The 230,686-nt window shown below is 36.2% G+C and carries 176 protein-coding genes, 3 tRNA genes and 2 pseudogenes (2 of these 181 only partly in view); 87 read left to right on the forward strand and 94 right to left on the reverse strand.

What is annotated here, in order from left to right; translation table 11 throughout:
• Together ACPF9A_RS15655 and guaB are read left to right on the forward strand one after the other, a co-directional pair.
• Window positions 1-2,079: the 3' portion of a TonB-dependent receptor domain-containing protein gene (locus ACPF9A_RS15655; protein WP_423998408.1), read on the forward strand. It extends 396 nt beyond the left edge of the window; 2,079 of the gene's 2,475 nt are visible here — the last part of the coding sequence; the start codon falls outside the window, past its left edge; it ends in the stop codon at window positions 2,077-2,079.
• Between the two features lie 162 nt (window positions 2,080-2,241).
• Window positions 2,242-3,714 (forward strand): IMP dehydrogenase, encoded by a 1,473-nt coding sequence (gene guaB, locus ACPF9A_RS15660; RefSeq protein ID WP_423998409.1) that lies wholly within the window; start codon window positions 2,242-2,244, stop codon window positions 3,712-3,714.
• A 62-nt stretch (window positions 3,715-3,776) separates the two neighbouring features.
• Here guaB and ACPF9A_RS15665 read toward each other — a convergent pair whose 3' ends face one another.
• The 3 genes from ACPF9A_RS15665 to lysA all read right to left on the reverse strand — a co-directional run bounded on the left by ACPF9A_RS15665 (window position 3,777) and on the right by lysA (window position 8,344).
• On the reverse strand, window positions 3,777-6,359 hold the full coding sequence (locus tag ACPF9A_RS15665) for a M1 family metallopeptidase (protein ID WP_423998410.1): 2,583 nt from the start codon (window positions 6,357-6,359) through the stop codon (window positions 3,777-3,779).
• Between the two features lie 149 nt (window positions 6,360-6,508).
• Entirely contained in the window at window positions 6,509-7,045 is a 537-nt protein-coding gene (locus tag ACPF9A_RS15670; protein ID WP_423998411.1) for a thioredoxin family protein, read from the reverse strand.
• 60 nt (window positions 7,046-7,105) lie between these two features.
• Complete coding sequence (gene lysA, locus ACPF9A_RS15675) at window positions 7,106-8,344, reverse strand: diaminopimelate decarboxylase (RefSeq protein WP_423998412.1); 1,239 nt, start codon at window positions 8,342-8,344, stop codon at window positions 7,106-7,108.
• Window positions 8,345-8,495: 151 nt separating this feature from the next.
• Here lysA and ACPF9A_RS15680 point away from each other — a divergent pair, with 151 nt between their 5' ends.
• The 4 genes from ACPF9A_RS15680 (at window position 8,496) to ACPF9A_RS15695 (ending at window position 11,743) form a co-directional block, all read left to right on the forward strand.
• Window positions 8,496-9,134, forward strand: a complete 639-nt coding sequence (locus ACPF9A_RS15680) for an LON peptidase substrate-binding domain-containing protein (protein ID WP_423998413.1) — start codon at window positions 8,496-8,498, stop codon at window positions 9,132-9,134.
• Window positions 9,135-9,285: 151 nt separating this feature from the next.
• Window positions 9,286-10,479, forward strand: a complete 1,194-nt coding sequence (gene sucC / locus ACPF9A_RS15685) for an ADP-forming succinate--CoA ligase subunit beta (protein ID WP_423998414.1) — start codon at window positions 9,286-9,288, stop codon at window positions 10,477-10,479.
• A 228-nt stretch (window positions 10,480-10,707) separates the two neighbouring features.
• Window positions 10,708-11,043, forward strand: coding sequence for a hypothetical protein (locus ACPF9A_RS15690; RefSeq protein WP_423998415.1), 336 nt, complete (start codon window positions 10,708-10,710; stop codon window positions 11,041-11,043).
• Between the two features lie 364 nt (window positions 11,044-11,407).
• Entirely contained in the window at window positions 11,408-11,743 is a 336-nt protein-coding gene (locus tag ACPF9A_RS15695; RefSeq protein WP_423998416.1) for a hypothetical protein, read from the forward strand.
• 48 nt (window positions 11,744-11,791) lie between these two features.
• Here the strand turns inward: ACPF9A_RS15695 and ACPF9A_RS15700 are convergent, their stop codons facing one another.
• Window positions 11,792-12,193 (reverse strand): DUF1456 family protein, encoded by a 402-nt coding sequence (locus tag ACPF9A_RS15700; RefSeq protein ID WP_423998417.1) that lies wholly within the window; start codon window positions 12,191-12,193, stop codon window positions 11,792-11,794.
• A 338-nt stretch (window positions 12,194-12,531) separates the two neighbouring features.
• Between ACPF9A_RS15700 and ACPF9A_RS15705 the strand changes: the two genes are divergently transcribed.
• On the forward strand, window positions 12,532-12,933 hold the full coding sequence (locus ACPF9A_RS15705) for a TerB family tellurite resistance protein (RefSeq protein ID WP_423998418.1): 402 nt from the start codon (window positions 12,532-12,534) through the stop codon (window positions 12,931-12,933).
• Here ACPF9A_RS15705 and ACPF9A_RS15710 read toward each other — a convergent pair.
• Window positions 12,930-14,198, reverse strand: a complete 1,269-nt coding sequence (locus ACPF9A_RS15710; RefSeq protein ID WP_423998419.1) for a DUF2254 domain-containing protein — start codon at window positions 14,196-14,198, stop codon at window positions 12,930-12,932. The two genes, ACPF9A_RS15705 and ACPF9A_RS15710, sit on opposite strands and share 4 nt — an antisense overlap.
• Before the next feature lie 205 nt (window positions 14,199-14,403).
• Between ACPF9A_RS15710 and ACPF9A_RS15715 the strand changes: the two genes are divergently transcribed.
• A complete protein-coding gene (locus ACPF9A_RS15715) occupies window positions 14,404-14,829 on the forward strand; it encodes an Hsp20/alpha crystallin family protein (protein WP_423998420.1) in 426 nt (141 codons plus the stop codon).
• Window positions 14,830-14,902: 73 nt separating this feature from the next.
• Here the strand turns inward: ACPF9A_RS15715 and ACPF9A_RS15720 are convergent, their stop codons facing one another.
• The 8 genes from ACPF9A_RS15720 to ACPF9A_RS15755 all read right to left on the reverse strand — a co-directional run bounded on the left by ACPF9A_RS15720 (window position 14,903) and on the right by ACPF9A_RS15755 (window position 38,588).
• Window positions 14,903-16,429 (reverse strand): M20/M25/M40 family metallo-hydrolase, encoded by a 1,527-nt coding sequence (locus ACPF9A_RS15720; RefSeq protein WP_423998421.1) that lies wholly within the window; start codon window positions 16,427-16,429, stop codon window positions 14,903-14,905.
• 135 nt (window positions 16,430-16,564) lie between these two features.
• Entirely contained in the window at window positions 16,565-18,553 is a 1,989-nt protein-coding gene (uvrB, locus tag ACPF9A_RS15725) for an excinuclease ABC subunit UvrB (RefSeq protein WP_423998422.1), read from the reverse strand.
• A gap of 59 nt (window positions 18,554-18,612) precedes the next feature.
• Window positions 18,613-20,079 (reverse strand): T9SS type B sorting domain-containing protein, encoded by a 1,467-nt coding sequence (locus ACPF9A_RS15730; RefSeq protein ID WP_423998423.1) that lies wholly within the window; start codon window positions 20,077-20,079, stop codon window positions 18,613-18,615.
• A 15-nt stretch (window positions 20,080-20,094) separates the two neighbouring features.
• Entirely contained in the window at window positions 20,095-21,864 is a 1,770-nt protein-coding gene (locus tag ACPF9A_RS15735; protein ID WP_423998424.1) for a T9SS type B sorting domain-containing protein, read from the reverse strand.
• A gap of 95 nt (window positions 21,865-21,959) precedes the next feature.
• Entirely contained in the window at window positions 21,960-22,793 is an 834-nt protein-coding gene (locus ACPF9A_RS15740; protein ID WP_423998425.1) for an ABC transporter permease, read from the reverse strand.
• An 11-nt stretch (window positions 22,794-22,804) separates the two neighbouring features.
• Complete coding sequence (locus ACPF9A_RS15745) at window positions 22,805-23,707, reverse strand: ABC transporter ATP-binding protein (RefSeq protein ID WP_423998426.1); 903 nt, start codon at window positions 23,705-23,707, stop codon at window positions 22,805-22,807.
• 65 nt (window positions 23,708-23,772) lie between these two features.
• On the reverse strand, window positions 23,773-25,824 hold the full coding sequence (locus ACPF9A_RS15750; RefSeq protein ID WP_423998427.1) for a DUF11 domain-containing protein: 2,052 nt from the start codon (window positions 25,822-25,824) through the stop codon (window positions 23,773-23,775).
• 155 nt (window positions 25,825-25,979) lie between these two features.
• Window positions 25,980-38,588: a T9SS type B sorting domain-containing protein gene (locus ACPF9A_RS15755; RefSeq protein WP_423998428.1), complete on the reverse strand. Its 12,609-nt coding sequence runs from the start codon at window positions 38,586-38,588 to the stop codon at window positions 25,980-25,982.
• A 161-nt stretch (window positions 38,589-38,749) separates the two neighbouring features.
• On the opposite strand from ACPF9A_RS15755, the gene ACPF9A_RS15760 reads away from it, so the two are divergent.
• Entirely contained in the window at window positions 38,750-39,838 is a 1,089-nt protein-coding gene (locus ACPF9A_RS15760; protein ID WP_423998429.1) for a hypothetical protein, read from the forward strand.
• Window positions 39,839-39,935: 97 nt separating this feature from the next.
• Here the strand turns inward: ACPF9A_RS15760 and ACPF9A_RS15765 are convergent, their stop codons facing one another.
• The 6 genes from ACPF9A_RS15765 to ACPF9A_RS15790 are packed head-to-tail and all read right to left on the reverse strand — an operon-like array spanning window position 39,936 to window position 45,459.
• Window positions 39,936-40,994 carry a nucleoid-associated protein gene (locus ACPF9A_RS15765; protein ID WP_423998430.1) on the reverse strand — a complete coding sequence of 353 codons (1,059 nt, stop codon included), beginning with the start codon at window positions 40,992-40,994 and terminating at the stop codon, window positions 39,936-39,938.
• 55 nt (window positions 40,995-41,049) lie between these two features.
• Window positions 41,050-41,547 (reverse strand): IS1096 element passenger TnpR family protein, encoded by a 498-nt coding sequence (locus ACPF9A_RS15770; RefSeq protein WP_423998431.1) that lies wholly within the window; start codon window positions 41,545-41,547, stop codon window positions 41,050-41,052.
• A gap of 26 nt (window positions 41,548-41,573) precedes the next feature.
• A complete protein-coding gene (locus ACPF9A_RS15775; protein ID WP_423998432.1) occupies window positions 41,574-42,608 on the reverse strand; it encodes a COX15/CtaA family protein in 1,035 nt (344 codons plus the stop codon).
• A gap of 14 nt (window positions 42,609-42,622) precedes the next feature.
• Window positions 42,623-44,047 carry a CCA tRNA nucleotidyltransferase gene (locus ACPF9A_RS15780; protein ID WP_423998433.1) on the reverse strand — a complete coding sequence of 475 codons (1,425 nt, stop codon included), beginning with the start codon at window positions 44,045-44,047 and terminating at the stop codon, window positions 42,623-42,625.
• 4 nt (window positions 44,048-44,051) lie between these two features.
• A complete protein-coding gene (locus tag ACPF9A_RS15785) occupies window positions 44,052-44,612 on the reverse strand; it encodes an L-threonylcarbamoyladenylate synthase (protein ID WP_423998434.1) in 561 nt (186 codons plus the stop codon).
• Window positions 44,613-44,628: 16 nt separating this feature from the next.
• Window positions 44,629-45,459 carry a glycosyltransferase family A protein gene (locus ACPF9A_RS15790; protein WP_423998435.1) on the reverse strand — a complete coding sequence of 277 codons (831 nt, stop codon included), beginning with the start codon at window positions 45,457-45,459 and terminating at the stop codon, window positions 44,629-44,631.
• A gap of 98 nt (window positions 45,460-45,557) precedes the next feature.
• Here ACPF9A_RS15790 and ACPF9A_RS15795 point away from each other — a divergent pair, with 98 nt between their 5' ends.
• Window positions 45,558-46,376, forward strand: coding sequence for a glycosyltransferase family 2 protein (locus ACPF9A_RS15795; RefSeq protein WP_423998436.1), 819 nt, complete (start codon window positions 45,558-45,560; stop codon window positions 46,374-46,376).
• Here the strand turns inward: ACPF9A_RS15795 and ACPF9A_RS15800 are convergent.
• Window positions 46,358-47,152: a glycosyltransferase family 2 protein gene (locus ACPF9A_RS15800; RefSeq protein WP_423998437.1), complete on the reverse strand. Its 795-nt coding sequence runs from the start codon at window positions 47,150-47,152 to the stop codon at window positions 46,358-46,360. The two genes, ACPF9A_RS15795 and ACPF9A_RS15800, sit on opposite strands and share 19 nt — an antisense overlap.
• Window positions 47,153-47,311: 159 nt before the next feature.
• Entirely contained in the window at window positions 47,312-48,424 is a 1,113-nt protein-coding gene (glf, locus tag ACPF9A_RS15805) for a UDP-galactopyranose mutase (RefSeq protein ID WP_423998438.1), read from the reverse strand.
• Window positions 48,425-48,566: 142 nt separating this feature from the next.
• On the opposite strand from glf, the gene ACPF9A_RS15810 reads away from it, so the two are divergent.
• Window positions 48,567-49,601 (forward strand): beta-1,6-galactofuranosyltransferase, encoded by a 1,035-nt coding sequence (locus ACPF9A_RS15810; RefSeq protein WP_423998439.1) that lies wholly within the window; start codon window positions 48,567-48,569, stop codon window positions 49,599-49,601.
• Between the two features lie 3 nt (window positions 49,602-49,604).
• Here the strand turns inward: ACPF9A_RS15810 and ACPF9A_RS15815 are convergent, their stop codons facing one another.
• The gene (locus ACPF9A_RS15815; RefSeq protein ID WP_423998440.1) at window positions 49,605-50,420 is read right to left on the reverse strand and encodes a 2,3,4,5-tetrahydropyridine-2,6-dicarboxylate N-succinyltransferase; all 816 of its coding nucleotides are present in this window, start codon (window positions 50,418-50,420) and stop codon (window positions 49,605-49,607) included.
• A gap of 99 nt (window positions 50,421-50,519) precedes the next feature.
• On the opposite strand from ACPF9A_RS15815, the gene ruvX reads away from it, so the two are divergent.
• The 5 genes from ruvX to ACPF9A_RS15840 all read left to right on the forward strand — a co-directional run bounded on the left by ruvX (window position 50,520) and on the right by ACPF9A_RS15840 (window position 53,737).
• On the forward strand, window positions 50,520-50,930 hold the full coding sequence (gene ruvX, locus ACPF9A_RS15820) for a Holliday junction resolvase RuvX (protein WP_423998441.1): 411 nt from the start codon (window positions 50,520-50,522) through the stop codon (window positions 50,928-50,930).
• Window positions 50,931-51,521 (forward strand): peptide deformylase, encoded by a 591-nt coding sequence (gene def, locus ACPF9A_RS15825; RefSeq protein ID WP_423998442.1) that lies wholly within the window; start codon window positions 50,931-50,933, stop codon window positions 51,519-51,521.
• Window positions 51,522-51,581: 60 nt separating this feature from the next.
• On the forward strand, window positions 51,582-52,010 hold the full coding sequence (locus ACPF9A_RS15830; protein WP_423998443.1) for a DUF5606 domain-containing protein: 429 nt from the start codon (window positions 51,582-51,584) through the stop codon (window positions 52,008-52,010).
• A gap of 218 nt (window positions 52,011-52,228) precedes the next feature.
• Window positions 52,229-53,317 (forward strand): ATP-binding protein, encoded by a 1,089-nt coding sequence (locus ACPF9A_RS15835; RefSeq protein WP_423998444.1) that lies wholly within the window; start codon window positions 52,229-52,231, stop codon window positions 53,315-53,317.
• A gap of 33 nt (window positions 53,318-53,350) precedes the next feature.
• Complete coding sequence (locus ACPF9A_RS15840; RefSeq protein ID WP_423998445.1) at window positions 53,351-53,737, forward strand: response regulator; 387 nt, start codon at window positions 53,351-53,353, stop codon at window positions 53,735-53,737.
• Window positions 53,738-53,792: 55 nt separating this feature from the next.
• On the opposite strand, the gene ACPF9A_RS15845 is transcribed toward ACPF9A_RS15840, so the two are convergent.
• Genes ACPF9A_RS15845 through ACPF9A_RS15860 form a run of 4 tightly spaced genes read right to left on the reverse strand, consistent with a single transcriptional unit; the run spans window position 53,793 to window position 57,759 of the window.
• Window positions 53,793-55,403, reverse strand: a complete 1,611-nt coding sequence (locus ACPF9A_RS15845) for a family 20 glycosylhydrolase (RefSeq protein WP_423998446.1) — start codon at window positions 55,401-55,403, stop codon at window positions 53,793-53,795.
• Window positions 55,404-55,415: 12 nt separating this feature from the next.
• Window positions 55,416-56,084, reverse strand: a complete 669-nt coding sequence (locus ACPF9A_RS15850) for a GDSL-type esterase/lipase family protein (RefSeq protein ID WP_423998447.1) — start codon at window positions 56,082-56,084, stop codon at window positions 55,416-55,418.
• Between the two features lie 26 nt (window positions 56,085-56,110).
• Complete coding sequence (locus tag ACPF9A_RS15855; RefSeq protein WP_423998448.1) at window positions 56,111-56,986, reverse strand: alpha/beta hydrolase; 876 nt, start codon at window positions 56,984-56,986, stop codon at window positions 56,111-56,113.
• A gap of 11 nt (window positions 56,987-56,997) precedes the next feature.
• On the reverse strand, window positions 56,998-57,759 hold the full coding sequence (locus ACPF9A_RS15860) for an MIP/aquaporin family protein (RefSeq protein ID WP_424004497.1): 762 nt from the start codon (window positions 57,757-57,759) through the stop codon (window positions 56,998-57,000).
• 93 nt (window positions 57,760-57,852) lie between these two features.
• Here ACPF9A_RS15860 and ACPF9A_RS15865 point away from each other — a divergent pair, with 93 nt between their 5' ends.
• Window positions 57,853-58,443 (forward strand): hypothetical protein, encoded by a 591-nt coding sequence (locus tag ACPF9A_RS15865; RefSeq protein WP_423998449.1) that lies wholly within the window; start codon window positions 57,853-57,855, stop codon window positions 58,441-58,443.
• A gap of 2 nt (window positions 58,444-58,445) precedes the next feature.
• On the opposite strand, the gene ACPF9A_RS15870 is transcribed toward ACPF9A_RS15865, so the two are convergent.
• Together ACPF9A_RS15870 and ACPF9A_RS15875 are read right to left on the reverse strand one after the other, a co-directional pair.
• A complete protein-coding gene (locus ACPF9A_RS15870) occupies window positions 58,446-59,348 on the reverse strand; it encodes an SMP-30/gluconolactonase/LRE family protein (RefSeq protein WP_423998450.1) in 903 nt (300 codons plus the stop codon).
• Between the two features lie 8 nt (window positions 59,349-59,356).
• Window positions 59,357-60,190, reverse strand: coding sequence for a sugar phosphate isomerase/epimerase family protein (locus tag ACPF9A_RS15875; RefSeq protein ID WP_423998451.1), 834 nt, complete (start codon window positions 60,188-60,190; stop codon window positions 59,357-59,359).
• Between the two features lie 165 nt (window positions 60,191-60,355).
• Between ACPF9A_RS15875 and mazG the strand changes: the two genes are divergently transcribed.
• Entirely contained in the window at window positions 60,356-61,132 is a 777-nt protein-coding gene (mazG, locus tag ACPF9A_RS15880) for a nucleoside triphosphate pyrophosphohydrolase (protein ID WP_423998452.1), read from the forward strand.
• Window positions 61,133-61,135: 3 nt separating this feature from the next.
• Here mazG and ACPF9A_RS15885 read toward each other — a convergent pair whose 3' ends face one another.
• Complete coding sequence (locus ACPF9A_RS15885; protein WP_423998453.1) at window positions 61,136-61,540, reverse strand: response regulator; 405 nt, start codon at window positions 61,538-61,540, stop codon at window positions 61,136-61,138.
• Window positions 61,541-61,921: 381 nt separating this feature from the next.
• On the opposite strand from ACPF9A_RS15885, the gene ACPF9A_RS15890 reads away from it, so the two are divergent.
• From ACPF9A_RS15890 to ACPF9A_RS15905, 4 genes are read left to right on the forward strand one after another with little or no spacing between them, the layout of a single operon-like run.
• A complete protein-coding gene (locus ACPF9A_RS15890; protein WP_423998454.1) occupies window positions 61,922-63,289 on the forward strand; it encodes an MATE family efflux transporter in 1,368 nt (455 codons plus the stop codon).
• Between the two features lie 54 nt (window positions 63,290-63,343).
• Window positions 63,344-63,571 (forward strand): hypothetical protein, encoded by a 228-nt coding sequence (locus ACPF9A_RS15895; protein WP_133686896.1) that lies wholly within the window; start codon window positions 63,344-63,346, stop codon window positions 63,569-63,571.
• Window positions 63,572-63,574: 3 nt separating this feature from the next.
• Window positions 63,575-64,144 (forward strand): phosphatase PAP2 family protein, encoded by a 570-nt coding sequence (locus ACPF9A_RS15900; protein WP_423998455.1) that lies wholly within the window; start codon window positions 63,575-63,577, stop codon window positions 64,142-64,144.
• Complete coding sequence (locus tag ACPF9A_RS15905) at window positions 64,141-65,799, forward strand: ArnT family glycosyltransferase (RefSeq protein WP_423998456.1); 1,659 nt, start codon at window positions 64,141-64,143, stop codon at window positions 65,797-65,799. Before ACPF9A_RS15900 ends, ACPF9A_RS15905 begins: the two co-directional genes overlap by 4 nt.
• An 11-nt stretch (window positions 65,800-65,810) precedes the next feature.
• Here ACPF9A_RS15905 and ACPF9A_RS15910 read toward each other — a convergent pair whose 3' ends face one another.
• The 5 genes from ACPF9A_RS15910 to ACPF9A_RS15930 all read right to left on the reverse strand — a co-directional run bounded on the left by ACPF9A_RS15910 (window position 65,811) and on the right by ACPF9A_RS15930 (window position 70,262).
• A complete protein-coding gene (locus ACPF9A_RS15910) occupies window positions 65,811-66,692 on the reverse strand; it encodes a lysylphosphatidylglycerol synthase transmembrane domain-containing protein (RefSeq protein ID WP_423998457.1) in 882 nt (293 codons plus the stop codon).
• Complete coding sequence (locus ACPF9A_RS15915; protein WP_423998458.1) at window positions 66,676-67,635, reverse strand: glycosyltransferase family 2 protein; 960 nt, start codon at window positions 67,633-67,635, stop codon at window positions 66,676-66,678. The genes ACPF9A_RS15910 and ACPF9A_RS15915 overlap by 17 nt, the downstream gene beginning before the upstream one ends.
• Before the next feature lie 83 nt (window positions 67,636-67,718).
• The gene (gene meaB, locus ACPF9A_RS15920) at window positions 67,719-68,708 is read right to left on the reverse strand and encodes a methylmalonyl Co-A mutase-associated GTPase MeaB (protein WP_423998459.1); all 990 of its coding nucleotides are present in this window, start codon (window positions 68,706-68,708) and stop codon (window positions 67,719-67,721) included.
• Window positions 68,709-68,746: 38 nt separating this feature from the next.
• Window positions 68,747-69,319 carry a DUF2911 domain-containing protein gene (locus ACPF9A_RS15925; RefSeq protein ID WP_423998460.1) on the reverse strand — a complete coding sequence of 191 codons (573 nt, stop codon included), beginning with the start codon at window positions 69,317-69,319 and terminating at the stop codon, window positions 68,747-68,749.
• Window positions 69,320-69,347: 28 nt separating this feature from the next.
• Entirely contained in the window at window positions 69,348-70,262 is a 915-nt protein-coding gene (locus ACPF9A_RS15930) for an aldose epimerase family protein (protein WP_423998461.1), read from the reverse strand.
• Window positions 70,263-70,366: 104 nt separating this feature from the next.
• On the opposite strand from ACPF9A_RS15930, the gene ACPF9A_RS15935 reads away from it, so the two are divergent.
• The 3 genes from ACPF9A_RS15935 to ACPF9A_RS15945 are packed head-to-tail and all read left to right on the forward strand — an operon-like array spanning window position 70,367 to window position 72,900.
• Window positions 70,367-70,912 (forward strand): RNA polymerase sigma factor, encoded by a 546-nt coding sequence (locus ACPF9A_RS15935; RefSeq protein ID WP_423998462.1) that lies wholly within the window; start codon window positions 70,367-70,369, stop codon window positions 70,910-70,912.
• Window positions 70,896-71,477, forward strand: a complete 582-nt coding sequence (locus ACPF9A_RS15940; protein ID WP_423998463.1) for a hypothetical protein — start codon at window positions 70,896-70,898, stop codon at window positions 71,475-71,477. The genes ACPF9A_RS15935 and ACPF9A_RS15940 overlap by 17 nt, the downstream gene beginning before the upstream one ends.
• Window positions 71,449-72,900 carry a hypothetical protein gene (locus ACPF9A_RS15945; protein ID WP_423998464.1) on the forward strand — a complete coding sequence of 484 codons (1,452 nt, stop codon included), beginning with the start codon at window positions 71,449-71,451 and terminating at the stop codon, window positions 72,898-72,900. Before ACPF9A_RS15940 ends, ACPF9A_RS15945 begins: the two co-directional genes overlap by 29 nt.
• Here the strand turns inward: ACPF9A_RS15945 and ACPF9A_RS15950 are convergent, their stop codons facing one another.
• Both ACPF9A_RS15950 and msrA read right to left on the reverse strand, forming a co-directional pair.
• Window positions 72,901-73,635: a sugar-binding protein gene (locus ACPF9A_RS15950; RefSeq protein ID WP_423998465.1), complete on the reverse strand. Its 735-nt coding sequence runs from the start codon at window positions 73,633-73,635 to the stop codon at window positions 72,901-72,903.
• A 214-nt stretch (window positions 73,636-73,849) separates the two neighbouring features.
• On the reverse strand, window positions 73,850-74,557 hold the full coding sequence (gene msrA, locus ACPF9A_RS15955) for a peptide-methionine (S)-S-oxide reductase MsrA (protein ID WP_423998466.1): 708 nt from the start codon (window positions 74,555-74,557) through the stop codon (window positions 73,850-73,852).
• Between the two features lie 101 nt (window positions 74,558-74,658).
• Between msrA and ACPF9A_RS15960 the strand changes: the two genes are divergently transcribed.
• Both ACPF9A_RS15960 and ACPF9A_RS15965 read left to right on the forward strand, forming a co-directional pair.
• Complete coding sequence (locus ACPF9A_RS15960) at window positions 74,659-75,339, forward strand: peptidoglycan DD-metalloendopeptidase family protein (RefSeq protein ID WP_423998467.1); 681 nt, start codon at window positions 74,659-74,661, stop codon at window positions 75,337-75,339.
• A gap of 584 nt (window positions 75,340-75,923) precedes the next feature.
• Window positions 75,924-76,070: a hypothetical protein gene (locus ACPF9A_RS15965; RefSeq protein WP_423998468.1), complete on the forward strand. Its 147-nt coding sequence runs from the start codon at window positions 75,924-75,926 to the stop codon at window positions 76,068-76,070.
• A 56-nt stretch (window positions 76,071-76,126) separates the two neighbouring features.
• Here the strand turns inward: ACPF9A_RS15965 and ACPF9A_RS15970 are convergent, their stop codons facing one another.
• Both ACPF9A_RS15970 and ACPF9A_RS15975 read right to left on the reverse strand, forming a co-directional pair.
• Window positions 76,127-76,984: an IS3 family transposase gene (locus ACPF9A_RS15970; RefSeq protein ID WP_424004390.1), complete on the reverse strand. Its 858-nt coding sequence runs from the start codon at window positions 76,982-76,984 to the stop codon at window positions 76,127-76,129.
• Entirely contained in the window at window positions 76,981-77,256 is a 276-nt protein-coding gene (locus ACPF9A_RS15975) for a transposase (RefSeq protein WP_423998469.1), read from the reverse strand. Before ACPF9A_RS15975 ends, ACPF9A_RS15970 begins: the two co-directional genes overlap by 4 nt.
• A 261-nt stretch (window positions 77,257-77,517) precedes the next feature.
• On the opposite strand from ACPF9A_RS15975, the gene ACPF9A_RS15980 reads away from it, so the two are divergent.
• Window positions 77,518-77,712 (forward strand): hypothetical protein, encoded by a 195-nt coding sequence (locus tag ACPF9A_RS15980; protein WP_423998470.1) that lies wholly within the window; start codon window positions 77,518-77,520, stop codon window positions 77,710-77,712.
• A 500-nt stretch (window positions 77,713-78,212) separates the two neighbouring features.
• On the opposite strand, the gene ACPF9A_RS15985 is transcribed toward ACPF9A_RS15980, so the two are convergent.
• Window positions 78,213-78,950 carry an arylesterase gene (locus ACPF9A_RS15985; protein WP_423998471.1) on the reverse strand — a complete coding sequence of 246 codons (738 nt, stop codon included), beginning with the start codon at window positions 78,948-78,950 and terminating at the stop codon, window positions 78,213-78,215.
• Window positions 78,951-79,012: 62 nt separating this feature from the next.
• On the opposite strand from ACPF9A_RS15985, the gene ACPF9A_RS15990 reads away from it, so the two are divergent.
• Genes ACPF9A_RS15990 through ACPF9A_RS16000 form a run of 3 tightly spaced genes read left to right on the forward strand, consistent with a single transcriptional unit; the run spans window position 79,013 to window position 83,969 of the window.
• Entirely contained in the window at window positions 79,013-79,702 is a 690-nt protein-coding gene (locus ACPF9A_RS15990) for an ABC transporter ATP-binding protein (protein WP_423998472.1), read from the forward strand.
• Window positions 79,703-79,749: 47 nt separating this feature from the next.
• A complete protein-coding gene (locus tag ACPF9A_RS15995) occupies window positions 79,750-82,251 on the forward strand; it encodes an ABC transporter permease (RefSeq protein ID WP_424004499.1) in 2,502 nt (833 codons plus the stop codon).
• A 59-nt stretch (window positions 82,252-82,310) separates the two neighbouring features.
• Window positions 82,311-83,969 (forward strand): amidohydrolase, encoded by a 1,659-nt coding sequence (locus ACPF9A_RS16000; RefSeq protein ID WP_423998473.1) that lies wholly within the window; start codon window positions 82,311-82,313, stop codon window positions 83,967-83,969.
• A gap of 172 nt (window positions 83,970-84,141) precedes the next feature.
• Here the strand turns inward: ACPF9A_RS16000 and ACPF9A_RS16005 are convergent, their stop codons facing one another.
• Window positions 84,142-84,705, reverse strand: coding sequence for a hypothetical protein (locus ACPF9A_RS16005; RefSeq protein WP_423998474.1), 564 nt, complete (start codon window positions 84,703-84,705; stop codon window positions 84,142-84,144).
• Between the two features lie 97 nt (window positions 84,706-84,802).
• On the opposite strand from ACPF9A_RS16005, the gene ACPF9A_RS16010 reads away from it, so the two are divergent.
• The 3 genes from ACPF9A_RS16010 (at window position 84,803) to ACPF9A_RS16020 (ending at window position 87,037) form a co-directional block, all read left to right on the forward strand.
• Window positions 84,803-85,021 carry a PLDc N-terminal domain-containing protein gene (locus ACPF9A_RS16010; protein ID WP_424004501.1) on the forward strand — a complete coding sequence of 73 codons (219 nt, stop codon included), beginning with the start codon at window positions 84,803-84,805 and terminating at the stop codon, window positions 85,019-85,021.
• Between the two features lie 128 nt (window positions 85,022-85,149).
• On the forward strand, window positions 85,150-86,505 hold the full coding sequence (locus ACPF9A_RS16015) for a DEAD/DEAH box helicase (protein WP_423998475.1): 1,356 nt from the start codon (window positions 85,150-85,152) through the stop codon (window positions 86,503-86,505).
• 274 nt (window positions 86,506-86,779) lie between these two features.
• Window positions 86,780-87,037: a hypothetical protein gene (locus ACPF9A_RS16020; RefSeq protein ID WP_423998476.1), complete on the forward strand. Its 258-nt coding sequence runs from the start codon at window positions 86,780-86,782 to the stop codon at window positions 87,035-87,037.
• A 167-nt stretch (window positions 87,038-87,204) separates the two neighbouring features.
• Here ACPF9A_RS16020 and ACPF9A_RS16025 read toward each other — a convergent pair whose 3' ends face one another.
• The 12 genes from ACPF9A_RS16025 to ACPF9A_RS16080 form a co-directional block, all read right to left on the reverse strand.
• A complete protein-coding gene (locus ACPF9A_RS16025) occupies window positions 87,205-88,764 on the reverse strand; it encodes an amidohydrolase family protein (protein ID WP_424004503.1) in 1,560 nt (519 codons plus the stop codon).
• A gap of 144 nt (window positions 88,765-88,908) precedes the next feature.
• A complete protein-coding gene (locus ACPF9A_RS16030) occupies window positions 88,909-90,129 on the reverse strand; it encodes a sensor histidine kinase (RefSeq protein WP_423998477.1) in 1,221 nt (406 codons plus the stop codon).
• 313 nt (window positions 90,130-90,442) lie between these two features.
• On the reverse strand, window positions 90,443-93,802 hold the full coding sequence (gene secA, locus ACPF9A_RS16035; RefSeq protein ID WP_423998478.1) for a preprotein translocase subunit SecA: 3,360 nt from the start codon (window positions 93,800-93,802) through the stop codon (window positions 90,443-90,445).
• Between the two features lie 216 nt (window positions 93,803-94,018).
• Window positions 94,019-94,243: a DUF2795 domain-containing protein gene (locus ACPF9A_RS16040; protein ID WP_027064442.1), complete on the reverse strand. Its 225-nt coding sequence runs from the start codon at window positions 94,241-94,243 to the stop codon at window positions 94,019-94,021.
• Between the two features lie 134 nt (window positions 94,244-94,377).
• Entirely contained in the window at window positions 94,378-94,953 is a 576-nt protein-coding gene (locus tag ACPF9A_RS16045; RefSeq protein WP_423998479.1) for a cob(I)yrinic acid a,c-diamide adenosyltransferase, read from the reverse strand.
• A 79-nt stretch (window positions 94,954-95,032) separates the two neighbouring features.
• Window positions 95,033-95,179 carry a hypothetical protein gene (locus tag ACPF9A_RS16050; RefSeq protein ID WP_299796073.1) on the reverse strand — a complete coding sequence of 49 codons (147 nt, stop codon included), beginning with the start codon at window positions 95,177-95,179 and terminating at the stop codon, window positions 95,033-95,035.
• A gap of 31 nt (window positions 95,180-95,210) precedes the next feature.
• Window positions 95,211-95,705 carry a hypothetical protein gene (locus ACPF9A_RS16055; protein WP_423998480.1) on the reverse strand — a complete coding sequence of 165 codons (495 nt, stop codon included), beginning with the start codon at window positions 95,703-95,705 and terminating at the stop codon, window positions 95,211-95,213.
• Window positions 95,706-95,866: 161 nt separating this feature from the next.
• Window positions 95,867-96,127, reverse strand: coding sequence for a hypothetical protein (locus tag ACPF9A_RS16060; RefSeq protein WP_423998481.1), 261 nt, complete (start codon window positions 96,125-96,127; stop codon window positions 95,867-95,869).
• A 406-nt stretch (window positions 96,128-96,533) separates the two neighbouring features.
• A complete protein-coding gene (locus ACPF9A_RS16065) occupies window positions 96,534-96,788 on the reverse strand; it encodes a hypothetical protein (RefSeq protein WP_423998482.1) in 255 nt (84 codons plus the stop codon).
• Between the two features lie 155 nt (window positions 96,789-96,943).
• Entirely contained in the window at window positions 96,944-98,815 is a 1,872-nt protein-coding gene (locus ACPF9A_RS16070; RefSeq protein ID WP_423998483.1) for an ABC-F family ATP-binding cassette domain-containing protein, read from the reverse strand.
• Between the two features lie 16 nt (window positions 98,816-98,831).
• Window positions 98,832-100,013, reverse strand: a complete 1,182-nt coding sequence (locus ACPF9A_RS16075; protein ID WP_423998484.1) for a DUF4105 domain-containing protein — start codon at window positions 100,011-100,013, stop codon at window positions 98,832-98,834.
• A 171-nt stretch (window positions 100,014-100,184) separates the two neighbouring features.
• Window positions 100,185-102,872 (reverse strand): pyruvate carboxylase, encoded by a 2,688-nt coding sequence (locus ACPF9A_RS16080; protein WP_423998485.1) that lies wholly within the window; start codon window positions 102,870-102,872, stop codon window positions 100,185-100,187.
• Between the two features lie 53 nt (window positions 102,873-102,925).
• On the opposite strand from ACPF9A_RS16080, the gene ACPF9A_RS16085 reads away from it, so the two are divergent.
• Window positions 102,926-103,981: an IS110 family transposase gene (locus ACPF9A_RS16085; protein ID WP_423998486.1), complete on the forward strand. Its 1,056-nt coding sequence runs from the start codon at window positions 102,926-102,928 to the stop codon at window positions 103,979-103,981.
• A 285-nt stretch (window positions 103,982-104,266) separates the two neighbouring features.
• Here ACPF9A_RS16085 and ACPF9A_RS16090 read toward each other — a convergent pair.
• Window positions 104,267-105,037: pseudogene (locus ACPF9A_RS16090) on the reverse strand (biotin carboxylase N-terminal domain-containing protein); the annotation flags it as partial.
• Window positions 105,038-105,431: 394 nt separating this feature from the next.
• Here ACPF9A_RS16090 and ACPF9A_RS16095 point away from each other — a divergent pair.
• From ACPF9A_RS16095 to ACPF9A_RS16135, 9 genes are all read left to right on the forward strand, one after another.
• Window positions 105,432-106,169: a CDP-alcohol phosphatidyltransferase family protein gene (locus ACPF9A_RS16095; protein ID WP_423998487.1), complete on the forward strand. Its 738-nt coding sequence runs from the start codon at window positions 105,432-105,434 to the stop codon at window positions 106,167-106,169.
• Window positions 106,170-106,195: 26 nt separating this feature from the next.
• On the forward strand, window positions 106,196-106,711 hold the full coding sequence (locus ACPF9A_RS16100; RefSeq protein WP_423998488.1) for a DinB family protein: 516 nt from the start codon (window positions 106,196-106,198) through the stop codon (window positions 106,709-106,711).
• A gap of 236 nt (window positions 106,712-106,947) precedes the next feature.
• Window positions 106,948-108,009, forward strand: a complete 1,062-nt coding sequence (locus ACPF9A_RS16105) for a flavin monoamine oxidase family protein (protein WP_423998489.1) — start codon at window positions 106,948-106,950, stop codon at window positions 108,007-108,009.
• Window positions 108,010-108,016: 7 nt separating this feature from the next.
• Window positions 108,017-108,964 (forward strand): tRNA dihydrouridine synthase, encoded by a 948-nt coding sequence (locus ACPF9A_RS16110; RefSeq protein WP_423998490.1) that lies wholly within the window; start codon window positions 108,017-108,019, stop codon window positions 108,962-108,964.
• 120 nt (window positions 108,965-109,084) lie between these two features.
• The gene (locus ACPF9A_RS16115) at window positions 109,085-109,519 is read left to right on the forward strand and encodes a hypothetical protein (protein WP_423998491.1); all 435 of its coding nucleotides are present in this window, start codon (window positions 109,085-109,087) and stop codon (window positions 109,517-109,519) included.
• A gap of 59 nt (window positions 109,520-109,578) precedes the next feature.
• Window positions 109,579-111,759, forward strand: coding sequence for a B12-binding domain-containing radical SAM protein (locus tag ACPF9A_RS16120; RefSeq protein ID WP_423998492.1), 2,181 nt, complete (start codon window positions 109,579-109,581; stop codon window positions 111,757-111,759).
• A gap of 16 nt (window positions 111,760-111,775) precedes the next feature.
• Complete coding sequence (locus ACPF9A_RS16125) at window positions 111,776-112,306, forward strand: GNAT family N-acetyltransferase (protein WP_423998493.1); 531 nt, start codon at window positions 111,776-111,778, stop codon at window positions 112,304-112,306.
• Window positions 112,296-112,775, forward strand: a complete 480-nt coding sequence (locus ACPF9A_RS16130; RefSeq protein WP_423998494.1) for a GyrI-like domain-containing protein — start codon at window positions 112,296-112,298, stop codon at window positions 112,773-112,775. Before ACPF9A_RS16125 ends, ACPF9A_RS16130 begins: the two co-directional genes overlap by 11 nt.
• A gap of 146 nt (window positions 112,776-112,921) precedes the next feature.
• Window positions 112,922-113,323, forward strand: coding sequence for a DUF4345 domain-containing protein (locus ACPF9A_RS16135; RefSeq protein ID WP_423998495.1), 402 nt, complete (start codon window positions 112,922-112,924; stop codon window positions 113,321-113,323).
• Window positions 113,324-113,335: 12 nt separating this feature from the next.
• Here the strand turns inward: ACPF9A_RS16135 and lptB are convergent, their stop codons facing one another.
• From lptB to ACPF9A_RS16155, 4 genes are read right to left on the reverse strand one after another with little or no spacing between them, the layout of a single operon-like run.
• Window positions 113,336-114,076, reverse strand: coding sequence for an LPS export ABC transporter ATP-binding protein (gene lptB, locus ACPF9A_RS16140; RefSeq protein WP_027064458.1), 741 nt, complete (start codon window positions 114,074-114,076; stop codon window positions 113,336-113,338).
• 51 nt (window positions 114,077-114,127) lie between these two features.
• Window positions 114,128-114,478, reverse strand: coding sequence for a carboxymuconolactone decarboxylase family protein (locus tag ACPF9A_RS16145; protein WP_133686936.1), 351 nt, complete (start codon window positions 114,476-114,478; stop codon window positions 114,128-114,130).
• Entirely contained in the window at window positions 114,462-115,343 is an 882-nt protein-coding gene (gene tatC, locus ACPF9A_RS16150; RefSeq protein WP_423998496.1) for a twin-arginine translocase subunit TatC, read from the reverse strand. Before tatC ends, ACPF9A_RS16145 begins: the two co-directional genes overlap by 17 nt.
• Window positions 115,343-116,320, reverse strand: a complete 978-nt coding sequence (locus ACPF9A_RS16155; protein ID WP_423998497.1) for a KpsF/GutQ family sugar-phosphate isomerase — start codon at window positions 116,318-116,320, stop codon at window positions 115,343-115,345. Before ACPF9A_RS16155 ends, tatC begins: the two co-directional genes overlap by 1 nt.
• Before the next feature lie 172 nt (window positions 116,321-116,492).
• Between ACPF9A_RS16155 and ACPF9A_RS16160 the strand changes: the two genes are divergently transcribed.
• The gene (locus ACPF9A_RS16160; protein ID WP_423998498.1) at window positions 116,493-118,703 is read left to right on the forward strand and encodes a RecQ family ATP-dependent DNA helicase; all 2,211 of its coding nucleotides are present in this window, start codon (window positions 116,493-116,495) and stop codon (window positions 118,701-118,703) included.
• Between the two features lie 304 nt (window positions 118,704-119,007).
• Entirely contained in the window at window positions 119,008-119,520 is a 513-nt protein-coding gene (locus tag ACPF9A_RS16165; RefSeq protein ID WP_423998499.1) for a fasciclin domain-containing protein, read from the forward strand.
• A 96-nt stretch (window positions 119,521-119,616) separates the two neighbouring features.
• Here the strand turns inward: ACPF9A_RS16165 and ACPF9A_RS16170 are convergent, their stop codons facing one another.
• The 4 genes from ACPF9A_RS16170 to ACPF9A_RS16185 form a co-directional block, all read right to left on the reverse strand.
• Window positions 119,617-120,927 carry a carboxypeptidase-like regulatory domain-containing protein gene (locus tag ACPF9A_RS16170; protein ID WP_423998500.1) on the reverse strand — a complete coding sequence of 437 codons (1,311 nt, stop codon included), beginning with the start codon at window positions 120,925-120,927 and terminating at the stop codon, window positions 119,617-119,619.
• Between the two features lie 105 nt (window positions 120,928-121,032).
• The gene (gene rluF, locus ACPF9A_RS16175; protein ID WP_423998501.1) at window positions 121,033-121,776 is read right to left on the reverse strand and encodes a 23S rRNA pseudouridine(2604) synthase RluF; all 744 of its coding nucleotides are present in this window, start codon (window positions 121,774-121,776) and stop codon (window positions 121,033-121,035) included.
• Window positions 121,777-121,794: 18 nt separating this feature from the next.
• A complete protein-coding gene (locus ACPF9A_RS16180; protein WP_423998502.1) occupies window positions 121,795-122,925 on the reverse strand; it encodes a serine hydrolase in 1,131 nt (376 codons plus the stop codon).
• Window positions 122,926-122,934: 9 nt separating this feature from the next.
• The gene (locus ACPF9A_RS16185) at window positions 122,935-123,174 is read right to left on the reverse strand and encodes a hypothetical protein (RefSeq protein WP_423998503.1); all 240 of its coding nucleotides are present in this window, start codon (window positions 123,172-123,174) and stop codon (window positions 122,935-122,937) included.
• Between the two features lie 306 nt (window positions 123,175-123,480).
• Here ACPF9A_RS16185 and ACPF9A_RS16190 point away from each other — a divergent pair, with 306 nt between their 5' ends.
• From ACPF9A_RS16190 to ACPF9A_RS16220, 7 genes are all read left to right on the forward strand, one after another.
• A complete protein-coding gene (locus ACPF9A_RS16190) occupies window positions 123,481-124,281 on the forward strand; it encodes a peptidyl-prolyl cis-trans isomerase (protein ID WP_423998504.1) in 801 nt (266 codons plus the stop codon).
• Window positions 124,250-125,713: a peptidylprolyl isomerase gene (locus ACPF9A_RS16195; protein WP_423998505.1), complete on the forward strand. Its 1,464-nt coding sequence runs from the start codon at window positions 124,250-124,252 to the stop codon at window positions 125,711-125,713. The genes ACPF9A_RS16190 and ACPF9A_RS16195 overlap by 32 nt, the downstream gene beginning before the upstream one ends.
• Before the next feature lie 4 nt (window positions 125,714-125,717).
• Window positions 125,718-126,671 (forward strand): AAA family ATPase, encoded by a 954-nt coding sequence (locus ACPF9A_RS16200; protein ID WP_423998506.1) that lies wholly within the window; start codon window positions 125,718-125,720, stop codon window positions 126,669-126,671.
• 363 nt (window positions 126,672-127,034) lie between these two features.
• Window positions 127,035-129,809: a bifunctional aconitate hydratase 2/2-methylisocitrate dehydratase gene (locus ACPF9A_RS16205; protein WP_423998507.1), complete on the forward strand. Its 2,775-nt coding sequence runs from the start codon at window positions 127,035-127,037 to the stop codon at window positions 129,807-129,809.
• A 168-nt stretch (window positions 129,810-129,977) separates the two neighbouring features.
• On the forward strand, window positions 129,978-132,251 hold the full coding sequence (locus tag ACPF9A_RS16210; protein ID WP_423998508.1) for an aconitate hydratase: 2,274 nt from the start codon (window positions 129,978-129,980) through the stop codon (window positions 132,249-132,251).
• A gap of 78 nt (window positions 132,252-132,329) precedes the next feature.
• Entirely contained in the window at window positions 132,330-132,884 is a 555-nt protein-coding gene (locus ACPF9A_RS16215) for a TlpA family protein disulfide reductase (RefSeq protein ID WP_423998509.1), read from the forward strand.
• A gap of 4 nt (window positions 132,885-132,888) precedes the next feature.
• Window positions 132,889-133,587, forward strand: a complete 699-nt coding sequence (locus ACPF9A_RS16220) for a DUF3291 domain-containing protein (protein ID WP_423998510.1) — start codon at window positions 132,889-132,891, stop codon at window positions 133,585-133,587.
• 2 nt (window positions 133,588-133,589) lie between these two features.
• Here ACPF9A_RS16220 and ACPF9A_RS16225 read toward each other — a convergent pair whose 3' ends face one another.
• The 8 genes from ACPF9A_RS16225 to ACPF9A_RS16260 form a co-directional block, all read right to left on the reverse strand.
• The gene (locus ACPF9A_RS16225; RefSeq protein WP_423998511.1) at window positions 133,590-134,225 is read right to left on the reverse strand and encodes a carotenoid biosynthesis protein; all 636 of its coding nucleotides are present in this window, start codon (window positions 134,223-134,225) and stop codon (window positions 133,590-133,592) included.
• A 1-nt stretch (window position 134,226) separates the two neighbouring features.
• Entirely contained in the window at window positions 134,227-135,696 is a 1,470-nt protein-coding gene (gene crtD / locus ACPF9A_RS16230; protein WP_423998512.1) for a 1-hydroxycarotenoid 3,4-desaturase CrtD, read from the reverse strand.
• A gap of 2 nt (window positions 135,697-135,698) precedes the next feature.
• Complete coding sequence (locus ACPF9A_RS16235) at window positions 135,699-136,145, reverse strand: beta-carotene hydroxylase (protein WP_423998513.1); 447 nt, start codon at window positions 136,143-136,145, stop codon at window positions 135,699-135,701.
• Window positions 136,145-136,984 (reverse strand): phytoene/squalene synthase family protein, encoded by an 840-nt coding sequence (locus ACPF9A_RS16240; RefSeq protein WP_423998514.1) that lies wholly within the window; start codon window positions 136,982-136,984, stop codon window positions 136,145-136,147. Before ACPF9A_RS16240 ends, ACPF9A_RS16235 begins: the two co-directional genes overlap by 1 nt.
• Window positions 136,985-136,991: 7 nt before the next feature.
• Complete coding sequence (locus tag ACPF9A_RS16245; RefSeq protein ID WP_423998515.1) at window positions 136,992-138,449, reverse strand: phytoene desaturase family protein; 1,458 nt, start codon at window positions 138,447-138,449, stop codon at window positions 136,992-136,994.
• Window positions 138,450-138,463: 14 nt separating this feature from the next.
• On the reverse strand, window positions 138,464-139,363 hold the full coding sequence (locus ACPF9A_RS16250; RefSeq protein WP_423998516.1) for a MerR family transcriptional regulator: 900 nt from the start codon (window positions 139,361-139,363) through the stop codon (window positions 138,464-138,466).
• Between the two features lie 111 nt (window positions 139,364-139,474).
• A tRNA-Leu gene (locus tag ACPF9A_RS16255) sits at window positions 139,475-139,558 on the reverse strand.
• An 83-nt stretch (window positions 139,559-139,641) separates the two neighbouring features.
• Complete coding sequence (locus ACPF9A_RS16260) at window positions 139,642-140,487, reverse strand: AraC family transcriptional regulator (protein WP_423998517.1); 846 nt, start codon at window positions 140,485-140,487, stop codon at window positions 139,642-139,644.
• A 134-nt stretch (window positions 140,488-140,621) separates the two neighbouring features.
• Between ACPF9A_RS16260 and ACPF9A_RS16265 the strand changes: the two genes are divergently transcribed.
• The 12 genes from ACPF9A_RS16265 to ACPF9A_RS16320 all read left to right on the forward strand — a co-directional run bounded on the left by ACPF9A_RS16265 (window position 140,622) and on the right by ACPF9A_RS16320 (window position 153,978).
• On the forward strand, window positions 140,622-141,539 hold the full coding sequence (locus ACPF9A_RS16265) for a dihydrodipicolinate synthase family protein (RefSeq protein ID WP_423998518.1): 918 nt from the start codon (window positions 140,622-140,624) through the stop codon (window positions 141,537-141,539).
• Between the two features lie 118 nt (window positions 141,540-141,657).
• The gene (locus tag ACPF9A_RS16270; protein ID WP_423998519.1) at window positions 141,658-143,235 is read left to right on the forward strand and encodes an aldehyde dehydrogenase (NADP(+)); all 1,578 of its coding nucleotides are present in this window, start codon (window positions 141,658-141,660) and stop codon (window positions 143,233-143,235) included.
• Window positions 143,236-143,239: 4 nt separating this feature from the next.
• A complete protein-coding gene (locus tag ACPF9A_RS16275; protein ID WP_423998520.1) occupies window positions 143,240-144,970 on the forward strand; it encodes a DUF885 domain-containing protein in 1,731 nt (576 codons plus the stop codon).
• A gap of 6 nt (window positions 144,971-144,976) precedes the next feature.
• On the forward strand, window positions 144,977-145,984 hold the full coding sequence (locus ACPF9A_RS16280; RefSeq protein WP_423998521.1) for a 4-hydroxyproline epimerase: 1,008 nt from the start codon (window positions 144,977-144,979) through the stop codon (window positions 145,982-145,984).
• A gap of 16 nt (window positions 145,985-146,000) precedes the next feature.
• Entirely contained in the window at window positions 146,001-147,248 is a 1,248-nt protein-coding gene (locus ACPF9A_RS16285) for an NAD(P)/FAD-dependent oxidoreductase (RefSeq protein WP_423998522.1), read from the forward strand.
• 123 nt (window positions 147,249-147,371) lie between these two features.
• Window positions 147,372-147,773 (forward strand): response regulator, encoded by a 402-nt coding sequence (locus ACPF9A_RS16290; protein WP_423998523.1) that lies wholly within the window; start codon window positions 147,372-147,374, stop codon window positions 147,771-147,773.
• Window positions 147,774-147,851: 78 nt separating this feature from the next.
• Window positions 147,852-148,394, forward strand: a complete 543-nt coding sequence (locus ACPF9A_RS16295; protein ID WP_423998524.1) for a heme NO-binding domain-containing protein — start codon at window positions 147,852-147,854, stop codon at window positions 148,392-148,394.
• A complete protein-coding gene (locus ACPF9A_RS16300; RefSeq protein ID WP_423998525.1) occupies window positions 148,387-150,750 on the forward strand; it encodes a PAS domain S-box protein in 2,364 nt (787 codons plus the stop codon). The genes ACPF9A_RS16295 and ACPF9A_RS16300 overlap by 8 nt, the downstream gene beginning before the upstream one ends.
• A gap of 11 nt (window positions 150,751-150,761) precedes the next feature.
• Window positions 150,762-151,892, forward strand: coding sequence for an FIST signal transduction protein (locus ACPF9A_RS16305; protein ID WP_423998526.1), 1,131 nt, complete (start codon window positions 150,762-150,764; stop codon window positions 151,890-151,892).
• Window positions 151,892-152,950 carry a sensor histidine kinase gene (locus ACPF9A_RS16310; RefSeq protein WP_423998527.1) on the forward strand — a complete coding sequence of 353 codons (1,059 nt, stop codon included), beginning with the start codon at window positions 151,892-151,894 and terminating at the stop codon, window positions 152,948-152,950. The genes ACPF9A_RS16305 and ACPF9A_RS16310 overlap by 1 nt, the downstream gene beginning before the upstream one ends.
• The gene (locus ACPF9A_RS16315) at window positions 152,947-153,267 is read left to right on the forward strand and encodes an Hpt domain-containing protein (protein WP_423998528.1); all 321 of its coding nucleotides are present in this window, start codon (window positions 152,947-152,949) and stop codon (window positions 153,265-153,267) included. The genes ACPF9A_RS16310 and ACPF9A_RS16315 overlap by 4 nt, the downstream gene beginning before the upstream one ends.
• Window positions 153,268-153,978: a LytR/AlgR family response regulator transcription factor gene (locus tag ACPF9A_RS16320; protein ID WP_423998529.1), complete on the forward strand. Its 711-nt coding sequence runs from the start codon at window positions 153,268-153,270 to the stop codon at window positions 153,976-153,978.
• 17 nt (window positions 153,979-153,995) lie between these two features.
• Here ACPF9A_RS16320 and ACPF9A_RS16325 read toward each other — a convergent pair whose 3' ends face one another.
• The 3 genes from ACPF9A_RS16325 to ACPF9A_RS16335 all read right to left on the reverse strand — a co-directional run bounded on the left by ACPF9A_RS16325 (window position 153,996) and on the right by ACPF9A_RS16335 (window position 158,502).
• Entirely contained in the window at window positions 153,996-154,409 is a 414-nt protein-coding gene (locus ACPF9A_RS16325; RefSeq protein WP_423998530.1) for a response regulator, read from the reverse strand.
• Complete coding sequence (locus ACPF9A_RS16330) at window positions 154,406-156,199, reverse strand: sensor histidine kinase (RefSeq protein WP_423998531.1); 1,794 nt, start codon at window positions 156,197-156,199, stop codon at window positions 154,406-154,408. Before ACPF9A_RS16330 ends, ACPF9A_RS16325 begins: the two co-directional genes overlap by 4 nt.
• 239 nt (window positions 156,200-156,438) lie before the next feature.
• Window positions 156,439-158,502, reverse strand: a complete 2,064-nt coding sequence (locus ACPF9A_RS16335; protein ID WP_423998532.1) for a tetratricopeptide repeat protein — start codon at window positions 158,500-158,502, stop codon at window positions 156,439-156,441.
• Window positions 158,503-158,726: 224 nt separating this feature from the next.
• Here ACPF9A_RS16335 and ACPF9A_RS16340 point away from each other — a divergent pair, with 224 nt between their 5' ends.
• The 5 genes from ACPF9A_RS16340 (at window position 158,727) to ACPF9A_RS16360 (ending at window position 165,462) form a co-directional block, all read left to right on the forward strand.
• Complete coding sequence (locus ACPF9A_RS16340) at window positions 158,727-159,974, forward strand: oligosaccharide flippase family protein (protein WP_423998533.1); 1,248 nt, start codon at window positions 158,727-158,729, stop codon at window positions 159,972-159,974.
• 250 nt (window positions 159,975-160,224) lie between these two features.
• Window positions 160,225-161,454 carry a glycosyltransferase gene (locus ACPF9A_RS16345; protein ID WP_423998534.1) on the forward strand — a complete coding sequence of 410 codons (1,230 nt, stop codon included), beginning with the start codon at window positions 160,225-160,227 and terminating at the stop codon, window positions 161,452-161,454.
• A 278-nt stretch (window positions 161,455-161,732) separates the two neighbouring features.
• A complete protein-coding gene (locus tag ACPF9A_RS16350) occupies window positions 161,733-162,872 on the forward strand; it encodes a response regulator (RefSeq protein ID WP_423998535.1) in 1,140 nt (379 codons plus the stop codon).
• Window positions 162,873-162,911: 39 nt separating this feature from the next.
• The gene (locus ACPF9A_RS16355) at window positions 162,912-164,183 is read left to right on the forward strand and encodes a sugar isomerase (RefSeq protein ID WP_423998536.1); all 1,272 of its coding nucleotides are present in this window, start codon (window positions 162,912-162,914) and stop codon (window positions 164,181-164,183) included.
• A gap of 49 nt (window positions 164,184-164,232) precedes the next feature.
• On the forward strand, window positions 164,233-165,462 hold the full coding sequence (locus tag ACPF9A_RS16360; RefSeq protein ID WP_423998537.1) for a glycosyltransferase: 1,230 nt from the start codon (window positions 164,233-164,235) through the stop codon (window positions 165,460-165,462).
• A gap of 105 nt (window positions 165,463-165,567) precedes the next feature.
• Here ACPF9A_RS16360 and ACPF9A_RS16365 read toward each other — a convergent pair whose 3' ends face one another.
• Genes ACPF9A_RS16365 through ACPF9A_RS16375 form a run of 3 tightly spaced genes read right to left on the reverse strand, consistent with a single transcriptional unit; the run spans window position 165,568 to window position 171,425 of the window.
• Window positions 165,568-167,106, reverse strand: a complete 1,539-nt coding sequence (locus tag ACPF9A_RS16365; protein WP_423998538.1) for a glycoside hydrolase family 2 TIM barrel-domain containing protein — start codon at window positions 167,104-167,106, stop codon at window positions 165,568-165,570.
• The gene (locus ACPF9A_RS16370; RefSeq protein WP_423998539.1) at window positions 167,087-168,334 is read right to left on the reverse strand and encodes a hypothetical protein; all 1,248 of its coding nucleotides are present in this window, start codon (window positions 168,332-168,334) and stop codon (window positions 167,087-167,089) included. Before ACPF9A_RS16370 ends, ACPF9A_RS16365 begins: the two co-directional genes overlap by 20 nt.
• 1 nt (window position 168,335) lies before the next feature.
• Window positions 168,336-171,425 carry a hypothetical protein gene (locus ACPF9A_RS16375; protein WP_423998540.1) on the reverse strand — a complete coding sequence of 1,030 codons (3,090 nt, stop codon included), beginning with the start codon at window positions 171,423-171,425 and terminating at the stop codon, window positions 168,336-168,338.
• 287 nt (window positions 171,426-171,712) lie between these two features.
• Between ACPF9A_RS16375 and ACPF9A_RS16380 the strand changes: the two genes are divergently transcribed.
• Entirely contained in the window at window positions 171,713-172,879 is a 1,167-nt protein-coding gene (locus ACPF9A_RS16380) for a response regulator (protein WP_423998541.1), read from the forward strand.
• A 137-nt stretch (window positions 172,880-173,016) separates the two neighbouring features.
• On the forward strand, window positions 173,017-175,242 hold the full coding sequence (locus tag ACPF9A_RS16385) for an FUSC family protein (RefSeq protein ID WP_423998542.1): 2,226 nt from the start codon (window positions 173,017-173,019) through the stop codon (window positions 175,240-175,242).
• Window positions 175,243-175,259: 17 nt separating this feature from the next.
• Here the strand turns inward: ACPF9A_RS16385 and ACPF9A_RS16390 are convergent, their stop codons facing one another.
• The 12 genes and pseudogenes from ACPF9A_RS16390 to ACPF9A_RS16445 all read right to left on the reverse strand — a co-directional run bounded on the left by ACPF9A_RS16390 (window position 175,260) and on the right by ACPF9A_RS16445 (window position 183,412).
• Window positions 175,260-176,111, reverse strand: coding sequence for a hypothetical protein (locus ACPF9A_RS16390; RefSeq protein WP_423998543.1), 852 nt, complete (start codon window positions 176,109-176,111; stop codon window positions 175,260-175,262).
• Window positions 176,112-176,196: 85 nt separating this feature from the next.
• Window positions 176,197-176,835, reverse strand: a complete 639-nt coding sequence (locus ACPF9A_RS16395) for a hypothetical protein (RefSeq protein ID WP_423998544.1) — start codon at window positions 176,833-176,835, stop codon at window positions 176,197-176,199.
• A gap of 6 nt (window positions 176,836-176,841) precedes the next feature.
• Entirely contained in the window at window positions 176,842-177,285 is a 444-nt protein-coding gene (locus tag ACPF9A_RS16400; RefSeq protein WP_423998545.1) for a DUF1569 domain-containing protein, read from the reverse strand.
• Between the two features lie 101 nt (window positions 177,286-177,386).
• A complete protein-coding gene (locus tag ACPF9A_RS16405; RefSeq protein ID WP_423998546.1) occupies window positions 177,387-177,965 on the reverse strand; it encodes a Crp/Fnr family transcriptional regulator in 579 nt (192 codons plus the stop codon).
• Between the two features lie 118 nt (window positions 177,966-178,083).
• A complete protein-coding gene (locus tag ACPF9A_RS16410; RefSeq protein ID WP_423998547.1) occupies window positions 178,084-179,007 on the reverse strand; it encodes an NAD-dependent epimerase/dehydratase family protein in 924 nt (307 codons plus the stop codon).
• Between the two features lie 8 nt (window positions 179,008-179,015).
• On the reverse strand, window positions 179,016-179,435 hold the full coding sequence (locus ACPF9A_RS16415) for a DUF2147 domain-containing protein (RefSeq protein WP_423998548.1): 420 nt from the start codon (window positions 179,433-179,435) through the stop codon (window positions 179,016-179,018).
• A 272-nt stretch (window positions 179,436-179,707) separates the two neighbouring features.
• Window positions 179,708-180,241 carry a PaaI family thioesterase gene (locus ACPF9A_RS16420; RefSeq protein WP_423998549.1) on the reverse strand — a complete coding sequence of 178 codons (534 nt, stop codon included), beginning with the start codon at window positions 180,239-180,241 and terminating at the stop codon, window positions 179,708-179,710.
• Window positions 180,242-180,284: 43 nt separating this feature from the next.
• Window positions 180,285-181,259, reverse strand: coding sequence for a bile acid:sodium symporter family protein (locus tag ACPF9A_RS16425; RefSeq protein WP_423998550.1), 975 nt, complete (start codon window positions 181,257-181,259; stop codon window positions 180,285-180,287).
• 567 nt (window positions 181,260-181,826) lie between these two features.
• A complete protein-coding gene (locus tag ACPF9A_RS16430) occupies window positions 181,827-182,117 on the reverse strand; it encodes a helix-turn-helix domain-containing protein (RefSeq protein ID WP_424004505.1) in 291 nt (96 codons plus the stop codon).
• 1 nt (window position 182,118) lies between these two features.
• A pseudogene (locus ACPF9A_RS16435) lies at window positions 182,119-182,388 on the reverse strand (type II toxin-antitoxin system RelE/ParE family toxin); the annotation flags it as partial.
• A 142-nt stretch (window positions 182,389-182,530) separates the two neighbouring features.
• The gene (locus ACPF9A_RS16440; RefSeq protein WP_423998551.1) at window positions 182,531-182,755 is read right to left on the reverse strand and encodes a hypothetical protein; all 225 of its coding nucleotides are present in this window, start codon (window positions 182,753-182,755) and stop codon (window positions 182,531-182,533) included.
• Window positions 182,756-182,767: 12 nt separating this feature from the next.
• The gene (locus ACPF9A_RS16445) at window positions 182,768-183,412 is read right to left on the reverse strand and encodes a hypothetical protein (RefSeq protein WP_423998552.1); all 645 of its coding nucleotides are present in this window, start codon (window positions 183,410-183,412) and stop codon (window positions 182,768-182,770) included.
• Between the two features lie 519 nt (window positions 183,413-183,931).
• On the opposite strand from ACPF9A_RS16445, the gene ACPF9A_RS16450 reads away from it, so the two are divergent.
• A protein-coding gene (locus ACPF9A_RS16450) for an IS3 family transposase (protein WP_423998553.1) occupies window positions 183,932-185,061 on the forward strand; the annotation gives its coding sequence in 2 pieces (ribosomal slippage) (window positions 183,932-184,193 and window positions 184,193-185,061; 1,131 coding nt in all).
• Between the two features lie 207 nt (window positions 185,062-185,268).
• Here the strand turns inward: ACPF9A_RS16450 and ACPF9A_RS16455 are convergent.
• Both ACPF9A_RS16455 and ACPF9A_RS16460 read right to left on the reverse strand, forming a co-directional pair.
• Window positions 185,269-185,883 (reverse strand): hypothetical protein, encoded by a 615-nt coding sequence (locus ACPF9A_RS16455; protein WP_423998554.1) that lies wholly within the window; start codon window positions 185,881-185,883, stop codon window positions 185,269-185,271.
• Window positions 185,884-186,018: 135 nt separating this feature from the next.
• Complete coding sequence (locus ACPF9A_RS16460) at window positions 186,019-187,260, reverse strand: mechanosensitive ion channel family protein (RefSeq protein ID WP_423998555.1); 1,242 nt, start codon at window positions 187,258-187,260, stop codon at window positions 186,019-186,021.
• A gap of 1,199 nt (window positions 187,261-188,459) precedes the next feature.
• Between ACPF9A_RS16460 and ACPF9A_RS16465 the strand changes: the two genes are divergently transcribed.
• The 12 genes from ACPF9A_RS16465 (at window position 188,460) to bglX (ending at window position 227,151) form a co-directional block, all read left to right on the forward strand.
• Window positions 188,460-188,843, forward strand: coding sequence for a hypothetical protein (locus tag ACPF9A_RS16465; RefSeq protein WP_423998556.1), 384 nt, complete (start codon window positions 188,460-188,462; stop codon window positions 188,841-188,843).
• Between the two features lie 154 nt (window positions 188,844-188,997).
• On the forward strand, window positions 188,998-189,744 hold the full coding sequence (locus ACPF9A_RS16470; protein ID WP_423998557.1) for a hypothetical protein: 747 nt from the start codon (window positions 188,998-189,000) through the stop codon (window positions 189,742-189,744).
• Between the two features lie 142 nt (window positions 189,745-189,886).
• Entirely contained in the window at window positions 189,887-196,057 is a 6,171-nt protein-coding gene (locus tag ACPF9A_RS16475; protein WP_423998558.1) for an Ig-like domain-containing protein, read from the forward strand.
• A gap of 24 nt (window positions 196,058-196,081) precedes the next feature.
• Window positions 196,082-197,014 (forward strand): PorP/SprF family type IX secretion system membrane protein, encoded by a 933-nt coding sequence (locus ACPF9A_RS16480; RefSeq protein WP_423998559.1) that lies wholly within the window; start codon window positions 196,082-196,084, stop codon window positions 197,012-197,014.
• Between the two features lie 11 nt (window positions 197,015-197,025).
• Complete coding sequence (locus ACPF9A_RS16485; protein WP_423998560.1) at window positions 197,026-198,963, forward strand: OmpA family protein; 1,938 nt, start codon at window positions 197,026-197,028, stop codon at window positions 198,961-198,963.
• Between the two features lie 998 nt (window positions 198,964-199,961).
• Window positions 199,962-206,948, forward strand: a complete 6,987-nt coding sequence (locus tag ACPF9A_RS16490) for an Ig-like domain-containing protein (RefSeq protein ID WP_423998561.1) — start codon at window positions 199,962-199,964, stop codon at window positions 206,946-206,948.
• A gap of 24 nt (window positions 206,949-206,972) precedes the next feature.
• Window positions 206,973-207,905 carry a PorP/SprF family type IX secretion system membrane protein gene (locus ACPF9A_RS16495; RefSeq protein WP_423998562.1) on the forward strand — a complete coding sequence of 311 codons (933 nt, stop codon included), beginning with the start codon at window positions 206,973-206,975 and terminating at the stop codon, window positions 207,903-207,905.
• Window positions 207,906-207,916: 11 nt separating this feature from the next.
• Window positions 207,917-209,854 carry an OmpA family protein gene (locus ACPF9A_RS16500; RefSeq protein ID WP_423998560.1) on the forward strand — a complete coding sequence of 646 codons (1,938 nt, stop codon included), beginning with the start codon at window positions 207,917-207,919 and terminating at the stop codon, window positions 209,852-209,854.
• A 758-nt stretch (window positions 209,855-210,612) separates the two neighbouring features.
• Window positions 210,613-221,757 (forward strand): gliding motility-associated C-terminal domain-containing protein, encoded by an 11,145-nt coding sequence (locus tag ACPF9A_RS16505; protein WP_423998563.1) that lies wholly within the window; start codon window positions 210,613-210,615, stop codon window positions 221,755-221,757.
• Between the two features lie 25 nt (window positions 221,758-221,782).
• Window positions 221,783-222,715 carry a PorP/SprF family type IX secretion system membrane protein gene (locus ACPF9A_RS16510; protein ID WP_423998559.1) on the forward strand — a complete coding sequence of 311 codons (933 nt, stop codon included), beginning with the start codon at window positions 221,783-221,785 and terminating at the stop codon, window positions 222,713-222,715.
• Window positions 222,716-222,726: 11 nt separating this feature from the next.
• Window positions 222,727-224,664: an OmpA family protein gene (locus ACPF9A_RS16515; RefSeq protein WP_423998564.1), complete on the forward strand. Its 1,938-nt coding sequence runs from the start codon at window positions 222,727-222,729 to the stop codon at window positions 224,662-224,664.
• Between the two features lie 213 nt (window positions 224,665-224,877).
• Complete coding sequence (gene bglX, locus ACPF9A_RS16520; RefSeq protein ID WP_423998565.1) at window positions 224,878-227,151, forward strand: beta-glucosidase BglX; 2,274 nt, start codon at window positions 224,878-224,880, stop codon at window positions 227,149-227,151.
• 456 nt (window positions 227,152-227,607) lie between these two features.
• Here the strand turns inward: bglX and ACPF9A_RS16525 are convergent.
• Window positions 227,608-227,680, reverse strand: a tRNA-Lys gene (locus ACPF9A_RS16525).
• Between the two features lie 95 nt (window positions 227,681-227,775).
• Window positions 227,776-227,848 (reverse strand) — tRNA-Lys (locus ACPF9A_RS16530).
• A 140-nt stretch (window positions 227,849-227,988) separates the two neighbouring features.
• Between ACPF9A_RS16530 and ACPF9A_RS16535 the strand changes: the two genes are divergently transcribed.
• Entirely contained in the window at window positions 227,989-228,504 is a 516-nt protein-coding gene (locus ACPF9A_RS16535) for a shikimate kinase (RefSeq protein WP_423998566.1), read from the forward strand.
• On the opposite strand, the gene ACPF9A_RS16540 is transcribed toward ACPF9A_RS16535, so the two are convergent.
• Both ACPF9A_RS16540 and ACPF9A_RS16545 read right to left on the reverse strand, forming a co-directional pair.
• Complete coding sequence (locus tag ACPF9A_RS16540) at window positions 228,496-228,993, reverse strand: phosphoribosyltransferase family protein (protein WP_423998567.1); 498 nt, start codon at window positions 228,991-228,993, stop codon at window positions 228,496-228,498. The genes ACPF9A_RS16535 and ACPF9A_RS16540 overlap by 9 nt on opposite strands.
• Before the next feature lie 48 nt (window positions 228,994-229,041).
• Window positions 229,042-229,470, reverse strand: a complete 429-nt coding sequence (locus tag ACPF9A_RS16545; RefSeq protein WP_423998568.1) for an RNA-binding S4 domain-containing protein — start codon at window positions 229,468-229,470, stop codon at window positions 229,042-229,044.
• A 78-nt stretch (window positions 229,471-229,548) separates the two neighbouring features.
• Here ACPF9A_RS16545 and ACPF9A_RS16550 point away from each other — a divergent pair, with 78 nt between their 5' ends.
• Window positions 229,549-230,514, forward strand: coding sequence for an FKBP-type peptidyl-prolyl cis-trans isomerase (locus ACPF9A_RS16550; RefSeq protein WP_423998569.1), 966 nt, complete (start codon window positions 229,549-229,551; stop codon window positions 230,512-230,514).
• 70 nt (window positions 230,515-230,584) lie between these two features.
• Here the strand turns inward: ACPF9A_RS16550 and ACPF9A_RS16555 are convergent, their stop codons facing one another.
• On the reverse strand, window positions 230,585-230,686 hold the 3' portion of the coding sequence (locus tag ACPF9A_RS16555) for a porin family protein (protein ID WP_423998570.1). Its footprint extends 489 nt past the window's final position; the window shows 102 of its 591 coding nt (coding positions 490-591); the start codon falls outside the window, past its right edge; its stop codon occupies window positions 230,585-230,587.

Consider the following 230,686-nt stretch of genomic DNA (forward strand, 5'->3'; position numbering starts at 1 on the left):
GCAGGTAAAAAAAGTGAAGTGGTATTATTAGAGGGTATAACAGGAAATTTGGCAGCCAATAACCCTAGGCAAATATATAGTCAAGTAGTGGGGCTAAATATTTATGATAATGGTGATGCTGGGTTGCAACTTAATATTGGTGGTAGAGGTTTGGATCCCAATAGAACGGCAAATTTCAATACAAGGCAGAATGGGTATGATATTAGTGCAGACGTTTTAGGGTATCCCGAAAGCTATTACACACCTCCAGCAGAGGCGCTAGAAGAAATTCAAGTAGTTAGAGGAGCTGCTTCTTTGCAATATGGTACTCAGTTTGGTGGTTTGGTAAATTTTAAATTTAAGCAACCAAATACAACAAAGAAAATAGAATGGGTTAGTAGACAAACGGTAGGGTCTTATAACCTTAAGACTAGTTTCAATAGCTTAAGTGGTACTGTTGGTAAAGTAAGTTACTATACCTATTTCAATTATAAAGAAGGGAGTGGTTTTAGACCAAATTCTGATTATAACAGCAGAAATTATTTTGCTCACGTGGGTTATGAGTTTTCAGATAAAACGAAGGTTACACTAGAGACTACATTTCTTAATTATTTGGCGCAACAGCCAGGTGGTCTTACAGATGCCCAATTTATTGAATATCCAACTTTTAGTAATAGGGATAGAAATTGGTTCGATGTTGATTGGAAATTATATTCACTTCGTTTAGATCACAAATTCTCTTCAAAAATGGATTTTAGCTTAAATGTGTTTGGCTTAGATGCATCAAGAAGTGCACTTGGGTTTAGAACCAACAGGGTTTCACAGCCAGATGATGTTGAAGAGCCAAGAGAATTACTAATAGATAATTTTCAAAACTGGGGTGCAGAGGCTAGATTGCTTACTAGGTATAAGCTTGGTGAAACAGAATCTGCCCTATTGGTTGGGTCTAAAATATATAGAACAGATAATAATCAAAGACAGGGGCCTGGAACAACAGCTGCAAATGCCGATTTTAATTTCGCTGATGATGAGTTTCCTAATTATGAAAGGCAGTCTCAATTTAACTTTCCAAATTCCAACCTTGCTTTTTTTGGAGAGAATATTTTCAATATAAATACTAAATTGACATTAACACCTGGTTTTAGATTAGAGCATATTAATACAGAAAGTATAGGCAGCTATAAGAACATCGTTTTAGATTTGGCGGTTAACTCATTGCTAAATGAAGATGTAGAAGATAATAGGGCTTTTGATAGAACATTTTTATTACTTGGTTTAGGTGCTACGTATAAACTAAACCCAAGTGTAGAATTTTACGGCAATTTTTCTCAAAACTATAGGTCGGTAACCTTTAGTGATATTAGGGTTGTAAATCCTTCTTTTCAAGTAGATGAGAACATTAGTGATGAAGATGGTTTTACTGCAGATTTAGGGTTGCGTGGAAGGCATAAAAATGTTTTTTCTTATGATGTAAGTGCTTTTGGTCTGTTGTATGACAATAGACTTGGAGAAATTCTTAAAAGTGAAACTCAGATAAATGCAGCTGGCGTAGAAGTTGAGACGGGAAGCATTATTCGTTTTCGTGGTAATATAGGTACTGCTTTTATGTATGGATTAGAAAGCTTTGGAAACTGGAGCATCAAGGAAACTTTTTTTACTGGAAATGATAAATTAAAATTGAACTACTTTTTAAACCTTGCCCTTACAGAATCTGAATATTTATCTTCAGAAGAGACAAATGTAGAAGGTAATAATGTTGAGTTTATACCGGCTGTAAATTTAAAAACAGGATTAAATTTTGGCTATGATAACTTACTTGGAAGCTTACAGTATACATATTTATCAAGACAGTTTACAGATGCTACCAATGCTCCGCAAGATGTTAATGATAACCAAAGAGGAATTGAGGGCGAAATACCAGCTTATGATATTCTTGATTTTTCATTAGCATATACATACAAGAACTGGAAGCTTGAAGCAGGTATAAACAACGTGTTTAACAACAGTTATTTTACACGCAGAGCTACCGGTTATCCTGGTCCGGGTATTATACCTTCAGAACCTAGAACGTTTTACACAACACTGCAATTTAAACTTTAGAATACTAATCTTAATTTTTTGTGGTTACTTATGGTGTTTCGGTTATCGGTATTTTTAAACTACTGATGTTTAATTAATGTGAAGCTTTTACTAAGGTTTCATGAAGAATTTAAAAACCAACTATATTCACTATATTTGCACGCAATTAAATCCTTAATTGCTATGCAAGCCCACCAAAACAAAATTCTAGGAGAAGGTCTAACGTACGACGACGTATTATTAGTACCTGCATATTCTGAAGTGCTTCCAAGAGAAGTCAGTATTCAGACAAAATTCACAAGAAATATTACTATAAATGTACCTATTATATCGGCAGCGATGGATACGGTTACGGAGTCTAGAATGGCAATTGCCATGGCTCAAGAAGGTGGTATTGGTGTGTTGCACAAAAATATGAGTATTGAGCAACAGGCAATGAAGGTGAGAAAGGTGAAAAGAGCTGAAAGTGGTATGATCTTAGATCCTGTTACTTTGCCGCTTGACTCTAAAGTACAAAATGCTAAAGCTAGTATGAAGGAGTACGGTATTGGAGGTATCCCGATCGTAGATGCCAATGGTAAACTTTTAGGTATTGTAACTAATAGAGATTTACGTTTCGAGAAAAATAATGAAAGACCAATTTCTGAGGTAATGACTTCAGAGAATTTGGTGACAGCTGCAGAAGGGACTTCACTTTCAGAGGCGGAAGATATATTGCAAGAGCACAAAATCGAAAAATTACCTGTCGTAGATAAGAACTATAAGTTGGTAGGTTTGATCACATTTCGTGATATTACAAAACTTACTCAAAAGCCTAGCGCCAATAAAGATCAGTTCGGTAGGCTTCGTGTTGCAGCAGCTTTAGGTGTTACAGCCGATGCTGTAGAAAGAGCAGAAGCATTGGTTAATGCAGGTGTAGATGCAGTGGTGATCGATACTGCTCATGGTCATACCAAAGGAGTGGTAGAGGTGTTAAAAGCAGTAAAGAAGAAATTTCCTAATCTAGATGTTATCGTCGGTAATATCGCTACAGGTGCGGCAGCAAAATATTTGGTAGATGCAGGTGCAGATGCCGTTAAAGTTGGTATTGGTCCGGGTTCAATTTGTACAACAAGAGTTGTTGCAGGTGTTGGTTTTCCTCAGTTCTCTGCGGTATTAGAAGTAGCAGCAGCTATAAAAGGTTCAGGTGTTCCAGTAATTGCAGATGGCGGAATTCGTTATACGGGTGATATCCCTAAAGCGATTGCAGCAGGTGCAGATACGGTAATGCTAGGGTCACTTTTAGCAGGAACAAAAGAATCTCCGGGAGAAACGATTATCTATGAAGGTAGAAAGTTTAAATCTTACCGAGGTATGGGTTCTGTTGAAGCGATGAAGCAAGGTAGTAAGGATCGTTATTTTCAAGATGTTGAAGATGATATTAAAAAATTAGTACCAGAAGGTATTGTAGGTCGTGTGCCTTATAAAGGGGAACTATATGAAAGTATTCACCAGTTTATTGGCGGGTTAAAAGCCGGAATGGGATATTGTGGAGCAAAAGATATTGCCACTTTACAAGAGACAGGCAGGTTCGTTAAAATTACCGCTAGTGGTATTAACGAAAGTCATCCACATGATGTTACTATCACTAAAGAGAGTCCTAATTATAGTAGATAGAAAATATAGTATTACATATAAAAAAAGAGGCCTTTTAGGCCTCTTTTTTTATGTCTTATAATTTAATCTAAAGAGGTGTCAATAGGTTTTTGTAAAAGTTGAACTCTTCTCAAATCATCTGAAGCTTGAAGTACTTTTGATTTTAAAGATGAATTTAATTCAGGATTCTCATCTAGAAAATGCTCTAAAATTTCATAAGCTTCTGGTGAAGTGTAATTACCTATAGTGCTACTTAACCATCTTTTTGGGAAAAAGATATCACCTGTTTTTTGTATTTCATCAACCAAGTCTAGACTCGCCCTTAGATATTGAATGGATTCTTTTTGATGTAAAGGGTGATTTAAATTATTCATTGCATTAGCCACCCATGGCTCTTTAGCTCGGTTTTCTTCTATTTCTAATGACTCGAAAAAATCTTTACTAGTTTGTTGATCTTTCGATAAAGACGGTAATAAGAACTTAAATCTGTTTAATTTGTCATTATTGCTAATTGCCTCTTCTGCTGTTTTTAAAATGTTTTCACTTTCTGGGTGTCCGTACAAGGCTAAATCTATCGCCAATTCAGTAAAGTTGTCATCGTTAAGTTTTAAATTATTGATCACAAATTCTTTCTTCCAAATTTTATATAAATGGTCTAATGAAATATCAGTGTATCCAATTGATGTGTAGGTGGAGTATAAGGTCTTTTTAATATTAGCAGGTAATTCTTCTTGTAATTTAGACCATACTTGCTCACTAATTTCTTTCTGATAAAATAGGCGCTTTTCTACAATTAAGTACTGCCAAAAAATTGAAGTGGTATACCTAGAGATGAGATTGATTAATAATTCATTCTTTTCATTAATTAGCCCTTTTGAGTATAGTTTTATTGCTACATCGGGAGTAATACTACCATTTAGCATATTCTCATACACATTAATATAGGCGTAACCACGAGCCACTTGGTCATTTATGGTCGGTATAATATCTAGATCTTTTTCTTGAATAGGAAACACTCCGTAACCTTCGGCGTTTGAATTATAAAGTATTGAACTTGGTCTAGGTAAACCAATAGCCTCTTCTATAACCAATTCGCTATCAATCATATTGACGGTTAACGTTTTTGTGTTTTCAGGATAAAGAAACAGCACTTCAAATTTCTGTGGCCACGAATGATTTGATTTGTCTTCTGCTTTTTGAGATAGTTTGAAGGATGTGATGTTGTCATCACCATCATATTCTATAACGTCACTAAAAATGGGTCTACTAGAGTTATTAACCCAGACATCGCTCCATGCGACCATATCTGTAGCTGATTTTTTGTCTAGAATGTCAATTAACTCACCCCAAACAGCATTCTTGAATGCAAAGGTTTTAATGTATTCTTGAATGCCTGTTTGAAATGCCTCTTTACCTAAAACGGTTTCTAGTTGACGCATCATTATTGGCGCCTTGTTGTAAATGATACTACCGTAAAGTGAACCTGCGTTGTTGAGGTTTTCTAAGTCTTGGCGAATAGGGTTTGTACCCAATGTTCTGTCTTCACCATAAGCATTGGGGTAGTGGGTGATCATGAAAGCCAATTGATGGTCTATATCTGGGAAAGCGGGATTCATAATTTTATCTGCCATGAAATTGGCAAACACCTCTTTCATCCAAACATCATTAAACCAATTCATAGTAACTAAATCGCCAAACCACATGTGCGATGTTTCGTGAGCAATTAGTTTTGCACGGCTCAATTTATTATTTGCGGTTGCGCTTTCATCTAAAAAGAGCGAACTCTCTCTGTATTGAATGGCACCAACATGTTCCATTCCGCCATATTGAAATCCGGGTATTGCGGCAAAATCCATTTTTTGAAAAGGGAAAGGATATGCGGTATACTTCTCTAAAAATGATAGGGATTGCTGATGTAGATCAAAGATGGAGTCTAAGCTGTACTTAATTTTTGTGCTATCGGTTTCTCGGTATAACATGGTCATATCCATATTTGCCGGTTTTTGAGTTACAGATTCAAATTTGCCTGCCACAAACGAAAATAGATAGGTGCTCATTTGATCAGAAGCACTAAAATTATGTTGTGTGTAGTCTCCTTTCTGAGTTTGCTTTGCTTCTTTTGCACCACATAAAACTTTCCAGTCTTTCGGTGCTGTAATATTCAGCGTATAAATACCTTTTATATTAGGTTGGTCAAAACAAGGGAAAAGTGTTCTTGCACGATCCGGTACTAATAAGGTATATAGGTAATCTTCATTTCTATTTAAAGAAAGTTCACCGGCATTAAAGGCAATGGTAATAGTATTATTCCCCTTTAATAAATACTCCTTTGGTAAAATGATATGTTCCTTTTCATGAAGAATAGCGACATCTGTTTCATTAATAGATACCGATTTTATATTTGAAGTCTCCTCTTTAAAATCTAGGTAAACAGGTTCTCGAAGTTGCTCAAGATCAAAATTTAAAACAAGTTGAGAAGGTATAGGGGCTTCCTGTTCTTTAGGGATGTCAAAACTTAGGTTGTAATGAACATTTGAGATTTGTGAAGCTCTTTGGGTTGCCATAGCTTCTGATACTCCAGGTTCAAGTGGCTTTGCCGAGTCCTTTTCGTTAGCGCACGAAATAAAAAATACAACTAAAAAACTAGCGTAAAATAGGTACTTCATAAGTTAGAGTTATACGTTGTTGTGAAAGTACTTTAATGGAAATTACTTTCCAATTTTTCAACAACTTATAACTTTAAATGAGAATAACTTTATAGATGAGTCATTAGAGATATGTAATGACTATAGTAGACAAGTGTATAGTCTAATAATTATTTACCAGCTTCGCCAGTATAGGCTTTCCAGTCTTTTTCTTTGTATATGTCACTACCAAAATAACGAGCTATTTCTAGGAATGGCTCTGGTTTTTGATAGCCAGGTATTGGAGAAAGCATGTTTAATTCTTCGTCTAAGAAAATAGTAGTTGGGTAACTTAATCGACCTTGCATTAAGGCTGCTGCAAATTCATGATAACCTTTTCTGCCAGAGGGAACAAACTTGTATGTCTTCCCTTTGTATTCGATAGGATCTTTACCTTCTCCATCAAATTTAACCATGTAGTAATTCTCTGCCATATAAGCAGCTACTTCAGCATTTTGAAAAGTGTCCTTATCCATTTTCTTGCACCATCCACACCAATCGGTGTACACATCGATAAAGACTTTCTTTGGGTTTTTATCGGTTGCTGTTAATTTAGCAGCCTCGTCCCAAGAAATCCAATTTACCTCTTGTGTATAACTTGCAGCCGATACAAAAAGTACGGCTAAAAATAAAAATGATTTGGAAAAAGATAAAGAATACGTCTTCATGAGTTTTATTTGAGTGTTTAGTCCAACTAGTATACCAAAACTAACGTATTTTTAAGTGCTTTATTTCACTTTAGCTGTTTCTTTAACAGCGAACAAATCTTTTACGTCAACTTGATTGCGAATTAAATCTTCAAAAGTTTCTCTTTCACATATAAGAACTGCCTTCCCTTTATGCCAAAGAACTTCTGCTGGTCTAAATCTCGAGTTGTAGTTACTTGCCATGGTAAAGCAATAGGCACCTGCATTTTTAAAGCAAAGAATATCGCCTTCAGTGATCTCGTTTATTCTTTTATTACTGGCAAAAGTATCGGTCTCACAGATATACCCTACAACAGAATAATAACGTTCTCTGCCTTTTGGATTAGAAATGTTATTAATGGTATGCGTAGCGCCGTAAAGCATGGGTCTTATTAAATGATTAAAACCAGAATCTACACTTGCAAATACTGTTGATGTCGTTTGTTTAACCACATTTACTTTTGCAAGAAAAACACCTGCTTCACTCACTAAAAATTTACCTGGCTCAAAAGCCAATGTCAAATCTTTGCCGTATTCTTTACAGAACTCATTAAAACGAGTACTTAATTTTTTACCTAGTTCTTCAACATTGGTTTCAATATCACCTTCTTTATAAGGTACTTTGAAGCCGCTACCGAAATCTATAAAATCAAGATTTTTGAAATTACGTGCAGTATCAAACAAAATTTCAGAGGCATATAAGAAAACGTCGATATCTAAAATGTCGCTACCTGTATGCATGTGAATACCGTTGATATTCATTTTAGTTAATTCTACAATACGAAGTAAATGCGGAATTTGATGAATACTGATTCCGAATTTAGAATCTATATGACCTACAGAAATATTAGAATTTCCGCCCGCCATTACATGCGGATTGATACGAATACAAACAGGTATTTTAGGATGCTTGCTACCAAACTGCTCTAATATAGAAAGGTTGTCGATATTAATACGAACACCCAATTTTGCTGCTTGTTCAATTTCTTCCAAAGAAACTCCGTTAGGGGTAAATATGATTGACTCTGGTTTGAAACCAGCTAATAATCCTAATTGTACTTCTTGTATAGATACGGTATCTAAACCACTACCTAAACTATTCATTAATCTTAAAATAGTAATATTAGAAAGTGCCTTGGCTGCATAGTTAAGTTGCAATTTCTTTACAGAACCAAATGCTTTGGTCAGTCTATTGAACTGTGAAACTATTTTTTCCGAATCATAAACATATACCGGATCACCATAGGTTTTTGCGATTTGCAATAAATCCTCATTTCTCATACTATACAATTTTGCTCAAAGTTACTTTTCTAATTCATCAAGAACAAAAATAATAACATAAAAATGATAAAAATAACAAATTGTGATATTTGTAACTTTTGAAGATTGTATTTATTTTGGTGCTAAATAAAGTCCTTTGTACATTTAGCACATGAAATTACCTTTGTTTCCATTACAGTCTATTTTCTTTCCAGGAGAGACCGTGCCGCTGCATGTTTTTGAAAATCGCTACAAACAATTAATACAAGATTGTAGAGATGAGGCGATTACTTTTGGTATACCAGTTTTTATAAATAATAAGATGGAATATGGGGTAGAAGTACAGCTGGTAGAAGTGGTGACAACGTACGAAACCGGAGAGATGGATGTGGTATGTGTTGCGAGGCAAGTATTTAAATTGCTGGCTTTCGACAATATCATGGATGATAAGTTATATTCTGGTGGAATTGTAAAGTTGTTGGAGTACGATTATGAAGCATCCGAAGAAAAAAAGCAAACTATTATCAATGGTATAGAGCAGTTATATGCTATTATGGATGTGCCATATACCAAACTCAACGTAAAAGAATTTAATAGTTTTACGCTGGCCCACAAAATAGGATTGTCTTTTGAGCAAGAGTATCAACTATTACAGATACCTTCAGAAAATGATCGACTTAATTTTATAAGTCTGCATTTAACTTCTACGATTACGGTACTTTCTGAAGTGAACAGAACCAAAAAAACAATCGAACTTAATGGTCATTTCAAAAATTTTGACCCATTAGATTTTAAAGATTTAGAGATTTAGGTCGTTTTTCAGGTACAAAATTCAATCGTATTGCAAGCGATTTGGGTTTTTATCAGGTTAATTATACTAGTTATTCTAATTAATCACCAGTATTTTTAGATTATTACTTCCTGTTTCCTATTTTTGCTTAACAATTAAATTCACCATATATATGAACCTTCACGAATATCAAGGAAAAGAGATATTAGCAAGTTTTGGGGTGCGCATCCAAAGAGGAATAGTTGCCCAAAATGCAAAAGAGGCTGTTGAGGCTGCAAAGCAATTAACTGCTGAAACCGGAACTGGATGGCATGTTATAAAAGCGCAAGTACACGCAGGTGGTCGTGGTAAAGGTGGTGGAGTTAAATTAGCCAAAAACCTAAAAGAGGTAGAAGAGATAGCAAACCAGATTATTGGTATGAACTTAATTACACCGCAAACTTCTGCGGAAGGTAAAAAAGTACACCAAGTATTGGTTGCCGAAGATGTTTACTACCCAGGCGAAAGCGAAACTAGTGAATTCTATATGTCTGTTGTATTGAACAGAGCTACTGGTAAGAATATGATCATGTATTCTACAGAAGGTGGTATGGACATTGAAGAGGTTGCTGAAAGCACTCCGCACTTAATTTTTACAGAAGAAATTGATCCAGCTACAGGTCTATTAGGTTTTCAAGCAAGAAAAATTGCTTTTAACTTAGGTCTTTCAGGTACTGCGTTCAAAGAAATGACAAAATTCGTTGCATCATTATATAAAGCATATGTAGAAAGTGATTCTAATATGTTCGAAATTAACCCAGTATTAAAAACTTCTGATGATTTGATCATGGCTGTTGATGCTAAGGTTTCTATCGATGATAATGCACTATACCGAAGAAAGAAGTATGCCGATATGCGTGATCTTAGAGAAGAGAATGCTATTGAAGTTGAAGCAAGAGAAGTTGGTCTTAACTATGTAGATCTTGACGGTAACGTTGGTTGTATGGTTAACGGTGCAGGTCTTGCAATGGCAACTATGGATTTAATTAAAATGGCGGGTGGTGAGCCAGCTAACTTCTTAGATGTTGGTGGTACAGCAGATGCTAAAAGAGTTGAAGAAGCTTTTAGAATTATCTTAAAAGACCCTAATGTTAAGGCTATTCTAATCAATATTTTTGGTGGTATCGTTCGTTGTGATCGTGTAGCGCAAGGTATTGTTGATGCTTATAAGAATATGGGCGACTCAATTAAAGTGCCGATTATCGTAAGATTACAAGGTACTAACGCTGAGTTAGCAAAAGAGATTATTGATAACTCTGGACTTGCAGTACAATCTGCTGTACAGTTTCAAGAGGCTGCAGATAAAGTAAAAGCTGTATTGGCTTAAACAAGTTTGCTTATCATAATTATATAAAGACCATTCATTTTGAATGGTCTTTTTTTTGTTTTAAGATTAATGTTATTATTGAAAATGTAGTTTATATAGCTAAAAGCTATATATTTTATCAATTTAATATTAAATAGATGTTAAAATTATCATATTAATATTTTAAATATGTTATTTTGTGGTATAAGCAATATATATGTATAATTTCAAACCTTTAAAATATATAGTATGAAAAAAGTCAAAATTATTTTAATCGCAATGTTAGCATTTGGGATTGGAACTGTTACGGCTCATGATACCGAGTCGAATGAGGATAAAGGAACAAAGTGGATTACTGCTCAAATTCATGAAATGTTAGCCGATGAAGCAATACCTGATCAAATACGAGGTGCCAAAGCTGAAATTAAAATTGCCGTTGCAGAAGATGGTATGTATAGGTTATTATCAATTGAATCTACCAATAGTCAATTAAAAGAATTTTTAAAGAACGGTATCGATTTTAAAAATCTTGAACCAGGCAATTCAGATGTAGTTTACGTTATTCCAATAGAGATAGCAGACTAGTAGAATTACTATTTACCAAAAAAAAGAACGCTTATTTAGCGTTCTTTTTTTTTGGCTACATGTTACCATTGTTTTCTAGATATGTATTTATAGTATCTGTAGGTTTAATTTATTGTAATAATAATAGGATTGAAAGACTACTTAAGGTTACTGAAATGAAATAATGTTTAAGCCTTTAAAAACCTTTTTTTTCTATGTTTTGTATTTTTAAATTTGGCAAGGATAATTGAGGAATTTATATTAAAGAGATGTTAAAATATGCTCAAATTGTAACATTGTCATTTTTCAGTCGTCTTTTAAGTAATTCATCATCAATCAATTTTAATCATGCTGCAGTACAAATTGTAGCAAAAAACAAAAAGTCATGAGAAAATTAAGTTTAGTAGTCGTAGCTGCAATGCTATTAGCAACAGGTAATGTATTGGCAAACGATGCAAAGGGCGAAAACCCAACCAGAAATCTTTCTAACCAGATATCAGAAATGCTATCTGATAATAGTTTTTCTATTGAACATAACGATTTAACCGCACAGGTACGTTTTACCTTAAATGCAGATGGTGAGATCGTTGTATTATCTGTGAATACTGAATATGATGAAATGGAAAGTTTCGTCAAAGCCAAACTAAACTATCAAAAAGTTAATTTGGCAAATGTAGAGGAGGGTAAAGTATACACAATTCCTGTACGTATCGAAGGGTAACCTTGTAAAAGGTTAGCGTTGAAAAAAATCTTAATACACCGAGGTGTATTAAGATTTTTTCTTGTTTTTATACTTCACAGAACTTATGGCAGTATCTACCTTTTTCATCTGCTTAGTTTTAAAATCTCTTTTACTGATATTCTTTTGAGCTGGTTTTTGAGTCGGTTTTTGTACTGGTTTAGCGGTATTGCCAGCCATACCTAAAAGTACTTCTCCAGGTGTTTTCGGATTTTCTTTCGTTCCACGAAGATGAAGAACCAGTCCGTTTAAAAAATTACGCAGTACCTGATCTCCACATTCCATATAATTAGGATGATCTTCGTTTCTAAAGAAAGCTCCTAATTCACTTTTTGAAATTTTGAAATCTACAAGCTCTAATATCTCTACGATTTCATCATCTCTAAATTTTAAAGCTACTCTTAGTTTTTTAAAAATATCATTATTAGTCATACCACAAATTTAAGGACTGCAAGTTATTATAAAAATATGACGTGTTGGTTGCTATGCCTTATTATTAGGTGGTTCTAAGATGCATATTGTATTTTATATACTTCATAGAATATAGTTTATCGATGAATTACATAAATATTTTTGACAAAAAGATGCTTCATGCTATTCCAATAAAAATTGAAGTGTAGATAAACATGTGGGTTGAAACTATATTACGAAATGAATTCTCATTATGAGTGTAAAATTAAGGGCAGCTAAATATGTTTAAATGAAATAAAACAGCTCACTTTTACGTTAAAAATATGTAGCATCTGAATATCAATTTGTTACGTAAGAGTATGCCTACTATTAAAGAGAAATTAAGTATTTTGTCAGAAATGATCTCGTTTGCGAAAGTAAATAACGAAGTGAAAGAATCTGAGTATGATTTTCTGTTTTCGGTTGCCCAGCAATTAGAAGTAAGTAAAAAAACTTTTGATAGTCTTTTTACTTCAAATGTAGAACATGTGATACCTAAATCAGAATCAGAACGGTTGTTGCAATTTCACAGGTTGATTTTGCTAATGAATGTTGATAATGAGCAAGATATTCATGAGGTCAAAAGAATATATGATATCGGTCTAAATATGGGTTTGCCACCTGGTGCAATTCAGCAGGTTCTTTCTATAATGCATACTTACCCTAATAAAGTTGTGCCACCAGAGGTGTTGATTTCAATATTTAAAGCGCATTACAACTAAGACCACGATATAAAGTCGGCATCAAGTTCACTAAGGTCTCTCTTGTTTTCGATGTTGCCATTCGCATCTGCTTTTAGCTCATTTACTTCAGCCTCTATAATTTCTAACTGGGTAGAATTTATTACATGTTCGCTAAGTGCCTTTAACATGTGCATTAGTTTTCTCATAACAGTTATATCATGTTTGCAATAAAGGCGATAGGTTGCCATTACGTTAAATAGCACTTCTGAGAATTTGGCGCATTTTATTTGAACCCAGTTCGTACCCTTTTCATCATTTATATATTCGTAGTCTGCTTTTCGCATTAAATCTATGAAAAGCGAAGTCAGGTAGTCAATAGTATTTAATGCGGTACCTGGGTCATTAATTCCGGGGGACATCGCCTTTACACCAATCTCTGAAATTTGCCTAAACCCATAAATATAATTTTCTCCGATCAGTTCTTCTTGACTGAACAATAAGGTGTCCATTACCTTTTTTTTAAATTTAGTGTCTATTGGTTTTTCGGTTAATAACCCTATGGTGCCATCTAATATGAACTGACCTTTGTGTAATTGGATCATAACTTTCATAGAATTTTCTTTACATAATTCTAATAAGTCCTCATTAAGTATTCCGTAGAAATAACCTGTTTTAACAATTTCATATTTTTCCCAATGCTCATAATTGGGGAACTCGAAAGAATTCTTTTCTTGATTTTCGACGATAGATAGTATTTCAGATTTTGTTCTAGCATGAATAGCGGTAAGAATATTGCCTACTTGTATAGCTTGTGAAATATGATGGATGAAGTATATAAAAGCCGCCAAACATATCACTACTAATATAATGCCCAATAATACAGAAAAGCCGGGAGTTTGATATGAGTTTTCTGTGGGCTCAATAGAGATAAGAATAAAAATATTGTAGAGGATGGTGGCAATGTAGAGCCCCAATACGATTTGATGTTTCTCGTCTGAAATAATACCTGGTAATACTCTTGGTGAGAAGTTGCTAGATGCTTGATTCAAAAGAACCATCACCATCGAGAAACTAAATACGGTTAATGAGATTAAACCACCTATAAGCGTACTTAAAATTGTTTTAGCTGTATCGGTATCATCTATTACTAAAGCGGGAGCAACATCAATCAGATACGCTGAAATGCTGTTTTGTTCTAGATAAATCATTAGAAAAGCCAACAGTAATCCTGCTAAAGAGATAATTGTGGGAAAAAAGGCAATTCTAGTTCTAATTTGGTCTATGAAGTTGGTAAGTCTATCCATTTAAATAATTCTGTCTATAAAATTAGTGAATGTGCGAACAGATAACTGTCTTACATGCTAAAATTACAGACTCTTAACATGTAAAAGCGCCAATATGTCGCTAAATCAAATATAAAATACGCCATATTGTCATGTTAATTCAGTTGGTATAGCATTTGTTCTATTCAAATCGACTATTAAATTAATTTATTTAAAAAATACGATTATGAGTTTAACAAAGAGAAACGATGTTTTGTTCCCAGCATTAATGAATGAGATTTTTAGACCAGATTGGTTTGGTGGAACTGAGAATTCACGCTCATCTGTGCCGGCAGCGAATATTAAGGATAATGAAAAAGATTTTGAGTTAGAGCTTTTTGTTCCTGGAAGGTTAAAAGATGATTTTAAAATAGAAATTGATAAAGATGTGCTGACAATTTCAGCAGACGTTAAAGAGGAGAATATTGCAGTAAAAGAAAATTTTACGCGTAAGGAGTTTAATATCTCATCTTTTAAAAGAGCATTTACTATGCCCGATACGGTTGCTACTGATAAAATTGAAGCTACTTATGAAGGTGGAATTTTAAAGTTTAATCTTCCTAAAAAAGAAGAGGCTTTACCAAAGCCAAAAAGAATGATTGAGTTAAAATAAGTTTTAGTTAGTACGTTTTTTAGGTTGGTTTAAGTTGTTTGGTTAAGTGCTTTGAGAGATCAAAGCACTTTTTTTATGGTAGTTTTTCAGTTAAAACAGCAATACATGAAATTATACCCTCTCTGTAATTACCCATTCTCAGGTTTTCGTTAGGGGCATGTATATTATTATCTGGGTTAGGTATTCGAATAGATACCGCCGGTATATTTAATGCTTCTATAAATGGAGCCATGGGTTGAGATCCGCCGGTAGTTCTCATATTTACAACAGTATTGCCAAACACTTTAGTTAAAGCCGAATTTAAAAATTCGCCAATTGAACTATCCATTTCGGTTCTAAATGGTTTTGAGCCAATTCTGTAATTAAACGACACAAGTTTAGGGTAAGTTGCTCTTTCTTCTTTGGTTGGAATGGAGTCGACCATATGAAACCCTTCTTTTTTAATATGTGCCCGTAATAATTCTATTTGCCTTTCCCCAGGTGTCTCAGGTACTAATCGCATATCTATTTCTATGATAACTTCTTCGGGTATCAGCGTACGGACTTCCTTGCCTGTCCATCCTGCTTTTAAACCTCTAATGTTGAAAGATGGAAATTGTAATGCCTCTTGATACGTGTCTGCAACTTCTTCAGGAATGGCTATACCTAGTCTTGAATTAAGACTGTCCATATTTTCTGGTATTTCACCAAGTAGTTCTTTATCGCGTTCTGATAAATAGACACCATCATAAAACCCAGAAATTTTAACTATGCCTTTTTCATCTTTAAAACTATTTATTAATTGTGCTGCTTTAAAAACGGGGTTCGGTGCATAGTTTCCATATTGACCGCTATGCAATGCATCGGTCGAACCAAAAACGGTAATTGTTGCTGTGGCAATTCCTCTAGCGCCATATGTCAACGTCGGTAAATTAGAAAGATGTCTAGTGCCGTCCATGATCAAGAGCATTTCTGATTCTAATAAGTTTTTATTTTTAATAACCGCTTTTGGTAAATCAGGTGAACCAAGTTCTTCTTGAAAATCCATGATTACTTTAATGTTGTATTCGGGATTGATTTGTTGTTCCTGTAAAATTTTCAATGCTGAAATTAATGACATTGCCGGACCTTTAGAATCGGATGCCGATCTGGCAAAAATTCTAAGATCATCGGGTATATTTTTTTGAGTAAAATCGAATTCTTCGGTAGTCCATTCTCCATTTTTTAAGGTCTTAAAAACGGGTTCAAAAGGATCGTTTTGAGACCACTCCGATCGGTCTATAGGTTGCCCGTCAATTTGCAAATAAAATAGGATGCTCTTTCTGTCTTTGTGAAATATTTTTTCGGCAAAGAGTAGGGGTGCACCATCGGTAATTATGGTCTGTGTTTTAAATTTTAAACTCCTAAAAACACTATCGCACCACGCTTTATTATTTTCAATTTGTTCTTGAAAATTACCGTCATTTGGTAATCTTAAAAAATGATGTAAATTCGTAGTAGCGGTCATGAAATTTTCATCGACCATCACTCTAATGTCATCGCTTTTTAATCGCTGTGAAAAGCTATTTAAACTACTGCTTATACATACTGCAATAAGCAATAAATTCGCTAAATTTTTCATTTTATATAGAAATTAAAAGATTTAGTCTTGTCTAAAAATTATACTTAACTATTTATTATCCAGTATTTAATGTCATTTATTGTGAAGTAGAAATGGAGATCTTATCTATTTCAATATAAATGTATAAAAATAGCCTTACTCTTGTTCTTGTAGCGACTTTATTTCATCTCTTAACTTCGCCGCTTGCATAAAGTCTAATTCTTTTGCTGCTTTTTCCATAGCCTTTCTTTTGTCTTTTATGAGCTTCTCAATTTGCTCTTTTGTAAGATAATCCATGTCTGGTTCAGCAGCTCTTAACTCCTCTTTTATGAAGTGATAAGTGGAGACCGAATTCTTAGACAGTACATTGTCTAAACTCTTATTTAAAGCAGTCGGAGTTACATTATTATCCGTGTTATATTGAATCTGTTTTTGTCTTCTATAACTTGTTTCGTCGATGGTTTTTTGCATGCTTGCAGTGATCTTATCTGCGTACATAATTGCACGACCATTTAGGTTTCTTGCAGCTCTACCAACCGTCTGTGTTAAAGAACGATTACTACGTAAAAATCCCTCCTTGTCAGCATCTAAAATAACCACTAAAGAAACCTCTGGTAAATCCAATCCTTCACGTAATAAATTCACCCCGATAAGCACATCAAAAATTCCTTTTCGAAGATCTTGCATGATTTCTACACGTTCTAAAGTGTCAACATCACTATGAATATATCTACATCGAATATTGATTCTGTCCATATATTTAGCCAATTCTTCTGCCATTCTTTTTGTCAAAGTGGTGACTAGTGTACGCTCATCTTTTTCAACACGAATTTGAATTTCTTCTACCAAATCATCAATTTGGTTTAGACTTGGTCTTACTTCAATTATCGGATCTAGAAGTCCGGTTGGTCTAATTACTTGCTCGACATAAACCCCTTGACTCAATTGCAATTCGTAATCTGCAGGTGTCGCACTTACATATAATACCTGATTCTGTAATGCTTCGAACTCTTCAAACTTTAATGGTCTATTGTCCATTGCAGCAGGTAAACGAAAACCGTAATCAACCAAGTTTACTTTTCTTGAGCGGTCACCGCCATACATGGCATGTACTTGAGGTATGGTAACATGACTTTCATCAATAACCATTAAATAATCATCGGGAAAGTAATCTAACAAACAGAAAGGTCTGGTGCCTGGCTCACGACCATCTAAATATCTAGAATAGTTTTCTATACCTGAGCAGTACCCAAGTTCACGTATCATTTCTAAATCGAAATTGGTACGTTCTTCTAATCTTTTTGCTTCTAGTGGCTTTCCAATTTCTTTAAAGTAGTCTATCTGTTTAACCAAATCATCTTGTATGCTATGAATGGCATTTTGTAAAACATCTTTAGAGGTCACGAACATATTCGCTGGGTAAATAGTAAGTGTCTCGTAAACTTCTATAATATTATTATTAAATGGGTCGAAAGCTTCTATTTCTTCAATTTCATCGCCAAAAAAGTGAATTCTATAGGCATGGTCGGCATAACTAGGAAAAACGTCTACAACATCACCTTTTACCCTAAAATTACCGTTCTTAAACTCCGCCATAGTTCTAGAATATAGCGATTGCACCAATAGATGCATTAGCTTGGTTCTGGCAATGACTTGATCTTTTTTTATTGAGATGACATTTTTCTGAAATTCAACGGGGTTACCAATACCATATAAGCAAGAAACTGAAGCAATAACGATGACATCTCTTCTACCTGACAATAAAGAAGAGGTAGTACTAAGACGTAATTTCTCAATATCTTCATTAATGGAAAGATCTTTTTCAATATAAACACCACTTGTTGGTATAAATGCTTCTGGCTGGTAATAGTCGTAATACGATACAAAATACTCGACCGCATTATCAGGAAAAAATTGCTTGAACTCCGAATATAACTGGGCTGCCAAGGTTTTGTTGTGCGCTAATAAAAGTGTCGGTTTTTGAACTTCTTCGATTACATTGGCTACCGTAAAGGTTTTACCAGAACCGGTAACACCCAATAATGTTTGATATTTTTCTTTCTCGTTTATACCTTTTACCAATTCTTTAATGGCATTTGGTTGATCCCCAGTGGGTTTGAAGTCTGATACTACTTTGAATTTCATGCTATAAAATTACGAAAGAAGTGCCATTTAAAAGAGTGCAATAAGAATAATCATTAAGTCTATCGAATTAGTGAAAAGTGACCGATTATAGGTCTCTGATTAAGAAAACTAGCCCTATACCAATAATCGGATTGTGGCATTTCTTTAGTATTAAAAGTACCGTCCCATCCAATACTATTTGGGTTGATTTGTTGTATTAAACTGCCAAATTGATTGAAAATATGTATTACGTCTATAACAGATTCAAAGTTTTCAACAGGCGGCACATACTGCCAGTAATCATTAATGCCATCTCCGTTAGGTGTAAAGAACGAAGGAAAATCTTTTTGAGAAATATCTCTATCAACCGTTCGTTGGGTAATGCCGCATCCATTTTTATCGCGAACAAAAGCAGTATGGTCACCACCTAATACTTTTGTAAATATGGGTGAATCTTGGTAAGGTCCATCTCGGTTGTCTAAAGAGTATTCATATTGACCATCACCTGAAGCATTAACTGTTATCGTTTTGCCGATTTTCGTATTGGTAATGTCTATTGCTGTAATTGTAGCTTCTTCCGATGCTACCACGTCTATAAGTTTAGAACTAACGCATTCAATATCGCCAGCATCGGTTGTTATATTATTGTATGCTTCAAACCGATATTTACCTGGCGCAGAAATAGCTACGCTATGAGTTTCTGATAACAATGTTTCTTCGCTACCGCTATTTGTTAAATACCATCTAAATCCATCGGCATTATCGTTCGATGAAATGGTATAGGGTAGTTCGTTACTGCATATACCTACAATATTAGGTAAATTAATAATTGGCGCCCGGTATATTAATTCGCCTGTAATTTCAGAAATATATGGGTCGCAAACATAAACGGCAAAACTTGTAGTAAATATTTCTTCTACACAAGATGACGCTATGCCGATATTATTATAGGGTTCAATTCTTACATATATATTTGAGTTTTGTGGTAAATCTTCCGGCGGGTTGTAACTCAATTCATTTTTAATATCAAGATTGCTTACTAGTTCATTACCATTTGGTGTAGTTCCTATTGATAAATAATAGCCCGTTGCTGTCGGTACATATGCCCATTCAATATCTGTGATAATAGTTACACTACCCGCATTATTATCTGGAGTGATTAATATGGAGCAAGTAGGGGGTGTGGTAACTTCTAATGTTGTAAAAACGAGTTCGTCACAATTGATTGGCGGACCGTCATACGGAACTAAACTTAATGTTGCGTACATGGTGGTGTCGTCTGGTAAACCTAATGGCGGAGTGTAGAAAGGGTTGGTGCCAATAGGTTTTCTGTCTAAAATATCAGTGCCTTGCGGAGTGGTACCAATAGAAAGTATATAACCGTTATAGCCTAACACTTCGGTCCAAGTTAGTGTAGTGTTTACTTCAATGTTACTTGCACCGTTGTTCGGAAAAGTAAATTCTGTACAATCTTGCCCATAAAAAAATGAACTTGTCAAAAAGAGGCATAACCACCTCAAGAAGAAAGACATTTTTTTGATTTTCATTTTGTGTAATTTAATTTATCGTTTCAAACTAAAATGACCTTTGATAATTTTGTTATTGGTGGCAATAGCCTTGAACCAGTAATTTGATTCGGGAAGCGCTTTACCATTTAAATTTCCGCTCCACCCGATTGTATTTGGAGCTACTTGGGCTAGTAGTGCACCGAATTTATCAAATATATAAATTACTGATACATTATTTTCACCAGTTTCAACTGGTGGTATAAACTGCCAAAAATCATTAATGCCATCACCGTTTGGGGTAAAGAAATTTGGGAAACCGTTTACTGTTAAATCTAATTCAACCAAACGTTCTGCAGTACCACAGCCTGCTTTATCACGAACATAGACAGTATGGTTCTGTAATGTTATGTTGGTAAAACGATTTGAGTTTTGGTACGGTCCGTCTTCGTTATCTAGCGCATATTCAAAATTGCCATTTGTGGTTGTAGTTATTTCATAATTAAGCATATTGCCACTTATATTTACCGCTACATTTTCGATAACAGGAGTTTCAGATATTAATACTTGAAAGGTTTTTGATGAAGCACATTCAAACGTTCTGTCTGAATCTTCAAAAATATCATAAGCCTCATAAATATATAGCCCTTCTTCATTTATCCTAACTTCAGAACTACTTGACAATAATGTTTCATTACCTCTATCGTCTAATTTGTACCACCTAAAGCCATCAGCTTCATCAGTTGCCGTAATTAGATCGAGCTCATTATTTAAGCATATAGTAATGGTATCAGGGAAGGTCAAATCAGGATTCAATACTACTAATTGGCCACTTACCGGGTCAAAATATGGTCCGCAGCCAACCAGTGTAGAAAAGGTTTCTTGAGTGCAACCTATTGCTTCACCTGCTTCGTTGAAAGGATAAATCGATATAAAGAATGTCCGGTTAGGTTCAAAATCGATAATCAGCGTTGAGGTTCTATAAAAAATAGCATCTTCTAAAATATTCTTTTCGAAAGGTGATGTGCCTATAGATACTCGGTAGCCCGTTGCATTAGGTACTGCGTTCCATTCTAGTGTCGGACTCAAAAGCACATTCGTTTCACCATTTAAAGGGGAAATCATACTTGTGCATAAAGGTAATACTGCAGCCGCAGCCGTGGTAAAGACCGAAGAGCTGCAACTAGCTGCTGAACCAATTCTATTATAAGGTGTAATTGTAACGTAAATATCAGTTTCCGTAGGTAAATCTGTAGTTGGATTATAGCTTAACGTATTTGCCACGTCGGTAGGTACAAGAATCTCCTCTCCATTTTGTGTGGTGCCAATCGATATAAAATACCCTGTTGCACTAGGTGCGGCATTCCATGAAATGTTAGTTGCTGTATTTATATCAAAGGCATTGTTTGCCGGACTAATAGATGTACTACAACTAGGTACTTCGCTTAAGGCTGCGGTCGTAAAACTTTGGCTATCACAAACAATATTCGGTTGATTGAAAAAGAAGAGCGTAATGGTGATGAATATTTCGGTGCTCTCTGGTAACCCTGTCGCGGGTGTAAAACTTGTGGCAGATCCAACATTTCGCTCATTTAAAATATCATTACCGCCCTCTGTTGTACCTAATGAGATAATAAAACCCGGTACACCTGTTACAGCTTCCCAACTAATAGTCGCATCTACGGGAACCAACATAGTACCATTTACGGGATTTAAAAGAGCGGGACATTCTTGTGCCGACGTTATGAAAATTCCAGATAGCAATGCCATGAAAAATATTGGCACAGCCAATATTTTGGGTACTCTGATGTCCCATTTCTTTCTCATAGCATATTCGTAAACATTACAATATACTACAAAATGAAAATCTAAACTTTTAGAGGACTGTTAATTAGGATTAATTACCTCTTAGTACAGATAAGTTAAAGGTCTCGCTTTTTTAAGATTGCATAAGATCCATAAATGAAAATGGCTATCCATGCCATAACTATTAGAATTTCATACCAATGTATGTAATAATCTAGTTCGAGTTTTTCACCCATTTGATTGGCAACAGATTGTACGGCACCTAATCTAGAGAATGGTTCTTTGATAATATTGAACATGGCTTGCAATGGAAAAAAGCCCATGATAATATCTGTGGTTTCGCCATCAAAAAACTTCCATCGTATGATGCCTCTAAAAATACCTTCGAATACTTGCCATAGAATTAAAAAACCAAGTGCAAAGGCTGACCTTTTTACCAAAACACCTAAGAAAAGACAGAAAGAGAAGAAACCAGTTAGTTTAATGAAAAATGCTAAAAGAAACTCTAAATCGCTAAGAATGATAGAAATTTCGGTAAAATCGGAATAAATAAGTCCTAAAACCAATGAAACTAGAAATACAAAAATTGTAGAGACTAACGAGAATGTAATCACGGTCAAGAATTTTGAAAGTATAAATTCCTTTTTCGAAAGTCCGTCAATTAAATTCTGTTTTATCGTCTTATTACTATATTCATTAGACATCATGGATACAATAACGATGGCTAAAAATAGCTTGAAGAATGCGGTTATGAATGTGTTGAAATGCCAGATATACGGAAAGTTAAAAATACCCTGGTCTGCTAAATTGAACTTTATTGGGCCGATATCGAATTTTATAGCCGCTACCAATGCGATAGAGGTTAAAAGTGCGAAGTATGAAATAATCAGTACTTTACTAGCCCTGTTATTCCAAAGTTTTATGAATTCTATTTGAAGTAATCGTATCATGATGGTGGTTGTTAGGCGTTAGCATTTTTAGTTAAGGCAAGAAATTGTTCTTCTAAACTTTCTTTTCGTTTTACTAAATGAGATACTATAATACCTTTTTCAAAAAGTAGTTTGTTCAATGATTGTGCATCTAGTTCTGAAGTTAAGATGGCCGTAACCAAACCATTTTCTTGTTTTATACTACCAAAATGTTCATTGGTACTTAGGTAAGATGTTAGTTTTTCTAAATCATCACATTTTAATTCGAAAAAGCCGAAACTTGCCTGTAAGCTATCTACTCTGCCAGCGTACAATTTTTCTCCTTTTCTTAAAATAACAACATGAGAACATACTTTCTCAACCTCATCAAGCAAATGTGATGCCAACAAAATTGTAGTGCCTTTTGCAGCAATTGTCTTTATGATTTCTCGAATCTGATGAATACCTTGAGGATCGAGACCATTGGTAGGTTCATCTAAAATTAATATTTCTGGGTCGTTTAATAGGGCAGATGCAATAGCCAAACGTTGCTTCATTCCAAGGGAAAAAGTCCTGAATTTGCTATTTTTTCTATCTAGTAGTCCGACTAAGTCTAGCTTTTCTTCAATTTTGTCTTCTGATACATCTTTGATTTTGCATACTAATTTTAAGTTTTGCAAAGCCGTCATGTAGGGGTAGAAGTTAGGGCGTTCGATGATTGCGCCTACTTTTTTTAATGCTTCATGCGTTGAAGATTCACCGCCAAACCAAGCAAATTCGCCACTGGTTTTATTGACGACGTTTAATACAATGCCCAGGGTAGTTGATTTGCCGCTACCATTAGGACCTAAAATTCCGTAAACATTACCTTTTTCTATAGTAAACGATAAATCTTTTACAGCAGTAAGGTGTCCAAATTTTTTGGTAAGATGATTGACTGTTAGAATAGTACTCACGTCAAGTGTTTTTTGATTGGTTACGTATACTTGACGAGAAACTTGACGGAATGTTACAAAAGAAATTAATTTGCTGTTGCCCTGAAGGTAATTCTTCTGTTAGTATTTACTGTTGTTGGGGTATTAAAATTTACGGTTACTGTTTCAGAAGGGTCATCTGTAGTAATATTAGTATCTGTTTGATCTTGAGAATTACTGATATTATTTATGTACGTTGCGGTCGATGTATTTACATTGGGTAAGCTTACGCGTGTAACTAAGGTCAAAGTTTCTAATTCTCCACTATTCATACCACCAACAGACCAGTTAGGGTAGGTAAAACTACCTTTAGAAACCGAAGATGAAAGTAATGAAATTCCGTCAGGTAAAATATCTGTAAGTACGAGATTAGAAATAGCGTTAATACCAAAACTTTCGACGGTAATTGTAAATGTTACCGTTTCGCCATCGCTAACCGTATTTTTGTCTGCCACTTTTTTGATGACCACATCTGGGTCACAATAATAGGCAGTTAATGGTTGAGAATCATAGGTGCAACCACCTTTTGTAACTCGAACATAGTAATCCCCAGCTTGTGTAGGCGTATATGTAGCACTATTTGCACCTACAATTAATACTCCGTTTTCAAACCATTGGTAATCATCAAAATTGGGGTCAATAACTTCTACTTCTGCTGTTGGTAGGCATCCGCCTCCATTGACTTCCAGGTCAACTTCGGGTACGGTATCAAATCCAGAGAAATAGCCTGCAATACCACGATTGGCATTTACACCGAAAAAGCCTACAGCAATTGGTCCTGTAGATTGTACACTTACATTTCCTGTTAGGTTAGAAATATAAAATGTTTTCCAATCTGTAGATCCTGCAACAGATAAAGAAGCTGGTAGTATTACGGCTCCTGAACCATCTGATACCGAAATATTTCCGTCAGGTGTTGATGTAGATGCGATGATGGTAATACCTCCGGTAAGAGTTGTGCCGGCTGAATTTGTAATATCGGAAATGTTATCTAAATTATCTGGTAATAAACAGTTTACAGGTGCAACAAAGTTTAAACCGATGGTCTGCACCCCAGAACTACCTGCTAAGTTTTGATACGCATAGGCATCTTTTGAAGTAGTGACCAACATGTTGGCGCCTGGTGAACCACTTGAATAATTTGAACCAGGAACCAAAAAGTAATCACCATTATTAATAGTTGCTATTGGGATTGTGGAACCATTTACAAATATATCGGTATTGTTTTGAGTACCGATAATAATTGGAAATTCTGTACTGTTTTGTCCATTCCCTCTTATAAATACATACTCCTTACCAATTTTATTTATTGGTACTGGTTGGTCTATACCGGCGTCTCTACTGCCTGATGAGCTGGATACAACCCCGTAATTTAAACCACCATTACTAATGGCTATGTCTTTAGTTGAAACTATGGAGGCGCCTAGCCACCCATCTATGTTCGCCGAAGTTTCGTTCGTATAGGCTTCAAGCACAAAACTTTCATTTTTGTTTAAAGTAATTTGGATATTATCACTTGTAATTCCATCTCTATCGTTTTGCAAGCGAAATTCACAATTAAAATCATAGCCGGTAATATCTACTACCGTATTATCTTCTGTTGCCATTATACCCAAAGATGTTGATATATCTGAGGTAGTTGCATAATTTGGCGCGCCGCCCCATTTAAATTTTGTACCTAAGGCTTGCCTTCCCTTAGAAGTTAAAGATGTTGCTTGTGCTGAAGAGGTACCTCTATAATTTACATAGAATTTTTCACCTCCTGGAGATTCAAATCGGAGTCCGCTATTGTTTATAACAATCCCTGTGTTACCATTTTTTACCATGGTAACATCATTGTCACCATTGGCCAAAGTATAAACCCCTGGAGATATATTAGAAATAGAGAATGTTGCATCTGGTGTTGTAGCTGATCCAATATAAGCATTAACTGTAAAGGCGGTTGTTTCTGGAGTAGAAAGATAAATGGCTTGTTCTTTAACTGATGAGTTGTTACTACCCTGTTTTAACGGCGGCAAATAATGAAGGTCGCTTAACTGGGAAAAGCCAGTTGCGGAAACCATCATCAATAAAATTAATAAAATAAACTTTTGCTTCATACTAAGCTTGCCCGGGTAAAGTTTTAAAAAATAAAGAAAATTAAATCTTCATTAAATCTTCATTAAATCACAATTATTAGTTGTAAAACCCTAGTAATAAGTGGTTATCGGTTAAAAAGAAGAGGTAGCTGAATTAGCTACCTCTGTTAAATTGTTTATCTGTAAAGTGTGAAGTTTCCGACAAATTCTCTAGTGTCCGCTGCACCATTTAATTTAATGACGTACCAGTAATCTCCAGTTGGTAGCTCATTTTCCTGATAGAATCCGTCCCAACCGTCTTCATTATCCTTAAAGGTGTAAACTGAACGACCATATCTATCATAGATGCTAATGAAAATCTCTGGATAAACTTCTATGTTATCCGGCATCCAAAAATCGTTTTGTCCATCACCATTAGGAGTAAAGAAATTAGGAATTTCAATATCAATGAATTCAATGAACAGGCTAGCTGTTGCTTCACATCCGTTTTCATCTACTACGGTAATCGCATAAGTGCCCGTTTCGGTAATATAGAACACATTTTCAGAACCTCTATTCTCATCCTCAAAGTAGAAAGTATAGTTTTCTCTGCCTCCTACAACCGTTGCGGTGATCTGATTGATATTACTTTCTTCAACGGTAATTTCAAGAGGATCGAAAGCCAATATCTCAACATCGTAGGTGGTTAAACAACCATTTGCATGAGAAATACTGATATAATGCGTACCAGGAGTCAAATCCCTGAAAATTGGTGTTAACTGCATTTCTAAAGGATCTACAGTATCTAAACCAAATAGCACATCATTTTCTATACTTGGGTCATTTAAAATAATATTTACATAGTTGCTAGGTATTGTGCCATTACAGCCATAAACCGGCTCTACGGTTGCTCCTAGATCCACACCGGGATCAATGGTAACTATTATTGTTTCCTCACAACCTTGTGCATCTTCTATGAAGATGATGTAATCACCAGCTGCTAAGTTGGTAAAGTTTAATCTGTCTTGTACAAAATCTGTTTCACTCTCTAAACGAGTACTATATGGAGCAGTACCACCTATTATGGTTAAATCTATAGTGCCGTCTTCTTCACCTACACAAATTTCAGGAGTGCTAGAAGAAGTTACCTCTAGGGCGTTAGGCTCCGTTATAGTAACTTCCACAAGTTCAAAACAACCATTTGAATCCTGTACAAATACAATATAGTCACCAGGCTCCAATTCGTTAAAAGTATTTTCATCACCTAATCGCTGTAAGTCCTGTGAATTCGCAAGAGAAATGGAATAAAAGAAGATTCCGGTACCACCAGATGCGTTTACGGTAATACTACCATTATCTTCCCCAGCACAGGTAATTGGACTGATTATCGGTTCTTCTACGACCACAGGGTCTGGATCAATAACCGTAATCGTAGCAACCTCGGAACAATCTCCACTGATTACCCTTACATAGTATATATTACTGGCCAAGTTGTCAAAAATACCATTGGTATTTGTTGCTAAAGTTGAAGCTGAGGAGAATGAGCTATCCGTTGCTAAGCTATATTCATAGTCGCCAAATGCACCATCTGCCTCTGCAATGATAAGTGCCGTGGCTTGCCCAGAACAATTTAATGTAGGGGCAGAATTAGCCAAATCAAGTGTTAACGGCTCAATGGAATCTATAGTTACTTCATTTGACACAATAGAGCTACAATTAAAACTATCTGTCACATAATAGGTATACGTACCGATGCCTACCGTGAACGTTTGTGTAGTGCCAGTCATCATATTAGAAGTTCCACCAAGCGTCGTACTCCAAGAATAAGGAGCCGTACCACCAGAGGCCGTTAGTAAAATATCGGCTGTTCCTGTAGCACAATCAATTTGTCGGTTGATTACTAAGAGCGAGTTCACATCCGTTGGTTCCTCAATTTCTATGATAGTGGTCGTAAACGGACAACTATTTATATCATCGGTTACGGTGATACTGTAAAAACCGGACCCTAGATTATCAAAAGATGCACTTTTCTGGATGGCAGTAGTACGTAAAAGAGTAGTGCCCGCTATATCATCGTACCTGTTAAGTACGTAATTGTAATTAACCGGAGTAGCGGTAATCGTCGCTGTCATCTGAAAATAGATTTGGGCATCGTTATCGCCAGCGCATTCCAGCTCTTCGTCTACAATTAAGTTTCCGGCTATTGGAACTTGTGCTTCCAATGTTACATCAGAACCAGTAATTGGACAGCTATTAGAATCTGTAATGCTAACGGTATAGGTGCCAAAACCTAATCCTTGGAATAAGTGTGCACTAGGTAACCCCGTTTCGGTTATTGGTCCACTTCCATTATCTATAGTGATGGTATACGGTGCAACACCGCCAGTTACCTCCACTAAAATAGCTCCTTGATCGTTAGCACAACCTACTTCAGCTACACCGCTGGTCGTACTCATAATTTCTGGCTGGGTAGTAATATTGAAACCTCTTTCTTGCGGACAAGTAGGTGCACCTTCTTGAATAACGCTTACAATATAGTCCCCAGTTGGCAGAGCAATCGGTGCCGTAGTACCTAAAGTAACCCCTGTTTGGCTACTTACCGAAACATCATCTCCGGTAGTTGTTGTATTTTGAGTATTAAAAATTTCATAACTAAAAGTGCCTGTGTAGGCCGAATCACTCATGGTGAGGGTTATACTACCGTTATCACCAAAACAAAGTACATCCGATAATTTGTTAACCGTTACATCAAAAGTGTTGGGGTCACTTACCACGTGGTCCACGAATATTTCACAACCTGTACTTATATTCCGGACACCAAAAGTATGTGTGCCAATACCTAAACCGCTGAATTCGTTATTTCCAGGAGCTTGATACGCCGTAGCGGGTAACTCCCTAAATTCATAGTTAGTAGGGTTACTGGCAAAATCAGTGACTGTGCCGGTTACATTAGTAATCCTAATAGTTTCCGTTGAGGTCGGGTCGGGATCTGAAACAGTACATTCAATTGCGTTTACTACAAAAACATCCGTCGTTGATAAAGGTTGCAATTCATCATAAGGTGCTATTGTGGCAGTTTGTGAACCAACACATCCCTTATCGTCATATACGTTGATGGTGAATACGCCACCTGCGTTATCCGTTTCTATATACGTAGTACTCATGCCATTTTGCACAGTAACTGCGGTTTCCACAGCTAGCGTGTTAGGGTCATCCTCCTCAATAAATTCATATCTCACATACGAGCCGCTACCACCTTGAACGAAAGGAGTTACGTCATTTACCGTGATAGATGCATTGCTAGAAGAATTACCAGTGCCACAAGCAAATCCTACCACAGTTGGCACTGGGACGGTAATCGTTGATGGTTCCATAATCGGAATTGCTACGCTGGTAACAGCACAATTATTTGTTGCGGTGTCACCTGTTATTTGAATTACATAGCCGGTAGTTGCGGGAGCTAAATTTGTAAACGTAGCTGTGTTACCGGTAGGAACCGTGGCGGGTAAAATACTTGTTGGAGTACCATCTTGAGAAATAATTTCAAAAGTGTACGGTGCCGCCGCTCCATTTGTGGTAGCAATTGTGATACTACCGTCATCGGCATTAAAACAAGATACGTTAGTCGTTATAATGTTAGGGTCGATAATAGGTTCTACTTTTTGTGGTACATTTATAACTAATACCCTATCGCAGTCTGCGCTACTAGGAGTAGAGGTGTCATAAATCGTAATTGTATAATCTCCAGCTGCAGAAGCCTGATAGTCAAAATTTGTACTGGGAACGTTAATCTGACTTACATCGGTGCCAGGACCGGTAATACTATATTGATAATTGTTGGACCCGTTCAGAATTTCAATAGAAATTGTTGCATCTGGTGAAGCGGTACAATCCAATAATTTAGCTAAGGTCGCACTTGCGGAAAGTACTGGATTTACTACAAAATCAGTTTCTACAGCGGTACAGCCGTTCCCATCAATTACATAAATATCATAGGTGCCTGAAGCTACGTTCGTAAATTCGCCAGCATTGTCTACAAAAGAAGTGGGAGCTGAACTTCCAGCGGTCACAATGGCGTAACGCAAGTTACCCGCGGCGGAATTTCCTGATGCATTTACCGTTATCGGAGCTGCACAATTATCTTGCGTAGTAGAGTTCAGGGTTGGATTTAGTGATACGCTCAAAGCAACTGTATTCAGTACCAAGGAGCAACTATACTGATCATATAAAGTAACCGTGTAATCACCAGCCGGTGAATTTACAGGTATCTCAATGGGGTTGTTGGTTGTTCCTGTTAGTGCGGTAAAACCAGCTGGACCAGTAATATCATAAGTATATGGAGCACCTCCGCCCCCAGATATTCTGTTGATGGAAATTAAGCCCGGAAGGTTACAGGAGATATTCCTTGTTGGAACAGCAGTTGCAATAAGTGGGGCTAATTCTGTTACATATGCGTTTTCACTAGCTCCACGACAAGCATCCGTGTTCGTGTTATCCACTTGAACAATGTCAATATAATACTCTCCCTCAGCAAGCCCTACTGTCGTTGAAATAGCATTGGTATATGCAACGTTCATAGCTGTAGCACCACCTCCACTTACTTCAATGGGTGTAGCGTTTCCTAGTTCATAAATTTCCCAACGCATAGAAGGGTATGCCGTAGATGGGTTCAGTTCAAATGTGATGGCACCATTAGCGGCAACGTCACAAGTAGGGGTAATGTCCGAAGTAATATCAATTGGTAGTCCAATGCCAGGTATATCATTTAAATTAACGTTACTTTGTCTGATACAACCCGAACCATCCCTTACATAAAATACATATGTCCTTCCAGGAACCAAAAGCGGTACTTCTGGGTATTGAGGTGTTGTTGAATTTATGTTCTGAAAGGTGTGTGATGTCCCGTCGGGTACATTTTCTACCCATACATTTGGATTGGTGATAAATGCGTTAAAGTTGGCCGGGTCATCCGTATACGTATAATCATAACCACTTGTATTGTCACCTTCACTTCCTTCAACCGTAACTCGTAAATCATTACATCCGACAATTACGGCAGATAAGGTAATATCCAAATCATCTAAAGGGAAAGGTATTAGATATCTTGGAAAATCTTTCTGACAGAACACAGTCGGAGCTACTTCTACTCTTATTGATGGGAAAACCTCTGTTCCCGAGAACGTAGGATTGGCTACCGTTCCTCTGAGCTCTGGAGAGGTCTGCCAAGTAGTTCCACCATCATTGCTATATTCAACAGTACCTGTAGGGCTATTTATATTGTCAAATTCAAAACCATAATCGCTTTCTATCGTGCTTGAACAATTACTTGGTAGAATGGGTAAAATATCTGCTGTAATCTCAATGGCGTTGTTGATTGTCGCCGTTGATGAGTTCAACGTACAACCAGCAGCATCCGTTATGGTTACTTGGTAATTACCGACCCCAATCCCATTAAAAGTCAAGTTGGTACTAAAAATGTTCGAATTGCTATTGCCATAATCGATACCATCCGTAGATGTCATATCTACCAGCGTATATGTATACGGTGCAGTTCCACCACCTACGGCAATATCTATAAAACCAAGACCATCAAAACACTCAGGATTTGAAGGCCTCGCTGTTACCGATAAAGTACTTACCGGAGTGAAAATAATGTCTTCACTTAAGAAAGAACATAACGGAGTGGTTCCCCCACTATTATCTTGTACATAGACATCGTATCCCGCTGTGTTGGCAGCTGCCATAGCTGCGGTAACAGTGAAAGTGTTCGTTGAACCGTAAAGGCCTGCGGGATTATCGTCCGCTGGCACGAAGGCATATTCCAGTGTACCATTTCCTCCTGTAGCGTTGATCGTAATTGATCCATCGTTACACGAACTAAGTGGCGTTATATTTAAATCAACAATTAATTGTGGACTAATAATAACCGTCTGTAGGTTTGAGGTAGATGGGCATCCCAATTTATCTCTAACCTCTATATCATAACTACCTTCAGATAGACCATTAAAGGAATGACTAGTGGCTGTAGAAGGACTTGAGGTAATCCATGGACCACCATCAATCCTAAATTCATAGTTTCCGTTACCTGCGGTAACATTAACTAAAATTGAGCCGTTGCTAGCACCTGTATAACAAGCTGTAGGCGTGGCGTCAAAAGTTACATCAGCCGGATCTGCCACGGTAACCACATTCGCTAGAGGTAAGAGTTCTTCGCAGTTGTTCGCATCAAGGACCTTAACCAAATAATCCCCGGCAGGAACATTTGTAAACCTACCATCACTTTGATAAGCAGCAACCAAGGCTCCTGCGGTGGTCTCCAATTGGTATTGATATGCAACCGTGCCTCCGGTAGCGGACGCCAGTAAAGTAGCACCTGTGTTAAAACACGTAAAGGCTGTTTCTAATTGTAAATCCGGCACTAGTGGAGTAGGGGCCGCAAGGGTTACGGGGAAATTTACCGTACAAGCTGTATCATCCTGCTTATAAACGATGATTGTATAGGTTCCAGCAGCATAATTTGCAGCGGAAAGTTCTATTAAGTTCGTGGAAGCGAAAGGACCAAATGTAGTTGTACCATCGTTAATGGTGTATTCATATCCCGCAGTTGCATCAAAGTTGGATACTTCAAATCTAAACGCTCCATTGGTGCCATTGGCACAAGTTGGCTCGGTTACGCCCAATAACGCAGCTTCAAAAGCTTTGTTATCTTCAACTACTACGTTCAATGTTTGTGTTCTTTCGCAGACTTCCGGAAGCTGTGATGCTTGAATATCATCTAGTACCAAATAGTTTCCGGAATTGCTATTTAAGTCGGTACGAATTATAATTCCTACGCTTGTATTTGTACCTGGATTAAATGTACCTGTTACAGCGTACCATGAGTTGGCGTTATCATTTTTCGGAATATCGGCAGAAGTAAAACTATCTATAAGGTTACCGGAAGCATCTACCAATTCAATCAATAAACGTGGGTCATCGCCTGTTTCACCCGCTCTTAACAAGTTGTAGGCTTGTAACGAAAAGTTGATGTCCTGATCTGCTAAAACTTCTAAATCGGTCCTTTGCCATAGAATGTTGTTCAATCCCGGTGTGGTACTTACAGCAATGGCAAAAAAGCGACCATCCATTAAACCATTAAAATCGTTAGGAGTTCTCCATGCTGGTACCGGATTGGTTACTGTAGCCGTTACCGAATATTCTCCATTAATAAGAATGCCTGCAGGACCAACATTACATGCTGCGGCAGTACCATCTTGAGGTTGGTAGCAGTATCCTGGTCCAATCTCGCTTATGGCCGTATTGGGTCCGCTACCGAAAGTTTCGAGTAGAAAATTACTTTGGCTTGGAGTCAAAGCTGAGGAATAGTTAACGGTAACCGTTTGTGTCCCAACAGGCACGCCTGTAAAGAAATTATCTTTTTGTATGGGATCGGCGTTCAAGGAATAGGTATAATTAAAATCTACAGTATTGGAGCTAGTAACGGTAACGGTAGCATCACCGTTGCAGTCATAATCTACGGTTTTTGATAAGCTAGGGTCCGCTACTGATTTAGGCACTGTAATGTCCATTTCAAAAGTACATTCCATATTATCCTTAACCACTAATACATAGTTGCCTGCCGAAAGGCTACGTTCACTTGTGGTACTAAAACTAGTTCCACCATCAAAACTATAGGTATAAGGAGCCGAGCCTCCGGTGGCATTCAGAATTTTAACTAAAGTACCTGTCGCGTTACAAGCTATGTCCTCTACTATTGCTGCGGAGGCATTTATTTTAAAAGGTTCCGTAATCGTATATTCCAAAGTTTCCGTGCATCTTAAAGTAGCTATGGATCCACCGAAATCCCGTACGGTTATGTTATAAATACCAGCACCTAAATTGGTAAAAGTATTGACTGTTTGATAGGTTTTGCCATCATCTAGACTGTATTCGTAGGGGCTGGTACCGCCGTTTGCATTGATAGTCAAGGTAGCTGTTGTCGCATCGGCACAAGTGATAGTGGTATTGCTTGCAGCGATGGTTACAGGACCTAAATTTTCTAGTGTTACAACATTTGAAAGGTCGGAACAATCATTACTATCAAAAACGATGAATTGGTATTGTCCAGCATCCGCGGCATCCAAGAATAAGAAGTCGTTTATGGATTGGAAGGTTGCATTGGCAAGTGCATCCGCCTCATCCGTGTAAAGAACCGTTCCTTTCTCCATCCATATAGCCATTCTATAATTAGGGTCTGGTACCCCACCACTAGGAGAGAGCGAAATTAAACCGGCATTACAGGTTAATTGATCAGATATTACGGCATTAAGGTTAACATCCGATATTTGGTTTATGGTAATATCCTGAGAATCCATACAACCATCATCTGTACTTGTTACAATGGTATAGTTCCCTGGAGGAACACCGGTAAAAGTATGAGTATTGTCTGTCGATCCTAAACTTGAGGGTAATTGTGCTGTTGTACCGGAAATGAATATACGATAATTATATTCTGGAAATACGTTTAAGGCTTGTACTGATATTTCACCAAAGCCAGAACAATCGGCATCCTCTTTGGAAAGCCTTACCTCAAAGTCCTTTTCCAAGACACTTATCTGTTCTGTCTCAAATATACAAGTACCGTCTATAGTTGTATTAGTGCCAGGGGTCAAAGCTGCTATTTGAACTTTATAGTTCCCGCCCGTTGCAATGTCAAAACTAGAGCCATTACCTGCTGAAAATGGTATTACTGTGATATTCGTATCCGCGTTTATAAGCTGATATCCGTATCCAGAAGGTACGCCCGTAATACGGATATTGCCATCTGTATCACAAAGAATATCGGTAGGCGTTTGTACTACAAAGGGCAAGGTGTTTTGAAATACGTTAAAGTAAAAACGACTGGAACAACCACCGGCATAAAGTACAGATAAACGATACCTGCCTGGATTATCTACCAAAAAATCACTGCCAGTATCAACTTGATCCCAAGTACAGGCAAGATCTCTGGTCAAGCAACCCGAATCAGATTCAATGGAACAAGTACTGCTCTCATCCAATTTTTCCCAAAAAAGTCCACCACCTGCATCGGTAATATTCATTTGGAGCAAGGCAGAATCGGAAACGCCACATAAGAAAATATCTGCAAATTCGGTAACACCGTCATTACAATCCGTACCAATTTCGCCTGCAATGTCATTATCCGGATTCGCATCACTATTTACTTGATTAAAGAAATCTACAATAGGATTTGTTTGGGTACTACCAAAAAGTTCTACCGTAAAATATTGAACAGCATCTGGGCATCCGGTCGCCCCTGATTTTTCAACAATGTAGTTACCAATAGATGTTACTACAAGGGTTCTTGGGTCACCATCACCATCAGTAAGTTCTGTTTCTGAAGCGTCTATTTGGCCATTGCCGTTCGTGTCTATCGCCCATTTGTACGTGGTAAAACCGTTACCGGCCGTAAGGGTTTCGGTACCGTTACACAGTTGTGCAACCTCTGGTTCATCACACTCCGATAAATCAACACTATTCGTTGCTACAGGTATTGCCGGACTACACACCGGTAGGTTGGTGGATCCAGGTTCATCGCTATATATTCTGCCATTGGAAACACCTTGATAGGTGGTATATGCTATATTTTCAAGGTTATTGGAACATGCGTCTACGAAAACGCTACAGCGGTCATCTATTTGTACTGTAATTCGTAAGGTGTAAGCTGGGCGGCCTACTTCTACCAAGTTGTCAGGTATGGTAAACGTAACCGAATTATCAGCTGCATTAGGAGTTACTCCAATAGGCAGCCCCGAAAGATTAGAACTTACATAGGTTACATTTGCAGGTAATACATTTCGTATGGTGTACCCTGTTGCAGCATCATCGCCGATATTTTGAAAATTAAGTACATAGTCAAAGATATCACCTCTTGCCACTTGTTGTCCCTCAATAGAAACTCCAGCATTTTCGGGCGTATTTGTAAGTGGTATCTCGGGTGCTAAAACCTTGGTATAAGGTGCGGCGATTACTGTACCCAGATTTGGGTCTACTACTGGCGTACCGCTACCATATTCTCCACCATCATCCGCATCTGCATTATTATCTTTATACCACTCATCTGCATCTGAGCAGCCATCATTATCACTATCCAAATCTATATTGTCCGGGTAGCCATCACCATCGGTATCAATGCAAGCTCCAGGAACCGCCACACTAATGCGAATATCGTCAATAAAATTACCTACAGAGATACTGGATGCGGTTTTAACCGCCTCAAAAATAAATACCGTATTGTTCTGTCCTGCGGGTACGGTATAAGTACCCGAATATAGCTGCCAAGCCACATTACCGGTGACCATGGTTTCCTGTATCGTGGCACTTGCCAAATCTGCACCTATACGTAGTTGCATGGTATCCTCGCCAGCCCTTCCTCTATGACGTAAGGTCCAGCTCATTACAGAACCGGGCGTTAAACATAGGTTTTGGTATAATGCACCGTTTCTGGTGGCATTTAATTCTGCATGTTGATTACCATTATAAGAATCAACTCCTTGAAAGCCAGAACGCCAAAGTTCAATATTCGAATCTGTTGCCGTAGTAAACCAACCCGGTACCAAAGATTCGTTCATTATTTGGAAATTACTGCTTAAAACGGGTTCCTCAAAGCTTTCGTTTATGATGTTTTCGAAGCAGAAAAATTCTGTACATTCATCCGTATCATAAATACCGTCGTTGTCATCATCTAAATCTACGTTATCCCGTACACCGTCCTTATCAAAATCATTGTGTACTATTACCGTCGCGGATAAGATATCTTCTGTAATATTGGTATCTACTTGATCTTGTGTGTGAGACACGGAATTTGTCAAGGCAACGGACTGTAAACTATCTAGTTCATCACCGCTAACTTCTAACTCTAAAAATACAATTTCTCCTGGGTTTAATGTGCCAATATTCCATACCGGATTTGTCCAAGAACCCTTGGTAGTATTACCGCTGATAAGAGTAAGTCCCGCGGGTATATTATCCGTTAACCGAAGATTCGTGATAGGTTCAAAAAATAAGTTTTCTACCCTAATCGTAAAAGTTGTGCTTTTGCCCTCTGTAATTTCAGCATCTTCTACCGATTTGATTATCTGTATATCTGGGTCACAAAAGAAAACGATAATAGGATCGGAGTCATAAGGACATTCGCCTTTATAGCCTTGTACGTAATATTCTCCCGCTTCTGTCGCCGCATAATCAGGAGAGGTGGCACCGGGAATGATTTCACCCTCATAATACCACTGGTAGGCATCAAAATTTTCCGTAGCTATAAAAATACTGGAGCCGGCAAAGCATTCCCCAACCACACCACCGTTGATGTCCAGAATTACCTCTGGTGCGGTATCAAAACCAGAGAAATAACCGGCTACACCTTGGTCGCCGTTAAAGCCTACAAAACCAACGGCCATGGGGCCAGTTGATGTGGCACTAATATCACCATTTAAATTTGGTATATAAAAAGTTTTCCATTCTGAAGAACCTGCTACAGGACTTGAAACACCCTTTCTCGCATCTGAAATTGCAATACCATCTTCAAAAACCTGAATATTGGAATCCAATGTTCTTGTGGATGCAATTATCGTTAATCCTCCACTTACAGTTGTTCCGGCCATGTTACTGATATCTGGAATATTGTTCAATAAATCAGGTAACAGGCAATTAACAGGAGCTATAAAATTTAGCCCAGCTGTTTGATTACCAGTTGATCCGGCTAAACATTGGTACGCATATGCGTCTTTAGAAGTTACAACGAACATGTTGTCTCCTGCGGTTGTACCGGAGTAAAAAGTACTAGGTATTTGATAATATTCACCATTATCAATGGTGGCTATTGGCGTAGCAGACCCTTGTACATATATATCTGTATCGTTTGCAGTGGCTATGATCAAAGGGAATTCCGTTGCTCCGTCTACGTTACCGTTTCCTCTTACAAAAACATACTCCTTACCTAAATTTATAGTTGGTACCGGTTGGTCAATACCGGCATCACGATTTCCACTGTTTGCAACTCGACCAAAGTTCATAGCACCGTTACTAATGACAATTTTTTTGTCAGCTATTACTGAGGCTCCAATCCAACCATCAATATGTGATGGAAAATTTCTAGTACCTACATAGTTTTCAAATACAAAAGATTCATTGGCATCTAAAGTAACTGTAAAGGTATCGGCCGTTATACCATCTGCATTTGCTCCTAATCTAAAAGTACAGTCAGGATCATAGCCAGAGAGCGTAACCGTGGTATTATTTTCGGTTGCCATTATACCTAGGGTATTGGATTTTGATGACTCGCCCCCTAAATTAGGTACACCACCCCACCTAAAACTGGTACCCATGGCCTCTCTACCTTTTGAGGTTAAAGATGCCGCTTGTGACGCTGATTGCCCTCTGTAATTTACATAGAACTTGCTGCCAGCTGATTCAAACCTTAGACCGCTATTTGTTAATACAATACCTGTGTTGTCATTGCTTACTAGGGTTATATTATTATCCCCATCGGTTAAGCCCTCACCAGCGTCAATTAATGCGGGGTTCGTATTATTGATATTATAAGATTTCCATAGCGTGGTATTGGTGCCAATGTAAACATTAACCGTAAACATGGTGGTTTCAGGAGTAGAAAGATAAATTGCCTGTTCTCGTATACCCGCATTATTTTGACCTTGCTTCATTGGTGGTAAATAATGAAGGTCGCTCAACTGTGCAAGTCCCAAAAATGAACTGAATGCAAGTAGTGAGAACAGAAGAAATTTGATGTTGGTTTTAAAATGCTTTATCATCGGTATGGTTTCAAGTAGTACTAAAACAAATAAAGCGAGTTTTTAGCTCTTGGCTTAAAAAATGTTGTGTACTGGCTATTTATGTTGTTGTAAGGGTTAATTCTATATGCTTGATAAAAATTATTTAAGTGAAATGATTAATTTGTAAGTAAATTTGAAGCATGTCAGAAGAAAGATTAATGTCGAAGAAAAAACCCGCTTACCCAGTAAGTGAGGCGTTAGATGGTTATTTAGAACATTATAGCCGTAAGATTGAAATTCCTATATTTTACGACGATTTGCTTCGTTTTTCAGGTTCGGTTGTAGTGTATGATAAAAATGATGAAGACACTCTTTGGGTACGAGCATACTATTCAGAATATGAAAGAAAAGAAATAGATGATAGTTTAAAGAAAGTCTATTCAATTTTACATTCTGATGGAAGTGATAATATTCATCAGTATTTAAATGTTGATGCCGTTGATTTCTGTACGTTCGGAAATTCTAAACCTTTTCGTATTAAGATTCGAAATATATTGAACGATAACTTCACTTATTTCTACATAAAAAAGACGGATGCATCGCGTATTTATGGCTTAGAATTAGAGCATATGCTTTCGCCGTATAATCTTAACTTTTTGGTGTATAAAGACACTCTAATTGAAGAGCATATTGCAGGTATACCTGGCGATGAATTTATTAAACATAATTTGCCGCTCTGTACGCCTAGTGAAAAGGCACAGTTAGCGAAAGAATTCGTAAAATTTAATGAACGTTGCATGATCAGGCTATTGGGCGATATGAGGTCATATAACTATGTAATTGTACCTACCCATGATTTTGACCATGTTGTTTATAAAATTCGTGCTATAGATTTTGATCAACAATGTTTTGAAGGAAAACTAAAAGTCTATAGACCTCAGTTTTTTAAAGAAAATTATAAAATGGTAGAGTTGGTTCGTAAAAAACTGACCCACGATTCTGTTGATCAGTATAAATTAGAAGAACGTTCAATGGTTGCCAAGAGAATTTTAAGTTCTGGTAATAGAATTAAAAAATTACGTGCCATTTGTAAGACCGATGAAATCTCAACACCCGAAAACATTGCTATGCTAAGAGAACAGATTGAAGTTCTTACGATGGACATGGATTTTCAGAACTGCAAGACAATGGGAGAAGTGCTAGATTTAGCGCTCAATTTTGTTCGTAGAAATTATGAAGATGTAAGTGTAAAACAGATTATAGAACACAATATTAAAATTAATAACTAACACATGTTTTAATAGCTAAAAATCGAAAAAGCCCATTATTTTCTTTAGAAAATAATGGGCTTTTTGCTTGTTGTAAGCTTGGCGTATTTAAGGAATACTAGCTCTTTTGTTCTTTATTGAAGTATACTAAGTAATAATACATTTGTCTTTCTTCGTCCCAACCTTTTTCCACATATTTCTCTGCAGATTCAGGGTTGATGAAGTCCATTTTTATCTGAATATTCGTATCCAAATTAATGACATTTTTTATTTTTTTACGCGCATCAGATACTGCCTTGTTCGCAATGTCGAATGTAGAAACATCTTCAATGCTGTACTTCGGACCTTTTTCTGTTTTGTAATGTTTGAATTCTGGTATCAATTCGGGGTTTTCCATTACCTCGTTCAAAAAAGTAGACTCTTCAAAAGAATCGTTTTTTGCAAAATGGTTTACTGCACGGTTCATGAACAATACCTCTTGCTGCTTGTCTTCCGCTGGTAAAACCACATCTTTTGCGAAATTCTGGCAAAATTTCAAGTAGTTTTTAGTTTTAAAATTGTCATCCGATAGCGGGTTTACACCTAAGAAATTTTCAATCCAATATTTGGTATCGTACTTGTTGCTATCTACAGATAATACTTTGTAACCTTCTTCTTTGTCAACATTAAAAATCAAACACCCTTTATCTAACTTATTGATGTTGATACCTTGTTGAATAACGATATCTAGGTTGCTGTTTTTTTCTTCGAACTGTATAAAATCGTGTTTTAACTCACTTTTAAATATGCCTATGGCATCTACTTTTTTATTATCTAAAAGTAAATTAGAAAGGTAGGCAACATATACCTCACCACTTTTAATATGTGGGTGGTTAGATTGTTCGAATAATAAAGAAGCTATTTTTTTAGAATTTATATGAGCCTTTGAGTTGTCTTCAAAAACTTCACTAACTATTTTGTATAATTCATTGAATTCAACATCAACTTCATTAGCCAATTTATAATAGTTCTCTTCCTTTTCTCTAAAAGGCTTAAAAAAGTATTCTTTTAATAGACCGGTGGTTTCATCGTTAAGTCTAAAGGGTTCTTCTGAAAGAAAAACACCTTCATTCTTATTTTTGTTACCAACTCTATGTATAGAAATACTTTCGATTTGGGTAGCATATAGGTTAATCATAAAATGTTCTAAATTAAATGGTTAGCAAGGTAAAGTGAAATTTTTTACGCGTAATTTAGTTCCAATTTTCATCGAAATCTAAATCGTCATAATTATCAAAGGTATCATCAAAGTCGAAGGTATCGCTCTCTACTTCAAAGTTTTTTTCTGGCGGAGTTTCTGGTAGTTCACCAAATGAAAAAAGTATATTAGGGTAAGAACGACCATCTTCATTTTCTTGAATATCTGCAAGCTCAACGAAAAACGTCCACATGTTCATAAAATCATAAACGTATATCAGTTTGGGGTTGTTCTCGGTAATGATATCCTCTAAAAAGGTTTCGTTCATTAACTTAACATCAGAGCCAGATTCGCTCATGTCAAAAAGTGCAATCTCTTCGTCTTGTTTCCACTCTTCATCACATGTATAAAAAGATGCCATTTCATTACCTAAAAAACCAAATGCCTGTGTAATGGCATTATGAAAGTCTTCTAATGAATTATGCGCCTCTATCTCTAGATCTCTGAAAATATCTTCATCAGCGTCTAGAATTACACGAATTTTATAAATCATACTTTAATTTTTGTGGGAGGGCAAAGTTACGAAGTTTTCGAGTTTATTCTAGGCATTAATGCATCTAAAAGTATGTAGAATTGTACACCAAATAGAATAGACGCCAATACGAGGTGCAATGGCTGACTCGCAAATGGAAAGTCTAAATAGTTCATGGCAATACCCGTAAACACTTCCACTACCAGTAAAAACAAGACCCAGTAAATTTTAAAGTGCCCTAAATCTAACTTTGTAATTCTATATGCCAAGAATGCGTTTACTAGAATGACTAGAATAGAAAATGAACGATGTATATAAAATAATACTTCAGGATCTCTTAACCAGTTATCTCTTGCATTGTATCCGAAAATATCTATTTGCTCGTCTATAAATTGTCGAACCTGTGTACCCAGAGTAATTTGTACAAGGGTTAATACAATGGCTACAATACTAATGTTCAATACCAACTTATCGTACTTAATGCGTTTATTCTCATTGTTGGCTAAATAGATGACATACAGTAACATCGCTACGATTACCAATGCCATAAGCATGTGAACAGTGATTTTGGCGGGTTCTAAAACGGAGTACACTACTGTTGCGCCCAGCCAAGCTTGAAAAACCATGCCTACAACCACTAACCATGATAGTATGGGTATACGTTTTTTCTTCTTCCAAAATTTAATCGACATGATAGCCAATAGTAAGGTGGCAAGACCTGCCAATGCTCCCAATAGTCTGTTAATATATTCGATCCATGTGTTCCACGGATTAAATTCTGCGTAGTCATGTTTCGTATATGCTTCCCAATTGGTAGCGTCAAAAGCATTTGTTGTCGTGAACGTTTTTTTTGAAACTTGTAAGGTCTCACGATGAATAATTACCTGACCTTTTTCGAACAATCTATCTGGTTGCCATTGTATTTCTGTAACCTCTGTTGGTGGTATATAATAACCAAAACATTTGGGCCAATCTGGGCACCCCATTCCGCTACCGGTCATTCTAACCACTGCGCCGGCAACAATTACTAAATAAACCAATGCCAATGATATTTTGGCTATTTTTCTAAATGTAATATCCATAAATAATATTCATTCTATTTTGAACTCTGTAGACCCAATTCTGCACCCTTAAGATACATAAAATCTTGTGCCGCTTTATATTCATTCGGAATTTCTCCTTCTAAAATCGCTTCTTTAATCGCTTCTTTTATAATTCCGATTTCCTTTGATGGTTTTAACGAAAAAGTTTCCATTATTTCTTCGCCACTAATAGGTGGTTGAAAGTTTCTAACATGATCGCGAGCTTCTACTTCTTCAATCTTTTGGCGAACAATCTTAAAGTTTTGATGGTATTTACGCTGTTTCTTGGGGTTTTTAGTAGTGATATCCGCCTCACACAAAGTCATTAGATCTTCTACATTATCGCCGGCATCAAAAACCAATCTACGTACAGCTGAATCGGTCACATAATCTTCAGAAAGTATAATAGGTCTTGAACTCATTAAAACCATCTTCTGAACGAATTTCATTTTCTCGTTCAATGGCATACGTAAACGTTTGAATAATTTAAAGACCATCTTGGATCCTACGAATTCGTGCCCGTGAAATGTCCATCCAATTTTTTTATGGAATCTTTTGGTCGGTGCCTTACCTATATCGTGTAATAAAGCAGCCCAGCGTAACCATAGGTCGTCTGTAGCTTCAGATATATTATCGACTACCTCTAAAGTATGCCAAAAGTTATCTTTATGTTTTTGACCTTCAATTTCTTCTATACCTTGTAGAGCAGTTAGTTCTGGTAGAATTAACTCTAGTAATTCTGTTTTATGCAGTAACGAAAAGCCTAAAGAAGGTTTTTTGCATAACATAATTTTATTAAGCTCGTCTAAAATACGTTCGTTCGATACTATTTTTAGGCGGTCTTTATGTTCTGCAATCGCTTGTAATGAGGGTAGTGCGATCTGAAAATCTAATTGGGTGGCAAAACGAATCGCACGCATCATACGTAAAGGGTCATCTGAATACGTAATGCCTGGCTCTAGGGGAGTTTTTATAATCTTGTTCTCTAAGTCTGCAATACCGCCAAAAGGATCGAGAAGCGCACCGTAGTTAGCTTTGTTCAATGAAAGCGCCAAAGCATTAATGGTGAAATCTCTTCTTTTTTGGTCATCTTCTAAAGTACCATCTTCAACTATGGGCTTACGACTATCTCGGTTATAACTTTCTTTTCGAGCTCCAACAAATTCTAATTCAATACCGTCACTTTTGATCATGGCAGTACCAAAATTCTTAAAAACAGAAACTTGGGGCTTGCCTTTTAATTTAGAAGCTACCTTCTCGGCAAGGTCAATACCACTGCCAATAGCAACTACATCTATGTCTTTTGGTATGTTTCGTTTTAAAAAATAGTCTCTTACAAAACCTCCAATAACATAACAATCTACAGAAAGTTCTTCTGCAGCTTCTGAAATTATTTTGAAAATTGGGTTGTTTAAAGCGTCTGTATAGCTCTCTTGCATGTTCTTATTCTCGAATAATCTTCACCGTATTGTCATTAGAAAGTCTAATAATTGATGAGGCGGAGCTATTCTGTTTCTCACGATGCAAATTTACCACATAGTCTACACCTTTTAAAATGGCTGAATCTATATTTTGGAAAGATTTTGGAGTAGGTTGTCCAGATACGTTGGCAGAAGTAGATACAATAGGCTTTTTAAACTTACTGATCAGGTATTGGCAAAACTTATCAGATGCTACTCTAATAGCTAAGGTATCGTCTTCTGCTATTAAGTTTTTAGCCACACCACGAGGTTTATCGAATATAATAGTCGTCGGCTTGGTAGCAAGGTCGATAATATCATAAGCTAGGTCAGATACCTTTTCAACATGCTTTTCGAGCATGGCATCATTGGCAACTAAACATATCATTGCCTTACTATCATCGCGTTGTTTTAATTTATATATCTTTTCGACGGCTTTTTCATTTGTAGCATCACAACCAATTCCCCAAACCGTATCGGTAGGGTAGAGTATGAGTCCGCCATTTTCTAGAACTTCTATGCATTTGTTGATTTCCTCTGTCATTTGTTTTTTGCTTGTATTAAAGAAAATTATCTGGAGTAATGTTGAAGTAATTAGTTATAGCTAGCCATTGAGTCTTGTTTTTATCTCCTCCAATATTCGACTTTTTTAGAGATTGCTTTTGAGACCCTATTATAGGTATGGGGGTTTTAGCTTTATTTGTTGCTTGCTTAGACTCGGATCCTTCTAAATAAGCCATGGCTTTAAACCACAGGTCATCTGCTTTCGGAGCCAATTCTAAAAATAATGTTGAGTCTGTTACTTTTTTGGAAAGGCTATTTGGTGGATATAAAACGCCCTCGGCACCAATTGGTATTACAGCAGAGGTTTTAAATTTTGAATCTTTATCAAAGACCCAACATTTATACGATTGTAATTCTCCAGCCATGTTATATGTAATATATCTGGTCTGATTCGCGATAACTTTGTTAGGATGTAATTGATGTTCTTCATGTAATAAACGAAGCCAGTTTGGTCTATAAAGCATATCATCATCACAAGTGACAATTATTTCATTCGGGAATAATTCTAAGCTATGAATTAACTTTCTGTGAGAACAGGTTAAATCTGAATACATGATTTCAAATACTTCACTTTCTAAAGACGCCAGTTTTTTTGGAATTTCGTTTTTCAACGAATGATGTAACCATAAAATAATTTTCTTCGGTCGTACGTCTTGATTTAAAATGCTTCTAATGGTTAAATGAAGTGTGCCTAACCTTGATGGAATCGAGGTTAAAGAAACTATTACCGGTATTTCTTTTTTATTCTCGGTTATCATACTTTTAGACGAAAGGGCTAAAAGTTTAACCGAATTGTAAATTGATACAGGAATTTCTTTTAACTTCATTTTACAATGCTGTAATTTGTCCCTTTATTCAGAGACCTTCTTTTCTAGCTCAAAGATAGATAAGAGTTTTATATTTTTGCAGTAATTTGAAACGTAGCATGGAGATTCCTAAAATAAGTATCATCGTTAGTACATATAATGCCGAAGAGTGGCTGAAGAAGGTACTATGGGGCTTTGAGCAACAAATTTTCAAAGATTTTGAAGTTGTTATTGCCGATGACGGATCGAAGGCACCTACTAAAGAATTATTGGCTGAGATGGCTGAAAAGGTGCATTACCCAATTGTGCATGTTTGGCAAGAAGACGATGGCTTTCAAAAATCTAGAATATTAAATAAAGCGGTAACTGCCTGTTCTGCTGATTATATTATCATGACCGATGGTGATTGTATACCTCGTGAAGATTTTGTTCAGGTACACTACATTAATAAAGAACCAGGTTATTTCATTTCTGGCGGATATTATATGTTACCCATGAATATTTCTAAATTGATCACCTTAGATGATATTGAAAATCAACGTTGTTTTAATATTCAATGGTTGAAAGAAAAAGGAATTCCGCAAACTTTTAAAAACAATAAGCTTACTGCTCAAGGTTTTATTTCTAAGATATTAAATTGGGTTACGCCTACCAATGCTAGTTGGAACGGACATAATTCTTCTGGTTGGAAAAAGGATATTGAAAATGTAAACGGCTTCGATGAACGCATGCAGTATGGCGGTCAAGATAGAGAGCTCGGCGAACGTTTATTCAATTTCGGGTTAAAGTCTAAGCAATTGCGATATAGTGCTGTTTGTATACATTTAGACCACAAACGAGGGTATAAAACACCAGAATCTATTGCGAAAAATGTGGGTATAAGAAATGCTACTAAAAAAGAAAAAAGCGTGTGGACGTTCTATGGCATCACTAAGTAATACGCAAGCTCATTTTTTTGTTCTAATTTTTTAAGCTCCTTGTAACGTTCTAGAACGCCCAATGAGTTTAAATAACAGATGGTAAAACCTTTTTTACCGTCAAGTATACCAAGACGTAATATGTAATGGTTGAAAAATTTCCAACTAGTTTTTAACACCATCATTACATAAGTAAATTTCTTTTCTCTGTAAAAAGATTCAACAGCCTTTAATTGACCGTATTTTAACATTTTACCTTTGTAATCTTCGTAATTCTTATAACAGTAATGGGTCAGTTTTTCATTTAAGATACCAGAAGTACCATCAACGTCTAATGTTTCATGAACAATTTTACAGTCAGAAAATACAGCTTTGCTTTTTCTAAAAAGTCTGTAGTTTTTATCGGTTTGCCATCCGCTGAAATTCAATTTTTCATTCTTGAACATGAACTGGCGATAGAACCAAAATGCCGCAATATCAGTATCGCTAGATACTGTTTCTGTAATTTCATTTTGTAGAGCGTTAGAAACAATTTCGTCAGCATCTAAAAATAAAACCCAGTCATTGGTAGCTTGTTTTAAGGCAAATGATTTTTGAGCAGTGAAATTCTCAAACGGATTTTGAATAACTTTTACTTTCGGGTTATCCTTTAAATATTCATAGGTTCCGTCGGTACTAAAAGAATCAACTACAATAATTTCATCGGCAAAAGAAACTGATTCGATACACTTTTCGATGTACCCAATTTCGTTATACGTAATTACTAATGCGGTAAGTTGTTCTTTTTTGGTAATCATACAATCCAATTTGATAGGTTTGCTCTAATCGGAGCGAACAAAGTTATAACAAAAAAAGAATTAAAAAATTGTGTTAAGCAGTAAAATTCTTACACAATTGAAATCCAACGTTATAGCATGGTTCAGTTTATAAGAGGGCGTATTTTAGAATGGTTGCGTTTAATTATCAAAAAGTTTTTTAGTTTTTGCTAATGCTGCGCCGATAACCTGATGCATATCGTAATACTTGTATTCTGCTAGCCTACCGCCAAATATCACTAAGTCTTTGGCAGCCTTGTTCTTATACTGTAAATACCTATTGTTGTTCTTGTCGTCATTAATAGGATAATATGGTTCTAAATCTGTTGAAGCTTCTAACGGGTATTCTTTTGTAATAACGGTTTTCTTCTGTTGCCCGAACTCAAAATGCTTGTGCTCTAAAATTCTTGTATAGGGTATTTCTGCTTCTGTATAATTTATTACCGCATTACCTTGGTAATTTTCCATGTCTAAAATTTCATGGTCAAAACGTAATCCACGATATTCTAATTTACCAAATTCGTAGTTATAGTATTCGTCAATTTTACCCGTAAAAACAGTTTTATGAGCCATGTTGTCAAGTGCTATTTTATCTTTAAAATAGTTGACACCAAGTTGTACATCGATACCTTCTAAGAGTCCGCCACTTAATTCATTATATCCTCCTACAGGTATGCCTTGGTAACTATCGTTGAAATAATTATTGTCGAAAGTGAATCTTAACGGTAGTCGTTTAATAATGAATGCCGGTAATTCAGAAGCTTTTCTTCCCCATTGCTTTTCAGTATATCCTTTTATCAGCTTATGATAAATATCTTCCCCAACAAGTGAAAGTGCTTGCTCTTCTAAATTTTGTGGTTGTATTTTTTGATATTTCTTACTTTGTTCTTCAATGATGGATTTTGCCTCGGTCGGTGTTTTTACTCCCCATAATTGGTGAAAAGTATTCATGTTAAAAGGTAAATTGTATAATGAACCTTTGTAATTGGCAACCGGTGAATTCGTATACCTATTGAACGGGACAAAGTCATTTACATAGTCCCAAATTTTCTTGTCATTGGTATGGAAAATATGCGCTCCGTAGGCATGCACATTAATATCTTCTATTTTTTTACAAAAAGTATTTCCACCAATATGTTCTCTTTTGTCTACTACCAGGCATGTTTTTCCTCTTTTTTTGGCTTCATGGGCAAAAACTGCTCCGTATAATCCGGCGCCTACAATAAGAAAATCATACTTTTTAGTTGACATCATTCTTCAATATTAAAAGCGCAAAGATACTGTTTGAGATGGAAATTAGTTAACATGAAAAGGTCTACTATAATTGAAATTTAATATTTCATATGTAGTTTTATATCGTTAAAATTGCAATACTTAAACCATAACTAATAATTGAATGAATTCTGATAATCTCTATTTTATTTCTAGGAATTACAAATTTTCAAAAAACGCAGCTTCCAAACCAAAGATGGACTGCGAGACGGTTCTAGAAAAGAACGGATTCAAGAATTTGGGTTTTAGACAAAGTAATCACTCCAGCTCGGCAATAGGTGCTATTATCAGTTTTTTCGGAATAACAAAAGGATTGTTTCTACTACCAAGAAAATCCGTTTTCTGTATGCAATATCCGTTAAGCAAGTTTTTCGGATATATAACTAGCATTGTTTCTTTGAAGAAATGTACCCTCATCATTATTATACATGACGTAAAATTTTTAATGGGTAAGTCTACTGATTTAAAGGGAGAAATGGCAAAATTCAATAAAGCCGATTTTATCATCGTTCATAACGAATCTATGAAAAAGTGGTTTCAAGAAAATGGATGTACTGCTCAATTGGTAAGTTTAGAGTTGTTCGATTATATTCATGCCAGTAATAAACATGCAACACTAAGCACACCTTATGATGTAGTTTTTGCAGGAGGATTAGGGAAAGAGAAAAGTGAGTTTTTATATAGTATGGATAGCCTTAATCCCTCAAATTATAAACTGAAATTATATGGTAATGGTTTTAATGCTGCCGATGCTGAAAAAGATAACTCCATTTTAGATTACCAGGGTGTTTTCTCACCAGACGAAGTAATTGATGAAATACAAGGTTCGTTCGGTTTAATTTGGAACGGGAATGCATTGAACGAATGTTCAGGAGATTTTGGAAAGTATCTTTTATTTAATAATCCGCATAAAACATCTTTATATCTCTTGTGCGGATTGCCGGTTATCGTTTGGAAAAAAGCTGCTATTGCTAAATTCATTGAAAAAGAACAAATTGGTATTACCTTAAATTCTTTAGATGAATTGGATGATGCATTAGCAAACCTTGATCCCAAAGATTATGCTACTATGATTTCTAATGTAGAAAAGGTAAAAACCAAAGTTGCCTCTGGTCATTACCTTTCTCAAGCTATTAACAAAGTAGTTGAATTGATTTAAAAATTAAACCGCAACATCATACTCTCTAAGTGCATCGTTCAATGATGTCTTTTTGTTTGTACTTTCTTTTCTTTTTCCTATAATTAAAGCACATGGCACTTGAAATTCACCTGCCGGGAATTTTTTGGTATAACTACCAGGTATCACTACTGAACGTGCAGGAACAACACCTTTTGTTTCTACGGGAGTTTCACCTGTAACGTCAATTATTTTGGTACTCATTGTTAAAACAACGTTTGCGCCAAGTACTGCTTCTTTTTCAACTCTAACACCTTCAACTACAATACAACGAGATCCAATAAATGCACCGTCTTCTATAATAACTGGTGAAGCTTGTAATGGTTCAAGAACGCCACCAATGCCTACACCACCACTTAAGTGTACGTTTTTACCGATCTGTGCACAACTACCTACAGTAGCCCAAGTATCTACCATGGTACCTTCGTCTACATATGCACCAATATTTACATAACTAGGCATTAAAATAGTTCCTGGGGCAATATATGCGCCATGTCTTGCAACGGCATTTGGTACAACACGAATCCCTTTTTCTTTATAGCCTCTTTTTAAAGGCATTTTATCGTGGTATTCAAAAATACCTGCTTCTAAGGTTTCCATTTTTTGAATAGGGAAATACATAACAACCGCTTTCTTTACCCATTCGTTAATTTGCCACCCGTCAGCTGTTGGCTCGGCACATCTTAATTTTCCGATATCTAAAAGGTTAATCACCTCTCTTATGCTGTCTTGGGTTGCAGATTCCTTTAAAAGGTCTCTGTTGTCCCATGCTTTTTCTATTTGTGCTTTTAATTCTGTCATTTTCATAAAATTTTCTCAAATATAAGTTGAAGTACAGTAATTCCCCATGCGCATGGGCACATATAACAAATTATCCTTTATTTTTGCCAAAAATTAAGTTTGGGAAAGATTCTTGCAATTGATTACGGAGAAAAACGTATTGGCCTAGCGGTTACCGATGATATGAAAATGATAGCTTTCGGATTAACCACTGTAGCTACCTCTGAGATCTTTGACTATTTATCTGACTATATATTAAAAGAAAAAGTAGAGACCATTGTGGTAGGCGAGCCGAAACAAATGGATAATACGGCATCTGAATCTGAACTGCATATTGCTCCATTTTTAGTGAAGTTGGCAGAGAAATTTCCAAGCGTTCCTATTAAAAGGCATGACGAACGCTTTACATCTAAAATGGCTTTTCAGACCATGATAGATAGCGGCTTAAAAAAGAAACATAGAAAAAACAAAGCATTGATCGATGAGATTAGTGCTACTATTATATTACAAGATTTTTTAAAGACATTATAAATGATTTTACCCATTATAGCATACGGCGACCCCGTATTAAGAAAAGTAGCGGATGATATTGATAAAGACCATCCAAAACTGAATGATTTGTTGGCCAACATGTGGGAGACCATGTATAACGCCAGTGGTGTAGGTCTTGCGGCTCCACAAATAGGATTGCCTGTTCGTATATTTTTGGTAGATACTACTCCGTTTTCGGGCGATGAAGATTTAACACCAGAAGAGCAGAAGCAATTAGATGGCTTTAAACAAGTATTCATCAATGCAACTATTGAAGAAGAAACTGGAGATGAATGGGCTTTCAATGAAGGTTGTTTAAGCATACCCGATGTTCGCGAAGATGTAAGCAGAAAAGGTGTTATTAAAATTACATATTTAGATGAGAATTTTAAACAACATTCTAAAACCTTCGATGGTTTACTGGCAAGAGTTATACAACATGAGTACGATCATATAGAAGGGGTGTTGTTTACAGACAAATTATCTGCCTTAAAGAAACGAATGTTAAAAGGTCGATTAACCAATATTTCTAAAGGTAAGATTAGTGTAGACTATCGCATGAAATTTCCTGCAATGAAAAAAGGACGTTAAAATGCCTCCATTATTAATAGAAAAGTATAATATTTGTTTTCTGAAATTTTAAAAGAGTTTATGGGTTTAGAGAAAATTTTATCTGTTGCAGGAAAACCAGGTTTGTATAAATTAATTACCCAAACCAGAACAGGTTTTGTAGCAGAATCTTTATTAGATGCAAAAAGAATAACAGTTAGCCTACGTAGTAGTGTAAGTGTACTGTCTGAAATCGCAATTTATACGCTTGAAGAAGAGGTTCCGTTAAGAGAGGTTTTTCAAAAAATTCAAACAAAAGAAGAAGGCGGTAAAACTTCAATTAGCCATAAAGACGAAAAAATTAAATTAGAAGAATACTTTTTTGAAGTGTTACCTAATTATGATGAAGATCGTGTTTACGTTAGTGATATTAAAAAGGTTATACAATGGTATAATATTTTGACCGATAATAAAATAACCGACTTTTCTAGCGAAGAAGTAACAAGTGAAGAAGGTTCTGAAGAAGAATAGTTTTTCTCTTATACTATATGTAAAAAGCCCTTTTAGGGCTTTTTTTTGTTTCAAACCTAATAGTAAAGCAATTTTGTTTTATTGCTTAAGCTGTTCATCTACAGTTTTTTGTCATTCATCTACACCTTTCTCTTATCCAACATATATCAATTGAAATAAGATATTAAATGCTGCAAATTTGTGGTGTAGCTTAATAGCCTTAACAAAATTTGAATGATATGAATACTAGTGAATTTGACATTGATTGTGAATTAAAAAGTGCTTTTTTCGAAAATGCATATTCACCATTTGTGATTTTAAATCGCGATCTGAACTTTGTTGATGTAAATCAAGCTGGTGTTAATACCATTGGCATTTCTAAAGAAAATTTCATAGGTAAAAATTTGTTGGACATTTTCCCTTATTTAGAGGGAACTGAGCGGTACGATGCTTATAAAAATGTTATAGAAACAGGCGTACCAATAGGTTTTGATGAGTTATTGTTTAAAGGTGAATTTACTGAGATGACTTTTATGTCAAGGGCATTTAAAATTGGCGATTACTTAGGTATAACAACACTTGATGTAACGAATGTTATCGATGTGATACAAAAATTAAAAAGCTCACAAACCTCATTAACAGAAGTTAATGAAAATTTGAAAAAGAAAAATCAAGAGTTAGAAGATTTTTCATTTGTAGCAGCACATGATCTAAGAGCCCCGCTTACGAATTTAAAGAGCCTATTGCGAATGGCTTTAGAATCTGATATTACCTTTAATGAGGTAATGCCTATAGTTGAAAAAATGAATGTGGTCACTAAAGTAATGTGCGATAAGATTACAGGCTTAAATATGGTGATTGCTACAAAGTCTAATTTTGGGGCACCTAAAACCACATTAGAATTTTCAGAGGTTGTTGGTAAATTAAAAACTAGTTATTCTAAAGAAATTATAAAAGATAGAACAATTATAAAAGAAGATTACTCGGCATGCCCTTCAATCAATTATAATAAAATGCAACTAGAGGGTGTACTTCAAACACTTATGTCAAATGCGCTTAAGTATAGACACCCTAAAAGAAAGCTAAGCATCAAAATTGAAACAAAAGATGTCAATGGTAGAGTTCAATTGTCTTTCAAAGATAACGGACTAGGCTTTGAACAAGAATTTTCTGATAAAATTTTCGCCTTATTTAAACGTCTGCATACCCATGTTGATGGTTTAGGTGTCTCATTATATATTATGAAAACCATAATTAACGAAAACGGAGGTACAATCGATGTATTAAGTCAAGTAAATAAAGGAACAGAGTTTATAATAATTTTTTAAAACAAATAATCAAACCATTTAAAACCCCACAAAATGATACGAATATTAATAATTGAAGACGACGAAGTAACGAACTTTATTGCTAAAACAAACCTCGAGAGATTTGGCTATAAAAACATTTCTATTGCCCTAAATGGTCAACTAGGACTTGATTATTTAAAGACCAATATCTCCCCTGATATAATTTTACTGGATATTAATATGCCTGTTTTAGACGGATGGGATTTTCTTAATAAGTTAAATGAACTAAACCTAGCTTCAGAGATACCTGTTGTAATTACAACTTCTTCATTTAGGGGAGATGATAAAATAAAGGCAGATAGCTACCCTAATATCATTGAGTACTTAGAAAAACCAATAAATTTTCAATATTTAAATACTATTTTATCCAAGGTAAAATTGAAATCTTATGATTTATAAATAAAAAAGCCTTGATGTATTTAGATCAAGGCTTTTTAATTGTCTTTATAGGTAGTTAGTCCTTCTTTATGGTTTCATACGTAAAGTCGCTCTTCTTCCAGTCGATAAGCGCAGAAGGGTAATACTTTACATCCATTCTGTCTAGAAAGGGTGCTTGGTCTGCTAATCGTACTTTATAATCATCCCAGTTTCTATTTTCTTTTGTACTCCAGCTTAATTCAGAATAGCCAATAATTCTTGGAAAAGCTAAGTATTCAAGCTCATCTATATTGCTGATTGTTTCTGACCATAGTGGTGCTTCAACACCTAGAATATTTTCCATTGGTATGCCATATTCTTCGGGTGTCCAAATATATGCAGTATCAACTGGTATGTATGCCGCCCAGTGTAATCCGAATTTAGATAGTGTATCATATTCCATATCTAAATATGCCTTTTTAGCTGGTGAAACGATAATTTGCATTCCCTTATCTACTGCTTTTTTAGCATTTTCTTCGCTGGCCCACCACTGAGAAATTGAGGTGGAATCTACATCGGCAATGGCAACTTCGTCCCAACCGATCATTCGCTTACCATGCTTCTGTACTATTTTCTCTACCTTATTAATGAAGTAGATGTAATCTTTCTTTTTTGTTACATGACTTTCATCGCCACCAACATGAAAATAAGGACCGGGAGTTATCGCTGAGATTTCTCTAACTACATCGTCTATAAAAGTATACACAGTATCTTTATGCGTATCAAAGGTGCTGAAGCCAACATGCATACCTTCATATAGCTTCGGAGTTTTTCCATTACCGTTCAAGAACGGGTAAGATACAGATGCTGCATTGGTATGACCGGGCATATCAATTTCAGGTATAATAGTCATATATCTTTCAGCGGCATAACGTATAATTTCTTTGTAATCTTCTTGTGTATAGAATCCGCCAGATTCGCCGCCAACTTCGGTACTGCCGCCAACTTCTGTAAGTTTAGGCCACGATTTTATTTCAATTCTCCAACCTTGGTCATCACTAAGGTGCAAATGCAGCACATTTATTTTATAGTAAGATAGTAGGTCAATATATTTTTTAACATCATCAACACTAAAAAAGTGTCGTGCAACATCTAACATAGAACCTCTATATGCAAAATTAGGGTTGTCAATAATTTTCCCAGATGGTACTGGCCAAATTTTTTGCAAAGCCAATGTGTCGTTACTTTCTAGGGGTACTAATTGTCTAAGCGTTTGTATACCTCTAAAAGCGCCTTCTGCGGTGTTAGAGTTAATAATAATTGAATCTTGATTTATGTATAGTTGATATGACTCTGGTGATGCCAGATCGGTACTATCGCTTTGGTTAATGTAGATAACTCTTTCTATGGTATTCGCACCTTCAGTATTTACAGGTATACTCAGATTTATTTTTTCTTTTAGTTTAGTTGCCAAAAAAGTACCGACTTCTTCAAAACCAGTTGCGTTTTTAGAAGTGTAGATTGCCGTAAACTGGTCCAATGCAAAAGCAGAGTTTGTTGGTATGGTCTTTAACGGCTTGGGTATTAAGCTAGCTTTAGATAAATCTGTAGTTGGCATTGCAATACGCTCTTTCTTCTCTTCGCTACAAGCAATTAATAATAGTGTTAAGCTTGCAAAAAATAGACTTCGAATACAAAAGGTCTTCATTGTGTAGTGTAATTAGTGTTGGTTTACTAAATCTTTCATGGCTTCATACCAAATATCGTAACCTTTTTGGTTCATATGCAGGCCGTCTTCAATAAATATATCGGTTTTTAGCTTTCGTTTGTTTAGCATTGGTTTCCAAACATCTACGTAATATAATTGTGGGTCGTTTTTGGTAAAACGTTCCATTTTTCTATTCAACCTTTTATATTTTCCTCGAATCTTCCATCTGCTGATACTTGGCTTTGCCGCAATCAAGATAACTTCGGTAGCAGGATTTTTAGATTTTATTCGACGGATGATCTCTGCGGTCGTATCAAGAACATCTGCAGGTCTTTTATCTGCCCATAAGTCATTATCACCCTCGTAAATAAATACTTTTTTAGGATTGTAGGATAAGATCAATTCATCGGTAAATACTAGTAAGTCTGATGCTTGTGAACCTCCAAATCCGCTGTTTACAATTTGATGGTTCGGAAACTCTTGTTCTAATTTTCTCCATAAACGAACACTAGAACTACCGGTGAAGACTATCGTTTCCTTTTTTGAATCCCAGATAGTATCATATTTCTGAGTAATATTTTTTACCTCTTCGGCGAAGATATTCTCTGTTTGAGAAATACAATAATTACTTGTTGAAAGTAGAAAAACCGTTATTAAAAATGAAATCTTGAAATTACTCATAAATGCAAATATGACTGATTAGCTTACTAATTAAGTGTTAGTTTTGTTAAACCTTCTGTAAGTGCCCAAGCATAAAATTGTTCGATCCAGTTATCAGAAGCTAATTGTTGTTTTTTCATTCCAAAACCATGTCCTCCTTTAGAATACATATGCATACCTGCATTTTTTCCACTAGTTACCCAATCTGTATACAGTATAGTACTTGGTCTGGCAAGTCCAAGTGGGTCATCTGAAGCACATATTACTAACATTGGCGGGGCATCTTCAGGAATTTTATATTCACCAATAACTGTCATCCAAGGGTAAACAGGTACTATGAAATCTGGTCTAGTAGCCTTGGTATAGTTAAAGGTAACACCCATAGTCACTGCACCACCAGCTGAAAAGCCCATGAACCCAATTTTGTTTGGATCTAATTTCATAGTCTTTGCATTTGTTCTTACATAAGTAATTGCTGCAAGACCATCTGCAATTGAAAGTGGTAAAACGGGAGCAACTCTTTCCCCGATCTTCGCCGGGTCGTTAGTGCTCTCATCTGTAATTTCTTTAATGCCATCTACACCGGTGGGTACTAATCTATATTTAAGAACAAAGGCTGTAATACCACGATTGTTCAACCATTTCGCAACATCTCTACCTTCACTATTAATACTTAAACCGTAAAGTCCGCCACCAGGGGCAACAATAACACTCGTGCCATTTGGCTGATCTGCCTCAAAAACTTCTAATCGAGGTATAGCCACGTTGGTTACCACATTTGTTTCCCATATATCTGAGTAATATTCTTTTTCAGCTGTCGACCAATTTACATCGGCATTTGTTTCATATTGTAAGTTTACCATTTTTTGGGCAAGTACAGTCATAGACGTAAAGATGCAGATAAGTAAAATAAGACTTTTCATAGTTGTAAATTTTATTGAATTGTTTCAATGAGCATAAATACCAAGGCAGCTAAAACTCCGCCAATTATTGGTCCTACTATTGGTACCCATGCGTAACCCCAATTACTATTTCCTTTATTTTTTATAGGAAGAATTGAATGTAGTAAACGCGGACCAAAATCACGGGCTGGGTTAATGGCGTAACCCGTTGGGCCGCCTAAGCCAAAACCGATACCCATTACCAATAGTGCAACTGGTAGCGCGTCTAACGACCCTAGTGAAACTGCACTGTCACCCATGGTGCCACCGGCAATATAGAATACACCGAATACAAGTGCGAAGGCTCCAATAATTTCGGTCATCAAATTCCAAAACGGACTCTTAATAGCTGGTGAAGTGGAGAAGGTGGCTAAAATTGCATCGATGTCTTCTGTGGCTTCGTATTGTTTTTTATAATTAAGCCATACTAAAAGATTACCCATCATGGCACCTAATATTTGTGCGACTATATAACCTGGTACTGCTGCCCAAGAAAATTTTCCGGCAACGGCAAGAGCTACCGTTACTGCAGGGTTAAGGTGAGCGCCACTGCCATCGGCTGAAATGTACACACCGATAAATACGGCAATACCCCATGCAAGAGAAATGCCCGTCCACCCGGCATCGGCTCCTTTTGTTCCCTTTAATACAATGTTCGCAACAATGCCATTCCCTATAAGAATTAGCATTGCAGTACCGATAAATTCAAAAATGTATGTAATCATAGTTTGGTTGGATTTTAAGTCGTTTAAGATAATTAAAATCAAGGAATTAATAAGAAATAAAACCCTTTGTTGAGTAATTGACAATTATTGCCTTGTAATTATATGAATTTCAATATAGTGTCTTTGAAAAATACATTTGAATACTTTGAGAAGGTTACTGCTTTTATCAATTTATTATTATCGAATGCCTGGTTATGGCAACATCTTTTGACTACCTTTCATATAGAATTAACCTATTTTGATAGTATCATGAGAAAATATATCCTTTATTTTATTACCTGTCTAGTGCTACTTTTTACAGGTTGCTCCTCTGATGATGGCGATGCTACAACTGATGATAGTGCCTTGGTTATTGGCACCTATATGTTAACTGAAATAAATGTGAATATAGCCCAAGATGTTAATGAAGATGGTACTGCTTCTAATAATATGTTAGATGAGCTCGACTGCCTAAACGGCACATTAGAAATTAATGCAGACGGCACTTGGGATCTTGATATGGTAGCACTAGATATTACCAGCGTAACCGGTGATTTTTATGCTATTCGTTGTGGTAGAACTGATACCTTCACAGGTAAGTGGACTTTTCAAAGTAGTGTGCTTGATTTAAACGCAACTAATTTTAGTACTATGGTTTTAAATTCATCTATTCTAACTGAAGGTGTAAATGAAGAATTGCCAGGTGTGTTAAATAGAAAATTTACCAAGCTGTAAATCTAATATCTAACACCATGTACATTCATTTGCAAAGTGTACACCGACCCCATTGCAGTTATAAATAGAACATCTTGATTTTCGCCACCAAAAGTAACATTGGCTGTCCAGTTTTCATTGATGGGTATATTCTTTAACTGTTCGCCCTGCGAATTGAAAATGGTAACACCTGCACCTGTTAAATAAACATTGCCTTTGTTATCGATGGTCATACCATCTGAGCCCATGTCTGTAAAAAGTGTGCGGTCACTTAAACTGCCATCTTCTTGAATGGAGTAGGAGTATGTTTTTTTGTCACCTATATCTGCAACGTAAAGTGTTTTGCCATCTAGGGTGCCAATTATTCCGTTAGGTTGTGCTAGCCCTTTCGCTACTATTGAGATGTTTTTTAAATCTGGTGAAATATAGTAGACATTTTTTTCTTTTATATCAGCTTCTGTCCTTGTCCAGTATTCTCTTTGGTAGTAAGGGTCTGTAAAATAGATTCCTCCTTTTAAATCGACCCAAAGATCATTGGGTCCGTTTAATTTCTTGCCTTCGAAATCAGTAATTAAGGTATCAATTTCACCTGTTTTATGAATTCGCCATAACTCATTTTCATCATCGGCAGCGGCCAATAAATTTTCATCATTGTCGAAATACAAACCATTTGCCCTACCTGACGATTCCATAAAAGTACTTATAGAATTGTCGGCGTGGTTCCATTTCAGAATTTTATTGTTCGGCTGATCGGTAAAGTATACATTACCATTTTTGTCTGATGCCGGGCCTTCGGTAAAGCTGAAATTATTAGCGACTTGCACAAGCTGTGCCCCATCAGATACCAAAGGTCTCTGTTGAGATTTGCAAGAGATTACAATTGTCAAAAGTAAAGATGTGAGAATAAATTTTATATAAAATTTCATAGGTGCGACTAAAGGTTTTTTAAATAGGTCATGTTGTGCTGCATGCTATCAAAAGGGGTACTTGCGTATTCTTCTTGTTCTATATAAATATGTTGAACACCAGATAGTTCTTTCATTTCAAGCATTAACGGAACATCTAGTATACCCTTACCGAATTCTGTACTTACTTTTTCATGCATATCCATATCTTTTAAATGCCAAAGCGGGAATCTGCCTTGGTATTTTTCAAAATATCGCAAAGGGTCTTTACCAGCAACAACTACCCAGCCCAAGTCTAGTTCCATATGAACTAATTCTTTTTGCGTATTATCCATAAGCACATCATAAAGTACTTCTCCGTTTTCAGATTCAAATTCGTACTCATGGTTATGGTATCCGAATTTTAATCCGAGTTTATTACATGCTTCGCCAGCAATATTAAACTGCTCTGCAACTTTTTTATAATTATCAATTGTTTGACCATCACTAGGTAGCGAAGAACAAATAAGATACTCTTGACCAGAAGCTACCGCATCTGCCATAGTTTGTTCAAACTTTTCATCTAAATGCACATGACCGCTTGTAAGTTTCATACCTAAATCTTTGCAAGCCGTTCTCATTTGTGCGGGCGTCAATCCATAATAATACCCTTTTGAAGATCCGGCACTTTCAATTTCCTTAAACCCAAGGTTAGCGATTTTCTCTAACGTTTTCATAGGGTTAGCAAGCATGTCGGTCCTGAACGAATATAACTGAACACCATAGCTAGATTTTTTAGTAGTCGCCATTGTTATTTGGGGCAGTAATACAGTAGCTGCACTTAATAACCCGGTATTTATAATAAACTTTCTTCTTGTATTCATTGGTATAGATTACAATGTTGCTGTTTGATTCTTTTTTACTATCTAAAATCCGCTTGAGTAAATGCTGATGGTCTCAAATAAGATTGTGATTTTAAATGTACGAAAACTAAACAGCATTTTTAGTGCGTAAAGTTGGTGTTGCGTACTTTTGTAAAAATTGTAGCAATGAATAGCAGAAAGGAACAATTAGAGGCATTAGATAGGTTGTTGACCATTATGGACGAGTTGCGAGAGCAGTGCCCGTGGGATAAAAAGCAAACGATGCAATCGTTAAGACACCTTACCATAGAAGAGACTTATGAACTTGGTGATGCTATTTTAGATAATGATCTCAATGAAGTGAAGATGGAGTTGGGCGATGTGCTTCTACATATTATTTTCTACTCAAAAATAGGGTCAGAGACCAATGATTTTGATATTGCCGATGTTGCTAATGCTATTTGCGATAAGTTAGTGAATAGGCACCCACATATTTATGGCGATGTAAAAGTTATCGATGCAGAAGATGTAAAAAGAAATTGGGAGCAGATCAAGTTAAAAGAAGGAAAGAAAAGTGTGCTTGAGGGAGTGCCAAAGAGCTTACCTGCTTTAGTAAAGGCAAATAGAATTCAAGATAAAGTTTCTGGTGTTGGGTTCGATTGGGAAGAACCTAAACAGGTGTTTGAAAAAGTACAAGAAGAGCTGGCTGAGTTACAGGTAGAAGTAGAAGCAGGAGACATGGAGAAAATTGAAGCGGAATTTGGCGACGTACTTTTCTCTATGATTAATTATGCACGATTTCTTGGGGTAAATCCCGAAAACGCTCTCGAGCGAACTAATAAAAAGTTTATAAAACGCTTTCAATACCTTGAGGTTAAGGCAAAGGAAATTGGCAAAGAACTTAAAGATATGTCCTTAGAAGAGATGGATATATTTTGGAATGAGGCAAAAACTAAAGAATAATTTTTAGTGTTTTAATTCTACATTTAAAATTCTAGAGAGGTCTCTATGTTTTATCGGTTTTATGAAATAGTCAGAAATTTCAGGAAACGTTTTTGCATGGTCAACATCTTCTGCATTTATTGAAGAGGTCAACATAATGATTTTAATCTTTTTATCGATTTTCATCGCTACATCTTGAAATTCTTTGATGAATTGAAAACCGTTTAATACCGGCATGTGCAAATCAAGGAAAATGATATCAGGTAATTCTTCATTAGAATTATAATTATCCTGAATAAGTTTCAGCGGTTGAAGTGAATCTGGAAAACCGATAATATTTTTTACCGATAATTGATTGAGATATCGCTTCATTACATATTTAGATATATCGTCATCGTCGATAATCCAAACTAATGGATCTTGGTTCATAAAACTAATAATTAATGGTAATTGGTGTGTTTGTAGTTAATAACGACACGGTACTACATATTAGTATTCTTAAAGTGTATAGTTTAACAAAAATCAAGTGCCAATGGTTCGATTTGTTGTGTGTATTTAAGAGTTATTTATTATTTATAATATTGAAAATTAAATAGTTATAATTACGATTCTTGTTTTAATTCTTCTTTTTTATACTTATTTATTTGAGCTTATGTTTTGAGATAATCGTAAAGTATAACATACCTTTTTATAATTTTATCTTCAGCACAATAATCGTAATAAATTGAAGACCAGCCTTCTTTAAACCTCTTTATGAAGTGAATAAATCGTTCAATTAACGGTACCTTTGCAAAAAATTTAGTTTAAGTTTTGTTACAGAATTACACCAAAGAATTTCGCTATAATATTAAACTTTCGGTTCCTGTTATTTTAGGAATGTTAGGGCACACTTTCGTGCAATTGGCAGATAATATTATGGTAGGTCAATTGGGTACTGCAGAACTGGCCGCGGTATCTTTAGGTAACAGCTTTGTGTTCGTTGCCATGTCTTTAGGTATAGGTTTTTCGACCGCAATTACTCCTCTAGTGGCAGAAGCTGATGGTGCTGGTAATAAAGAAAATGCCAAAAGTGCTTTAAAGCATGGTTTGGTATTATGTACGGTCTTAGGGTTGACATTATTCGGAGTTATTTTATTGGCAAAACCGGTAATGTATGTAATGAAGCAACCTATTGAGGTTGTAGAATTGGCATTGCCATATTTAGATTTGGTTGCTTTTTCATTAGTGCCACTTATAATTTTTCAAGGATTTAAACAATTTTCTGAGGGGTTGTCGCAGACGAAATACCCAATGTATGCCACTATAGTAGCCAACATTATCAATATAGTTTTAAACTACCTTTTGATCTTCGGTAATTTCGGATTTCCAGAAATGGGTATTGTAGGTGCAGCTATAGGTACATTGGTCTCCAGAATTTTCATGGTACTCTATCTATGGTTCATTTTAAAAACGAAAGAGAAGTTTAAGTACTATGTAACCGGATTCAATTTTAAAAAAATTGAAAAAACGGTAATGAAAAAGATTATCGAACTAGGTTTTCCATCTTCATTGCAAATGTTTTTTGAGGTCGGTATTTTTACCTCTGCAGTGTGGTTAAGTGGTGTTTTAGGTAAAAATGCACAAGCCGCGAACCAAATCGCCCTCAACCTAAGTAGTATGACCTTTATGTTCGGTATGGGTCTGGGTATTGCCGCGATGATCAGGGTTGGTAACCAAAAAGGATTAGCGAATTTTAAAGAGCTTAGACGTATTGCACAGTCTATATTTTTATTGACATTCTTATTGGAAATTGTATTTGCAGCACTATTCTTATTAGGTAGACATTGGTTTCCGTCGCTATATTTAGATATTGATGATATGACCAATTTTGCAGATAATACCGAAGTGTTGATTATAGCTGCCGAACTATTATTGGTGGCAGCTTTCTTTCAAATTTCTGATGGTATACAGGTAGTCGTTTTGGGTGCTTTACGCGGATTGCAAGATGTAAAAATACCCACTGTAATTACATTTATTTCGTATTGGATGATTGGCTTTCCAGTAAGTTATTACTTGTGCCTACATACAGATTTAAAAAGTACCGGAATATGGATAGGCTTGCTTACCGGTTTATCGGCGTCGGCTATTATGTTGTATCTTCGATTTAATTATTTAACCAAAAAACTAATCGCACAATAACGGTCTAGTCATCGCTATTTGCACTATAGTTCAACTTTATATAGTACATTTTTTATGGAATTTCCGAAATTTTTATTGGGTGATAATACAGATTATCCGACAGCAATATTTGTAGTGCATACCGAGTTTCCAAGGTTTATAATCAATCTTGAAGATGATGAAGTAGAATGGCTTGAAGAATTTTCTAAAGAAGATGAAAAAGAATTAGAAGAAGAGGCAGAAACCTTAATCGCTGCTGCTACCGCTTTTTATGATCGCGAAGTATCTAGATACGAAGATTAAATTATGCTTCAAGAGCTATTACAGTTAGATAAAGATGTTTTTTTATACCTCAATGGACTAGGTACGCCACAATGGGATAATTTTTTTCTATTCCTGTCCCATAAGCTTAGCGCTATACCGCTTTACATTTTTTTGCTGATTGTTTCTTTTCAGAAATATGGAGGCAAAAAAACGGTGGTGCTATTAGTTTCTGTTGCTCTTTTAATAACGGTTACCGATCAGTTAGGTAATTTTTTTAAGTATGGCGTTGCTCGATTACGACCTTGCCATGATCCAGAAGTTGAACCCTACATGCGATTGGTAAAAAGTTATTGCGGCGGTAAATTCGGTTATTTCTCTGCACATGCGTCCAATTCTTTTGCATTAGCTGTTTTTTTTGGGAATATTTTAAAATCAAGACTTAAATATTTAGGTGTCTTTTTAGTCTTATGGGCAGCTATGGTTGCTTATAGTCGAATATATCTTGGTGTACATTTTCCGCTTGATGTTATTACCGGTGCTCTTATAGGCTCGTTATTCGGCTGGTTGTTTGTAAAGTTATTTATATTTGCACTTCGCAAATTTTCCCTATGATATCTAATCTAAGGTATTGGTTTTTAATTCTTTTGATTTTTTTAGTATACGTTGCAGGTATGTTTGTAACGCTATTCGAAAATGATTCTGCGCAATTTTCTGTAATGGCAATGCGTATGGTACAAGAGAATGATTTCTTTAGCCTGTTTAAAGGTCCTGAAGAATATTTAGATAAGCCGCACATGCATTATTGGTTGGCAGCGTTATCGTATAAGATTTTCGGTATTCATGAATGGTCTTATAGAATACCCGGCATATTAGCAACCTTGTTGGCGGCGTATAGCTGTTACGGCTTGGGTAGTCTACTTTATAATCAGAAAGTTGGTAAGTTGTCTGCATTGATTTTCATGACTGCACAGACTATTGTATTAGGGGTTATAGATGTGCGTACAGATGCAGTTTTAACGGGCTTCAGCATTTTAGCAATTTGGCAGCTAGCAAAGTATATAGAGAAAGGTAGTGCTTCTGCCATAGCTATTGGCGCATTTGCAGCGGGTATTGCTTTTTCTACTAAAGGCCAAATTGCACTTTTGGTTATCGGGCTGCCTATTCTATGTCATCTATTTTATACCAATAAATGGAAGGCTTTTATTAGCTGGAAAGTATTATTGGCTCTTTTGGTGTTTGTCGTAACTATAACTCCAATGTTATATGCTTATTACCTACAGTTCGATTTGCACCCCGAAAAGGTGATTCGTGGAAAAGATAATCGTAGCGGAATATTTTTTATTTTTTGGGAACAGAGTTTTGAGCGCTTAAGTGGTGAAGGTATCGGTAAGAACAGCAGCGATTACTTTTTCTTTTTTCATACCTTCTTATGGGTCTTTCTCCCTTGGACAATTTTAGGAATTACTGCATTCTATAATAAGGTAAAGGGCTTTGTGAAAATCAAATTTAGATATGAGCCTGGTTTTGAGTTTTTGACCATTGGTGGTATTACGCTCATCTTCGTTATAATCAGTTTTGCGCAGTTTAAACTGCCACATTACTTGAATATTACCATTCCGCTGTTTGCCGTAATTACTGCCTCATATATTTATAACCTATATAGAACAGATAAAGCAAAAACGATAAAATTGTTAATGATAGGGCAATACTTTGTATTGAGCATTGTCTTTATAGCATCGGCGTTAATATGCTTCTATGTTTTTAAATTAAGAAGTATTGTTGCCTATGTTGTCTTGATTTTAGCTGGCATTTTTATAATTTATTATGCTTTAAAAAGAGAAGGGCCTTATGTAAAATTAGTGACCATGTCTGTTTGTGCTTCGTTACTTTTAAATGCCGTTTTAAACTTACATTTTTATCCGAATTTATTAGATTACCAAGGTGGGTCTTCAATGGCAAAAATTATTTCTGAAAAAGATATTCCTGTGGATCGTATTTATAAGGTGGGTAAAGATTATAGTTGGTCGTTAGATTTCTATAATCAACATCCTGTTCAGCTTACTACGCCCGCTCTATTAAGAAATCAAAAAGATATTTGGGTATATGTAAATGATGATGAAATGCGTATGCTAGAAAATAAAGGTTTCGATTGGGATTCTCAAATCTCTGTAGATCAGTTTAGAATTACACGGCTTCAGGGTAAATTCTTGAATCCGAATACTCGAAAAAAGGTCGTTAATAAGATGCATTTGCTGCATATTTATTAACAGGTACTTGGTTATTGAGTAGTCATTTGTGCCAGTTCTAATTTTACCTTTTTAAAGTGATACCAAGCGCCAATAAGCGAAACTAAGGCGGTAATTAAAAAGAACAACACACTAATACCTACCGAAATACTTTGATCTAGACCTAAGAGCTTAGCGCCATAGTAGAAAGTTACTTCTCGGCTACCAATGCCACCTAAAGTTAAAGGTACTACCGCTACTATAGATGAGATTAAGAATATGATGAGATATGAAATCTGATTCATTTCAATGTTCAGGGCAAGCAAAATAAACCAAATACAAATTAACTGTGCCAATTGCACCAACGCAGATAATGCGGTCGATTTCCAAAAAATGGGTAATACAAAATTGAAGAACTTCTTATTTAATAGCCAAAATACAATGACCGATAGTGGTATGGCCACAATGAACATCCACCGATAACCATCTAGTAATTCTATTTTAAGAAATGCAAGAAGGCTACAGGCATAAATGAACAGTAATAATAGCCCACCTAATCTGTCTAATACTAATACGCTAACTATTTTTTTAGTCTTTATGTCAAAGGTTTTCTTTAGAATGTAACCTTTGTATGCATCGCCACCAATACCGCCGGGTAAAAATAGGTTGTAGAACATACCCAATAAGTACAGCTCAAAATTACTCTTATTGGTAAGCATAATTTTAAGTTGATGAAAGTATAGATTTAGGCGTATTGCCCCAAGAAACTTAGAAATTATAAATAAAAAAGTAGCTAATAATAAGTAAAGCGGATTGCTCTTTATCAAGATGTCTTTTATCTCAGTTACATCGATTTTTGTAAAAATGAAATAAATTAAAACAGCACTGATAAGGACTTTTAATGTGGTAGTTACTTTCTTATTTAACTTCGCCACCTACGCTTATTTTTTTAATGCGGTACGGTCTTTTGTTCTGAGATTCATAATAAGTACGAATTAATAACTCCATTACGATACCTATTGTAAATAATTGAATACCAGCAAAAATGAACATCATACCTACTGTCAATAAAGGTCTTGTGCCAATATCTTTCCCAAAACCGAACTTTATGATCATAAGATAAATGTTAATAAAAACACCTGCCATAATCATTAAAGAACCAGAGATACCGAAAAGGTGAATTGGGCGTTGAAAGTATTTACGAATAAAAAGTAATAGCATCATATCTGCCACTACTTTGAAAACGCGCTCTAATCCGTATTTAGAAACCCCTGCATGGCGTGCATGGTGTTTTACCGGTACTTGCTTAATTTGACCACCTTCAAGAAATGCCAATAGGGTAATAAACCGATGCATTTCGCCGTATAAGTTTAAATCTTTGGCAATATCTCGGGTAAAAACTTTTAAGGCACAACCATTGTCCTTAATATCTAATTTGGTAACGCGCCTAACCAAGAAGTTGGCGATTTTAGAGGGAATTTTTTTAACTAAAGAATCCTTCCTTTTTTGACGAATACCGGTTACAACATCAAATTCACCGCTAACGGCATAGCTCAGCATTTGAGGAATATCTGATGGGTCGTTTTGCAAATCACCATCCATCGTAATAATATACTCTCCTTCAGCATAATCAAAACCTGCAGCCAATGCTAGACTCTGACCATAATTCTTCTTCAATTCGATTAAATGAACCTTATCATCTTTAAGTGCTTTTACTACTTTTTTGGTATTATCGGTCGAGAAATCATCGATGTAAATAATTTGATAATTGTAGCCAACCAAGCTTTCGTGGATTTTCTGTGTAAGAAGAGCCGCGTTGTCTTGCTCGTTATATAAAGGAACAACGACCGAAAGTAGAGAAGTGGTAACAGGTTGCATTGGGTTGTTTTTGAAATCGATGCAAAGTTATGTTTTTTATACTAAAGAAGATGTACTCGAATCGTAGTAACATCGATAACCGTTTAGCTCGTTTTTAAGACTTTCAATAGTTTTTCAGCAGCTAAAAATGGTGATGTATGACCCGCAATAACTTCTTTTTTCAATTGAGGTAGCATTTCTTTGGTCTTCGGATGGTGATAAAATTCGGACAATAATTCTTGTTCTAGATATTGAATAAGCCAATTTTCATTTTGTTGTTGTCGATTAGTTAAGAAAAATCCGGATGCTTTCATGCTATCACAGTAATTAGCTATCAATTGCCAAATTTTATCTAGGCCTCTATTTTCAATGGCGGAGCAAGTCAGCACTTCAGGAGTCCAGCCATTTTCCTTCGGCGGAAACATATGTAATGCGCGGGTGAATTCCATTCTCGCAAAATCTGTTCGTTTTATATTATCTCCATCAGCTTTTGTAATGACAATTGCATCGGCCATTTCAATAATGCCTCTTTTTATGCCTTGTAGTTCATCGCCTGCACCAGCTAATTTTAATAATAGAAAGAAATCTACCATGTCATGAACTGCCGTCTCGCTTTGCCCAACACCAATAGTTTCTATTAAAGTGCAATTAAAACCCGCGGCTTCTAGTATAAGAATACTTTCTCTAGTTTTTCGGGTAACACCACCCAAAGAAGAACCCGAAGCTGAAGGTCGAATATAGGCATTGGGGTTTTTGACCAACTCTTCCATACGTGTCTTATCACCCAAAATACTCCCTTTTGTTCTGCTGCTAGAAGGATCTACGGTAAGTACTGCCACTTTTTTACCTAAGTCTGTAATCATACCACCAAATTGTTCTATAAAAGTACTTTTGCCTGCCCCGGGTACACCGGTTATTCCGATTCTTATAGTATCATGTTTTTTGGCAATACAGCCGGCAATAATCTCATTAGCGATTATACGGTGCTCAGGTTTTGTGCTTTCTACAATAGTAATGGCTTTACTTACAATAGCGACGTTATTGGCATAGATGCCTTCAAGAAAATCTGATGTAGTAAGTTTAGCTAAATTCATTGTAACAACTTAAAATATGCAAGTTTTGCATAAAGGTACTATTTGTAAATAGGAACCATAATTTTGGTAGAATCCCAAGCTAAACTTAAAAAGTCTAGTGTTTGCTGATTTTCTATAACAATCTCAAATTGTATCGCTAAGTCTTCAACGGGTTCTTCTAATTTTTTTACCGGTACCTCAACCATTAAGTAATCATGTTTACTTTCGTGCGTGGTTTGGTTACCATCTACGCGGGTTACGCCCCAATCGGGTATTTTAGTATTAAAGATTACCTGCCAGCTATCTTTATTAGGTATTGTCCAAAGCGAATATTTGCCCGGTGGCAGTGTCTTGTCTATAATATGTATTGCCTGGGTAGTGGTAAAAGTGGTGGGTTCATTAGCACCTGTACGCCATATTTTACCGAAGGGTACCAATTCTCCGAAAATAACACGTCCCTTTTTTGACGGACTAGAATAATCTACCTCTAACTCGCTGCCTTTTAAATCTAAAAGAGCTGTTTTTGAAGGACTGAATTTTTTGGCTTCACTATGTATGTAAGGTATAGCTACTAGATAAACGAGTGCTACGATTACTACAATACCTATAATAAGCTTTTTTAATAGTTTCATGTAAAGAATCGAAATGCTAAACTATATGTTAACTCGGTGTGCCTAAATCAAATTTAAAGATAGAAATGTTGTTGTAGATATCACCAGGTCTTAAGAGGCTTTTAGGAAAATCTGGCTGATTTGGTGCATCGGGGTAATTTTGAGCCTCAAAACATATACCCGGAAAATCTGCAGGAGTATATACTACCAAAGCAGGTTGGTTGGTATACACTTTCATGTTTATACCAGACGTTTTCGATTGTAATTCTGCAACTTTTTCATTACCGACATCCTTTATAAATATGGTATCTAAACGTTGTACTCCTATTTTTCTTGGTAAAAGAAAATCGTTTTCGCTTTTACGTACGGGTATTATATTACCAGTAGGCAGTAAGTTTTCTTTTGTCTCTAATCGATACGGGCAATTCAATTGTAATTCATAATCATCGATGTACGGGTTGGCATCTAGTTTAAAATAAGAATGATTGGTAAGGTTGATCACCGTACTTCTATCCGTCATTCCTTCATAAATAATCTGCAACGCGTTATTCATTAATTTATAGGTAACGCTTACGTTTAAGTTGCCAGGGTATCCTTCCTCTAAATGCTTACTTGCATAGGTAAGTTTAATGAAGGGTTTATCGCTTTGGTCTACCTCGTCGATGATCCAATATTTTTGATGAAAACCTTCTTTGCCACCATGTAGGTGAACTCCATCCTCTTGAAATAAATCATACCTAGTTCTGTCAATCACAAATCCGCCATTAGAAATTCTACCTGCATAGCGACCAACACTGGCGCCTAAAACATTATCATCTAAACGATATCGACTTGGGTGGTTATAACCTACCACGACATTAGTGTACTCACCATCTGCACCTTTAACAAGTAATTTTTGAATGGTGGCACCATAATCAAGGACCATTAAGGTCAAATAGGCATTTGAAATTGTAACTTGTTTCAATGAAAAGATTTAATAGTATTCTGTAAAAATAAAAATTTTTGCCACATTCTATTTTTTATATCGTCCTTATTATAACAACGACCCAAAACCAATCTAATTAATTCATGTTTCAAAGCGCTATTGTAGAGAAATGTAAGGCAAATGACCGTACGGCACAAATGCAATTATATCGTAAATATTGCGATGGCATGTACATTGTAGCCATGCGATTTGTGAAAAATGGAGATGATGCAGAAGATATTTTACAGGAGTCGTTTATTAAAGCTTTTCAAAAAATACATCAGTTTAAAGGTGATGTAACTTTTGGAGCTTGGTTAAAGCGGATTGTTGTGAATCAAAGTATTGATTTTTTAAAAGCAAAGAAAGATCAAGAGGTTTCGTTAGACGAAGGTTATATGCAAGTGGTTGCAGAAGATGATAATTGGAATGTGTCTGCTACTATTAGCATTGAACATGTTAGATGTGCTATTAATGGGTTACAGGATAAATACAAATACGTGGTGCTTATGTTTTTGGTAGAAGGGTATGATCATCAAGAGATTGCTCAAGTATTAGAAATTTCTGAATCTGCCTGCAGAACAAGATTATCACGAGGAAAAAGTCATTTAAAAGAACTATTAAAAGGAAATAAATATGGAACAGGATCTTAGGGAAATGTTCAAAAAAGAACGGGAACAAATACATACTATTAAAACAGATCATGAAGAACGATTTTTAAAGAAGTTACAAGAATCATTACCAGAAGAAAAAAAGCCCACTAGAATGTGGTTGAAAATTGCAGCTTCGATAGCAGTGCTTTTTAGTATTGGTTTTGGGTATTTGTATTTGAACGACAACAATGATAATTCGCCAGTTGTAGTAGAATCTACCCCAGACGAGGATAATAAATCTGAATTCACTTTCGGGGATCTTTCTCCGGATTTGAAAAAGGTAGAAAGCTATTATGTAGCCAATATTAATTTAGAATTGGCAAAACTAGAAGTGTCGCCAGATACTAAAGAGTTGATTGATAGTTTTATGGAACAACTCAATAATTTAAACCTGGAATACAAAACTTTAAATAATGAGTTAAAAGAATTAGGACCTAACGACCAAACTATAACCGCATTAATAGAGAATTTACAGTTACGATTACAATTATTACAGAAATTAAAAAGAAAGTTAACCGAATTAAAATTATCAAAAAATGAACAGATCATTGACAACAGTATCTAAGCAACTCATCATTGCATGTACACTTTTAACTTCTACCGCATTTTTGGCGCAAGAAGAGCGTAAAACATTTCAAGAACGATTTATTGTAGCAGAAGACGCTGTCATAAACATCAATACCAGTTACGCTGATATTGAATTCGAAACTTGGGATAAAGACGAGGTGGCTATCACAGCCACCATTACCCTAGAAGGAGCTTCGAAAGAAGAAGCTGAAAACTATTTTAAGAATAGCCCAATAGAAATTATGGGTAATAGCAAAGAAATTAAAATATCTTCAAAATCTAAGAATAATGACTTTTTTACAAGTTTTGATTCTAAAAATAGCTTTAATCACGGCGGTATGCGAATAGCCGTTCCTGAAATTGCATCGTTTGTAGTAAGTGTACCTCAGATAGCTCCTTTTCCAGAAATGCCACCACTACCATTAACAGATGCGTTTAAATTTGATTATGAAGAGTATCAAGAGGATGGAGATAAGTACATGAAAAAATGGCAAAAGAATTTTGAGAAAAGTTTTGATAAAAAACACCAGAAACGATTAGAAGAATGGGCTGAGCGTATGGAGGAGTATGCAAATAAGGGTGAAAAAATAATTGAGAAGCATAATGAAGAGCGAGCTGAATTTATAGAGAAAAAAGCCGAATTACGTGAAAAACGTAATCAAGATTTACAACAGAGACTAGAAGAATTAGAAGAGAAACGTGCTCATGCAGAGAAAGAAAGAGAAGAGCTTCGAACATTTATAAGTTCTTCTAGAGAAGATAGAGCAGATGTACCCAATGTATTTTACTTTTCAAATGAAGGAGAACAAAAGAATTTTAAAATTAAAAAGACTATAAAGATTAGCTTGCCCAAGTCAACCAGAATAAAAATGGATGTACGCCACGGTGAGGTTAAACTAGCTGAGAATACCAAAAACTTGAATGCGAACCTTTCGCATTCAAGCCTTTGGGCAGCTATTATAGACGGGAAAGAAACTACAGTTTCTGCATCATATACTCCGGTAACAGTTAAAAAATGGAATTACGGTCAACTAAGCACTTCCTATTCAGAAGAAATTTCATTGTCCGAGGTGGTTGAATTACAATTACAAGCCACTTCGTCAGAGGTTACTATAAATAAACTTCTGAAAAATGCTTTTGTAAAAAACAACTTTGGTACAGTGCATATTTTAGAGATTGGCAACGATTTTGAAGCCTTAGATGTAAGCGTAAAGAATGGCGAACTTAATTTAAGATTACCAAAAGTGGCTACCGGTATTTATGTAAAGGGCAACTCTTCAACGTTAAAATTACCAACAGGTTTACAGATAGTAGAAACTAAGAATGGGAATACAACAATTCATAAAGGGTATCACTTGAAAAATAATAGCAACCGTTCTGTGGTAATCACATCAGATTATAGTGAGGTAGTGCTGCAATAATTATTTTACCAATTTTAAGGTTCCAAATACATTGGCATCTATCCATCCCTTGTTTTTATTTTCGCCTGCGACAAATACAGAACCGATTAAGTTCTCGCGCTCTTCACTACTATCATTATCTGCATAGGCGAGTGCAAAACCAACTCTTTTATTCTCGGTAAGTACAACCGGCTTTATTGATGGCTCATCATTATACAAACTAGGATACACTTTTACAAGCATTTCCCAATACGTGGTGTTACCTTCTGTTTGGTGCTTAGAGGTAATATGATCGTTATATAGCGTTGGCTTTTCGTCTACACCTAAGTCAACCACATTACCATCTAAAGCTACATGGTAAGTGAATGCATTATGGTTAAACCGGTGTTGCCCGCCAGAATTGTCTTCATCTACATAAACAATAACACAGTCATCGTTCCACCAAAGTTTTAATGGGTCTTCGGTTTTATCTAAAATAGTATTGTCAACTATTTCTAGAAGAAGGTAGAGTCCGTCTTCGTTCCAAGCGATTTTATACCTGCCATTATAATCATCATGATCAAATGGGCCGCCGATCCAATTTTGGTCGATTGGTTTCCAATCGAGTAAATTCCAATAATTTTCTATAGCTCTACCATCTAAGGTAGGGGCATCTTTAATATAAGAAACAGGGGTTGCTTGAGAATTTTTCTTGTTCTTAACTTCTGCACATGAAATAACGGCTAAAAGAAGTAAAAGGTAAATAGTCCATTTCATAATACTAGTTTGGAATCTATAGTTCAAAAATACCATTTTCTAAAGTTATGTAAGATTAATAGTACTTATTTAAGTGGCGATAAGATATAATCAAATATGAATAACCTACTTATGGTTAGGTTAACTGATGTGCTTAGTAATTATTGTACAGTCTGTTGCACAAAAAAAGCATCCTAGGTAGGATGCTTTTATATAAAATATTTTGGGAGATCTTTTAATGGGCACTCTTCTTTAGATAATCTCCAAAGTTTTCTTTAAATCTATTTAATCTCGGTATAGAAACGTTTCTTATATATGAGTTGTTAGGATTGTTCTTTTCATAATCTTGATGATACGACTCTGCTTTGTAAAAGATAGTATAAGGTACAACTTCTGTCGTAATTGGATCATTATCATACACTTTTTTATCAGTAAGTGCTTGAATATAATTTTCAATGATTTTCTTTTGCTCTTCATTCTTGTAAAAAGCGATCGAGCGATATTGTCTACCACGATCGGGACCTTGTCTATTTAATTGAGTTGGGTCATGAGAACCAAAGAATACTTGAACCAATTGGGTGAAAGAAATTTCATTTGGATCATAATAAACTTCAACAGCCTCTGCATGGTCAGTTTTACCATAACCAACTTCTTCATAAGTAGGGTTTTTTTGTTGGCCGCCAGCATAACCAGATACAACTTCTTTAACACCCTTTACACTTTCAAAAATAGCCTCTACACACCAAAAGCATCCGCTGGCAAAATAAGCGGTTTCGTATGTACTTAATTGCTGCGGACTCAATTTTACTTCTTCCTCAACCTCTTCGTGTTGTGTTTCACCCATTTCTGTATTTTCAGAAATGATATTTTTTTTGACTTTAGATTGGCAACTGGTAGCAATCATTGTCGCGCAGGCCAATAAAGTGATTTGTAATAATTTCATAACAATTTTCTTTTAGCAATTTGTAGGTAATTTACAAAGACCTTACGAGGAAAATGGTTAAAAAATGTTAACGATAGTAAAGGATACTATATTTTTGAGATATGAATACACTAGCTCAAGCCCTAGAATCTTACGCTGTAAAAACTATCTATATTTTAGATGCCACTATTTCATCTGAATTATATGTACCATTAGATCTATCTATATATAATGAAGATTTGAATGATTTAGATATCACCGAATATTCCGTTTGTCAATCTTATATTGATGGCGTGCTTGAAAATAAACAAGGTGTTATTGCCTACGGCGGATATTTAGAACAAAGAAATCTATATAGTGATAAGGAAGGTTTTACCTCTAACAGTAAACCTTTTCGTAATATTCACTTGGGAATTGACTTTTGGTGTGATGCAGGTACAAAGGTCATTGTGCCATTAGACGGAAAGATTCATAGCTTTAAAAACAATAATACTATTGGTGATTACGGACCAACTATTATTCTTGAGCACATTTTAAATGAAATTACCTTTTATACCTTATATGGTCACTTAGCTGTAGATTCTTTACTAGACCTATATATAGGAAGGACTTTTGAAGCCGGAGATGTACTCGCAACTTTAGGTACACCTGATATTAATGTAAACTACGCCCCACACCTTCATTTTCAAATTATTCAAGATTTAGAAGGTAACATAGGTGATTACCTAGGTGTATGCGCTGAAGGGCAACTATCCTTTTATAAAGAGAACTGCCCTGATCCTAATGTGCTATTAAAGTTATAATAAAGTAAGTAGAGGTAAGTACAAAGTAGTAAGTACGAAGTATTAAGTCTGAAGTTGGAAATATTGAAAATAGAAAATAGAGTATAGAGTATAGAGTATAGAGTATAGAAAATAGACTTGTTACGAATTGTAAAATCGGTAGGACTAGATTGCAAAAGAGAAAATAGCGTATTTAGTAAAGCGAATTACTAGAGCAATTACTAACGTAATATCTTAGTACTTTATACTTATTACTTAATACTAAAAAACACGAAGCGTTAAAGCAAACAACCAACATCTATATTCTTTCCTCTTTCCTCTTTCCTCTTTCCTCTCTTTTCTTTTTTTTTGAACTTGAACTTGAACTTGAACTTGAACTTGAACTTGAATTTTGAACTTGACTCTAGAGCCTGTACAATCTCTTCCGATATCGTTTAAAAACCTCAATTATTGGTAAGGTGTTTTTAGCGGTGTTGTCGTTTATCGATTCGATTTTACACTTCATCTGAAGTTATGTCAAGTAACGAGAATTAGGGCTTTTTCAGCGATTCATCACCTAGTGAAACAAGGCCTGCGGCGTTCTATTATTGTAACAAACGCAAGTCATGAAAACAATAATAGCAACAATCTTCATCATCTTTTTAAGCTTCACAGCACAAGCACAGAACACTACTGAAGAAGTTAAAGTTGAAACTATTGAGATGAGCATCGTTACTGAAACAACATATGAAGTAGAAGCTAATACTACTTGATGACACCCCACTTATTAGGACAGTAAATAGCCTAATTTAAGTTCTATTTATATTAATTACGCGGCTTTCAGTTGTTTAATCAAATACCTTTTAAAAGGTATTTGATTTTTTATTCCTTGATGTCTTCTTTCATTATTATAGTAGTTAAAGTACCATTTACATTGTTTGAATAAATCGACTCCAGAGCAGGGTGGGTTTAAATAAATACTTTCGTATTTAACACTTCTCCACAGGCGTTCTATGAACACATTGTCAATAGCTCTTCCCTTTCCATCCATGCTCAATTTAATATCGTTAGATAGCACTGTGCTTGCAAATACTTCAGAAGTATATTGACTTCCTTGATCGGTATTAACGATTTCTGGCTTACCATGAAGTGTAATTGCTTGCTGTAATGTATCAGCGCACCATTGTGCATCCATCGTATTGGATACAGACCAATTTAAAACATACCTACTATGCAAATCAATAATTGCCGTCAAGTACATGAATCCTTTTTGCATGGGGATATAGGTGATATCGGTTGCCCATACTTGATTAGGATTTTCTACTTTCAAATTACGGAGTAGGTATGGATAGGTTTTATGAGCCTTGTTTCTCTTTGAGGTCTGCCTGCCTGGCATAACTGCACGTAACCCCATAACATCGTAATACAAGCGTTCTATTCGCTTATGGTTAACGTTAAATCCTTTATCCATTGTAAGCCAAGTATGCATACGTTTGGCACCTTTGAAACAATAATGTGTGTAATGCTCATCCATTAATCGCATAAGCTCTAAATTTAAACTACTCTCTGATTTAGGTTTATAATAGAGTCCTGAACGGTGTACCGATAAAAGATTGCATTGTTTGGATATACTAAGTTTTGAATGACCCTTGCTTATCATTTGTCTACGCTCTTTTAAAGGTTTTATCGCAAGGCCTTGCTTAAAAAATCATTCTCCACTTTAAGTTGACCAATAACTTTTAAAAGGTGGTCTTCCTTTTGTTCCAATTCGCTCTTCTTTGATGCTTTAACCTTATCAAATAATGATTCCGCTTGTGAAACAAATTCTCGTTTCCATAGATTAATCTGTTGAGGGCTAATGTCAAACTTCTGAGCTAAAACCTGAATAGTATCTCGCTCTTTCAGAGCTTCTAAAACTACCTTAGTCTTGAATTTTGATGTGAATTTTCTTCGTGTCATTACAGTAAATTTAAGTTTCTTTTTTTGAACTTAATTTACTGTCCTAATTTTGGGGGTATCTTCAACTTTAGAAGTTGCTAGATTATACAAATTCAAAAACTCAAGAATCAAAAGAGATTTAAACTTCTTAACTAAAGCGAATAAACCTAAGATGGCTTAATTTGTTAGTATTAAGAGAAGAGTATTAAGTACGAAGTACAAAGTACAAAGTAAGAAAATAGAAGTTCCAAATAGAAAATTTAGCTTTGCTAAATTTTCTATTTGGAACAACGGACAACGGACAACGGACAACGGACAACGGACAACGGACAACGGACAACGGACAACGGACAACGGACAACGGACAACGGACAACGGACAACGGACAACGGACAACGGACAACGGACAACGGACAACGGACAACGGACAACGGACAACGAACCACCAAAATCTATTTTCTCAATTCTATTCTCTAACCTCAATTCTCTTTTAAAAACTACCTTCCTGTAGTCACTCCAATTATCAATATCTAATTTTTGTAAGAAAAAGTTTATTAACCCGATGAACTGCACAAATTCGGGGTCTAGCGGAAGATTATTTTGTAGGAAAACGGACTACAAAAAGAAGTTATACATCGAAAAGTAAACTTTTCATCGTAAAAATCGTACCTCTTATCGAATTCGAAATACGTTTACTTACAAGTAGATGGTTATCTATAAACCAAATTCACCTACTTTATTAAGCGTACAATTATTTTTTTATTCCTTGTTATCTGTTTGGGAACCCAGTCCCAAGCACAATCGAAGTCACCAGACATCAAAGTACAGACTATTGTTATGCCCATGGCAGATGTAACAATAAAATCTGATGTAAACGCTCAGGGTTTTCAAACAGCTGCAAGGTTTTTCAAAGTCAAAAATGCAAGAGTTAAACAAGCCTTACTTTTTAGAATAAGAGTACGAACAGTATTTTTTGCTTAGTTTAATTCTTCTACAAGTTCTTCAGTTACCTCTGTTCCCCCTTTAGGTAACACGATAGTTTTTAAAATTTCCCAAACATTTTCGGTTACTATTCGCTGCCCTTCTTCAGTTGGATGAATTCCATCTTCTAAGTTTAATTTCGGAATACCGGCAACACCTTCCAATAAAAAGGGAATCAATAGTATATTATTCGATTCTGCCAATGCAGGATACATCATCTTAAATTGAGAAGCATAATCTGCACCCATATTTGGCGGTATTTGCATACCTGCCAAAATTATTTGAGTTTCCGAATTTTTACCTTTGACCATATCTATCATCTCCTGTAAGTTATTCATAGACTCTGTAATAGGTATTCCTCGCAATCCGTCATTGGCGCCCAATTCCAAAACAAAAATATCTACCGGCTGATTTAGCACCCAGTCTAATCTATTTAACCCTCCAGAGGTAGTTTCTCCGCTCAATCCGGAATTTATCACCTTGTAATCCAAGCCTAAAGAATCTAATCGTTGTTGAATTCTATTTGGGAAACCTTCCTTTGTATCTAAGCCATAAGCAGCGGTAAGGCTGTTTCCGTAGAACAAAATCACGCTATCATCCGCAGAAATATCTTCCTTTTCAACACTACTTACAGCTTCTGTTTGGGTGTCAGATTTTTTCTTTTCTGTACTTTCTCCACATCCAACGAATAACAACACCAATAAAAAATAACGAAACTTTAATACTTTCAACATAGTCTTACCTGATTAGATTCAAAATCATTTGTTTATTTTGTTGTCTTGTACCAAAATGATTTATGACAAAGATATTAAACGTACGTAATCTAAAGAAAACGTATTCAAGCGGATCTAAAAATTTGACAGTAATTGATGATATTACTTTTTCTATTGAAGAAGGTGACACTTTTGCTATTGTTGGTCCGTCAGGTAGTGGCAAGACCACATTGTTAGGACTCTGTGCCGGATTAGATGAAATAAACGAGGGAGTGATTGAACTTTGTGGGGAAGATTTAAGCGCATTAAATGAAGATCAACGTGCATTGCTTAGAAATGAAAAAGTGGGATTTATTTTTCAAGATTTTCAATTACTGCCCACATTAACGGCTTTAGAGAATGTAAGTGTACCTTTAGAATTACAGGGTGCTGCCAATGCTTCTAAAGATGCTATGGAGCTTTTAAATAAAGTTGGTTTGGGGGATCGTCATGATCATTATCCATCTCAATTATCTGGTGGTGAACAGCAACGGGTTGCTTTGGCAAGAGCATTTTCTAATAAGCCTTCTATACTTTTTGCTGATGAACCTACGGGTAACTTAGACGAGGAAACTGGCGAAAAGGTCATTAAATTATTATTTGACCTTAACAAAGAGATGGGTACTACATTGGTAATTGTTACCCATGATCTAGAATTGGCTAACCTGAATAAACATGTATTACGACTTAAGGGTGGTAAAATAGTAATAAACGAAACCACCTCTATATCTTGAATCAAACACAAAGAACACCAAAAGCCGGTTTTAATTGGTTGTTGAAAATGGCTTGGCGAGATGGCAAAGCCAGCGGTAAACGACTGTTATTATTCATGGCATCTATTATTTTAGGTATCGCAGCAGTGGTATCTATTCAATCTTTTAGTGATAATCTTAAAGATAATATTGGGTTACAATCAAAAGCACTCATGGGTGCCGATTTTCTTATGGATAGTAATCAGCCGGCAAATGAGCGTGTTACTGAATTGATGGATTCTTTAGGTGGTTATGATGCTAGGGAGGTCAATTTTGCCTCGATGGCAGCCTTCCCCAAAAGTCTAGCTACAAAATTGGTGCAGGTACGCGCTATTGAAGGTAATTATCCTTTTTATGGTGAGTTAGAAACTGAACCTGCCTCGGCTGCAAAAGAATATTTAGAAAAAGGCGGGGCGTTGGTCGATGCCACCGCAATGCTTCAATATAATTTAAAACCAGGCGATAGTGTAAAATTGGGAACAACCACCTTTGCTATCGTTGGATCGTTGATCACGGCACCGGGTAGTACAGGTATCGGTGCGATAGCTGCACCACCTATTATTGTACCATTTCGTTTTATGGAAGAAAGCGGACTCTTGCAGCGTGGTAGCCGTTTGGGGTACAATTACTATTTCAATAATGATAAGGCAGATTTAGAAGCACTTGGTAAAAAAGTGGATCCATTATTAGATGCTGAAAATGCAGACATGGATACCCATATCGATACTAGCGAACGATTAGGTCGCAGATATGAAAATGTAGGTAGGTTCTTGAATTTGGTAGCCTTTATTGCACTTCTGTTGGGGTGTGTAGGTATTGCCAGCTCTGTGCATATCTATATAAAAGAGAAACTAAAAGCAGTTGCAGTTCTTAAATGTTTAGGGGCTACACGAAAGCAAACGTTTTTAATTTATCTGATTCAAATTGCAGGAATGGGCTTGTTAGGCGGACTCATAGGTACGGTAATAGGCTTGCTTTTGCAACAAACTTTTCCGCTTATACTTCAAGAGTTTTTACCTTTTCAAGTAGAAATATCAACTTCTTTTCAAGCGATATTTGTCGGCTTATTGCTGGGTGTTTGCATGTCGGTTTTATTTGCCTTGTCGCCATTAATAAATACATGGTTTGTTTCGCCTTTACAGGTATTACGTGTGCAAGAAAATACTAGTAAAAAGGCTAGACCTTATCAAATTTGGGTTGTCGTTGCCATCGTTCTTTTTGTACTATTGTTCGCTTATTATTTATTGGGTAGGTGGACCTTCGCATTGAGTTTCGTAGCAGGAATTTTGGTAACATTTTCCATTTTAGCGGGAGTGTCAATTCTTTTTATGCGTTTGATAAAAAGCTACTTTCCGAAGTCTTGGAGCTTTGCAGCCAGACAAAGCTTATTGAATTTATTCCGACCAAATAATCAAACTGTAGTATTAGTTTTAGCTATTGGAATTGGTACATTTTTAATCAGTACATTATATTTTACAAAGGATTTTCTACTTGCAAAAACCTCCTTCGAAGCTAGTGCAGAGAGTCCAAATTTGATATTATTTGATGTCCAGACGGATCAACGAGATGCTGTAGCGAACACCATTACTCCGAAAGGATTGCCTGTCATAGATAACATACCGATTGTTACCATGCGTTTAGAGCGTATAAAAGATCGAGAGGTTAATGATATTCGATTAGATACTACCACCCGAGTAAATAAATGGATTCTTAACCATGAGTTTAGAACAACGTATAGAGATTCTATGATTGGTTCTGAAAAGTTGTTGGAAGGAGATTGGATACCTACGATTGCCCCGAATGCCAAAGTGATTCCTATTTCGTTGGCGGATAATGTAGCAAATGATGCTTTAGTAACTATTGGTGATACCTTAGTATTCAATGTTCAAGGTAAACTCATGACTACGGTAGTGGGTAATATTCGTCAAGTAGATTGGGCACGTATGCAGCTCAATTTTTCTATAGTCTTCCCTAAAGGAGTATTAGAGAATGCACCCCAGTTTCATGTGGTTACCACAAATGCACCAGATAAAAAGTCTTCAGCTGATCTACAACGAGAGTTGGTGAAAAATTTCCCTAACGTATCTATCATAGATTTAAGACAGGTAGTTACGTTAGTTGAAGATATATTGGATAAGATTTCATGGGTCATATCTTTTATGGCTTTCTTTAGTATTCTTACCGGTATCATTGTGTTGATAGGGTCTGTTAGAAATAGTAAATACCAACGAATTCGTGAAAGTGTTTTACTAAGAACACTTGGTGCTCAGAGTAAACAAATATTAAAGATAAATGCTTTAGAGTATTTTTTTCTTAGTGTTTTGGGTAGCGGAGTAGGAGTATTACTTTCTTTACTAAGTAGCTTTTTACTGGCGTATTTTATTTTTGACACTCCATTTGTTCCTTCATGGGTACCATTTTTAGTGGTGTTGCCGGGAATTACGCTATTGGTTCTTGCCATCGGTTTAATGAATAGTAGAGGGGTCTTGAATAGTCCGCCATTACAGGTATTGAGAAAAGAAGGTAATTAAGAAGGTGTTTTTAACGGAAATTCTAACAATTACATTCTTACTTTTCTACCTTTAATAGCATGAAAAAGCAACTATTTTTTTTATTGGTGATTACGTTATTAGTATGCTCTTGTAGTACTGATAGTGTAAAAGCAGATTTGATAATAACCAATGCCAATATTTGGACAGGTAATACTGATTCTCCAAAAGCCGAGGCTATGGCTGTAAAGGCAGATACTATTTTGGCTATTGGCTCTTTAGATGATATTCATAAGTTTAAAGACTCAGATACTGAGATAAAGGATGTAGGAGGAAAATTCATCACACCAGGATTTATAGATACTCATGTGCATTTATTAATGGGAGGTAATAGCCTTTTAAGTGTGCAATTAAGAGATGTAAGTACAAAGCAGGAATTTATCGATAGAATTTCTGGGTTTACTAAAAAGATAAAACCTGGTCAGTGGATTGTTGAAGGTAATTGGGATCATACCCTCTGGGGAGGAGAACTACCTAATAAAGATTGGATTGATGAATTTACAGGTGATAATCCGGTTGCTATTTATAGAATGGATGGTCACATGATTTTAGCCAATTCTGCAGCACTCAAAATTGCAGGTATAGATAAAAATAGTGCCGATGTAGAAAATGGAGAAATTGTTAAAAATGCTGATGGAACGCCAACCGGTATTCTTAAGAGTGAAGCTATGTATTTAGTTTTGAACAAAATACCAAAGCTTACAGATTCTGAAAAGGAAGAAGCATTAAATGCGGCGCAAGATTATTTAGTGTCTCAGGGCGTAACCACCGTACATGATGTAGATAGTTTAGGTGGTTACAAGATTTTAGATAAGATGAATTCTAATAAACAACTGAAGGTAAGAGTTTATGCTGCCGATCCTCTTAAGTATTGGAAAACAGTATCTAAGGATACAAAAGATATAAAGTGGTTGAAAAATGGACTCATGAAAGGTTTTGTAGATGGGTCTCTGGGGTCACATACGGCAGCTTTTGATGAACCGTATTCAGATAAGCAAGATGATAATGGTCTGTTTATTGTCGATGTAGATAGTTTAAATAGTTGGATCTCTAGTGCCGATAAAAAGCAATTACAAATTACCGTTCATGCTATAGGTGATCGAGCAAACAGTACTATTTTAAATATATATGATAGTGTAGTTCAAAATAACGGCAAGCATGACCGACGATTAAGAATAGAACATGCGCAACATTTAAATATAGAAGATATCATTAGATTCTCTAAACTAGATGTAATAACAAGTATGCAGCCTTATCATGCTATTGATGATGGTAGATGGGCAGAAGAACTTATTGGTCCAGAACGTATAAAAACCACCTATGCTTTTAAATCTCTATTAGATGCAAATACGACAATGGTATTTGGTAGCGATTGGCCAGTAGCACCTGCTTCTCCGCTATATGGCATTTACGCAGCGGTTACCAGACGCACATTAGATGGAAATAATAGTGATGGTTGGGTTCCTGAACAGAAAATTAATGTGGAACAAGCATTAACTGCGTATACAAAAGATGCTGCTTACAGCTCATTTGATGAAGACATAAAAGGAACATTAGAACCAGGCAAGTTGGCAGATTTTGTTATTCTGAGCGAAAATGTACTTCAAGTTGAACCAACGACATTAAAAACTGTGAAGGTTTTGGAGACATATGTTGGTGGTAAGAAAATTTACGACCAGAATTTAGATAGTAATAAATAAGTTACTGGTAATATTGAGTAAAAAAAACAAACATTTATGTCAGTTCTACTCATTATTAAATACACCTTTTTTATTTTGTTTATACCTCTAAATTTAAAGGTATATTCTTTCGATATATACGTAAAATAAATTCAGAATGTATCTTACAAATGGAGAGTTAATAATATTTTGATTAATAATAAAACCACCATCTACCATTTGTATTTGGGTCTATAAATTTGAAAATTTTTAATTTGATAATAGGTAATTGAAAGTCCCTTTCGTCATATACTTCCAATAAAATAGATGCATAGTCAGAATAAGTCAAACCTCCATTTTTCATAGCAATTGCTGAAGATTTTTCGTTTAAAAGTAAATTTTTCGCATTATTATCAGAATAACTTAGAACTTCATCTGATGTCAAGATGCTCATATAATCAATTTTGTAGTGTTTAGATATTTTTATAACGGAATCACCGATTGCATATTCGCTAACTACTTTGTAAGTACTATCCTTGCTTATTTTGGTTAAGACTTTGACATAATTTTCAAAGCTACCATCTGAAAATACTTCTTTAATGATAAGTTCTTGCTCAAAATCATCTAATACTTTTAGTAGTGCTGTGTGGTATTTTGGGTATTGTTTGGCAATGGCATCATTAAAGGCTTCATCATATGTCTTATTAGTCACTTGGGCAGAAAGTCGATATATTAATAAAAGAAATATTGATACGAATAGGAGTGTAGTTGATTTCATTAGATAAGAATAATCTGTTCTATTTGAAATATAATATTTTAATTATATTTATTTTTATGATTTAAGTGAATACTCAATTTAATTAAATCAAACGATGATGGAAATACTGAAAGACTTCTCATTTACTCTATTTGCTTGGCAGTCTTTTTTAATTATAGTTCTTTTAGTTTGGGTATATTGTATTGTTGATGTTTTACGACATAAATTCAAAAACGAAGGTAAAGCGACTTGGCTTCTAATTGTTTTATTTCTTCCAATTTTAGGTTCTATTCTTTATTTATCTACAGGAAAAAGTAGACGGATTTTGAATGATTAGTATAAAATACCCATTACTCTTTTAGATTTAAAAGTCATTTTTGACTTAATTACCGATAAATACCTCACTTAGCGTGATTTGTCAACTAATCGACATAGCTTTGCGCTTTAATTACAAAAGTGATTGTTATGCCGTTGTTTACCGATTTAAAGATATCTAGAAACTTAGAAAAAGCACTTGAAGATTTAGGTTTTGAAAATACTACTCCAATTCAAAAGAAAGCTTTCCCTATTGTAATGAGTGGTAGTGATGTTGTAGGTATAGCTCAAACGGGTACCGGTAAAACATTTGCCTATCTGCTTCCTATTTTAAATACACTGAGTTTTTCTAAAGAAATACATCCTAAGGTAATAATTCTTGTACCTACTCGTGAGCTTGTGGTACAAGTGGTCGAAGAGGCAGAGAAACTAGCTAAATATGCAGGTATTCGTGTGCTGGGTGTATTTGGTGGTAAAAGTATGTTGCGCCAAAAAGATGCCTTGGCATTAGGTACAGATGTTCTTGTCGCAACTCCAGCAAGATTATATGACTTGATCTTAACAAAGGCTGTTCAGTTAAAACAAGTAAAGAAACTTGTTATTGATGAGGTCGATGTAATGCTAGATTTAGGCTTTAGGTTTCAGCTCGTAAACATTTTTGAGCTTTTACCACAAAAGAGACAGAATATTATGTTTTCGGCTACGATGACCGATGATATTGAATTGTTCATTACCGATTTCTTTACAGGTGTTCAGAAAATTGCGATAGCAGTTAGTGGAACTCCTTTAGAGAATATTACCCAGTACGGGTATGCTACACCTAACTTTTACACGAAAGTAAATTTGTTGGTGAATTTATTACAGAATGTAGAAACCTATCATAAAGTATTAGTATTTGTTTCAAGCAAGCGTAGTGCCGATTTATTGTTTAAAGAGTTGGCAGAATTTTTCAGTGAAGAAATCTGTATTATTCACTCCAACAAAACACAGAACTATAGACTACGTTCTATTAATCAATTCGACGAAGGTAAGAACCGTATTTTGGTAACTACCGATGTTATGGCTCGTGGTTTGGATCTACAAGAGATATCTCACGTTATAAACTTTGATACGCCAATATATCCAGAAAACTATATGCACCGAATCGGTAGAACGGGTAGGGCAGAGAAAGAAGGTACTTCAATCTTATTATTTACAGAGCAAGAAGAAGAGGCTAAAGATGCCATTGAAGACTTAATGGATTATAAAGTCAATTTATTGCCTTTACCTAATGATGTTCAAATTGCAACTCAACTTACTTTCGACGAGCAACCAAAACACAAAGAGCACGAGAATCCTTTAAATATTAATGAAGATGAACGTGGAGCTAGTTTTCATGAAAAGTCTGACAAGAATAAAAAGGAAAATCAAGGTGGTTCGTATAAGCGCATTATTAAAAAGAAATATACGAAATCTAAAACTCGTGGCGATAAGAACTACGGTAAACGCGGTAGACACAAATTTTAAACCCAATTAACTATTCATTTTGAGGCTTTGTTTTAGTAGCAAAGCTGTCTGATATTGCTCAGTTTTTAGCTAACAGCTATTAAGTCCTAAATTAAAAATACCGATGAAATACACACCAAGTCGGTGTGGTGTTTTTAGGTCAAAAACCGTTTGTCGACACTTTTTGTCGATTCATCGCAGATTTTTACACTAGCCGAAAATTATAGCAGTTCAGCGAGGTCACAATGCTTAATCTTAGACCTCAAGGTACTTTTACATTGTTCAATACTACAATATGAAAGCACTAATAACCACACTAATAGTAATTTTCGCTGGCGCATTAGCAATAGCACAAACACCCCAAACAGATGATAAAGTTAACGCTACTGAAGTGGGTATTGTTTTGGTTGATAGCCTTAACGATATTAGCAACAAGAAAACGATTACAATTACTACTGAAACGTCAATAGTACGTTTGTACAGATACAAAAATGCTAGAGTTAATAAAGAATTAGCATTTGCTACCAAAAAGTCATACGGTAAGTTGGCATAATATTTGCCCTATATTAAAAGGTGCAATGAAGCACCTTTCAAATTTAAAATTATGATGTTACTTTCAATTATAATACCAGCACTTATCGTTATTGCAACAATTGCTTTTACTTCAAAAAACGAAAAAAAAGTACGTCCAATTAAAGTGCCGGTAGACAAGCGTAAGTTTTAATTTTTTATACCAGGCTGCTTAATAGTATAATTACTTTTAGCTTTTGCCTCATCTACTTGTCTTTTAACATCTGCCAATAATGCTTTGGAATCATAAATGATTCCATCTTTGACGGTATATTTTACCCCACCAACACGAACCACCTCATTATCATCGGTCAGTTTTATAGCTCCCGTACCATAGAGTACTTTGAAATTTTGAAGCGGATTTTCCTCAACAATTACGAAGTCTGCCAATTTGCCTATTGTCACCGAACCTAATTTGTCATCCATTCCTAATGCTTCAGCTCCATTTAAGGTTGCAGATTGTATAATTTCTAACGGATGAAAACCTGCTTCACGCATAAGTTCTAATTCTCTTATATAAGCAAACCCGTACAGTTGGAAAATGAATCCGGAGTCTGATCCCGTGGTTACTCTACCACCTCTATTTTTATATTCATTGATAAAGGTCATCCACAGTTTATAATTATTTCTCCAGGCAACTTCTTGCTCTGTACCCCAATCATGCCAATAAGAACCGTGAGATACTTTACTAGGTTGATAGAACTCCCATAAAGAAGGCAATGTATAATCTTCATGCCATTCAGCTCTTCTAGCACGCTGTAAATCTCTACTAGCTTCATAAATATTGAAAGTTGGGTCCATCGTAAAATCCAACGCTAATAATTCATTCATAACATTATTCCAATGCTCAGAATAGGGTTCTGCAGCTTGTGCCCATAATTTACCGGCATTCTCAAAACGGTGTTGTTCGTTTTGGTAGTTATAATCCAATGGAAAATCTTGTACTGTTCTATCATCGAACAAAGCCTCAGGTAAACCATACCAATGCTCCATAGAGGTAAGACCTGCTCTGGCGGAATGTAAAACGTTCCAACGGGCAACACTCATTTGTGCATGGTGGCAGGCAGAGCCAAGACCTAATTTTTTATTTTCATCAAGTGCTGCGGCCATAATTGCGGGTTCGGCTCCGAAGAACTTAATACCATCTGCTCCCTTTTTTGCATTGGCACGAACCCATTCTCTTGCTTGTTCGGGAGTAGAAATCGGAATATCGTTTAGCGGATTGAATGATTTACTTGTTTGCCCAAATGCAGTGTAGGAAACAATTCGTGGTGCTATGATTTCGTTCTTCTCACTTTTGCGTTTTAAATCTAAAGCAATATCAATACCTCTTCCTGCAACTTCACGTACGGTAGTTACACCATGTGCCATCCAAAGTTTAAATACATAATCTGGATCTGCACCTTGGGCATCGCCACCAATATGAGTGTGCATATCTATAAACCCAGGCATTAAATACATACCGGTACAGTCCAATTCTTTACCACCCGCTTTTAATTGCGGTCTTTTTGAATCATCAATGGCGACCCCAGGATAGCCCACAACTGAAATTTCTTTAATAACATTATTCTCAACTACAATATCAATGGGGCCTTGTGGTGGTGCTCCATTACCGTTAATGAGCATAACGCCCCTAATTATTAATTGTGAATGTGGACCATCGCCTTGCAATGATTGGGCATTGACCGTTAGCATGACAGAGAAGGTCATTGCTGTCGTAAGAAGTAATTTACGTAACATAAAGTGGTTGTTTGAGTTAGTTACCTTAAATATAGATAAAGCAATAGAAATTATAGGAACTGTTAACCAACTTTAAATTGGAATAATGATTTTAGTATTTAAGAGAGGTATTCTTTAGGCTACAGGAGATAATTGCTGCTTTATTTCTTGAAACTTTATAATGTAATTAGTTCCCTTTTTAGAATTGTCACGTTTTATGGTTCCTCTTAATTGACGTGTAAGGTTATGAATTAATTTTAGCCCTAAAGATTTTGTGTTTTTATAGTTGATCGTTTCTGGAAAACCTATTCCGTTATCACCAATCTCTAAAATATAACAGTGCTCTTTTTCTAAATCTTTCTGTAGTTTTATGCTGATTGCGCCATTATTTTCGCCTTCAATACCGTATTTCAGAGCATTTGTCAAGGTCTCGTTTATTAATAATCCTAAAGGTATCGCTGTGTCTATGCCTAATTTAATATCAGGAATATCTATTAATAAATCTACATTGTTTTCATTTCCTTTTATTGAACGAATTAAATACTCTCCCAATTCTTGAACGTAAGATTTATACTCAATATGGCTAATATCGTTACGCATGTATAGCATTTCGTGAACCATTGCCATCGCAATAACTCTATTCTGAGTACCCTTCAAAAGCCCTCTCATTGGTCCTGCTTCTATATTTCGCGATTGTAGACTTAATAGACTAGAAACGGTTTGTAAATTATTCTTTACCCTATGATGTACCTCTTTTAAAAGATTTTGTTTTTCGCTTACCTGTATCGCTAAATCTTTCTTGGATCTGTACATGTCGTTATAAGTCTTCAACAGTGTTTTTACTAAAGTGTTACCTAAAATAAAGACTGAAAATAAAACAGAAACTAGACTAAATATAGCACTAGAGCTTTCTGGAACTACGTTTTCTGTAAAACTAAACTCAGGTATTGATTGTGAAAAAACTAAAAGTATGAGTACTACAATGATATTCAGATAGACTCTACCATATCGCGCACTTGTAATGAAACCACCAACGGCAATAAGAGGTATCATAAATATGAACGGACTATGAATGCCGCCACTATACAAGGTTACAATTACTGCGCATATCAATCCGAAAATTGATGAAATATTGAATGTTGGTAAAATGTTCTTATGAACTTTGAAATACAGTAAATTGATAATATTTAATAAGGCAAAGCCAAATAGTACAAATGGAATGACTTGGGTAATATTCAGAACAAAATAACACAATGCTCCAAAAAGGAACGAGATGATACTTGTGGTATAATTTACCCTTAAGAAAAGTTTGGTTTTATCCTGAAGACGTTCTTTGTCAATGGTAAATCCGGGCATAGATATTATTTAGGTACTATAAAATATACGAATTACGTAATGTAAATCTAATTATGTTTTTATCATTATACTAGTATTTTCTGCTTTAGTATGATAAAAACTAGGAATATTTTTCTGAATTACATATTTTTTTTACCTAAATAATGGTTAAAAATTTTAAATCAATTGTTAATTATAGTTTTCTCTGTATGATCTTAAAATAGAATAAATATTTTCATTCTTTTCTATCATGTTTATTCATAGCTCGTTAGAAAGAGCAAATTAAAAAGGCATCCGATTGGATGCCTTTTTAATACTAATACTATTATACAATTTAATCTTTGGTTAACACCCATGAACCATTTTGTAAAAGTGGTTCAGCTTGTTTGAACTTTACCGTTTTACTTTCACCGCTCATAACATTTTTAATGGTAACGCGTTCATTACGGCCAATTTTTGGTTGTTCTCTTGTAATAGTTTCTGTAACTGAAGGACGTTCAGCTTGATTTTGACTAACCGCTCTGCTACGTGCCGCCATTTCATCACTATTCGGAATTTCCTCTTTTGAAGTCTGTAAATTTTCTTTACGTTGAACGTTTCTTTCCTCTTGTATCGCATTCGGATTTTCAGAAGGTAGTTCTCCTTTGAACAAGAAAGAAACAACATCTTTGTTCACCTTTTCGATCATTGATTTAAAAAGTTCAAATGCTTCGAACTTATAAATTAATAAAGGATCCTTCTGCTCATGTACCGCTAATTGTACCGACTGCTTTAACTCATCCATTTTACGAAGATGTGTTTTCCACGAGTCGTCTATAATAGCCAATGAGATATTTTTTTCAAAATCGGTAACCAATTGCTTACCGTTACTGTCATATGCTTCTTGAAGGTTCGTTACTACATTCAAGCTTTTAATTCCGTCTGTAAAAGGAACTACGATACGCTCAAAGTTATTGGCATTATCTTCATGTACCTTTTTAATGACTGGAAAAGCCGCCGCAGCATTACGCTCCATCTTATCATTATAATATTCGTATGCAGCCTTATAAATTTTACCGGTAATTTCTTGAGCGGTCATTTTACCAAATTCTGATTCATCTACAGGCGATGTAATCGAGAAGTATTTGATCAATTCAAATTCTAAATTCTTAAAATCACTTGCAGCTTTATTGCTTTCTACGATTACCTCACAGGTATCATAGACCATATTGGCAATATCTAGCTTTAAACGCTCGCCTTGTAATGCATGACGTCTTCTTTTATACACAACTTCACGTTGCGCGTTCATAACATCATCATATTCTAAAAGACGCTTACGTACACCGAAGTTGTTTTCTTCCACTTTTTTCTGAGCACGTTCAATAGATTTGGTCATCATGCTATGCTGAATAACTTCACCATCTTCCAAGCCCATTTTATCCATCATCTTAGCAACCCTGTCAGAACCGAATAAACGCATTAGGTTATCTTCTAAAGAAACATAGAATTGAGAACTGCCTGGATCTCCTTGACGACCAGAACGACCACGTAACTGTCTATCTACACGACGAGAATCATGTCTTTCTGTACCTATAATTGCTAGTCCGCCTGCTTTCTTAACAGCCTCAGATAGTTTAATATCTGTACCACGACCCGCCATGTTGGTGGCGATAGTTACCACACCTGCATTACCCGCTTCGGCAACTACATCTGCTTCTTTTTTATGAAGTTTTGCGTTCAGTACATTATGAGGTACTTTACGTACACTCAATAATTTAGATAACAATTCTGATATTTCTACAGAGGTGGTACCAATCAATACAGGTCTGCCTGATTGGCTTATTTTGGTTACTTCCTCAATAATTGCATTGTACTTTTCTCTTTTCGTTTTGTAGATAAGATCATTTTTATCTTCTCTTGCAATAGGTCTGTTGGTCGGAATTTCCATTACATCTAACTTGTAGATTTCCCAGAATTCGCCAGCTTCAGTAACAGCAGTACCTGTCATACCAGCAAGTTTGCTGTACATTCTAAAGTAGTTCTGTAACGTAACCGTTGCAAAAGTTTGAGTCAACGCCTCGATTTTTACATTCTCTTTTGCCTCAATTGCTTGGTGTAAACCGTCGGAGTATCTACGACCGTCCATAATACGACCGGTCTGCTCATCTACAATCATTACTTTGTTTTCCATGACCACATACTCCGTATCTTTTTCGAATAGGGTATAAGCCTTTAATAATTGGCTCATGGTATGTATACGCTCGCTCTTAATAGTAAAATCTTTAAAAAGATCTTCTTTAAGTTCAGCTTCTTTTTCTATCTCAAGATTTTGATTTTCAATCTTAGCAATTTCTCCACCAATATCTGGCATCACAAAGAAATCTCTATTTTGCTCTCCAGAAATATAATCGACCCCTTTATCTGTCAATTCTATTTGGTTATTTTTTTCATCGATTACAAACAATAAATCTTCATCAACAACCGGCATTTCCCTGTTGTTGTCTTGCATGTAAAAATTCTCGGTTTTCTGAAGTAATTGTTTTACACCTTCTTCACTTAAGAATTTAATTAATGCTTTATTTTTAGGTAAACCACGATATACACGAAGTAAAAGAAAACCACCTTCTTTTGTATCACCTTCTGCGATTAATTTTTTAGCTTCTGCTAATACACCTGTTAAATGCTGACGTTGTTTTTTTACAATTTCGTCAACCTTTGGTTTCAGCTCATTAAATTCATGACGGTCACCTTCTGGTACCGGACCAGATATAATTAGTGGCGTACGAGCATCATCGACCAAAACTGAATCGACCTCATCGACCATTGCATAATTGTGCGGGCGTTGCACCAAATCTTTTGGCGTATGCGCCATATTATCCCTCAGGTAATCGAATCCGAATTCATTGTTTGTACCATAAGTAATATCGGCATTGTAGGCTGCGCGTCTACCATCAGAATTTGGTCTGTGGTGATCGATACAATCTACCGATAAGCCGTGAAATTGAAATATAGGTGCCATCCAAGCACTATCTCTTTTTGCCAAATAATCATTTACGGTTACCAAATGGGCACCGTTACCGCTCAAAGCATTTAAATATAAAGGTAGGGTTGCCACAAGGGTTTTACCTTCACCAGTTTGCATCTCTGCAATTTTACCTTGGTGCATGGCTATACCGCCAATAAGTTGTACATCATAATGTACCATGTCCCAAGTAACTTCTTTACCGGCAGCGTTCCAAGAATTTTTCCAGACGGCATTAGCACCTTCAAGTGTGACATAATCTTTAGAACCTGACAGTGTTCTGTCATACTCAGAAGCAGTTACTTGTAACGTTTCGTTATTGGCAAATCGCTTGGCAGTTTCCTTTACTACAGCAAAAGCTTCAGGTAGTAATTTGTTCAAGGTCTCTTCAGAAATGGTATAAGCCTCTTCTTTTAGTCTATCTATTTCGGTATAGATATCTTCATTCTTATCAATATCGGTAGAGTTTTTAACCTCTTCTTCTAAAGTGCTTATTTGGTCTGTTTTCTCTTTTATAGATTCTTTTATAACCTTCTTGAATTCTATTGTTTTCTGCCTAAGTTCGTCATGACTAAGACTTTCTAACTTTGATTCGAATGATCTTATTTGATCTACTAAAGGCTGTAGTTCCTTTACATCTTTTTGTGATTTATCACCGACGAATGCCTTTAGGATGGAATTAATGAAACTCATATATTTTAAACTATTAGAAATGAAATTTACCCAGCCATTTTTATGACGAAGATTCTATTCAAATTATTATAGAGTCGACAAATATGCTCGACACGGTAAAATAGCAAAAGGTATTCCAGTCTTGTTTTTTCAACCGTTTAACCTAATAACCTGCCAAAATTACATAAAAAAAAAGCCTCCGAGGAGACTTTTTTGTAGTTATTATAATATCGAATATTAATATTCGTCCTCGTTCCAGAGGTAGTCTTCTTCCGTAGGGTAGTCAGGCCATATCTCTTCGATAGATTCATATATTTCGCCACCTTCTTCTTCCATAGATTGTAAATTTTCTACGACTTCTAGAGGGGCTCCAGTTCTGATGGAGTAATCTATTAACTCATCTTTACTTGCCGGCCAAGGTGCATCACTTAAATAAGACGCTAATTCTAATGTCCAATACATAGTAATTGTTTGATTTTAATTTTTTGCAAAAGTAATTTTTAAATCGAGACAGCAAAGAAATTACTTATAAATTTCATCTTTTTCTCAATTTTTTTTTGCATTTGTTTATTGATAACGAATAAATTACAGATTTATTAGTCCTTTTTTTTAGGAATCCATTTTATTTCTTTCGCCTTTAAATCATAAGACAATTTTCGTGCCAATACAAAAAGATAATCTGAAAGCCTATTGATAAAAGATAGCACATTTTTATCAAATGGCTCATTTTGAAATAATAAAGTTGAAATTCGTTCTGCTCTTCTGCATACAGTTCGTGCAATATGACAGTATGACACTGTTGTATGACCACCCGGAAGAATAAAATGGGTCATTGGTGGCAATTGACTATCCATTTCATCTATAACTCGTTCTAAAAACTCAATTTCAATAGTACCTACTTTGGTAATCTTCAAGCGATTTTTGCCATTTTTAAGTATTTCCTTCTCTGGGTCGGTAGCTAAAATAGCCCCAACGGTAAATAAATGTTCTTGAATGGCAGTAAGTTGTTGTTGGTAAATAGGGTCTATGTCTTGATCTCTAATGAGACCTAACCAAGAATTCAATTCATCGACCGTACCATAGCTATCGATACGAATATGATGCTTTGGTACACGTGTGCCCCCAAAAAGTCCGGTAGTGCCGTCATCTCCTGTTTTGGTATATATTTTCATTTTATAAATTGTAGAAAGTAGAGGTGTAGATTATTTAATACTAGATATTGAGAATTATTACGATATAAACTCTGAACGATTAATTCTCTTTTTTGTCTTTACGTTCATAATCTCCCATGAATTTTCTTGATTTTCGGTCGCTAGATTTACCTTTACTGGTAATACGAATAGCTAAGTAAATAGCGAAAACGACACCCAGGGTAATATAAATAGTATTACTGCTCATTAAAAATTTACTTTAGTTTAAAATTACTGGTTTATATCCGTATTTTAAAATGTTCCTTTACTTGTTCTTTTCTAAAGAATATGACTCCGCAGTAAAACAAATCTAAAGATACGCTTACATGTTCTAAGGTTTTAATGTATTCCCAGTTCTTAATATTTTCACTGTTTTTATGAATTCCGTTTATAAGTAGCATTGATGCACTCGGTAGTTTGTTTACTTCGACATCAGTATTCTTTAAATCAGCAATGTTACCGAAAATAACATCGGCATTGTCGGCAATAAAAGAGATGCTTGGGCAATGTTTTTTTATGATTTCTTCGGATGCTTTATAATCTCCTATTAGACGTATGGAATTATATTTAAAATAGGCAATACTTTTAATAAGCACCTTTAAGGTTGCCGGAAGCTTAAGTTGCTTTTTCTTGTAAAGACATTTTGTAATGTAATTATATACAAAAGGGGAATGAATTCCGTGCTGATTGTTAGAAGTAAGAAGAAATTTAATATGAGATATAAATCGAGACACTAGTTACTTTTTCAAATTTTGACAAAAGTAAAGATTGTCATTGAACTTGAGTTTGATTTTTGAGTTTGAGTTTGTATTTGATTCTTGAACTTATAAAGTAGGTTTTGGTAAGAAATGGGGCAGGTAAAAGATTGGGGTGAAAAGGGTATTTAAAAATTGTATTAAGAAAGTTTAGCGTTGTTCATTTTTGTTGTGAATTCTAAAGCCTTAATTACTCTGTTGTTTTTGTTCTTGTACAATCTTGCAACTTCCATTGTGTTTTCAGTTTCAATTGTTGGAACAACGATATCATTACTTTCAATCGTTTGAACCATCTCTATTTGTACAGTTTCGATTTCAACAGAAACATTCTCGTTGTTAGCTTGCGCTTGTACTAAGAAAGTAGAGAAGAAAAGAGCGGTTAAAAGAATAATTGATTTCATACTATTTGTTTTACACTGCTAAAGTACAGGGATGAACAAACATATTTTGCCGCTCATAGTTCGGCGTCATTTAACTATAGACGAATGGTAATTTAGGTTCGGTTATTAAATTCATAGAAGGTGAAATAGGAGACAAGTTTAATATTTAATAGTGCGCTCAATATGCGTAGGTATTGATGTTACCTGCTTTTCTGTTTAAACCGTAGTTGCTAATTGGACTAACGTGTAATAACCGCTTGGATGGATGTTTGAATTTGATTTTTGAATTTGAATTTGAATTTGAATTTGAGTTCGAACTTGGTTCTTGAACTTGAACTTGATTCTTGAACTTGTATTTAAAAGTAGGTAATGGTAAGAAGTGGAGTAGGTGTGAGATTTGGGGTGAAAAGGGTATTTAAAAATTGTATTAAGAAAGTTTAGTGTTGTTCATTTTTGTTGTGAATTCTAATGCTTTGATGACTCTGTTGTTTTTGTTCTTGTACAATCTTGCAACTTCGATTGTGTTTTCAATTGTTAGTAGAACGATATCATTACTTTCAATTGATTGAACCATCTTAACTTGTATAGTTTCTATTTCTACAGAAACACTCTCGTTGTTAGCTTGCGCTTGTACTAAGAAAGTAGAGAAGAAAAGAGCAGTTAAAAGAATAATTGATTTCATACTATTTGTTTTACACTGCTAAAGTACAGGGATGAACAAACATATTTTACCGCTCATAGTTGGGTAGCATTTAACTGTAGACGAATGGTAAAAATCATTCGTCTACGGTTAATGTAGTTTTAAAATGTATTCGGAAATTAATGTGTTAATGGGGTCTAACCTTCCATTAGTGCTGAAAGCTCAAACCAACGCTCAGTCTTACTCTCAATCGTATCGGTTACTTCTTTAAGTTCTATACCTAGGTCTTTAATATCATCGCCACTTAATGTGCCATCGGTAAACTTTTCTTGTAGCGTAACCTTCTTTTTTTCTAATTTTTGAATTTCGCGTTCTAGTTTTTTGAACTCCTGTTGGTCTGCATAAGATATTTTAGGTGAAGCATCTGGTTCTTTCCAGCTAGTTTTAGGAGCACTTTGAACTTCTTTTTGCTCACGTTTCTCTAGTACCTGACTGTCTTCGTATGCTCTGTAATCTGAATAGTTACCTGGAAAATCTTCTACAACAGCATCACCTCTAAATACAAATAGGTGATCTACAATTTTATCCATAAAGTAACGGTCGTGAGATACTACCATTAAGCATCCTTGGAAATCCATTAAGAAGCTTTCCAATACATTTAGCGTTACAATATCTAAATCGTTGGTAGGTTCATCTAATATCAAGAAATTCGGATTCTGAATCAAAATAGTACATAAGTATAGTCGCTTACGCTCACCACCACTTAGTTTGTCAACGAAATCATATTGCTTTTTTCTGTCGAATAGAAAACGTTCCAATAACTGCTGTGCAGAAATCTGTCTGCCTTTCATTAAAGGAATATAATCTCCGAATTCACGAATTACATCGATTACTTTTTGACCAGGTTTTATATCAATCCCTTTTTGCGTGTAGTAGCCAAATTTAATTGTTTCACCAACAATTACTTTACCGCTATCTGGTTGGTCACGACCACTAAGAATATTTAGAAAGGTAGATTTACCGGTACCGTTCTTACCAATGATACCAATACGCTCTCCTTTTTGAAATACATATTCGAATTTGTCTAGAATTGGCTTACCTGGGAAGGATTTAGAAATCTTATGAAGTTCAAGAATTTTACTGCCCACACGTTCCATATTCAACTCTAGCTGAACTTGGTGGTCTTTTCTACGTTGGCTCGCTTTGTCTTTAATTACAGCAAAATCATCTATTCTCGATTTAGATTTTGTGGTACGGGCTTTTGGTTGCCTACGCATCCAATCCAACTCCTTTTTAAATAGTAATTCTGTTTTATGCTGTTCGGTTGCTTCTTGCTCAATACGGGCTTCTTTCTTTTCTAAGTAGTAAGAATAGTTTCCTTTATACGGGTAAAGTTTTCCGTTTTCTAATTCAATAATTTCATTACACACACGCTCTAAAAAGAAACGGTCGTGCGTTACCATAAATAAGGTCATGTTCTCTTTCGCGAAAAACTCTTCTAACCATTCGATCATTTCTAAATCTAAATGGTTGGTAGGCTCATCTAATACCAAAAGGTCTGGCTTATTTATTAGCGCATTTGCTAAGGCTAAACGTTTCTTTTGTCCACCAGATAGTTTGCCAACTTTAGCATCTAAATCTTCTAGTTTTAGCTTAGATAGAATTTGTTTGTATTGGGTTTCAAAATCCCAAGCTTCAAAACGATCCATGGCATCAAATGCTTTTTGGTAAGCATCTGCATCTTCAGGGTTTAGTAATGCTTTTTCGTAATTTTCTAAGACTTTTAAAATCTCATTATCAGAAGCAAAAATAGTTTCTTCCACAGTTAAGTTTGGATCCATTACCGGCTCTTGATCCAAAAAAGAAACGCGTGTAGATTTACGGTAGTTTACCTGACCAGAATCGGGTGTGTCAGCCCCTGACAATATATTAAGTATAGAAGTTTTTCCTGTACCGTTTTTAGCGATTAAAGCAATTTTTTGGTCTTTATTGATCCCAAAAGATAGGTTTTCAAAAAGAACATTTTCGCCATAGGATTTCGAAATATTTTCAACGGTAAGTAGATTCATGTAAAGTAACTTGATTTTATTTTTTAGTTAAATATGTACTCTTAAAATAATAGATGAGATATAAATAACGGATAGCTAACGCTAATAATACGATGATTAGTAATATGGAAAACACTTGAATTTTGAACATCCACAGCATACAAGTGATACCTAATAATATGGTTAAAAATATGATGTAAGTGAGCATCCATGACGGAATCTGCTTTTTAATCATCATAAATGCGATTACTATATTCGGTGCGAATGCCCACAACGAGTTAAAATTTGCCTTCGTTGCTAAATGGTCTGTACCAAACCAAAGGAAAAGGATAAGAACACCAACTAGTCCTGTAACTGCGAACAGCCCGAAATCTAGCCATTTATTTCTTCGTAAGTTTTTAAAATCGGTATAGGTAATATAGCATACTAAAACTAGCAGAATACTTAGCCAAAATAAAGGAGTTAAAAATATAAGAGAGCGGTATTCTTGTTCAGGAATATCTAAAATAACGGACTCACTTTTAACTATTGGCTTGCCATTTAGCGTGGTGTGTTTCATTTGCTCGTACACATAAATTGGTAAGAATAAATGTTCGTATGGTGTAGCTTCTCTATCAATTACGGAACCTAACGCAAGATCAATACCGAAATTAGACCACGAATTCGGATTCAACTTCAAACGGATTAATTCCCTAAATGTTAATTGATCTTCTAGGTGGTTATAATCGAATTTGAATGTGTCACCCAAAGTCTTTTCAAATACCATTGGTATTCTAGTGGCACAGTTATCGAACAAAAAGTCATATTTATACTTTTTGTTTTTGGGTAACAAGTTATGCTCTAAGAATGTTACTATATCATTACGTTGTTCTAAGTTTATATCTAAAACTTGTTCTCTGATCCAACGTTTTTCTTGCTGGTAAGAATAATCAAAGTATTTGAACGGAATTCTAGAAATGGTGTATGATAACTTACCTCTAGTGAAATTCAGATAAAAATTTGGGTCGTCAAAATCATAGTTTCCGTAACCGTAAACTTCATCAATACCTAAAGTTGGGTCTTGTAGTCGTATAGCGCTATGCCCGAATTTGGCTGCTAAATCTTCACCAGTGCCAACAGTCAATAAACTGATTTTTGATAATGGAGACAGTTGTGCATTTTGAGAATATCCCCAAAATGCAGTAAAAAGTAAAATTAAAAACGTGATTTTTCTGAACATACTTTTACTCGCGCATAGCAGCTGCAAAGATGCGAATAATAACAGACTTCATAGATATTGCTTTTTTATAATTTTATGACAATTAACTATTTATGTATAGTGTTCTCTTTCAGAAATATAAAAGCCACCTCTAGAGGTGGCTTTTTAAATACATTACTTACATTTTAATTGCTATTCGATAGTTACAATTAGATCGTCTTGCTTTACCATACTGCCTTCTTTTAGACTCACAGAAGTAACCGTTCCTGCTTTAAAAGAAGTTACGGTAGTCTCCATTTTCATGGCTTCAATTATAAATAAAGGATCGTTCTCTTTTATGGTTTGACCTTTTTTTACCAATACCTTGTATAAAGAACCTTGAAGCGGAGCTCCAATTTGGTTCGGGTTCTCTGAATCTATCTTTTCATTCGATTCGATTTTAAGATTTAAAGAAGTATCTAGAACATCAACAAATCTATTTTCTCCGTTTACTTGAAAGAACACGGTTCGCAAACCTAGTTCGTTAGGTATACCAACAGAAAGTAACCTTACGATAACCGTTTTACCCGGTTCCAATTCGATTAAGGTTTCTTCACGAAGTTTCATACCGTAGAAGAAATGCTTTGTTTGTACCAGCGCTAATTTGCCATAAAGCTTATAGTTTTCATGTGCTTTTTCAAACACTTTTGGGTATAAGGTGTACGAAAGAAAATCTTCCATTTCAATGGCACGTGTAAAGCCTTTTTGAAACTTCTTTTTAAAGGCTTTAAATTCCTTGTCAAAATCAGTTGGTGCTAAATGTGCATTTGGTCTGTTCGTATATGGTTTTTTGTTTTTAAGAATGATTTTCTGAAGCTTCTTAGGGAATCCGCCAACGGGCTGACCTAAATCTCCCATAAAGAAACTAATTACAGAATCTGGGAAAGATATTTCCTCACCACGTGTCATTACATCTTCAGTAGTCAAATCATTGGTCACCATGAAAATAGCCATATCACCAACCACTTTTGAACTCGGTGTTACTTTAATAAGGTTACCAAATAGTTTATTTACCTCGGCATACATCGTTTTTACTTCTTCAAATCGGTCACCTAAACCTAAGGCAGTTGCTTGCGGACGCAAATTAGAGTGCTGCCCGCCAGGTATTTCATGTGAATATACTTCTGCTGTACCCGCTTTTAATCCCGATTCAAAAGGGTAGTACAGTTCTCTTGTATCTTCCCAGAAGTTAGAAAACTGATTCAGTTTCGGCATATCGAACGCATGTTCCCGTGGCTGACCTTTCATCATCTCAACTACCGAATTAAAGTTCGGCTGAGAAGTTAATCCAGATAATCCGCCTAAAGCGACATCAACAACATCAACACCAGCTTCAATTGCTTTTAAATATGTAGTCGTTTGTAAAGATGAGGTGTCATGCGTATGTAAATGTATGGGCAACTTTACCGTGTCTTTTAACGCTAAAACCAATTCAGTAGCTGCATATGGTTTCAAGAGACCAGCCATATCTTTTATGGCTATCATATGCGCACCTGCATTTTCTAAATCTTTCGCTAGTTGTGTATAGTATTTTAGAGTGTATTTGGTTTCGTTTACATTTAGTATATCACCCGTATAACTTACAGCTGCTTCTGCAATACCACCCGTTTTATTACGTACATAATTAATACTTGGTTCCATCGCTTTCACCCAGTTTAACGAATCGAAAATCCTAAAAATATCGACACCGTTCTCCCAAGATTTCTCAACGAACTTTTCAATTAAATTGTCAGGGTATGCTTTGTACCCAACCCCGTTAGAACCACGAAGTAGCATTTGGAATAATATGTTAGGTACTGCTTTACGTAATTCGCGTAAACGTGTCCACGGACTCTCGTGTAAGAAACGCATACAGACATCGAAGGTTGCGCCACCCCAAACTTCCATACTAAAGGTATTTGGGTGATTCTTCGCATAGCTTTCTGCAACACGTAACATATCGTACGTGCGCATTCTTGTTGCCAATAATGATTGGTGAGCATCGCGCATGGTAGTATCTGTAAAATGAATTTTCTTTTCATCCATTAACCACGCACAAAATTTCTCCGGACCCATTTCGGTCAGCATATCTTTTGTTCCCTTCGGATGTGCATCTAATGCATTAAATTTTGGAACCTTCGGATTTCTGAAAACTTTGCTTTGATCTATATACTTGACATCAGAATTACCGTTTACAATTACTTCTGCCAAAAAGTTCACCACTTTCGATGTTCTATCTTGTGGTAATTTGATTTTGAATAGGGCAGGGGTATTCTGTATGAAATTGACAGTTGCCTTACCATCTTTAAACGTAGGATGCTGAATTACATTCTGTAAAAAATGAATATTTGTTTCAACCCCTCTAATTCTGAATTCTTTTAATGCACGTACCATTTTACGGGTAGCACCATCTAAGGTTCTACCATGAGACGATACTTTTACCAGCATCGAATCAAAGAACGGACTAACTTGATACCCTTGGTAAATACTACCAGCATCTAAACGAATGCCCATACCAGACGCACTTCTATATGTAGTTACTGTACCATAATCGGGAGTAAAATTATTGCCCGGATCTTCTGTTGTTAAGCGACATTGTAATGCAAAACCATAGGTAGCAATCGTTTCTTGACCAAATATTTTAATTTGCTGACTGTCTAACTTATAATTTCCGGCTACGAAAATCTGAGTTTTTACCAAGTCAATTCCTGTGACCATTTCGGTAACGGTATGCTCTACTTGAATTCTTGGGTTTACTTCTATGAAGAAGATATTGTCATCTCTATCTACTAAAAATTCAACGGTACCAATATTGTTATAATTAACCTCCTTGGCAATATTAACCGCGTATTTATATAGCATCGATGAAAAAGCAGCAAGTCGAGTATCTTTAAAGTTCTCTAAAACAATAAGATATGAACACTCAACAAACTGCTTGCCCGAAGTTATACATTGGTATCGATATTCACAAACGAAGTTGGAAAGTACATTGTGCAACAGATCTGTTCGCTGGTAAGTCTTTCAGTATGTCGCCCGACCCAAAGCAATTACATAGTTATGTTTCAAAACATTTCAAGGAGTATGAAGTTACCGTAGCTTATGAAGCTGGTTGTTGCGGTTACCACGCTCATCGTTGTTTTGAGGGTTACGGTTGGCGAAGTCTGGTAGTCAATCCAGCAGACATTCATAGAAAGGGCAAAGAGAAACATACCAAGACCGATAAGATAGATGCGCAGTTGATAGCGAGAGAGTTGAAGGATAACCGATTGCAGAGTATCATAGTGCCGGACAGGAAACGTGAAGAACTTCGTAGTCTTTTCAGACGCAGAAATGACCTTGTAAAGGATTTCAGAAGGGTCAAGAGCTATATAAAGATGCAATTGTTGTATTTCGGAATCAGGGAACCTGAAGAGTTCGACAATGACCATTGGAGCCATAAGTACAGAAATTGGTTGGATGATATCATTTTCGAGTACCCAACGGCGAAGGCCACATTAGAGAGTAGAATGCGTTTCTTCCGTTTTGTGGACCAAGAGCTTCGCGATGTGTCCACACAGCTAAGAAGGTACTGTAAAGTGAATTATAAGAAGGATTATCTATTACTGAGAAGTATACCTGGTATCGGAGGTATCGTGGCCTGTGGCATATTATGTGAACTGGGGGATTTAAGACGTTTCAACAACATTAAACATTTGGCAGGTTACGTAGGTCTGGCACCAAGTATGTATCAAAGCGGAAACAGTCAAAGGACAATGGGAATGACCCCACGTGCAAACCGCTTATTGAGAAGTTATTTTGTAGAGGCATCTTGGCAAGCGATACGTGCAGACCCCGTAATGCAGGCCTACTATCGTAAACATCAAGGCAAGAACGTAAAAAGTATCATTGTCAAAGTAGCTAGAAAGCTACTAAGTAGAACCTTGGCGGTAATTAAAACAGAAGTTCCATATACCATTGGGGTCATTGAATAATAAGTAGAAAAACTAACAAAATAAAAATCATAACAAAGCTCTAATATAGTAGTGAGAACCGTATCACAAAACAAAACCCGTGACCTGTACTATTTAGGATCACATTTTTAGCAAGTGACCGGTTTTATTATAATTTATAATCATACAGATGCCGGTGACGTTTCAAGTTTCGAACCGATCACACATAGGAGTGCGAGCAAGTTATATTAAAAGAAAAAAAGGTGGTTTAAGGCAAAAAAGAAAATATTAATTAACTTTAAGAAACTGGACAAAGGCTTTTCATAGGAGGTTTTGTTTTACCTCTTCACTTACATTATGCGAAGGTGCGATCTCTACCACTTTTTGGTGACGACGTTGCACAGAACAATCGCGCTCATGTAAATGGCGAATATTTCCGTGGTTATCTGCTACAATTTGTACTTCTATATGTTTTGGGTTTTCCACATATTTTTCTAGAAACATGGTGTCATCGCCAAAAGCATTTAGTGCTTCGTTTCTGGCAGAATCGAAATTCATTTCTAGATCTTCATCTTTTCTAATTATTCGCATACCACGACCACCACCACCAGAGGCAGCTTTTAACATTAGCGGATACCCAATTGTATCAGCTTCAGATAATGCGACCTTAAGATTGGTCAATTGCTTTTTGTTACTTTCTATAATAGGTACATTACATTTTACGGCAACTTTTTTAGCGGTGATTTTATCACCAAGGGCATCCATTACTGCGGGATCCGGACCAATGAAAATAATGTCATTAGCAGCACATTGTCTTGCAAATTCTGAGTTTTCAGAAAGAAATCCGTAACCTGGGTGTATAGCATCTACATTTTTAGCCTTTGCCAAAGCTATAATTTGAGGAATGTCTAAGTAAGGTTTTAAAGGCTGATTATCTTCACCAATTTGGTAAGATTCATCGGCTTTATTTCGATGTTGCGAATAGCGATCTTCATACGTGTAAATAGCAACTGTTTTAATGTTTAGTTCAGAACAGGCGCGCAATACACGAATTGCAATTTCACTTCGATTGGCTACTAAAACCTTTTTAATCTTCATTTTTTGGCAATGTATTTAATGGTTAGTGTTAATATGTATTTGTTATAAAACTTCATTTATTCTCTGAAATTGTTACAAAGTCTATAATTTAATTCTAATATATCAACTAAACAATACTATGCATGCATAATATTTTTCATTTCTGAATTAATTTGTGATATCCTGCAATAGAAGGTAGTTTATATTTTGTTGCAATATGTTTAAGTGGTTGTGAATTTGTTCATTAGACTGCATTTATTTTTTATAAAATCAATTTCAAACGCTTTTATAAATTACACTACTATTCCTTTTTACGGTTCAATGTCAATACCACCATATAATTATATTAATTTAGAGCAATAATTGAGCAGGGGCATTTTGCCTTACTGAATTTTGTCACATTAGACCAACTATTATGAAAAAGCACATTCCTAATTTTATAACCTTATTAAATGTTTTCTGTGGCTGTGTGGCTACTATGTTTGCTGTCATGAATAGATTAGAACTTGCTGCGATCTTCGTTGCACTTGGTATTTTCTTTGATTTTTTTGACGGATTAGCAGCGCGTGTTTTAGATGTAAAAAGCGAATTAGGTTTGCAGTTAGATTCTTTGGCAGATATGATTACTAGCGGCCTCGTACCAGGAATTGTTATGTTTCAGTTATTGGCAATGTCACAAACTAGCGGATGGGGAGATGGTTCTCACTTTTTTATGGAAGCTGGTAAATTTCAATTCATACATTTAATACCCTTTTTAGGCTTTATCGTTACCATGGCATCTGCATATCGCTTGGCGAAATTCAATATTGATGAAAACCAGACGTCTTCGTTTATTGGGTTGCCAACTCCTGCAAATGCACTTTTAATACTTTCATTACCATTGATACTTTTATATCAAAACAACGATTTCTTAAATAGTATTATTCTTAATCAATGGTTCTTGATCACCTTAACATTGATAAGTGCATATTTACTAAATGCTAATTTGCCACTGTTTGCTTTAAAATTCAAGAATACGAGCTTCAAGGATAATGCTATGCGTTATATCTTTCTGATCATTAGTCTTGTGCTAATCGTTACCATGAAATTCATGGCTATTCCCTTAATTATTCTGTTTTATGTAGTAAGTTCTGTCTTACAAGAGAGACTTTAAACTTAGATTTATTTAGGAAAACGATTATGGAAAATGAAGAATATGAGTTTTGGTTAAGCGGACCTATACAAGATGTGCCAGATTTATTACAACCTGCCGCACATGCATTATTGCAGTCTGAACGTGAATTGAAAAATTACACTTCAGATTTCCCGAAAGAGTTGTTATGGGCAAAAACGGCAGGCAGAGCTTCCGTCGGTTTTCATATGAATCATATTACGGGAGTGTTAGATAGAATGCTGACTTATGCCAAAGGCGAATCGCTTACCGATGAACAATTTCAATTTCTAAAAAAAGAAGGTGCCTTTAATTTAACTACCGAGGTGGTAGACTTACAAAATCAATTTTCAACTAAAGTTTCAGATGCATTAGCATATTTCAAAACGATACCAGAACAGACACTTTCAGAGAAAAGAACTGTCGGTAGAAAGAAATTGCCATCTACTGTTATCGGACTCCTTTTTCATGCTGCAGAGCACAGTCAAAGGCATATTGGGCAATTATTAGTAACTGCCAGTGTATTGCAATCAAAGACTTTATAATTTTTTGTACCATATGAATGTAGAAAGGAATAATGTCAGTTCGAGTGCTTTATTTTATAATATTTTCATTGAATAATAGAGTGTATCCAGAACCTTTCTGCCTAAAAGGTTCTCGATACAATTTATGTTCCTAAAAAGGGAACAAAATCACTCGAACTGACAGTCGATTTTAATAATTCAACAAAGTTGGCAATAGCTATTTTATAATACATTTTTAAGAAGAATAACTTTATAACATGAATACATCGGTAGTAATTATCGGCGCAGGATTAACGGGTTTGTTAACTGCATTTCGTTTGCAAGAACTTGGTTTTGATGTTGCAGTTCTGGAAGCTCGCAATAGAATTGGGGGTAGAATTCATACGCTTGAATCTGGGAAGGCTAAAGTTGAAATGGGTGCTACTTGGTTCAATGAAGCTCATTATCATTTATTAGATGTAATTGAAGAATTTAAGGTTCCGTACTTCGAACAATTTATGACCGGTATCTCGTATTTTCAGACATTTTCTAATGTGCCACCACAAGAAATTACAGTACCAAACGACAGTCCTAGTTACCGATTTAAAAACGGAACTATTGACTTGCTGAATTCCATAGTTGCTAAACTCAAACCAAATACCATCTTTTTAAATGAAGTGGTTAATGAGGTCAATGTTATTGATGATGTTGAAGTAAAAACCAATTCTCGCACATTAAATGCCGATATCGTTATTACGACAGTGTCACCGGCGGCATTGATAGACCAAATAGAATTTTCTCCTGCGTTGCCAAATGATATAGTTTCTTTAGCAGAACAAACCCACACATGGATGCAAGATTCTATTAAAGTTGCATTGACTTATAAAAAACCATTTTGGCGAGATCAAGGCAAATCGGGCACTATATTTAGTAATGTTGGTCCGCTAACCGAATTTTACGATCAGTCAAATCTAGAGAAGGAGTCATATGCACTTGTTGGTTTCGCTTCTGGCAGTTGTGCTCGTTTTACAAAAGAACAACGTTTGGAGAAAATAGAAGCACAATTAAAAATGGTTTTTGGCGAAGATGCGTTACAGTATGAGTCTTACCATGAAACTCCGTGGTATCAAGAAGAGTTTACAAAATCTAATAGGCAGGCAGAAAACTTGTTTCCGCATCAAAATGGGGGGCATGCACTTTATCAGGCACCTTTATTTGAGAATAAATTATTTATTTCTGGTGCAGAAACCTCAAAACATCACTCTGGTTACATGGAAGGCGCTATTTTTGCAGCTGAATCTGTTGTTGCACAACTGAAAAGTTTGCACCTAACGCAGTAATAAATACATGTCAGTTACCTTATTATCATCCCCATTACAGGGTTTTACCGATTTTAGATTCCGAAATGCGTTCCATAAATATTTTGGAGGTATCGATACGTTCTACGCGCCATACATTCGATTGAATGGTAAAATGGTGATTAAAAACTCGTATCAGAAAGATTTACAACCAGAGAATAATACCACTTTAGAGGTTATACCGCAGGTAATGACGGGCGATGCCGATGAGTTTCTGTTCGTTGTAAAATACATTCAGAGTTTAGGGTATAAAGAACTGAACTGGAATTTAGGTTGCCCGTACCCAATGGTTACGAAGCAGGGAATGGGTAGCGGACTCATTTGTAATCCCGAAAAAATAGATCATATTTTAAAACGTGCTCATGAAGAAACAGATGTTATAGTTTCTATGAAAATGAGAATGGGGTACGAAAATGCAGAAGAAATTTTAGATGTGTTTCCTATTTTAGATACCTATCCGCTGCGCAATATTGCCATTCACGCCCGTATCGGTAAGCAATTGTATAAAGGTGGAGTAGACCTTGATGCCTTTCAGAAATGTGTTGAAAGTACCAAGCATACTTTATACTATAACGGTGATATAACTACGGTAGCAAAGTTTCAAGAAATGCAAGAACGTTTTCCTTCCATAGACCATTTTATGATGGGAAGAGGATTAATTGCCGATCCATTTCTACCAAGTATGATAAAGAATAATACTACCGAATACCCAAAAGACCGTTGGAAGATTTTCTCAGAATTTCATGATACTATTTATCAGCAGTACGATGAAGCCTTATCTGGACCAACGCCTATTAAAATGAAAATGCAGGGCTTTTGGGAATATTTCGCTCAATCAACTTCTAATCCGCAAAAGGCATTCAAGAAAATAAAGAAAGCCAATAACCCAAAGGCATATCAGCAAGCGGTGCGTGAGATATTGAATAATGAAAAATAATTAATTGTTATATTAGTAGTCTTAACCAATTAAATTTCAATAGTATGGAAAATAAAACAATTAAGTTTCTGTTGAAAATATTGATAATTTTTCCAAGTCTTTTTTTTTATTACTTACGTATTGAATGGCTTTGATTTAAAGTTTTGGGTTTTTGAGATTATTAGTAGTTTCATGATGTCTTTTTTTATTGTTTTTTGGCAACTGTTTGACTACGAAAAGTATAACGAAATTTCTTATGAAGATTTTTTAGAATCTAAGCATAGCTTGAGACTAAAAAATAGTGATGAAAATTGGCTCCAGTTCGAAGAAATGATAAAAAATCCGTTACTAAACCTTAAAGTAATAGAAAAGACTGAAGACACATTGAAAGTTCAAATAGAGCGAAAATTTATTGATTCTATACTTACAGTAAATAGAGCACCTGATGCTATTATAGTGAATATTGAAAAAAAGTTTTATTCTTCTTTGCCGGATCGTGCAGAAAATTATCGCACTCTTCAGAAGCTTGCAAAAAGTAGTCAAGAATCTAAGAGCATAATATTAAGCGGTACGTGAGATATTGAATAATGAATAAGGTAACCGTTATCTTTGCAGCATTGTTCTAAAATAACTTTGTGAAAGACCTTCTTTTAATAACACCACCTTTTACCCAATTAAATACTCCTTATCCGGCAACGGCATACATTAAAGGGTTTTTGAATACAAAAGATATTTCTTCTTTTCAGTCCGATTTAGGGATTGAGGTTATTTTATCACTCTTTAATAAGAACACCTTTCAGCAGCTTTTTGAAATGGCTTTTTCATCGGATGCTATTGTGTCTGAAAATTGCCAACGAATATATGCGCTTCGCAATGAATATTTGAAGACGCTAGATGCTGTTATTCTTTTTCTACAAGGAAAAAATGACACCTTGGCAAGGCAATTATGTACCGATAATTTTTTACCACAAGCTTCTCGATTTAATCAGTTAGATGATTTAGAATGGGCTTTCGGTAATATGGGTATGCAAGATAAAGCCAAACATTTGGCAACCTTATATCTTGAAGATTTATCAGATTTTATAGTAGAATGTATTGACCCAAATTTCGGATTTAGTCGCTATGCAGAGAGATTGGGGCGAAGTGCCAATTCATTCGATGAGCTTTATAATCACTTAAATTATAATCCAACGTTTATTGATGAATTGACTCTGAAATTACTAGAAAAGCAATTAGAAACTGTACAACCAAAATTGGTGTGCTTTTCAGTGCCTTTTCCGGGTAATTTATACAGTGCTTTTCGTTGTGCGCAATTTATAAAAGCAAATTATCCTGATGTGAAAATTGCCATGGGTGGCGGTTTCCCAAATACAGAACTCCGCAGCCTTACCGATGTTCGCGTGTTTGAATTCTTTGATTTTATTTCGTTAGATGATGGGGAACTTCCATTAGAATTGGTGTATCAATATGTGGTTAATGGGGTTGGTGAGTTAAAACGAACTTTCATTTTAGAAGATAATAAGGTCGTTTATAAGAATGATAGTCTTCGTTCCGATTATAAACAAATTGATGTTGGCACACCAGATTATGCTGACCTTCAATTAACCAATTACATCTCGGTCATTGAAATTGCAAACCCTATGCATAGTCTTTGGAGCGATGGTCGTTGGAATAAATTGACCATGGCACATGGCTGCTATTGGGGTAAATGTACTTTTTGCGATATATCTTTAGATTATATTAAAATATACGAACCTGTTGCGGCAAGTCTTTTGGCTGACCGCGTAGAAACATTAATGACCCAAACAGGGGAATCAGGTTTCCATTTTGTTGATGAAGCAGCACCGCCTTCATTAATGAAAGCTTTTGCATTGGAGATTTTGAAAAGAAATTTGACTATTACTTGGTGGACGAATATTCGATTCGAAAAGAACTTTACTCAAGATTTGTGCTTTTTGCTGAAAGCATCAGGTTGTATAGCGGTTTCTGGCGGATTGGAAGTGGCATCAGATAGACTTCTGAAACTCATAGATAAAGGCGTAACGGTAGAACAGGTAGCGCAAGTAACGCGAAATTTCACCGAAGCGAACATTATGGTGCATTCGTATTTGATGTACGGCTACCCAACACAGACCATTCAAGAAACGGTAGACAGTTTAGAAATGGTTCGACAGTTATTTGAACTGGGAATCATACAATCAGGATTTTGGCATCAGTTTGCATTGACAGCTCATAGTCCGGTTGGATTGCATCCTGAGGAATACGGAGTAATGCCAGATTTAAAAGATATCACCTTTGCTAATAACGACATCGACTTTAAAGACAAAATAGGAGTAGATCATAGTAAGTTCAGCTTCGGATTAAAGAAATCGCTTTTCAATTTTATGCACGGTATCGGTTTTGATATGAGCTTGCAAGAATGGTTCGATTTTAAAATTCCGACTTCAAAAATTTCCGCAGATTATATTTACAATTGCCTGCAACAAGAATTGGTTTTGAATACGAAACCAACCGCAAAAATTGCGTGGATCGGTCCTATGCCTTTAGCTACAGAAAGAGTAAAAAAGAAAAAAGGTATGACTTGGCAACAGTTAGAGTTGGGTTTTCATACCAAGACTGATATGTATGAAATAACAGTAGATAAGGACAAAGGCGAATGGTTACTTGCTACGCTAGAACAATTGAAACCAGAGAATAAACCGGTAAGTTACGGTCAGTTAAAAAAAGATTATGAATCTCAGTTAGAAGATTTTGAATTGTTTTGGTACTCTAAACAAGTAGCAGGTTTACGTAATCATGGGTTGTTAGTACTATAATATAGGTTATGAGTATATGAAAATTGAAAACGTTCGAATAGAAGAAATAGATGAGATTTTCAGGCTGTACGATATAGCTTCCGCTTATCAGAAGAGTAAGAAAACAGTTGTGGTGTGGCCAGAGTTTGATCGAGATATGGTCATCAATGAAATAGTAGAAAACAGACAGTTTAAGTTAGTAATAGACAATACGTTTGCTTGCGTGTGGGCCATCACTTTTTCTGATGCTCAAATATGGGAACAGCGAAATGAAGACCCAGCTATTTATATTCACCGCATTGCTACGAACCCAGACTTTCGTGGGCATGATTTTGTAGGTTCTATTGTGAATTGGGCTAAAGATTTTGCTAAAACTAATGACAAACAATATATACGCTTAGATACCATTGGCGATAATACCGGTTTAATTAATCATTATTGCAAATGTGGATTTAATTTTCTAGGTATGTTCGAGTTACCGAATGTAGATGAACTGCCACCACATTATAAAGAAGGTCCCGCGTGTTTATTTGAAATTGATTTAAAAAAAGTTAAAAATGACTCCTAGAATTGTTGGTTTGAAATCTAAAAATCTAGTGGGTCTTTCTCAAGAAATGAGTTTGGTCGATAATACAACTTTTGAGCTTTGGAAGAATTTCAGAGCCCATAGTAAAAAAGTTTTAGATAGCTCGTCTAATGATTTTATCTCGTTACAAGAATACCCTAAAGACTATTTTCAAGTATTTTCTCCGGCTAAAAAATTTGTAAAGTGGGCTTGTGTTGAGGTTGTGAATTTTGATTCTGTTCCTGAAGAAATGAATAGGCTTGTTTTAGAGGCTGGCTTATATGCAGTATTCAATTATAAAGGGACCGCGCAAAACGCGCAGGCATTTTTTCAATATATTTATGGGGAATGGATTCCTAAGTCTAAGTATAATTTAGATGACCGTCCGCATTTTGAAGTGCTCGGTGATAAATATAAAAACAACGATCCAGATTCAGAAGAAGAAGTTTGGATTCCCATTAAAACAAATTAAAATAGCTTTGAAAGCATTTAAGTGATAGTCGCTGTCATTAGTTTTAGTGGCATTTAAAGTTATTATACTACTCCTTTTTAGGGTACTATTGTTAGTTGTATTTTTACTAAGTAGAAGAATAACTGCGTTTAGTTACATTAAAATTTATGGCAAATCAATTAATAAAGAATCCAAAAAATCTAAATCTATTTTTATCGGGAGTTATCGTTATTATAGCCGGTATAGTCTACGGCGGTCACCCAACGTATATTATGCCCGAACTTTTGGGTTTTGAAGTGGTTGATTTAGAGCTAAAGAATATTCTACGTGCGGTAATGGGTATTTATATGGGTGTAGGACTGTTTTGGGTTTTAGGGTCGTTTGAGCCTAAACTTTGGTACGCTGCAACTTTATGTAATGTACTTTTTATGGGCGGAATTTCATTTGGTAGAATAGTAAGTACAGTCTTTGATGGTGTATCGCCACTATTCACTCCCGCATTAATGCTAGAACTATTGTTCTTTGGGTGGGGATTGTATAATCTTAAAAAATATTCGGAAATGGAGTAGGTGTAGTACTCCTTAGAAATCTAACTTCTTCTTACGAAGTTCAAAGTTCTGACCTAAGTATACTTTACGTACCATTTCATCGGCAGCCAATTCTTCTGGTTCGCCAGATTTTAAAATGCCACCTTCGAACATTAAGTAAGAGCGCTCAGTAATAGCAAGTGTCTCTTGTACGTTGTGATCGGTAATAAGTATACCAATATTTTTGTCTTTTAACTGTGCTACAATGCGCTGTATGTCCTCTACAGCTACTGGATCTACACCGGCAAAAGGCTCATCCAATAAAATAAACTTTGGATCTGTTGCCAACGCACGTGCAATTTCAGTTCTTCTTCGCTCACCACCAGATAATAAATCACCACGACTTTTGCGAATATGACCTAAACCGAACTCTTCAATAAGCGACTCCATTTTCATGTGTTGCTCTTTCTTGCTCAATTTGGTCAATTGAAGTACGCTCAGAATATTCTTTTCAATACTTAGTTTTCTAAAAACAGATGCTTCTTGTGCCAAGTAACCAATACCATTCTGAGCTCTTTTGTACATGGGGAATTTTGTAATCTCCATGTCATCTAAATAGATGCTGCCACCATTTGGTTTTATAAGTCCAACAATCATGTAAAAGGAGGTTGTTTTACCAGCACCGTTTGGTCCAAGTAACCCTACGATTTCACCTTGGTTAACCTCAAGGGAAATTCCTTTAACCACCCTACGACCTCTGTAGGACTTCATAATATTGTCGGCACGTAACTTCATGTATTCAAATCTATTGGTTATTGGTCTGTTAGAAAAGTTATTAGGGATTATTTAACCTTGTTGGTTTTCTAATTCTTCCCAATACTCATATGCTCTTCTTAAATGTGGTACCACAATTGTACCGCCAACAAGAGTAGCAATGCTTAAAGTTTCCATTACTTCTTCTTTAGAGGCACCTTCTTTATGTGAGCTTTCTAAATGGTACTTTACGCAATCGTCGCAACGCAAAACTGCTGAAGCAACAAGACCTAACAATTCTTTGGTCTTAACATCTAAAGCACCTGCAGCATAGGCATTGGTGTCTAAATTAAAAATACGCTTAATTATTTTATTGTTATCGGCCAACAGCTTTTCGTTCATCTTAGAACGATAGGCATTAAATTCTTCAATTTGGTTTGACATTTCTATTTGCTTTTTTTTCTTTTTCAGCTTTTCTTCTTTCTTTTCTAAGTACCATGGCAGATATATAAATACTTATTTGGTATAAAAATATTACCGGTATCGCAACTATAATTTGACTTGTAACGTCTGGTGGGGTAATTACCGCAGAAAGTATTAGAACAATTACCAGTGCAATTTTTCGATACTTTTTCATTAATTCTGGTGTCACCAAGCCTACCTTGGTCAAGAAGAAAATAATTATCGGTAGCTCGAATAAAATACCACAGGCAAGTACAGATATCTTTAATGTGCCGATATAAGAATCTAAATCGAACTCGTTTAAAACGGAGTCACTAACAACGTAAGATCCTAAGAAATTGATAGAAAGTGGTGCTACGATATAGTATCCGAATAACACACCAACAAAAAATAATAGAGAGGCAATTAGTATAAATCCTCTAGAATTCTTGCGTTCGTTCGCATGCAGACCAGGACTAATGAATTTCCACATTTCATATAAAATATAGGGAAATCCGATAATTACACCTGCCCAAATAGAGGTCCAGATGTGAGCAGAAAATTGTCCGCCCATTTCACGGCTCTGAATGGTAAAAGGAAATTCATCACCACAAAAAGAGGAATCTATTACCGTAAAAGATTGAATTTCATTTAACCATGTCGCTATGTTGCAAAAGAAACGATAGGTAGGGAAATCCATATTTTTAGGACCGAATATAATCGTGTCAAAAATGAAACCTTTCATTAAAAAGGCAACACTTGCAATTATGACAACAGCCAAAGTCGATCTAATTAAATGCCATCTTAATTCTTCTAAATGGTCGAGAAAAGACATCTCGTTTGGTGGCGTGGTAGCTTTGGAACTCATTATAAAATACCTTCGTTTATTAAATTATGTAAATGGATAACACCGACGTACGTGTCTCTGTCCATGGCTAATAATTGAGAAATGCCCTTTTTCTGCATGTGTTCTAAAGCTTTAATAGCCAGGGTATTTGCAGGTATGGTTTTAGGGTTGCTGGTCATAATATCTTCTGCGGTCAGGCCTTTAATATTATCATGCTTATTTAGCATACGCCTAATATCGCCATCGGTAACGATACCGACTACTTTTTCGCCATCAAGAACAGCGGTAACACCAAGCATTTTTTTAGAAATTTCTACAATCACTTTTTTGACCTCTTCGCCTTTTTGAACTTGAGGTACTTGATTTTTACTTACTAAGTCTGCAACTCTTAAATATAATCTCTTACCCAAAGATCCGCCTGGGTGGTATTTTGCAAAATCAGAACTGCTGAAACCTTTAATTTCTAAAAGTACAATTGCAAGTGCATCGCCCATAACTAATTGAGCTGTAGTACTTGTCGTAGGTGCTAGTCCGTTAGGGCAAGCTTCCTTCTCAACATGGGTATTTAGAATATAATCTGCTTGTTTTGCCAAAAAAGAATCGGTGTTACCCGTCATGGCAATTAGCTTGTTAGTACCTCTTTTTATAAGCGGAACCAGCATTTTAATTTCTGGGGTATTACCACTGTTAGAAATACAGATTACTACATCATTATCTTGTACCGTGCCTAAGTCTCCGTGAATAGCATCACCAGCATGCATAAAAATTGCAGGAGTACCAGTAGAATTAAGGGTAGCTACAATTTTTGTTGCAATAATGGCACTCTTGCCAATACCAGTAATGATAACGCGACCTTTAGCCTCAATAATGCAGTTGACTATTTTTGCAAAATCATCGGTTAAATGAGTGGTTAGTTGTGCTATAGCATCACGCTCAGTTTCAATGGTTTTTTTAGCTAAGTCAATAATGGTGTCCGTTGCAATCAATCTATTATTCAAATTATGGATTGTATTCCTAAAAGAATGTATTATCTTTAAGATGACAAAATTAAACAAACTTAATTTTATATGTCGATTATCGCATAATAATTTAGAAACGCCAAGTCTGGTATTTTGTAATTTTGTTCGCTTATAAATTTAAAAGCAAGTAGTGTCCCCTTAAATGTAAAATGTGACAGACAGTAAAGAATTTGACAATATCGATTTACATTCCTCTTTAAAAAAGTTTTTTGGTTTTTCTCAATTTAAAGGACTTCAAGAAGAAGTAATCAAAAATGTTTTACGACAGAATAATACGTTTGTAATCATGCCCACTGGTGGTGGTAAATCTCTTTGCTACCAATTGCCTGCGCTTATGCAAGAGGGTACGGCAATTATTGTATCTCCATTAATCGCTTTAATGAAGAATCAAGTAGATGCCATTCGTGGAGTTTCTTCTGAAATAGGAATTGCCCATGTGCTAAACTCATCTTTAAATAAAGGTGAAATCAAGCAGGTAAAGCAAGATATAACAGATGGTGTTACTAAATTGTTATATGTAGCGCCAGAATCATTGACTAAAGAAGAGAATGTAGAATTCTTGCGTTCAGTTACGGTTTCTTTCGTGGCTGTAGATGAGGCACATTGTATTTCTGAGTGGGGTCATGATTTTAGACCTGAGTATAGAAATCTTAAATCAATAGTGGAGCGTCTGGGAGAGAATATTCCGATTATCGGTCTTACAGCTACCGCGACACCTAAAGTACAAGAAGATATTATTAAGAATTTAGGTATTGGAGGTGCGAAGCTGTTTAAAGCTTCATTTAACCGACCTAACCTATTTTACGAAGTACGTACCAAAACAGAGAATATTGAAGCTGATATTATTCGTTTTGTAAAGCAAAATTCAGGTAAATCAGGAATTATATATTGTCTAAGCCGCAAAAAGGTTGAGGAGTTAGCACAGGTTTTGCAAGTAAACGGTGTAAGTGCCGTGCCTTATCACGCAGGATTTGATGCGAAAACAAGATCGAAATATCAAGATATGTTCTTGATGGAAGATGTAGATGTGGTCGTTGCTACCATTGCCTTTGGTATGGGAATCGATAAGCCAGATGTACGTTTTGTAATTCACCACGATATTCCGAAAAGTATAGAAAGTTACTATCAAGAAACCGGTAGAGCTGGTCGTGATGGTGGCGAAGGGCATTGTTTGGCGTATTACTCCTATAAAGATATTGAGAAGTTAGAAAAATTTATGTCGGGTAAACCGGTCGCTGAACAAGAAATTGGGAATGCACTTTTGCAGGAAGTTGTAGCATATGCTGAGACATCGATGTCTAGACGTAAATTCATGCTTCATTATTTTGGTGAAGAGTTTGATGATGTTAATGGTGATGGTGCCGAAATGGATGATAATACCAGAAACCCTAAAGAGAAGGAAGAAGCTAAAGATAATGTTGAAAAGCTGCTTAAAGTTGTAACAGGTACTAGTGAGAAATTTAAATCTAAGGAGATTGTAAATACATTGCGTGGTAAAATGAACGCAATTATTTCTTCGCATAAAACCAATGAAAAAGAATTTTTTGGCATTGGTTCTGATAAAGATAAAAGCTATTGGATGGCGTTGATTCGCCAAACCTTGGTTGCCGGACTTCTTAGAAAAGAGATAGAGCAATATGGCGTATTACACGTAACTGATAATGGTAAGGCATTTTTAAGTAAACCATCATCTTTTATGATGACCAAAGATCATGTGTATAATGCTGAAAATGATAATGCTATTGTAGGTGCCGCAAAATCTGGTGGTATTGCCGATGAAAAATTATTGAAGCAATTAAAAGATTTGCGAAAAGCGCAGGCGAAGAAATTAGGTGTGCCCCCGTTTGTAGTATTTCAGGATCCATCTTTAGAAGATATGGCGCTGAAATACCCAATTTCGCATGAGGAGTTATTAAATGTTCATGGTGTAGGTGAAGGTAAGGCGAAGAAATACGGTAAACCCTTTCTAGCTTTTATAAATACCTATGTTGAGGAGAATGAAATTATTAGACCAGATGACCTTGTAGTAAAGAGTACAGGTGCAAATTCTGCGTTGAAATTATATGTCATACAGAATGTGGACAGAAAACTTCCCTTATCTGATATTGCTTCATCAAAAGGATTAGAAATTCCGGACTTGATTAAAGAGATGGAACAAATTGTATACAGTGGTACCAAGTTGAACATCAATTATTGGATCGATGAGATTTTAGACGAGGATCAGCAAGAAGAAATTCATGAATACTTTTTAGAAGCCGATACTGACGATTTAGAAGAGGCTATGGCTGAATTTGATGGTGATTATGAGGAAGAGGAATTAAGACTCTACCGTTTAAAATTTATTAGTGAAGTGGCGAATTAATCTGCATAAATTATTTATTTATAAAATCCATCAAACTCTCTTTGTTAGTTTGATGGATTTTTATTTTGAGTCTAGTGTAAATAGAATTTGAAATACTATTTACAGGTAGATTTTTTGTTGAAAATGTGCTATTTGCCTTGTAATAAAATTGGTTATAGGTTTTGTATCTTTAATTTAACCTGTTAAGTAATTGATTATTAGTTATTTAAAAACTGTTTAACTTTTTTATTAAAATTTTAAACAAAATTTAAGACTATTAGTTGAAGTTCCGTTATACTTTTACAGAAATTTAAAAAAAGGAACTATGAAAATTTTAAAAATTACATTATTAAGTGCAATTACATTATTTGCAACGAACATTTACGCTCAGTCAGAAACTATTGTAGATGTAGCGGTATCAAATGACAATTTTACAACTTTAGTTGCGGCTGTTACAGCTGCCGATTTGGTTGAAACATTAAGTAGTGAAGGACCGTTTACCGTTTTTGCTCCTGTAAATAGTGCATTCGAAGCCTTACCAGCTGGTACAGTTGAATCTTTGTTAGAGCCAAGCAGTAAAGATGCCCTAAGTGGTTTGTTAACGTATCATGTAGTATCTGGTAAGTTTATGGCTTCTGATGTTATTAAAGCTATAACAGATAACAGCGGTTCTTTTGCTGTAAAGACAGTACAAGGTGGTACAATTACTTTATCCTTAAATGGAGATAAAGTGATGTTAAAAGATGAAAAGGGAAATATGGCAACTGTTGTAATGGCTGACGTAGCAGCTAGTAACGGAGTAATTCATGCTATAGATTCTGTAGTAATGCCAAAATAAGTTCAATATATTACAAGTAATAAAAATCCCTTTGTTATTCTTTCAACAGAATAGCAAAGGGATTTTTTCTAAACACTACTTAAAATCTTTATTTTTTTAGCGTGCCGCTGTACCACTACCAGATTTGTCTTTTCGCAATTGTCTCTGTATTTTCTTAATCGCAGATTCAATTGATTTCTCAGGTTCTATGATATTATATTCTCCCCAGAAATCTGGATCAGCAAAACCGATTGCCTCGTCACTTAATATAATAGAGGACTTCATTCTGTCTTTAGACTTGGGTATACTGTTGTCTATATTCTTTTCCCAGTCGGTAATTGCCATTTCACAGCTCATGCTGTAGACAGAATTGAACAAGCGCTTGTCCCAATTAATTTTAAATTCTAAAAGTACATTGCTATACCCATAGTACCATTTACCATTTTTCTCGCGGTAGTCGACTCGGTACGAAACCTCTGTTGGCCAAACCTCGGCATTCTTCGGCTTTCTTCGCACGAACATTTGAGATGCTAATCTCTTATCGGTAATGTTTAAAGAATATACAGCACTGGTTAAAATTTTGTTCTTTGCATCTATATATAATTTACCATTATATAAGGGATCAATAATTTCAGGCTTTTGTTTAAAATCTATAACATATATTAATTGATCATTTACACGGGTCGAAGTATCGAACGAGAAATCGTAATATTTCAATGTCTTTTCGGTGAATATATAATTTGGATACTTTACCATATCAACAAATAAGGTGTTGAACGGACCACCTTGTAATTTTAATGCAACTGTATCTAATTTAGAATAGTCGGTGCTTTTACGTGCTTTATAAAGCTCAAGAGCATCGGTCTTATTAGAGGAATATGGAGTTTTGTATATATTTACAACTGCCTCAGAAAGACTAACATTGGTTTTTCTTTTCTTAATCGTTTCTCTGTAAAAAGCGGTCATTACCGTATTTTCATCTAGGTAATTATCACCTTTTTTGTCCAGAGTTTCTTTGACTAAGGCTTCTGCATCGTTTGGAGCATCGATACGCGCTTCAGCTAGTGCAACGACAAACTCATCCATAACTATTTTATTCTTCTCCAGTTCTAATTGAGTAATAGCTATTTGCTTGGTCTTATAGCCTAAAAAGCTAATTGTTAGGTTGTTGCTGAGGTACTCATTGGGTACTTTAAGGGAAAATTGTCCTTCAGAGTTCGTAATGGTAGTAACGTTGGTATTATTGATTGTTAAGGTTGCAAAAACCAAAGGTTTTTTACTTTCTGCATCTACAACTTCACCAGAATACTCTGTAAAGTTGTTCGTTTGTGCATTGATGGTCGTAAACATAGATCCTGTTAAAAAAAACAGAACCAATACATACTTTAAACTTAGAGGTTTAATAGCGTTAAAGTTTTTTCTTGACATAGCGTAACTTTTTGTTTTAAGATAATGATTTTTAGTCAATTAAGGCCTTATTTTTTCTTAAATTAACTGTGCTGACCTTTAGAAAAAATAGCTAGTATGTAATGATTATTTCTTGCTATCAAATGTTTTTGATGACGTACTAACTAATCTATTTATCTCTTTTAATTCTTCTTCGGTAAGATCACGCCATTTTCCGACAGGTATATCTAGTTGAACATTCATAATCCTAATTCGTTTCAATTTCTTTACCCTATAGTCTAAATACTCGCACATTCTACGAATTTGACGGTTAAGACCTTGGGTAAGAATTATTCTGAATTGATATGTGCTTACTTCAAAGACTTCACATTCTCTTGTTACTTGGTCTAGAATAGGAATGCCTCTTCGCATCCGATTTAAAAAATCTATAGTAATAGGTTTGTCTACAGTTACCAAATATTCTTTTTCGTGGTTATTACGGGCACGCAAAATTTTATTTACAATATCACCATCATCGGTTAAGAATATGAGTCCCTCACTAGGTTTATCTAATCTACCAATAGGGAAAATACGTTTTGGGTAATTAATATAATCTATAATGTTATCTTTTTCAACACCGGTATCTGTCGTACAAACAATACCTACAGGTTTGTTGAATGCCAAATAGGTCGATTTTCCTTTTGGTTCTTTTATTAGCTCGCCGTCAACTTTAACAACATCACCAGCTGATATTTTAGTACCCATTTCTGGTACCTCTCCATTTATGGTAACTCTACCCTGATCAATAAGTTTGTCTGCAGCTCTACGCGAGCAATAACCAGCTTCACTTAGGTATTTGTTAATTCTTGTTTTATTAGTGTCGTCTTGCATAGTCAACTTACTGTTCTATTATTGTTTTCTATTTACTTCTTGATTGTAGATCTCTCGTCCTAACTGCGCTAAAAACGGAATTCCGATTTCATCATATTCATAGGCGTCGTCATTAAAGATACCATCTTTGTTGACCAAAATAGTTGCTGTTAAAAGAAAGTCTATATTCTTTTCTGTGTCTTTTATATATGCGCAATCGGTTAGCGTACCGTAAGCAAATCCTACTTTATTATAAATTTCTATATGCTCTGGTATAGTATCTTTAGTATCACCATAAATAAAGAACTTACAGTAGCCATCGTAATAGGTGGTTGCATCGTAACCCAGTTTTTGAGGCACAGTGTGCATCGCTTTTAGAAGATATTCGCGCTGATCATTGCTTATATGAAATCGTTCTGATGCATCGAAATTCTCTGGAAATATCACTCTTTTTAATAGGTTATGCTGAGATGAAATAGGATAATAGTTTTTTAGGCCGAAATCGAACGGGACCTGAATTAGCTCATCATTTTCATAATAACCTTTTCCTTTTTTAATGTTCAGTACCGCTAACTGTTTCGGAGTTTTATCGAGTAAAGACTTGGTGATACCCGTTGTTGAATCGTTTAAGTAAACTATTAATGGTTTGGTTCTTAAGTCATCTGAATTATACCCTAATCGATGACTTATTCTAACTGGTGAAATACCTTTGTCGGTTAAATTCTGATTAATAGCTTCAAAGCCTAAAAATTCGACCAGTCTATTATTTGCTAGATTATCGCTTACCGCAAAAATTTGAGATACATCTTTGGCTACCGTACTTTCAATTGTATCACCTTCTATGTAATATCTGGTGTTTAAGGTTAAGCTATCTATTTGGTTAAGCTTTTCTAAAGCTAATACCGCCACGGGAAACTTTACCGAACTCGCTGGGTAAAAATATATGCTATCATTAACCTGAAAATCGTAGTCGGTAAAAATAACACTGTCATTTCTTCTATCTATCTGTGTGTATCGTATTTGAACTTGATAATTATCTAAGCTATCCATTACCCTTTTAATTCTTGAGTCATTTGAGGATAGTGCGACTTCAAGAAAATTTAAATTCTGCTTTTCTTGGGCGCAAGAGAATAAAAGTACAAGGCATATAAAAAGAAGAAAATGCTTCATAGTCATATTTTAGGGGGTGTAAACTTCACCTCTGTGCGGTTTCAATATATCTCTTACCGTTATCATTTCTTTCTCTTCTACCACCATAAATGCAATGCTATACATATCATTAAGTTCTTTGAAACCCGTAATGTTCAATGCGGTTTTCTCAATAGCTATAAATTCATTAAGGTGCTTAACATGATGTTCTGCAGTTTTTAATGCTGCCGGACCCCGAAAATCCCAAATTAATTTTATTTGTCTGTTCAAAAATAAGTGGTGTTAAATTAAAAATATAAGTATACAAATTTACCTAAAAAATGGCAGTTTATAGTGAGTTCGCGGTCAGATTACAATTTTCTCAATTGCTAATTTTAATTGATTATTAGGTATTTGTTATATCTTGTAATCCCTAAAAACGTGTTAAGTAAATCATGAAGCATTTGCACACGATTTGGTAATTACTATTTTTGCTCGATGTTTTTTAAGAAATCAATGTTTTTACTCCGAAAATTTTATCCTATAATAACCATAGGGTTAATTTCTATCGTCTTTATTTCATGCGACGGTCTTTTTATGAAAGAAGAAGAAAGAAAAGTTATCGCTAGGGTAGGCGAGCGCTTTTTATATCAAGAAGACTTAGAGCCGTTGTTAACAGAAAATATGACAAAAGGGGACAGTGCTTCTTTTGCTACAAATTACATAAATAATTGGGCTTCCAAACAACTATTGCTTTCTAAGGCTAAAATTAATTTATCTGAAGAAAAACTTGCAGAGTATAACGCTTTGGTCGATGATTATAGAACCGATTTATACACACGTGTTTATAAAGAAGCTTTGGTTGCACAGGCTACAGATTCTGTAATTACCGATGAGCAATTGAAGGATTTTTACGAAAAAGGTAAAGAGAATTTTAAGCTTAAAGAGCGCATAGCAAGAATTCGCTTTGTAGCGCTACCTAAAGGTTTTTTAGATCAAGATGAGGTAGGTAAAAGACTAAAGAGATTTAAAAAAGATGATGTTCGATATTTAGATTCCATTGGTGTTCAGTTTAATAAACTGAATTTTAATGATTCTATTTGGGTACGCTACACTAGAATATTTGAAGAAATACCGCCAATAAACGTCGACAACGCCAATAAGTACTTAAAAAATTCACAATTTTTTGAATTGGAGGATTCAATCGGGGTATATTTGGGACAAATAGAGGAAATTAAAGATGTTAATGATATTGCACCTTTGTCCTTTATAAAGCCTACCATAGAACAAGTTTTATTAAGTCGTAGAAAAATGGACTACCTACGCAAATTAGAAACTGAATTATTAGATGAAGCAATCAAGGATAATGAATTTGAACTTTTCGAAAACAAAAAATAGTATTTACATCGGTGCAGTGTTGCTGTTCTCAGGTATTGTAACAGCACAAGATTCTATACCAAATGTTCAAGAAGAACAGATAGAGCCAATGGAAGCTATTGCAGAAGCTACTCCCGTTAAAAGAGACTCGGCAATTAATTTCAAGAGAATTAAATTAGATGGTATCGCTGCAGTTGTTGGCGATTATGTAATCTTAGATTCTGATATTGAGAAAACACTTATAGATCTTAAAAGTCAAGGTGCATCTACAGAAGATATTACGCATTGCGGACTTCTAGGAAAGTTGATGGAAGATCGTTTGTACGCTAATCAAGCAGTTCAAGATAGTATTTTGGTGTCAGATGATGAGGTAAATGCTACTGGTGATCGTCAATTACAATCATTAGTACAGCAGATCGGTTCTATGGACAAGGTGTTGAAGTACTACAAAAAAGAAGATGAATCTAGCTTTAGAGAAGAGCTTTATAAAATAAATAAGTTACGTATGCTGTCTGAGCGTATGCAACAAGATATTATTAAAGAGATTGAAATTACACCTGAAGAGGTTCGTCAGTTCTTTAATAAGATTTCTGAAGATGAGCGCCCGGTATTTGGTGCTGAGTTAGAAATTGCCCAGATTACAAAAGAGCCAGAACCATCTGAAGAAGAAAAGCAAAAGGTTATTGATAAGTTGAACCAAATTAAGGCAGATGTAGAGGATAATGATTCTAGTTTTAGTGTAAAGGCTATTTTGTATTCTCAAGATCCTGGGTCAAATACAAAAGGTGGTTTTTATACGATTACCAAAGAAAGTGGATTTTATAAGAATTTTAAAGATGTCGCCTTTAGTTTAAGAGAAGGTGAAGTTTCTGAACCTTTTAAAACCGATGTTGGTTATCATATAATATACGTTGAAAAAATTAGAGGTCAAGAAAGGGATATACGTCATATTCTAGTTATACCAGAAATTTCACAAAATGTATTGGATGAGTTAAAAGCTGAGTTGGATAGTATTCGTAAGAAAATAATTGATGGAGAATTTACTTTTGCAGAGGCTGCTTTAAATTTCTCTGATGAAAAAGAAACGAAGTTTGATGGCGGATTGTTACGTAATCCTGTAAATTTCGATTCTAAGTTTGAATTGACTAAAATGGATCCGACACTTTATAATCAAGTCCAGAACTTGAAGGATAATGAAATTACATATCCTGTATTAGAAGAAGATCCAAGAGGTGGTGCACCGAAATATAAAATTTTGAAAATTACCAACAGGTACGATGAACATGTTGCCGATTTCTCTAAAGATTATACTAAAATTCAAGAATTAGCACTTACCGAGAAGAAATACAACGCCATTAAAAAATGGATGGACAAATATATTAAGGATACCTATATAAGCGTTAATGAAGACAATCAAAATTGTGATTTCGCTAATAAATGGGTAAAAGAATAAATATATGTCAGACGTTGCAGCAATAGAACGCCTAGTAGTAAAACATGCGGAGCTTAAAAAGGAAATAGCCAAAATCATTGTAGGTCAAGATGAGGTTATTGAGCAGATACTGCTTTCTATTTACACAGGTGGTCACTCATTGTTGATCGGCGTGCCAGGCTTGGCAAAAACTTTAATGGTCAATACCATCGCCCAGGCAATAGGTCTTGATTTTAAAAGAATACAATTTACGCCAGATTTAATGCCAAGTGATATTCTTGGTAGTGAAGTGTTAGACCAGAATAGAAACTTTAAGTTTATAAAAGGTCCAATATTTTCAAATATTATTTTGGCAGATGAGATCAATAGAACTCCCCCAAAAACTCAGGCAGCACTTTTAGAAGCGATGCAAGAAAGGGCGGTAACTATTGCAGGTCATCAACATAAACTAGAATTACCATACTTCGTTTTAGCTACACAAAACCCAATTGAGCAAGAAGGTACTTACCCGTTACCTGAAGCGCAGTTAGACCGTTTTATGTTTGCTATTGAATTAAAATACCCCTCTATAGCAGAAGAAATTCAAGTAGTTAAAAATACGACTGCAGATAGAAAGCAGGTGGTTAACCCGCTATTTAACGCAAAAGATATTATTGATATTCAAGAGTTGGTGCGCAGAATACCTGTTGCCGATAATGTTGTCGAGTATGCAGTTAAATTAGTGAATAGTACAAGACCTAATCTTGACTCGGCTTCAGATTATGTAAAGCAGTATTTAGATTGGGGTGCAGGTCCGAGAGCTTCTCAGAATCTTATTTTGGGAGCAAAGGCAAATGCAGCTATTCATGGTAAATTCTCACCTGATATTGAAGATGTACATGCCGTGGTAAAGGGAATATTACGTCATCGTATCATTAAAAACTACAAAGCTGAGGCAGAAGGTATCAGCGAAGAAGATATTATAAATAAATTGCTTTAATCGAAGTACCATTTTTTAAAGCCTTTCTTATATTTATTAGTATATATCACGAATTTGTTTTAGAACACTTGTCTTTTTACTTCATTTGATAAAAAGCTCCTTATCATACTTATTTAGTTTTAAATGCGTTCTATAATGCGTAATTTTACTGAATTGCGTTAATCTAAAATTATATAACGGATGACTTTTAATATGATTATTGGCGACTATTCTGCTCTTATTCAACATAGTAGTATTCAAAAATCAAGGTTATCATCCAAATTGGACCAATTGTGATAGTACATTTATCTTCAATTCTACTGTTACGATGATGAAAATCGGACCTCAATATTATTCCAAAATTAATATTCAAATTACTTTTTAATGAGCATTTATAAAGATTACCTAAAGGAGATCGAAGATCGTAAAGGTCAGGGTCTTCACCCGAAGCCGATTGATGGAGCTGAATTACTTAGCAAAATTATTGAGCAGATTAAAGATGTAGATAATGAATACAGAGAAGATTCTCTTCAGTTTTTTATCTATAACGTTTTACCTGGTACCACTAGTGCTGCCAGTGTTAAAGCTAAATTTTTAAAAGAAATTATTCTTGGTGAATCGGTTGTAAAAGAAATTACGCCAGCATTTGCTTTTGAACAATTATCTCACATGAAGGGTGGCCCTTCGGTTAAAGTGTTATTAGATGTCGCTTTGGGATCTGATGTTGCATTGGCAAAACAAGCAGCCGATGTTTTAAAAACACAGGTTTTTCTATATGAGGCTGATACTTCTCGTTTAGAGGATGCTTTAAAAAGTGGTAGTTCAATTGCAAAAGATATTATAGAAAGCTACGCTAAGGCAGAGTTTTTTACGAAGCTTCCTGAAATTGAAGAAGAAATAGAAGTAGTAACTTATATTGCTGGTGTCGGTGATATTTCTACAGATTTATTATCGCCAGGTGGCGATGCACACTCAAGATCAGATCGTGAGTTACATGGTCAATGTATGTTTGAGCACAATAAAGACATGCAAAATGAATTATTGGCTTTAAAAGAGCAACATCCTGATAAGCGTGTGATGCTTATTGCCGAGAAAGGTACAATGGGTGTTGGTTCTTCTAGAATGTCTGGCGTGAACAACGTAGCATTATGGACAGGGGTGCCTTTTAGCAAATATGTGCCATTTATCAATTTTGCTCCAGTTATCGCTGGCACGAATGGTATCGCTCCAATTTTCTTGACCACTGTTGGTGTAACCGGTGGTATTGGTTTAGATCTTAAAAACTGGGTAAAGCAAAAAGATGAGGCTGGTAATACTGTTGTTGATGCAGATGGTGAGCCAATTTTAAAGCAAATGTATTCTGTAGCTACAGGTACAGTACTTACCATAAATACTAAAGAGAAAAAACTTTATCACGGTAAAGTAGAATTGAAAGATATTTCTGCAGCATTTACTCCGCAAAAAATGGAGTTTATGAAAGCAGGTGGATCTTACGCTGTTGTGTTCGGTAAAAAACTACAAACTTTTGCATCTAAAGTTTTAGGTATACCTGTAGTGCCTGTATACGCTCCTTCAAAAGAAATTACTATTGAAGGTCAAGGTTTAACAGCGGTAGAAAAAATATTCAATAGAAATGCAGTAGGTACATCGGGTGCAACTTTGCACGCTGGTTCTTATGTACGTGCAGAGGTAAATATTGTAGGATCTCAAGATACCACAGGTTTAATGACTTCTCAAGAATTAGAGATGATGGCCGCAACGGTTATTTCTCCAATTGTTGATGGAGCATATCAATCTGGTTGTCATACGGCATCCGTTTGGGATGATAAATCTAAAGCTAACATTCCAAGATTAATGAGCTTTATGAACGATTTTGGTTTAATTACCGGTCGTGATCCAAAAGGAAAATATTTTCCGATGACAGATGTTATTCATAAAGTATTGAATGATATTACAGTTGGTGATTGGGACATCATTATTGGTGGAGATTCGCATACACGTATGTCTAAAGGTGTTGCTTTCGGTGCAGATTCTGGTACGGTAGCTTTAGCGTTGGCTACAGGTGAGGCTTCAATGCCAATACCTGAGTCGGTTAAAGTAACTTTTAAAGGACAAATGAAATCTTATATGGATTTCCGTGATGTGGTACATGCAACGCAATCTCAAATGTTAAAGCAGTTTGGTGGCGAAAACGTATTTCAAGGTCGTGTAATAGAAGTTCATATAGGTACATTAACCGCCGATGAAGCTTTTACATTTACTGATTGGACCGCGGAAATGAAAGCTAAAGCATCTATTTGTATTTCTGAAGATGATACCTTAATTGAGTCTTTAGAGATAGCAAAAGGTCGTATCCAAATCATGATCGAGAAAGGAATGGACAATGCCAAGGGAGTACTTCAAGGTTTAGTTAATAAGGCAGAAACTAGAATTACAGAACTTAAAACGGGAATCAAACCTTCTTTAAGACCAGATGCAAACGCTAAATATCATGCCGAAGTAATTATTGATTTAGATGAAATATCTGAACCAATGATTGCAGATCCAGATGTAAATAATGATGATGTTTCTAAACGTTATACACATGATAATATTAGACCATTATCTTACTATGGTGGCACTAAGAAAGTAGATTTAGGTTTCGTAGGCTCTTGTATGGTTCATAAAGGCGATATGAAAATATTAGCTCAAATGTTGAAAAATGTAGAGGCTCAATATGGTAAAGTGGAATTTAAAGCACCATTAGTTGTTGCACCACCGACATACAATATTGTTGATGAGTTGAAAGCAGAGGGCGATTGGGATGTTTTAGTAAAATACTCAGGCTTCGAATTCGACGATAACGCACCAAAAGGTTTGGCACGTACCAAGTACGAAAACATGCTATATTTAGAACGACCAGGGTGTAACCTATGTATGGGTAACCAAGAAAAAGCAGAACCAGGTGATACGGTAATGGCAACATCTACCCGTTTATTTCAAGGTAGAGTTGTAAAAGATTCTGGTGAGAAAAAAGGGGAATCGTTGTTATCTTCTACTCCAGTAGTAGTATTATCTACCATTTTAGGTAGAACCCCTACTATGGCAGAATATGAAGCTGCAGTAGACGGTATTGTTTTAACGAAGTTTAAACCTTCTACAAAACAGTTGGTTAGGTAACTAATTTCAAATTATATAGTAGTAAAAGAGCCTGAGTAGTTAACTCAGGCTCTTTTTTTGTTGCATTTTTTTGTAGATATTCTTTATTTCAAATGCGGTTTTAAATTCATTGTACATTTCGTATATTGTACAGGTAAGATAGAATAACAATTTATATAAATAGATTTTATGGCTTTTGACATAGATATGATTAAAAAGGTTTACGCTTCCATGTCGGATCGTGTAGACAAAGCAAGAGAGATTGTGGGTAAGCCACTTACTCTTTCAGAAAAAATTTTATATTCTCACTTGTGGGAAGGCACGCCAACCAAAGCATTCGCGAGAGGAAAAGATTATGTTGATTTTGCTCCTGATCGTATTGCTTGTCAAGATGCAACCGCTCAAATGGCGTTATTGCAATTTATGCAGGCGGGCAAGCCAAAGGTTGCGGTACCGACAACTGTGCACTGTGATCACTTGATCCAGGCTAAAAATGGTGCCACTGCCGATTTAAAATCAGCAAATACTACAAGTGCAGAAGTATTTGATTTCTTAGAATCTGTTTCTAATAAATATGGAATTGGTTTCTGGAAACCAGGTGCAGGTATTATTCACCAAGTAGTTTTAGAAAATTATGCTTTCCCTGGCGGGATGATGATCGGTACCGATTCACATACAGTAAATGCAGGTGGTCTAGGTATGGTCGCTATTGGTGTTGGTGGTGCAGATGCTGTTGATGTAATGGCAGGTATGGCTTGGGAACTTAAATTCCCGAAACTAATAGGTGTAAAGTTAACAGGAACTATTTCTGGATGGACAGCACCTAAAGATGTGATATTAAAAGTTGCCGAAATTCTTACCGTAAAAGGTGGAACAGGGGCAATCGTTGAATATTTTGGTTCTGGTGCTAAGTCTTTATCATGTACTGGTAAGGGTACAATTTGTAACATGGGTGCAGAAATAGGGGCTACAACTTCAACTTTTGGATATGACGAATCTATGGAGCGCTATTTAAGAGCTACCGATAGAGCTGATATCGCCGATGCTGCAAACCAAGTAAAAGAACATTTAACTGCCGATGCAGAAGTGTATACAAATCCTGAGCAATATTTTGATGAGGTTATTGAAATCAATTTATCAGAATTAACACCATTATTGAACGGACCTTTTACTCCAGATTTATCTACTAAAGTAGGTAAAGACATGACAGAAAAAGCGACTTCTCACGAATGGCCTTTAGCTGTAGAATGGGGATTGATTGGTTCTTGTACCAACTCCTCATATGAAGATTTGTCTAGAGCTTCATCTATTGCACAACAAGCTATTGATAAAGGAATAAAAATGAAGGCTGAATTAGGGATCAACCCTGGTTCTGAGCAAGTACGTTATACTGCTGCACGTGATGGTATTCTTGGAATTTTCGAGAAATTAGATGCCAAGATTTTTACCAACGCATGCGGACCATGTATTGGTCAATGGGCACGTTACAGTGATCCTAAAAATGCGCCTAAGAACAGTATCGTTCACTCTTTCAACAGAAACTTTGCAAAACGTGCAGATGGTAACCCAAATACACATGCCTTTGTAGCTTCACCAGAAATTACAGCGGCAATTGCAATTGCCGGTAGATTAGATTTTAACCCGATGACGGATAAATTGATCAACGAAAAAGGCGAAGAAGTAATGTTTGACGAACCAACAGGGTGGGAGTTACCTCCAAAAGGTTTCGAAGTAGAAGATGCAGGTTTTCTTGCCCCAGATGCAGATGGCTCTGGTGTAGTTGTTAAAGTTGCAGCAGATTCTGAACGTTTACAGTTGTTAGAACCTTTTACACCTATAAAAGACGAAAGTTTAATGGGTGCCAAATTATTGATTAAGGCATACGGTAAGTGTACAACAGATCATATTTCTATGGCAGGACCATGGTTGCGTTTCCGTGGGCATTTAGATAATATTTCTAATAACTGCTTAATCGGTGCCGTTAACGCATTTGGTCATAAGACAAATTTGGTTAAAAATCAATTGAATGGTGAATTCGGTGGTGTACCAGATACCGCACGTGCATATAAAGCAGCTGGCGTAAGAAGTATTGTTGTGGGTGATCATAATTACGGTGAAGGTTCTTCTCGTGAGCATGCTGCAATGGAGCCTCGTCACCTTGGTGTTGCCGCAGTAATCGTTAAGTCTTTTGCACGTATACACGAAACAAACCTTAAAAAACAAGGTATGTTGGGGTTAACTTTCGCAAATGAAAGCGATTATGATCTTATAAAAGAAGACGATACTTTTAACTTTATAGATATAGCAGAATTTGCTCCCGATAAACAATTAACCGTAGAAGTTGTTCATGCAGATGGTAGTAAAGATGTAATTAAAGTAAACCATACTTATAATGAAGCTCAAATTGGGTGGTATAGAGAAGGTTCTGCTTTAAATGTGATTAAGAGAGAAAATGCCTCTTAATTCAATACTTTAAAATTTATAAGGAAAACTCCTGATATTGTTCAGGAGTTTTTTAGTTTTGACCCCTATTAAACTTTTATGAAGAGACAAACGTTTTTTACCTTATTGATTATGGCTTTTGTGCTTTCTTTTTTTGTCACTCCTTTAGGTGATTATAGTAAGATAATGCTCAACAGGGTTTTTGCTACTTCACCAACAATTATAAAACTTGATAAAAGAGGTAAGATAGCCAACTACGATTGGAAGTTAAAAGACGAAAATTGGAAATTTATAAATTTCAACGAAGCAAAAGGTAAAGTTGCTTTTGTTACTTTTTGGATTTCTTGGCACATGCCATCACAGGCGCAATTAAAAGACATTCAATATCTTTTTGATACCTATGGTGATAAGGTTAAGTTTTATGTCATTACTAATGAGGAAAGAGCTCCTGTAGAACTTTTTATGAGTGAGCAAGGGTATACTTTTCCGGTAACCTATCAAATTATAGGCGAACCGAGTCCGATTTCATTATTAAAGCCACCAGGATCTTATGTAATCGATAAAACTGGTACTATCGTTATACACCAGAATGCTATTGCAGACTGGAGTAACGAAAAGGTAAATACGCTTTTAAACGAATTGATATCAGAGTGATCAGATGTCTCAAATTACAACAATAACCTTCTTTAGATATACTACTTTTTTCAATAAGGCTTGGGCTTTTGGAATGATGCAATTTGCGCACAGCCCATTAAAAAAAGTTAATGGACTGCAAGAGTATAAACTCATGGGAAGTGGAAAGGATGGTTTTGATCCTTTTGCAGATTGGTCGGTTTATGCATTACTTCAAATATGGGAAAATGAAGAAGCGGCAAATAACTTTTTTTCAACCTCTAATTTAATTGATCGATATCTAGAAAGGACTGAAGAACGGTATACCTTATTTTTAAAAAACACCAAATCTAGGGGGTTTTGGTCTGGTAAAAATCCTTTTATAGAAAGTGATACTATTAGTCAAAATAATCCTTTTATAGCGGTAATTACCAGGGCTACGATAAAAATTGGGTCATTATATAAATTTTGGAAGTATGTTCCAACTTCTCAAAGACCATTAGCAGGTAATAACGGATTAATTTATACAAAAGGAATAGGGGAAGTTCCCTTTTTGCAAATGGCTACATTTAGTATTTGGAAGGATGAAGAATCTTTAAAGCAATTTGCATATAGAAGCAAAGAACATGCAAGGGCAATAGTAAAAACTAAAGAGCTAGATTGGTATAGTGAAGAATTATTTTCGCGCTTTCAACCCTATAAATCTATAGGAAAGTGGAATGGTATTGATGAACTTCCGTTTTAAGCCTAGAAATAAAAATATAAAAAGAATATAAACTGAGCCAAATATAAATTCAGTGATAATGTTCGGTTGCCCTGAATATTTAAAATTTTTACAACAGCCTGAAATATAATCCCCAGTAAAAACCAGGTCCAATAATTTTCAAAAGTTGGCATACCTCCGGTAAACTCCCAAAAGTCAAAAATTGGTGCGCTTTTTTCCATTGAAAAATCTAAAAGCACCATTAAACCTGCAGCTCCAATAATTTTAATTCTATAGGGTAGCTTTGTAAAGTCTAAAATACTTGCGGTAATAAAGGTTAAAAGTGCCCAGTAAGCTCCAATTAGATATGGTACACCATCTAACTTAGGTCCAAAATTACTTCCATATTTATATTCTCCAAATAAAATTTGATAGTTTACCCCAAGCCATTCGGCAAACATACCACCAATAAAAAATAAGAGTAAAGCACCAGTTTTTTTTAGATTGTTAATAGGGTAAATTAACAAAAACAGTAAAAAAGATAGTCCAAGATTTATGGGTGTTTTTTTTATGAACCAGTCTAAATAACCCAATGATATTCCAATAATTGCAGAAATATGAAATAGCCATATTACACCAACACTTAAGCGCACCTTATTTTTAACGAATACTTCAATCATATTATTTAGATTTTGGCACAAGGTCGCTTATAATTTTAGCGGAAAGTAAGCATAAGGGTATACCGCCACCTGGGTGAACAGAACCTCCGCAGAAATATAAATTTTTAATTGTGTTAGAAAAATTTGGGTGTCTTAGAAATGCTGCAAATTTATTATTACTTGCCGCCCCATAAAGCGCTCCACGATATGAACTTGTGTTTTTTTCAATATTAACAGGGTCTAAAATATGTTCGGTAATTATTAATTTATCTAGATCAATATTCAATACTTTATTAATTTTTGAAATAATATTTTGACGTGCTTTTACTTTTAGCATTTCCCAATCTTGGCCATAATTTCCAGGGGCATTTATCATTACAAACCAATTTTCAGTTCCTTTAGGAGCATCTGAAGGATTGTCTTTAGAGGTGATATTGATATAAACAGTTGGGTCGTGGAATAGTGATTTATCATTAAAAATTGCATTAAATTCTTGTTCATAGAATTCACTAAAAAGAATATTATGTAAATCTAATTCTGGAAATTCTTTATTAATACCCCAATAAAATATAAGTGCGGAACTAGATCTTTCTTGGGCCAACGTTTTTTCTGGAGCTTTTTGCTTTCTTAATAAACGCCTATAGGTAGGGTAGATGTCCATATTAGAAACAACGATATCTGACTTATAAGTGTTTTTCGTTGAAATAGCTCCGGTTACCTGATTATCGACTACGGTAATCTCTTGTATCTCTTCATTAAAATTGAATATGATGCCTTCATCTAAGGCTAATTTGTATAAGCTTAAACTAATTTGATGCATACCACCCTTTGGGAAAAAGGTGCCAAAGTCCATCTCTAAGTGGGGTATCATTGACATAATACCGGGAGTTTTATATGGTGATGAGCCATTATATGTGGCAAAACGGTTGAATAACTGTACTAGTTTCGGATTGGTGAAAAATCGCTTATTGGTTTCGTTTAATGTATCGTTAATATCTAAAATACCCATTTGAAAAATGGATTTTAAAGTTTGCACCGATAAGTAAGTATCTAATTTATGTAGCGTTTTTTCAAGAAAAATAGGAGCAGTTAACTCGTACTTCTTTTTGTTTTTATCTATGTATCTTGAAATATTAGAATGCGGTTCGTCAAAAATTATTGCAGCCTGGTCTATAAAATCATTTTTATTGGAAGCCGCCGTAAAACGAAGTCCATCTTCCCAAAAGTAATTACAAATTGTATCCTTTTGTTTGTATTGGAAATGGTTTTCAGAATTTTTACCGAATAATTCAAATAGTTCAGTAACTAAATGTGGCATAGTAAATAAAGATGGACCAAGATCGAAACGAAACCCTTCTTTTTCTATAGCATGTAATTTGCCACCAGGATAATCATTTGCTTCCACTACGGTAACTTCGTACCCTTTTTTTCGTAAACGTAATGCACTGGCAATGCCGCCTATGCCAGCACCTACGACCAGAGCTTTTGGCATTTTTATTTTTTAAAATATTTGAAAGGAACAAACAACATTCCAAAACATTCGCCATCACCTTTGCCTAAATGCTTATGATGCATTTTATGAGCTCTTCTAACACCTTTGCTATACCAGTTATTGGCATTTCTAAATAATTTAAAACGTTGGTGAATAAATATGTCGTGTACTAAAAAATAGGCTATCCCGTAAGCTAGAATTCCTAAGCCTAATGGGTACCCATACCAAAATCCATTGGCGCCTGTATAAAATAGAGACATACTAACAATTGCATAAAAGATAAAGAAGGCATCGTTTTTTTCGAACCACGAATCGTGGTCTTTTTTATGGTGATCTTTATGAAGACTCCAAAGAAAACCATGCATTACATACTTGTGCGTAAACCACGCCATGAATTCCATAAACAAGAATGTTCCTAGAAAAATCAGAATTCCAATAACTATATTCATTATACCAAGTTCATTTTAAATTTAACATAAGAACGCGCTAGCAATCCGAATTTCTGATAATTCGGGACTCTAATTCGCGCATTTTTAATTTCTAACGACGGTGTACATTGTAATTTATATAATAACTTATAATAGTATTTATAAGCTGTGTAAACTCCGAATTTTGCTTCGGTGGGTAATCCTACAATTCCTTCATACCCTTTTTTAAAGTCTGCCTTTATTTCATCGACAATTCGTTTTTTAGACGCTTCGTCTAATTCTTTCAAATTGGTATTGGGAAAATATGATCTGTTTAATTCTTCAAAATCTGCTTTTACATCTCTCAAGAAATTCACTTTTTGAAAAGCTGATCCAAGAGCCATAGCCGATTCTTTTAATTTGTTGTATTCTTCTACATCACCCTTTACAAAAACCTGAAGGCACATTAAGCCAACAACATCAGCAGAGCCATATATGTATTCTTTATACTCGGCATCGGTGCGGTATATGTTCTTTACCAGATCCATTCGCATACTTTTCATAAACGAGTCTACCAAATGCTTAGGTATATTAAAGGCATGGTAGGTGTGTTGAAAAGAGTTCAAAATAGGGTTAAGACTTATTTTATCTCGTAACGAAGCTTCAAGTTCCTCTTCAAATTTATTAAAGAGAATTTCTTTATCATAGTCATGAAAGGTATCTACGATTTCATCGGCAAAGCGAACAAAACCATATATATTATAAATATGACCACGTATAGATGAGTGTAGCATATTGGTGGCTAATGCAAAAGAAGTACTGTATCGTTTGGTAACAATCTTACTGCATTGGTATGAAACTTGGTCAAAAGTATCTTTCATAAATTAACTAATTATCCTTTATAATTAATTCTGACACTAACTTACCGGAGATCAATGCGGGTGGTACACCGGGACCAGGAACAGTCAGTTGTCCTGTAAAATATAAATCAACTACTTTTTTACTTCTTAAATTAGGTCTTAAAAATGCAGTCTGTGTTAAGGTATTTGCCATACCATATGCATTGCCCTTGTACGAATTGTATCTCTCTACAAAATCATTGACACAGAATGTTTCCTTGAATATAAAATTATTTCTAATGTTTTGTCCTGTTCTTTTCTCAAAACGATCCATTATTATGTCAAAATATTGACTTCTTAATGCTTCGGTATCTTCTAGAGCGGTGGCAATAGGTACTAGAAAAAATCCGGTTTCACAACCATCTGGTGCCATGCTCGCATCTGTTATAGACGGAAAATTAGCGTAGAACAATGGGTTCGTTGGCCACTTAGGGGTATCGTAAATTTCTTTTGCATGTAGCTCAAAATCGGTATCAAAAAATAGATTGTGATGCTCAACATTATTCAATTTAGTATCAAACCCAATATAAAATAATAGTGACGATGGCGCAAAAACCTTTTTATCCCAATAGCTTTTAGAATACTGTTGGTGTTTTTCGTCTAATAAGCTTTCTGAATGCTGATAATCGGCTCCACTTAAAACAACATCTGCTATAATCGTTTTACCATTGCAGATTACTCCCGTTGCTTTACCATTGGTAACTTCAATTTTTTCTATCGCTGAGTTCGTATGTACTTTTACACCAAGCTCTTTTGCAAGACTCGCCATCGCTTTTATTACTTCATACATGCCACCTTTTGGGTGCCAAGTACCTAAGCCAAAATCTGCAAAGTTCATAAAATTATAGAAAGAAGGTGTGTTGCTTGGTTTAGCACCTAGAAACAGTACCGGAAACTCTAAGGTAGATACCAATTTCGGATTTTTAAAAGACTTTCGCACTTGCGAGCTAATCGTCTTAAAAAATTGGTCAACTTTTAAAATAGTTTCTTTTGTTACCAATTCTAAAGGCGAAAGACCTGGTCTTAATACTACTTTGTTGATAGCAATATCATAATTTTCTTGTGCTTTGTCGATAAACTTTTTTAAAGCTTTTGAGCTACCTGGTTCTATTCTTTCGAACTCAAGGCAAATTTTATCCATGCTATCACCTATAGTAATAATATCATCACTAAAGAAAATTTTATATGCAGGACTAAGTTTGTCTAACTGATAATAATCTGATGTCTGTTTATTAAAATCTGCAAAAAACTTGTCAAAGATATCTGGCATCCAATACCAACTTGGTCCCATATCGAAGGTAAAGCCGTCTTTTATGAATTGAGAAGCTCTACCGCCAACCGTATCATTTTTCTCATAAATAGACACATCCCAACCGGCTTTTGCCAAGTAACATGCCGCTGATAATGATGAAAAACCAGAACCAATTACAATGCAACTTTTATTCATTTCTATCAAATTGATTATAAATTATTTACCAAATTATCTATAGAAGTGAATGTTCTACAAAATTTAGGTTTAGTAGCCGCTTCTATAAAATTCGTTTGTCTTCCTAAAATCCAGAAATTTGGGTTATTATATTCTGAAACTAGCTTAGCGAAATCTTCTAAGTACTTGTCAATTTTGTCTTTTTCAGGAAATACTGTAAAATAAGACACGAAATAGATGTCATCGAAATACTTCAATACATCCTCTAGATTTTCCATTGGTATGGTAGGTCCTAAATAAATACACTTATAACCTTTTAAAATAATTTCGTAATTTAAATACAATAATCCTATATCGTGTATTTCATTTTCAGGTAAAAAAGCAACAAACACTTTGTCTTTTCTGGTAGGCTCTAAATGTTGAAGCTTTTCGATATTAAGAAGAATCTTCTGTTTGATCAAACTGGTCATGAAATGTTCGTGCGCCGGACTAATAGTGTCTGTTTGCCATAAAAGACCTAGTTCGTTCAAAAGAGGAATAAAAGTATCTTTAAATATTTCTCGGAATGAGTTTTCACTCAACAACGCATTGTACGTATTAAAAAACATTGTTTGATCAAAATTCATCATTGCCAACTTAAATGCATTGATTGCTTGGCTCTTATGACTGTGTTTTGCTACTATTTCGCGTACTACGTAAGGTATATCTTTATCAGATATCTTAGCAATTTTCGATATTTTGTGTCCGGTATTATACAACAATGTAACATTAAGTAACTTCTGTAGGCTCGAAAGACTATAGGTTCTAATGTTTGTGTCGGTACGTTCAGGAGATAAAAGATTGTATCTTTTTTCCCAAATTCTGATAGTATGTGCTTTTATGCCAGAGAGGTTTTCAAGGTCTCTAATACTAAATTGCTTTTTTACATTGTTCATGTTTTCTGAAAAAGGATTAAACAAATCTACAATTTATTAAAATGTATTAGGGTACTTGATAGTTAAAATTATCAAAATAAAAAAAGGTTAGACTTGAATCTAACCTTTTTGTGCCCACGACTGGATTCGAACCAGCACGTCCTTACGAACACTACCCCCTCAAGGTAGCATGTCTACCAATTTCACCACGTGGGCATACTTGTAGTATATTGGAGCGCAAATATAGAAACCTCTCATTCAATTCTAGATATATTGATAAAAATTAATAAGAGAATTTTCTATAAGACTAACGATTTTTGATACTGGGTTGGCGTTAAGCCTTTTATCTTTTTAAATTTCTTATTAAAATTAGAAATGGAGTTGAAGCCAGATAGGTCAGAGATCATATTAATATTCAGTTCTTTTTTAGAATTTAATAATTGGCACGCATGTTCTACACGAAGCTCTATTAAAAATTGAAAGAATGTTTTATTCGTGCGTTGTTTAAAAAAACGACAAAAGGCATTTGGGGTCATATAGGCCATTTTAGAAATGTCATCTAATACTATAGGATATTGAAAATTCTTGAAAACAAAATCAAATATTTCCTGCAAGCGTTCCCCTTCATTAGAACTTAAAGTTTTAGCATATATAAATCTGCTTAAAGGCTCTGTAGCTGCCTTGCTCAATTGTTCTAATAGCTCTAAAAATGATGTAAAGCGTTTTAGTTTATGTTGAGATTGTAGCGCTAGAAGTTGATGAGTTAGCTGATTTTTGTTCGACTTAACTTTAAAACCAGAAGCGGCATTTATAAAGAAATTTTGTAAATCTTTAAAATAAGGTAGGTTGAAGAAGTCTTCGCCAAAGGTACTGTCTGTAAAGAAAACTGTAAGCATATGGGCATCTTCATCACCTGCTATACTTTTAAAAACATGGGGTAGATTACTGCCGATTACATAAATATCGCCGGCTGAAAATTGCTGTACACTATCACCGACCAACAATTTACCGTTACCATTTATAATATAACTTATTTGAATTTCTTCATGTTGATGTAAACGATTATAAAATATTGGTTCTTTATCGATTTGAACTATTAAATGCTCATCTATTGGTTTTGGTATTTTAAACGGGAAGACCTTCATAATGCATCTAATTTAGCATAATATATTGTAATAGTATGATTAAGATGGTAAAATAGTACCATGTGTGGATAATATGAAAACAATTGAATTCTATAACTACCCGTAGATTTGAATATCATCAAAAACAATATATAATGAGTATTTCATGGACAGGCGTTATGCCAGCAGTAACAACAAAATTTACCGATAAAGATGAACTTGATTTAGATATGTTCTCGGTCAATATCAAAGCTCAATTAGATGCTGGGGTAAGCGGAATTATACTTGGCGGAACTTTAGGGGAGGCAAGTACGCTAACCTATGACGAGAAAAAGGTTCTGATGAAAGAAACCGTAAAGTTGGTAAAAGGTCAGGTGCCGGTCATTATTAATATTGCCGAACAAACAACAAAGGGTGCTATTCATGCTGCCGAAGTTGCCGAAGAATGTGGTGCAACAGGCTTAATGATGCTACCACCAATGCGCTATAAAGCGAATGACCATGAAACGGTAACCTATTTTAAAGAAACGGCAAATAGTAGCGATTTGCCTATCATGATTTATAATAACCCGGTCGATTACGGTATTTTGGTTACTCTAGATATGTTCGAAGAGCTTATGGTTTGCGATAATATTCAGGCGGTAAAAGAATCGACCAGAGATATTTCTAATATTACCCGTATTAAAACAAGATTTGGAGATCGATTGAATGTGTTGACCGGAGTTGATACTTTAGGTTTAGAAAGCACATTAATGGGTGCCGATGGTTGGGTCGCTGGTTTGGTTTGCGCTTTTCCTGCAGAAACCTGTGCTGTTTTTGAGTTGGCAAGAGCTGGTAGAATTAAAGAAGCATTAGAAATTTACAGATGGTTCTTACCATTATTAGAATTAGATATAAGTCCGCAATTGGTACAAAATATTAAAATGGCAGAAGTTGCTACAGGTATAGGCACCGAGAACGTTCGTGCACCAAGGTTACCGTTAATCGGTGCTGAGCGCGAGAGAGTAGCAGCGGTTATAAAACAAGGTATGGCAACCAGACCAACATTGCCAAATTATAAAGATATTAACTAATTGAAGCATTGTTTTATGTCTCAATAATGTTATTGGGCATATTTAGAAATGTAAAGAAAGAATCGAAATTTGTTTCGGCTTCTTTCTTTACTTTTGAGTAACATCAGAAAAATAAAAAATGATAAGCGGTACAAATGCAATAGGAAGCAAATCTTCTAAGCAAGGAACTAATACTTTTAAGACCTTTAATCCAAAAGAAAATAAAGAAACAGAATGGACTTTTTATGAAGCATCTTCTTCTGAAATTGATGAGGCGGTAGCCTTGGCCACTGATGCTTTTAAAGTTTATAAAGATTTTTCAGGTGCTAAAAAAGCGGAGTTTCTAGAAGCTATCGCTGAGGAAATTGAAGATCTTGGCGATGAACTTATTGAAACCTATTGTAAAGAATCGGGTTTACCAGATGGTAGAGCAAGAGGTGAACGTGGTCGTACTATGGGGCAATTACGTGCTTTTGCTAATTTATTGAAAGAGGGTTCTTGGGTAGAAGCGGTAATTGAAAAAGCCCAGCCGAATCGAGAACCAATGCCTAAGTCAGATATTCGTAAAATGTTATTTCCGTTAGGTCCGGTAGTGGTATTTGGTGCTAGTAATTTTCCGTTGGCATTTTCTACTGCAGGTGGTGATACTGCTAGTGCACTGGCAGCGGGTTGCCCAGTAATCGTTAAAAGTCACCCTATGCATGCAGCTACAGGTGAACTAGTTTCATCGGCAATTATAAAAGCAGCAGAAAAAACAGGAATGCCAAATGGGGTATTTTCAAACTTAAATAGTAGCGGTATAGAAGTAGGTCAGCAGTTGGTAAAACATCCAAAAGTAAAAGCTGTTGGGTTTACAGGTAGTATAAATGGCGGTACGGCACTTTATAAATTAGCGAACGAAAGAGATGAGCCGATACCTGTATTTGCAGAAATGGGGAGCATCAACCCTGTAGTATTACTTCCATCTGCACTAGAGAATGATGGTGATGCATGGGCTACTAAATATGCTTCTTCAATAACCATGGGTGCAGGGCAATTTTGTACCAATCCGGGGTTAGTATTAGGGCTGAAGGGAACAAATTTAGATAGTTTCATCAACACCTTATCCGAAGAAATTCTAAAATTAGAGCCAACATGTATGCTGCATCCGAATATATATGCAAAATACAACGAAGGCAAAAAAGAGCTATCTGCCCAAAAAGGAATTACCGTAACAGCAGATTATAAAAAAGCTACAAATCCGAATACAGCACAACCTTCTATTTTAAAAGTTAGCGGTGCCGATTTTTTAGCAAATACAAATTTGCATAAAGAGGTTTTTGGTCCTTTCTCAGTTGTGGTAGAATGTGAAAATCCTGACGAAATGGAAAACATTTTAAATCATTTAGAAGGTCAGTTGACAGGTACTGTTTTAGGTTCTGAAGAAGATTTGGCTGCACATGCGGGTATCATAGATGCTTTGCAAAGTAGAGTAGGTAGAATTTTGTTCAATGGTGTGCCAACGGGTGTAGAAGTGAATTCTTCTATGGTTCATGGTGGTCCATTCCCTGCTTCTACAGATGCGCGTTTTACATCTGTTGGTACATCGGCAATAAAGAGATGGGTGCGCCCGGTTTCTTTTCAAGACTGGCCAAATAGATTATTACCATTGGCATTGCAAAATGAGAATCCGCTTAAAATTACACGTCATGTTGAAGGCGTCTATACTAAAAATTAGAATTATGAAAAGGTTGGACTGTAGATTAAAATATGTTTTGGCGTTTATTTCGTTAGTATGCGTTTTAGTCTACGGTCAAGCCCAAAGTTCTTCAGAAGCATTAACCTTACTAATTAAAGAAGTTGAAGATTATAGTGCATATGACAGCGCTGACTTTCCGTTGGGTGTGTACCAAGAATCGCTGGAGCGCAAGAATGCCGAGTTTGCAGAAAAACAACTTGGGTCTCTAAAAAAGTTGAGTGAAACCGATCTTTCAGAAACTGAACTTATATCTAAAGAGCTGTTGCGATTTCAGCTTCAGAATAGTATAGATGAGTTTACTTATAAAATGTATCTAAATCCTATTCAGGCAGATCAAGGCTTTCATTTAAATCTAAACTATCGTATTAAACCAATTCTTACTTATCAAGGAGCAAAAGATTATTTGAATATGCTTAGCGCCATACCACAATATGTCGATGAGCATTTGGTTTTGTTAAAAGAAGGTCTAAAACAAGGGCTATCTCAGCCTAAAATAATTTTTAACGGTTATGAATCTACTTATGATACGCATATTGTAAGCGATTATAGCCAAAGCAGTTTTTATTCCCCGATTACTGATTTACCTGCAGCAATGAACCAAAAGCAGCAAGATTCTGTAACCAATGCGGCTCAGGTTCTTATTATAGAAAAAGTGGTGCCTGCTTTTAAAAAGATCAAAACTTTTTTTGAAACCGATTATATACCCAATACCAGAACAACTACTGGGGTTTCAGAAACACCAAATGGCATTGCATTTTATCAGAATAGAATTAATTATTATACCACGACTACTGAATATACAGCAAATGATATTCATGCTATCGGTTTATCTGAAGTGGCACGAATCAAGGCTGAGATGGAGGCGATAATTAAGCAGGTCAATTTTGAAGGCAGTTTTTCTGATTTTCTAAATTTTCTACGGGCAGATGCACAATTTTATGCATCGACTGGAGATGAACTACTAATGCATGCACGAGATATTGCCAAACGGATTGATGCAGAATTACCTAAGTATTTTAAAACATTACCACGTAGACCATACGGGGTAAAAAAAGTACCAGATGCCATTGCACCAAAGTACACTGCTGGTCGTTATTCACCACCATCTTCAGAAGATCAGCCAGGTTTTTATTTGGTAAACACCTATAAATTAGAGAGTAGAACTTTGTATACTTTACCCTCGTTAACTGCCCATGAAGCTGTACCTGGTCATCATTTACAGGGTAGTTTAAATAAAGAATTTGGCGATAGTATTCCCAAATTTCGAAGAAATATGTATTTATCTGCGTATGGTGAAGGCTGGGCTTTGTACACCGAGTTTTTAGGTAACGAGCTTGGTATCTACACCACACCTTATGAAGAGTTCGGTAAATTGACTTACGAAATGTGGCGTGCTTGTAGATTGGTAGTTGATACCGGTATTCATGTAAAAGGGTGGAGCAGGAGCGAGGTTGTAGATTTTATGTTGAATAATACAGCCTTGTCTGAACATGAGATAAATACAGAAACCGATCGTTACATAGCATGGCCTGGTCAGGCACTTTCATATAAGATGGGAGAATTAAAAATACGAGAGCTTCGAAAAAAAGCAGAAAAGGAATTGGGTAGTAAATTTAATATTCGTGATTTTCATGAAGTTATTCTGGAGCAAGGTACAGTTACCTTACCTATTTTAGAACGTAGGGTCAACGCATATATCAACAAAACTAAATAAAGCATTATGTCTAGTAGCACTTTTGTTTGTATCGATGCGCATACTTGTGGTAATCCTGTTCGGGTTATAAAAAATGGTGGTCCTGATTTGGTCGGAGCGACCATGAGCGACAAACGCCAGCATTTTTTAAAGGAATATGACTGGATCCGTAAAGGACTCATGTTCGAACCCCGTGGTCATGATATGATGAGCGGTAGCATTTTTTATGCACCCAGCGACCCCAATAATGATTTCGGAATATTGTTTATTGAAACTAGCGGATGCTTACCCATGTGTGGTCATGGTACCATTGGTGCTATTACCATTGGTATTGAAGAAGGATTGATTATACCTAAAACACCCGGGAAAGTTCGAATGGAAACTCCCGCTGGCTTAGTACATATATCGTATCAACAAACGAATAGCAAAGTAGACTGGGTAAAATTGACCAATGTAAAGTCGTATTTGGCTGCGACAGATTTAACTATAGAATCATCTTATTTAGGTGAGGTTGTTTTTGATGTATCCTACGGAGGAAATTTTTATGCTATTGTGGATGCACAAAAGAATTTTAGCGGCATTCAAGATTACTCCGCAAGTCAATTAATTCAATTCAGTCAAGAACTACGAGAGAAAATCAATCTGAAATATCCCGATTTATTTATCCATCCAGAAGATTCAACTATTAGAAATGTGAGTCATATGTTATGGACAGGCAATACTATTTCTGATTCTGCCACCGCAAGAAATGCCGTGTTTTATGGCGATAAGGCTATTGACCGTTCGCCGTGCGGTACAGGTACTTCTGCACGAATGGCGCAATGGCATGCAAAAGGCAAATTACGTGTAGGTGAAGATTTTATTCACGAGAGCTATATAGGATCTCAATTCATAGGTCGTGTTGAAGAAGAGACTACCTTGTTTGATACACCAGCGATAATACCGAGTATTACCGGTTGGGCAAAAATATATGGTCAAAACACCATTACTATAGACGACGATGATCCGTATGCTTATGGATTTCAAGTAATTTAATTTCTAGTACTAAAAAATGAAAAACGTCCTTATCATTGGCGGAGGTATTGTTGGTTTAAGCACCGCCTATTTTTTAACTAAAGAAGGTTTTGAGGTTACCGTAATAGATAAAAGTGATATCACATCTGGTGCATCTTTTGTAAATGCAGGGTATATAACCCCAAGTCATATAATTCCGTTAGCATCGCCAGGTATGATTGCTAAAGGGATAAAAATGATGTTTAATTCTGCTAGTCCGTTTTACATGAAACCAAGACTAGATGTCGATTTTTTGAAATGGTCTTGGTATTTTAACAAGTCTTCAACAAAGGCAAAAGTTGAAAAGGCGATTCCTTTAATTAAAGATATAAACCTTATTAGTAGAGAATTATTTGCCGATATTAAAAACTCGGGCGATTTAGGCGATTTTCAATTGGAGCGAAAAGGTTTATTGATGTTGTATAAAACTGAAGCTAGTTACTTGCATGAAAAACATGTTGCCGAAAAGGTAGCTTTTGAAGGGCTAGAGGTATCTGAGTTAAACAAAGCAGAACTACATAAATTAGAGCCTAATGTGAATATCGATGCAGAAGGTGCTATACATTATGAATGTGATGGGCATACGACCCCAACAGAGATCATGCCGAAGTTAGTAGCATATTTAAAGAGTAAAGGTGTAGTTTTTAAAACAAATGAAGAGGTACTAGATGTTAAGATTTCTGGAGACCATATAAAAGAAATAGTAACTGATAAAGATTTTTACCAGCCAGATGAGGTTGTTTTAGCTGCCGGATCATGGAGCGGCGAATTGGCTAAAAAATTACAATTAAAGTTACCTCTGCAAGGTGGCAAAGGGTATCGAATAGATGTGAAACGTGAAACAGGTATTTCTATGCCCGCCATATTGATGGAATCTAGCATGGCGGTTACACCCATGAACGGATTTACAAGATTTGCCGGTACGATGGAGTTTTCTGGTTTAAATGATATCATTAGAAAAGAAAGAGTAATGGCTATCGCGAAAGGTGCACATGCTTTTTATCCGGATCTTGAAATGAACTACACCGAAATAAAAAATGTGAAAACAGGGTTACGACCAGTATCGCCAGATGGGTTACCATACATCGGTAAATCTACTAGAATTAAAAACCTAACCATTGCCACTGGGCATGCTATGATGGGGTGGAGTTTAGGGCCCGCTACAGGTAAACTAGTTGCAGAGTTATTGTGTGGTACTAAGACGGCTATGAACATCGCAGCATTTAGCCCTGATCGAAGATTTTAAAGAATGTTGAAAAATACTCGTCGGTAGAGAATTACCATTCACCGACAGTAAACTGCCATTCACCCATAGCAGATAATTTATACGATAAGATTGTCAGACTTTTGAATCTCAAATATTTATGTTATGGACATATTACTTATCGAAGACGATTTAATAGAAGTTATGAAGTTGAAACGTACCGTTTCTAAACTTAACTTAAAGCATTCGATTATAGAAGCTAAAAATGGTGAAGAAGCTTTGGTTTTTTTAAGGTCTGGCGAAAAATTACCAGATATTATTCTTTTAGATTTGAATATGCCTAGAATGAACGGTATTGAATTTCTAGCTATTTTAAAGGCAGATGAATTACTTCAATATTTACCTACAGTTATTTTAACAACCTCAGAAAATAGAGCAGATTTGTTGAAATGTTACCAAGCTGGCATTGCAGGTTATGTAATTAAGCCATTAAAATATGAAGATTACGAGTATAAATTAAACGCTGTTTTAGAGTACTGGAATGTTAATCAACTAGTAAGAGGCTAACAAAAAAGCTCATTTCACAACATTTTTTTCTATTTACGTATTAATTTTCCTACGTTTGAGTGTATTTAAAAAAATCAAATGAAAGGAATTATATTTACCGAGTTTTTAGAAATGGTCGAATCTGAATTCGGTTTAGAGACTGTTGATAATATTATTGAGAAATCAAATTTACCATCAGATGGTATTTATACCTCTGTAGCTACCTACGAATTCAATGAAATGGTAGCACTGATTACCCAGCTTAGCAAAGAGGTAAATCTACCGGCTGGAGATTTAATTTATGCATTCGGACTCTACTTGTTCTCAAGTTTAAAGAATGCGCACCCAGAAGTTATACAAAGCTACAAATCGCCAATAGGGTTATTATATTCTATAGAAGATCATATTCACGTTCATGTAAAAAAGCTTTATCCAGAAGCTGAACTTCCTACCTTTAAAATTCTTGAAAAGACCGATACTTCCATATCCATGATATATTCTTCTTCTAGGGGGCTATATAGATTGGCACACGGTTTAATAGAAAAAGCATTCGAACACTTTAATGGCAAAGCCGATATTACCTATGAACTTCTTAAAGAAGACGGTACTGAAGTAAAATTTGATGTAGTACAACATGGATAATAAAGAAGTACTTCTCTTAAAGAAAGCGCTCGAAAGACAGAAAAAAGCGCGTCAACAAGCTGAGAGCATCTTAGAACAAAAATCTAAAGAACTTTACGATGTTACCAGTCATTTAAGGGAAACCAATAATAAACTTGAAAATTTACTGAGTGAAAAAACCTCAGAACTCGATGGTATTTTTATAAATATAATAGATCCTTACGTAGTAATGGATCTTCAGTTCAATGTTATAAACATGAACAGGTCTGCCAAAGATTTTTTAGGTTTTGACCATTTAGATAAATTGGTAAACCTTTCTGAATTTGTACATCCAGATTTTTTAGCCTACACCCAAGAGTCCATGAGTTCAATGATGGAAGTTGGTAGCCTAAAAAACTATCGTGCAAAGATAATTCTTCAAGGAGGTATTGAAAAATGGATTCAGATAAATGCTAGTCTTGTTTATGATAAACATAGAAGACCTATTGCCGCACAAGGTATTATAAGAGATATTTCACAAGAAACAGAAGTAAAAAGACTCGTTGCAGAACAAAAAGCGCAATTAGATATTATCGTTGAGAACTCTCCATTAGGTATTGTGTTATCTGTTGATGGAAAAATTGTTAAAACCAATAGTACTTTTGCAAATATGCTTGGGCATAAGGAGTTAGCGCTTAAAAATGTTTCGTTTAAATCTATTTCTGTACCAGAAAATGAATTAGAAGATAATCTTTCATTAGATAAAATGTGTGCCGGTAAATTAAAAAAATTTACTGAAATCTGGAAATTTAAGAAAAACGACGGTTCTACCATTATGGCAAAAACCATGATGACCGCTATACACGACGAACATAGAAAAAAAGATTATCAGGTTGCCATTATAGAAGATATCTCTAGCCAATTGGAAGCCGATAGAAAATTAAAAGCTTCTGAAAATAGATTATCTGCATTGATTTCGAACTTACAGACAGGGGTGTTATTAGAAGATGAAGATGGTAAAATTGCACTGACCAATCAAATGTTCTGTAATATATTCGGTATTAAAGATAGTCCAGAAAACCTTATAGGTTTAGACTGCGCAGAATCTGAACAAGAAAACAAGAAATTTTTCAAAAAACCTAAGGCATTCGTTAGTAGAATAGAAGAGATTCTTGCTAAAAAAGAGCCTGTTCTAGCCGATGAGTTAGAGATGATTGACGGTAGAATTTTATCGAGAGATTTTATTCCTATTAAACATGAAGGTGATTATAAAGGGCACTTATGGGCTTATCAAGATATAACTATAAGTAAAAATTACAGAAAAAATTTAGAGACACAGCGAGAAAAATATAGTAGCATTATCGCTAATATGAATTTAGGTTTGGTTGAGGTCGACAATGAAGATTACATACAAATGGTTAACCAAAGCTTTTGTAATATGAGTGGCTTTGAAAAAGAAGAACTTATTGGTAAAAAAGCTTGTAACGTTATACAACTTAAAGACTCGAATATAATTGAAAAGAAAAATCAGAATAGACTAGAAGGTAAATCTGAATCTTACGAAGTCGAAGTAATCGGTAAAAATCAGAATATAAAACACTGGCTTATTAGTGGAGCACCTAGGTATGATGATACCGGTGCTGTTATAGGCTCTATTGGTATTCATCTAGATATTACAGATCAAAAACAATTAGAAATTCAGAAAGAAAAGTTGCTGAGCCAATTAGAAAATAGTAATCAGGGTTTGCAAGAGTACGCCCATATTGTTTCTCATGATCTTAAATCGCCACTGAGAAGTATAAGTGCATTGGCAACTTGGCTGAGTGATGATTATAAAGATGTTTTAGATGAAGGTGGTCGACAGAATCTTGAGCTTATGCAAGAGAAAGTTGCTTCTATGGATAAATTGATCCATGGTATACTTGAATACTCTACAGCCAATAGTTCTGCCTTAGATGATTCTAAAGTCGACCTAAATACGGTTATAACCGACATAGGCGAAACAATATATATACCTGATCATGTTCAATTAGTAGTACCCAAGTCATTACCGACGATAATGGCAGATAGAATTAAAATGCACCAGGTTTTTCAAAATATAATCGGTAACGCGGTGGTGCATATTGAAAGAGAGATTGGGCTTGTAGAAGTACTCTTTAAAGATGAAGGCGAATTCTGGCAATTTACTATTAGTGATAATGGTGTTGGTATACCAGAAGAATATCATAAAAAGATTTTCGATATATTTCAATCTATAGGTAATGATGAAAGATCAACCGGTATAGGGCTCTCCATCGTAAAGAAAATTGTAGATCGTTACCAAGGTAGCGTTTGGGTAGATAGTGTAGTTGGCGAAGGCACCCAATTTCATTTTACAATAAAGAAAAACCATAACTAAAGATTCATAAAATGAAAATAGTTCAAGGAATAAAGGAATCTAATAAATCTTTTGTACTTAACGATTCAATAAAACTAAATGAACCTTTGGTGTTGGTCTTTGGTAATAGATATATGTTAGAAAGTGAACATATATATGATGAAGTAAAAGAGTTGTTTCCGAAAGGGCATATTGTATTTGGTACAACCTCTGGTGAAATTATAGATGATACTGTCTTAGACGGATGCGTTGTTTTAACAGCTATTGAATTCGAAAAAAGTTCAATACTGGTAAAAAGAAGTAATGTTGCAGATTTTCAAAATGATGATAAAACATTAGGACAAAATTTAATAGCAGAATTCCCAAAAGAGAATTTGAAACATTTATTTGTAATATCGGAAGGTAGTACCGTTAATGGAAGTGCTCTTATTGAAGGACTCGAACATTTAGGTAATACACATTTCGGACTCTCTGGCGGATTATGTGGAGATGATGATCGTTTTGAAAGAACATTGGCATCTTACAATGAAAACCCCAAAGAAGGGGAAATAATAGCTATAGGTTTTTATGGTGATACCTTAGAAATCACAAGTTCTAATTATGGCGGTTGGACTACTTTTGGTCCAGAACGTATTATTACAAAATCTGCGGGTAACGTACTTTATGAGCTAGATGGTAAACCTGCATTAGATCTTTACAAAACCTATTTAGGTGAAAAAGCAGATGAGTTGCCAAAGTCTGCATTGCTATACCCGTTGAGCGTTAAGGTGAGCGAAGATGCTGAACCTTTGGTGAGAACGATTCTTAGTATAGATGAAAAGGAGAATACTATGACACTTGCAGGTGACATTCCAGAAGGAGCAAGGGTTCAATTAATGATGTCTTCTGTAGATGATATAGCAAATGGAGCTTTTCATGCAGCAGAGCTCGCTATGGGTGGTAGAAAAAAATCTCCAGAGCTTGCCTTATTGATTAGTTGTATTGGTAGAAAGTTGGTCATGGATCAACGTACCGAAGAAGAAATTGAAGAAGTTAAAGCTGTTATAGGAGACGATACGGTAATAAGCGGATTTTATTCTTACGGTGAAATGGCACCTTTCAGTGGTCAAGATAGTTGTAAATTGCACAATCAGACCATGACTTTAACCTTATTTAGCGAATAATGCACTCCCTGTTAAAAAGACAAATCCGAAAATATTTACCTGAAGATCTAAAGGCGCATCCAGAAATGGAAAGTTTTTTAGAAGCCGTCGAAAAATCTTATGAGAATTTTGATGATAAATTTTCTATGCTCCATAGAGCTTCAACGATAAGTTCAGATGAACTATTTGAAGCCAATAAAAGCTTACAGAAAGAGGCATCACAACAAAAGAATATCCTTGTTTCTTTAGAAAACGCTATACGTAGTTTAAGAGAGAATTTGAATGATGAAAAAGATATTAAGATTCAAGACGAGTTTAATACAGAACAACTCGCAACTTACATAAGTAATTTGGCATCTCAGGTTTCTGCGATGTCAACCGAAAAAGATAAACTTCTAATTAGTTTAGAAAATCAGAATGAATCTTTAAATAATTATGCGCAAATGGTATCGCATGATTTAAAATCGCCCATAAGAAATATCAATGCGTTAATGAGCTGGATTATGGAAGATGAAAAAGATAAGTTTTCTGATGGTAGTAAAGTAAATTGTTCATTGGTATCTGAAAATCTTGCCAAGATGGATAAGCTTATTAGTGGTATACTAAAACACGCCACAATGGGTGAAACAGAAGAGCACAAAGTAACTTTTAGATTAGAAGATAGCCTTAGAGATATAGAAAAAACAATTTACGTACCTGAAAACATAACTTTTGAGTATGATAAAGAATTGCCAGAAATGTTCTTTGAAAGAGCACGATTAGAGCAATTGTTCATGAATTTATTTACCAACGCTATAACGGCGACCGAGCATTTAGAAAATGGAGTTATAAAAGTTGGTTACGAACCAGATGATACTTTCTGGAAATTTAGTGTTTCAGATAATGGCAAGGGAATACCAGAAAAACATCAAAAAGGAATTTTTGAAATGTTTAAAAAGCTAGAGACAGCTAATAATGCCACTGGCATCGGACTTGCAATTGTTAAGAAAATTGCGGTACTTTATGAAGGCGATGTTCGGTTAGAATCAGAAGAAAACGTTGGTACTACGTTTTATATCACATTAAAAAAGAATTCATGATAGAACAACCTAACCTTAATTATGTAGACGAGCTTGCTGGTGACGATATTTCTTTTAGAAATCAGTTTCTTGATATTATTAAAAACGAGTTTCCTTTAGAAAAAGAAGAGTATTTTGGTCATGTTAAAAATACGAGAGTAAAAGAAACTGCCGAAATCGTTCATAAGCTAAAGCATAAGTTCAATATTTTAGGAATGGAAAATTCTTATAAGCTAGCAGTAGCTTATGAAATGGAATTATTGGAAGGCAAGCACGATAGTCAATCTAAATTCATTGAAGTATTAGATACTATTGAAAAATACATTAAAACAATATAAATGAACTGTATTATAATCGATGATGAAGCCACGGCTAGACTAGTTGTAAGACAACTATGTTCAAAAATACCTGAGCTCGATGTTATTGAAGAATTTGACAATGCCATTTCTGCAATCAAATTTTTAAATCAACAAAATATTGATGTTATTTTTCTAGATATTCATATGCCAGGTTTTAGTGGTGTCGATTTTATACAAACACTTAAAAATCCGCCAAAAGTGGTTATGACTACTTCAGATACCGATTTTGCCTTAGCTGCTTATGAATATGAATGTATCGTTGACTACTTAGTAAAACCGATCACGTTAGAGCGCTTTGAAAAAAGTATAGAAAAAATTAAGAATACTTCTGCTAAAAAGCCACAAACGCAGGCAGCAACACAACAAAATTCATCTGAAGGTGAAGATTTGTATATTAATATTGACAGAAGGTTGATTAAGTTGAAACTCAATGAAATTTTGGTTATTGAAGCCAAAGGCGATTACATTGATATTAAAACAGAGAAAGAAGAACATAGGGTACATACTACCTTGAAAAAAATAAAAGATAAATTACCTGAAAAGTTATTTATTCAAATACACCGATCGTATATTATCAACTTTACCAAAATTATTGATATTGAAGATAATAGTGTACTTATTGCTAAAAATGTGGTGCCTATTAGCCGCTCTAACCGCCCAGAGTTAATGAGGCGATTAAATTTGCTTTAAGTTTTTTAAACTAATATCTACCAATTTTCGAGGTAAATCTTTTTGAATATTTCTGCTAACTGATCTTTGTTTACGGGCTTTACCACATAACCTGTAAGCTCTTCAAAACTAGATGCTCTTTTTACATCGCTTTCGCGCATAGATGAGCTGACCATGTAGATATTAATGTTATTAATAATTTTAGGCTTTAATTTTTTGAATTCATTTAAAAAGCCCCAGCCATCTAAAAATGGCATATTTATATCTAAAAATATAACTTCAGGTAGTTCAACCTGCTCTTCAGTACATTTTGAGATATATTCAACAGCTTGTTCTCCGTCTGTAAATGTCGTAACCACCAATTCCTTTGATATTTGATGTATGGTTTTTTCCATTAAATACAAGTACAGTTCGTCGTCATCGACTAGTAATATGTTCGGTTTTGTATTCATTTTTCGAATATTAATTTAAATGTAGTTCCTTGGCCTACTTTACTATCTATTGTTATTGTTGCATTTAGTGCTTCTAATTGAGATTTAACCAAAAAAAGTCCCATTCCTTTGCCAGAGATATTTCTATGAAAGCGTTTGTATAACTTAAAGACATTATCACCATGTCGTTCTAAATTTAATCCTATTCCATTATCTCGTACATACAACACCTTTTGTTTGTTTTCTATTGCAGATTCAAATTGAATATGTGAATCGACATTGTCGCGTTTATATTTAATTGCATTGGATATAAAATTATGAACGATACTTTGTAAATAGAATTTTGAATATGAAATATGATTCCAAGCTTCTAAATTTAGTAGTACCTCAAATCCGCTATTATCTAAAAGTGTTTCTGTAAATTCATTTTTTACTTCGAGTATCAATTCTTTCAAATTGATATCAGTAATTTTTATTTCTTTAGTATCAAGTATAGCTACATAGTCGTTGATGTCTTCAGTTAAATGAGTTATACTTTTGGCAACATCATCAAGTTTAGGTAATAATTGATGTAATACTTCTGGGTTTTTTTCTTTCTGTATCATTTCAACAATTACAGACATGCTTGTAACTGGTGAACGTAGATTATGAGAAATTAAATAGTTGAAATCACTTAATTGCTTATTTCTAATTTCTAAGCTATTGTTCATTTCATTGACCATTACATTATTCTCCTCTAATTGGTCTTTACTTCTGGTTAATAAGATGTTCTTACTTTCCAGCTCTTTATAGAATTGCTCTTTTTCTAATTTCTTTTTTTGAAAAATATAGCATAGCGTTAATAGACTAATAATTGAAATAATATTAAAGGTTAACAGGCTTTTAAAGACAGGCTGTAATTCGGCTTTTACTATTGTTCGAGGTATTTCCAAGGCCAGAAGCCAATTAGACGGGGTTACTATTTTTGTTGGTAAATTTGATATAGAACCAAACGTAAATGTTGCTCCATTTAAATTAATAGATTGCTGCGACCATATATGACCATTTTCAACAAAAGTGCTGTCTCGATTATGGCTTATTAATGTAGTTTTTAAAATACCCTCTATGGTACTAATTTTATTTCCTAATTCATAGGGTAAATCTTCTTTTATAGTACTTGAACTTATAACTCTGTAATCCTCATCTAACAAATAAACATTTTTGTCTTCAACTGTGGATTTCATTTGGTCCAAAAAATTTTTCATTTTAAAATTAATGACCACTAAACCTATTTGATTTTGTTCATTATCAAAAATAGGAGCCACAGTTCTAATAACTGGTTTATAAGGTTTTTCAATTACGCCATTTTCTCTATTTAAGCTTATTTGAGAAAGAAATATTTGATTTCTTTTTAATTGTAATCCTGCTTTTACATAAGGTTGGTGTTTTTTATTTTGTAAAGCGCTAATTATAATAGAATCGTTTCCAACCCGTTCGGCTCTAAAAATTTCTTTTCCTTCTAAATCTATAAAGCGAAATTGATCATAAATAGTAATATATTCAATAAGTTCTAGATAAGAGCTTAAGAATGAGGAATGCTCTTCTAAAGGATCAAAATTCTTTGGATATTTTAGACTAGCCCAATAATTGGTATTACGTAAAAAAGAATGGCATTCTTCTTCAAAAGAAACTTTCTTCATCGTGGTTGCACGAATCTGACGCTCCGTAATATTTTCAATTTGTTTTGCCTTTTGGGAGTAATATAAAAAAAGGGTAAGTACAAAAAGTGGCACATAAAGGCCAATAAACATTTTTAAAATTCTTTTCCACATATAAGTTCAGTTAGAATCTCATTTTCATAAACTTGTGCTCAATTTGGAAAATTTTTTACCTACGCTAAAATAAGTAAAATTCTTACATTTATCTTGTATTATAAAGACTTTTTTATAAAAAATGTGATGTTATTACCTACTAAAACCCAGCGGACTGTAAGAACTTATACGTTGGATTCGTAGTATTACTTTTTTACAATTGAATAGGGTATAAAAAGGTTCAAAATATTCGATTTAACTTATTGATCTAAATTTAACTTTTTGTGGAATAATGGTTTACTTAGAAACAACCATTTTGCTTTTATCCCGATTTCGGTAAACTCGAATCCGGCTGCTGTGGCAGAGGCGATATTACTATACTTGCCATATACATTTAAACTAAATCGTTTCGAGAATTGACGTTGTACAGAAGCTTCAGCCCTAAAAATAGCCGTTTTAGCATCATCCTCTACTTGTTGAATACCTGTGGCCGCACTAGCCATATAGGTCGTTCTTTCTGAGATGTTACCTCGTATATCTGCAAATAATTCGACTGCTTTGTATACTTCTGGACTAAAATAAATGGTAGGTACTTGGTCTTTAAAAGTAATATATTGAAAGTTAACCCCCATTTTTAATGCAGGTTTACGCAGTACGTTATAGTATAAAGAAGTAAATAATAAATTTCTAACGTTGTTATCGCTCTGTTGGGTGTGCATTAGTTGCGTATACCATCCAAAATTTACATTAGTACCAAGGTTATAATTAAGTCCGTAATGGTTTTGTACAATTTCACGTTCTATTAATTCAGCGTTAAAACTCTGTACTTCTCTTTGATACCCAAGTGTTAAGTTTTGCAATTTAAAAGGTTGCATGTCTAATTTAATATCTAAAACCGGTTGTGTATATGCATCATCTAAAAACCTAGAGTTGTTTAAACCTAGTACCGTCTTTAGCACCGTTTTCGGAAATAATTTGTATTGTAAGCCGGCCAATAAAACATGAGAGGTTGCTTTATTATCGGTAACACTATTCTCTGTCGTTCTAAAAAAGTAAGAAACCGTAGTTCTAAATTTTGTACTAAAAGGGACATCAACGGTAGTATTGGTAAAAAATGCGACATTATTACCATTGTCAAAAGTATAGGCTGCATGCTCTTCAATGGTAGGTGTATGCATTAAATTTAGCTTCTCAATAAAGCCTTTGGCATCCTTTTGATTTTCATAAAATTTTAGTGTTTGGTTCGCCATAAAGTAAGCTGGTAAAATTTTGTCAGATGCGAATAATGCATTTGCCTTACCTAAGTTACCATCAAAAGAAGCGCTGTCATTAACTAGGATTCTATCATAACTTTCAACACTAGATTTTGCATCACCGGTGTATAACCCTAAGGTGGCTTTTAAAGCCAAAATCCAATTTTTATTAGGGTAATGAACTTCTAGACTATCAATCTTATTTCTGGCAGAAATAAACTTTCTGTTCCATATTAAAGCTTGAACATAGCGATCATAAGTGCTTTCGGTTAATTTAATATCATCAATTTTATCAACCTTTACTGTAGCTGTTTTAGAAATAATAAGTGCCTCTTTATCATTTTCATCGATATGTTCTGCCAGTGCGATACCGTTTAAAGCCGTAATAGAATCTTTTGGGGTAGTTGCATATCTAATATAAATATTTTTTGCCTTGTCTGCCTCTTTTATAATGAGATACAAGTTCGCCAAATTGATTAATACATCTTTATCTTCAGGAAAATCTTCAAAAATCTTTTTTAAAGTTTGCTCTCCTTTACCATATTGCTGATTGTTTACAAACTGATTTGCATAACCTAAACGCATAAATTTTCGAGAGACCTTTGCACTTGCATTTTCTGGATCTAGCGCAATTGCTTTTTCAACCCAACTTAATGCCAGTTCATATTCTTTTAAATTACTTAAGGTATTGGCATACCCTAATACTGCACCGAATTTAGTCGGAAATTTTTCTACCAAATCTGCATACAAAGGTTTTGCTTGTTCATACTCTTTCGCCCATAAATAAGATTCGTTGTAATTAATTAAAATTTCAAAATCACCAGGGTAGTCTTTTAAAAGGTCAGCGAACAAACCAGTTGATTTTTGTGGTTCTCCACTCAAACCAACTGCACGACCATAACAGAGCAATGCCGTTTTATTATTTGGGTCTGTTTTAAGATAGTCACCAAAAAAAAGTTCTGCTTCTTGAAAATCACCTTTCTCTAATAAACCAAAGCCTTTGGTCATATCAGATTGTGCCTTTAAGAAGGATGAGGTTAACAGAATAAGGAATACTAAATTACGAATCATTCAAAGTGAGATTAATACTACAAATACCTAACGGTAATTATTGCGATTTATTTGTCTTTTTCAATATTGTAAAGATAAAATTGACTTCACCATTACCGAAGTACGATAATTGCTATTCGTCTACAGTAAATGGTCAACGACCTAAAGCCCTTATAATTTAAGGTTAGCCTTTATGATATTTGATGTAGAACCAAGTCAATATTTAGACTTAAAAAAATATGATTATGACAGCTATTAGACTAGTACTATATAACATTTCTCCTGAAAAATTATTTATTGGAAGCGTACTTGTCGTAAATGGTGGTAATTATCTATATAATCTTATTTTGGGTAGATTGCTTGGTCCGGCTGTATATAGTGAGGCTGCTTTGCTAATTACTTTCCTATTGGTGCTTTCTTTTTTAGGTATGACTTTTCAACTTGCTACCGCTAAGTTTGCAATCTTGTTCAGCAATAATGATTGGGTTGCTTTAGAACAAATGCTCTATAAATATGCTTTAGGTTTTGGTTTACTAATAGGTATTCTACTATTTGCCTTTGCAGATAACTTACAAGAATTATTTCATACAGAATCTTCTCTGTTATTTAAAACCTTTGCCGTATCGGTGCCTTTATATTTTTTTGTGTCGGTCAATAGAGGTAAATATCAAGGCAAGCAAGATTATCAGAAATTATCGCTTACATACCAAGCAGAAATGTGGGGAAGATTGGTGGTTACACTTGCTTTATTGTGGGTAGTGCCTTTTAAACCAACTTTTTTAGTAGCATTAGGTATCTCATTGTCGTTTGTTTTCGGGTTGATTCCTACCGATTTTAATATAAAGAGAATCATTAAAAAGGTTAAGTTGTCTAGAGAAAATAAAAGAAAAGTAATGACTTTTATAGCACTGACCGCCTGTTATGAACTAACCCAAATTATAATAAATAATAGTGATATTCTTTTAGTAAAACACTATTTCGATACCTTCAACGCCGGACTCTATTCTTCTTTAGCCTTAATTGGTCGTGTCGTTTATTTTGTCGCTTGGATGTTCGTAATGCTATTATTGCCTACCGTTGTTCAAAAACAAAAAGATGGAGAAGCAACAGCTCCTATATTAATAAAATATGTTAGTTATATTGGGCTATTAGCTATCGCTATAATTTTCTGCTGTGCGGTTTTTCCTGAATTCATAGTTCAATTAATGTTTGGCGAAGCTTATGTTTCAATGGCACCGTTGTTATGGCAATATGCCTTGGCGACTTCTTTATTCGCAATTTCAAATATTTTTGCCTATTACTTCTTGTCGCTAGATAAATATATACCTGTAATACTTTCTGGAGTTTTGGGTATATCGCAAATTGTCATGATCATGTTCTTTCATAGTACATTATATATGGTGGTACAAGTTCAAATAATAGCCATGGTTGCTTTGCTGGTGGCTCAACTACTATATTTTGCTCATAATAACATACTGAACAAGACCTCTTAATACTTTAATATTAGGTGAGTCTAGCCCGAAGAAATCCCCCATCTTCGGGCTTTTTCAATTATTATAGTTTCAGATTATTTAAGAAGAATCAATTGTATTACCGATAAATCAATTTTAAGAATGGCTTAACCAATTAGAACTTCCATTCGTCTACATTAAGCTTTCATCCACCTAAAATCACCCCAAAATACTTCATCATTGTTAGATATTTGTAGAAGAAATAGCCCAATAGTATTTTAAACCTTAACCTATGAAACTTGCAATTGTAACCGCCTATCCACCAAGTAAAGTAACATTGACCGAATACGGTTATCACTTGGTAAAGCATTTCAGACTTCAAAAAGAAGTAACAGAAATTATCTTGATCACCGATAAGACTGAAGGTGATAAGGATTTAAATTTTAATGAAGACGGATGCAAGATAAGCGTTAAGGAATGTTGGAATTTTAATGATTATAAAAATATCTTTAAGATTAACCGAGCTATTTCACAAACAAAACCCGATGCTGTACTTTTTAATCTACAGTTTTTAAAATTCGGAGATAAAAAAATACCAGCAGCACTTGGTTTATTGCTACCCTTAATGTGCAAGCTAAAAGGTATACCTACTATTTCTTTACTACATAATATATTAGAGCAAGTAGATTTAGAGCATGCTGGTATTACTTCAAATAAAGTGATGCAAAAAGTTTACAATGGTATAGGCAATGTATTGACAAGGTTTGTATTGGCTTCAGATATTGTTGCGGTAACTATTAGTAAATATCAATCTATTTTAGAAAATAAATATCAATCTAGAAATGTGGCTTTAATTCCGCATGGCTCTTTTGAAACTCCCCCAACCCCAGATTATAGTTTACCTGCAGGACCAAAAAAAGTAATGGCTTTTGGTAAGTTCGGTACGTATAAAAAGGTTGAGATTATGATCGAAGCGATAGAGTTAATTAGACAACGTACCAATGAAGATATAGAAATTGTAATTGCAGGTACAGATAGCCCAAATACACCGGGGTACTTAGAAAGTATGAAAAACAAATATGCTCAAGTAAACCAGTTAGTTTTTACAGGTTATGTTGCAGAAGAAGATGTACCGGTATTATTTGGTGATAGCGCTGTAGTTGTTTTTCCATATACATCAACAACTGGTAGTTCTGGTGTATTGAACCAAGCTGGTAGTTATGGTAAAGCCGTTGCGTTGCCAGATTTAGGTGATCTTAGTATACTGGTAAAAGAAGAAGGTTATAAAGGAGAGTTTTTCGAACCTGAAAGTGCAACTTCATTGGCAGATGCCATAGAAAATATTTTAATGCATGATTCTTATAGAACATATTTGGCAAAAGCTAATTATAGGGCAGCGTGTTCTTTTCCGATGGAAGATATTACGAAAATGTATGTAGAATATTTTAAAGTATTACAAGTTGCAAAACTTAAGGGGTTCACTTTAGATGTAACCATGGTAGAAAAAGAATTAATGGCATAAACTTTTTGGTTAGGTTTTGTGAAAAAGGGGATAGTGTGGTTAGCTATTCCCTTTTTATTTTTTTATCTAATTGTGTATTTTCTCCTTTTACTAATACTTTATTATTATTATTTTATTTTCTATCAAAGGTGTATTTTAACGATTACGCTGGTTTTTAGGTAGAGAAGAGGCGTTTGGCTACAATATTTATAAAATTACAATTATAATTTTTTACTTGAAAACTACAATTTTTACAAAAATATACGTTATATGTAGGTTAAATCTTACTTACGTAAACCATGAAAATACTAACCATTGATGATCAACAGCTTATTTTATTGTCTGTTGAGAAAAGACTTACCGAATTAGGTTATGATGTAAAAACTGCCGATTCTGGTCAAAAAGGAATAGAAGTATATGATTCGTTTGAACCAGACTTAGTTCTTGTTGATATAAATATGCCAGATATGTCTGGTTTAGATGTTGTTAAGCATATTAAAGGAGGTTCTAAAAAAGAAACCCCAGTTTTGGTGATGTCTGGTAATACCGATGAAACCATTATTACCGATGGCTTTACTTTAGGCATCGACGATTACATGAAAAAACCAGTGAGTTTGTCTGAAATGGCGGCTCGTATTAAAAGGTTGATCGGCGCACCAGTTATAGAACTGAATGCTCAAGAGTCTACTAGCGCTAGAATGTTGCAAAAAAATTGTGTTGGGGTTGTTATACCTTGTTATAATGAAGAAGAACGCCTTTTAGGTAAAGAGTTCAGAGACTTTGCACACAGTAACCTTGGCTACCATCTTTGTTTTGTAAACGACGGTAGTACCGATAAAACCTTAGAAGTTTTAGAAGAATTAAAGAAAGGCAACGAAAGCAATATAAGTATATACGATTGCGAGAAAAATGGTGGTAAGGCCGAAGCGGTTCGCTTAGGTATGCTACTCTTGGCAAAAGACCCTCAATTAGATTATATCGGATTTTTAGATGCCGATCTGTCTACCGATTTTAGAGATTTTGACGATTTAGTTGAAACCTTAGATAACTCTGAATTTAAGATTGTTAGTGGCTCGAGAATGAGTAGAATGGGTGCGGATATTACTAAAGAATCTGCGCGAAAGGTTATTAGTATGACTATAAACCTGATTATTAGAACCATTTTAAGAATGCCATTTAATGATACCCAATGTGGTGCAAAAGTGATGGATCGCTCAGTAGTTCCTTTACTTTTTAGTAAACCTTTTATTACCAAATGGTTGTTCGATGTTGAAATGTTCATACGAATGAGAAAGTATTATGGTAAAACAGAAGCGAAAAAACTTATTTGTGAGCAACCATTAAAAAGATGGATACATGCCGATGGTTCTAAACTATCCATGAAAGATTCTGTAAAGATCGTTGGTCAGTTGGCAAAAATCGCTTTTGTCTACAGATAAAATAAGTACTACCGAACCCACGAAAACCCTATCAAATTCATGACAGCAATTAAATTAGCTTTAAAGCGTATCTCCCCAAAACATTTGTTTATGGGCAGTGCTTTGCTGGTAAATGGCGGTAACTATTTATACAATTTACTTTTAGGTAGATTGCTTGGTCCTGAGGCTTTTGCCGATGCCGCACTTTTAGTGACATTACTTTTAGTGTTGTCTTTTGTTGGTATGACTTTTCAATTGGCAACCACAAAATTTGCTGTGTTATTTACAGATTATACCTGGATCGCATTTAAGAATACTATGTATAGATATGCTTTGGTATTCGGTGTATTTACTGGAATTCTTGTACTTATTTTTTCTAAAAATTTACAAGCACTCTTTAATACGCAAAACCATTACATGTTCATGATATTCGCTGTGGCCATACCCTTATACTTTGTTATGAGTGTTAACAGGGGTAGGTTTCAGGGTAAGCATGACTTTGGTAAATTGGCAGGTACCTACCAAACAGAAATGTGGAGTAGGTTATTGATCACTTTTGCCTTATTGTTATTGTTGCCCTTTGAACCAGGAATGTTAATTGCAGCCGGTATTGCACTTTCTTTTGTATTCGGACTTTTTCCGTCAGATTTTAAAGGTGTTCAAGTTTTTTCAAAGGATAAATTAGCTGCGGTAGATTTAAAACAAGTCTGGATTTTTATTGGTCTTACGGCTGGTTATGAACTTACACAGATTATTATAAACAATAGTGATATTCTATTGGTCAAGCATTATTTTGATGATAAACAGGCTGGCTTGTATTCATCATTGGCATTAATCGGTAGGGTAGTGTACTTTGTTGCTTGGATGTTTGTAATGCTATTAATGCCAACAGTCATTCAAAAACAAAAAGATGGTGAGCCAACGGCTCCGGTACTTTTTAAGTATGTATTCTTTATTGGTGGCTTATCGACCTTTATAGTTTTTGTATGCTTTCTGTTTCCGAATTTGATTATTACGTTAATGTTCGGTGACGCGTATTTGTCTATTGCACATTTACTTTGGAAGTATGCTTTGGCGACATCACTATTCGCAGTATCTAATATTTTTGCATATTACTTTTTGTCGTTAAATCAATATTCACCTGTCATATTATCAGGATTGTTAGGCTTTTCTCAAGTAGCACTCATCATGCTTTATCATGATAATCTTGAAACCGTGGTTCATATGCAGATTATAGCCATGGTCATATTATTGGTAGCACAGCTACTATTTTTCATCATCAAGAATAAAAAGGATTCATCAGCCTTAAAAAAACAAAATAATTTGGTTTAGCACGACTATGCCAACACAAAATAACCCTGTATACTAAAATTTATTTCAAATGAAATTAGCAATCGTAACCGCCTATCCGCCTAGTAAAGTAACTTTAACAGAGTACGGTTATTACTTGGTAAAACACTTTAGACTTCAAGAAGAAGTGACCGAATTAATTTTGATCACCGACCGAACCGATGAACCTAAAGATTTAAACTTTGAAGAAAGCGGTTGTAAGATTACGGTAAAGGAATGTTGGAGTTTTAATAGCTACAGTAATATCTTTAGCATTAGCAAAACTATTTCGCAAACCAAGCCAGATGCCGTTTTATTCAATCTTCAGTTTTTAAAATTCGGAGATAAGAAAATACCGGCTGCACTAGGGCTAATGCTTCCATTTATTTGCAAATCTAAGGGTATACCGACTATTTCACTTTTACACAATATTTTAGAACAGGTTGATTTAGAGAATGCAGGTTTTACTAAAAATAAGCTGCTACAAAGTATCTATAATTTTATAGGCACCACGTTGACAAAGTTTGTATTGGCGTCAGATATACTTGCTGTTACTATTAGTAAATATGTAACTACGCTTGAAGATAAGTACAAGGTTAAGAATGTAGCTTTAATTCCGCATGGCGCTTTTGAAACTCCGCCAGAGCCAGATTTCAAACTTCCGGCTGGTCCAAAACAGGTAATGGCATTCGGTAAGTTCGGTACGTACAAAAAAGTAGAGATTCTTATTGAAGCCGTAGAAGAAATTAGAGCTCGAACCAATGAAGATATAGAAATCGTTATTGCAGGTACAGATAGCCCAAATACCCCTGGTTACTTAGAAGAAATGAAGCAGAAATATAGCCATGTACCTCAAATTAGGTATACAGGTTATGTAGCAGAAGAAGATGTGGCGAAAATATTCGGTGAAAGCGCAGTAACTGTTTTTCCATATACCTCTACAACAGGTAGTTCTGGTGTATTGCATCAAGCTGGTAGTTATGGTAACGCTGTTGCCTTACCAGATTTAGGTGACCTAAGTGTTTTGGTTAAGGAGGAAGGTTATGTAGGCGAATTTTTTGATGCTCATGATACTTCATCTTTGGCAAATGCCATTGAGAAAATTATTACCGATGATGCTTATAGAATTCAATTGGCGAAACAAAATTATAAAGCGGCATGCTCTTTACCAATGTCTGCAATTACTCAAATGTATATAGATTACTTTAAGGCAATCCAGAAATCGAAAGAAACCGGTTTCAATATTGATATATCAACTATGGAGAAGAAATTGGTTCATTAAGAATCGATATGGTTAGTATTTTGAAGGCTGGTGTGGTAACCAGCCTTTTTTTATGCCTCATTTTTCGAAACCGATAATTGAATTAGATAGCAGAAAAATAGTGAGTTACTTTTGAATTGTCAGTTCAAAATAGGATGGCTTCTTATTTCCTAAAGAATCTAAACAACCGAAGAAATGTTGTTTTTTGGTTTTCCATGGTAGGCTACCCGCAACTGAACTAGGTACTTTTTCAAAGTCATAAAGCGTCCAAAATAAATAGGGAATATTCTCTTTTTCTAAATAGCCCTGCATTTCTTTATAATAAGCCGCTTGTTTTTCGTTAGAACCTGAAAATAGACTCCACATGCCATCATAAGAAGAATCACCATATTCCTGTAAAACAATTGGTTTATTGGGTGTTAAGTATTTTAAAATCTTATAAGATTCTACAAAGTATTGCGGTTTTTTATAATAGTGAAAAGAAATAAAATCTACTTCATTCGATAGGTTTAATGCTGCTTCTGAGGTAGACCAGCCAATGGTTATAGGGTTCTTTTTATCCCATTTTCTAATTTCTAAAATCATTTGATTCAACCATTGAATGACAGTGTTCTCTCCTCGAGAATCAAAATCTAGGTCGGGTTCATTTTTTATATCCCAACCTAAAAGAGCAGGGTGGTCTTTGACGGAATTCACTATGGCTTCTGCATGTCTGTGGGTGAGTGTCCAGTTAGAAATATCATAATCCCCATAGAAATCAAATAAAGTGATCAAAACGTCTAATTTGTGACCTTGAGCCTTATCCAATAGCGTCTTTAAAAGTGCAAGTTTTTTTTCATCGACCCTGTTTTTACCAAAATCTTCATATTGTAGAAATACACGAATCGTATTTAAGCCCATATCTTGAATGATCTGAAAATCTTGATCGATAATAGTATCATTGAACCTTTTGCCAAAAGTATCCCAAGGAGAATCCTTAGGATAGTAATTAATGCCTTTCTGGTTCTTTATTTTTTTAAGTTTTGGGGCTATGTTCCGCTCAATTACTTTAGAAGTATCTTCGGGAGTCGGTATTTCTTTTAAATGTCTAATACGCCAAAATCCGTTTTCTAAAAGCATCATGACTTGGTAGCTGGTGGTATCTTTTTCTTTAAGAATAAGTGTTTCGCCTTCGTATGTTTCTTGGTACTCTTCAACATTATAATCTTTAAAGACTACCATAGTACCATCTGCCGTATAAAAATCTAAAGAAGAATTATGGTTTAAGGTTGTACGCTTGTACCAGTGATTATTTTTTTTGTTGAGGTCAATGTTATCGTAAAGTCTGGCTCTTGCACTATCGGTATAAAAATCTTCAATACCGTATCTGTCATTTTTCTTAAATGCGATATTACGAACGTGCCATGCTTTCATATAGTCGTTGGTGATTTCGCCCAAAGCTTGCTCTTCCATTGGGCGCCCTGGGTTATCTAAGTTTGACCATTCTAGATTAGGTTTATACACATCATCCATCGGTACTTCTAAATGCAGCATAGAAGTTTTATCTGCACCGGTGTTCATAAATGCCCATGCAGCCCCTATTCCGTATAGAATAAGTCCGTTTATAGCCAAAAAGGTGACTATCAATACGGTTCTGTATAATGTTTTATTTAACTGTATCGCCATGTATACTTTTTGTAAATTCTTTTGTGATACCTGCAGCCGTTAATTTAAATACATACTCACCATCAGGTAAAAAATACTCCCCTAAGAAGATATTACAAACTCCACTTTTAGTAGTTGTTATTTTAGATTCTTTAAAATTACCTTCAGTATCATAAATCTCTAGTTGTAATAGGAGTCCGTCGGGAATAAGCTGTTTCATGAAGCTCTCGAACGGACCAATATCTATATTTCTGTTTCCTTTTGAGAAATGAACGGGATAGTCTTTTATGGCAGCTTTAAACTCAAATTCTGCGGTATTACTCTCTGCGGCACCAGTTACAAATGCCTGTATTTCCCACGAAGAGGCTTTATCTGGGTGCAATGTTTTCGCCTCTGCAATACCGTTTATAGTGGTACCTATAGTATACAGATAAGAATCGTTTTCATTTTTAATAACAAAGGTTACCAACGTACCATTGGTGACCATATTCCCAAATTCATCTTTTATAATATCAGATTTAAATGTTACAATTTGGTTGCCATCTGCAAAGTTGTGCGCACTAGAGCTACTGATGTTAAAGTTGACCGCATTCGCAGGATAAACAATTGTTGCCAGTTCTTTTGAAGCAGTACCATTACATTCTGATGTTACTAATATTCTCCCTGATTTTAAAGTGGATGCCACATTGTACCAGGCTATAAAGTTTTCCGTCGTTATTTTTAATTCATCTATATTATCTAAAAATTGATATTTAACTGTTATCTCGGTGCCATCATCTAAAGGGTTGTCATAAGCATCTGTAGGCGATATGGTGAGCATAGAGAAATCGTTTCTGCCAGCAGTTATGCTACGCGGTCCAAAATACGATTCTACATGGGTAGCTTTAGCTGCATTAGTGGAAATTGAATGTGTACCGTTGCGTAAGGTTTTACCTTGCAATAATAACTTCCACCGAAACGGACCAGCAATTCTGGTAAAGTTTTTAGGAATGTTAAAAGTGATGTTTTCAGCAGTTGAATTATCAGGAATTAATAACACATTTCCGTATGTATTTTTTATTTGTAGTTTATAATTCGCAGTTGGTATATCTGTATTAAAAGCCAAGGAAATAGCCTCGCCAGCTACACTTGTATCTGTAGTGGTAATTAAAGCAGTATTTGGGGTGTTCATTTTCTTTGGTTGTTCTTTCTCTTTACTAGAACAACCAAGCAGTACAAGACTTAAAATCATTAAAATTTTAATACGCATACTATTTAGGATTACCGATATAACTGTTAATCTCCAACTTTATGTACTCATATCCTTTTCCTTTAAAAGGCTGTGCTTGCTGCATGCCATGCGCCAATTTTCTATTCGGGAATAATTTATCGGCTATAGCTTTATTAGGCGAACCGTTTACAAAGCAATTTTCTAAACTACTATTTACAACTTCTAAACTATCAAGATCCAAAGGTTTGTAGTTAAAGAACTGTTTACGCTGTATTCGTACCCCTTCGGTTACAAATTTATGATCTACCCAAAGTAACTTGCCCTCTGCGTCGTAATACGAGATTATAAGTTGCGGTATAGTTACTTCTTGTACACCCGAATTAAACAATACGCCATTGAAACCTTGTTCTGTGTACACTAAATCTTGTAAAGCGACATGCTTATACAAATCGGTATTGGCAGTGTTACCTGCAGATTGCAAGTTGAATTTTGTGGGTTGTTCTTCAAAACTTACTGGAGTAAACTCGTCTGGATTAAAAGTTGGTGGTAATGTGTCTTTGGTAGAAGACCATGCTATACCTTCAAAGTTGATTTTGAACGTGGTCGTTTCTTTTGGCATCAACTTATGCTTAATTTGATGCTTGGCATTGTAATTCGCCAACTCTTTATTATTGTCATTATATAAGGTTGCTTTAATGACAATATCTGCAGGAGTATTGTCCACATTTTGCAATTCACCGATGATACTGAATTGCCCTTTATATTTTACCAGTTTAGCAGATAGAATTTCTAGAATGGGTTGTTTTAATACATCTTCATGATAGGTTTCTTGGGTCGTAATTTTTCGTCTACCGTGATTGTAATAGGTGGTGCCGTTTGCTGTAAAGAGTTGATCTGGCGGAATGTCATTATCTACTTTTGATGATTTGACATACCACTTATTTTTTCGTTTTACCAGTTCGTGGTGGTCGTTGTTGAATACATTTTCTAATGGAGTGATCCACCTTGTTGATACCTTCGCTTTTGCGCCATTTTCGGTTTCATCGTAAATTTCAATACCCAAAGAATCTAGTTTTGCATATGAACTTAAGATTCCATCGGTCACCGAAACCTCTAGCATATACTGGGCTATGTCAATATGCTGCTCTGGGTCTATATATGAATGCGCTCTTGAGAATTCTTTAAAATCTAAGGCATCATAATAAGATTCTACAACGTTGTTCGGTGATAATTGTGTTGCATTTTTTACGTAAAATATGTACATGCCATAACCCATACAAATCAATATTAATAATGCCCACCAATGTGAGAAGGTTAATAGCTTGGAGGGGAATTTATTGTACGGCAGTTCTAATTTCATAAAAGAATGCACCGGAACTTTTTTGGACTTTAAAAGCCGCACCCATATCATTTGAATATTTACGAATATGGCAATCAGTACTGTCGATAGCGGAATGATACCCCACATAATCTTCATTATGGTAGGTACATCTTGCTTGGGCATGATTTGCGGTATGGGTGCCACATTCAACTTCTCCCAAACCATAATACCGTTTTCTAATTGCTGCAGCCGTTGCCAGCCACAATAGTAAAGGATGGGGTCATAGAATTTATCGTTCGAGAAAATGTATTTTAAATTATATTTTTCAGGTACGGTCAAAAATTGCTGTAAGGATCCAATACCCTCGACACCTCTAAATTTGGAGTTTTCTATACGTTCGATCGCTCTGGTGGTTAATTCTGGTAATCGCCGTGCAGAGTGGTAATTACCATCAACGGTCATTGCGCCAGTTTGTGTAGATAACCATGCCATTTGATCCCCAAAACCTAGCGGTAAATAGCGCCAAGAATCATGTGAATCTGCCCCTAGAAAGTTGACAATGGGCAGCATCTTTATTTTATCGGGCTGCGAGGGTCTAAAATACCCTAAGGTCATGGTAAATAGTACCATAAATAACATTCCGCCGGCAATCAATCCGCCTAAAACTCTATGATACACTCCGCCGAATCTTTCTTGTATCAATGCTTTTAAATCTCCTTCGACCATCCGGTAGGCAAACTCTGCGAATATGGGGAGTGCCATAATGGTTGCCCATAACGTAAACCTATCCAAGGTAAGAATATTGAAAGCCATTTCGCCCAACATCATACGCGGAATAGGGGTAGTGCCACCGGTTCCTAATATGGTTAATAGTGCAAAAGACAATCCGAAAAACACATACCTTTTACTAAAATATCTATAAAAAAAATAAGGCAGAATAAATAGAAATACTCCCCACGGAATTATGAAAAACACGAGTCCCGATGAAGTTATTTCTAAGAAATTATCTCTTGACCCATGAGGTATAGCTACCTGGGTAATCGGGTTTCTTTTAGAATTATACCAATACGGAAAAATACAGAATATGAGTAAAAATATTGCGGTACCACCAAACTTGGCTATGCGCCAAAAGTGTTGTAAAGTGGTGCCCCAAAATACTTTAAATGTAAGCGCTTTGTATGATTCTACTTTTTCTCTAGCGGCATCCATTACTGCCATACCCATTAAAGGTGCGATGAAAAAGACCATACCAAAAAGCGGAGTTACATGATGTGAGGTAACTGTTACGGCTAGCATTGTCGCCGATGTTATAAAGTAGCGCGTTTTACCTGTTTTGATATACAGATATATTTCGGTCATGGAATGCAGCAGTATCGATAATGCCGAAATACTTGGTAATTGTCCGAAGATATGAAGGGTCTCAACAAAAGTAGATGAGAAAACAGCCATAACTGCCCCATAACCCGCTATTCGCCGGCTGCCCGTCATTAAAAGTGTAAACCTATATGCCCCAGTAATAAATAAGACAATTGCAATTAATGCCACGGTGTACATACCGAATTTTAAGCCGCCAATGTAAGAGAGAATACCAATAAGTTGATGTACTAATGGTGGGTACGACTGTACTGTAAAGCCCGTATACCAACGATATTCCCACGGATCAAACCAACTATTGGCGTAATGATCGGCGAAAAATAAATGAATTAGTGCGTCGTAAGTCGATTCTAACGTAAAGAAAATAGCAGAACCGTGAAAAGCAAGCCCTACGATTAAAGCTAATATTAAGAGGGTATTGGTTTTTTTTTCCAAAGGTTAGATTAGAATCAAATTCTATATAAAGGTATTAAATATATGAGATGATCAATACAATAAAAGGGGAATAGTTGAAATTTTAATAATAGAATACCTACAATATGCTGTTCTTTTATTATCAAATAGTGAAAACCGAAAGACTATACGTTTTAAAAACGAGTTATTATCGAATGTTATTAACCACTCATCTACAGTAATCTGTTACCCATCTTGTTTGATTTAAAATCTTAGAGCTTGGTAAGTAAATTTGTCAATGCAAACGATACATAAAGAGAACCAACCGCATGAAAATTCTAGCCATTGATGACCAAAAACTTATTTTACTTTCTGTTGAAAAACGATTGTCGGAATTAGGATATGAAGTGCAAACTGCCAATTCAATTGAATCGGGAATACAACTATTTAATTCATTTAAACCAGATTTGGTTTTACTTGATATGAATATGCCAGAAATGACTGGTAAAGAATTGGTTTCGTGTACGGGTACAGAAGTAGTAAAATATATTCGGTTATTCATGAAAAATGATACGCCAATTCTCGTAATGTCTGGTAATACAGATGAGAACCTTATTATGCAAAATTTTGATTTGGGCGTAAACGATTATCTGAAAAAACCGGTAAGTCTAGATGAAATGGCCGCTAGGATAAAAAGAATAATCGGTGCACCTGAAAATAAGGGAGTAGTTGCTGCGAAAAAATCAGATACACGTATACTTCAGAAGAATTGTATTGGTGTCGTTATACCCTGTTATAATGAGGAAGAGCGACTTTTAAGTGAAGAATTTAAACAATTTGCACATAAGAATCTTGGGTATCATTTGTGCTTTGTAAATGATGGCAGTACAGATAATACCTTGTCAGTTTTAAGAAAATTAAAAGAAGATAGTCCTGATAACATTAGTATTTATAATTGTAAACATAATGGCGGCAAGGCAGAAGCTGTTCGCCAAGGTATTTTACACTTGGTAAAAGACCAACAGTTAGATTATATAGGATTTTTAGATGCCGATCTATCAACAGATTTTAGAGATTTTGATGATTTGGTAAAAACTATTGAAATTTCAGATTTTAAAATAGTAAGTGGTTCGCGTATTGCAAGAATGGGAGCAAATATCACCAAAGAATCGGCACGTAAACTAATTAGTATGAGCATTAATCTAATTATACAAACTATTTTGGGTATGCCTTTTAAAGATACTCAATGTGGCGCAAAAGTGATGGATCGTGAGATTGCCTCTAAAATGTTCAGTAAGAAATTTGTTACCAAATGGCTTTTTGATGTTGAGTTGTTTATGAGAATGAAAAAGTACTTTGGTAAAATAGCTGTTAAAAGCATGATTTGCGAACAACCTTTAAAAAGATGGATACATGCCGATGGGTCTAAACTTTCTATGAAGGACTCGGTTAAAATTGTAGGTCAATTAGCTAAAATTGCTGTTCATTACAGATAATTATACTTAAAATTTAAATTCACATTTTTTAAGGTTTATTATAGGTGCTGAGATTTCATTATCTCAGCGCTTTTTGTTTTTATGTAGTTAATGCGTGTTACCACCAAAGTGTATCTTTGTACTTGATTCTATAGGTGTTGAACAAAATTCAAAATTTCATTTCTGTTTCTTTAAAAGAACTACTACAATATTTGGGTAGTACTAGTTTTTCTAAGTCGGTACTTACCGTAGTTGCGGTTATTACACCTTTGTCAATTGGTATTTCTACTGGGTATACCGAAATAGGTGTTGCCATATGTTTTGGTGCTTTTTGGTGTAACCCCAGTGATGTCAGCGGTAGTCAAAAACATAAAATTTACGGTATACTTTTTTCGGCTGCTTTAGTAATGGTCGTTAGTTTTATTGGCGGGTACTTACACTATGCTACTTGGCTTGCCCTAATTATTTTAGGGGTTGCAAGTTTTGCAATTTCTTTGATTTCATCTTATGGATTTAGGGCTTCACTAATTAGTTTTTCAGGACTTTTAGCTTTGATACTAAGCTTTGCCCATACTCCAGATAAATTGGAAATTTATGAATATGCTTTGTTGGTAGGGCTTGGCGGACTCTGGTATTTGGCATTATCTTTATTATGGTATAAAATAAACCCGAAAGGGCAGACCGAAGAAATTTTATATGATACCATAGGGCGTACCGGTAAACTTCTAAAGAAACGTGCGCAGTTAATAGATGAACAATCTAATAGAAAGAAATTGCAGCAGCGGTTGTTTCTACTACAAAGCGAACTTACTGAACAACATGATACACTACGTGAAATTCTTATTCTATCTCGTAAAAACTCAGGTAGGTCTACCTACAATGGTAAGCGGGTTTTGGTATTGGTACAATTGATAGAAATGCTGGAAACGGCAGGTGCGAATCCGGTAAATTATACAAAGATGGATGAGCAATTTAAACTGTATCCAGAATTTACCAAGTTGTTTCAAAACCTGGCTTTTGAGATGGCTAATCAATTGCAATTAATTTCTGAAGTTGGTAACAAGCCTAGTAAAATGCCAAAGCATGATGCGCTAACCAATCATTTTGAAGAATTGCGAATTAAGATTTCTGCACTTGGCACGATAAAAGAAGCTAAAGCTTATGAAGCTTTCATTATGTTTCAGAATTTGTTAGACTATCAAGAAAAGCAATTCGATAAACTTAAAAGAATGAAGTGGCTGCTGAGTGATCACGATGTGGCTTCAGAAGAATTTATTGATAAAGAAATTTTAAAACGTTTCTTGATATCTCAAGATTATAGTCCGCGTATATTATTACGAAACCTCAGTTTTAGGTCCACTATATTTCGACACTCCTTACGTTTAGCGGTTACCTTAATGATCGGATTTGTGGTGGGTAATGTGTTTGAATTTCAGAATCCGTATTGGATACTTTTGACTATCATTTTAATCATGAGACCAAATTATGGTCTTACAAAAACACGTTCTAAAGACAGAACTATGGGTACAATAATCGGTGGTGTTATTGCCACGGTGATTGTATACTTAGTACAAGATATTTATGTGTATGCAGTGTTGGCATTGATTTCATTTATAGTTGCCCTATCAATGCTGCAGAAAAACTACAAATTGTCAGCAATCTATGTAACCTTAAGTATTGTATTCATTTACGGAATTTTACAACCCGATGTAATGACTGTAATTCAATACCGAATTTTAGATACGCTTGTTGGTGCAGGATTGTCATATTTAGGATTTCTATTTTTATGGCCCAGCTGGAGTTTTCAAGAAATACAAAAAGATGTTACCAAAAGTGTTGAGGCAAACCGAATGTATCTAATTGAGATTGCGGATTTTTATAGACACAAGGGTAGTGTGCCTACCAGCTATAGATTGGCGCGTAAAAGTGCTTTTCTAGAAACTTCGAACTTAAGCTCGGCATTTCAGCGTATGACCCAAGATCCCCATTCAAAACAAAAAAATCTGAATAAAATATATGAGTTGGTAGAGTTAAACCACAACTTTTTATCATCTCTGGCATCATTAAGTATCTATATTCAGCATCATACCACTACAGATGCTTCAGAACGTTTTAATAGCATTGTTTTTAAGATAGATGAAAACCTTAGTTTAGTGATGAAAACGCTTTCTAATAGCATTGCTACTGGCGATGAGCCGAATTTTGAAGAAGTTGGTTCGTTTGAGAAACAATTGCCTAAGTTCGATTCTGAAAATGTGAATTTAAATGCAGAAGATAATAATGCGTTAAAACGAAATCATCAAGAAGAGCAACTAATTTGGGAACAATTACGATGGTTATATTCTTTAAGTTCTACGATGATGAAGTTGACTTCAAGTTTGTGATAAGTAGAGGTTTTATGCTATTCATTAGAAATATCTGAACTCTTAAATTCTACACTTTTAGTTTCTAGGTATGCCCAAATTTCTGCCATATTTCCTGAGTCTGATAGTTCGTTGAAATCAGGTTGAGAAAGGCAATAGGTAAGAAAGCCGTTAACGTTTGATTCAGGTATGTCAAAATTTTCTGCTATTGTTTGCTTTGAAAACTTATATATGATTTCTTTTTCTAAATTCATGTTTTGGTCGCGCTCCACCATTTCTTCTAATGATCTAGTTCTGCCAGAAACTTTGTTCATGATTTTATGGGTGTTTACTTTAACACTCAACCCAACATAACTCAAAATTTCATTTAGCTTACCGTACTCATCCATTGTTTGTAGACTTACATATTTTCCTCTATCAGCTTCTTGTAATAACCTTTCACTTTGGGTCATTTTGGTGACATCTGCATTTTGTAGCCCTAAGGAATATGATGTTACGGTGGGTTCTATTTGTAACCTATCAATATCTCTATCAATCTCACCGGTTAAATTATAAGGGGTAACCGTAACTTCATTTAAATCAATAATATTATCAATGAGTTGAATCGTGATCAAACTACTATTTATGTGAGATTCACTAATTACTATTTCTTTTGGCAGGTATTGTACGGCAGTAATACGTACAGAGTCTTTTAACTTTACCTCAATAGAAAATAAACCTAGGGAGTCTGTTATGGTAGATTTTTTAGAATTGAGATTAACGATTAATACATTAGAGACATCATTTTTAGAACTTGAAACCTTACCATTTAGTAGGGTAGATTTGTCTTGACCAAACCCTAAAAAGGAGGCTAGTATTGCTACAAGTAAGAATATTGAATGCTTAGGCAATGGTTGTGTTTGTGCTAAAAATACTATGCCTTTATTAAAAAAATGAAAAGATTAAGTTAAAACAGGAATACTGATTATTAATGTTTTAGAATTGCTTAAGGTGTTTAATAAGCAGAAAATGAGAAATAAAAACTATAGGCACTATGCAGGTGGGTAAGAAACTATAAGGGAATTCTAAAAGAGCCACATTTGGTTGATCAAACGCAAATTTCTGAATAGGTAGAGGCGAAGATAAAATGGCAATTATAACTATGACGGAAAGGAACAATAGCCCAATGACATTCCAAAATAAAAAAAAATGTCGTGCTAAATTCTTCTTCTTTACGAATTGATAAATTAAGATCGCAAGTGCAGAGAGTCCTATTAAAATATCAAAATTCCAACCGGTAAAAGTCATTATTTCGGGAATTTGACCTTTAAGAAAAAGTTGATACAGACATAATTCTACTGGTATTCTTAAAATATGTATTCCTAGCAAGTAGTTTGTGTTTAGCTTTTTAATTGAAACCATCTTAAAACTCAAAAAAGATAGTAGGGTAGTGGCAATGATTGCTAGCGGGAATAATAGCGGCTTTTCTTTAAAAACTTCAAAAAATGACAAAAGCCCTATTACTAACTGCCAAGCAATAAAAATAAGTACTACCCTTAAGTTTTTTCCTGTTCCAATATAAAACAAGAATAAGGTCAAAAGGGTAATGAGTAAGAATATTGCTTGTAACATCATATGTTATTATCTGCCAAATTGCTTTAAATGGTGATCTGTATGCTTGTAAACAAATATGCCAATTTCGTCATTGGTCATTTTTCCGAAGAATGGATGAATAAAGTTAGAGCTTGAATAACCGTTGTAATCATTTAATAAACCAATCCATTTTTCCTTTTCATTATTAAAATCTCCTGTCCCAGATATTTTAAATTCCGGATGCGTAGGCTGGTTTTTCTTCATCGGAAGCTCATTTTTTATAATTCCCTTCAATGCCATTCCGCCAAATAATCTGCCAATAAAAAGCCTTTTATACTCCTTTTTACCTTGAAACATTTCTTCACCCAGCGTACAATGTTTTAGCATTTGATATGGGTCCATTTTGCCCCATTTCGCATTGTCAGATTCTTTCAAAGATTGAACGCGCTCAATTAATTCTTTGTTAGTGTTCTTATCAAATATTGTTTTCATAAAGTGGTTTTATAGTATTCGCCTTTTGAACAGACGTGGTTATAAAAACAAATATATATGTCACTTTCCACTAAAAAATTGCCCTATGGCAAAAACGGACTTTACGATACTATTTCTTTTCGAATACGACTTAACGAATACTTGGTAATGCCCAAATATGTAGCAATATGTTGTAACGAAACGTTTTTAATTATATGTGGTTTCTCTTGAACCAATCGTAGATAGCGTTCTTTTGCTTCATCTGCAATGAACGATACTCGCTGATTTTTAAGTGCAAAATAACTACCGACCAATTTCTTACGACCTTGTTCTCTAAAGGGTTCAATACTATGAAAGAGTTGTTGAAAGGTATCAAAGTCTAATTGCCAGCAAACAATGTCAGTCAAGGCTTGAATGTTCTCTCGTGTAGGGTTGCGAAGAAAAAATGATGACCAATCTATTGCGATTTCGCCTTGCCCATAAAAGTCAGTAGTAATATCGTTGCCTTTGGTGTCATTAACAAACGAACGGGCAAAACCGCTTTCTATAAACCAATAGTGGTTTTCAGTTTTACCTTCTTTTAAGAGAAAGTCGTTTTTACGAAAGCTTACTTTTTTGAATTTTGGAATAATGATTTTCAGTTCGCTTTCTGAAAAAGTAGTAGGAGAGAATATATTTTTTAGGAAGTGCTCGGTTTGCATTATAAATGGTGGTTTTTAAAATAAATTAATGCTGACTAATTTATTTCTAAACTACTTATAATTTGCTTCTGACTAATTACTTACCTCATATTATTTTGTTGGCTTTCAGTTTAATATGCTATTGCCCATTCTTAATTTGCTCAATACCTTCTTGATACGTGGTAACCGAAAAATCTGGGAATCTATTTTTAAACTTGGTAGAAACGAAAATGTTATCGCTCTTATACCTTGGTAGCAATTCTTGTAATTCTTTCATTTGTGTTTTGAAAACACCACCTATTTTAAAAGCAATTTTAGGTACAACGGTATATGAAAATTGTTTGCCGTAAATCTTAGAGCTCAACGCTATAAGCTGCTCATAGGTTAATCGGTTATCATCGCAGGGTAGGTGCCAGGTTTGATTGTAGGCATTTGGCGTGTTGCCTATTAGAGCCATTGCCTTGCTGGCATCTGGTGTCCATATTAATGTTCTTAAAGTCGCATCACCAATAAATGCTTTTAATTTTTTGCCTTGCTTTATATTGTCGAAAATGATGGCGTTGGTGATACTCTGCGTTTTGCCAGGACCGTAAAATTCTGGTGCTCTGCAAATGACTGCTTCTAGATTAGACGAATTCATTTCCTGTAAAAGCATGGTAGTAATTTCAGCTCTTACTTTTCCTTTTGGTCCTACAGGTGCAAATTCGCTCTCTTCGTTTAATGGAGTTTTATTTTTGGCATACATATAGGTGTTATCAAAGAACACCAATTTCGTATGGTGCTTTTTACAAGCATTGATAACATTACGCATCATCGTAGGAAACTGATCAACCCACATTTTAGTGTTCATGGGTAGACCAACCGTTAAATATACAATTTCACTCCCTTTTACAGCTTCTTCAGTTTTTTGCTTGTCTAATAAATTAGCAGAAAAAAGTGTATCGGTATCGTTTACTTTTTTCGGATTTCGACTTACCAGTCTGATATCAGAAGTGTACTTCTTTTTCAACTCTTTCGCTAATTCTATAGCGATTTGACCATTAGCCCCAAGTATAGTTTGCATCTAATTATTTATTGCTTTCTGATCCAGTATTGAGTTCTTCCTAATAACGAAAAGCCTAAATAACCTCTCACTTTCAATTTGTTAGGTTCTTCTAGTTCTAAATAGCACTTGTATTCTTTACCGTTTTCTGGATCTAAAATAGTACCGTCATTATATTCATCACCATCTTTCTTAATATCTTCTATGATTACTAGACCTCTAATTTTTTGTCCTTTTTTTGATCCTTTACAGTTATCGCAAACTTTGTCCGCATCACTTTTATAGCTATTCACTATTTTGGCAAAATAGGTATCGTTCTTTTTATAGATTTCAATAAGTGCTTTTTTCTCGTTTGTTTCCTCATCGAAGGTTTCCCATTGACCGGTAATCGTTTGTCCATAGCTAATAAAGCTTATTGTCATTACTAATAGGAAGAATAATTTTTTCATGTTTGAATTCTATTTTTTATTGTTAAAAGATGTATTACCCTTTTTTGTTATCGAACTGTTGAATAAAATGGAGTAAAAAATAAAGATACTATTTCTACGATTATTCATAGCCTTTGAACATTTATTGCATTAAAAATTCAACTGAAATTTTAAGAATTTATAAGATTTATACAACTCGATTTCAGTTGATTATAATTACTAAAGCGTAAGTTCATTTTTTTTTAATTTCTTAACCAACAACCAACAACCAACAACCAACAACCAACAACCAACTAAGCACTGGCCACTTGTTTCTTCTTTCGCTTCTCTTTAAAATACGCTTTGTTAGCTATGTAAATTGTTTTTTTAACCTCACAAAATACTTGGGTTTTTTCTTTATTGGTGAGCTGGGTGGTTTTAATAACATTAACTTCTTTCTTTTCGGCTACTTGTGCTCTAATTTCTGCAAGCTCTTCCTTAGAAAAATTAAAGTCAGCATATAGATTTTCTTTTGCCGGTTTTTTAAAGAATATTTCAGCAGATTTATCCCAAACGACATAGTCGTTTCCCATAATGCTCAATAACTGAATCATTGGTATAGGATCTACCGCAGAAAACATACTACCTCCAAAAATGGAGTTCAAATAATTTTTGTTCTTGTAACTTAATGGTAAAATTATTTTTACATGCAATAGATCTTCAGACACCTCAATTAATTTCGCGGTACTTCTTTTGTACATTGGCGACAGATTAAAGCCATATCTAAATATGGTATTTTTCTTAAATACTTTTGATGCTAATGCTTCAACTTTCTGATAAACTGACATATTCTTTTAATAATTAAAAAGGGAAGTAAAATTAATTGAACTTCTAAAGTTCTTCTAGTTTTCTAACCGATAATTTTGTCGCTACAACACTAATTATTAGTATTTGTATGGCGTGAAACAACATGAGCGGTAATAATATGATACCAATAGATGCCATGTTGCCAAATAGTATTTTAGAGAAAACGGTACCATGAACTAACGATTTTTTTGTACCGCAAAATTGAGCGGTAATTTGGTCTTCTGTATTGAGCTGTAGTTTTCTTGAAACTAATTTGGTGAGATAAAAGACAATAGAAAACAAGCATATGACACCTATTAAAATGAGAAGTAAATCTAATATAGAGACAGCACTAAAAATATTCTTTTCAAAAGACTCACTAAAGCTTTTATAGATAATCAATAGAATTATCGATTTATCGAACAGTGTTATTTTGCTATTATGTTTCTGTACAAAAGAACCAAAAAAGCGATGTAAAAGAAGCCCTATTAGTACTGGTATTATTATTTGTACAATTAGTTTAATGTAAATTTCTGTAAAATCGAAATCTGTTTGTAAATCACTCACAAAAAGTCCCATCCATAAAGGGGTAAGGGCAATACCTATTATGCCAGAAATACTGGCGTTAAATATTGCTGCGGGTATATTCCCTTTTGCTAATGAGACCATTAGAACTGAAGATGATACTGTAGATGGTAATGCAGCTAAAAAAAAGAATCCCAACCAAATGTTTTCTTGTTCTTCATTTTGAATTAATGGATGCAACAGTAAAACCAATAGGGGAAAAAGTAAAAAAGTAGCTCCCTGCACCAATAAATGTAATTTCCAGTTTTTGAGTCCTTGTTTTAATTTCTCGGGACTTAATTTGAGTCCGTAAAAAAAGAAAATTAGTGAAATACCTATACTACTAATTGCGTTTAACGGAAGTTTACTTTCTTGTGTTCCCCATTGAGGAAATAAGTATGCTAATGCTATGGCAATAATTATAAAAAAGACAAACTTATCAATCTTCAATTTCATGAATATTCTTTACCGCAAATAACTGAATTTTATTTGATACCCTCGGTGAAGAGGTTTTTCTAAATTGAATGAATTAACATAAGCTTAGTATTAACCTTCTGTCGAAAAAAAAATATGATTTTTGATGAATGAAATTGTAGCCATTTGAAATAGCAGCAGTAATGAATTTTATATGGATTTTTTAATGTTATAGGTAAATTGTAACACTCTAAGATTCCACAAAGTCAAAGTTTGTATTGCTGTTATTTTTTCATTTTCAGAACTTACTACAAGATGGTTGTTTCGTTTGAGTAAAGGAAGAAAATCCTAATTCAAATATTTCGCTTCTTCAAAAGCGCTTCCAGTTCATTGTTTTTGTTATAGTTGTTATCGTTTCAGATATGGTTAGTGGGGCAGGTGATAAGCATTTATATTTACGCCAAGCTCGTCGCTATAGCTTTTGCATTTTATTTGTCTTTTCTAAAAGCTAAATCAAAAGATTTGGGGGACTTTGCAAGCACTTCCAAGCCTGTGGATGCAGAACTTACCGCCCTATTTACTATAGATATGGTTGTAAAACGTACTTTTTTACACTTTGATTGAAATCGTAACTTTTCCGCCAAGACCTTTTTCCACAATTTCATAAAGCGTTTTCAAGGTCAGATTGCTACCGTTGTTTTCCACTCGCGAAATATAAGTCCGTTTTTTATCTATTAATTCGCCCAGTTGTTCCTGTGTAAGGTTCTTTTCTTCCCGTGCATTTCTCAAAAGTAAACCGATTTTAAAGGACTCAAAATCTCTTTCCAATCCGTCTCTACGTTCCGTTCCTTTTTTTCCATAAACGGTGTCCTTGATTTCTTTCCAACTCTTGGTGTCCAACTTATTTGTTTTTGTCTTCATAGTAAGAATTCATTAGTCCGACCGCTTTGTCGATCTCTTTTTTTGGTGTTTTCTGCGATTTTTTGTTAAAGCCGTTCAAGAGTATTACTAATTTTCCTTTGTCGAAAAAACAGAAGACTCTCCAAATGTCCGAGCCTAATTTTATTCGGGCTTCGTAAAGTCCTTTAGTACCGACAATTGCTTTCAGATAAGTTGAGGGAACTATTTTATAAGTCTCGATTATTTCGATTACTTTAAATATCTTGTCCTGAACCTTTTTCGGTTATTTGAGCAAGAATTCTTCGAAATACCCTTTATACTGGATAACTTTCCTTACTTTTTCCATCACTCAAAGGTAACTTAAAAGTTACTATTTTCAAATTATTTTGTTGAATTTACGTTTGTCACTCAAATTAAGTAGTATGTTTTACAACTATTCGATATATAAAATACATAGGAAATAATAACGGAATCAGTATCGAGTAATTTTTTCCGTAAATAGATGAAACCAGGCCTACAGCTACTATGCTAGTAAGAAATCCAATTACAAATGCATTAATAATTTTGGACTTTTTTAGTTTCTTTTTTTCAACTATTAATTCTTTATCTGTTAGTTCAGATAGATTCTTTGTATTCATTACTAGTATGTTTTATTGCATTTGACTATTGTTAATTGCTGTGTTTTCATCTTTGTAAAGTTTATTGACTTTTGGTTGAATTATACACACGCCAATAAAATAAAACCATAAGAGAAAAAACTCTCCGGCAAAATCTCCAAATTCTACTTTCCTTTTCAATTCTGCAGTTTTTATTGTTTTCGCAACAAAATACATACAATAGAAAATACAGAACATGGAGAATAAGTGCAGTAGTAGAATAATGTACAAAGGCCAACCAATAAATGAGAAACTATTAATTTCTGTTCCAGAAAATAGTCCGGCCATTAAAAGCAGTATAGATATGATATAGATAAGGGGTATGAAAAATAAAACCTTAAACTTTTTAACCTTCATTTTAATTTCTGACGGAATATTTTGTTGAAGTCCAATTGCTATAGACCACAACCAACCGAAGAACATAACGATATGTAAAATCATTACATATGGGAAATAGTCAAAATAAAAGATGTTGTCATTTAGTACTTCAGTTACGCCAACACCACCTTCTGATATTGAATTTGAATGCGTTTGTAGTCCAAAAAAATGAGATATTGTATAAAGTTGGTATGCCAACGGAATACCCAACATTAGAATGAATAGTTGCCAATGTTTTGCTTTTAGATAGAGGTTGATCATGGTTTTGGTTTTTAGATGTATTATGCCAAATTTTCTACTATAATTTACACTGAATTATTAGTTTGCAATCTTCTTTGCACTATTTAATAACATACAATTTGATTGCCTTTTTTTTGTATTCAAACACTATCAAATTTGCCTTTTTCTCGGTTATGAATTTTATATCATCTTTGGTAACTACATAACTTACTTTAGTCATCCACCGATTGGATACATTTGAATAATCGGATTCAATTTCTGTTATATCAGAATCTAGAATCAGTTCATCGTTATCGCCAATAAAAGATAATTTTGCACCTTTAAATGTTTTAATATTTTCTCTACTTAAAATAATAGATTCTAGAAAGTCAAACCCAGCTAGTTCTTGAAACTCTACATATAACTGACCATCTTTAGATTCGGCAATTTTTACTCCAGATATGTTTGTAATTAAGTTTTCGGTGAAAGTGTCAATGTAAGCTTCCCCAAAAACCGAACTGTTTAAAAGTAGAAAAATAGTTTTAACTTTAAACAGTAATTATGAAGACAAGTAAATTTTCACCCACCCAGATTGCCAAAATTCTAAAAGAATTCGATAATGGCAAAACCGCTTCCGAGATTAGTCGGGACCATGGTGTAAGCACAGCCGCTTTTTATAAATGGCGAGAACGTTATGCTGGTATGAGCGGTAAAGAACTCAAACGTATTAAAGAGCTCGAGGAGGAAAACCGCAAGCTCAAACAGATGTATGCCACTCTAGCATTGGACCACCAGATGGCCAAGGAGATCATTGAAAAAAAGTTCTAAAGCCCTACCGTAAACGAGCTATCAGTAAAGAACTTGCGCATTACGGTATCAGTAGGGCATGCCGTGTGATGAAAATGAGCAAGAGTGTCTATTACTATACTCCTTTACCCAAAGATGATTCTGAAATCGAAAAAGCCTTGCAAGAAAAAGCTGAGGAACGTTCAGAGGAAGGTTTTTGGAAAGCGTATGAGCGTCTTCGAGATGAAGGTAAACCTTGGAATCACAAGCGAGTGCATCGAGTATATAAAACCTTAGGACTTCCCTTACGACGTAAGGCAAAGAAGCGCTTGCCAGCACGTATAAAGGAGCCTTTAGCGGCTCCTTTAGAGCTTAACCATACATGGAGTATGGATTTTGTAACTGATGTACTTGAGAATAAGAGACGGTTCAGAGCCTTTAATGTCATTGATGATTATAATAGGGAGGCATTACACATCGAAGTAGATTTTTCATTGACCAGTAACCGAATTGTATGGGTTCTCAACCATTTGGTAAATAAAAGGGGAAAGCCTCGTAGAATTCGAATGGATAATGGCCCAGAGTTCGTTGCTAAAATAACAGCAGTATGGAGCGAAATGCAAGAGATAGAATTTAAATATATCCAACCAGGAAAGCCAACACAAAATGCATTTGTGGAACGTTTTAACGGAAGTTTCAGAAGAGGAGTTTTGAACAAATACATTTTTGAACATATAGATCAAGTTAGAGAACAAACAGAGATATGGATGCAGGATTACAATCACAAAAGGCCACATGATTCCCTTGGAGGAAAGTCACCCAAAAAATATGCAGAAGAAAATTCTCATGGGGCTAGCCCCATGAGAATTAAAAATAATAACTTTATAGAGATATTAGACAATTAAGCAGTTCTAATCAAGGGAAGCTTACATCAACATGAGTTCGCTCTAATGCTTTTATATTTCCAAAAGCACCAAGTACTTTATCAATTTTTCTAAAAATGCTCATATTTTAATTTAGGTAGTTTTTTTAAATTCTATTTTCAATAATACTGATTAAAGATTAGTATCTACGCCTTATATTTTGCAAAAGCAGATTCCATTATTCTTTTATCAAAACGAATCTAGTTCTCGTTTCAAGTTCTGTTTAGCTTGTGTTTCAAATTGGTTGTAAAAAAAGTCAGTTTTAAATATCCTGTCCATTGATAAAAAATGATGTAGAACTTTTTTACGTCCAGGGTTATAAATAAAGGTAGGATAGATAGCATATTCCTTTCTAACATTTTTGTAGTATTGAGTGTATGTTTCCCAACTTTGACCTAATACGGAAAGGTCGGCATCTGTAAAATAGTTAGTATCGCTGTCGATTGATTTATGGTGCGATTTGGTAGCTAAAATTTGCTTTTTGCATTGTTCAATAATGTTGCTAGAAACAGAAATCTCTTTCATACGTTTTTCGGCGAGTTCAGCACTTTTTTCTTCGTTGTCTGATTTTGTAGCATTGTAAATTATATCGTGGTAATAAAGTGTAAATAAGGTGGTTTCCCAGTTCTTTATTTCTCTCTTTACAATAGTTAGCTGAGATAATAAATTGTCAAGATGTTGTAATGTATGATAATGCCTTTTTTTGCCAGAGTAGTTTTTCTCTATTTCTGTCCATAGTCCATTTATCAAACGTTTATCGTCTGTATATTTTAACAGAAGTTCTGTGAATGTTTCTTTTAGCATGAGAGTCCTTTAATAACAACCAACACAAAAACATGTGCAGCGGTATTATCACCAAAGAAAGATACAATTTTCAATTAAAGGCAAAAGAGCTGGTAGATTAAAAATCAATGAAAGAACGTGAAAATTGACAAGTTATTAAGTAGTTACTGGTACAGGTATTTCATATACCTGTAAATCGAAATAGGGTAGGGCAGACAGAAGGTGATCAAAGATGTCTGCCATTACATACTCGTAATTCTCCCAACGTTTGTCTGAGCTAAAGGCATATACCTCTAAAGGTATACCTTGTGGTGTTGGTGCTAATTGACGCACCATCAAGGTCATACCTTTATTTACAGCAGAATGACTTTGCAGATAGTCGTTTACATATTTTCTGAACACGCCAATATTCGTCAAATTTCTGCCATTTATAGCAAGCTCTTTGTCAATGTTATTTGCTGTGTTATAGGTGTTGATCTGTTCTGCTCGTGTTTTTAAATACGGCTGAATTAATTGAATCTTTTGAAACTCTTCAATATCGGCATCCGACAGAAATCGAATGCTCTTTTGACTAATGATCAGGGCACGTTTTATACGCCTTCCGCCAGATTCTTGCATTCCGCGCCAATTTTTAAAAGAATCTGATATCAACGCATAGGTTGGTATTGTGGTAATCGTATTATCAAAATTTTGGACTTTTACAGTTGCAAGAGTTATTTCGACCACATTACCATCTGCACCAAATTTATCAAAACTGATCCAATCACCAATACGAACCATATCATTGATGCTCACTTGTATACTTGCCACAAGACCAAGAATAGAATCTTTAAAAATTAACAATATCACTGCTGACCCGGCTCCTAGAGCAGTGAAAAACTTCCAAACCTGTATTTCTGTTATTATAGCGAATATGGTAAAAATACCCACTACCCATGCAAAAATCATGAATACCTGTATGTAACTATCCATAGGTTTATCTCTAAACCTTGATTTGGTCTTTAAATAATCATTGATACTTCGAAAAATATTTTTTACTAGGTAAAGGGCAAGAATTACAAAAAGTACATTTAAAAATTTTAAGACTATTTGTGCGGCATAATCAAAACCAATAAAACCAAAGGGCACAAGTTCAACTAATATGCTTAAGGGTATAATATGGGCAACATACCTTGGTACCCTATTAGCTACTAGAAAATTATCAAAATTAGTTTTAGATTTTCGGGCTAGTTTAAGCGATACTGACCGCAGTACTTTCCAAATTATAAGATCTAAGAAATAAGCAAATACTAGGGCGGTAACTAATAAAATGGCAAGGTTCAAATACGATGCCGCGGTTTCATTTAGGCCGCTTTCTACAAGGTAGTTATATAGTAATCTGTGAAAATCGTCGTTCATAGTCCTTGATCATTTTTGCGGTACAAAGGTACGATATGCAAGAGCTAGAAACGACGAATATAAACTTAAATGGCTTATTTGGCGTGTAGTGCCAAAACTGGTAGGTGGGCATAGTAACCCAATTTGCTCAGCGATAGTTTACCAAAACCAAGTCGCTCCCAAAATGAAGGTTTTTTATCTATATAACTGATCCTAATAGAGTCTCTAAAAGTTAGAAAATTCTTTTTCTGTAAGTAATTCTTAAAAGCCAAGCATGTAGTTATGGTCAACAAGTTCAATTGGGGTACACATAGGTTAACACTATTTTGAAAGTATGATAATAGTGAATAATAAATTATTCTTTGCTAACAAAAAGGAACAATTAAATACTGTTACAAGTATTTAGTTACGCCAAAAAGGAAGTGGCTATTAAATGATATTTAAAAATTTAAATAGGTGTAAGAAAATAATTTTTAATCTGTTTAAATTTTAATAAGTTCTAATTGTTTTTTTTTGTAGGAAAATTTTATAATAAAATTATTCTTCCGCCTGATTTTTACACTTGCTCACAGAGATTTATATATTTTTAAGATTTAATTATTCACCTCTTTAAGTCCCTATTTAATTGAGTTTATGTCTAAAATTAAATTTTTATCATTTTTTGCATAGAAAATATACGCTTTGAACGAACGATATAGTTGACTTCATCGATAAAGTGCAATAAAATTTCGATATTACACATACGTTTTTTAACATTTGCCATACAACTATCTTCTTTTTACAACAAAAATTATAAAACACTTTAGCCTTCAATTAGTTTTGTATCTATAACATATATTTTGTAGTACTAAACTTTCTTTTTAAGTAGTACTTTAAAATATAAACACTGACCAGTAATTATGATGATCTTCCTGAAAACTAAAATTGTACCACGAATTTTAAAAAATTCTTGGATAAAAAACCAGGTAATTGAAAATCCAGTACGGCAGTAATTTAAAAATCAATATAAGTTATAGGTCTTTTATTATTAAGACTAAAAAGCGTCATTCTTTTATAATGTTAGGAGCCAGTCAACGACACTTTTAAATCATTGACCTATAGAAATGCTGAGTTAGTATTTGAAAACAAATTTTTAAGACAAAAAATATTTTTCTTTGAATTTATCATTGAAACCAAATTTAAAAGACCAGACATATTTGAATTAAAAAGCCAAAAAATTTATGAAAAATTTCAATAAATATTCCGATATTATATCCTATGTAAAAACTATTACTTTTATAATATTTTCAATTTATTCAATAAATATAAATGCTCAATACCCTTCTGGAACAGATGTTTCTACATTAACAAACCCTTTTAGTTGTACAGGAGAAGCGTATATAGTATATGCTCCAGATGCATCAACAAGTTCTACATTAGCTTTTATATCCCCGAGTACTCCAAGTGTAGAAAATTCTTCATTTGTATTTAACAATGTAACGGTAAACCCTTTAGCATATAATGTGTCAGTAGCTTATGGTTATGGGTTTATAACAGGTGATCAAGATGCTAGTTCTGGACCTAATCGCTATGATATCATAATATTTGATTCAAAACACAAATAAAATAACCATACAACTAAAACCATGAAAAAAAGATTCCCCATACTTTTCTGTTATTGGACCTTTAAATACCAACCTTTTATTTTTCCTCTTCAAGTAAAGCAAAAAATAAACATATTTTACAAACACTAACCCCCATTTTCAAATTATTGTTATTATGAAATATAAATACATGTATAAATCTTTTGATGTTGATAGACCATCGTTTAAAATAGCGATGACGTTTATCATAATTTTATTAAACCTAGGGCAGGTTTTTTCACAATTAGATAATGTGCATTACCTACCGCCTATGAAGCAAGCTATGGCTAATGGAAGTACATCACCAACGCCTCAAATAAGCGTGCATGAGGTGTATCTTTCAACACCGTCTACCACGCCTATAACAGTTAATGTTTACAAAGGGACAAATTTTACAACCCCATTTGCAACTGTATCTGGTTTAACAAATGCAACTCCACAAAAACTTTCTAGCTTCGTGTCATTAGGAACTGATAGTAATGATATAACATTAGTTACTGAAGCCAATACAGGGGTGGTCTATACAGATGCAGGTCTTTATTTTGAGGCAACCAATGCAGCTGACGAATATTTTGTGAATTATAGGGTTAATTCGAACGCACAGGCAGATATTTTAACCTGTTTGGGAGAGGCAGCTTTGGGAACGGATTTTCGCTGGGGGGGCACACCTGCTTTTAGAGTACAGAACTATAACTCTGTAAGTCTCGGGATCTATGCTACCGAAGATAATACGGAAATTACGATATCCGGATATGATACAGAACTGTTCAATACAACTTCTCAAATAATGAATTTGTTTAACACGGATTTTACAGAAGATTTAGTTGCAGAAGGCGGTCTTAATTTAATAATTAAAAAACCGTTTCAGCTAACTAGTAGTTAATTAAGATAAAAGTAATCAAAAGCTACTTACTTCATAAAGTGAAGTAATGGTTAGATAAATACACTTTGCTTTTATTACAGTCAAAAGTTGAAAACAACAACATTTTTATCAACCGCTTATAAAAATAAAAAAATTATTTAATATGAATGAATTTACTACAAAAAAACAAGGTACGCTAAAGAAATTAAGTAAAGTCATGTGTTTCATGGTGTTACTTTTGTTTTACAGCTTAGAAATGCAGTCTCAATCTTGTGTTACCGCTTCTACAGGTGAAGCATTAGATGGTACTGAATCACCTTACGTGCAATCAAGTTCATGCTTGAGTTTAACAAATGCTGATGCGGTAAGTTTTAGGGGATATATGTTTGGTTGTGGGCAATCAACTACGTGTACAGGTGTGTCTACAACAGGTACACCTACTATTACCCCAACAGCAGCTTGTCCATTGGTAGAGGTGGAATACCAAGAGGTAGAGCCAAATCCAAGCGGTAATTTAATTTATATGCAATATTGGAATAATGGTTTATCAACAGTAAGTGGTTTGCCAACAGGTATAGCTGCAAATAGGCAGGGATTTATAAATCAAATGTTTTGTGATGTAGATGCCAATGGATACCCAACGGTGCTTGCGGCTGCAGGCGCACCAGCTGAGGGTACCGTGTCAGGGATTCCTGCTGGGTCGGGAGATGTTGCGGGATTATTAGCAGAAATAGATCCAAGTGAAACTTACACGGCTGGTACCTTAGAATTAATTCAAGCAGATTTTTGGATCATTCTTCCTCCAAATGTTACTACATTAGGTTTCAGTTTATCGGGTGGAGCAGCAGATGCTGGGTTATTCATGGTAGGACCTTCACTAACAGATATGTGTGCTACGGCAGACTTTTATAATTTAGATGGTAGTGCAATTCCAACAGAAGGAATAGCACAAGCTTATTATAATGTGCCTGCTACTACGCAAAGCGTTTCAGGAGGGAATGTGTTTAGAGTGCGTTTGTATATTTCAGATGTAGCGGCTGGGTTTAATGTTACCCCACAAGTAGATGTGGGTAATGGTTTTGAAGATTTAGATAGTATTACAGGAGCTGCTATTTATTCATGTACCTCTCCAGATGATGATGATATTGCGGCATTACAAACAAGTATTAGCTATTCTGCAACACAAACAGGTGGTTATGTAGATGCAGATGGAAATGTTTATGCGTATGATGCAACCGCAGGCACTTATACTTATGTGCCTTTAGCAAGTATAGTATCCAGTAGTGGAACGTTAGATGCGTCGTGTACAGCTTTTACAACCCCTTTTGCTGTAGATGACAACGAAACAACATCGTTTGAACAACCAATAGTAGTACCTGTGTTTGATAATGATACTAATGTGCCAACCGATGGTACTATAACAGTAACACAGCCATCAAACGGTACAGTTACGGTTGTAGATGTTAATGGTACTCCAGACGATCCTAGTGATGATGTGGTAACTTATACACCAGACACTGGATATACAGGAACAGATAATTTTACGTATACAATTTGTGATAATGCGACACCAACAGCAAACTGTAGTACAGCAACTGCTTTTGTTACAGTAGAACCTGATTCAGATGCAGATGCAGATGGAGTCGGAGATACTACCGATTTAGATGACGATAATGATGGTATTTTAGATAGTATTGAATCTGCTATTGATACTGATAGTGATGGCACACCAGATTATTTAGATTTGGATAGCGATAATGATGGCTGTAATGATGTTTTAGAATCTGGTGGTACAGACGATGACGGTGATGGAATTTTAGGTGATGCTACAACGACAGTAGATGCCGATGGTTTAGTTACTGGCGGTGGTGATATTTCTGGTGCTTATGATGGTGCAAACGGAGATGAGACTACAGCAGTTGATGCCTCTATTACAGTTGTACCAACTGATCAAACAGAGACTGAAGGAGATACAGCTACTTTTGGTATAACTGGTGTTGCTACCAGCACAACCGATTATACGGGTACTGCGCCTACAACAACTCCTGATTATACAGGAACATCAGCAACAGATCTATCATCTTCTTTTGTGTACCAGTGGTATCTTGGAGATCCTAGTTCAAGTGGTACATTATTAGCAGATGATGCAGTTTATAGTGGAACTACAACGAGTACATTAAGTATTGTAACTAATGCTAGTTTAGATGCTAATGAATATTTTGTAATGCTTACACATCCAAATAATGTGTGTTTCTCACAAACTGAAAGTGCTATTTTAACAGTAAACCAACCACCGGTAGCAGATGATGAAACGGTAACTTTAGATCCTGCCGTGGCTACAAATGTAGATGTGTTAACGGGTGATGATGATCCTGATGGAGACAATGCCAATCTTACAATAACTGAGATTATTGATCCTGCTGATACGGCTAATCCTTTAGCCATTACTCCGGGTTCTAGTGTTACTTTAACAGACGGAACTATTGTTGAATTATTGACCGATGGAACCTTAAATGTAACGCCTCCTGCGGGTAGTACAAGTACTGGGTTTGACTATACTTTAGAAGATGAAGATGGTTTAACTGATACGGGTAGCGTAGCTATTACGGTAAACCAACCACCAGTAGCAGATGATGAAACGGTAACTGGGGCAACCATAAATACAGATCTTACCGTTGATGTTTTAGATGGTGATAATGATCCTGATGGAGACAATGCAAATCTTGTTATCACAGAAGTAGAAGGACAAGCTATAAGTACGACTAGTCCAGTTACCCTTTCTGATGGTACTATTGTTTCTCTTAATACGGATGGTACTTTAGAGGTAACGCCTCCAACTGATAGTACGGAGCCAATCAGTTTTGACTATACAGTAGCAGATGAAGATGGACTTACTGGTACTGGTAGCGTAGCTATTGCATTTACACAATTACCACCAGTAGCAGATGATGATTCAGCAACGATAGATCCTGCTGTTGCAACAAATATTGATGTTTTAACTGGTGATGATGATCCTGATGGAGACAATGCAAATCTTTCAATAACTCAAATTATTGATCCTGCTGATGTTGCTAATCCTTTAGCAATTACTCCGGGTGCTAGTGTTACTTTAACAGACGGAACTATTGTTGAATTATTGACCGATGGAACCTTAAATGTAACGCCTCCTGCGGGTAGTACAAGTACTGGGTTTGACTATACTTTAGAAGATGAAGATGGTTTAACTGATACGGGTAGCGTAGCTATTACGGTAAACCAACCACCAGTAGCAGATGATGAAACGGTAACTGGGGCAACCATAAATACAGATCTTACCGTTGATGTTTTAGATGGTGATAATGATCCTGATGGAGACAATGCAAATCTTGTTATCACAGAAGTAGAAGGACAAGCTATAAGTACGACTAGTCCAGTTACCCTTTCTGATGGTACTGTTGTTTCTCTTAATACGGATGGTACTTTAGAGGTAACGCCTCCAACTGATAGTACGGAGCCAATCGGTTTTGACTATACAGTAGAAGATGAAGATGGACTTACTGGTACTGGTAGCGTAGCTATTGCATTTACACAATTACCACCGGTAGCAGATGATGAGACGGTAACTTTAGATCCTGCCGTGGCTACAAATGTAGATGTATTAACTGGTGATAATGATCCTGATGGAGACAATGCCAACCTTTCAATAACCGAGATTATTGATCCTGCAGATACGGCTAATCCTTTAGCCATTACTCCTGGATCTAGTGTCACGTTAACAGACGGAACTATTGTAGAATTATTAACCGATGGAACCTTAAATGTAACGCCTCCTGCAGGTAGTACAAGTACTGGGTTTGACTATACTTTAGAAGATGAAGATGGACTTACAGATACGGGTAGCGTAGCTATTACTGTAAACCAACCACCAGTAGCTGATGATGAAACGGTAACTTTAGATCCTGCCGTGGCTACAAATGTAGATGTATTAACTGGTGATAATGATCCTGATGGAGACAATGCCAACCTTTCAATAACCGAGATTATTGATCCTGCAGATACGGCTAATCCTTTAGCCATTACTCCTGGATCTAGTGTCACGTTAACAGACGGAACTATTGTAGAATTATTAACCGATGGAACCTTAAATGTAACGCCTCCTGCAGGTAGTACAAGTACTGGGTTTGACTATACTTTAGAAGATGAAGATGGACTTACAGATACGGGTAGCGTAGCTATTACTGTAAACCAACCACCAGTAGCTGATGATGAAACGGTAACTTTAGATCCTGCCGTGGCTACAAATGTAGATGTATTAACGGGTGATGATGATCCTGATGGAGACAATGCCAACCTTTCAATAACTGAGATTATTGATCCTGCAGATACGGCTAATCCGTTAGCGATTACTCCTGGATCTAGTGTAACCTTAACCGATGGAACTATTGTAGAATTATTAACCGATGGAACCTTAAATGTAACGCCTCCTGCAGGTAGTACAAGTACTGGGTTTGACTATACTTTAGAAGATGAAGATGGTTTAACTGATACAGGTAGCGTAGCTATTACAGTAAATCAACCTCCAGTAGCAGATGATGAGAACGTAACTTTAGATCCTGCCGTGGCTACAAATGTAGATGTATTAACGGGTGATGATGATCCTGATGGAGACAATGCCAACCTTTCAATAACTGAGATTATTGATCCTGCAGATACGGCTAATCCGTTAGCGATTACTCCGGGTTCTAGTGTCACTTTAACTGATGGAACTATTGTTGAATTATTAACCGATGGAACCTTAAATGTAACGCCTCCTGCAGGTAGTACAAGTACTGGGTTTGACTATACTTTAGAAGATGAAGACGGACTTACAGATACGGGTAGCGTAGCTATTACTGTAAATCAACCACCAGTAGCAGATGATGAAACGGTAACTGGGGCAACCATAAATACAGATCTTACCGTTGATGTTTTAGATGGTGATAATGATCCTGATGGAGACAATGCAAATCTTGTTATCACAGAAGTAGAAGGACAAGCTATAAGTACGACTAGTCCAGTTACCCTTTCTGATGGTACTATTGTTTCTCTTAATACGGATGGTACTTTAGAGGTAACGCCTCCAACTGATAGTACGGAGCCAATCAGTTTTGACTATACAGTAGCAGATGAAGATGGACTTACTGGTACTGGTAGCGTAGCTATTGCATTTACACAATTACCACCAGTAGCAGATGATGATTCAGCAACGATAGATCCTGCTGTTGCAACAAATATTGATGTTTTAACTGGTGATGATGATCCTGATGGAGACAATGCAAATCTTTCAATAACTGAGATTATTGATCCTGCTGATGTTGCTAATCCTTTAGCGATTACTCCGGGTTCTAGTGTCACTTTAACTGACGGAACTATTGTTGAATTATTAACCGATGGAACCTTAAATGTAACGCCTCCTGCAGGTAGTACAAGTACTGGGTTTGACTATACCGTAGCAGACGAAGATGGACTTACAGATACGGGTAGCGTAGCTATTACTGTTGAATGTTCAGATATTACTGATACTGACGGTGATGGATTAACTGATTGCGAAGAAAGCACTGGAATCGATAATCCGAGTACAGTCTTAATACCTAACGGAACTAGTGACCCATTAAATGCCTGTGATCCTGATCTAAACCACCCTCTTTGTGATTCTGATAATGACGGACTTACAAATGAAGAGGAAGCATCTTTAGGCACAGATCCTAATAATCCTGATTCCGATGGGGATGGTATTCTTGACGGTCAGGAAGTATTGGACGGCACTGATCCTTTAGATGATTGTGACCATGTAGATGGAACTGCTTTACCAGATAGTGATTGTGATGGAGATGGTCTGACGACATCTGAAGAGGATGCGATAGGAACAGATTCTTACAATGCGGACACCGATGGAGATACTATACCGGATGGTCAAGAGGTCGAGGACGGCACGGATCCATTAGATCCATGTCATTCCATAGGCGGAGTTCCAAGTCTAGATGCCGGTTGTAACGCAGAAGTAGTTGACTCTGGCATAGCGGTTTCCAATGAGGTCATAACACCTGACGGTGACGGTACGAACGATTTTTTCAGAATAGAAAATATCGAGTCATTCCCTAACAATACGGTACAGATCTATAACCGATGGGGAATAGTTGTTTACGAAATGTCAGGTTATGACAATGTTACAAATACCTTCCAAGGTGTATCTAACGGTAGGGCAACGATTAGTGAAGACTCAGAACTTCCTGTAGGCGTGTATTTCTATATCATCAAGTATAATAACAACGGAGATAACTTGGACAAGTCGGGTTACCTATACATCAACAGATAAAAAAATCCCTTTAAAAAAGATACGATGAACAAATATTTTCTAACCATTATAATTACCGTAGCGGGACTCTTTATGGGCCATGCGCAGCAAGACGCGCAGTACACGCAGTACATGTACAATACGATATCGGTGAACCCTGCGTATGCAGGTTCACGGGGAGTATTGAGCATAGCGGCCCTTCACCGTTCGCAGTGGGTGGGACTTGACGGCGCACCGACTACGCAGACACTGAACTTCCATACCCCTGTCTCGGAACATGTAGGATTGGGACTATCGGTGGTAAACGACGAGATCGGAAACGGTACCAACCAGGATACGTATATCGATGCCGCGTTCAGTTATACGGTAAAGACCTCGGAGGAAGGGAAGCTTTCCTTCGGACTAAAAGCCGGCGGACACCTTTTCAACGTAGATTTTACGAAGCTAAGAAACTACGGGGCGGAGACGAACCTACCGAACATCGACAACAAATTCTCACCGAACTTCGGAGCGGGGATCTATTACCATACGGACCAGTTCTATGCGGGATTATCGGTACCGAACTTTTTACAGACCGAGCATTTTGACAGTTCGGATACGAACAGTTCCAGTTTGATCGCACAGGAGCGTATGAACTTCTATTTGATCACGGGCTATGTGTTCGACCTGAACCAAAACGTAAAGTTCAAGCCCGCTGCACTTATCAAAGCTGTAAAGGGAGCACCTTTACAGTTAGACCTTAGTGCGAACTTCCTTTTCAACGACAAGTTCTCTTTGGGAGCTGCGTATAGATGGGACGCGGCGATCAGCGCCCTGTTCGGTTTCCAGCTGAACGACCAGTTGATGTTGGGTCTGGCATATGATAAGGAAACGACCGATTTGGGAGCGACAAGGTTCAACGACGGTTCTTTCGAGATCATGCTTAGATATGAATTTTTGAACAAGTACAAACGAGTGATCACCCCAAGATTCTTTTAATAAAAAACGACATGAAAAAAACAGGATATATTTTTTGTGGCTTGGCGGTAATGGCTATGATGTCAAACGCACAGGACAAGAAGATACAGAAAGCGGATACAAAATTCACGGACTACGCCTATGCCTCGGCGATACAATCGTACGAAGAGTTGGTCAAGGACGGAAATACGGAGGAGGATATCTATAAGAACCTAGGGAACGCAAACTATTTGAACGCGAACTATGAAGAGGCATCTAGCTGGTACGGTAAACTGTTCGCATTGGAAGGAACGGATATCGACCCGGAGTATATGTACCGTTATGCACAGACCTTAAAATCTTTAGAAAACTATACGGAATCCGACACTTGGATGAACAAGTTCAAAGCGGCAAGATCTAACGATCAACGCGGATTACTATATAGCGATAACCAAGATTATCTGGAACAGATCGAGGAACGTTCGGGCAGGTACGAACTAAAGAACATAGGGCTGAACTCGAAGGTATCGGACTTTGCACCCTCTTTCTATGAAGAAGGACTGGTGTTTTCTACGGCAAGGGACAGCGGACTATTAACGAAGAACATCCATAGATGGAACAACGGATCTTTCTTGAACCTGTACAAAGCGGAACAGGACGACCAAGGTAACTTTACCAATGTAGACAAGCTCAGTAAAAGATTGAACAAGAAGACCCATGAATCCTCGACTGCATTTACCAAGGACGGAAGTACGATGTACTTTACACGTAACAATTCCGATGAAGGCAAGTTCGAAAGGGACGAGGAAGGAGTCAGTAGACTAAAGATATACAGGGTTACCAAAGAAAACGGCGAATGGAAAAATATCGAAGAACTGCCCTTTAACGGGGACAGCTACTCGGTGGCACACCCAACGCTGAATAGCGACGAGACGAAACTATACTTCGCCTCTGATATGCCGGGAACGAAAGGGGAATCGGATATCTACGTTGTGGACATCAACAAGGACGGTACATTTAGTACACCACTGAACCTGGGAGAACGAATCAATACAGAGGCAAGGGAGACCTTCCCTTTTGTGACCATGAGCGATAAACTCTATTTCTCTTCCGATGGGCATCCGGGACTAGGGGGACTTGACGTCTTCGCAACGGACCTGAACAATGAAAAGGGAGAGATCTACAATGTAGGACGCCCTTTGAACGGAGAGGAAGACGACTTCTCATATATTATAAACGAAGAGACCAAGAAAGGCTTTTTCGCTTCGAATAGAAAAGGCGGACAGGGCAATGACGATATCTACAGTTTTGTAGAAATGACGCCGTTGGACTTCACCTGCCATACAAATATTACGGGAATCGTGAAGGACCAAAAAACCAATGCACTGTTAACGGATGCATCGGTAACGGTATACGACAAGGATAACAAAGTGGTATCGAGCTCGAGCACCGATGCCAACGGAGCATTCGAAATGGAAGGCAACTGCGCAGAAGGTAGTTATAAGGTAGTAGCCACCAAGACGGATTACGAAGAAGGTAACAAGACCTTCATGACCGTCAAAGCTGAAGACGCCATGGGCATAGAGATCGTACTGGCACAAGTTGACCCATCCGCACCTGTAGGCACCGACCTTGCGAAATACTTGAACATAGAACCGATCTACTTCGATTTTGATAAGTACTTCATCAGAGAGGATGCAAGGATCAGTATCAACAAGGTATTGGCATACCTGAACGAATACCCGAACGTAAACGTACAGGTACGTTCGCATACCGATTCAAGGGCGAACGATGCGTACAACATGCGATTATCAGCTAACAGGGCAAAGGCAACTGCGGAATATTTGATAGCGGCAGGTATCCCGAGCGACAGGATTTCATATGAAGGTTACGGCGAAACGGAGCTTACAAACAACTGTAGCAACAATGTACCATGTAGCAAAGAGGATCATCAACTCAACAGAAGGTCGGAGTTTATTGTGGTAGAATAACCAACATAGACCAATACATATTGAAAAGGGAAGGAGCTTTGCTCCTTCCCTTTTTTTGTGGATAAATCGCAATAAAAACTAGTATATGATTTGTTCTGTTTTTGAGATAAAAATGGAAGATCAGGTGGATGTTAAATTGTATAGAAATCAAAATTCTTACAAAAATTCAAGTTTTATAAACTGTTGATTTTTATATTCTTATCGATGAAATGCATGTTTTTGTAAGATTTTGATATACAAAAAGCGTCATTTCACAACATTTTATTCTTGGTAGACAACAATAGTTGAACTAATAAGTGTCTCTCGTTCTATTTTTATGAAAAATTACTATTATAGTGTAGCTCAAAACTTACACAAATGATTTTATTAATAACCGAAGGCTATGATTTATGACACTGTTTATATAATGATATACAAAACCAACTTGATCTATTATAAAACAAGCATAACTTAAAAACACCTCACCACTTAATTCGTGTAATTCATCTACAGCTTTACGTAGCTGATAACAAATGCTGTGATGTAATAAAAATTCTAATATATATTTGTAAGAAAATAAATAATAATATAATAATTAGGCTACAAATAAAATTTTAAATTATTTGAATTTAGTAAGAAATGATTTCATTGTGACTTAATTTTAATAATAGTGTCTTAAAGTCAATTAAGATGAATAACAAATTTATTTTGGTTTATATAATCTCCGTCTGTAATGAGGGTAACTCAAAAAGTCTACACCATTTAAAAAATAATAGTTTCACAACATTATCTAAGATACAGACAACAAAAAAAAAATTTAAGAAATCTACAAGGGCCATATTTGCCAAAGTTTTAACAATGCCAAACTAACCATACAACTAAAACCATGAAAAAAAGATTCCCCATACTTTTCTGTTATTGGACCTTTAAATACCAACCTTTTATTTTTCCTCTTCAAGTAAAGCAAAAAATAAACATATTTTACAAACACTAACCCCCATTTTCAAATTATTGTTATTATGAAATATAAATACATGTATAAATCTTTTGATGTTGATAGACCATCGTTTAAAATAGCGATGACGTTTATCATAATTTTATTAAACCTAGGGCAGGTTTTTTCACAATTAGATAATGTGCATTACCTACCGCCTATGAAGCAAGCTATGGCTAATGGAAGTACATCACCAACGCCTCAAATAAGCGTGCATGAGGTGTATCTTTCAACACCGTCTACCACGCCTATAACAGTTAATGTTTACAAAGGGACAAATTTTACAACCCCATTTGCAACTGTATCTGGTTTAACAAATGCAACTCCACAAAAACTTTCTAGCTTCGTGTCATTAGGAACTGATAGTAATGATATAACATTAGTTACTGAAGCCAATACAGGGGTGGTCTATACAGATGCAGGTCTTTATTTTGAGGCAACCAATGCAGCTGACGAATATTTTGTGAATTATAGGGTTAATTCGAACTCACAGGCAGATATTTTAACCTGTTTGGGAGAGGCAGCTTTGGGAACGGATTTTCGCTGGGGGGGCACACCTGCTTTTAGAGTACAGAACTATAACTCTGTAAGTCTCGGGATCTATGCTACCGAAGATAATACGGAAATTACGATATCCGGATATGATACAGGATGTGAGTTTAGATTGGGTACAGATATAGATGGTTTAACCGACGACACCATTACCAGAATACTCAATAAAGGAGAAACCTTTGTCTTGGAGGCCCATAGTCAAGAAGGCTTAGGCAATGCAAATAAAGATGGTTGGCTGGGCGCTACCATAACGGCTACCAAGCCCATTGCCTTGGCCAATGGCCAATTGGTTTCTAGTCCACTGACTACAGGAGGCCAAGACGCCCTGATGGCACAGCCAGTCCCCATTTCTACTTTGGGTAGGGAATACGCCTTTATAAGAGGTGCGGGTTTAGATGCTTATGAATTTCCCGTTATCATTGCAACTGCGGATAATACGGATATTTTTGTAAATGGTTCAACTACGGCCATTGCTACCATAAACGATGGAGAGTATTTTTCAATTCCGGCCACTAATTACCTTGGTGGTGTTGGGATAGGCGATAATATGTTTATAGAAACTTCAAGGAGTGTCTATGCATACCAACACTTAGCAGGTACTAGCGCGACTAACACTGGAGGGATGAACTTTATTCCCCCGCTAAGTTGTTTAAATCCAACAGAAGTGAACAATATATCGGCTATCGATGATGTGGCGGGCAACGCTTCCAATTATTCGGCCGTTACGATTTTGGCTTCCACCTCGGTTACCAACATACAGGTTACCGATGGCACGGGCACTACCTTGTCATCTTCGGTAGGTGATTTTTCGGCATCGCCCTTAATGGGAAACAGTTTTTACGAAACCTATTATGTCTCCGGTTTAACGGGAGATGTTAGCGTAGTCGCGGATAATAGCATTGCCGTTGGGGTCATTGGTTCCATGGGACCCAATGCTGGTTTTTCAGGATATTTTTCCGGTTTCGGTGATACGCCAGAGATAACGATCAACACTACAGTTGCTGATTGCTTCACGTCCGGGAATACTTTGGATATAGAAGCTTCCACAGGGTACTTGAGTTATGAATGGTTTAGGGATGGTATTAGCCTAGCGGTAACCACTGCCAATACATTTACCCTAAGTCAGGCAGGTGTTTATTTTGTAAGAGTAGAACAGGCCGCTGGGTGTTACTTCGATTCTCCCCCGGTAGACTTTTTAAATTGTATTGAGGCTAATAATGATTCATATGCAACACTAGCGAGCGGAGAAATTACACCAAGTGTTATTTTAAATGATAGTTTTTTTGGAATCACGCCACCAACAATTGGTACAGCAGTAGGTGAAGTAAGCATTGTAGAGGTTGGAACACAAGCGAATTTAACATTAAATACAGATGGTACTATAACTGTAAATCCAAATACACCAGATGGTACATATATACTTATGTATGAAATATGTGAAGCTGATGTTAATTATACTACTAATTGTAGCACAGCCACAGCTACTATTCTTGTTGCTGATGCAGATGGAGATGGTGTAAATGATGTTGCAGATTTAGATGACGATAATGATGGTATTTTAGATACAGAAGAGGAAAATTGTGATCGTTTGAGATTCGGTTTAACAGTAGATGATACAGCACCATCAGGAACTGTATTTACAGATTCAGATACTGGAATTTCTGTAACTCCAACTTTTACGGACACTTTTGGTATTAATAGCAGTAATGCCATTTCTGATTCTGATGCATTTGAGGTGTCAAATACATATAATAATTTTGATGAATATATTACCTGGGACATCGATGTTTCTCCTTTAAGTGAAGATTTATATTTAATATTTACCGATTTTGATCAAAATAATGCTGCAGATATAGGAGAAACAGTTTCTGTGAATTTTTATAACGGAGCAGATGAAGTTAACTATTATGTCAGTGAAATTGGAATTAATATTTCACAATCAGAAAATACGTTTTCAGCATTTCAAAATGGTAATAACGCTACAACTTCAAGTACTGGTAATACAAATCCAGCAGATAATACGTTAGTTCTCAAAATTCCTAATGGAATAGATCGTATTGTTATTCAAGTAACTATTACTTCATATGGAGCTACAACTCCTTCAACAGGAAATGCAAATACAAACTTCCGTATTGGGTCTTGTTTCAATGATACGGACTTAGATGGCACACCAGATTATTTAGATTTGGATAGCGATAATGATGGCTGTAATGATGTTTTAGAATCTGGTGGTACAGACGATGACGGTGATGGAATTTTAGGTGATGCTCCTACTAATGTTGATGTTAATGGTCAAGTAACTGGAGGAGGTGATATTTCAGGTGGCTATGATGGCGTAAATGGAAATGAGACTACAGCTGTAGAAGCAAGTATCACCACAGCACCAACAGATCAAACTGAAGATCCAAGTACTACGGCTACTTTCCAAGTTGTAGCACTTGCAACTAGTACCACTGATTATACGGGTACTGCACCTACAACAACTCCTGATTATACAGGAACATCTGCAACAGATCTATCATCTTCTTTTGTGTACCAATGGTATCTTGGCGACCCAAATTCTGGAGGTGTATTACTATCAGATGATGCTACATATACTGATACTTCCACAAATACATTAAATATTTTAACTAATACCAGTTTAAATGGTAATGAATATTTTGTTGTAGTAACGCATCCTAATAACTTATGCGTATCACTAATTGATAGTGCTATTTTAACAGTAAACCAACCACCGGTAGCAGATGATGAGACGGTAACTTTAGATCCTGCCGTGGCTACAAATGTAGATGTGTTAACGGGTGATGATGATCCTGATGGAGACAATGCTAACCTTTCAATAACTGAGATTATTGATCCTGCCGATGTTGCTAATCCTTTAGCCATTACTCCTGGATCTAGTGTAACCTTAACTGATGGAACTATTGTAGAATTATCAACCGATGGAACCTTAAATGTAACACCTCCAGCAGGGAGTACAAGTACAGGTTTTGACTATACTTTAGAAGATGAAGATGGTTTAACTGATACAGGTAGCGTAGCTATTACGGTAAACCAACCACCGGTAGCAGATGATGAAACGGTAACTTTAGATCCTGCCGTGGCTACAAATGTAGATGTATTAACTGGCGATAATGATCCTGATGGAGACAATGCAAATCTTTCAATAACCGAGATTATTGATCCTGCCGATGTTGCTAATCCTTTAGCGATTACTCCTGGATCTAGTGTCACGTTAACAGACGGAACTATTGTAGAATTATTAACCGATGGAACCTTAAATGTAACGCCTCCAGCAGGTAGTACAAGTACAGGTTTTGATTATACGCTAGAAGATGAAGATGGTTTAACTGATACGGGTAGCGTAGCTATTACGGTAAACCAACCACCGGTAGCAGATGATGAGTCAGCAACGATAGATCCTGCTGTAGCAACAAATGTTGATGTATTAACTGGTGATGATGATCCTGATGGTGATAATGCAAATCTTTCAATAACTGAGATTATTGATCCTGCAGATACGGCTAATCCGTTAGCCATTACTCCTGGATCTAGTGTAACCTTAACCGATGGAACTATTGTAGAATTATTAACCGATGGGACCTTAAATGTAACACCTCCAGCAGGTAGTACAAGTACAGGTTTTGACTATACTTTAGAAGATGAAGATGGACTTACAGATACTGGTAGCGTAGCTATTACGGTAAACCAACCTCCTGTTGCTGATGATGAAACGGTAATTGGGGCAACCATAAATACAGATCTTACCGTTGATGTTTTAGATGGTGATAATGATCCTGATGGAGACAATGCAAATCTTGTTATCACAGAAGTAGAAGGACAAGCTATAAGTACGACTAGTCCAGTTACCCTTTCTGATGGTACTGTTGTTTCTCTTAATACGGATGGTACTTTAGAGGTAACGCCTCCAACTGATAGTACGGAGCCAATCGGTTTTGACTATACAGTAGAAGATGAAGATGGACTTACTGGTACTGGTAGCGTAGCTATTGCATTTACACAATTACCACCGGTAGCAGATGATGAGACGGTAACTTTAGATCCTGCCGTGGCTACAAATGTAGATGTATTAACTGGTGATAATGATCCTGATGGAGACAATGCCAACCTTTCAATAACCGAGATTATTGATCCTGCAGATACGGCTAATCCTTTAGCCATTACTCCTGGATCTAGTGTCACGTTAACAGACGGAACTATTGTAGAATTATTAACCGATGGAACCTTAAATGTAACGCCTCCTGCAGGTAGTACAAGTACTGGGTTTGACTATACTTTAGAAGATGAAGATGGACTTACAGATACGGGTAGCGTAGCTATTACTGTAAACCAACCACCAGTAGCTGATGATGAAACGGTAACTTTAGATCCTGCCGTGGCTACAAATGTAGATGTATTAACGGGTGATGATGATCCTGATGGAGACAATGCCAACCTTTCAATAACTGAGATTATTGATCCTGCAGATACGGCTAATCCGTTAGCGATTACTCCTGGATCTAGTGTAACCTTAACCGATGGAACTATTGTAGAATTATTAACCGATGGAACCTTAAATGTAACGCCTCCTGCAGGTAGTACAAGTACTGGGTTTGACTATACTTTAGAAGATGAAGATGGTTTAACTGATACAGGTAGCGTAGCTATTACAGTAAATCAACCTCCAGTAGCAGATGATGAGAACGTAACTTTAGATCCTGCCGTGGCTACAAATGTAGATGTATTAACGGGTGATGATGATCCTGATGGAGACAATGCCAACCTTTCAATAACTGAGATTATTGATCCTGCAGATACGGCTAATCCGTTAGCGATTACTCCGGGTTCTAGTGTCACTTTAACTGATGGAACTATTGTTGAATTATTAACCGATGGAACCTTAAATGTAACGCCTCCTGCAGGTAGTACAAGTACTGGGTTTGACTATACTTTAGAAGATGAAGACGGACTTACAGATACGGGTAGCGTAGCTATTACTGTAAATCAACCACCAGTAGCAGATGATGAAACGGTAACTGGGGCAACCATAAATACAGATCTTACCGTTGATGTTTTAGATGGTGATAATGATCCTGATGGAGACAATGCAAATCTTGTTATCACAGAAGTAGAAGGACAAGCTATAAGTACGACTAGTCCAGTTACCCTTTCTGATGGTACTATTGTTTCTCTTAATACGGATGGTACTTTAGAGGTAACGCCTCCAACTGATAGTACGGAGCCAATCAGTTTTGACTATACAGTAGCAGATGAAGATGGACTTACTGGTACTGGTAGCGTAGCTATTGCATTTACACAATTACCACCAGTAGCAGATGATGATTCAGCAACGATAGATCCTGCTGTTGCAACAAATATTGATGTTTTAACTGGTGATGATGATCCTGATGGAGACAATGCAAATCTTTCAATAACTGAGATTATTGATCCTGCTGATGTTGCTAATCCTTTAGCGATTACTCCGGGTTCTAGTGTCACTTTAACTGACGGAACTATTGTTGAATTATTAACCGATGGAACCTTAAATGTAACGCCTCCTGCAGGTAGTACAAGTACTGGGTTTGACTATACCGTAGCAGACGAAGATGGACTTACAGATACGGGTAGCGTAGCTATTACTGTTGAATGTTCAGATATTACTGATACTGACGGTGATGGATTAACTGATTGCGAAGAAAGCACTGGAATCGATAATCCGAGTACAGTCTTAATACCTAACGGAACTAGTGACCCATTAAATGCCTGTGATCCTGATCTAAACCACCCTCTTTGTGATTCTGATAATGACGGACTTACAAATGAAGAGGAAGCATCTTTAGGCACAGATCCTAATAATCCTGATTCCGATGGGGATGGTATTCTTGACGGTCAGGAAGTATTGGACGGCACTGATCCTTTAGATGATTGTGACCATGTAGATGGAACTGCTTTACCAGATAGTGATTGTGATGGAGATGGTCTGACGACATCTGAAGAGGATGCGATAGGAACAGATTCTTACAATGCGGACACCGATGGAGATACTATACCGGATGGTCAAGAGGTCGAGGACGGCACGGATCCATTAGATCCATGTCATTCCATAGGCGGAGTTCCAAGTCTAGATGCCGGTTGTAACGCAGAAGTAGTTGACTCTGGCATAGCGGTTTCCAATGAGGTCATAACACCTGACGGTGACGGTACGAACGATTTTTTCAGAATAGAAAATATCGAGTCATTCCCTAACAATACGGTACAGATCTATAACCGATGGGGAATAGTTGTTTACGAAATGTCAGGTTATGACAATGTTACAAATACCTTCCAAGGTGTATCTAACGGTAGGGCAACGATTAGTGAAGACTCAGAACTTCCTGTAGGCGTGTATTTCTATATCATCAAGTATAATAACAACGGAGATAACTTGGACAAGTCGGGTTACCTATACATCAACAGATAAAAAAATCCCTTTAAAAAAGATACGATGAACAAATATTTTCTAACCATTATAATTACCGTAGCGGGACTCTTTATGGGCCATGCGCAGCAAGACGCGCAGTACACGCAGTACATGTACAATACGATATCGGTGAACCCTGCGTATGCAGGTTCACGGGGAGTATTGAGCATAGCGGCCCTTCACCGTTCGCAGTGGGTGGGCCTTGACGGCGCACCTACGACGCAGACACTTAACTTCCATACACCGGTATCCGAACATGTAGGATTGGGACTATCGGTGGTGAACGACGAGATCGGTAACGGTACCAACCAGGATACGTATATAGATGCCGCGTTCAGTTATACGGTAAAGACCTCGGAGGAGGGGAAGCTGTCGTTCGGTCTAAAAGCCGGCGGACACCTGTTCAACGTGGACTTCACGAAACTGAGGAACTACGGGGCGGAGAGCAACCTACCGAACATCGACAACAAATTCTCACCGAACTTCGGAGCGGGGATCTATTACCATACGGACCAGTTCTATGCGGGACTATCGGTACCTAACTTTTTACAGACCGAGCATTTCGACAGTTCGGATACGAACAGTTCTAGCCTGATCGCACAAGAACGTATGAACTTCTATTTGATCACGGGCTACGTGTTCGATCTGAATAACAACGTAAAGTTCAAGCCTGCGGCACTTATAAAAGCTGTAAAGGGCGCACCGTTACAATTAGACCTAAGTGCGAACTTTTTGTTCAACGACAAGTTCTCTTTGGGAGCTGCGTATAGATGGGACGCGGCGATCAGCGCCCTGTTCGGTTTCCAGCTGAACGACCAGTTGATGTTGGGTCTGGCATATGATAAGGAAACGACCGATCTTGGAGCTACCAGGTTCAACGACGGGTCTTTCGAGATCATGCTTAGATATGAATTTTTGAACAAGTACAAACGAGTGATCACCCCAAGATTCTTTTAATAAAAAACGACATGAAAAAAACAGGATATATTTTTTGTGGCTTGGCGGTAATGGCTATGATGTCAAACGCACAGGACAAGAAGATACAGAAAGCGGATACAAAATTCACGGACTACGCCTATGCCTCGGCGATACAATCGTACGAAGAGTTGGTCAAGGACGGAAATACGGAGGAGGATATCTATAAGAACCTAGGGAACGCAAACTATTTGAACGCGAACTATGAAGAGGCATCTAGCTGGTACGGTAAACTGTTCGCATTGGAAGGAACGGATATCGACCCGGAGTATATGTACCGTTATGCACAGACCTTAAAATCTTTAGAAAACTATACGGAATCCGACACTTGGATGAACAAGTTCAAAGCGGCAAGATCTAACGATCAACGCGGATTACTATATAGCGATAACCAAGATTATCTGGAACAGATCGAGGAACGTTCGGGCAGGTACGAACTAAAGAACATAGGGCTGAACTCGAAGGTATCGGACTTTGCACCCTCTTTCTATGAAGAAGGACTGGTGTTTTCTACGGCAAGGGACAGCGGACTATTAACGAAGAACATCCATAGATGGAACAACGGATCTTTCTTGAACCTGTACAAAGCGGAACAGGACGACCAAGGTAACTTTACCAATGTAGACAAGCTCAGTAAAAGATTGAACAAGAAGACCCATGAATCCTCGACTGCATTTACCAAGGACGGAAGTACGATGTACTTTACACGTAACAATTCCGATGAAGGCAAGTTCGAAAGGGACGAGGAAGGAGTCAGTAGACTAAAGATATACAGGGTTACCAAAGAAAACGGCGAATGGAAAAATATCGAAGAACTGCCCTTTAACGGGGACAGCTACTCGGTTGCACACCCAACGCTGAATAGCGACGAGACGAAACTATACTTCGCCTCTGATATGCCGGGAACGAAAGGGGAATCGGATATCTACGTTGTGGACATCAACAAGGACGGTACATTTAGTACACCACTGAACCTGGGAGAACGAATCAATACAGAGGCAAGGGAGACCTTCCCTTTTGTGACCATGAGCGATAAACTCTATTTCTCTTCCGATGGGCATCCGGGACTAGGGGGACTTGACGTCTTCGCAACGGACCTGAACAATGAAAAGGGAGAGATCTACAATGTAGGACGCCCTTTGAACGGAGAGGAAGACGACTTCTCATATATTATAAACGAAGAGACCAAGAAAGGCTTTTTCGCTTCGAATAGAAAAGGCGGACAGGGCAATGACGATATCTACAGTTTTGTAGAAATGACGCCGTTGGACTTCACCTGCCATACAAATATTACGGGAATCGTGAAGGACCAAAAAACCAATGCACTGTTAACGGATGCATCGGTAACGGTATACGACAAGGATAACAAAGTGGTATCGAGCTCGAGCACCGATGCCAACGGAGCATTCGAAATGGAAGGCAACTGCGCAGAAGGTAGTTATAAGGTAGTAGCCACCAAGACGGATTACGAAGAAGGTAACAAGACCTTCATGACCGTCAAAGCTGAAGACGCCATGGGCATAGAGATCGTACTGGCACAAGTTGACCCATCCGCACCTGTAGGCACCGACCTTGCGAAATACTTGAACATAGAACCGATCTACTTCGATTTTGATAAGTACTTCATCAGAGAGGATGCAAGGATCAGTATCAACAAGGTATTGGCATACCTGAACGAATACCCGAACGTAAACGTACAGGTACGTTCGCATACCGATTCAAGGGCGAACGATGCGTACAACATGCGATTATCAGCTAACAGGGCAAAGGCAACTGCGGAATATTTGATAGCGGCAGGTATCCCGAGCGACAGGATTTCATATGAAGGTTACGGCGAAACGGAGCTTACAAACAACTGTAGCAACAATGTACCATGTAGCAAAGAGGATCATCAACTCAACAGAAGGTCGGAGTTTATTGTGGTAGAATAACCAACATAGACCAATACATATTGAAAAGGGAAGGAGCTTTGCTCCTTCCCTTTTTTTGTGGATAAATCGCAATAAAAACTAGTATATGATTTGTTCTGTTTTTGAGATAAAAATGGAAGATCAGGTGGATGTTAAATTGTATAGAAATCAAAATTCTTACAAAAATTCAAGTTTTATAAACTGTTGATTTTTATATTCTTATCGATGAAATGCATGTTTTTGTAAGATTTTGATATACAAAAAGCGTCATTTCACAACATTTTATTCTTGGTAGACAACAATAGTTGAACTAATAAGTGTCTCTCGTTCTATTTTTATGAAAAATTACTATTATAGTGTAGCTCAAAACTTACACAAATGATTTTATTAATAACCGAAGGCTATGATTTATGACACTGTTTATATAATGATATACAAAACCAACTTGATCTATTATAAAACAAGCATAACTTAAAAACACCTCACCACTTAATTCGTGTAATTCATCTACAGCTTTACGTAGCTGATAACAAATGCTGTGATGTAATAAAAATTCTAATATATATTTGTAAGAAAATAAATAATAATATAATAATTAGGCTACAAATAAAATTTTAAATTATTTGAATTTAGTAAGAAATGATTTCATATGGTATAGGTTCCGACCATACCAACCTTTAACGTAAAAATCGTAATAAACCTAATTGGGAAAGCCTTTGACTACAGCTATGCCCTTTTATAGTTTGCCCTAATTTTAAGTATCAACATACCATTATTTTATGAAACCCTCAACCATTTTATTTAAAAAGCAAATTTGGAGTTTAATTCTTTTGCTAACTTTTGCAAGTTATATTTCTGCCCAAAATATTGCAGTGCCTAGCATCCCAACCGAAGTGGTTGGCTGTGGGGATGCCTCCCAATTTACGTTCAGGCTTTTTGGCCCCATTAGCGCAGGAGCGGAGGTTAGCGTACAGCTACCCACGGCGGCAGAATTTGATACTCTTGTATCAGGTATAGGAGTTACAGTAGACAACTCGGTTTTAAACAAACCTATCTTTACTTTCGCAAATACACTTGCGACAGCAGCAGATTTTGTTGATGTAGTTTATACAGTAAATACAGGGTGCGCTTTTATGATAGATCCAAAGTTGCTGCATATCTTGGAGGGCACCGCACTGAGCACTGAAGTAGATTACCCTGCTGTTGCCCAATCGCTCTTAGAAGTTAATAATACAATTGCTACAAGTGGTTCTACCGTTTTAAATGTTGGAGAAACGGTGGATTATACTTTTACGATAGGGAATGATCCTGTAAATGTAAATGCTTATGTCAATAAAATCATAACATATATTCAGCATAGCCCTAATGTAGTACTTAGCTATTCGGGCTCTGGAACGTACACCCAGGGAACCAGCCTTTCAGGAGGTTTTTATACTGATATTTTGGAATTAAGTGCTGTACAAATTGCCACCGTTGGTAATATGGATTCAAAGTTTGAAAAAGGAGAGAATATTTCGGCCACGATAACGGCAACCTTAGTTAGTTGCCCCTCTGGTGGTGAGACCATAAGCTATCAGGCAGGGACCGGTTGCTTAGCAACCGATACTGTTTGTGAAACGGGTAATGTGGCCACCTCTAGTTTGTCTATGAACGCAGGTGTTGACGGACTTAGCATTGTAACTACCGATCAGGCCTATCCCAATATATCTACACCAGATACCGCTACAATGACCGTAACCAATACGGGTACCGGCAATGCGCCCTTATTTAATTTAGAAATACAGTTGGGGATGTCTAATGGGGGGGGGAATTCTACCAACCTCAGTAATATTTCATTTTATTCTTGGGATAATTTTATGGTGAATGGCATTTCGGCCGGGGCAAACAGTGCCACGAACAGAACCAACTTGCAATTTTCTTCAGACCCTGATGGTGCTGGGGTAGGATTGGAAGATTTGGATGGTGATGGTTTTTTTGATGATTTGGCTGTTGGTGAAAGTTTTTCCCTTGAAGCTACCCTTAGCTACGATTATCTTGCTCATGTTAATGATGTAGAATGTGCTTCTTTGAGCGGGAGCTTTATAAAAACAGGCGCGCTTGCCTATGCAGAGGATAAATGTGGGTTTACCTTTACCCCTACGATATTCTCCAATGATTTTGGTGCGTGGAGACCTTGGAGCTTTTATAATGTAAATAAAACCCCAAGCTTAACAAATATGCCATTGGGGGGGTCCACAATTTCTGTTGGGGATGATTTTACCTTCCTAATAGAACACATTACAAATAATGATGCTAATTTAAATATTAATACCTATCCCAATACCTTTTGGCAAGTAGAATGTACCTTACCTATAGGTGTTATACCTAACGGTACTGCTACCTGGGGGAGTAGCACTATGACTCAAGTCAGTTTTGACCCTAGCACAGGTGTTGCAATCTATGCATCTTCTAATACTACTACAGGGGCAAACTTATCAAACGACGTTAGCATACCCTTAACTTTGGCAAGTTGTACCGCCAATGAATCGGTAACGATTAGTTATAAGTACCGGCTTATGGGTAATGATGTTACCAACACGTATTTTCCAACAGCCTATTGCAATACCTCTTCTAATTTTATTATTAATTGCCCTACGGCACCTTGTGAAGGTGTTACGGTAAACGATTTCTCACTAGATAGAACAACTTTTGGATATACCGATGATACAGAAACGACGCCAGTTACAGCGGCCACCGCAGGAGTGCGGGTAGATCAGGCTATGGAAGGAGACATGGCACGTTGGTCAACAACCTTGAGCGTAAACGAAGATAACTTAACCAGTGCCATTGCCCTGTTAACCTATGAGACCAAAAATTGGTTCACCAATACTGCAACTAACGGTGGAGGTATAGAGGCTATAACCATTGACTATTATGAAGCGGGCAACGCTACAACAACACCAGATTTTACTTCTACTGATTTATCACATTATTCGTATATAGAGGACAATGGAGGGCTCACCAATCATAGCATTAATTTATTGGATGGGGATTTAGCAAGTTACGTTCCAACAATTGGTGCAAAATACGTAATTACGGTCGACCTCGAAGTATCAAGAGCTTGCGCTATAACAGGTGACTTTGAAAATCTTACAGAACTATTGGTTTCTGCACCCACATCTTCATTGGCAAACCCCTCTTATGTCTGTAATTTTGGTACGGACACTTTTGGGGTTTACGATAATATAAACGGTAATTTAGTCGCACAGGGCTTTACCTACGATGGCTGTGGCACATTTAATTTTGGTTTTATTGGAGATTTTGCTTTCTATCCCAATGCTACAGTTGCTTTTTCTAATGAGTTTAGGAGCTTTACAGAGCCTATAAATATAGATATACTAATTCCTGATGGAGTAATCTATGCGCCAGGGACTTCTGCTTATTCTAATCAAACAATTGCAGATCCAATAATTACATATAACTACGCCCCAGGCTTCCATAAATATAGCTGGGTGAATGACGGTAGTTGGCAAAAGTATGATACTGGTTCTGGTCGAGATCTTAAAAGACTATATGCTTCTTTCGCTGCAGTATGTTCTGATGAATCTAGTGCGGTATTTGCAGGGAGCACTTTTAATTCAACTATTCTCAGTACCACACAGTGGAGTACCTATAGAAACAGACCTACTCCAATTCTTCGTAATTCTGCGCAGTATAATTCTAACCGCGCATTTACTTATAATCCGTATACCTATAGCTTAAGCTCCCCTGCACTAACGGCGACTACGTTAACCAGTGCTGCTTCTTGGGATGTAAATATTAATAATACCAATAGTGGGGGAGAAGTTTTAGAAAACACTTGGGTAGCCATTGAGGTCCCCAATAATAATATTGTTCCTACACTTGAAATTGGCGGCATAGCTACGCCCTTAACTAGTTATAGTCCTGGTAAATATTGGGCACAAATAGGAGATGTAGCTGCTTCGGGAGCAACAATGACTATTAATTCAGATGATTTTGCAGTTTGTGGGACTGATTATTTTAATGTTGTTGTAGGCCAAAATTGCGGAGGCTATCCCACCAATCCCGATGCTGGATATCCTTCAGGAACTTTTGGGGCTTGTAATGAGGAATCTTTAGAACTAGCCTTGGCAACACAAGATCCAGCAATTACTGCATCGACCACATTGGGAGCTAGTACCTATGGTTTTTGTGATGTAGTACCGTATCAAATAGATGTAAACAATGGTGCCAACGGATTTGCATATATCATTGCTGCGGAAGTTTCGCTTCCCCTAGGAATGATATTAGACAACACTTCTGGTGTGCTAATTTATGATGGAACAAACTATCCTATTGATTCAAATTTGGTCAGTTTAGATGTTCCGACAAATACATATACCGTAGATGTTAATGGTGTAGTGGGTTCTCCTATAGGAAGCACAAACGGTCTCCCAGGAACTTCCTCTACCGACCCAAATGCCTTTTCCCTTACATTTGAATTGGGTTTTACCTGTGAATTTGTTTCAGGCACAAAAGTAGGGATGGTAATTACTGCTGAAAAAGCTTGTCAAGAGGAAGTTGAAATTATTAACGGACAAAATGCGATACAGTCAAATGCTATTAACCTAGACGAGGTGCCTACAGATATTACCTATGCGCTTACCGCAATGGGAACCGACGAAATCATCAAAGCTTGCTCGGAAACGGAACGAATCAATGTTTCCATTACCAATCAAGGCGCAAGCAATACGAGCGGTGCTTTGGAAAAAATTGTAGCCGTTATTAACGATGCCTTTAACTATGTTCCTAGCTCTTATGTTGGTGGTATCAATGCGCCTGTAGATGAACCTACCGTAACTACCAATAGTACTGAAGGTACAAGGATTTTGACCTGGCCTATGCCAGACGGCATTGCCCCGGGAAGTTCCATAGCTTTTGATTTTGAAGTGGAAGTAGTTACACCAGTAGACGTGCTATGCCAATCCTATGATTTAAATGTATCGACCAGAGTTTCGAATGGTATAGATTGTTCTGCTACCGGTGGCTTGAGTTGTGTTACTTTAGAGAGCATTACAACACAAGAAGATGTAGCCTTAACAGTAGAAAAAGGAGATTTAATTATACAATCTACAACGACTACTAGCACCATTACTGGTACGGATGAAGATTTAACTGTTAATTTTTCAATAGAAAACACATCGTCCATTGCAATAGCCTCGGGTACTATAGTAGACCTTTACTACGATGACAACTTAAATGGTAGCTACGATGCTGGGGAGACGTTCCTTGCGACCCATACGGTGGCAACAGCCATAGGTGCATCAATGACAATTATCGATAATTTTACAACTACTTTGACCCCAAGTCAAGTATGTAATTTGGTATTAGTCCTAAATACTGAAAATAATGCTTGTATCTGTTTAGGAAGTGAGGATACTGTAGAAATACCCACGGATCTTCCTGGCATTGCTGGATCTGATGGCACCGTTTGTGAAGTGAATGATACCATACTTTTGGGAATTGCGGAAAATTCCGAGTATTCCTATACCTGGAGCGGTGCTAGTAACATTGAAACAGCTTATTTGGATGATGCTACCTTAGCACAACCTAGTTTTAGTTATTCTGGAAATGATATTACTTCGGATACTACAATTAGCTATACCCTTACAATTGCGCGTCCGGATGGATGTACTTCAACAGATGTAGTTGATGTTACGGTAAATCCTTCACCAACACTAACACAATCTGCTATTGCTGTTTGTGATACAGATATGGCAAACTATTCGCTATCCGTATCAACAAATGCGGACGTTTTGAATGCCTCTGCAGGTGTTGCTACTTTTATTTCGGGAACAAACTGGGATATCACCGCAGTACCTTCTGGAACAGATATCTTTGTGACAGCAACGAATACCGCTACTGGTTGTGAAGAAACCTTAACTATAACCTCGCCTATTTGTATCGATACTGACGGTGATGGCATCTCCGATGATCAAGAAGGCGTAGATGGTACCGATCCAAATGACGATTGTGAATCTATCGGGGGTACTCCACTAGATTCCTCCGATTGTGATGGTGATGGCGTTACCAACGGACAAGAAGTAACCGATGGTACGGATCCTCTTGATGATTGTTCCTATCTAACGGCAAGCATATCGGTAACAGTTACCTCTACAAGCGATTGTGACGGTGATGGAGTTCCTAATAACGTTGAAGCAACTGATGGTACGGACGGACAAGACCCTTGTTCCTTTGTACTGGTAAATGCAACAATAGCACCAGATGCTGCTTGGAACGCTGCCGATTGTGATGGCGATGGGGTAACCAACGGACAAGAAGTGACCGATGGTACGGATCCTCTTGATGATTGTTCCTATCTAACGGCAAGCATATCGGTAACAGTTACCTCTACAAGCGATTGTGACGGTGATGGAGTTCCTAATAACGTTGAAGCAACCGATGGTACGGATGGACAAGACCCTTGTTCCTTTGTACTGGTAAATGCAACAATAGCACCAGATGCTGCTTGGAACGCTGCCGACTGTGATGGCGATGGGGTAACCAACGGACAAGAAGTGACCGATGGTACGGATCCTCTTGATGATTGTTCCTATCTAACGGCAAGCATATCGGTAACAGTTACCTCTACAAGCGATTGTGACGGTGATGGAGTTCCTAATAACGTTGAAGCAACCGATGGTACGGATGGACAAGACCCTTGTTCCTTTGTACTGGTAAATGCAACAATAGCACCAGATGCTGCTTGGAACGCTGCCGACTGTGATGGCGATGGGGTAACCAACGGACAAGAAGTGACCGATGGTACGGATCCTCTTGATGATTGTTCCTATCTAACGGCAAGCATATCGGTAACAGTTACCTCTACAAGCGATTGTGACGGTGATGGAGTTCCTAATAACGTTGAAGCAACCGATGGTACGGATGGACAAGACCCTTGTTCCTTTGTACTGGTAAATGCAACAATAGCACCAGATGCTGCTTGGAACGCTGCCGACTGTGATGGCGATGGGGTAACCAACGGACAAGAAGTGACCGATGGTACGGATCCTCTTGATGATTGTTCCTATCTAACGGCAAGCATATCGGTAACGGTTACCTCTACAAGCGATTGTGACGGTGATGGAGTTCCTAATAACGTTGAAGCAACCGATGGTACGGACGGACAAGACCCTTGTTCCTTTGTACTGGCAAATGCAACAGTAGCACCAGATGCTGCTTGGAACGCTGCTGATTGTGATGGCGATGGGGTAACCAACGGACAAGAAGTGACTGATGGCACCGACCCTTTAGATGATTGTTCCTATGTAACAGCAAACATATCGGAAATAGTTACCTCAACAAGTGATTGTGATGGTGATGGGGTACCGAATGATGTAGAAGCAACGGACGGCACGGACGGTCAAGAACCATGTTCCTTTGTACTGGCAAATGCAACAGTAGCACCAGATGCTGCTTGGAACGCTGCCGATTGTGATGGCGATGGGGTAACCAACGGACAAGAAGTGACCGATGGTACGGATCCTCTTGATGATTGTTCCTATCTAACGGCAAGCATATCGGTAACAGTTACCTCTACAAGCGATTGTGACGGTGATGGCGTACCAAACGATGTAGAAGCAACAGACGGCACGGACGGACAAGACCCTTGTTCTTTTGTACTAGCAAATGCAACAGTAACACCAGATGCTGCTTGGAACGCTGCCGATTGTGATGGCGATGGGGTAACCAACGGACAAGAAGTGACCGATGGTACAGACCCTCTAGATGATTGTTCCTATGTAACAGCAAGCATATCGGTAACCGTAACCTCAACAAGTGATTGTGATGGTGATGGGGTACCGAATGATGTAGAAGCAACAGACGGCACGGACGGACAAGACCCTTGTTCCTTTGTACTAGCAAATGCAACAGTAGCACCAGATGCTGCTTGGAACGCTGCCGATTGTGATGGCGATGGGGTAACCAACGGACAAGAAGTGACCGATGGTACGGATCCTCTTGATGATTGTTCCTATCTAACGGCAAGCATATCGGTAACAGTTACCTCTACAAGCGATTGTGACGGTGATGGAGTTCCTAATAACATTGAAGCTACCGATGGTACGGATGGACAAGACCCTTGTTCCTTTGTACTGGCAAATTCAACAGTAGCACCAGATGCTGCTTGGAACGCTGCCGATTGTGATGGCGATGGGGTAACCAACGGACAAGAAGTGACCGATGGTACGGATCCTCTTGATGATTGTTCCTATCTAACGGCAAGCATATCGGTAACAGTTACCTCTACAAGCGATTGTGACGGTGATGGAGTTCCTAATAACGTTGAAGCAACCGATGGTACGGATGGACAAGACCCTTGTTCCTTTGTACTGGTAAATGCAACAATAGCACCAGATGCTGCTTGGAACGCTGCCGACTGTGATGGCGATGGGGTAACCAACGGACAAGAAGTGACCGATGGTACGGATCCTCTTGATGATTGTTCCTATCTAACGGCAAGCATATCGGTAACAGTTACCTCTACAAGCGATTGTGACGGTGATGGAGTTCCTAATAACGTTGAAGCAACCGATGGTACGGACGGACAAGACCCTTGTTCCTTTGTACTGGCAAATGCAACAGTAGCTCCAGATGCTGCTTGGAACGCTGCTGATTGTGATGGCGATGGGGTAACCAACGGACAAGAAGTGATTGATGGTACGGATCCTCTTGATGATTGTTCCTATCTAACGGCAAGCATATCGGTAACGGTTACCTCTACAAGCGATTGTGACGGTGATGGAGTTCCTAATAACGTTGAAGCAACTGATGGTACGGATGGACAAGAACCATGTTCTTTTGTACTAGCAAATGCAACAGTAGCACCAGATGCTGCTTGGAACGCTGCCGATTGTGATGGCGATGGGGTAACCAACGGACAAGAAGTGACCGATGGTACGGATCCTCTTGATGATTGTTCCTATCTAACGGCAAGCATATCGGTAACAGTTACCTCTACAAGCGATTGTGACGGTGATGGCGTACCAAACGATGTTGAAGCAACAGACGGCACGGACGGACAAGACCCTTGTTCCTTTGTACTGGCAAATGCAACAATAGCACCAGATGCTGCTTGGAACGCTGCCGATTGTGATGGCGATGGGGTAACCAACGGACAAGAAGTGATTGATGGTACGGATCCTCTTGATGATTGTTCCTATCTAACGGCAAGCATATCGGTAACAGTTACCTCTACAAGCGATTGTGACGGTGATGGAGTTCCTAATAACGTTGAAGCAACCGATGGTACGGATGGACAAGAACCTTGTTCCTTTGTACTGGTAAATGCAACAGTAGCACCAGATGCTGCTTGGAACGCTGCCGATTGTGATGGCGATGGGGTAACCAACGGACAAGAAGTGACCGATGGTACGGATCCTCTTGATGATTGTTCCTATCTAACGGCAAGCATATCGGTAACAGTTACCTCTACAAGCGATTGTGACGGTGATGGCGTACCAAACGATGTTGAAGCAACAGACGGCACGGACGGACAAGACCCTTGTTCCTTTGTACTGGCAAATGCAACAATAGCACCAGATGCTGCTTGGAACGCTGCCGACTGTGATGGCGATGGGGTAACCAACGGACAAGAAGTGACCGATGGTACGGATCCTCTTGATGATTGTTCCTATCTAACGGCAAGCATATCGGTAACAGTTACCTCTACAAGCGATTGTGACGGTGATGGAGTTCCTAATAACGTTGAAGCAACCGATGGTACGGATGGACAAGACCCTTGTTCCTTTGTACTGGTAAATGCAACAATAGCACCAGATGCTGCTTGGAACGCTGCCGATTGTGATGGCGATGGGGTAACCAACGGACAAGAAGTGACCGATGGTACGGATCCTCTTGATGATTGTTCCTATCTAACGGCAAGCATATCGGTAACAGTTACCTCTACAAGCGATTGTGACGGTGATGGCGTACCAAACGATGTAGAAGCAACAGACGGCACGGACGGACAAGACCCTTGTTCTTTTGTACTAGCAAATGCAACAGTAACACCAGATGCTGCTTGGAACGCTGCCGATTGTGATGGCGATGGGGTAACCAACGGACAAGAAGTGACCGATGGTACAGACCCTCTAGATGATTGTTCCTATGTAACAGCAAGCATATCGGTAACCGTAACCTCAACAAGTGATTGTGATGGTGATGGGGTACCGAATGATGTAGAAGCAACAGACGGCACGGACGGACAAGACCCTTGTTCTTTTGTACTAGCAAATGCAACAGTAGCACCAGATGCTGCTTGGAACGCTGCCGATTGTGATGGCGATGGGGTAACCAACGGACAAGAAGTGACCGATGGTACGGATCCTCTTGATGATTGTTCCTATCTAACGGCAAGCATATCGGTAACAGTTACCTCTACAAGCGATTGTGACGGTGATGGAGTTCCTAATAACATTGAAGCTACCGATGGTACGGATGGACAAGACCCTTGTTCCTTTGTACTGGCAAATTCAACAGTAGCACCAGATGCTGCTTGGAACGCTGCCGATTGTGATGGCGATGGGGTAACCAACGGACAAGAAGTGACCGATGGTACGGATCCTCTTGATGATTGTTCCTATCTAACGGCAAGCATATCGGTAACAGTTACCTCTACAAGCGATTGTGACGGTGATGGAGTTCCTAATAACGTTGAAGCAACTGATGGTACGGACGGACAAGACCCTTGTTCCTTTGTACTGGTAAATGCAACAATAGCACCAGATGCTGCTTGGAACGCTGCCGATTGTGATGGCGATGGGGTAACCAACGGACAAGAAGTGACCGATGGTACGGATCCAACGGATGAGTGTAGCTTAGTTACTGCAAACCAAGATGCCACACCAACTGCTGCATGGAACTCACTGGACTGTGATGGTGATGGAGTAACCAACGGTCAAGAAGTAACAGATGGTACTGACCCAACGGATGAGTGTAGTTTAATTGCTGCCAACCAAGATGCAACACCAACTGCTGCATGGAACGCACTGGACTGTGATGGTGATGGTGTAACCAATGGTCAGGAGATTACCGATGATACCGACCCAACAGATAGTTGTAGTATAATCGCTGCCAACCAAGATGTAATACCAACTGCCGTATGGAACGCACTGGACTGTGATGGTGATGGCGTAACCAACGGTCAAGAAATTTCTGATGGCACTGATCCATTGAACGATTGTGATTCAAGTGGAGGAGCTCCATTAGGAACTTCGGATTGTGATAACGATGGTTTGACAACCGATGAAGAAGCATCTTTAGGAACAGATCCTAATAATCCTGATTCCGATGGGGATGGTATTCTTGACGGTCAAGAAGTATTGGACGGCACTGATCCTTTAGATGATTGTGACCATGTAGATGGAACAGCTTTACCAGATAGTGATTGTGATGGAGATGGTCTGACGACATCTCAAGAGGATGCGATAGGAACAGATTCATATGAAGCCGATACCGATGGAGATACTATACCGGATGGTCAAGAGGTCGAGGACGGCACGGATCCATTAGATCCATGTCATTCCATAGGCGGAGTTCCAAGTCTAGATGCCGGTTGTAACGCAGAAGTAGTTGACTCTGGCATAGCGGTTTCCAATGAGGTCATAACACCTGACGGTGACGGTACGAACGATTTTTTCAGAATAGAAAATATCGAGTCATTCCCTAACAATACGGTACAGATCTATAACCGATGGGGAATAGTTGTTTACGAAATGTCAGGTTATGACAATGTTACAAATACCTTCCAAGGTGTATCTAACGGTAGGGCAACGATTAGTAAAGACTCAGAACTTCCTGTAGGCGTGTATTTCTATGTAATCAAGTATAATAACAACGGAGATAACTTGGACAAGTCGGGTTACCTATACATCAACAGATAAAAAAATTCCCCTAAAAAAAGATACGATGAACAAATATTTTCTAACCATTATAATTACCGTAGCGGGACTCTTTATGGGCCATGCGCAGCAAGACGCGCAGTACACACAGTACATGTACAATACGATATCGGTGAACCCTGCGTATGCAGGTTCCCGAGGGGTATTGAGCATAGCCGCACTGCACCGTTCGCAGTGGGTGGGACTTGACGGCGCACCGACTACGCAGACACTGAACTTCCATACCCCTGTCTCGGAACATGTAGGATTGGGACTATCGGTGGTAAACGACGAGATCGGAAACGGTACCAACCAGGATACGTATATCGATGCCGCGTTCAGTTATACGGTAAAGACCTCGGAGGAAGGGAAGCTTTCCTTCGGACTAAAAGCCGGCGGACACCTTTTCAACGTAGATTTTACGAAGCTAAGAAACTACGGGGCGGAGACGAACCTACCGAACATCGACAACAAATTCTCACCGAACTTCGGAGCGGGGATCTATTACCATACGGACCAGTTCTATGCGGGATTATCGGTACCGAACTTTTTACAGACCGAGCATTTTGACAGTTCGGATACGAACAGTTCCAGTTTGATCGCACAGGAGCGTATGAACTTCTATTTGATCACGGGCTATGTGTTCGACCTGAACCAAAACGTAAAGTTCAAGCCCGCTGCACTTATCAAAGCTGTAAAGGGAGCACCTTTACAGTTAGACCTTAGTGCGAACTTCCTTTTCAACGACAAGTTCTCTTTGGGAGCTGCGTATAGATGGGACGCGGCGATCAGCGCCCTGTTCGGTTTCCAGCTGAACGACCAGTTGATGTTGGGTCTGGCATATGATAAGGAAACGACCGATTTGGGAGCGACAAGGTTCAACGACGGTTCTTTCGAGATCATGCTTAGATATGAATTTTTGAACAAGTACAAACGAGTGATCACCCCAAGATTCTTTTAATAAAAAACGACATGAAAAAAACAGGATATATTTTTTGTGGCTTGGCGGTAATGGCTATGATGTCAAACGCACAGGACAAGAAGATACAGAAAGCGGATACAAAATTCACGGACTACGCCTATGCCTCGGCGATACAATCGTACGAAGAGTTGGTCAAGGACGGAAATACGGAGGAGGATATCTATAAGAACCTAGGGAACGCAAACTATTTGAACGCGAACTATGAAGAGGCATCTAGCTGGTACGGTAAACTGTTCGCATTGGAAGGAACGGATATCGACCCGGAGTATATGTACCGTTATGCACAGACCTTAAAATCTTTAGAAAACTATACGGAATCCGACACTTGGATGAACAAGTTCAAAGCGGCAAGATCTAACGATCAACGCGGATTACTATATAGCGATAACCAAGATTATCTGGAACAGATCGAGGAACGTTCGGGCAGGTACGAACTAAAGAACATAGGGCTGAACTCGAAGGTATCGGACTTTGCACCCTCTTTCTATGAAGAAGGACTGGTGTTTTCTACGGCAAGGGACAGCGGACTGTTAACGAAGAACATCCATAGATGGAACAACGGATCTTTCTTGAACCTGTACAAAGCGGAACAGGACGACCAAGGTAACTTTACCAATGTAGACAAGCTCAGTAAAAGATTGAACAAGAAGACCCATGAATCCTCGACTGCATTTACCAAGGACGGAAGTACGATGTACTTTACACGTAACAATTCCGATGAAGGCAAGTTCGAAAGGGACGAGGAAGGAGTCAGTAGACTAAAGATATACAGGGCTACCAAAGAAAACGGCGAATGGAAAAATATCGAAGAACTGCCCTTTAACGGGGACAGCTACTCGGTGGCACACCCAACGCTGAACAGCGACGAGACGAAACTATACTTTGCCTCGGATATGCCGGGAACGAAAGGGGAATCGGATATCTACGTTGTGGATATCAACAAGGACGGTACTTTCAGTACACCACTGAACCTGGGAGAACGAATCAATACGGAGGCAAGGGAGACCTTCCCGTTCGTAACGGAATCCGATAAATTATATTTTTCATCGGACGGGCATCCGGGACTAGGGGGACTTGACGTCTTCGCAACGGACCTGAACAATGAAAAGGGAGAGATCTACAATGTAGGACGCCCTTTGAACGGAGAGGAAGACGACTTCTCATATATTATAAACGAAGAGACCAAGAAAGGCTTTTTCGCTTCGAATAGAAAAGGCGGACAGGGCAATGACGATATCTACAGTTTTGTAGAAATGACGCCGTTGGACTTCACCTGCCATACAAATATTACGGGAATCGTAAAGGACCAAAAAACCAATGCACTGTTAACGGATGCATCGGTAACGGTATACGACAAGGATAACAAAGTGGTATCGAGCTCGAGCACCGATGCCAACGGAGCGTTCGAAATGGAAGGCAACTGCGCAGAAGGTAGTTATAAGGTAGTAGCCACCAAGACCGATTACGAGGAAGGTAACAAGACCTTCATGACCGTCAAAGCTGAAGACGCCATAGGCATAGAGATCGTACTGGCACAGGTAGACCCATCGGCACCGATAGGCACCGACCTTGCAAAATACCTGAACATAGAACCGATCTACTTCGATTTTGATAAGTACTTCATCAGAGAGGATGCAAGGATCAGTATCAACAAGGTATTGGCATACCTGAACGAATACCCGAACGTAAACGTACAGGTACGCTCGCATACGGATTCAAGGGCGAACGATGCGTACAACATGCGTTTATCGGCGAACAGGGCGAAGGCAACGGCCGATTACCTCATAGCAGCGGGTATACCGAGCAACAGAATCTCGTACGAAGGTTACGGCGAAACGGAGCTTACAAACAACTGTAGCAACAATATTCCATGTAGCAAAGAGAACCATCAACTTAACAGACGATCGGAGTTTATCGTGGTAGAATAACCAACATAGACCAATACATATTGAAAAGGGAAGAAGCATAGCTCCTTCCCTTTTTTTTGATTGAGTAATGTATTAGCTATTTTAGAAATTCTCATTTATCTAAATGATCTAGTATATTTACTACCCTAGGAGATTATCATAATTTTGGAGTAAATTCGAATTTTCCATGATTATATTTCATTGACCATTAAACTCTTTATTATAATAGAAAGCATGAAAATATATATATTAATTACCTTCTGTTTATTTGTATTTAGCCATAGTAACTATGCTCAAACAAAATTAGATGTTGTAGTAGAAAATAAGATAGATTCTTTAATGGAACTTATGACTCTTGAAGAAAAAGTTGGGCAAATGAACCAGTATAATGGTTTTTGGAATGTTACAGGTCCTGTTCCAGAAAAAGGTGATGCCTCTAGTAAATTTGAGCATCTTAAAAATGGTTGGGTAGGCTCTATGTTAAATGTTACCGGCGTAGAAGAAGTTCGTAAGGTACAGAAGATTGTGGTTGAAGAATCAAGATTAGGTATCCCTTTAATTATTGGTTATGATGTAATTCATGGATATAGAACACAGAGCCCAATACCATTGGCAGAATCTGCTAGTTGGGATATGGATGTAATTAAAGCTTCTGCAGCAATGGCTGCCGACGAAGCATCTGCAACAGGCATAAACTGGACGTTTGCCCCAATGGTAGATATATCAAGAGATGCACGATGGGGTAGAGTAATGGAAGGCGCAGGTGAAGATCCTTATTTGGGTAGTCAAATAGCCAAGGCAAGAATTACCGGGTTTCAAGGAGAAGACCTTTCAGCACCAAATACTATAGCGGCAACAGCTAAACATTTTGCTGGGTATGGCTTTTCTGAAGCGGGTAGAGATTACAATACGGTAGATGTAGGTACGTCAACATTATACAATACTATTTTTCCTCCGTTTATGGCAGCGATAGAAGCAGATGTAAAAACATTCATGAATTCATTTAATGTACTTAATGGTATACCAGCTACTGGAAATTCTTTTTTACAAAGAGATGTTTTAAAAGAAGAATGGGACTACCAAGGTTTTGTAGTTTCTGACTGGGGTTCAATGGCTGAAATGGTTGCTCATGGGTATTCTAAAGATGCCAAATCTGCTGCTGAAAGCGCTGCAAATGCCGGTAGTGATATGGATATGGAATCTTATTTATATGTAAAACATTTAAAAAATTTGGTAGATGAAGGTAAAGTTTCCGTTGATAAAATTGATGATGCCGTTCGAAGAATTTTAAGGGTAAAATATGAATTAGGTCTTTTTGATGACCCTTACAAATATTGTAACGAAGAGCGAGAAAAAGCAGTAATAGGAAGCGATAAAAATAAAGCTATAGCGCTCGATATGGCAGAAAAGTCTATAGTGCTTCTAAAAAACGAGAACCAATTATTGCCTTTAAAGAAGAAGGGAATGAACATAGCGGTTATTGGTCCGTTGGCGGCAGATAAGAATAGTCCATTAGGAGGTTGGAGACTTGCTGCGGAAGATAATTCTGCAGTATCGGTAATGGAAGGCTTAAAGAAATATAAAGGTAATAAACTGTACCATGAAAAAGGAGTGGAGTTGGTAAAAGGTAAGGAGGCTTTCGTCTTTGAAATTGATATAAACACTACAGATAGAACTGGTATTGCAGAAGCTGTAGAAGTAGCTAAAAATAAAGATGTAGTAGTAATGGTTTTGGGTGAGCATGGTTTTCAATCAGGCGAGGGTAGAAGTAGAGCAAATTTAGATTTACCTGGTTTACAACAAGAATTATTAGAAGCTGTGTATGCGGTGAATAAGAACATAGTTTTGGTTTTAATGAATGGAAGACCGTTGACTATTAATTGGGCAGATGAAAATATACCTGCCATAGTAGAAGCTTGGCAATTGGGTTCAACTAGTGGCGATGCTATAGCTAAGGTACTTTATGGTGATTATAACCCAAGTGGAAAATTACCAATGACTTTTCCAAGAAATGTTGGGCAGGTACCTTTGTATTATAATTATTTAAGTACAGGAAGACCAACGTATCCTGGTGATGATCTTGTTTTCTGGACGCACTATACAGATGAAGTAAATACACCTTTATATGAGTTTGGTTATGGATTAAGCTATACTGAATTTACTTATGACAACTTAAAGTTAAATACCAATTCCTTAAGCAAAACTGGAGAGTTGAAAGTCAGTTTCGATTTGTCTAATACCGGTAAATATGAAGGTAAAGAAGTGGTTCAATTATATATTCAAGATTTGTTTGCCAGTATTGCTAGACCTGTAAAAGAATTGAAAGATTTTAAAATGGTTTCTTTAAAGCCAGGTGAGACTAAAAATGTAAGCTTTACTATCACTACTAAGACGTTAGAATTCTATTCTGCAAATAATATATGGGAATCTGAAACGGGCGACTTTAAGGTCTTTATTGGTGGTAGTTCTACTACTCAGTTAGCTTCTGATTTTACTTTGAACGACTAAAAAGAATAGCTTCTAATTTTCAGTTTCTGAAAATTAGAAGCTATCATTAGTTTATTGATCTTACCAATCTTATATAATTAATTATTCTTTGGTCATCACATTTAGGACCATGCCCTGTGGGCAATTTGTAGTGTCACCATTTTTTGATTTGCAACTATACGTGACTGTCCCGTTTATATTCAACTGTAAATCTTTCATGTTGTTATATCAATTTGAATTATTTGTGCTTTACCAATAAAAAATGACAGTCTTTTTAAAATTGTATTTTTTAAATATTTTAAAACTATCTATAATCAACTTAATAGATTCGTATATTATATTTTAGATAGTAATGTGTTAGTATAGATTCAGAAGGAGAATAGTTTGGGTTTAGTTAGAAAAGTGCTTCTTTAAGAACTATAAAAATTAGTAGAAACAAAAAAACCTCCAAATAATAAATATTTGAAGGTTTAAAAGTGACCGGGCCGGGGCTCGAACCCGGGACCCTCTCCTTAAAAGGGAGATGCTCTACCAACTGAGCTACCAGGTCAATAAGTTAAAGAACTTAAGCGTTTACCACTTATAAAAGCTGGATCAGACATTTAAATAAAATAGCCTCTTTTCTTTAAGAGGCTATTTTATTTGTGACCGGGCCGGGGCTCGAACCCGGGACCCTCTCCTTAAAAGGGAGATGCTCTACCAACTGAGCTACCAGGTCAAAAGCAAATTCGGAAAATAATTCCCTCAATGCGGGTGCAAATATAAGTCGATTACTTTATTTTCCAAACCCTTTTCAAGATAAATTTATTTTTTTTTGAAAAGCGTATTAATTAGTCCAATTTTGTACAAATGAAAAATATGAAAATAGTATTGCTAGGGTATATGGGTAGTGGTAAATCTACCGTCGGTAGAATCGTAGCTAACCATTTGAATATTAATTTTTTAGATTTAGATGAATATATTGAAGAAGGTGAAGCGATGTCTATTGCTTCCATTTTTGAGACCAAAGGAGAAATCTATTTTAGAAAAAAAGAAATAGAATATCTCAATGAAATATTTTTAAATAAAAACAATTTTGTACTCTCTTTAGGTGGTGGTACTCCTTGTTTTGGCACTAATATGGACTTCATAAATGAGAAAACCGTCAATTCTTTCTATTTGAATGTGGGTATAAATGAACTCTTTGATCGCTTAATCAAAGAAAAAAGCCATCGCCCTATGATCGCTCATTTACAAGATGATGAATTGACCGAGTTTATCGGTAAACATTTATTCGAAAGAAGCTACTTCTATAATAAAGCACATCAAAAAGTGAAAAGTAATAATAATACCCCTACCGAGATTGCTGAAATGATAGTGAACAAACTAGTCTAAATAGACTCTATCGTTTTTTGATTCAAAATGAACATTTACATGCTCTTGTAACGAGGTAGATAATGAAATACCTTTGTAATCTGCTTTAACCGGATACTTCTTATGGTTTCTATTTACCAAAACAGCAGTTTTAAGTTGCTTTAATGGGGTTTTTAGAAAATGATGCACTCCATATATTAAAGTAGTACCAGAGTTTAATACATCATCTACAATTACTACCGATTTATTAATAAAATCTGCATCGGGCAACGATGTTGTTACTCCGCTTGATAAGGGATCTTTCTTATCCATAGATAATTTACACAGCACAATTTTTGCGTCAGTAATTTTTTTGAGCTTAGCGACTATTTTCTTTGCAAAATCGAGTCCGCCGCCTTGTATACCTGCAATAATTATTTCTTCTTCAGAAACATTCGCCTCATAGATTTGGTAGGCTATACGTTCAATTTTATGTTGAATCTGCTGGTGCGAAAGTATGGTATGTTGCATGTATTGTTCTTAAAATAATAAAGATAGGTATGTTTTTAAAAGTTTAGGCTAATCTTCAACTTCTTTACTTTTATTTTCAACCTCTGTGGTACCTGTTTCGTCGTTTTTGATATCGCTATCTAAATAATCATCAATATCTCTTCGGTCTTTTTTGGTAGGCCTACCAACACCTTTTTTACGATAATAATCTTTGGAGTATTGTAAAAGTTCGTTATGCTCAAAGGCTTCTTTAGGTGTGGTATCTTTTCTATAAATGTCAACGAGTTTAGCGCCAACGCGACTTGGCGGTATATCAAGAACCGTAAATTTATAGTCAATTTGGTTTTTGCGTACCACAATTTCATCCATTGGGTACACTTCTCTACCTGGTTTAGCAGCGATACCATTTATTTTTGCATGCCCTTTTTTACAGGCGGTGGTAGCAATGTTTCGGGTTTTAAAATATCGTAGACTCCACAAGAATTTATCTATACGCATTATAGGTTGTATTTCTTTGTTAACTTCCAAACAAAAATAGGGGAAAATTGTATCTTGCGCGTTCAAAATAAATTATTGATGAAATTGAAAAATGCCTATTTGCTAATAGCAGGTTTACTAATAATAAGTTCTTGTAAGAATGATGACGATGCTATAGGTGAAGTTGTACCGCCTAGGTTATTAAGTGAAGTTACTGTAGAGGATGATGCTGAAATCATAGAATTTTTAAAGACACATTTCTATAATAAAGAAGATTTCGATACACCACCAGAAGGTTTCGATTTCAAAATTAAATTTGATACGATTGCTGGTGTAAACAGCACTCAACCATCTTTATTTGATAGTCCGAATTTAATTACCCAAACGATTTCTGTTAATTCTGAATCTTTAGGACGAGCAGATGACAATGAAACAATCGATCAAAAACTATATACTTTAGTTGTAAGACAGGGTGTAGTAGCAGGTAAACCAACTATTGGCGATAATGTTATTTTGAGATATGAAGGTTCATTTTTAGACGGTAGTTTGTTCGATGCTTCTTCAAATCAACCAATACCTCTTAACTTATCTGGTGTTGTACGAGGCTTTGGTAATGGTATGAAAAACTTTCAAACTGGTAACGGTCCCATTGAAAACGGAGATGGTACTATTAGTTATGAAGGATATGGAATAGGAGCTATTTTTATGCCATCTGGTCTTGGTTATTTTGATTCTAGTTCAGCTAGTGGTAGTATCCCAACTTATTCACCATTAATATTTAAGATTGATGCCTTTGGTTATGAGGTCGATACTGATTTTGATGAAGACGGTATACCTTCGATTTTAGAAGATTTAAATAATGATGGAAACTTAAATAATGACAATACCAATGAAGAGTCAGAAGCTAATTCATTTATTTATGTTGCGAATTATTCTGATCCAGATGATGACGGCGATGGTATTTTAACTATCGACGAAATTGAGCTAGATGCTGAGGGAAATTTTATAGGTTTCTTAGATACAGATGGTGATGGTATTCCTGATCATCTTGATAATGACTTATAGTAAATACTTTTAAAGCATAAAAAAACCTCTTAAGTTTCCTTAAGAGGTTTTTTATTTCTTGTGTTTATGTTTACAGTGCCAAAGACAAACTTAAAATTAATTGGTCTGGTCTTGTATCTATTCTACTCGGACCTAAATTTGTGATGTTCGTATTGACGAAAGTAGCTTCGTT

It is taken from the genome of Maribacter sp. IgM3_T14_3, assembly GCF_049603095.1.
In the GTDB taxonomy this organism is placed as follows: domain Bacteria; phylum Bacteroidota; class Bacteroidia; order Flavobacteriales; family Flavobacteriaceae; genus Maribacter.

What these genes read in the sequence shown, in the direction of transcription:
- guaB (WP_423998409.1), top strand. Translation starts at nt 2,242, where the DNA reads ATGCAAGCCCACCAAAACAAAATTCTAGGAGAAGGTCTAACGTACGAC.
- ACPF9A_RS15665 (WP_423998410.1), bottom strand. Translation starts at nt 6,359, where the DNA reads ATGAAGTACCTATTTTACGCTAGTTTTTTAGTTGTATTTTTTATTTCG.
- ACPF9A_RS15670 (WP_423998411.1), bottom strand. Translation starts at nt 7,045, where the DNA reads ATGAAGACGTATTCTTTATCTTTTTCCAAATCATTTTTATTTTTAGCC.
- lysA (WP_423998412.1), bottom strand. Translation starts at nt 8,344, where the DNA reads ATGAGAAATGAGGATTTATTGCAAATCGCAAAAACCTATGGTGATCCG.
- ACPF9A_RS15680 (WP_423998413.1), top strand. Translation starts at nt 8,496, where the DNA reads ATGAAATTACCTTTGTTTCCATTACAGTCTATTTTCTTTCCAGGAGAG.
- sucC (WP_423998414.1), top strand. Translation starts at nt 9,286, where the DNA reads ATGAACCTTCACGAATATCAAGGAAAAGAGATATTAGCAAGTTTTGGG.
- ACPF9A_RS15690 (WP_423998415.1), top strand. Translation starts at nt 10,708, where the DNA reads ATGAAAAAAGTCAAAATTATTTTAATCGCAATGTTAGCATTTGGGATT.
- ACPF9A_RS15695 (WP_423998416.1), top strand. Translation starts at nt 11,408, where the DNA reads ATGAGAAAATTAAGTTTAGTAGTCGTAGCTGCAATGCTATTAGCAACA.
- ACPF9A_RS15700 (WP_423998417.1), bottom strand. Translation starts at nt 12,193, where the DNA reads ATGACTAATAATGATATTTTTAAAAAACTAAGAGTAGCTTTAAAATTT.
- ACPF9A_RS15705 (WP_423998418.1), top strand. Translation starts at nt 12,532, where the DNA reads ATGCCTACTATTAAAGAGAAATTAAGTATTTTGTCAGAAATGATCTCG.
- ACPF9A_RS15710 (WP_423998419.1), bottom strand. Translation starts at nt 14,198, where the DNA reads ATGGATAGACTTACCAACTTCATAGACCAAATTAGAACTAGAATTGCC.
- ACPF9A_RS15715 (WP_423998420.1), top strand. Translation starts at nt 14,404, where the DNA reads ATGAGTTTAACAAAGAGAAACGATGTTTTGTTCCCAGCATTAATGAAT.
- ACPF9A_RS15720 (WP_423998421.1), bottom strand. Translation starts at nt 16,429, where the DNA reads ATGAAAAATTTAGCGAATTTATTGCTTATTGCAGTATGTATAAGCAGT.
- uvrB (WP_423998422.1), bottom strand. Translation starts at nt 18,553, where the DNA reads ATGAAATTCAAAGTAGTATCAGACTTCAAACCCACTGGGGATCAACCA.
- ACPF9A_RS15730 (WP_423998423.1), bottom strand. Translation starts at nt 20,079, where the DNA reads ATGAAAATCAAAAAAATGTCTTTCTTCTTGAGGTGGTTATGCCTCTTT.
- ACPF9A_RS15735 (WP_423998424.1), bottom strand. Translation starts at nt 21,864, where the DNA reads ATGAGAAAGAAATGGGACATCAGAGTACCCAAAATATTGGCTGTGCCA.
- ACPF9A_RS15740 (WP_423998425.1), bottom strand. Translation starts at nt 22,793, where the DNA reads ATGATACGATTACTTCAAATAGAATTCATAAAACTTTGGAATAACAGG.
- ACPF9A_RS15750 (WP_423998427.1), bottom strand. Translation starts at nt 25,824, where the DNA reads ATGAAGCAAAAGTTTATTTTATTAATTTTATTGATGATGGTTTCCGCA.
- ACPF9A_RS15755 (WP_423998428.1), bottom strand. Translation starts at nt 38,588, where the DNA reads ATGATAAAGCATTTTAAAACCAACATCAAATTTCTTCTGTTCTCACTA.
- ACPF9A_RS15760 (WP_423998429.1), top strand. Translation starts at nt 38,750, where the DNA reads ATGTCAGAAGAAAGATTAATGTCGAAGAAAAAACCCGCTTACCCAGTA.
- ACPF9A_RS15765 (WP_423998430.1), bottom strand. Translation starts at nt 40,994, where the DNA reads ATGATTAACCTATATGCTACCCAAATCGAAAGTATTTCTATACATAGA.
- ACPF9A_RS15770 (WP_423998431.1), bottom strand. Translation starts at nt 41,547, where the DNA reads ATGATTTATAAAATTCGTGTAATTCTAGACGCTGATGAAGATATTTTC.
- ACPF9A_RS15775 (WP_423998432.1), bottom strand. Translation starts at nt 42,608, where the DNA reads ATGGATATTACATTTAGAAAAATAGCCAAAATATCATTGGCATTGGTT.
- ACPF9A_RS15780 (WP_423998433.1), bottom strand. Translation starts at nt 44,047, where the DNA reads ATGCAAGAGAGCTATACAGACGCTTTAAACAACCCAATTTTCAAAATA.
- ACPF9A_RS15785 (WP_423998434.1), bottom strand. Translation starts at nt 44,612, where the DNA reads ATGACAGAGGAAATCAACAAATGCATAGAAGTTCTAGAAAATGGCGGA.
- ACPF9A_RS15790 (WP_423998435.1), bottom strand. Translation starts at nt 45,459, where the DNA reads ATGAAGTTAAAAGAAATTCCTGTATCAATTTACAATTCGGTTAAACTT.
- ACPF9A_RS15795 (WP_423998436.1), top strand. Translation starts at nt 45,558, where the DNA reads ATGGAGATTCCTAAAATAAGTATCATCGTTAGTACATATAATGCCGAA.
- ACPF9A_RS15800 (WP_423998437.1), bottom strand. Translation starts at nt 47,152, where the DNA reads ATGATTACCAAAAAAGAACAACTTACCGCATTAGTAATTACGTATAAC.
- glf (WP_423998438.1), bottom strand. Translation starts at nt 48,424, where the DNA reads ATGATGTCAACTAAAAAGTATGATTTTCTTATTGTAGGCGCCGGATTA.
- ACPF9A_RS15810 (WP_423998439.1), top strand. Translation starts at nt 48,567, where the DNA reads ATGAATTCTGATAATCTCTATTTTATTTCTAGGAATTACAAATTTTCA.
- ACPF9A_RS15815 (WP_423998440.1), bottom strand. Translation starts at nt 50,420, where the DNA reads ATGACAGAATTAAAAGCACAAATAGAAAAAGCATGGGACAACAGAGAC.
- def (WP_423998442.1), top strand. Translation starts at nt 50,931, where the DNA reads ATGATTTTACCCATTATAGCATACGGCGACCCCGTATTAAGAAAAGTA.
- ACPF9A_RS15830 (WP_423998443.1), top strand. Translation starts at nt 51,582, where the DNA reads ATGGGTTTAGAGAAAATTTTATCTGTTGCAGGAAAACCAGGTTTGTAT.
- ACPF9A_RS15835 (WP_423998444.1), top strand. Translation starts at nt 52,229, where the DNA reads ATGAATACTAGTGAATTTGACATTGATTGTGAATTAAAAAGTGCTTTT.
- ACPF9A_RS15840 (WP_423998445.1), top strand. Translation starts at nt 53,351, where the DNA reads ATGATACGAATATTAATAATTGAAGACGACGAAGTAACGAACTTTATT.
- ACPF9A_RS15845 (WP_423998446.1), bottom strand. Translation starts at nt 55,403, where the DNA reads ATGAAGACCTTTTGTATTCGAAGTCTATTTTTTGCAAGCTTAACACTA.
- ACPF9A_RS15850 (WP_423998447.1), bottom strand. Translation starts at nt 56,084, where the DNA reads ATGAGTAATTTCAAGATTTCATTTTTAATAACGGTTTTTCTACTTTCA.
- ACPF9A_RS15855 (WP_423998448.1), bottom strand. Translation starts at nt 56,986, where the DNA reads ATGAAAAGTCTTATTTTACTTATCTGCATCTTTACGTCTATGACTGTA.
- ACPF9A_RS15870 (WP_423998450.1), bottom strand. Translation starts at nt 59,348, where the DNA reads ATGAAATTTTATATAAAATTTATTCTCACATCTTTACTTTTGACAATT.
- ACPF9A_RS15875 (WP_423998451.1), bottom strand. Translation starts at nt 60,190, where the DNA reads ATGAATACAAGAAGAAAGTTTATTATAAATACCGGGTTATTAAGTGCA.
- mazG (WP_423998452.1), top strand. Translation starts at nt 60,356, where the DNA reads ATGAATAGCAGAAAGGAACAATTAGAGGCATTAGATAGGTTGTTGACC.
- ACPF9A_RS15885 (WP_423998453.1), bottom strand. Translation starts at nt 61,540, where the DNA reads ATGAACCAAGATCCATTAGTTTGGATTATCGACGATGACGATATATCT.
- ACPF9A_RS15895 (WP_133686896.1), top strand. Translation starts at nt 63,344, where the DNA reads ATGGAATTTCCGAAATTTTTATTGGGTGATAATACAGATTATCCGACA.
- ACPF9A_RS15900 (WP_423998455.1), top strand. Translation starts at nt 63,575, where the DNA reads ATGCTTCAAGAGCTATTACAGTTAGATAAAGATGTTTTTTTATACCTC.
- ACPF9A_RS15905 (WP_423998456.1), top strand. Translation starts at nt 64,141, where the DNA reads ATGATATCTAATCTAAGGTATTGGTTTTTAATTCTTTTGATTTTTTTA.
- ACPF9A_RS15915 (WP_423998458.1), bottom strand. Translation starts at nt 67,635, where the DNA reads ATGCAACCTGTTACCACTTCTCTACTTTCGGTCGTTGTTCCTTTATAT.
- meaB (WP_423998459.1), bottom strand. Translation starts at nt 68,708, where the DNA reads ATGAATTTAGCTAAACTTACTACATCAGATTTTCTTGAAGGCATCTAT.
- ACPF9A_RS15925 (WP_423998460.1), bottom strand. Translation starts at nt 69,319, where the DNA reads ATGAAACTATTAAAAAAGCTTATTATAGGTATTGTAGTAATCGTAGCA.
- ACPF9A_RS15935 (WP_423998462.1), top strand. Translation starts at nt 70,367, where the DNA reads ATGTTTCAAAGCGCTATTGTAGAGAAATGTAAGGCAAATGACCGTACG.
- ACPF9A_RS15940 (WP_423998463.1), top strand. Translation starts at nt 70,896, where the DNA reads ATGGAACAGGATCTTAGGGAAATGTTCAAAAAAGAACGGGAACAAATA.
- ACPF9A_RS15945 (WP_423998464.1), top strand. Translation starts at nt 71,449, where the DNA reads ATGAACAGATCATTGACAACAGTATCTAAGCAACTCATCATTGCATGT.
- ACPF9A_RS15950 (WP_423998465.1), bottom strand. Translation starts at nt 73,635, where the DNA reads ATGAAATGGACTATTTACCTTTTACTTCTTTTAGCCGTTATTTCATGT.
- msrA (WP_423998466.1), bottom strand. Translation starts at nt 74,557, where the DNA reads ATGAAATTATTACAAATCACTTTATTGGCCTGCGCGACAATGATTGCT.
- ACPF9A_RS15960 (WP_423998467.1), top strand. Translation starts at nt 74,659, where the DNA reads ATGAATACACTAGCTCAAGCCCTAGAATCTTACGCTGTAAAAACTATC.
- ACPF9A_RS15965 (WP_423998468.1), top strand. Translation starts at nt 75,924, where the DNA reads ATGAAAACAATAATAGCAACAATCTTCATCATCTTTTTAAGCTTCACA.
- ACPF9A_RS15975 (WP_423998469.1), bottom strand. Translation starts at nt 77,256, where the DNA reads ATGACACGAAGAAAATTCACATCAAAATTCAAGACTAAGGTAGTTTTA.
- ACPF9A_RS15985 (WP_423998471.1), bottom strand. Translation starts at nt 78,950, where the DNA reads ATGTTGAAAGTATTAAAGTTTCGTTATTTTTTATTGGTGTTGTTATTC.
- ACPF9A_RS15990 (WP_423998472.1), top strand. Translation starts at nt 79,013, where the DNA reads ATGACAAAGATATTAAACGTACGTAATCTAAAGAAAACGTATTCAAGC.
- ACPF9A_RS15995 (WP_424004499.1), top strand. Translation starts at nt 79,750, where the DNA reads ATGGCTTGGCGAGATGGCAAAGCCAGCGGTAAACGACTGTTATTATTC.
- ACPF9A_RS16000 (WP_423998473.1), top strand. Translation starts at nt 82,311, where the DNA reads ATGAAAAAGCAACTATTTTTTTTATTGGTGATTACGTTATTAGTATGC.
- ACPF9A_RS16005 (WP_423998474.1), bottom strand. Translation starts at nt 84,705, where the DNA reads ATGAAATCAACTACACTCCTATTCGTATCAATATTTCTTTTATTAATA.
- ACPF9A_RS16010 (WP_424004501.1), top strand. Translation starts at nt 84,803, where the DNA reads ATGGAAATACTGAAAGACTTCTCATTTACTCTATTTGCTTGGCAGTCT.
- ACPF9A_RS16015 (WP_423998475.1), top strand. Translation starts at nt 85,150, where the DNA reads ATGCCGTTGTTTACCGATTTAAAGATATCTAGAAACTTAGAAAAAGCA.
- ACPF9A_RS16020 (WP_423998476.1), top strand. Translation starts at nt 86,780, where the DNA reads ATGAAAGCACTAATAACCACACTAATAGTAATTTTCGCTGGCGCATTA.
- ACPF9A_RS16025 (WP_424004503.1), bottom strand. Translation starts at nt 88,764, where the DNA reads ATGACCTTCTCTGTCATGCTAACGGTCAATGCCCAATCATTGCAAGGC.
- ACPF9A_RS16030 (WP_423998477.1), bottom strand. Translation starts at nt 90,129, where the DNA reads ATGCCCGGATTTACCATTGACAAAGAACGTCTTCAGGATAAAACCAAA.
- secA (WP_423998478.1), bottom strand. Translation starts at nt 93,802, where the DNA reads ATGAGTTTCATTAATTCCATCCTAAAGGCATTCGTCGGTGATAAATCA.
- ACPF9A_RS16040 (WP_027064442.1), bottom strand. Translation starts at nt 94,243, where the DNA reads ATGTATTGGACATTAGAATTAGCGTCTTATTTAAGTGATGCACCTTGG.
- ACPF9A_RS16045 (WP_423998479.1), bottom strand. Translation starts at nt 94,953, where the DNA reads ATGAAAATATATACCAAAACAGGAGATGACGGCACTACCGGACTTTTT.
- ACPF9A_RS16050 (WP_299796073.1), bottom strand. Translation starts at nt 95,179, where the DNA reads ATGAGCAGTAATACTATTTATATTACCCTGGGTGTCGTTTTCGCTATT.
- ACPF9A_RS16060 (WP_423998481.1), bottom strand. Translation starts at nt 96,127, where the DNA reads ATGAAATCAATTATTCTTTTAACCGCTCTTTTCTTCTCTACTTTCTTA.
- ACPF9A_RS16065 (WP_423998482.1), bottom strand. Translation starts at nt 96,788, where the DNA reads ATGAAATCAATTATTCTTTTAACTGCTCTTTTCTTCTCTACTTTCTTA.
- ACPF9A_RS16070 (WP_423998483.1), bottom strand. Translation starts at nt 98,815, where the DNA reads ATGAATCTACTTACCGTTGAAAATATTTCGAAATCCTATGGCGAAAAT.
- ACPF9A_RS16075 (WP_423998484.1), bottom strand. Translation starts at nt 100,013, where the DNA reads ATGTTCAGAAAAATCACGTTTTTAATTTTACTTTTTACTGCATTTTGG.
- ACPF9A_RS16080 (WP_423998485.1), bottom strand. Translation starts at nt 102,872, where the DNA reads ATGCTATATAAATACGCGGTTAATATTGCCAAGGAGGTTAATTATAAC.
- ACPF9A_RS16085 (WP_423998486.1), top strand. Translation starts at nt 102,926, where the DNA reads ATGAACACTCAACAAACTGCTTGCCCGAAGTTATACATTGGTATCGAT.
- ACPF9A_RS16095 (WP_423998487.1), top strand. Translation starts at nt 105,432, where the DNA reads ATGAAAAAGCACATTCCTAATTTTATAACCTTATTAAATGTTTTCTGT.
- ACPF9A_RS16100 (WP_423998488.1), top strand. Translation starts at nt 106,196, where the DNA reads ATGGAAAATGAAGAATATGAGTTTTGGTTAAGCGGACCTATACAAGAT.
- ACPF9A_RS16105 (WP_423998489.1), top strand. Translation starts at nt 106,948, where the DNA reads ATGAATACATCGGTAGTAATTATCGGCGCAGGATTAACGGGTTTGTTA.
- ACPF9A_RS16110 (WP_423998490.1), top strand. Translation starts at nt 108,017, where the DNA reads ATGTCAGTTACCTTATTATCATCCCCATTACAGGGTTTTACCGATTTT.
- ACPF9A_RS16125 (WP_423998493.1), top strand. Translation starts at nt 111,776, where the DNA reads ATGAAAATTGAAAACGTTCGAATAGAAGAAATAGATGAGATTTTCAGG.
- ACPF9A_RS16130 (WP_423998494.1), top strand. Translation starts at nt 112,296, where the DNA reads ATGACTCCTAGAATTGTTGGTTTGAAATCTAAAAATCTAGTGGGTCTT.
- ACPF9A_RS16135 (WP_423998495.1), top strand. Translation starts at nt 112,922, where the DNA reads ATGGCAAATCAATTAATAAAGAATCCAAAAAATCTAAATCTATTTTTA.
- lptB (WP_027064458.1), bottom strand. Translation starts at nt 114,076, where the DNA reads ATGAAGTTACGTGCCGACAATATTATGAAGTCCTACAGAGGTCGTAGG.
- ACPF9A_RS16145 (WP_133686936.1), bottom strand. Translation starts at nt 114,478, where the DNA reads ATGTCAAACCAAATTGAAGAATTTAATGCCTATCGTTCTAAGATGAAC.
- tatC (WP_423998496.1), bottom strand. Translation starts at nt 115,343, where the DNA reads ATGAGTTCCAAAGCTACCACGCCACCAAACGAGATGTCTTTTCTCGAC.
- ACPF9A_RS16165 (WP_423998499.1), top strand. Translation starts at nt 119,008, where the DNA reads ATGAAAATTTTAAAAATTACATTATTAAGTGCAATTACATTATTTGCA.
- ACPF9A_RS16170 (WP_423998500.1), bottom strand. Translation starts at nt 120,927, where the DNA reads ATGTCAAGAAAAAACTTTAACGCTATTAAACCTCTAAGTTTAAAGTAT.
- rluF (WP_423998501.1), bottom strand. Translation starts at nt 121,776, where the DNA reads ATGCAAGACGACACTAATAAAACAAGAATTAACAAATACCTAAGTGAA.
- ACPF9A_RS16180 (WP_423998502.1), bottom strand. Translation starts at nt 122,925, where the DNA reads ATGAAGCATTTTCTTCTTTTTATATGCCTTGTACTTTTATTCTCTTGC.
- ACPF9A_RS16190 (WP_423998504.1), top strand. Translation starts at nt 123,481, where the DNA reads ATGAAAGAAGAAGAAAGAAAAGTTATCGCTAGGGTAGGCGAGCGCTTT.
- ACPF9A_RS16195 (WP_423998505.1), top strand. Translation starts at nt 124,250, where the DNA reads ATGAATTTGAACTTTTCGAAAACAAAAAATAGTATTTACATCGGTGCA.
- ACPF9A_RS16200 (WP_423998506.1), top strand. Translation starts at nt 125,718, where the DNA reads ATGTCAGACGTTGCAGCAATAGAACGCCTAGTAGTAAAACATGCGGAG.
- ACPF9A_RS16205 (WP_423998507.1), top strand. Translation starts at nt 127,035, where the DNA reads ATGAGCATTTATAAAGATTACCTAAAGGAGATCGAAGATCGTAAAGGT.
- ACPF9A_RS16210 (WP_423998508.1), top strand. Translation starts at nt 129,978, where the DNA reads ATGGCTTTTGACATAGATATGATTAAAAAGGTTTACGCTTCCATGTCG.
- ACPF9A_RS16215 (WP_423998509.1), top strand. Translation starts at nt 132,330, where the DNA reads ATGAAGAGACAAACGTTTTTTACCTTATTGATTATGGCTTTTGTGCTT.
- ACPF9A_RS16220 (WP_423998510.1), top strand. Translation starts at nt 132,889, where the DNA reads ATGTCTCAAATTACAACAATAACCTTCTTTAGATATACTACTTTTTTC.
- ACPF9A_RS16225 (WP_423998511.1), bottom strand. Translation starts at nt 134,225, where the DNA reads ATGATTGAAGTATTCGTTAAAAATAAGGTGCGCTTAAGTGTTGGTGTA.
- crtD (WP_423998512.1), bottom strand. Translation starts at nt 135,696, where the DNA reads ATGCCAAAAGCTCTGGTCGTAGGTGCTGGCATAGGCGGCATTGCCAGT.
- ACPF9A_RS16235 (WP_423998513.1), bottom strand. Translation starts at nt 136,145, where the DNA reads ATGAATATAGTTATTGGAATTCTGATTTTTCTAGGAACATTCTTGTTT.
- ACPF9A_RS16240 (WP_423998514.1), bottom strand. Translation starts at nt 136,984, where the DNA reads ATGAAAGATACTTTTGACCAAGTTTCATACCAATGCAGTAAGATTGTT.
- ACPF9A_RS16245 (WP_423998515.1), bottom strand. Translation starts at nt 138,449, where the DNA reads ATGAATAAAAGTTGCATTGTAATTGGTTCTGGTTTTTCATCATTATCA.
- ACPF9A_RS16250 (WP_423998516.1), bottom strand. Translation starts at nt 139,363, where the DNA reads ATGAACAATGTAAAAAAGCAATTTAGTATTAGAGACCTTGAAAACCTC.
- ACPF9A_RS16260 (WP_423998517.1), bottom strand. Translation starts at nt 140,487, where the DNA reads ATGAAGGTCTTCCCGTTTAAAATACCAAAACCAATAGATGAGCATTTA.
- ACPF9A_RS16265 (WP_423998518.1), top strand. Translation starts at nt 140,622, where the DNA reads ATGAGTATTTCATGGACAGGCGTTATGCCAGCAGTAACAACAAAATTT.
- ACPF9A_RS16270 (WP_423998519.1), top strand. Translation starts at nt 141,658, where the DNA reads ATGATAAGCGGTACAAATGCAATAGGAAGCAAATCTTCTAAGCAAGGA.
- ACPF9A_RS16275 (WP_423998520.1), top strand. Translation starts at nt 143,240, where the DNA reads ATGAAAAGGTTGGACTGTAGATTAAAATATGTTTTGGCGTTTATTTCG.
- ACPF9A_RS16280 (WP_423998521.1), top strand. Translation starts at nt 144,977, where the DNA reads ATGTCTAGTAGCACTTTTGTTTGTATCGATGCGCATACTTGTGGTAAT.
- ACPF9A_RS16285 (WP_423998522.1), top strand. Translation starts at nt 146,001, where the DNA reads ATGAAAAACGTCCTTATCATTGGCGGAGGTATTGTTGGTTTAAGCACC.
- ACPF9A_RS16290 (WP_423998523.1), top strand. Translation starts at nt 147,372, where the DNA reads ATGGACATATTACTTATCGAAGACGATTTAATAGAAGTTATGAAGTTG.
- ACPF9A_RS16295 (WP_423998524.1), top strand. Translation starts at nt 147,852, where the DNA reads ATGAAAGGAATTATATTTACCGAGTTTTTAGAAATGGTCGAATCTGAA.
- ACPF9A_RS16300 (WP_423998525.1), top strand. Translation starts at nt 148,387, where the DNA reads ATGGATAATAAAGAAGTACTTCTCTTAAAGAAAGCGCTCGAAAGACAG.
- ACPF9A_RS16305 (WP_423998526.1), top strand. Translation starts at nt 150,762, where the DNA reads ATGAAAATAGTTCAAGGAATAAAGGAATCTAATAAATCTTTTGTACTT.
- ACPF9A_RS16310 (WP_423998527.1), top strand. Translation starts at nt 151,892, where the DNA reads ATGCACTCCCTGTTAAAAAGACAAATCCGAAAATATTTACCTGAAGAT.
- ACPF9A_RS16315 (WP_423998528.1), top strand. Translation starts at nt 152,947, where the DNA reads ATGATAGAACAACCTAACCTTAATTATGTAGACGAGCTTGCTGGTGAC.
- ACPF9A_RS16320 (WP_423998529.1), top strand. Translation starts at nt 153,268, where the DNA reads ATGAACTGTATTATAATCGATGATGAAGCCACGGCTAGACTAGTTGTA.
- ACPF9A_RS16325 (WP_423998530.1), bottom strand. Translation starts at nt 154,409, where the DNA reads ATGAATACAAAACCGAACATATTACTAGTCGATGACGACGAACTGTAC.
- ACPF9A_RS16330 (WP_423998531.1), bottom strand. Translation starts at nt 156,199, where the DNA reads ATGTGGAAAAGAATTTTAAAAATGTTTATTGGCCTTTATGTGCCACTT.
- ACPF9A_RS16335 (WP_423998532.1), bottom strand. Translation starts at nt 158,502, where the DNA reads ATGATTCGTAATTTAGTATTCCTTATTCTGTTAACCTCATCCTTCTTA.
- ACPF9A_RS16340 (WP_423998533.1), top strand. Translation starts at nt 158,727, where the DNA reads ATGACAGCTATTAGACTAGTACTATATAACATTTCTCCTGAAAAATTA.
- ACPF9A_RS16345 (WP_423998534.1), top strand. Translation starts at nt 160,225, where the DNA reads ATGAAACTTGCAATTGTAACCGCCTATCCACCAAGTAAAGTAACATTG.
- ACPF9A_RS16350 (WP_423998535.1), top strand. Translation starts at nt 161,733, where the DNA reads ATGAAAATACTAACCATTGATGATCAACAGCTTATTTTATTGTCTGTT.
- ACPF9A_RS16355 (WP_423998536.1), top strand. Translation starts at nt 162,912, where the DNA reads ATGACAGCAATTAAATTAGCTTTAAAGCGTATCTCCCCAAAACATTTG.
- ACPF9A_RS16360 (WP_423998537.1), top strand. Translation starts at nt 164,233, where the DNA reads ATGAAATTAGCAATCGTAACCGCCTATCCGCCTAGTAAAGTAACTTTA.
- ACPF9A_RS16365 (WP_423998538.1), bottom strand. Translation starts at nt 167,106, where the DNA reads ATGGCGATACAGTTAAATAAAACATTATACAGAACCGTATTGATAGTC.
- ACPF9A_RS16370 (WP_423998539.1), bottom strand. Translation starts at nt 168,334, where the DNA reads ATGCGTATTAAAATTTTAATGATTTTAAGTCTTGTACTGCTTGGTTGT.
- ACPF9A_RS16380 (WP_423998541.1), top strand. Translation starts at nt 171,713, where the DNA reads ATGAAAATTCTAGCCATTGATGACCAAAAACTTATTTTACTTTCTGTT.
- ACPF9A_RS16395 (WP_423998544.1), bottom strand. Translation starts at nt 176,835, where the DNA reads ATGATGTTACAAGCAATATTCTTACTCATTACCCTTTTGACCTTATTC.
- ACPF9A_RS16400 (WP_423998545.1), bottom strand. Translation starts at nt 177,285, where the DNA reads ATGAAAACAATATTTGATAAGAACACTAACAAAGAATTAATTGAGCGC.
- ACPF9A_RS16405 (WP_423998546.1), bottom strand. Translation starts at nt 177,965, where the DNA reads ATGCAAACCGAGCACTTCCTAAAAAATATATTCTCTCCTACTACTTTT.
- ACPF9A_RS16410 (WP_423998547.1), bottom strand. Translation starts at nt 179,007, where the DNA reads ATGCAAACTATACTTGGGGCTAATGGTCAAATCGCTATAGAATTAGCG.
- ACPF9A_RS16415 (WP_423998548.1), bottom strand. Translation starts at nt 179,435, where the DNA reads ATGAAAAAATTATTCTTCCTATTAGTAATGACAATAAGCTTTATTAGC.
- ACPF9A_RS16420 (WP_423998549.1), bottom strand. Translation starts at nt 180,241, where the DNA reads ATGTCAGTTTATCAGAAAGTTGAAGCATTAGCATCAAAAGTATTTAAG.
- ACPF9A_RS16425 (WP_423998550.1), bottom strand. Translation starts at nt 181,259, where the DNA reads ATGAAATTGAAGATTGATAAGTTTGTCTTTTTTATAATTATTGCCATA.
- ACPF9A_RS16440 (WP_423998551.1), bottom strand. Translation starts at nt 182,755, where the DNA reads ATGAATACAAAGAATCTATCTGAACTAACAGATAAAGAATTAATAGTT.
- ACPF9A_RS16445 (WP_423998552.1), bottom strand. Translation starts at nt 183,412, where the DNA reads ATGATCAACCTCTATCTAAAAGCAAAACATTGGCAACTATTCATTCTA.
- ACPF9A_RS16455 (WP_423998554.1), bottom strand. Translation starts at nt 185,883, where the DNA reads ATGCTAAAAGAAACATTCACAGAACTTCTGTTAAAATATACAGACGAT.
- ACPF9A_RS16460 (WP_423998555.1), bottom strand. Translation starts at nt 187,260, where the DNA reads ATGAACGACGATTTTCACAGATTACTATATAACTACCTTGTAGAAAGC.
- ACPF9A_RS16465 (WP_423998556.1), top strand. Translation starts at nt 188,460, where the DNA reads ATGAAAAATTTCAATAAATATTCCGATATTATATCCTATGTAAAAACT.
- ACPF9A_RS16470 (WP_423998557.1), top strand. Translation starts at nt 188,998, where the DNA reads ATGAAATATAAATACATGTATAAATCTTTTGATGTTGATAGACCATCG.
- ACPF9A_RS16475 (WP_423998558.1), top strand. Translation starts at nt 189,887, where the DNA reads ATGAATGAATTTACTACAAAAAAACAAGGTACGCTAAAGAAATTAAGT.
- ACPF9A_RS16480 (WP_423998559.1), top strand. Translation starts at nt 196,082, where the DNA reads ATGAACAAATATTTTCTAACCATTATAATTACCGTAGCGGGACTCTTT.
- ACPF9A_RS16485 (WP_423998560.1), top strand. Translation starts at nt 197,026, where the DNA reads ATGAAAAAAACAGGATATATTTTTTGTGGCTTGGCGGTAATGGCTATG.
- ACPF9A_RS16490 (WP_423998561.1), top strand. Translation starts at nt 199,962, where the DNA reads ATGAAATATAAATACATGTATAAATCTTTTGATGTTGATAGACCATCG.
- ACPF9A_RS16495 (WP_423998562.1), top strand. Translation starts at nt 206,973, where the DNA reads ATGAACAAATATTTTCTAACCATTATAATTACCGTAGCGGGACTCTTT.
- ACPF9A_RS16500 (WP_423998560.1), top strand. Translation starts at nt 207,917, where the DNA reads ATGAAAAAAACAGGATATATTTTTTGTGGCTTGGCGGTAATGGCTATG.
- ACPF9A_RS16505 (WP_423998563.1), top strand. Translation starts at nt 210,613, where the DNA reads ATGAAACCCTCAACCATTTTATTTAAAAAGCAAATTTGGAGTTTAATT.
- ACPF9A_RS16510 (WP_423998559.1), top strand. Translation starts at nt 221,783, where the DNA reads ATGAACAAATATTTTCTAACCATTATAATTACCGTAGCGGGACTCTTT.
- ACPF9A_RS16515 (WP_423998564.1), top strand. Translation starts at nt 222,727, where the DNA reads ATGAAAAAAACAGGATATATTTTTTGTGGCTTGGCGGTAATGGCTATG.
- bglX (WP_423998565.1), top strand. Translation starts at nt 224,878, where the DNA reads ATGAAAATATATATATTAATTACCTTCTGTTTATTTGTATTTAGCCAT.
- ACPF9A_RS16535 (WP_423998566.1), top strand. Translation starts at nt 227,989, where the DNA reads ATGAAAATAGTATTGCTAGGGTATATGGGTAGTGGTAAATCTACCGTC.
- ACPF9A_RS16540 (WP_423998567.1), bottom strand. Translation starts at nt 228,993, where the DNA reads ATGCAACATACCATACTTTCGCACCAGCAGATTCAACATAAAATTGAA.
- ACPF9A_RS16545 (WP_423998568.1), bottom strand. Translation starts at nt 229,470, where the DNA reads ATGCGTATAGATAAATTCTTGTGGAGTCTACGATATTTTAAAACCCGA.
- ACPF9A_RS16550 (WP_423998569.1), top strand. Translation starts at nt 229,549, where the DNA reads ATGAAATTGAAAAATGCCTATTTGCTAATAGCAGGTTTACTAATAATA.